This is a genomic window from Novosphingobium olei (assembly GCF_012927405.1).
Lineage (GTDB): Bacteria > Pseudomonadota > Alphaproteobacteria > Sphingomonadales > Sphingomonadaceae > Novosphingobium > Novosphingobium olei.
This window is the reverse complement of record NZ_JABBGM010000002.1, coordinates 115,212-339,883: the sequence shown is the minus strand read 5'-3', so window position 1 is coordinate 339,883 and position 224,672 is coordinate 115,212. Positions and strand designations below refer to the sequence as shown.

The 224,672-nt window shown below is 66.3% G+C and carries 228 protein-coding genes, 4 tRNA genes, 1 other RNA gene, 2 pseudogenes and 1 riboswitch (1 of these 236 only partly in view); of the genes and pseudogenes, 124 read left to right on the top strand and 111 right to left on the bottom strand.

From position 1 onward, the window contains the following. Window positions 1-449 precede the first annotated feature (449 nt). Both HHL27_RS05690 and HHL27_RS05685 read right to left on the bottom strand, forming a co-directional pair. Complete coding sequence (locus HHL27_RS05690; protein ID WP_169492415.1) at window positions 450-1,142, bottom strand: response regulator; 693 nt, start codon at window positions 1,140-1,142, stop codon at window positions 450-452. Further along, window positions 1,139-2,662 (bottom strand): DUF4118 domain-containing protein, encoded by a 1,524-nt coding sequence (locus HHL27_RS05685; RefSeq protein ID WP_169492414.1) that lies wholly within the window; start codon window positions 2,660-2,662, stop codon window positions 1,139-1,141. Before HHL27_RS05685 ends, HHL27_RS05690 begins: the two co-directional genes overlap by 4 nt. Window positions 2,663-2,839: 177 nt before the next feature. Here HHL27_RS05685 and HHL27_RS05680 point away from each other — a divergent pair, with 177 nt between their 5' ends. The 6 genes from HHL27_RS05680 (at window position 2,840) to HHL27_RS05655 (ending at window position 10,020) form a co-directional block, all read left to right on the top strand. After that, window positions 2,840-4,477, top strand: a complete 1,638-nt coding sequence (locus HHL27_RS05680; protein ID WP_169492413.1) for a GH35 family beta-galactosidase — start codon at window positions 2,840-2,842, stop codon at window positions 4,475-4,477. Window positions 4,478-4,675: 198 nt separating this feature from the next. Further along, the gene (locus HHL27_RS05675) at window positions 4,676-6,652 is read left to right on the top strand and encodes a potassium transporter Kup (protein ID WP_169492799.1); all 1,977 of its coding nucleotides are present in this window, start codon (window positions 4,676-4,678) and stop codon (window positions 6,650-6,652) included. A 121-nt stretch (window positions 6,653-6,773) separates the two neighbouring features. After that, window positions 6,774-7,040 carry a hypothetical protein gene (locus HHL27_RS05670; RefSeq protein WP_169492412.1) on the top strand — a complete coding sequence of 89 codons (267 nt, stop codon included), beginning with the start codon at window positions 6,774-6,776 and terminating at the stop codon, window positions 7,038-7,040. An 84-nt stretch (window positions 7,041-7,124) separates the two neighbouring features. Continuing rightward, window positions 7,125-8,222: a CoA transferase gene (locus HHL27_RS05665; RefSeq protein ID WP_206069405.1), complete on the top strand. Its 1,098-nt coding sequence runs from the start codon at window positions 7,125-7,127 to the stop codon at window positions 8,220-8,222. Next, the gene (locus HHL27_RS05660) at window positions 8,219-8,965 is read left to right on the top strand and encodes a DsbA family protein (RefSeq protein ID WP_169492411.1); all 747 of its coding nucleotides are present in this window, start codon (window positions 8,219-8,221) and stop codon (window positions 8,963-8,965) included. Before HHL27_RS05665 ends, HHL27_RS05660 begins: the two co-directional genes overlap by 4 nt. Window positions 8,966-9,156: 191 nt before the next feature. After that, entirely contained in the window at window positions 9,157-10,020 is an 864-nt protein-coding gene (locus HHL27_RS05655) for a hypothetical protein (protein ID WP_169492410.1), read from the top strand. A 124-nt stretch (window positions 10,021-10,144) separates the two neighbouring features. Here the strand turns inward: HHL27_RS05655 and HHL27_RS05650 are convergent, their stop codons facing one another. The 4 genes from HHL27_RS05650 to uvrA all read right to left on the bottom strand — a co-directional run bounded on the left by HHL27_RS05650 (window position 10,145) and on the right by uvrA (window position 16,105). After that, window positions 10,145-10,660 (bottom strand): hypothetical protein, encoded by a 516-nt coding sequence (locus HHL27_RS05650; RefSeq protein WP_169492409.1) that lies wholly within the window; start codon window positions 10,658-10,660, stop codon window positions 10,145-10,147. Then, entirely contained in the window at window positions 10,657-11,259 is a 603-nt protein-coding gene (locus HHL27_RS05645) for a hypothetical protein (protein WP_169492408.1), read from the bottom strand. The genes HHL27_RS05650 and HHL27_RS05645 overlap by 4 nt, the downstream gene beginning before the upstream one ends. Window positions 11,260-12,528: 1,269 nt before the next feature. Then, window positions 12,529-12,870, bottom strand: coding sequence for a hypothetical protein (locus HHL27_RS05640; protein WP_169492407.1), 342 nt, complete (start codon window positions 12,868-12,870; stop codon window positions 12,529-12,531). A 268-nt stretch (window positions 12,871-13,138) separates the two neighbouring features. Next, on the bottom strand, window positions 13,139-16,105 hold the full coding sequence (gene uvrA / locus HHL27_RS05635; RefSeq protein WP_169492406.1) for an excinuclease ABC subunit UvrA: 2,967 nt from the start codon (window positions 16,103-16,105) through the stop codon (window positions 13,139-13,141). Window positions 16,106-16,415: 310 nt separating this feature from the next. Here uvrA and HHL27_RS05630 point away from each other — a divergent pair, with 310 nt between their 5' ends. Beyond that, window positions 16,416-16,604, top strand: coding sequence for a hypothetical protein (locus HHL27_RS05630; RefSeq protein ID WP_169492405.1), 189 nt, complete (start codon window positions 16,416-16,418; stop codon window positions 16,602-16,604). Window positions 16,605-16,890: 286 nt separating this feature from the next. Next, the gene (locus HHL27_RS05625; RefSeq protein ID WP_169492404.1) at window positions 16,891-17,229 is read left to right on the top strand and encodes a UrcA family protein; all 339 of its coding nucleotides are present in this window, start codon (window positions 16,891-16,893) and stop codon (window positions 17,227-17,229) included. Window positions 17,230-17,325: 96 nt separating this feature from the next. Here HHL27_RS05625 and HHL27_RS05620 read toward each other — a convergent pair whose 3' ends face one another. The 4 genes from HHL27_RS05620 to HHL27_RS05605 form a co-directional block, all read right to left on the bottom strand. Beyond that, window positions 17,326-18,054 carry an ABC transporter ATP-binding protein gene (locus HHL27_RS05620; protein ID WP_169492403.1) on the bottom strand — a complete coding sequence of 243 codons (729 nt, stop codon included), beginning with the start codon at window positions 18,052-18,054 and terminating at the stop codon, window positions 17,326-17,328. Further along, window positions 18,051-19,013 carry a FecCD family ABC transporter permease gene (locus tag HHL27_RS05615; RefSeq protein ID WP_169492402.1) on the bottom strand — a complete coding sequence of 321 codons (963 nt, stop codon included), beginning with the start codon at window positions 19,011-19,013 and terminating at the stop codon, window positions 18,051-18,053. The genes HHL27_RS05620 and HHL27_RS05615 overlap by 4 nt, the downstream gene beginning before the upstream one ends. Further along, complete coding sequence (locus HHL27_RS05610; RefSeq protein WP_338114829.1) at window positions 19,010-19,822, bottom strand: ABC transporter substrate-binding protein; 813 nt, start codon at window positions 19,820-19,822, stop codon at window positions 19,010-19,012. Before HHL27_RS05610 ends, HHL27_RS05615 begins: the two co-directional genes overlap by 4 nt. 121 nt (window positions 19,823-19,943) lie before the next feature. After that, window positions 19,944-21,866: a TonB-dependent receptor plug domain-containing protein gene (locus HHL27_RS05605; RefSeq protein WP_169492401.1), complete on the bottom strand. Its 1,923-nt coding sequence runs from the start codon at window positions 21,864-21,866 to the stop codon at window positions 19,944-19,946. 124 nt (window positions 21,867-21,990) lie between these two features. Further along, a riboswitch (cobalamin riboswitch) is annotated at window positions 21,991-22,168 on the bottom strand. A 166-nt stretch (window positions 22,169-22,334) separates the two neighbouring features. Here HHL27_RS05605 and HHL27_RS05600 point away from each other — a divergent pair. The 9 genes from HHL27_RS05600 to HHL27_RS05560 all read left to right on the top strand — a co-directional run bounded on the left by HHL27_RS05600 (window position 22,335) and on the right by HHL27_RS05560 (window position 34,989). Beyond that, window positions 22,335-23,438, top strand: coding sequence for a PAS domain-containing protein (locus HHL27_RS05600; protein ID WP_169492400.1), 1,104 nt, complete (start codon window positions 22,335-22,337; stop codon window positions 23,436-23,438). Between the two features lie 248 nt (window positions 23,439-23,686). After that, on the top strand, window positions 23,687-24,958 hold the full coding sequence (locus HHL27_RS05595) for a cell wall hydrolase (protein WP_240959406.1): 1,272 nt from the start codon (window positions 23,687-23,689) through the stop codon (window positions 24,956-24,958). 146 nt (window positions 24,959-25,104) lie between these two features. Next, on the top strand, window positions 25,105-25,455 hold the full coding sequence (locus tag HHL27_RS05590; RefSeq protein WP_240959404.1) for a hypothetical protein: 351 nt from the start codon (window positions 25,105-25,107) through the stop codon (window positions 25,453-25,455). Window positions 25,456-25,703: 248 nt separating this feature from the next. Then, on the top strand, window positions 25,704-26,666 hold the full coding sequence (gene mdh, locus HHL27_RS05585) for a malate dehydrogenase (RefSeq protein WP_169492398.1): 963 nt from the start codon (window positions 25,704-25,706) through the stop codon (window positions 26,664-26,666). A 302-nt stretch (window positions 26,667-26,968) separates the two neighbouring features. Beyond that, on the top strand, window positions 26,969-29,812 hold the full coding sequence (locus tag HHL27_RS05580; RefSeq protein WP_169492397.1) for a 2-oxoglutarate dehydrogenase E1 component: 2,844 nt from the start codon (window positions 26,969-26,971) through the stop codon (window positions 29,810-29,812). 56 nt (window positions 29,813-29,868) lie between these two features. Continuing rightward, entirely contained in the window at window positions 29,869-31,116 is a 1,248-nt protein-coding gene (gene odhB, locus HHL27_RS05575) for a 2-oxoglutarate dehydrogenase complex dihydrolipoyllysine-residue succinyltransferase (RefSeq protein ID WP_169492396.1), read from the top strand. A gap of 45 nt (window positions 31,117-31,161) precedes the next feature. Continuing rightward, entirely contained in the window at window positions 31,162-32,562 is a 1,401-nt protein-coding gene (lpdA, locus tag HHL27_RS05570; protein ID WP_169492395.1) for a dihydrolipoyl dehydrogenase, read from the top strand. Between the two features lie 204 nt (window positions 32,563-32,766). Further along, on the top strand, window positions 32,767-34,257 hold the full coding sequence (locus HHL27_RS05565) for a DUF4403 family protein (RefSeq protein WP_169492394.1): 1,491 nt from the start codon (window positions 32,767-32,769) through the stop codon (window positions 34,255-34,257). 57 nt (window positions 34,258-34,314) lie between these two features. Further along, entirely contained in the window at window positions 34,315-34,989 is a 675-nt protein-coding gene (locus HHL27_RS05560; protein WP_169492393.1) for a trimeric intracellular cation channel family protein, read from the top strand. A 25-nt stretch (window positions 34,990-35,014) separates the two neighbouring features. Here the strand turns inward: HHL27_RS05560 and HHL27_RS05555 are convergent, their stop codons facing one another. The 7 genes from HHL27_RS05555 to HHL27_RS05525 form a co-directional block, all read right to left on the bottom strand. Then, window positions 35,015-36,010 (bottom strand): NADPH:quinone oxidoreductase family protein, encoded by a 996-nt coding sequence (locus HHL27_RS05555; RefSeq protein ID WP_169492392.1) that lies wholly within the window; start codon window positions 36,008-36,010, stop codon window positions 35,015-35,017. A 108-nt stretch (window positions 36,011-36,118) separates the two neighbouring features. Continuing rightward, a complete protein-coding gene (gene leuD / locus HHL27_RS05550) occupies window positions 36,119-36,721 on the bottom strand; it encodes a 3-isopropylmalate dehydratase small subunit (protein ID WP_169492391.1) in 603 nt (200 codons plus the stop codon). Between the two features lie 55 nt (window positions 36,722-36,776). After that, window positions 36,777-36,941: a hypothetical protein gene (locus tag HHL27_RS05545; protein WP_169492126.1), complete on the bottom strand. Its 165-nt coding sequence runs from the start codon at window positions 36,939-36,941 to the stop codon at window positions 36,777-36,779. 64 nt (window positions 36,942-37,005) lie between these two features. Next, entirely contained in the window at window positions 37,006-37,506 is a 501-nt protein-coding gene (locus HHL27_RS05540) for a DNA-deoxyinosine glycosylase (RefSeq protein WP_338114828.1), read from the bottom strand. Continuing rightward, the gene (locus HHL27_RS05535) at window positions 37,503-38,567 is read right to left on the bottom strand and encodes a zinc ribbon domain-containing protein (RefSeq protein WP_240959402.1); all 1,065 of its coding nucleotides are present in this window, start codon (window positions 38,565-38,567) and stop codon (window positions 37,503-37,505) included. The genes HHL27_RS05540 and HHL27_RS05535 overlap by 4 nt, the downstream gene beginning before the upstream one ends. Window positions 38,568-38,627: 60 nt before the next feature. Next, window positions 38,628-40,058 (bottom strand): 3-isopropylmalate dehydratase large subunit, encoded by a 1,431-nt coding sequence (gene leuC, locus HHL27_RS05530; protein ID WP_169492389.1) that lies wholly within the window; start codon window positions 40,056-40,058, stop codon window positions 38,628-38,630. A gap of 92 nt (window positions 40,059-40,150) precedes the next feature. Next, window positions 40,151-40,516 (bottom strand): hypothetical protein, encoded by a 366-nt coding sequence (locus tag HHL27_RS05525; protein ID WP_169492388.1) that lies wholly within the window; start codon window positions 40,514-40,516, stop codon window positions 40,151-40,153. Between the two features lie 154 nt (window positions 40,517-40,670). On the opposite strand from HHL27_RS05525, the gene HHL27_RS05520 reads away from it, so the two are divergent. Together HHL27_RS05520 and HHL27_RS05515 are read left to right on the top strand one after the other, a co-directional pair. Then, the gene (locus tag HHL27_RS05520; RefSeq protein WP_169492387.1) at window positions 40,671-41,186 is read left to right on the top strand and encodes a sterol desaturase family protein; all 516 of its coding nucleotides are present in this window, start codon (window positions 40,671-40,673) and stop codon (window positions 41,184-41,186) included. A gap of 11 nt (window positions 41,187-41,197) precedes the next feature. Further along, window positions 41,198-41,953 (top strand): COG4705 family protein, encoded by a 756-nt coding sequence (locus tag HHL27_RS05515; protein ID WP_169492386.1) that lies wholly within the window; start codon window positions 41,198-41,200, stop codon window positions 41,951-41,953. Here HHL27_RS05515 and HHL27_RS05510 read toward each other — a convergent pair. Beyond that, window positions 41,940-42,482 (bottom strand): hypothetical protein, encoded by a 543-nt coding sequence (locus tag HHL27_RS05510; RefSeq protein ID WP_206069404.1) that lies wholly within the window; start codon window positions 42,480-42,482, stop codon window positions 41,940-41,942. The genes HHL27_RS05515 and HHL27_RS05510 overlap by 14 nt on opposite strands. Before the next feature lie 48 nt (window positions 42,483-42,530). Next, a complete protein-coding gene (locus tag HHL27_RS05505; protein WP_169492384.1) occupies window positions 42,531-43,094 on the bottom strand; it encodes a TetR/AcrR family transcriptional regulator in 564 nt (187 codons plus the stop codon). Window positions 43,095-43,178: 84 nt separating this feature from the next. Between HHL27_RS05505 and HHL27_RS05500 the strand changes: the two genes are divergently transcribed. Beyond that, window positions 43,179-43,610: a hypothetical protein gene (locus HHL27_RS05500; RefSeq protein ID WP_169492383.1), complete on the top strand. Its 432-nt coding sequence runs from the start codon at window positions 43,179-43,181 to the stop codon at window positions 43,608-43,610. 4 nt (window positions 43,611-43,614) lie between these two features. On the opposite strand, the gene HHL27_RS05495 is transcribed toward HHL27_RS05500, so the two are convergent. From HHL27_RS05495 to HHL27_RS05440, 12 genes are read right to left on the bottom strand one after another with little or no spacing between them, the layout of a single operon-like run. Beyond that, window positions 43,615-43,965: a YbaN family protein gene (locus HHL27_RS05495; RefSeq protein WP_169492382.1), complete on the bottom strand. Its 351-nt coding sequence runs from the start codon at window positions 43,963-43,965 to the stop codon at window positions 43,615-43,617. A 13-nt stretch (window positions 43,966-43,978) separates the two neighbouring features. After that, window positions 43,979-44,398, bottom strand: a complete 420-nt coding sequence (locus HHL27_RS05490) for a SufE family protein (RefSeq protein WP_169492381.1) — start codon at window positions 44,396-44,398, stop codon at window positions 43,979-43,981. Window positions 44,399-44,435: 37 nt separating this feature from the next. Further along, window positions 44,436-44,609: a hypothetical protein gene (locus HHL27_RS05485; protein WP_169492380.1), complete on the bottom strand. Its 174-nt coding sequence runs from the start codon at window positions 44,607-44,609 to the stop codon at window positions 44,436-44,438. Continuing rightward, a complete protein-coding gene (locus tag HHL27_RS05480; RefSeq protein WP_169492379.1) occupies window positions 44,606-44,836 on the bottom strand; it encodes a hypothetical protein in 231 nt (76 codons plus the stop codon). Before HHL27_RS05480 ends, HHL27_RS05485 begins: the two co-directional genes overlap by 4 nt. A gap of 30 nt (window positions 44,837-44,866) precedes the next feature. Next, window positions 44,867-45,109, bottom strand: a complete 243-nt coding sequence (locus tag HHL27_RS05475; protein WP_169492378.1) for a hypothetical protein — start codon at window positions 45,107-45,109, stop codon at window positions 44,867-44,869. A 10-nt stretch (window positions 45,110-45,119) separates the two neighbouring features. Further along, window positions 45,120-45,446: a hypothetical protein gene (locus HHL27_RS05470; RefSeq protein WP_338114827.1), complete on the bottom strand. Its 327-nt coding sequence runs from the start codon at window positions 45,444-45,446 to the stop codon at window positions 45,120-45,122. After that, on the bottom strand, window positions 45,443-45,757 hold the full coding sequence (locus tag HHL27_RS05465) for a hypothetical protein (RefSeq protein WP_169492377.1): 315 nt from the start codon (window positions 45,755-45,757) through the stop codon (window positions 45,443-45,445). Before HHL27_RS05465 ends, HHL27_RS05470 begins: the two co-directional genes overlap by 4 nt. Before the next feature lie 40 nt (window positions 45,758-45,797). Beyond that, a complete protein-coding gene (locus tag HHL27_RS05460) occupies window positions 45,798-46,082 on the bottom strand; it encodes a hypothetical protein (RefSeq protein ID WP_169492376.1) in 285 nt (94 codons plus the stop codon). A gap of 35 nt (window positions 46,083-46,117) precedes the next feature. Next, on the bottom strand, window positions 46,118-46,495 hold the full coding sequence (pspC, locus tag HHL27_RS05455) for an envelope stress response membrane protein PspC (protein ID WP_169492375.1): 378 nt from the start codon (window positions 46,493-46,495) through the stop codon (window positions 46,118-46,120). After that, window positions 46,496-46,801, bottom strand: a complete 306-nt coding sequence (pspB, locus tag HHL27_RS05450; protein WP_169492374.1) for an envelope stress response membrane protein PspB — start codon at window positions 46,799-46,801, stop codon at window positions 46,496-46,498. Next, on the bottom strand, window positions 46,801-47,664 hold the full coding sequence (pspA, locus tag HHL27_RS05445) for a phage shock protein PspA (RefSeq protein ID WP_169492373.1): 864 nt from the start codon (window positions 47,662-47,664) through the stop codon (window positions 46,801-46,803). The genes pspB and pspA overlap by 1 nt, the downstream gene beginning before the upstream one ends. Further along, complete coding sequence (locus HHL27_RS05440) at window positions 47,661-47,819, bottom strand: hypothetical protein (RefSeq protein WP_169492372.1); 159 nt, start codon at window positions 47,817-47,819, stop codon at window positions 47,661-47,663. The genes pspA and HHL27_RS05440 overlap by 4 nt, the downstream gene beginning before the upstream one ends. A 192-nt stretch (window positions 47,820-48,011) precedes the next feature. On the opposite strand from HHL27_RS05440, the gene pspF reads away from it, so the two are divergent. From pspF to recF, 3 genes are all read left to right on the top strand, one after another. Next, on the top strand, window positions 48,012-49,070 hold the full coding sequence (gene pspF, locus HHL27_RS05435; protein WP_169492371.1) for a phage shock protein operon transcriptional activator: 1,059 nt from the start codon (window positions 48,012-48,014) through the stop codon (window positions 49,068-49,070). Further along, the gene (locus HHL27_RS05430; protein WP_169492370.1) at window positions 49,070-49,297 is read left to right on the top strand and encodes a hypothetical protein; all 228 of its coding nucleotides are present in this window, start codon (window positions 49,070-49,072) and stop codon (window positions 49,295-49,297) included. Before pspF ends, HHL27_RS05430 begins: the two co-directional genes overlap by 1 nt. Window positions 49,298-49,636: 339 nt before the next feature. Further along, a complete protein-coding gene (recF, locus tag HHL27_RS05425) occupies window positions 49,637-50,710 on the top strand; it encodes a DNA replication/repair protein RecF (protein WP_169492369.1) in 1,074 nt (357 codons plus the stop codon). Between the two features lie 358 nt (window positions 50,711-51,068). Here the strand turns inward: recF and HHL27_RS05420 are convergent, their stop codons facing one another. Next, on the bottom strand, window positions 51,069-51,800 hold the full coding sequence (locus HHL27_RS05420) for an arylesterase (RefSeq protein ID WP_169492368.1): 732 nt from the start codon (window positions 51,798-51,800) through the stop codon (window positions 51,069-51,071). A 42-nt stretch (window positions 51,801-51,842) separates the two neighbouring features. Between HHL27_RS05420 and HHL27_RS05415 the strand changes: the two genes are divergently transcribed. Together HHL27_RS05415 and HHL27_RS05410 are read left to right on the top strand one after the other, a co-directional pair. Then, on the top strand, window positions 51,843-52,571 hold the full coding sequence (locus HHL27_RS05415) for an ABC transporter ATP-binding protein (protein ID WP_169492367.1): 729 nt from the start codon (window positions 51,843-51,845) through the stop codon (window positions 52,569-52,571). After that, entirely contained in the window at window positions 52,571-55,123 is a 2,553-nt protein-coding gene (locus HHL27_RS05410; RefSeq protein ID WP_169492366.1) for an ABC transporter permease, read from the top strand. The genes HHL27_RS05415 and HHL27_RS05410 overlap by 1 nt, the downstream gene beginning before the upstream one ends. 8 nt (window positions 55,124-55,131) lie before the next feature. Here the strand turns inward: HHL27_RS05410 and HHL27_RS05405 are convergent, their stop codons facing one another. The 7 genes from HHL27_RS05405 to HHL27_RS05375 form a co-directional block, all read right to left on the bottom strand. Next, a complete protein-coding gene (locus HHL27_RS05405; RefSeq protein ID WP_169492365.1) occupies window positions 55,132-55,581 on the bottom strand; it encodes an SRPBCC family protein in 450 nt (149 codons plus the stop codon). A 28-nt stretch (window positions 55,582-55,609) separates the two neighbouring features. After that, the gene (locus HHL27_RS05400) at window positions 55,610-56,284 is read right to left on the bottom strand and encodes a glutathione S-transferase N-terminal domain-containing protein (RefSeq protein WP_169492364.1); all 675 of its coding nucleotides are present in this window, start codon (window positions 56,282-56,284) and stop codon (window positions 55,610-55,612) included. A 5-nt stretch (window positions 56,285-56,289) separates the two neighbouring features. Further along, window positions 56,290-56,772 (bottom strand): VOC family protein, encoded by a 483-nt coding sequence (locus HHL27_RS05395; protein WP_169492363.1) that lies wholly within the window; start codon window positions 56,770-56,772, stop codon window positions 56,290-56,292. Continuing rightward, window positions 56,769-57,395, bottom strand: a complete 627-nt coding sequence (locus HHL27_RS05390) for a glutathione S-transferase N-terminal domain-containing protein (protein ID WP_169492362.1) — start codon at window positions 57,393-57,395, stop codon at window positions 56,769-56,771. The genes HHL27_RS05395 and HHL27_RS05390 overlap by 4 nt, the downstream gene beginning before the upstream one ends. Before the next feature lies 1 nt (window position 57,396). Then, the gene (locus HHL27_RS05385) at window positions 57,397-58,188 is read right to left on the bottom strand and encodes a VOC family protein (RefSeq protein ID WP_169492361.1); all 792 of its coding nucleotides are present in this window, start codon (window positions 58,186-58,188) and stop codon (window positions 57,397-57,399) included. Further along, window positions 58,185-58,562, bottom strand: coding sequence for a DUF1428 domain-containing protein (locus HHL27_RS05380; RefSeq protein WP_169492360.1), 378 nt, complete (start codon window positions 58,560-58,562; stop codon window positions 58,185-58,187). Before HHL27_RS05380 ends, HHL27_RS05385 begins: the two co-directional genes overlap by 4 nt. 181 nt (window positions 58,563-58,743) lie before the next feature. Beyond that, window positions 58,744-59,400 (bottom strand): glutathione S-transferase family protein, encoded by a 657-nt coding sequence (locus HHL27_RS05375; protein ID WP_169492359.1) that lies wholly within the window; start codon window positions 59,398-59,400, stop codon window positions 58,744-58,746. A 77-nt stretch (window positions 59,401-59,477) separates the two neighbouring features. Between HHL27_RS05375 and HHL27_RS05370 the strand changes: the two genes are divergently transcribed. Further along, entirely contained in the window at window positions 59,478-60,458 is a 981-nt protein-coding gene (locus tag HHL27_RS05370; RefSeq protein WP_169492358.1) for an AAA family ATPase, read from the top strand. Between the two features lie 33 nt (window positions 60,459-60,491). Here the strand turns inward: HHL27_RS05370 and HHL27_RS05365 are convergent, their stop codons facing one another. From HHL27_RS05365 to fmt, 4 genes are all read right to left on the bottom strand, one after another. Beyond that, on the bottom strand, window positions 60,492-62,906 hold the full coding sequence (locus HHL27_RS05365; RefSeq protein ID WP_169492357.1) for a putative bifunctional diguanylate cyclase/phosphodiesterase: 2,415 nt from the start codon (window positions 62,904-62,906) through the stop codon (window positions 60,492-60,494). A gap of 126 nt (window positions 62,907-63,032) precedes the next feature. After that, the gene (locus tag HHL27_RS05360; RefSeq protein WP_169492356.1) at window positions 63,033-64,145 is read right to left on the bottom strand and encodes a zinc-binding dehydrogenase; all 1,113 of its coding nucleotides are present in this window, start codon (window positions 64,143-64,145) and stop codon (window positions 63,033-63,035) included. Next, window positions 64,145-64,900, bottom strand: coding sequence for a tRNA pseudouridine(38-40) synthase TruA (gene truA, locus HHL27_RS05355; RefSeq protein ID WP_169492355.1), 756 nt, complete (start codon window positions 64,898-64,900; stop codon window positions 64,145-64,147). The genes HHL27_RS05360 and truA overlap by 1 nt, the downstream gene beginning before the upstream one ends. Window positions 64,901-64,990: 90 nt before the next feature. After that, window positions 64,991-65,896: a methionyl-tRNA formyltransferase gene (gene fmt, locus HHL27_RS05350; RefSeq protein WP_169492354.1), complete on the bottom strand. Its 906-nt coding sequence runs from the start codon at window positions 65,894-65,896 to the stop codon at window positions 64,991-64,993. 52 nt (window positions 65,897-65,948) lie between these two features. Here fmt and recR point away from each other — a divergent pair, with 52 nt between their 5' ends. Both recR and def read left to right on the top strand, forming a co-directional pair. Next, entirely contained in the window at window positions 65,949-66,545 is a 597-nt protein-coding gene (gene recR, locus HHL27_RS05345; RefSeq protein ID WP_169492353.1) for a recombination mediator RecR, read from the top strand. A 76-nt stretch (window positions 66,546-66,621) separates the two neighbouring features. Next, window positions 66,622-67,191 (top strand): peptide deformylase, encoded by a 570-nt coding sequence (def, locus tag HHL27_RS05340; RefSeq protein WP_169492352.1) that lies wholly within the window; start codon window positions 66,622-66,624, stop codon window positions 67,189-67,191. 46 nt (window positions 67,192-67,237) lie between these two features. Here def and HHL27_RS05335 read toward each other — a convergent pair whose 3' ends face one another. After that, entirely contained in the window at window positions 67,238-67,642 is a 405-nt protein-coding gene (locus tag HHL27_RS05335) for a four-helix bundle copper-binding protein (RefSeq protein ID WP_169492351.1), read from the bottom strand. Between the two features lie 155 nt (window positions 67,643-67,797). On the opposite strand from HHL27_RS05335, the gene rmuC reads away from it, so the two are divergent. Next, window positions 67,798-69,315, top strand: a complete 1,518-nt coding sequence (gene rmuC, locus HHL27_RS05330; RefSeq protein WP_169492350.1) for a DNA recombination protein RmuC — start codon at window positions 67,798-67,800, stop codon at window positions 69,313-69,315. A 17-nt stretch (window positions 69,316-69,332) separates the two neighbouring features. Beyond that, window positions 69,333-70,157 (top strand): hypothetical protein, encoded by an 825-nt coding sequence (locus tag HHL27_RS05325; RefSeq protein ID WP_169492349.1) that lies wholly within the window; start codon window positions 69,333-69,335, stop codon window positions 70,155-70,157. A 500-nt stretch (window positions 70,158-70,657) separates the two neighbouring features. Here HHL27_RS05325 and HHL27_RS05320 read toward each other — a convergent pair whose 3' ends face one another. The 8 genes from HHL27_RS05320 to HHL27_RS05285 form a co-directional block, all read right to left on the bottom strand. Beyond that, on the bottom strand, window positions 70,658-71,065 hold the full coding sequence (locus tag HHL27_RS05320) for an META domain-containing protein (protein ID WP_169492348.1): 408 nt from the start codon (window positions 71,063-71,065) through the stop codon (window positions 70,658-70,660). Between the two features lie 36 nt (window positions 71,066-71,101). After that, the gene (locus HHL27_RS05315) at window positions 71,102-71,905 is read right to left on the bottom strand and encodes a TrmH family RNA methyltransferase (RefSeq protein WP_169492347.1); all 804 of its coding nucleotides are present in this window, start codon (window positions 71,903-71,905) and stop codon (window positions 71,102-71,104) included. Window positions 71,906-71,945: 40 nt separating this feature from the next. After that, window positions 71,946-72,242: an HPr family phosphocarrier protein gene (locus HHL27_RS05310; RefSeq protein WP_169492346.1), complete on the bottom strand. Its 297-nt coding sequence runs from the start codon at window positions 72,240-72,242 to the stop codon at window positions 71,946-71,948. A gap of 3 nt (window positions 72,243-72,245) precedes the next feature. Then, window positions 72,246-72,650, bottom strand: coding sequence for a PTS sugar transporter subunit IIA (locus HHL27_RS05305; RefSeq protein ID WP_169492345.1), 405 nt, complete (start codon window positions 72,648-72,650; stop codon window positions 72,246-72,248). 160 nt (window positions 72,651-72,810) lie between these two features. Beyond that, the gene (gene rapZ / locus HHL27_RS05300; protein WP_169492344.1) at window positions 72,811-73,734 is read right to left on the bottom strand and encodes an RNase adapter RapZ; all 924 of its coding nucleotides are present in this window, start codon (window positions 73,732-73,734) and stop codon (window positions 72,811-72,813) included. An 87-nt stretch (window positions 73,735-73,821) separates the two neighbouring features. Beyond that, window positions 73,822-74,262 carry an HPr kinase/phosphorylase gene (locus HHL27_RS05295; RefSeq protein ID WP_420874029.1) on the bottom strand — a complete coding sequence of 147 codons (441 nt, stop codon included), beginning with the start codon at window positions 74,260-74,262 and terminating at the stop codon, window positions 73,822-73,824. Continuing rightward, window positions 74,259-75,833: a sensor histidine kinase gene (locus HHL27_RS05290; protein ID WP_169492343.1), complete on the bottom strand. Its 1,575-nt coding sequence runs from the start codon at window positions 75,831-75,833 to the stop codon at window positions 74,259-74,261. The genes HHL27_RS05295 and HHL27_RS05290 overlap by 4 nt, the downstream gene beginning before the upstream one ends. Next, a complete protein-coding gene (locus HHL27_RS05285) occupies window positions 75,820-76,611 on the bottom strand; it encodes a response regulator transcription factor (RefSeq protein ID WP_169492342.1) in 792 nt (263 codons plus the stop codon). The genes HHL27_RS05290 and HHL27_RS05285 overlap by 14 nt, the downstream gene beginning before the upstream one ends. 307 nt (window positions 76,612-76,918) lie before the next feature. Between HHL27_RS05285 and HHL27_RS05280 the strand changes: the two genes are divergently transcribed. From HHL27_RS05280 to HHL27_RS05270, 3 genes are all read left to right on the top strand, one after another. Further along, window positions 76,919-78,523 (top strand): phosphoenolpyruvate carboxykinase, encoded by a 1,605-nt coding sequence (locus HHL27_RS05280; RefSeq protein WP_169492341.1) that lies wholly within the window; start codon window positions 76,919-76,921, stop codon window positions 78,521-78,523. Window positions 78,524-78,930: 407 nt separating this feature from the next. Further along, window positions 78,931-79,443, top strand: coding sequence for a hypothetical protein (locus HHL27_RS05275; protein ID WP_338114825.1), 513 nt, complete (start codon window positions 78,931-78,933; stop codon window positions 79,441-79,443). Continuing rightward, a complete protein-coding gene (locus tag HHL27_RS05270; RefSeq protein ID WP_169492340.1) occupies window positions 79,440-80,363 on the top strand; it encodes a dioxygenase family protein in 924 nt (307 codons plus the stop codon). Before HHL27_RS05275 ends, HHL27_RS05270 begins: the two co-directional genes overlap by 4 nt. A 28-nt stretch (window positions 80,364-80,391) precedes the next feature. Here the strand turns inward: HHL27_RS05270 and HHL27_RS05265 are convergent, their stop codons facing one another. Together HHL27_RS05265 and HHL27_RS05260 are read right to left on the bottom strand one after the other, a co-directional pair. Further along, entirely contained in the window at window positions 80,392-81,081 is a 690-nt protein-coding gene (locus tag HHL27_RS05265) for a nitroreductase (protein ID WP_169492339.1), read from the bottom strand. A gap of 58 nt (window positions 81,082-81,139) precedes the next feature. Next, entirely contained in the window at window positions 81,140-81,730 is a 591-nt protein-coding gene (locus HHL27_RS05260) for a J domain-containing protein (RefSeq protein ID WP_338114824.1), read from the bottom strand. 39 nt (window positions 81,731-81,769) lie between these two features. Here HHL27_RS05260 and HHL27_RS05255 point away from each other — a divergent pair, with 39 nt between their 5' ends. From HHL27_RS05255 to HHL27_RS05225, 7 genes are read left to right on the top strand one after another with little or no spacing between them, the layout of a single operon-like run. Beyond that, window positions 81,770-82,054, top strand: coding sequence for a BolA family protein (locus tag HHL27_RS05255; RefSeq protein ID WP_169492337.1), 285 nt, complete (start codon window positions 81,770-81,772; stop codon window positions 82,052-82,054). Between the two features lie 10 nt (window positions 82,055-82,064). Continuing rightward, complete coding sequence (locus HHL27_RS05250) at window positions 82,065-82,826, top strand: slipin family protein (protein WP_169492336.1); 762 nt, start codon at window positions 82,065-82,067, stop codon at window positions 82,824-82,826. Continuing rightward, the gene (locus tag HHL27_RS05245; RefSeq protein ID WP_338114823.1) at window positions 82,819-83,286 is read left to right on the top strand and encodes an NUDIX hydrolase; all 468 of its coding nucleotides are present in this window, start codon (window positions 82,819-82,821) and stop codon (window positions 83,284-83,286) included. The genes HHL27_RS05250 and HHL27_RS05245 overlap by 8 nt, the downstream gene beginning before the upstream one ends. Next, window positions 83,283-84,173: a pirin family protein gene (locus HHL27_RS05240; protein WP_169492335.1), complete on the top strand. Its 891-nt coding sequence runs from the start codon at window positions 83,283-83,285 to the stop codon at window positions 84,171-84,173. Before HHL27_RS05245 ends, HHL27_RS05240 begins: the two co-directional genes overlap by 4 nt. Window positions 84,174-84,200: 27 nt before the next feature. Next, complete coding sequence (locus HHL27_RS05235) at window positions 84,201-85,028, top strand: SDR family NAD(P)-dependent oxidoreductase (protein ID WP_169492334.1); 828 nt, start codon at window positions 84,201-84,203, stop codon at window positions 85,026-85,028. Continuing rightward, window positions 85,025-85,936, top strand: a complete 912-nt coding sequence (locus HHL27_RS05230) for an alpha/beta fold hydrolase (protein ID WP_169492333.1) — start codon at window positions 85,025-85,027, stop codon at window positions 85,934-85,936. The genes HHL27_RS05235 and HHL27_RS05230 overlap by 4 nt, the downstream gene beginning before the upstream one ends. Further along, the gene (locus tag HHL27_RS05225) at window positions 85,933-87,198 is read left to right on the top strand and encodes a low temperature requirement protein A (RefSeq protein ID WP_169492332.1); all 1,266 of its coding nucleotides are present in this window, start codon (window positions 85,933-85,935) and stop codon (window positions 87,196-87,198) included. The genes HHL27_RS05230 and HHL27_RS05225 overlap by 4 nt, the downstream gene beginning before the upstream one ends. Here HHL27_RS05225 and HHL27_RS05220 read toward each other — a convergent pair. Beyond that, window positions 87,195-88,253, bottom strand: a complete 1,059-nt coding sequence (locus HHL27_RS05220; protein ID WP_169492331.1) for a DUF2332 domain-containing protein — start codon at window positions 88,251-88,253, stop codon at window positions 87,195-87,197. The two genes, HHL27_RS05225 and HHL27_RS05220, sit on opposite strands and share 4 nt — an antisense overlap. Before the next feature lie 43 nt (window positions 88,254-88,296). Here HHL27_RS05220 and hisG point away from each other — a divergent pair, with 43 nt between their 5' ends. From hisG to nusB, 3 genes are read left to right on the top strand one after another with little or no spacing between them, the layout of a single operon-like run. Next, entirely contained in the window at window positions 88,297-88,971 is a 675-nt protein-coding gene (gene hisG, locus HHL27_RS05215) for an ATP phosphoribosyltransferase (protein ID WP_169492330.1), read from the top strand. Beyond that, a complete protein-coding gene (hisD, locus tag HHL27_RS05210) occupies window positions 88,971-90,260 on the top strand; it encodes a histidinol dehydrogenase (RefSeq protein ID WP_169492329.1) in 1,290 nt (429 codons plus the stop codon). Before hisG ends, hisD begins: the two co-directional genes overlap by 1 nt. Then, on the top strand, window positions 90,257-90,709 hold the full coding sequence (nusB, locus tag HHL27_RS05205; RefSeq protein ID WP_169492328.1) for a transcription antitermination factor NusB: 453 nt from the start codon (window positions 90,257-90,259) through the stop codon (window positions 90,707-90,709). Before hisD ends, nusB begins: the two co-directional genes overlap by 4 nt. A gap of 189 nt (window positions 90,710-90,898) precedes the next feature. On the opposite strand, the gene HHL27_RS05200 is transcribed toward nusB, so the two are convergent. The 4 genes and pseudogenes from HHL27_RS05200 to astD form a co-directional block, all read right to left on the bottom strand. Continuing rightward, on the bottom strand, window positions 90,899-91,273 hold the full coding sequence (locus HHL27_RS05200; protein WP_169492327.1) for a VOC family protein: 375 nt from the start codon (window positions 91,271-91,273) through the stop codon (window positions 90,899-90,901). A gap of 89 nt (window positions 91,274-91,362) precedes the next feature. Beyond that, on the bottom strand, window positions 91,363-92,841 hold the full coding sequence (gene glpK, locus HHL27_RS05195) for a glycerol kinase GlpK (protein ID WP_169492326.1): 1,479 nt from the start codon (window positions 92,839-92,841) through the stop codon (window positions 91,363-91,365). Between the two features lie 58 nt (window positions 92,842-92,899). Then, on the bottom strand, window positions 92,900-94,189 hold the full coding sequence (locus tag HHL27_RS05190; RefSeq protein ID WP_169492325.1) for an N-succinylarginine dihydrolase: 1,290 nt from the start codon (window positions 94,187-94,189) through the stop codon (window positions 92,900-92,902). Window positions 94,190-94,193: 4 nt separating this feature from the next. Further along, window positions 94,194-95,615 (bottom strand): annotated as a pseudogene (gene astD / locus HHL27_RS05185) (succinylglutamate-semialdehyde dehydrogenase); the annotation flags it as partial. An 87-nt stretch (window positions 95,616-95,702) separates the two neighbouring features. On the opposite strand from astD, the gene HHL27_RS05180 reads away from it, so the two are divergent. From HHL27_RS05180 to HHL27_RS05120, 13 genes are all read left to right on the top strand, one after another. Continuing rightward, the gene (locus HHL27_RS05180; protein ID WP_169492323.1) at window positions 95,703-96,614 is read left to right on the top strand and encodes a LysR substrate-binding domain-containing protein; all 912 of its coding nucleotides are present in this window, start codon (window positions 95,703-95,705) and stop codon (window positions 96,612-96,614) included. Window positions 96,615-96,669: 55 nt separating this feature from the next. Further along, window positions 96,670-97,080, top strand: a complete 411-nt coding sequence (locus tag HHL27_RS05175; RefSeq protein WP_206069403.1) for a hypothetical protein — start codon at window positions 96,670-96,672, stop codon at window positions 97,078-97,080. A gap of 85 nt (window positions 97,081-97,165) precedes the next feature. Continuing rightward, window positions 97,166-99,166 (top strand): TonB-dependent receptor family protein, encoded by a 2,001-nt coding sequence (locus tag HHL27_RS05170; protein WP_169492321.1) that lies wholly within the window; start codon window positions 97,166-97,168, stop codon window positions 99,164-99,166. Between the two features lie 16 nt (window positions 99,167-99,182). Further along, window positions 99,183-100,598: a PepSY-associated TM helix domain-containing protein gene (locus tag HHL27_RS05165; protein ID WP_169492320.1), complete on the top strand. Its 1,416-nt coding sequence runs from the start codon at window positions 99,183-99,185 to the stop codon at window positions 100,596-100,598. Window positions 100,599-100,650: 52 nt separating this feature from the next. After that, window positions 100,651-100,724: transfer RNA gene (locus tag HHL27_RS05160), tRNA-Gly, on the top strand. A 212-nt stretch (window positions 100,725-100,936) separates the two neighbouring features. Beyond that, window positions 100,937-102,169 carry an integrase arm-type DNA-binding domain-containing protein gene (locus HHL27_RS05155; RefSeq protein ID WP_169492319.1) on the top strand — a complete coding sequence of 411 codons (1,233 nt, stop codon included), beginning with the start codon at window positions 100,937-100,939 and terminating at the stop codon, window positions 102,167-102,169. Between the two features lie 65 nt (window positions 102,170-102,234). Continuing rightward, window positions 102,235-105,468 (top strand): type ISP restriction/modification enzyme, encoded by a 3,234-nt coding sequence (locus tag HHL27_RS22760; protein ID WP_169492318.1) that lies wholly within the window; start codon window positions 102,235-102,237, stop codon window positions 105,466-105,468. Window positions 105,469-105,479: 11 nt separating this feature from the next. Next, complete coding sequence (locus tag HHL27_RS05145; protein WP_169492317.1) at window positions 105,480-106,190, top strand: hypothetical protein; 711 nt, start codon at window positions 105,480-105,482, stop codon at window positions 106,188-106,190. Window positions 106,191-106,290: 100 nt separating this feature from the next. Beyond that, window positions 106,291-106,479, top strand: a complete 189-nt coding sequence (locus tag HHL27_RS05140) for a helix-turn-helix domain-containing protein (RefSeq protein ID WP_169492316.1) — start codon at window positions 106,291-106,293, stop codon at window positions 106,477-106,479. 5 nt (window positions 106,480-106,484) lie between these two features. Then, window positions 106,485-106,961: a DNA-binding protein gene (locus tag HHL27_RS05135; RefSeq protein ID WP_169492315.1), complete on the top strand. Its 477-nt coding sequence runs from the start codon at window positions 106,485-106,487 to the stop codon at window positions 106,959-106,961. Window positions 106,962-106,967: 6 nt separating this feature from the next. Next, window positions 106,968-108,092, top strand: a complete 1,125-nt coding sequence (locus HHL27_RS05130) for a tyrosine-type recombinase/integrase (RefSeq protein WP_169492314.1) — start codon at window positions 106,968-106,970, stop codon at window positions 108,090-108,092. Between the two features lie 194 nt (window positions 108,093-108,286). After that, a complete protein-coding gene (locus HHL27_RS05125; RefSeq protein WP_169492313.1) occupies window positions 108,287-108,784 on the top strand; it encodes a hypothetical protein in 498 nt (165 codons plus the stop codon). Next, the gene (locus HHL27_RS05120) at window positions 108,756-109,511 is read left to right on the top strand and encodes a reverse transcriptase domain-containing protein (RefSeq protein ID WP_169492312.1); all 756 of its coding nucleotides are present in this window, start codon (window positions 108,756-108,758) and stop codon (window positions 109,509-109,511) included. Before HHL27_RS05125 ends, HHL27_RS05120 begins: the two co-directional genes overlap by 29 nt. 251 nt (window positions 109,512-109,762) lie before the next feature. On the opposite strand, the gene HHL27_RS05115 is transcribed toward HHL27_RS05120, so the two are convergent. Continuing rightward, window positions 109,763-111,457 (bottom strand): FAD/NAD(P)-binding protein, encoded by a 1,695-nt coding sequence (locus HHL27_RS05115; RefSeq protein WP_169492311.1) that lies wholly within the window; start codon window positions 111,455-111,457, stop codon window positions 109,763-109,765. Window positions 111,458-111,611: 154 nt separating this feature from the next. Between HHL27_RS05115 and HHL27_RS05110 the strand changes: the two genes are divergently transcribed. Beyond that, on the top strand, window positions 111,612-112,091 hold the full coding sequence (locus HHL27_RS05110) for a hypothetical protein (protein WP_169492310.1): 480 nt from the start codon (window positions 111,612-111,614) through the stop codon (window positions 112,089-112,091). A 71-nt stretch (window positions 112,092-112,162) separates the two neighbouring features. Here HHL27_RS05110 and HHL27_RS05105 read toward each other — a convergent pair whose 3' ends face one another. The 4 genes from HHL27_RS05105 to HHL27_RS05090 all read right to left on the bottom strand — a co-directional run bounded on the left by HHL27_RS05105 (window position 112,163) and on the right by HHL27_RS05090 (window position 117,360). Next, a complete protein-coding gene (locus HHL27_RS05105; protein WP_240959394.1) occupies window positions 112,163-112,822 on the bottom strand; it encodes a hypothetical protein in 660 nt (219 codons plus the stop codon). Between the two features lie 25 nt (window positions 112,823-112,847). Beyond that, window positions 112,848-113,849, bottom strand: a complete 1,002-nt coding sequence (locus tag HHL27_RS05100; RefSeq protein WP_169492309.1) for a sterol desaturase family protein — start codon at window positions 113,847-113,849, stop codon at window positions 112,848-112,850. Window positions 113,850-113,963: 114 nt separating this feature from the next. Beyond that, window positions 113,964-114,890 carry an MBL fold metallo-hydrolase gene (locus tag HHL27_RS05095; RefSeq protein ID WP_169492308.1) on the bottom strand — a complete coding sequence of 309 codons (927 nt, stop codon included), beginning with the start codon at window positions 114,888-114,890 and terminating at the stop codon, window positions 113,964-113,966. A gap of 94 nt (window positions 114,891-114,984) precedes the next feature. Continuing rightward, window positions 114,985-117,360: a TonB-dependent receptor gene (locus tag HHL27_RS05090; protein WP_169492790.1), complete on the bottom strand. Its 2,376-nt coding sequence runs from the start codon at window positions 117,358-117,360 to the stop codon at window positions 114,985-114,987. A 714-nt stretch (window positions 117,361-118,074) separates the two neighbouring features. Here HHL27_RS05090 and HHL27_RS05085 point away from each other — a divergent pair. From HHL27_RS05085 to HHL27_RS05045, 9 genes are read left to right on the top strand one after another with little or no spacing between them, the layout of a single operon-like run. Continuing rightward, window positions 118,075-119,169 carry a putative urea ABC transporter substrate-binding protein gene (locus HHL27_RS05085; protein ID WP_169492307.1) on the top strand — a complete coding sequence of 365 codons (1,095 nt, stop codon included), beginning with the start codon at window positions 118,075-118,077 and terminating at the stop codon, window positions 119,167-119,169. Between the two features lie 49 nt (window positions 119,170-119,218). Continuing rightward, complete coding sequence (locus HHL27_RS05080; protein WP_169492306.1) at window positions 119,219-120,034, top strand: ABC transporter permease; 816 nt, start codon at window positions 119,219-119,221, stop codon at window positions 120,032-120,034. Then, window positions 120,031-120,882 (top strand): ATP-binding cassette domain-containing protein, encoded by an 852-nt coding sequence (locus tag HHL27_RS05075; RefSeq protein ID WP_169492305.1) that lies wholly within the window; start codon window positions 120,031-120,033, stop codon window positions 120,880-120,882. The genes HHL27_RS05080 and HHL27_RS05075 overlap by 4 nt, the downstream gene beginning before the upstream one ends. Further along, a complete protein-coding gene (locus HHL27_RS05070) occupies window positions 120,879-121,355 on the top strand; it encodes a CopG family ribbon-helix-helix protein (protein ID WP_169492304.1) in 477 nt (158 codons plus the stop codon). Before HHL27_RS05075 ends, HHL27_RS05070 begins: the two co-directional genes overlap by 4 nt. Continuing rightward, window positions 121,352-122,176: an urea amidolyase associated protein UAAP1 gene (locus tag HHL27_RS05065; RefSeq protein ID WP_169492303.1), complete on the top strand. Its 825-nt coding sequence runs from the start codon at window positions 121,352-121,354 to the stop codon at window positions 122,174-122,176. The genes HHL27_RS05070 and HHL27_RS05065 overlap by 4 nt, the downstream gene beginning before the upstream one ends. Window positions 122,177-122,194: 18 nt before the next feature. Continuing rightward, a complete protein-coding gene (locus HHL27_RS05060; RefSeq protein ID WP_169492302.1) occupies window positions 122,195-122,830 on the top strand; it encodes an urea amidolyase associated protein UAAP2 in 636 nt (211 codons plus the stop codon). Next, a complete protein-coding gene (gene uca, locus HHL27_RS05055) occupies window positions 122,827-126,459 on the top strand; it encodes an urea carboxylase (RefSeq protein WP_169492301.1) in 3,633 nt (1,210 codons plus the stop codon). Before HHL27_RS05060 ends, uca begins: the two co-directional genes overlap by 4 nt. After that, a complete protein-coding gene (gene atzF / locus HHL27_RS05050) occupies window positions 126,456-128,225 on the top strand; it encodes an allophanate hydrolase (protein ID WP_169492300.1) in 1,770 nt (589 codons plus the stop codon). Before uca ends, atzF begins: the two co-directional genes overlap by 4 nt. Before the next feature lie 5 nt (window positions 128,226-128,230). Then, a complete protein-coding gene (locus HHL27_RS05045) occupies window positions 128,231-129,151 on the top strand; it encodes a Vgb family protein (protein ID WP_169492299.1) in 921 nt (306 codons plus the stop codon). Window positions 129,152-129,192: 41 nt separating this feature from the next. On the opposite strand, the gene HHL27_RS05040 is transcribed toward HHL27_RS05045, so the two are convergent. From HHL27_RS05040 to HHL27_RS05020, 5 genes are all read right to left on the bottom strand, one after another. Then, a complete protein-coding gene (locus tag HHL27_RS05040) occupies window positions 129,193-129,531 on the bottom strand; it encodes a UrcA family protein (protein WP_169492298.1) in 339 nt (112 codons plus the stop codon). Window positions 129,532-129,660: 129 nt separating this feature from the next. Then, window positions 129,661-130,023 (bottom strand): hypothetical protein, encoded by a 363-nt coding sequence (locus tag HHL27_RS05035; RefSeq protein WP_240959390.1) that lies wholly within the window; start codon window positions 130,021-130,023, stop codon window positions 129,661-129,663. Window positions 130,024-130,034: 11 nt separating this feature from the next. Further along, window positions 130,035-131,612: a tetratricopeptide repeat-containing sulfotransferase family protein gene (locus HHL27_RS05030; protein WP_169492297.1), complete on the bottom strand. Its 1,578-nt coding sequence runs from the start codon at window positions 131,610-131,612 to the stop codon at window positions 130,035-130,037. Then, window positions 131,609-132,526 carry a sterol desaturase family protein gene (locus HHL27_RS05025; RefSeq protein ID WP_169492296.1) on the bottom strand — a complete coding sequence of 306 codons (918 nt, stop codon included), beginning with the start codon at window positions 132,524-132,526 and terminating at the stop codon, window positions 131,609-131,611. The genes HHL27_RS05030 and HHL27_RS05025 overlap by 4 nt, the downstream gene beginning before the upstream one ends. A gap of 87 nt (window positions 132,527-132,613) precedes the next feature. Next, window positions 132,614-133,552 (bottom strand): LysR family transcriptional regulator, encoded by a 939-nt coding sequence (locus tag HHL27_RS05020; RefSeq protein WP_169492295.1) that lies wholly within the window; start codon window positions 133,550-133,552, stop codon window positions 132,614-132,616. Between the two features lie 105 nt (window positions 133,553-133,657). Between HHL27_RS05020 and HHL27_RS05015 the strand changes: the two genes are divergently transcribed. Beyond that, the gene (locus tag HHL27_RS05015; RefSeq protein WP_169492294.1) at window positions 133,658-134,662 is read left to right on the top strand and encodes an isopenicillin N synthase family dioxygenase; all 1,005 of its coding nucleotides are present in this window, start codon (window positions 133,658-133,660) and stop codon (window positions 134,660-134,662) included. Continuing rightward, the gene (locus HHL27_RS05010) at window positions 134,659-135,543 is read left to right on the top strand and encodes a hypothetical protein (RefSeq protein WP_169492293.1); all 885 of its coding nucleotides are present in this window, start codon (window positions 134,659-134,661) and stop codon (window positions 135,541-135,543) included. The genes HHL27_RS05015 and HHL27_RS05010 overlap by 4 nt, the downstream gene beginning before the upstream one ends. A 4-nt stretch (window positions 135,544-135,547) precedes the next feature. Here the strand turns inward: HHL27_RS05010 and HHL27_RS05005 are convergent, their stop codons facing one another. From HHL27_RS05005 to HHL27_RS04960, 10 genes are all read right to left on the bottom strand, one after another. Further along, window positions 135,548-136,147 carry a hypothetical protein gene (locus HHL27_RS05005; RefSeq protein ID WP_169492292.1) on the bottom strand — a complete coding sequence of 200 codons (600 nt, stop codon included), beginning with the start codon at window positions 136,145-136,147 and terminating at the stop codon, window positions 135,548-135,550. A gap of 125 nt (window positions 136,148-136,272) precedes the next feature. Beyond that, entirely contained in the window at window positions 136,273-136,794 is a 522-nt protein-coding gene (locus HHL27_RS05000) for a demethoxyubiquinone hydroxylase family protein (protein WP_169492291.1), read from the bottom strand. Beyond that, on the bottom strand, window positions 136,791-137,279 hold the full coding sequence (locus HHL27_RS04995; RefSeq protein ID WP_169492290.1) for a disulfide bond formation protein B: 489 nt from the start codon (window positions 137,277-137,279) through the stop codon (window positions 136,791-136,793). Before HHL27_RS04995 ends, HHL27_RS05000 begins: the two co-directional genes overlap by 4 nt. A gap of 13 nt (window positions 137,280-137,292) precedes the next feature. Then, window positions 137,293-138,669: a S41 family peptidase gene (locus tag HHL27_RS04990; protein ID WP_169492289.1), complete on the bottom strand. Its 1,377-nt coding sequence runs from the start codon at window positions 138,667-138,669 to the stop codon at window positions 137,293-137,295. Between the two features lie 87 nt (window positions 138,670-138,756). Beyond that, window positions 138,757-139,965: a murein hydrolase activator EnvC family protein gene (locus tag HHL27_RS04985; RefSeq protein WP_169492288.1), complete on the bottom strand. Its 1,209-nt coding sequence runs from the start codon at window positions 139,963-139,965 to the stop codon at window positions 138,757-138,759. An 18-nt stretch (window positions 139,966-139,983) separates the two neighbouring features. After that, complete coding sequence (locus tag HHL27_RS04980) at window positions 139,984-140,409, bottom strand: 23S rRNA (pseudouridine(1915)-N(3))-methyltransferase RlmH (RefSeq protein WP_169492287.1); 426 nt, start codon at window positions 140,407-140,409, stop codon at window positions 139,984-139,986. 80 nt (window positions 140,410-140,489) lie between these two features. Then, window positions 140,490-140,876: a ribosome silencing factor gene (rsfS, locus tag HHL27_RS04975; protein ID WP_169492286.1), complete on the bottom strand. Its 387-nt coding sequence runs from the start codon at window positions 140,874-140,876 to the stop codon at window positions 140,490-140,492. A gap of 124 nt (window positions 140,877-141,000) precedes the next feature. Next, window positions 141,001-141,672 carry a nicotinate-nucleotide adenylyltransferase gene (locus tag HHL27_RS22355; protein ID WP_240959387.1) on the bottom strand — a complete coding sequence of 224 codons (672 nt, stop codon included), beginning with the start codon at window positions 141,670-141,672 and terminating at the stop codon, window positions 141,001-141,003. Further along, window positions 141,669-142,712, bottom strand: coding sequence for an aldo/keto reductase (locus HHL27_RS22350; RefSeq protein ID WP_169492285.1), 1,044 nt, complete (start codon window positions 142,710-142,712; stop codon window positions 141,669-141,671). The genes HHL27_RS22355 and HHL27_RS22350 overlap by 4 nt, the downstream gene beginning before the upstream one ends. Window positions 142,713-142,796: 84 nt before the next feature. Further along, window positions 142,797-144,074 (bottom strand): glutamate-5-semialdehyde dehydrogenase, encoded by a 1,278-nt coding sequence (locus HHL27_RS04960; RefSeq protein ID WP_169492284.1) that lies wholly within the window; start codon window positions 144,072-144,074, stop codon window positions 142,797-142,799. Between the two features lie 254 nt (window positions 144,075-144,328). Between HHL27_RS04960 and HHL27_RS04955 the strand changes: the two genes are divergently transcribed. From HHL27_RS04955 to HHL27_RS04945, 3 genes are all read left to right on the top strand, one after another. Further along, window positions 144,329-145,465, top strand: a complete 1,137-nt coding sequence (locus tag HHL27_RS04955) for a M23 family metallopeptidase (RefSeq protein ID WP_240959384.1) — start codon at window positions 144,329-144,331, stop codon at window positions 145,463-145,465. Further along, window positions 145,458-145,841, top strand: a complete 384-nt coding sequence (locus tag HHL27_RS04950) for a bactofilin family protein (RefSeq protein WP_338114822.1) — start codon at window positions 145,458-145,460, stop codon at window positions 145,839-145,841. Before HHL27_RS04955 ends, HHL27_RS04950 begins: the two co-directional genes overlap by 8 nt. A 165-nt stretch (window positions 145,842-146,006) precedes the next feature. Beyond that, window positions 146,007-146,080, top strand: a tRNA-Gly gene (locus HHL27_RS04945). 23 nt (window positions 146,081-146,103) lie between these two features. On the opposite strand, the gene HHL27_RS04940 is transcribed toward HHL27_RS04945, so the two are convergent. Beyond that, on the bottom strand, window positions 146,104-147,102 hold the full coding sequence (locus HHL27_RS04940) for a substrate-binding domain-containing protein (protein WP_169492282.1): 999 nt from the start codon (window positions 147,100-147,102) through the stop codon (window positions 146,104-146,106). Window positions 147,103-147,366: 264 nt separating this feature from the next. On the opposite strand from HHL27_RS04940, the gene HHL27_RS04935 reads away from it, so the two are divergent. The 6 genes and pseudogenes from HHL27_RS04935 to HHL27_RS04915 all read left to right on the top strand — a co-directional run bounded on the left by HHL27_RS04935 (window position 147,367) and on the right by HHL27_RS04915 (window position 154,576). Next, on the top strand, window positions 147,367-148,599 hold the full coding sequence (locus tag HHL27_RS04935) for an MFS transporter (RefSeq protein WP_169492281.1): 1,233 nt from the start codon (window positions 147,367-147,369) through the stop codon (window positions 148,597-148,599). Next, the gene (locus tag HHL27_RS04930; protein ID WP_169492280.1) at window positions 148,592-149,305 is read left to right on the top strand and encodes an SDR family NAD(P)-dependent oxidoreductase; all 714 of its coding nucleotides are present in this window, start codon (window positions 148,592-148,594) and stop codon (window positions 149,303-149,305) included. The genes HHL27_RS04935 and HHL27_RS04930 overlap by 8 nt, the downstream gene beginning before the upstream one ends. Window positions 149,306-149,366: 61 nt before the next feature. After that, window positions 149,367-149,834: pseudogene (locus HHL27_RS22340) on the top strand (TonB-dependent receptor plug domain-containing protein); the annotation flags it as partial. Window positions 149,835-150,276: 442 nt separating this feature from the next. Beyond that, window positions 150,277-151,419 (top strand): TonB-dependent receptor, encoded by a 1,143-nt coding sequence (locus HHL27_RS22335; protein ID WP_240959499.1) that lies wholly within the window; start codon window positions 150,277-150,279, stop codon window positions 151,417-151,419. A 49-nt stretch (window positions 151,420-151,468) separates the two neighbouring features. After that, window positions 151,469-152,821 carry a hypothetical protein gene (locus HHL27_RS04920; protein WP_169492278.1) on the top strand — a complete coding sequence of 451 codons (1,353 nt, stop codon included), beginning with the start codon at window positions 151,469-151,471 and terminating at the stop codon, window positions 152,819-152,821. Window positions 152,822-152,887: 66 nt separating this feature from the next. Then, complete coding sequence (locus HHL27_RS04915) at window positions 152,888-154,576, top strand: hypothetical protein (protein ID WP_169492277.1); 1,689 nt, start codon at window positions 152,888-152,890, stop codon at window positions 154,574-154,576. 362 nt (window positions 154,577-154,938) lie between these two features. On the opposite strand, the gene HHL27_RS04910 is transcribed toward HHL27_RS04915, so the two are convergent. The 3 genes from HHL27_RS04910 to HHL27_RS04900 form a co-directional block, all read right to left on the bottom strand. Next, window positions 154,939-155,014 (bottom strand) — tRNA-Thr (locus HHL27_RS04910). Window positions 155,015-155,102: 88 nt separating this feature from the next. Next, a complete protein-coding gene (locus tag HHL27_RS04905) occupies window positions 155,103-155,537 on the bottom strand; it encodes a VOC family protein (protein WP_169492276.1) in 435 nt (144 codons plus the stop codon). Window positions 155,538-155,678: 141 nt separating this feature from the next. Continuing rightward, complete coding sequence (locus HHL27_RS04900; protein WP_169492275.1) at window positions 155,679-156,449, bottom strand: TorF family putative porin; 771 nt, start codon at window positions 156,447-156,449, stop codon at window positions 155,679-155,681. A gap of 257 nt (window positions 156,450-156,706) precedes the next feature. Here HHL27_RS04900 and HHL27_RS04895 point away from each other — a divergent pair, with 257 nt between their 5' ends. Both HHL27_RS04895 and HHL27_RS04890 read left to right on the top strand, forming a co-directional pair. Then, window positions 156,707-157,492, top strand: a complete 786-nt coding sequence (locus tag HHL27_RS04895; RefSeq protein ID WP_169492274.1) for a metallophosphoesterase family protein — start codon at window positions 156,707-156,709, stop codon at window positions 157,490-157,492. A gap of 452 nt (window positions 157,493-157,944) precedes the next feature. Further along, the gene (locus tag HHL27_RS04890; protein ID WP_169492273.1) at window positions 157,945-160,467 is read left to right on the top strand and encodes a TonB-dependent receptor; all 2,523 of its coding nucleotides are present in this window, start codon (window positions 157,945-157,947) and stop codon (window positions 160,465-160,467) included. A 286-nt stretch (window positions 160,468-160,753) separates the two neighbouring features. Here the strand turns inward: HHL27_RS04890 and mtgA are convergent, their stop codons facing one another. Next, window positions 160,754-161,470, bottom strand: a complete 717-nt coding sequence (mtgA, locus tag HHL27_RS04885; RefSeq protein WP_169492272.1) for a monofunctional biosynthetic peptidoglycan transglycosylase — start codon at window positions 161,468-161,470, stop codon at window positions 160,754-160,756. Between the two features lie 41 nt (window positions 161,471-161,511). Continuing rightward, window positions 161,512-161,913 carry a winged helix-turn-helix transcriptional regulator gene (locus HHL27_RS04880; RefSeq protein WP_169492271.1) on the bottom strand — a complete coding sequence of 134 codons (402 nt, stop codon included), beginning with the start codon at window positions 161,911-161,913 and terminating at the stop codon, window positions 161,512-161,514. 118 nt (window positions 161,914-162,031) lie between these two features. Here HHL27_RS04880 and HHL27_RS04875 point away from each other — a divergent pair, with 118 nt between their 5' ends. Beyond that, the gene (locus HHL27_RS04875; RefSeq protein WP_169492270.1) at window positions 162,032-162,778 is read left to right on the top strand and encodes an SDR family oxidoreductase; all 747 of its coding nucleotides are present in this window, start codon (window positions 162,032-162,034) and stop codon (window positions 162,776-162,778) included. 58 nt (window positions 162,779-162,836) lie between these two features. Further along, on the top strand, window positions 162,837-163,037 hold the full coding sequence (locus tag HHL27_RS04870) for a hypothetical protein (RefSeq protein WP_169492269.1): 201 nt from the start codon (window positions 162,837-162,839) through the stop codon (window positions 163,035-163,037). A 61-nt stretch (window positions 163,038-163,098) separates the two neighbouring features. Here HHL27_RS04870 and rpoH read toward each other — a convergent pair whose 3' ends face one another. The 4 genes from rpoH to HHL27_RS04850 all read right to left on the bottom strand — a co-directional run bounded on the left by rpoH (window position 163,099) and on the right by HHL27_RS04850 (window position 168,062). After that, window positions 163,099-164,001 carry an RNA polymerase sigma factor RpoH gene (gene rpoH, locus HHL27_RS04865; RefSeq protein ID WP_169492268.1) on the bottom strand — a complete coding sequence of 301 codons (903 nt, stop codon included), beginning with the start codon at window positions 163,999-164,001 and terminating at the stop codon, window positions 163,099-163,101. Between the two features lie 102 nt (window positions 164,002-164,103). Further along, entirely contained in the window at window positions 164,104-165,081 is a 978-nt protein-coding gene (locus tag HHL27_RS04860) for an RluA family pseudouridine synthase (protein ID WP_169492267.1), read from the bottom strand. A gap of 69 nt (window positions 165,082-165,150) precedes the next feature. Further along, window positions 165,151-166,317: a carbohydrate porin gene (locus HHL27_RS04855; RefSeq protein ID WP_169492266.1), complete on the bottom strand. Its 1,167-nt coding sequence runs from the start codon at window positions 166,315-166,317 to the stop codon at window positions 165,151-165,153. Next, on the bottom strand, window positions 166,314-168,062 hold the full coding sequence (locus HHL27_RS04850; protein WP_169492265.1) for a methyl-accepting chemotaxis protein: 1,749 nt from the start codon (window positions 168,060-168,062) through the stop codon (window positions 166,314-166,316). The genes HHL27_RS04855 and HHL27_RS04850 overlap by 4 nt, the downstream gene beginning before the upstream one ends. Before the next feature lie 183 nt (window positions 168,063-168,245). On the opposite strand from HHL27_RS04850, the gene HHL27_RS04845 reads away from it, so the two are divergent. The 6 genes from HHL27_RS04845 (at window position 168,246) to HHL27_RS04820 (ending at window position 172,400) form a co-directional block, all read left to right on the top strand. Further along, window positions 168,246-168,638: a M67 family metallopeptidase gene (locus HHL27_RS04845; RefSeq protein WP_338114821.1), complete on the top strand. Its 393-nt coding sequence runs from the start codon at window positions 168,246-168,248 to the stop codon at window positions 168,636-168,638. Window positions 168,639-168,797: 159 nt separating this feature from the next. Further along, window positions 168,798-169,442 (top strand): histidine phosphotransferase family protein, encoded by a 645-nt coding sequence (locus HHL27_RS04840; RefSeq protein WP_169492263.1) that lies wholly within the window; start codon window positions 168,798-168,800, stop codon window positions 169,440-169,442. A 22-nt stretch (window positions 169,443-169,464) separates the two neighbouring features. After that, a complete protein-coding gene (locus tag HHL27_RS04835) occupies window positions 169,465-170,169 on the top strand; it encodes an N-acetylmuramoyl-L-alanine amidase (protein WP_169492262.1) in 705 nt (234 codons plus the stop codon). A gap of 9 nt (window positions 170,170-170,178) precedes the next feature. Next, window positions 170,179-170,597, top strand: an RNA gene (gene rnpB / locus HHL27_RS04830) — RNase P RNA component class A. A gap of 45 nt (window positions 170,598-170,642) precedes the next feature. Beyond that, window positions 170,643-171,617 carry a cation diffusion facilitator family transporter gene (locus HHL27_RS04825; protein WP_169492261.1) on the top strand — a complete coding sequence of 325 codons (975 nt, stop codon included), beginning with the start codon at window positions 170,643-170,645 and terminating at the stop codon, window positions 171,615-171,617. A gap of 186 nt (window positions 171,618-171,803) precedes the next feature. After that, complete coding sequence (locus HHL27_RS04820; protein ID WP_169492260.1) at window positions 171,804-172,400, top strand: fasciclin domain-containing protein; 597 nt, start codon at window positions 171,804-171,806, stop codon at window positions 172,398-172,400. Between the two features lie 96 nt (window positions 172,401-172,496). Here the strand turns inward: HHL27_RS04820 and clpX are convergent, their stop codons facing one another. Together clpX and clpP are read right to left on the bottom strand one after the other, a co-directional pair. Continuing rightward, a complete protein-coding gene (clpX, locus tag HHL27_RS04815; RefSeq protein ID WP_169492259.1) occupies window positions 172,497-173,753 on the bottom strand; it encodes an ATP-dependent Clp protease ATP-binding subunit ClpX in 1,257 nt (418 codons plus the stop codon). A gap of 148 nt (window positions 173,754-173,901) precedes the next feature. Next, window positions 173,902-174,597, bottom strand: a complete 696-nt coding sequence (gene clpP, locus HHL27_RS04810) for an ATP-dependent Clp endopeptidase proteolytic subunit ClpP (RefSeq protein WP_169492258.1) — start codon at window positions 174,595-174,597, stop codon at window positions 173,902-173,904. 194 nt (window positions 174,598-174,791) lie between these two features. Here clpP and HHL27_RS04805 point away from each other — a divergent pair, with 194 nt between their 5' ends. Then, window positions 174,792-176,285, top strand: coding sequence for an amidase (locus tag HHL27_RS04805; protein ID WP_169492257.1), 1,494 nt, complete (start codon window positions 174,792-174,794; stop codon window positions 176,283-176,285). Between the two features lie 10 nt (window positions 176,286-176,295). Here HHL27_RS04805 and HHL27_RS04800 read toward each other — a convergent pair whose 3' ends face one another. The 3 genes from HHL27_RS04800 to HHL27_RS04790 form a co-directional block, all read right to left on the bottom strand. Then, window positions 176,296-176,508, bottom strand: coding sequence for a hypothetical protein (locus HHL27_RS04800; RefSeq protein WP_169492256.1), 213 nt, complete (start codon window positions 176,506-176,508; stop codon window positions 176,296-176,298). Window positions 176,509-176,625: 117 nt separating this feature from the next. Next, window positions 176,626-178,188 carry a trigger factor gene (tig, locus tag HHL27_RS04795; RefSeq protein ID WP_169492255.1) on the bottom strand — a complete coding sequence of 521 codons (1,563 nt, stop codon included), beginning with the start codon at window positions 178,186-178,188 and terminating at the stop codon, window positions 176,626-176,628. A gap of 66 nt (window positions 178,189-178,254) precedes the next feature. Continuing rightward, a tRNA-Leu gene (locus HHL27_RS04790) sits at window positions 178,255-178,339 on the bottom strand. Window positions 178,340-178,492: 153 nt separating this feature from the next. Here HHL27_RS04790 and HHL27_RS04785 point away from each other — a divergent pair. Next, window positions 178,493-178,669 (top strand): hypothetical protein, encoded by a 177-nt coding sequence (locus HHL27_RS04785; RefSeq protein ID WP_169492254.1) that lies wholly within the window; start codon window positions 178,493-178,495, stop codon window positions 178,667-178,669. Between the two features lie 5 nt (window positions 178,670-178,674). On the opposite strand, the gene sppA is transcribed toward HHL27_RS04785, so the two are convergent. Further along, the gene (gene sppA / locus HHL27_RS04780) at window positions 178,675-180,561 is read right to left on the bottom strand and encodes a signal peptide peptidase SppA (protein ID WP_169492253.1); all 1,887 of its coding nucleotides are present in this window, start codon (window positions 180,559-180,561) and stop codon (window positions 178,675-178,677) included. A gap of 84 nt (window positions 180,562-180,645) precedes the next feature. On the opposite strand from sppA, the gene HHL27_RS04775 reads away from it, so the two are divergent. Further along, entirely contained in the window at window positions 180,646-181,689 is a 1,044-nt protein-coding gene (locus HHL27_RS04775; RefSeq protein ID WP_169492252.1) for an aspartate carbamoyltransferase catalytic subunit, read from the top strand. Further along, window positions 181,686-182,918 carry a dihydroorotase gene (locus tag HHL27_RS04770; protein ID WP_169492251.1) on the top strand — a complete coding sequence of 411 codons (1,233 nt, stop codon included), beginning with the start codon at window positions 181,686-181,688 and terminating at the stop codon, window positions 182,916-182,918. Before HHL27_RS04775 ends, HHL27_RS04770 begins: the two co-directional genes overlap by 4 nt. Before the next feature lie 81 nt (window positions 182,919-182,999). Here HHL27_RS04770 and HHL27_RS04765 read toward each other — a convergent pair whose 3' ends face one another. From HHL27_RS04765 to HHL27_RS04755, 3 genes are read right to left on the bottom strand one after another with little or no spacing between them, the layout of a single operon-like run. Beyond that, window positions 183,000-184,325 carry an SPOR domain-containing protein gene (locus HHL27_RS04765; protein WP_169492250.1) on the bottom strand — a complete coding sequence of 442 codons (1,326 nt, stop codon included), beginning with the start codon at window positions 184,323-184,325 and terminating at the stop codon, window positions 183,000-183,002. Window positions 184,326-184,344: 19 nt separating this feature from the next. Then, a complete protein-coding gene (locus HHL27_RS04760) occupies window positions 184,345-184,914 on the bottom strand; it encodes a hypothetical protein (protein WP_169492249.1) in 570 nt (189 codons plus the stop codon). 14 nt (window positions 184,915-184,928) lie between these two features. Then, window positions 184,929-185,663 carry a ParA family protein gene (locus tag HHL27_RS04755; protein ID WP_169492248.1) on the bottom strand — a complete coding sequence of 245 codons (735 nt, stop codon included), beginning with the start codon at window positions 185,661-185,663 and terminating at the stop codon, window positions 184,929-184,931. A gap of 197 nt (window positions 185,664-185,860) precedes the next feature. On the opposite strand from HHL27_RS04755, the gene HHL27_RS04750 reads away from it, so the two are divergent. Continuing rightward, the gene (locus HHL27_RS04750; RefSeq protein ID WP_169492247.1) at window positions 185,861-187,009 is read left to right on the top strand and encodes an SPOR domain-containing protein; all 1,149 of its coding nucleotides are present in this window, start codon (window positions 185,861-185,863) and stop codon (window positions 187,007-187,009) included. Between the two features lie 4 nt (window positions 187,010-187,013). Beyond that, window positions 187,014-188,300 (top strand): DUF418 domain-containing protein, encoded by a 1,287-nt coding sequence (locus HHL27_RS04745; RefSeq protein ID WP_169492246.1) that lies wholly within the window; start codon window positions 187,014-187,016, stop codon window positions 188,298-188,300. On the opposite strand, the gene HHL27_RS04740 is transcribed toward HHL27_RS04745, so the two are convergent. Beyond that, a complete protein-coding gene (locus tag HHL27_RS04740) occupies window positions 188,260-188,928 on the bottom strand; it encodes a retropepsin-like aspartic protease family protein (RefSeq protein WP_169492245.1) in 669 nt (222 codons plus the stop codon). The two genes, HHL27_RS04745 and HHL27_RS04740, sit on opposite strands and share 41 nt — an antisense overlap. A gap of 105 nt (window positions 188,929-189,033) precedes the next feature. On the opposite strand from HHL27_RS04740, the gene HHL27_RS04735 reads away from it, so the two are divergent. After that, entirely contained in the window at window positions 189,034-189,750 is a 717-nt protein-coding gene (locus HHL27_RS04735; RefSeq protein ID WP_169492244.1) for a L,D-transpeptidase family protein, read from the top strand. A 3-nt stretch (window positions 189,751-189,753) separates the two neighbouring features. Here the strand turns inward: HHL27_RS04735 and HHL27_RS04730 are convergent, their stop codons facing one another. The 10 genes from HHL27_RS04730 to HHL27_RS04685 form a co-directional block, all read right to left on the bottom strand. Continuing rightward, window positions 189,754-190,536 carry an SDR family oxidoreductase gene (locus HHL27_RS04730; protein ID WP_169492243.1) on the bottom strand — a complete coding sequence of 261 codons (783 nt, stop codon included), beginning with the start codon at window positions 190,534-190,536 and terminating at the stop codon, window positions 189,754-189,756. After that, window positions 190,533-191,519 carry a nitronate monooxygenase gene (locus HHL27_RS04725; protein WP_338114849.1) on the bottom strand — a complete coding sequence of 329 codons (987 nt, stop codon included), beginning with the start codon at window positions 191,517-191,519 and terminating at the stop codon, window positions 190,533-190,535. Before HHL27_RS04725 ends, HHL27_RS04730 begins: the two co-directional genes overlap by 4 nt. A gap of 78 nt (window positions 191,520-191,597) precedes the next feature. Further along, entirely contained in the window at window positions 191,598-192,329 is a 732-nt protein-coding gene (locus HHL27_RS04720) for a sigma-70 family RNA polymerase sigma factor (RefSeq protein WP_169492241.1), read from the bottom strand. Beyond that, window positions 192,326-194,434 (bottom strand): flagellar biosynthesis protein FlhA, encoded by a 2,109-nt coding sequence (locus HHL27_RS04715; RefSeq protein ID WP_169492240.1) that lies wholly within the window; start codon window positions 194,432-194,434, stop codon window positions 192,326-192,328. The genes HHL27_RS04720 and HHL27_RS04715 overlap by 4 nt, the downstream gene beginning before the upstream one ends. A 3-nt stretch (window positions 194,435-194,437) precedes the next feature. Next, window positions 194,438-195,352 carry a lysozyme family protein gene (locus HHL27_RS04710; protein ID WP_338114820.1) on the bottom strand — a complete coding sequence of 305 codons (915 nt, stop codon included), beginning with the start codon at window positions 195,350-195,352 and terminating at the stop codon, window positions 194,438-194,440. A gap of 94 nt (window positions 195,353-195,446) precedes the next feature. After that, window positions 195,447-195,824 (bottom strand): flagellar protein FlgN, encoded by a 378-nt coding sequence (locus HHL27_RS04705; protein ID WP_169492239.1) that lies wholly within the window; start codon window positions 195,822-195,824, stop codon window positions 195,447-195,449. Next, the gene (gene flgM / locus HHL27_RS04700) at window positions 195,824-196,108 is read right to left on the bottom strand and encodes a flagellar biosynthesis anti-sigma factor FlgM (RefSeq protein WP_169492238.1); all 285 of its coding nucleotides are present in this window, start codon (window positions 196,106-196,108) and stop codon (window positions 195,824-195,826) included. Before flgM ends, HHL27_RS04705 begins: the two co-directional genes overlap by 1 nt. 97 nt (window positions 196,109-196,205) lie before the next feature. After that, the gene (locus tag HHL27_RS04695; protein WP_169492785.1) at window positions 196,206-196,709 is read right to left on the bottom strand and encodes a flagella basal body P-ring formation protein FlgA; all 504 of its coding nucleotides are present in this window, start codon (window positions 196,707-196,709) and stop codon (window positions 196,206-196,208) included. A gap of 68 nt (window positions 196,710-196,777) precedes the next feature. Next, window positions 196,778-197,203: a hypothetical protein gene (locus HHL27_RS04690; RefSeq protein ID WP_169492237.1), complete on the bottom strand. Its 426-nt coding sequence runs from the start codon at window positions 197,201-197,203 to the stop codon at window positions 196,778-196,780. A 3-nt stretch (window positions 197,204-197,206) separates the two neighbouring features. Further along, window positions 197,207-197,971 carry a MotA/TolQ/ExbB proton channel family protein gene (locus tag HHL27_RS04685; RefSeq protein WP_169492236.1) on the bottom strand — a complete coding sequence of 255 codons (765 nt, stop codon included), beginning with the start codon at window positions 197,969-197,971 and terminating at the stop codon, window positions 197,207-197,209. Between the two features lie 237 nt (window positions 197,972-198,208). Between HHL27_RS04685 and flgB the strand changes: the two genes are divergently transcribed. From flgB to HHL27_RS04620, 13 genes are read left to right on the top strand one after another with little or no spacing between them, the layout of a single operon-like run. Next, window positions 198,209-198,556, top strand: a complete 348-nt coding sequence (flgB, locus tag HHL27_RS04680) for a flagellar basal body rod protein FlgB (RefSeq protein WP_169492235.1) — start codon at window positions 198,209-198,211, stop codon at window positions 198,554-198,556. A gap of 29 nt (window positions 198,557-198,585) precedes the next feature. Beyond that, a complete protein-coding gene (flgC, locus tag HHL27_RS04675) occupies window positions 198,586-198,978 on the top strand; it encodes a flagellar basal body rod protein FlgC (RefSeq protein WP_169492784.1) in 393 nt (130 codons plus the stop codon). Next, window positions 198,978-199,253, top strand: a complete 276-nt coding sequence (locus tag HHL27_RS04670; RefSeq protein ID WP_169492234.1) for a flagellar hook assembly protein FlgD — start codon at window positions 198,978-198,980, stop codon at window positions 199,251-199,253. The genes flgC and HHL27_RS04670 overlap by 1 nt, the downstream gene beginning before the upstream one ends. A gap of 34 nt (window positions 199,254-199,287) precedes the next feature. Further along, entirely contained in the window at window positions 199,288-200,100 is an 813-nt protein-coding gene (locus tag HHL27_RS04665) for a flagellar hook-basal body complex protein (RefSeq protein WP_169492233.1), read from the top strand. Window positions 200,101-200,119: 19 nt separating this feature from the next. Further along, the gene (locus HHL27_RS04660; RefSeq protein ID WP_169492232.1) at window positions 200,120-200,860 is read left to right on the top strand and encodes a flagellar basal body rod protein FlgF; all 741 of its coding nucleotides are present in this window, start codon (window positions 200,120-200,122) and stop codon (window positions 200,858-200,860) included. A 14-nt stretch (window positions 200,861-200,874) separates the two neighbouring features. Then, window positions 200,875-201,663: a flagellar basal-body rod protein FlgG gene (gene flgG / locus HHL27_RS04655; protein WP_169492231.1), complete on the top strand. Its 789-nt coding sequence runs from the start codon at window positions 200,875-200,877 to the stop codon at window positions 201,661-201,663. Between the two features lie 2 nt (window positions 201,664-201,665). Next, window positions 201,666-202,403 (top strand): flagellar basal body L-ring protein FlgH, encoded by a 738-nt coding sequence (locus HHL27_RS04650; RefSeq protein ID WP_169492783.1) that lies wholly within the window; start codon window positions 201,666-201,668, stop codon window positions 202,401-202,403. Window positions 202,404-202,422: 19 nt separating this feature from the next. Beyond that, on the top strand, window positions 202,423-203,529 hold the full coding sequence (locus tag HHL27_RS04645; protein WP_169492230.1) for a flagellar basal body P-ring protein FlgI: 1,107 nt from the start codon (window positions 202,423-202,425) through the stop codon (window positions 203,527-203,529). Then, on the top strand, window positions 203,526-203,918 hold the full coding sequence (locus HHL27_RS04640) for a rod-binding protein (protein ID WP_169492229.1): 393 nt from the start codon (window positions 203,526-203,528) through the stop codon (window positions 203,916-203,918). Before HHL27_RS04645 ends, HHL27_RS04640 begins: the two co-directional genes overlap by 4 nt. Before the next feature lie 4 nt (window positions 203,919-203,922). Further along, window positions 203,923-205,260, top strand: coding sequence for a flagellar hook-associated protein FlgK (flgK, locus tag HHL27_RS04635; RefSeq protein WP_169492228.1), 1,338 nt, complete (start codon window positions 203,923-203,925; stop codon window positions 205,258-205,260). 8 nt (window positions 205,261-205,268) lie between these two features. Further along, window positions 205,269-206,189, top strand: coding sequence for a flagellin N-terminal helical domain-containing protein (locus tag HHL27_RS04630; protein ID WP_169492227.1), 921 nt, complete (start codon window positions 205,269-205,271; stop codon window positions 206,187-206,189). Between the two features lie 24 nt (window positions 206,190-206,213). Next, a complete protein-coding gene (motA, locus tag HHL27_RS04625) occupies window positions 206,214-207,077 on the top strand; it encodes a flagellar motor stator protein MotA (protein WP_169492226.1) in 864 nt (287 codons plus the stop codon). Between the two features lie 15 nt (window positions 207,078-207,092). Beyond that, window positions 207,093-207,932, top strand: coding sequence for a flagellar motor protein MotB (locus HHL27_RS04620; RefSeq protein WP_169492225.1), 840 nt, complete (start codon window positions 207,093-207,095; stop codon window positions 207,930-207,932). 146 nt (window positions 207,933-208,078) lie between these two features. Here HHL27_RS04620 and HHL27_RS04615 read toward each other — a convergent pair whose 3' ends face one another. Continuing rightward, a complete protein-coding gene (locus HHL27_RS04615; RefSeq protein ID WP_169492224.1) occupies window positions 208,079-208,861 on the bottom strand; it encodes a hypothetical protein in 783 nt (260 codons plus the stop codon). Window positions 208,862-209,042: 181 nt separating this feature from the next. Continuing rightward, window positions 209,043-209,843, bottom strand: coding sequence for a flagellin N-terminal helical domain-containing protein (locus HHL27_RS04610; RefSeq protein ID WP_169492223.1), 801 nt, complete (start codon window positions 209,841-209,843; stop codon window positions 209,043-209,045). Between the two features lie 230 nt (window positions 209,844-210,073). On the opposite strand from HHL27_RS04610, the gene HHL27_RS04605 reads away from it, so the two are divergent. The 17 genes from HHL27_RS04605 to fliD form a co-directional block, all read left to right on the top strand. Beyond that, entirely contained in the window at window positions 210,074-211,351 is a 1,278-nt protein-coding gene (locus HHL27_RS04605) for a sigma-54 interaction domain-containing protein (protein ID WP_169492222.1), read from the top strand. Further along, window positions 211,348-211,713, top strand: coding sequence for a flagellar hook-basal body complex protein FliE (gene fliE, locus HHL27_RS04600; protein ID WP_169492221.1), 366 nt, complete (start codon window positions 211,348-211,350; stop codon window positions 211,711-211,713). Before HHL27_RS04605 ends, fliE begins: the two co-directional genes overlap by 4 nt. Before the next feature lie 3 nt (window positions 211,714-211,716). After that, window positions 211,717-213,447, top strand: coding sequence for a flagellar basal-body MS-ring/collar protein FliF (gene fliF / locus HHL27_RS04595; protein WP_169492220.1), 1,731 nt, complete (start codon window positions 211,717-211,719; stop codon window positions 213,445-213,447). Beyond that, window positions 213,444-214,472: a flagellar motor switch protein FliG gene (gene fliG, locus HHL27_RS04590; RefSeq protein WP_206069401.1), complete on the top strand. Its 1,029-nt coding sequence runs from the start codon at window positions 213,444-213,446 to the stop codon at window positions 214,470-214,472. Before fliF ends, fliG begins: the two co-directional genes overlap by 4 nt. Further along, window positions 214,465-215,109, top strand: coding sequence for a FliH/SctL family protein (locus HHL27_RS04585; RefSeq protein WP_240959380.1), 645 nt, complete (start codon window positions 214,465-214,467; stop codon window positions 215,107-215,109). Before fliG ends, HHL27_RS04585 begins: the two co-directional genes overlap by 8 nt. An 8-nt stretch (window positions 215,110-215,117) precedes the next feature. Then, window positions 215,118-216,446 (top strand): FliI/YscN family ATPase, encoded by a 1,329-nt coding sequence (locus HHL27_RS04580; RefSeq protein WP_169492780.1) that lies wholly within the window; start codon window positions 215,118-215,120, stop codon window positions 216,444-216,446. Continuing rightward, on the top strand, window positions 216,436-216,864 hold the full coding sequence (locus HHL27_RS04575; protein WP_169492219.1) for a hypothetical protein: 429 nt from the start codon (window positions 216,436-216,438) through the stop codon (window positions 216,862-216,864). The genes HHL27_RS04580 and HHL27_RS04575 overlap by 11 nt, the downstream gene beginning before the upstream one ends. Window positions 216,865-216,943: 79 nt before the next feature. Further along, window positions 216,944-218,605: a hypothetical protein gene (locus tag HHL27_RS04570; protein WP_169492218.1), complete on the top strand. Its 1,662-nt coding sequence runs from the start codon at window positions 216,944-216,946 to the stop codon at window positions 218,603-218,605. 31 nt (window positions 218,606-218,636) lie between these two features. Then, window positions 218,637-219,236 carry a flagellar basal body-associated FliL family protein gene (locus tag HHL27_RS04565; RefSeq protein WP_169492217.1) on the top strand — a complete coding sequence of 200 codons (600 nt, stop codon included), beginning with the start codon at window positions 218,637-218,639 and terminating at the stop codon, window positions 219,234-219,236. A gap of 37 nt (window positions 219,237-219,273) precedes the next feature. Beyond that, a complete protein-coding gene (locus HHL27_RS04560; protein WP_169492216.1) occupies window positions 219,274-220,173 on the top strand; it encodes a FliM/FliN family flagellar motor switch protein in 900 nt (299 codons plus the stop codon). A 12-nt stretch (window positions 220,174-220,185) separates the two neighbouring features. Next, window positions 220,186-220,461 carry a flagellar motor switch protein FliN gene (fliN, locus tag HHL27_RS04555; RefSeq protein ID WP_169492215.1) on the top strand — a complete coding sequence of 92 codons (276 nt, stop codon included), beginning with the start codon at window positions 220,186-220,188 and terminating at the stop codon, window positions 220,459-220,461. Next, the gene (locus HHL27_RS04550; protein WP_169492214.1) at window positions 220,461-220,739 is read left to right on the top strand and encodes a flagellar biosynthetic protein FliO; all 279 of its coding nucleotides are present in this window, start codon (window positions 220,461-220,463) and stop codon (window positions 220,737-220,739) included. Before fliN ends, HHL27_RS04550 begins: the two co-directional genes overlap by 1 nt. Window positions 220,740-220,743: 4 nt before the next feature. Then, window positions 220,744-221,544: a flagellar type III secretion system pore protein FliP gene (fliP, locus tag HHL27_RS04545; RefSeq protein WP_169492213.1), complete on the top strand. Its 801-nt coding sequence runs from the start codon at window positions 220,744-220,746 to the stop codon at window positions 221,542-221,544. Continuing rightward, the gene (locus HHL27_RS04540; protein WP_169492212.1) at window positions 221,544-221,816 is read left to right on the top strand and encodes a flagellar biosynthetic protein FliQ; all 273 of its coding nucleotides are present in this window, start codon (window positions 221,544-221,546) and stop codon (window positions 221,814-221,816) included. Before fliP ends, HHL27_RS04540 begins: the two co-directional genes overlap by 1 nt. 6 nt (window positions 221,817-221,822) lie before the next feature. Further along, window positions 221,823-222,605 (top strand): flagellar biosynthetic protein FliR, encoded by a 783-nt coding sequence (fliR, locus tag HHL27_RS04535; RefSeq protein WP_169492211.1) that lies wholly within the window; start codon window positions 221,823-221,825, stop codon window positions 222,603-222,605. A gap of 4 nt (window positions 222,606-222,609) precedes the next feature. After that, complete coding sequence (locus HHL27_RS04530; protein WP_169492210.1) at window positions 222,610-223,767, top strand: EscU/YscU/HrcU family type III secretion system export apparatus switch protein; 1,158 nt, start codon at window positions 222,610-222,612, stop codon at window positions 223,765-223,767. A 30-nt stretch (window positions 223,768-223,797) separates the two neighbouring features. Next, window positions 223,798-224,672: the 5' portion of a flagellar filament capping protein FliD gene (fliD, locus tag HHL27_RS04525; protein ID WP_169492209.1), read on the top strand. It continues 592 nt past the right edge of the window; the window shows 875 of its 1,467 coding nt (coding positions 1-875); its start codon is at window positions 223,798-223,800; the stop codon falls past the right edge of the window.

Sequence of the window (224,672 nt, the reverse complement as noted above, 5' to 3'; positions counted from 1 at the left end):
CTGTGCCGCAGTGCCGGTCGACGAAGGGCATATTGGTTAATGAGCTTCGGCCACTTGCCGAGCCCACTGGCCTGTCCCGCCCCCGCGACTGCCTAGAATCTTTCTAAACGTTAACTCTCTATGACCGGCGATTACCTATTGGTCAGTTAGGGAGGCGACAACTTACCTGTAGTCTCAATTCACCATAACTAAGGTTACTTTATCTTGTCTGCTTTTTCCCAAGTTGATGAAAAAGGTCTGAAAATGTCCGTGCAGAAAAAAGTCCGAAGCGATGCGGAAATGCGCACGGATGGATCTATTCCCGGGCTGGGACACAAAGTTAGAGCGTTATTAACGTAAATCAGCGGTTTACCGCACGATTCGCGACAATCCCGCATCGCGGAAACAATTGCGCCACAAGACTTCGCGAATGCCGTAGTCTATCGGGCACGCGCGGAGCGCCGCCGCGCTCAGTCGATGGCGAGGCGGTAGCCAACACCCGGTTCGTTGCGCACCGCAGAGGGCGCATCGCCCGCCCCGCCTTCCAGCTTGCGACGGATGCCGCGCGCGGCCACGCGCAAGTATTCGACGTCGCTTTCGTGTCCCGGCCCCCAGATCTCGCGCAGCAGTTGCGCGTGGGTCAGCACCTTGCCGCCGTGCGTCGCCAGCATGGCGAGCAGCGCGTACTCCTTGGGCGCCAGGTGCACCTCGGCGCCATCGCGCGTCACGCGCCGCGCCACCAGGTCGATCGCGCACGTCCCGCCAAAGCGCACCACGTTCGCGCTCGCTTCAGGCGCAACGCGGTGGCGCAGCGCGGTGCGCACGCGCGCCAGCACTTCGGCCGCATCGAACGGCTTGGTGACATAATCGTCGGCGCCAAGGTCCAGCGCGGCGACCTTTTCGGCCACCGCATCGCGCGCCGAGACGACCACCACCGCCGCGCCCGCGCGCTTCAGCAGCGGCACCAGCTCCAGCCCGTCGCGATCGGGCAGGCCCAGGTCGAGCAGCACCAGCGCGTGCCCGCCCGCATGGTGCGCGGCAAGCGCAGCGCGCGCATCGCCCGCCTCCTCCACGACGTAGCCCGCGCCCGCCAGCGCGCCTGCCAGCAGCGCGCGGATCTCGGGCTCGTCGTCCACCACCAGGATGCTGCGCCCCGCGCTCATTCCGCCGCCTCCACGCGCCGCAGCAGCGCGGGCGGAAAGCGCAACACGAAGCGCGCGCCCGGCCCGTCGGCGCGATTTGCGGCGAGCGCCTGCACCCCCATCGCTTCGGCAAAGCCGCGCACGATGGCAAGGCCGAGCCCGGTGCCGCCGACGCGGTCGGATCCTTCGAGCCGCTCGAACTGGCCGAACACGCGCGTCTCGCTGCCCGGCGGCAGGCCCGGTCCGCGATCGAGCACCGCGAGTTCCACCGCCCCGTCCCCGCCCGCCAGCGCCTCCACCGTCACGCCGCCCTCGCTGCCATGCCGCAGCGCGTTGTCGATCAGGTTGATCAGGCAATGGTGCAGCAGCCGCGCATCGGCCAGCACCAGAGGCAGGTCGTCCGGCACCGCCACCGCCACGCGCGCAGCCCCCGCGCCGCCGCGCAAGTCGTCCAGCGCCGCCGCCACCGCTTCGCCCAGGTCCACCGCCTCGCGCGTGCCTTCCACCGTGCCGCTTTCGATCCGCACCATGTCGAGCAGGTTGGAGATGAACCGGTCGAGCCGCTCCGCCGCGCCGCGCGCCACGGCCAGCGAAGCCCCCGCCTGTCCCGCCTCGAGCGCGCGCAGCGAGCCCAGCAGCGTGGTCAGCGGCGTGCGCAAGTCGTGCCCCAGCGACGACAGCAGCGCCCCGCGCAAAGCATCGCGTTCCTGCACTCGGCCGAGTGCGACCATCTCGTCCTCCAGCGCGATCCGCGCATGGGCGAGGCTCGCCTGGTCGATCAGGCTGGCGAGCAGCGGCAGCCGCTCGGCGCGCAAGGGCGCGGTCGCATCTGGCCGGGCAAGGCCCACCGTCGCCACCGCCCGCGTGCCTTCCACCACGGGATGAAACAGCCATTCCGACGCGGTCGGCGTCGCCGCGCCGGGCCCTGCGGCCAGCGCATTGTCGAGGCTCCACTGCGCCGACACCAGCTCGAGCAGGTCCAGCTGTTCGACCTGCGGCGCCGAGGCGGCAAGCTGCGCCGCACCGTCCGGCCCCGCCTCGCACACCACCACCCGCACGTCGAAGCGCCGCGCCAGTTCGCCGGCCAGCACGCTCCACAGCTCGTCGCGCCGCGTGACTCCCATCAGCACGCGCGCGAAGCCCGCGAGCGCCGCCTCGCGCCCCGCCTCGTCCTGCGCCGCGCGCGCCTGCTGGCGCACCCGCGCCGCCATCTGGCTCGCCACCACCGCCACGCCCAGCAGCACCAGCACGGTGATCGCATGGCTGGGATCGCGGATCGCGAACGTCAGCACCGGCGGAATGAAGAAGAAGTTGTAGGCGAGCGAGGACACCAGCCCCGTGGCGATCCCGGTCACCAGCCCGTGCCGCGTCGCCGCGAACATCACCGGCACCAGATAGAGCAGCCCGATATCGGCCAGATTGCCCCGCGCCGAAAGCAGCGCGCCGAGCAACGTCATCAGCGCGACCAGCCCCAACGCCGCGAGATAGCCCTCGGCACTGCCCAGCGGCGCAGGATCGGAAGAGACGGACTGGCGCGCCATGCCCCACCGCCATAGCCGCTGCCGCGCACGATGGGGAGAGGCGGTGAATGAGCGGGGCGCGGCTTCGGCAGTTGCAAATACTGAACGGTCATTCTAATTCTGAACGAAATATCCATTTGGGGAAGTGCTTTGAGAGATTACCTGTGCCGCTTGGGTATATGTGCGGCTGCGATTTCCATGGCGATCCCCGCGATCCATGCTGAACCGCTCCCGGTGATCAAGGACCGGCAGCTGTTGGTGGATGGCAAGCCCTATCTCGCGCTCGGCGGTGAGCTGCACAATTCCAGCGCGTCGAGTCCCGATTATATGCGCCCAATCTGGGACAAGCTGCAGGCGATGCATGTCCGCACGGTGATCGGCACGGCTAGCTGGGAGGACTGCGAGCCAAGGGAAGGCCAGTTCGATTTCCGAACCGTCGATGCGCAAATCGCGGAAGCCCGCAAGCGCGACATGCGTCTGGTCCTTATCTGGTTCGGCGGATTCAAGAACGCGGCGTCGACTTACGCGCCGAGTTGGGTACGTAGCGATAGCCACCGCTTCCCCCGCGCACTCGCTCAAGGCACGATGGCGGAAGCCTTCACATACAAGGGCGCCATGCCCAAGCCCGTGATGTCTGTCTTCTCGCCCGAATTGCTGAAGGCTGATCGCAAGGCATTCGCTGCACTAATGCACCATCTTGCCACCGTCGATAACGATCACCGCGTTATCATGGTTCAAGTGAATAACGAGACCGGCCTGCTGCGCGACAGCCGCGACCGATCCGCCTTGGCCGAGATCGCGTGGAACGCTCCTGTGCCAGTGCAGCTTCTCAAATACCTCGCCTTGCATCGCGGGGCTTTGAAGCCGGAACTGCAGGCGGTGTGGAACCGTCAGGGGCAGCGCTTGTCGGGTACATGGGCCGAAGTGTTCGGTACAGACTGGCAGGCCGAGGAAGTATTCATGGCCTGGCATTTCGCGAGCTACATGGAAGCGCTTGCGGCGGCTGGCAAACGGGAACTACCGCTTCCAATGTATGTCAACGGCTGGCTCGGTCCGCAGGAGGGGCAGCCCATCGCGGGGCAGTACCCCAGCGGTGGCCCGGCAAGGCGGGTCCTTGATGTCTGGCGAGCGGCGGCTCCGTCGCTCGACATGCTCTCGCCCGATATCTATGCGCCCAACACCAAGGAGGTGCTGGCGGACTACGATCATGCGGGCAATCCGCTGTTTGTGCCCGAAGCGCAGTTCCGAACCGGCGATGTCTTCTGGGCGCTCGGCCAGCACCGCACCATCGGCTATTCGGTCTTCGGCATCGAGGATGGGCGGATCGATGGGCAGCTAGCGCAAGCCTATGCGATGCTTTCCGGCATGTACGAAGTGATCGCCAAAGCGCAGGCTGAAGGGCGTATCGCCGGAGTTCTGCTGGATGGCGACAAGCCTGCGACCATCGCGCTTGGCGGCTATAACATCGTGGTTCAGGATACGATGGCTCTATTAAAGCAAATGCTGCTCGATGTCGGCTTGCAGGCGCCTCCCGCTCCACCCCCGATGGCCAGCGAAACGGAGGGCCCCGGCACACGCCCGGCGCCCGGAGATAGCCGGGCGTTCGGTCTGATCATCAGCGAGAGAAGCGACACCTTTCTGATCGTCGGAAAGGGCTTCACTGCTGATTTTACGAAGGGCACGAAACTGGCAGAAGTCGACCGCGTTGAAGAGGGTCACTTCGACGCACAAGGTTGGCAGCCGGGCCGCATCCTCAATGGCGACGAGCGTTTGACCGTGATCCCGACGGATCGGATCGGGGCAATCCGCATCAAGCTCATGGCGAGGGCAAACTAGCGGCCGCCTCAATTGGGACCAGAACTGAGCAAGGACTTTCCGGCGAAAATCATCCGTAACTGCAACAACTTGCCGGTCTTTTGATGTGATTGGGACGACCGCAATGTCCCACAACCCGCCGTCTCCCCGCCCCACCCCCCGCATAAACATCCCGTAAAGATGCGTGAAACCCGCGCGCGGGCGGCGCATTCGGGCAGCATGGACCAGACTCTCACGCTCGGCGCCGCCAGTTCCGCGCCCGGCACCACGCCCGCCGCCGCCGCATCGCCTGCAAGCGCGCCCGCGCACGATGGGCACCATGGCGAAGGCCTTGCCACGCTTGCGCTCGGCGCGATCGGCGTGGTGTTCGGCGATATCGGCACCAGCCCGCTCTATGCGCTGAAGGAAAGCTTCATCGGCGCACATCCGCTCGCGGTCGATCCCGCGCACGTGTTCGGGGTGCTATCGCTGATCTTCTGGACGATGACGCTGATCGTCACGATCAAGTACGTGTTCGTGATCCTGCGCGCCGACAACAAGGGCGAAGGCGGCAGCCTGGCGCTGATGGCGCTGATCGGGCGGCAGTTGAACGCTGCGGGCGGACGCCGCTGGGCGGGCACGATCATGATGATGGGCCTTGTCGCCACGGCGCTGTTCTATGGCGATGCCATCATCACCCCGGCCGTTTCGGTGCTGTCGGCGGTCGAAGGGCTGCAGGTGGCCGCACCCGGCGCCGCCCACTTCGTGCTGCCGATCGCCATCGCGATCATCGTCGGCCTGTTCGCGATCCAGTCGCGCGGCACCGCTGCCGTGGGCCGCATGTTCGGGCCGGTGATGGTGATCTACTTCATCGTCATCGGCGTGATGGGCGCCATCCAGATCGCGCAGGCGCCGCAAGTGCTGGCCGCGCTGAACCCGTGGTATGCGCTCAATTTCTTCCTGCTCGATCCCGGCCTCGCCTTCCTCGCGCTCGGCTCGGTGGTGCTGGCGGTAACGGGCGCGGAAGCGCTCTATGCCGACATGGGCCACTTCGGCCGCCGCGCGATCTCGCTCGCCTGGCTGTACTGCGCGTTTCCCTGCCTGCTGATCAATTACCTCGGCCAGTCGGCGCTGCTGCTGCGCCAGCCGGCCGCGGTCGAAAACCCGTTCTTCCTGATGGCGCCCGAAGCGCTGCGCCTGCCGCTGGTGGTGCTGGCAACGCTCGCCACGATCATTGCCAGCCAGGCGGTGATCTCGGGCGCCTATTCGGTCACGCAGCAGGCGATCCAGCTGGGTTTCCTGCCGCGCCTTGCCATTCGCCACACCAGCGAAAAGGCCGCCGGGCAGATCTACGTGCCGCTGGTCAACTGGCTGCTGCTGGCGCTGGTCATCCTGCTGGTGCTGGGCTTCCGCTCCTCGGGCGCGCTGGCGGCAGCCTATGGCATCGCCGTTACCGGCACGATGTTCATCACCGCCTGCATGACCGGGGTGCTGACGATGCAGGTGTGGAAGTGGCCCAAGCTCGCCGCCGGCAGCCTCACGGCGGTGTTCCTCGTCGTCGATGGCGCCTATTTCGCCTCGAACGCCACCAAGGTGCCCGACGGCGGCTGGTTCCCGCTGCTCGTCGCCGGCATCTGCTTCTTCGTGCTGACCACCTGGGCGCGCGGGCGGCAGATCATGCGCGAACGGCTTGCCGAGGATTCCATGCCGTTCGACCTGTTCCTCGACAGCGTGCCCGGCCGGGTCAAGCGCGTGGCGGGGGCCTCGGTGTTCCTCGCTTCGACCGTCGAAGGCATCCCGCCGGCGCTGCTCCACAACCTCAAGCACAACCACGTGCTGCACGAACGCGTGATCGTGTTGACGGTGATGACCGAGGCGGTGCCGCACGTCGCCGCGCACGCCCGGCGCGAAGTGGAGGAGCTGGGCCACGGCTTCTACCGCATGGTGGTGCACCTGGGCTTCATGGACGAAGCGAACCTGCCCGCCGAACTCGCCGCTGAAACGCGTGCCGGGGGGCCGCTGCGGCCGATGGAAACCAGCTGGTTCCTGTCGCGCCAAACGTTAATTCCGTCGGCCCGACCGGGGCGTCGTTCGGGCATGGCGGTGTGGCGCGAAGCGTTCTTTGCGTGGATGGTCCGCAACGCTTCTTCGGCGATGCAGTTCTTCCACCTGCCGACCAACCGGGTGATCGAGCTCGGCAGCCAGCTGGAGATATGAAAAACGGGCGAGGCCGCAGAACCCTTCGCGCAACCCTCCTTACGGCAATTGCGGATTGGAGATTCGACTTGGCTTCAATAATTTGGCATAAAGATCGGGCCGAAAGGCGACGAAGGACAATATGGACAGTCGGGGTCGAAAGCTCAGCGTTGGTGCAAACCGGATCGGTCGGCTTGTCGAAAGCTCCGATTGGGCGCGTGCGCGCCTGACCCGCTGCCTGCAGATGGCCTTCCCGATCCAGCCGGTGCCACAGGCCTTCGACGATCTCGCCTTCGCGATCGACAATGTGGAAATAACTCGCCTCTTGCGCGAGCTCGAGGATATCGAGAACGAACGCCTGGACCGGCTCGGCCGCATCCTTTCGCGCCACCACTGCAACGACAACTGACCCGCCCTCTCGCCGCTTGACCTGGCGGCCCGCTTGCCCGATCCGCGTTTAATCAGACGGTTGAAGCGGAACGGGAGAATTTGCGTGAAACTGGCCGGCATCCGGGTGCTCGATCTGTCGAGCTTCATTCCCGGCCCCTACCTCACCCTCGCCATGGCCGATCACGGGGCCGAGGTGATCAAGGTCGAAGCGCCGGGCGGTGACCACACCCGCCACATCGGCCTGTCCGACGGGCCCGACACCGTCTACTTCCGCGCCTTCAACCGGGGCAAGAAAAGCGTCGTCCTGAACCTGAAGGACGAAGGCGACCGCGCCGCGTTCCTGGCGCTGGTCGACACCGCCGACGTCGTCGTCGAATCGAGCCGGCCCGGAGTCGCCGCGCGGCTGGGGATCGACTATGCGACCCTTTCGGCGCGCAATCCGCGCATCGTGTACTGCGCGATCAGCGCGTTCGGGCAGGACGGGCCGCTGGCCAAGCGCCCGGCGCACGATCTGGCGCTTGAAGCGATGACCGGCGTGCTGGGCGCCACGCTGGGGGCGGACGGGAAGCCCGCCATGCCGGGCATTCCGGTGTCGGACTACCTGTCGGCGCTGCAGGGGCTGTCGGGCGTGCTGATGGCGCTGCTGGCGCGGGAGCGGACGGGGCGGGGCGATTTCATCGACATCGCGATGCAGGAAACGCTGCTATCGGCCACCTCGAACGTGATGGGCCCGACGCTTGCCGAAGGGCGCCAGCCCAACGTGGCGCATGAACGGACGACGGGAGGGGGCGCGTTCTATCGCTGGTACGCATGCGGCGACGGGCGGATGCTGGCGATCGCGGGGCAGGAGAAGAAGTTCATCGAGGCGCTGCTCGGGCACCTCGGCCGCATCGACCTCGCCCCGCTGTGCAACGAACCGGGGCCGCACCAGCAGCCGGTGGTGGACCTGCTTTCCGCCACGTTCGCCGCGATGACGCTGGACGAGGCGGGCGCGCTGCTCGACCGGCTGGACGTGTGCTGGGGCCCGGTCAAGACGTATCCGGAAGCGCTGGACGACGAACAGGTGAAGGCGCGCGGCTTCATCCTGACCGACCAGCTGGGCCGCCGCCACATCGGCACGCCGATCCGCTTCACCCATGAGCCCGCCCGCCCTTCGCTCCATGCGCCCGCGCTGGGCGAGCACCAGGACCTGATCGCATGACCATCCGCACCGTTATCGCCGCCGCCGCCGCCTTCGCGCTCGCCGCCACCGCCACCCCGGCCGCGGCGCAAGGGGGCTGGCGCAGCGGCGCGCTGGTGGCGCCGGCGGGCACGGGCGACCGCGTCTATGGCCCGGCCAAGGCGGACATCACGCTGATCGTGTGGCTCGATCCCGAATGTCCGTACTGCAAGCAGTTCGGGCAGACGGGCGAGAAGCTGGTCGATGCCAACAACGCCAACACCACCGGGGCCAACACCACCGGGGCCAACAGCACGGGCAAGCTGAACCTGATCGTGCGGCTGATGCCCCTGCCCTTCCACGGCGAGCCGGCCATCGCCGCATCGGCGGCATCGCTGTGCGTGGCGGAACAAGCCGGCGCGGCGGGGTTCTACCGCTTTCTCGACCGGTACTTGGCGCTGACCGCCACCAACGGGCGGGGCATTCCGGCGAGCGCGGGCCGGGGCAGCGATGCCATCGGCAGCCTGGCGCAGGAGGCGGGCGCCAGCGACATGCCGGCGCTGCGCACCTGCCGCCGCGCGCCCGAGACGCTGCGCCGGGTGATGGGCGAAAGCGCCGCGGCCGAGGCGGCGGGCGTGGGCGGCACGCCGTCCATCGCCATCCGCAACAACCGCACCGGCGACAGCCTGATGGCCGACGGCGCGATCCCGCAGGACGCGATCCAGTCGGCGATCGACTGGCTGGCCGCGCGATCGGCGGCCAAGTCCACCTCGGGCGGGAGCTGAGCAAGGCCCTCCCCGCCCTTCCCTTTGGCCCCCACCGGACGGCGGGGTTGACGGGGTTTACACGGTCCTAAGGACTTGAATTCCATCGGCGGCAGGAGGGGGTCTTCGCCGTCCGTCCTGCCCTGTGCCACCGCATCGCGCCCCCCGGCGAGCAGCGCATCGACGCGGGCGAGGTTGGCGGCGCGGCGGGCGTGCCATTCGGCCTCTGCCAGCGCGACGGCGTCCTCGCAGTAGAGCATCTGCGCCACTTCCCACACCTCTTCGGGATCGGCCTCCCCGGCGCCTTCCTCCCCGTCCCCGTCCTCTTCCTCGTCGCCCTCCTCGTCCTCATAGATCTCGAATTCGGGTTCGAGCATGGCGCGTTCGATCAGCGCATCGTCGACATCACAAAGGTCTTCGGGAAATTCCAGCGTGGCGACGCGGCGGGCGTTTTCGATGACCTTGTCGAGCGGCAGGCACAGCGCGCCGGGGTCTGGCTGCCCGGCCAGCACTTCGCCCACGTAGACATCGAAATCGCGGGCGATGGCGCGGCTGTCCTTGCGGGCGCGCGCGGCGTGGGCATCGAGCCGCGCGACATGGGCGAGCAGCAGGCGGTTGTCGTAGCGGGTGCGCGTGCCGACCACCTCCCCGCGAAACCACACCGGTTCGGTCACGCCGTGGATGGCGCGATCGGCGAGGACCTGGCCCGCATGATCGGCGGCGCAGAGCAGCGCGGCCTCCCACCCGGCGGCAAAGCCTGCATCGCGCCGCCGCGCGACATAGGCGCTCTGCGCCGACGTCCCCGCCGCGCGCGCCGCGAGCCGCACGTTGCCATGTTCGGCCAGCGCCAGCAGGAACGCCCCACGCTTTTCGGGCGTGAAGGCCTGCGGATAGACAGGGGTGGCGGCGCCCTCCTGCGGCAGAGCCTCGGCGGCCGGGGCGGGCCTTTGCGCAGCAGGCGCGTCGTCTGGCCCAGCGTTGTTCAGAAGGGCATCGCCGGGGAGGCCGATATCGCGCTCGAGCGGGATCCAGCCGCGCCCGAAGGCACTGGTCCCCGCCTGCGCGCCTTCCCTTGAGGAGAGTTGCGAACGATCCGATCCATCACCGCTGCGCGCCATGCCGCCCGGACTCCTGTTGGAACAAAACAGGAATGTTTAGGCTGAGATGGGGGGTGTAGGAAAGGGGTTGCTCATTTTCAGCTTAGCCGACTTTATCGAGACGACCAACCAATAGACCTAGCAAATTAGAAAAGTTAACTACCGACCAGCATTCTCGCACAGACCAGATTAAAAGAACATAAAGAAAGAAAGATGAGAAAAATACAGATATCTCTTTCGAAATTATTATAAAGTTCAGACCACCAACTGCCATTATTGCGATATATATGACAGTTGTCATTATCACAAGTAACGAAAGCTGGAATCCGTAGACATAATCTTCAAGATCACCTTCCTCTCTTATTACTTTCGCACGAAATTTTTGATCATTAATAATCGTTGCCGCTCTAGATGTCCAAGCAATCGACATGCTAACAAAAATCGAAGCAGCAGGAAAAAGTGCTTTAGATGCAAATTGAAATCCGTCGACTTTCAAAAATCTTATGAGTAATAAAGAAATCAAAACATCAAGTATGTTTTTCCATCCGAAAAGAAGGCGCCAGCCGGAATCACGCCCCTTTTTCGGAAACAATAACCAGTTCTTGAAGGTCGTTATCATGACTGCTGTCGCCGCAAATTACGGTAGGCATCTACGATAGCCTCCCTTGACTTCTCAAAAAAATTTCCAATCGAATCCAAACTAACTTCAACAGAGAATGGAGTCCCCCTTAGTACGATCCTTTTTGATCGAGAGTTCTCCTCCATTTTTACGACAGCAGTTGCTTCCTCTCCAATCGATGCAACAGACCTAGTGAGGTCTTCCAATACTTCTGCATCTAAATTTCTTCCTTCAGCCTCGACAGTGGTCTTTTCCGCACCAACTATCTCCGCATACTCTTGAGCAGGTTTTTGGATTAATCTTTGCACATCGTGTGCATTTTCGAAATGCGAAGTGAACCTAAATCTTTTTATTTCATAAGCATTTCTCAAATATTGGATAAAATCCTCTGGGTCGAAAATAACATCAACAGATACTGCATACCCATAATTATCGGGAACTCCTGACTGATTCAGGAGTGTCTCTAGCTTCTTGCCAACCTCAAAGGCATCGAGGGAGACCCCACTTTTACGCCAAATGCCACAAGCTTGCGTCGCTCCATCATAGACACCCCACGTAAAAGGAGCTCTTTCAGCATCTGATTCAAAAAAACGCCGCAAACTGTCATCGTATTGTGGAGTATTTACTGACTAAACTCGTCCAATCTGAAATCCAATAGAAAATTGACCCAGATCTTCAGCCCCTGCGATATGCCATTCTGTACCCCGCCTGACTGATGCCGTAGGCATAGATTGTATAGCTTCAAATATTACTTCTGTTGGACGCCTCTCTCTGGCAAATAGACGCCCTTGCAAAAGACGCTCACACTGTATTCTAAATACGTGAAAGGTGGCAGGCTTCATCTATGGCCCCAGTGGAAAGATTTTATGGAGTTTTTCCCAAAGGCATGCAGCTTGTCTAGCATAAACAGCACGCTAACGGCTTGCCCGCCGTAATGGATCTGTTTCGCCATCGGTATCGTGAGCTGTGGGTTACGCGCTATCAAGTGAGGCTATTGGCCCTCGCAATTGCTTGTCTCTACTTGAAAGTTCGGAGTCTTTGGCTTGGCGGGCGGTGATGGGCTGCGGGCGATCCCAGCCTTCGCTGGGATGACGGGAGAGCTTAGAGTGCGCGTAAGTTGATGTGACCGGGGCGCTGGGGCTCGTGCCGCCGCGCTTTGGGTGATGCAGCGCTTCTTCCTCCGTCAGCGCTGGCGTGATGCCGCACCCTCTGTGCGGGAGGATCTGGGGCATCGCCTGCGGCCAGAGGGTGGATGCGAGCGCGATGAAATCGGCCGAGCGCGCGGATACATCGCGGCAGGGTAGCTTGCTGTAACAAGAACAAGCTGGACCCCGGATCAAGTCCGGGGTGACGTTCGGAAGGAAGGGCACGGGTGTCCCTATTCCCGGGAGCGCGAGGGCGATGGCCCTCGACCTGCCTCCTTCGCTTTTTCCGCTTGCATCGCCTGCGGTCAGAGGGTGGATGCGAGCGGGATGCAACCGGCCAAGCGCGAGGATACGTCGCGACAGGGCAGCCTGCTGTAACAAGAACAAGCTGGACCGCGGATCAAGTCCGGGGTGACGTTCGGAAGGGAGGGCATGGGTGTCCTCATTCCCGGGAGCGCGAGGGCGATGGCCCTCGCCTTGCCCCCTTCGCTTTCTCCGCTTGCATTGCCTGCGGTCAGAGGGTGGATGCGAGCGCTATGCTATCGGCCAAGCGCGCGGATACGTCGCGACAGGGCAGCTTGCTGTAACAAGAACAAGCTGGACCCCGGATCAAGTCCGGGGTGACGTTCGGACGGGAGGGCACGGGTGTCCCTATTCCCGGGAGCGCGAGGGCGATGGCCCTCGCCTTGCCCCCTTCGCCTTTTCCGCTTGCACCGCCTTCCGTCAGAGCGTGCCGGAGACGCCGATCACGGCGCAGGCGAGCGTCAGCAGGCCGAGGCGGGGCCAGGAGGCGGGCTCGCCTTGCACGAACACCGCGATCAGGATCACGACGAGCGGCACGGTGGCGGCGAGGATCGGCATGAGCAGGCTGAGCGGGCCGCCTTCGCGGATCAGCGTCGCCAGCGCCCAGAGCGAGACGGCGTAGGTGAGCGCGCAAGCCGCGCTCCAGCCGGGGTGGGTGAAGCCGGCGGTCTTGCCCAGCATGAGCGAGCCGCCGACCTGTCCGAGGGCGCAGACGACGAACAGCGTGACGACGCGCGCGGTGAGCGCGGCTGGTGCTTCCATGGTGATCCTCTTTCCGTCCGTTATGGTTTGGGCGGAAGCGTAGTGGATCGCGCGCGGTTGGGGACTGGTGGTTTGGGCAGGGGGTGGGGAGCGTGGAATACCCCTCCACCACCCGCTGCGCGGGCGGTCCCCTCCCCCGTTGGGGGAGGTTTGCCGCCTTTCTCACGTTGCGCGGGACTGGCGCGTTGCCGGGCCGGGCTTGGGGGGTGTTGATGCCCCCTCCGTCATCGCTGCGCGAGGCCACCTTCCCCAGGGGGGGAGGATCGGGTCAGCGGGTGAGGAGGGGTTTGAGGTAGTGGCCGGTGAAGCTGCGGGGGTTCTTGGCGACCTGTTCGGGGGTGCCTTCGGCCACGAGTTCGCCGCCGCGCACGCCGCCTTCGGGGCCCATGTCGAGGATCCAGTCGGCGGTCTTGATCACATCGAGGTTGTGTTCGATGACCACGACCGAGTTGCCCTGGTCGACGAGGCGGTGGAGGACTTCCAGCAGCTTGCGCACGTCTTCGAAGTGGAGGCCGGTGGTGGGCTCGTCGAGGATGTAGAGCGTCTGCCCGGTGGAGCGGCGGGACAGCTCCTTGGCGAGCTTGACGCGCTGCGCCTCGCCGCCCGAAAGCGTGGTGGCCTGCTGGCCGACCTTGACGTAGCCGAGGCCCACTTCGTTGAGCATGTGCATCCGGTCGCGGATCGGGGGCACGGCCTGGAAGAAGCTTTCGGCGTCCTCGATCGTCATGTCGAGCACGTCGGCGATGGACAGGCCCTTGAACTTCACCTCGAGCGTTTCGCGGTTGTAACGATTGCCGTTGCATTCCTCGCAGGTGACGTAGACGTCGGGCAGGAAGTGCATCTCGATCTTGATCAGGCCGTCGCCCTGGCACTTTTCGCAGCGGCCGCCCTTGACGTTGAAGCTGAAGCGGCCGGCCTTGTAGCCGCGCGCCTCGCTTTCCGGGAGCCCGGCAAACCAGTCGCGGATCAGGGTGAAGGCGCCGGTGTAGGTCGCCGGGTTGGAGCGCGGGGTGCGGCCGATGGGGGACTGGTCGATCTCGATCACCTTGTCGCAGTGTTCGAGGCCGGTGATGCGGTCGTGCGGGCCGGCAATGACGCGCGCGCCGTTGAGCTGCCTCGCGGCGCCGGCGTGGAGCGTGTCGATGGTGAAGCTCGACTTGCCCGAGCCTGACACGCCGGTGACGCAGGTGAAAGTGCCCAGGGGAATCGAGGCGGTGACGTTCTTGAGGTTGTTGGCGCGCGCGCCTTCGACCGTCAGTTTGAGGCCGTTGCCCTTGCGGCGCTGCTTGGGCACCTCGATCCGGCGGGTGCCGGTGAGGTACTGGCCGGTGAGGCTGTTTTCGTTGGCGAGGATCTCGTCAAGCGTGCCCTGCGCCACGATCTCGCCCCCGTGGACGCCCGCGCCGGGGCCGAGGTCGACCACGTAGTCGGCGGTGCGGATCGCGTCCTCGTCGTGTTCCACCACGATCACCGTGTTGCCGAGATCGCGCAGGCGCTTCAGCGTTTCCAACAGGCGGTCGTTGTCGCGCTGGTGGAGGCCGATGGAGGGTTCGTCGAGCACGTAGAGCACGCCCGAGAGCCCTGAGCCGATCTGGCTGGCGAGGCGGATGCGCTGGGATTCGCCGCCCGAGAGCGTGCCCGAGGTGCGATCGAGGTTGAGGTAATCGAGCCCGACGTTGTTGAGGAAGCCGAGGCGTTCGTTGATTTCCTTGAGGATGGCGCGGGCGATCTGGCTCTGCTGGCTGGTGAGCTGGGCATCGAGGCCGAGGAACCAGTCGACCGCGGCGGCGACCGACAGGCGGGTGACGCTGGAGATGTCGTTTCCGGCGACCTTGACCGACAGCGCCTCGGGCTTGAGCCGCTTGCCTTCGCAGGTCTCGCAGGGCTGCGCGGTCTGGAACTTGGACAGCTCCTCGCGCATCCAGGCGCTTTCGGTCTGCAGCATGCGGCGGTTGAGGTTGCCGATGACGCCTTCGAACGCCTTGGACACGGTGTAGGACTTCTTGCCGTCGACGAAGGTCAGCGGCACGGGCTTGCCCGCGGTGCCGTAGAGGATGACGACCTTCACTTCGGCGGGCAGCTGGTCCCACGGCGTCGACAGGCTGAAGCCGAAGTGTTCGGCAAGGCTGGAGAGCACCTGCATGTAGTAGGGCGACGGCGGGTTGCTCTTGGCCCAGGGCACGATGGCGCCCTGCTTGAGCGACAGGTGTTCGTTGGGGACGACCAGCTGGGGATCGAACAGCAGCTTTTCACCCAGGCCGTCGCAGGCCGGGCACGCGCCCTGCGGAGCGTTGAACGAGAACAGCCGCGGTTCGAGCGCGTCGATGGTGAAGCCGCTGACGGGGCAGGCGAACTTTTCGGAGAAGACGATGCGGTTGGGCGGAAGGCCCGTCTTTTTCATCGCGCCCTTCTTCTGCCCCTTCGCCGCCGCGCCTTCGGACAAGGAGGACAGCCCTTCCACAGGCTCAGGGCGGGCGGCGCCTGCGGCGGCAAGGCCGATGGCTTCGAGCGTGGTGTCGGCGAGATCGACGTAGGCGAGGCCTTCGGCGAGCTTCAGCGCCTGTTCGAAGCTGTCGGCAAGGCGGGTCTGGATGCCGTCCTTGACCGCGATGCGGTCCACCACGACTTCGATGTCGTGCTTGAGCTTCTTGTCGAGCGCGGGGGCGTCCTCGATAGCCATGAGTTCGCCGTTGATGCGCACGCGGGTGTAGCCCGCCTTCTGCCATTCGGCGAGTTCGCGGCGGTATTCGCCCTTGCGGCCGCGCACCACCGGCGCGAGCAGGTAGGCACGGGTGCCTTCGGGCAGGGCCATGACGCGATCGACCATCTGGCTGACGGTCTGCGCCGAAATCGGCAGGCCCGTGGCGGGCGAATAGGGAATGCCGACCCGCGCCCACAGCAGGCGCATGTAGTCGTAGATCTCGGTCACCGTGGCGACGGTGGAGCGCGGGTTGCGGCTGGTGGTCTTCTGTTCGATCGAGATGGCGGGGCTGAGGCCGTCGATGTGTTCGACATCGGGCTTCTGCATCATTTCGAGGAACTGGCGCGCGTAGGCCGACAGGCTTTCGACGTAGCGGCGCTGCCCTTCGGCATAGATCGTATCGAACGCGAGGCTCGACTTGCCCGAGCCCGACAGGCCGGTGATGACGATCAGGCTGTCACGGGGGAGATCGACGTCGATCCCCTTGAGGTTGTGTTCGCGCGCGCCGCGCACCGAAAGGGTCGTGAGGGACATGATGCCGATGTTCCAGATTTGTTCGATTCAGGCAACGGTCTTGTGCCTGTCTTGGAAGAGCGGCGGATGTGGGGAGCGAGAGCGCCAGCGGCAAGGTGGCGATCGGGGCAGGCGGCGTTCGCATGCCTGCCCCATGCCTGCCCCATGCCTGCCCCATCCCCGCACCGCGACGCTTTGCACCGCGAACGGCAAACCTTTCCCGCCGCTGCCGCAATTCCTCAATAAAACAACGCCGTGTCGTAACCATACAATTCGGCGACAGTGCGAGGTGCTATGGCGCGCAGCGATCGAACCATTGGACGCCGCACCCGTGACCGAACTGCCCGAACCAGACCTGCGCAAAGGAGCGGCACACCGCGCGCCGCTGGCGGCGAATCTGTTCCACGGGCCCGCCACCGAGGCGGCGGCGACGCGGCCGGCGATCCCGCTGATCGAGCGCGATCATTTCACCGAGCATTTCGCCATCGACTTTGCCGCGGCGCTTAACCGCCACAGCTGATCCCCGATTTTCCGGTTCAAAGCCCATCCCCTGCCGCCCGGCGCGGCGGGGAGTATTGTCGTGCGTGATGACAGCGCGTGACAGCAAACGTCATCCTGCAACACAATCGTCTTGATTGAAACGATAAATGATAATTTCTGAAACTAAACAACTGTACAGTAATATTAGTTGTTCCGGTTTAATACTTGTAGTCAAAACGAATCGTTTACATCAGGTTAAAGCAGGTCCAATTGGCGCCCGGGTTCGCGACAACTATACGACACCCCAGTTCCCAGGAGATTATCGCATGGTTCGCACCGCACGTTTCGCGGCGATGGCGCTTGCCTTCGCCCCTTTCGCTTTCGTTGCATCTGCCCAGGCCAAGGCTGACGCCGCCGCCTCTGACGCGCAGACGCTCGAGGTTCGCTACGACGACCTCAACCTCACCACCAACCGCGGGATCGCACTGCTCGACGCGCGCATCGCGCGGGCTGCCAACGAAGTCTGCGGCAGCGCCGACATCCGCGACATCACCGCCAGCCGCATCGTGCGCGCCTGCAAGCGCAACGCGATCAGCGGCACCGCCGATGCGCGCAGCCTTGCCATCGCGGCGAGCGACACGCGGCTCGCGATGCGTTCGCGCTGAGCGACAGCACGCGGGAAATGCGCAAGGGCTCGCCCGGCGGAGAGGCCGGGCGGGCCCTTCGCTTTTTCACCGGGCCACCGGTACCGGGTGATCAGTTCAGGGAAGCGCGAGCGCCTGCACGCCGGGTTCGCCGAGCCAGCGCGCGGCAACGCCCCAGACGCGGGCGATCAGATCGGGCGTGAGGACATCGGCCGGGGCACCTTGCGCAGCGAGCCGGCCTTCATGAAGCACGACGACGCGATCGGCGTGGTTCATCGCCAGCGCCAGATCGTGCAGCACGAGCACGACGCCGCGCCCTTCCCCCGCCAGCGCGCGGAAGCGGGCGAGCAGGGCCTGCTGGTGCGCGAGATCGAGCGCGGCGAGCGGTTCGTCGGCAAGGACCCAGTCGGGCTGCCCCGCCAGCACGCGGGCGAGCAGGGCGCGGGCGCGCTCTCCGCCCGATAGCCGCGCCACGGGGCGATCGGCGAGGGTTTCGAGATCGAGCTGGTGGAGCGCGGCGGCGATGGCGGCGGCATCGGCTTGCACGCCCGCATCGTGCGGCAGGCGGCCGAGCCCGACCAGCGTGCGCACCGAGACGTTCCACGCGACGTCGCCCGATTGGGGAAGGTAACCGATGCGCTGCGCCCGCAGACGTGGGGGGAGCGTGCGCAACGCATCGGGCCCTAAGCTGACTGCACCGGGGATCAGCCCGGCCAACGCGGCCAGCAGGGTGGACTTGCCGGCGCCATTGGGGCCGACGATGGCGGTAACGGTGCCGGGATCGAGCGTGAGCGACACGTCCGAAAGGCGACCGGGAATGGAAAGGCTGCGGGCGGCGAGCGTCATGCGACGTCCCTGCGCAGGCGCAGCAGCAGGTGCAGGAAGAACGGTGCTCCGCCAAGGCTGAGCGCGATGCCGAGCCGCAGCTCTCCGCCGGGCAGCGGCACCACGCGGCACAGGCAATCGGCCAAGAGGAGCAGCAGCGCGCCGGCCAGCGCGCTCGGCAGCAGCAGTGCGGACGGGCGGTGATCGGTAAACGGGCGGACGAGGTGCGGCACGATCAGGCCGACGAAGCCGATGATCCCGGCGACCGCGACGCCTGCGCCCACCAGCGCGCCCACGCCCGCCACCATCAGCCATTGCAGCCGCACCGGATCCACCCCGAGCGAACGCGCGGCCTCTTCCCCCAGCGTCAGCGCATCGAGGCCGCGCCCGGTGCGCGACAGGATGGCAAGGCCCGCCAGCGTGAACGGGGCGGCGATGGCAACGTCGCTCCAGCCGCGATCGGCGAGCGCGCCCATCAGCCAGGTGACGATTTCGGACAGCGCAAAAGGATTGGGCGAAAGGCTGATGGCGAGGCTGGTGAGCGCGCCGGCAAGGCTTGCGATCATCATGCCCGCCAGCGTGAACAGGGCGAGGCCCGCGGTGCGCCCGGCGATCAGCGCGAGAAGCGCCATGGCGAGCGCGCCTCCGACAAGCGCGAAGGCGGGGAGCGCATAGGGCTGGACGGCATAGCCGGTGTAGAACGAGAGCACCGCGCCCAGCGCCGCCATCGGCGCGACGCCGAACAGGCCGGGATCAGCGAGCGGATTGCGCAGGTAGCCCTGCATCGCCGCGCCGCTTGCGCCGAGACCGCCTCCGACCAGCAGCGCCAGCACCGCGCGCGGGGCGCGCAGCTCCATCAGGATCGGCACGGCATTGCGCACCGGAGGGCCGAACGGATCGATCCACACCTGGCCTGCGAGCAGCGACAGCGGCAGCGCGATCAGCAGCAGGGCCGAGAGGACGAGGACCGGGCGGGTCATCGTGCGGTGCCTTTCGCCATTACCCCTCCACCGCCTGCGGCGGTCCCCCTCCCCCGTCGGGGGAGGATCTGGTGGCGTACCTCGGCAAGGCGCTGGGCGGCGCGGATCACGGTGGGGCCGCCGCAATAGAGCAGGTTGGGCGCGAAGGCGGCGCGGGTTGTGCCGGTAAGCGCGCGCAAGGCGGGATGGGCGAGCGCGCGGTCTTGGTCGGCGGCGGCGCGATCGCCGGCATCGGCCACCAGGATCACGCGCGGCGGATCGGCCAGCATGCGTTCGAGCGGCAGGCGATCGGCCTGGCCCAGCCCGCGCAGTGCGCTGAAATTGGTGTAGCCGGTGCGGACCAGCAGATCGGACACCAGCGTCCCCTGCCCCGGCACGATGCCGCCCGGCTCCCACACCACGGCGGGGATCGGCGGCGCGCCCGGCGGCGGCGCGGCGGCGGCGAGCACGGCGTCCATCCGCGCGACGAGCGCTTCACCGCGATCGGGATGGCCGACGAGGCCGGCAAGACGGCGGACTTGCGCGCGCGCGTCCTCGACCGTGGCGGCAAGGTCGACCGTCTCCAGCTTCAGGCCGAGACGGGCGTAGGCGCTGGCGGTGGCGGGCGCGATGAAACGGCCGTCGATGACGAGATCGGGGCGCAGCGCGAGCACTTCCTCGACCGTGCCATGGGTGCTGGGCAGCCGCTGCGCCAGCGCGAGGTCCATGCTGGTGGAACGCGGATCGCGGCTCCACGCCGACAGCGCGAGGATCTGGTTGCGGTCGGCGACTTCGGCAAGGATGGCATCGGCGCAAGGGTTGAGGCTCACGACCGTGGGGTGGACGCGCGGCGCGGGCGGCGCATCCGCCCGGCTCGCCGGGATGCACCCGGCAAGCAGCAGCGGCGCGCAACCCGCTAGAGCGCGCGCCGCCGTTTCGAGGCAAGCCGCCTTAATAGCGCACCCGCACGCCCGCGAACGCGGCGCGGCCCCAGGTGTTGTAATCGGCCACGGTGGGGACATAGGCATCGAACAGGTTTTCCACCCGGCCATAGAGTTCGAGGCTGGGCAGGATCGCGTAGGAGGCGCGCAGGTCGGTGATCATGCCGCCTTCAAGCTTCGTCGCATTGGCGCGATCGTTGAAGCTTTCCGAACGGAAGCGCAAGTCGGCGCCCAGCGACAGGCCTGTGAGCGGGGTCTTCCAGTCGATCGAGCCGGTGACCGTGGCGAACGGCCGGCGCGGCAGGTCCTTGTCGTAAGTGAACGTGCCCTTGCTGCGATCGCGGGCGCGCAGGAAGGTGGCGTTCATGCCCACGGCAAGGTTGGCCGAGGGCTTGGCCGACCATTCAAGCTCGACGCCTTCGGCACGGGCGCGGCTTGCGTTGTAATAGATGCCGCCAAAGCCGAACCCCGCGATGTTCGCCGCGTCGCACGCGGGCGTGGACACGCCATAGCACGAGAAGAATTCGATCAGGTTGCGCGTGTCACGCCGGAAAACACTGATCGCGGCGAAGACACGATCGCGGCTGCCCCATTCGAGGCCGGCGTCGTAGCTGCGGCTGCGTTCGGGGCGCAGCGGATCGATGCCGAGCGACTGGTAGGCAACGTTGCCGTAAGTGGGATCGTAGAGTTCGAACAGCGTCGGCGCGCGGAAGCCTTCGCCATAGCTGGCGCGCAGGCGCAGGTTCGCCGCCAGACGGACGCTGGCGTTGGCGCCGAAGGTCCAGGCATCGCCGTACTGGTTGTGATCGTCGTAGCGCAGGCCGGCGGCGAGTTCCGCCCGGTCGCCGTACCAGCCGAGCAGGGCGTGGACCGAGTTGAGGCGGCTGCGCGGGCTGGCGGACCCTTCGCGCGGCAGGGTCTGGCGTTCGCTGTCCGCGCCGAAATCGAGCGCGAAGTGTTCGGGCAGGCGCAGGCGGCCGGTCAGCTCGGCGCGCTGGCTGCGGCCGGCATAGCCGTATTCGAGGATATCGCCCGCCCCGCCATCGTAGGTATCGCGGCGGGTGTCGGAAAAGGCATAGCCAGCATCGAGATCGAGCAAGGTCGAACGGTAGCGCAGGCCGCCGCGCGCGGTGAACTGGCGGGTGATCTGGTATTCCAGCGTATCGCCGAAGGTGTAGAGCGGCGGGGCATAGCCGTCCATGTCGCTGTGGCTGCGGGCATAGCGCGCGGTGGCGACGACGCTGAGCCCGGGGACCACTTCGAAGCGGCCGGTGCCGCCCACGCGCCACTGTTCGTAGCCCTCGGCCTCGGTCCCGCTGCGCGCGGCGGAGACGCCGTCGGTGCGGTCATACCCGCCGTTGAGCGTCAGCGCGCCGCGCGCGTTCGAGATGCCGGCGACGGCGTTGCCCGAAAAGCTGGCGTGGGTACCGCCTTCGGCATTGGCTTCGACGCCGTTCAGTTCGCGCGAGGTGACGGCAAGCACGCCGCCGATCGCTTCGGAGCCCCAGATCACCGAGTTCGACCCGCGCAGCAGCTCGACCGAGCCGAGGCCGCCCGTTTGCAGAGTGGCGAAATCGTTGGCGCCCTTGGGCGAGGACACGTCGTTCAGGCGCACGCCATCGACGAGGACGAGGACGTGTTCGGAATTGGCGCCGCGCACGAACAGGCTGGTCTGGCTGCCGGGGCCGCCGGTGCGGGCGAAGGCGACGCCGGGCAGGTGTTCGACCACGCGGACCAGATCGGGGCCCTGAAGCCGCTGCAGGTCTTCGGCCGTAAGAACGCCAATGGCCTGGCCGGTCTGGTCGATGGCGGTTTCGCTGCCGGTGGCCAAGACAGTGATGGGAACGGTGATGGGTGCCGCTTCCTCTTCGGCGCGGGCAACCTGCGCAGTGAGCGCGAGCGCGCACGAGAGGGCGATGAACGACGAACGCATGATATTTCCCCCGGCCCATGAACGACACGATTGCCGTCCATGGCGGGGACCGGTGCGGGGCCAAATGGCGCGCCGGTTCCTCGCATGCGCCCGGTACACCCCGCCCGGCCGCGGAACGACCGCACACCGGCAGGTTTCCTGGCTCGTCCGGGTCATCGCGATATCCGCCCGCCTTCCCGGCAAGAGCCAGTGGCACAGGGACGGATCGCTCGCCGGACACAGTTGCGGGGGCAGCTTCGGTCCACCTTGTGCAGACAAGGCGTCGCGAATTCCCTCTTAGCCCCGTCTCCGGGGCACCGATGGCGTCGGTGGCGCCGGTAGCGGGCTTTGCCCCTGCGGGCAAGAGGAAGGGAAAACGCCGATGGAGGGCGGCTCGCACCGTCTGCGGCCGTCGAGCGCGGCGCTGTTTGTTGAGCGTACAACGGCGCGATGATACGAACGTTTGCCTTGCTGTGGGGAGCGAGTCGCATGGAAGGTGGAGGCGCCAGCGGGGGCGAGCCCGTCTTTTCGCAATTCGCGAGCAGTTCCGTGCACCCTGGTGGAGGCGCTGGCAGCGAGCGACAGGACCAGCCGCCGCTCGAGGCCGACCTGAGGCGGGACGCGCTCGATGCAACGCCCGATTGCGTGAAGTTCCTGTCCCCCGACGGCCGCGTGATGCACATGAACCGCGCCGGGTGCGACGCGCTGGGCGTTTCCCCCGCGAACGGGTTCGGCATGCCCTGGCTTGGCCTGCTGCCCGAGGACGTGCGCCCGCTTGGCGAAGAAGCGCTGCGCCGGGCCGCGCAGGGAGAGAACGCGCGCTTCCTGGGCCGCAGCGAAACCGGCGTCGGCGCGGTCCACTGGGACAATCTGCTGACCCCGCTGTCCGACAGCGAAGGGCGGGTGATCTCGATCATGTGCGTATCGCGCGATACGACCGCGCAGAACCGGCTGGAACGCGGGCTGGAGGAAGCGGCCACCCGCGACAAGCTGCTGGCGCGCGAGATGCAGCACCGCATCAAGAACGTGTTTTCGGTGTTTGCGGGCCTTATCCAGCTGGCCGAACGACAGGCCGATCTGAGCGGCGACCCGAAGTCTGCCACGACGATCCTGCGCGAGAAGCTGGCGGCGCTTGGACGGGCGAGCGATGCCGCGTTCGCCGAGGAGCCGATCGACCCGAGCGCGCTGGGCAGCGTCGATCTGGAAACCCTGGTGAGGTCGGTGCTGCTTCCTTATGGCGAGCGCTGCCAGATCGACGGACCGCGCACGGTGATCGCGCAGCAGCTGATTTCGGTCTTTGCGCTGGTGCTGCACGAGCTTGCGACCAATTCGGTCAAGTACGGCGGGTTGAAGCTGCGCGAAGGCAACGTGGTGGTTTCTTGGGAGCGCGGTGAAGATGCGCTGCAGTTCGTGTGGACCGAGCGCGGCGGCCCGGAAATCCTCTCTTCCCCCGCAGGCCTGGGATTCGGCAGCCAGATGACCGACCGGCTGGTCCGGTCGATCGGTGGCAGGATCGAACGCAACTGGCACCCCGAAGGGCTGGTGGTCGAACTGACCGTGCCCGATCTGTTGGCCCCCGCCAAAGAGAGCTGATGCCCCTGTCGGCGTGAGGGCGACGTCGGCGGTCGATGCGCTGAGAGCCGACACTGGGCACGACGCGCTGCCTTGGACGCATTGCCTTAACCCGGCGGCAAGCAAGCGTGCCGTATCGGGACAGCGTGACCTGGCGATGCAGCCAGACGCGCACGCTTGCGTTATGGAGCGCGACGAGCCCGGAGATCCTTGGCGGTACCCTGACCATTCTGCCCTAGCTATTCTGCCCTAGCCATGACCAACGCCCCTTGCCCCTGACGATTGCCTATCGACCGGTGATCCTGCCGAGCCCGCTGGCGGCGGAGAGCGGGCGCGCGTCCGCGGCCGAGGGGCCGAAGGCTGAGCCACGGTCGATCGCACTGGCGATCGCGCTGCCGACCGAGCTGCGGCCGCGCGACTTTGCCGCGCGCATCCGGCAGAAGGACATGATTTCGGTGCGGCGCGCGCTGCGGCGGCCTTCGATGCTGCGCCAGCGGCTGGCCGGGATCGCGGCGATCGGGCTGGGCGCGGCGGTGCTGGGCAGCGTCGGCTGGGGCGATCCGCGCGGCGTGCAGCGCGCGGCGGCGCAAGGCGGCGCCCTGCAGCCTTTCGAGCAGCCGGGCGAGAGCTTTCCCGGCTCTGCCTTCTACTATGTCGCGCCCGAGGATTCGGGGCTGCTTTCGCCCGACAGCGCCGAGGCGGCCTGGTCCGCGCGGCGCGACGACGAGGACGCGCCGCGCATCGGTCCGGCAGGGCGCCCGGTGTTTGCGCAAGGGACCAGCGAGGACCGCTGGCGCGCGCAGCAGTGCCTGACCGCGGCGATCTATTACGAGGCGGCGAGCGAACCGGACGGCGGGCAGCGCGCGGTGGCGCAGGTGATCCTGAACCGCGTGGCGCACCCTGCCTTCCCCAAGACGGTGTGCGGCGTGGTCTACCAGGGTTCGGAACGGCCCGGCTGCCAGTTCAGCTTCGCCTGCGACGGATCGCTGGCCAGAAAGCCGGTGGCGCAGTTCTGGGACCGCGCGCGACGCGTGGCGGCCGATGCACTGGCCGGCTACGTCTATGCCCCGGTGGGCCTCGCCACGCATTACCACACCTGGGCGGTGCACCCTTCGTGGGCGGACAAGCTGACCTTCATCGGCGCGATCGGGGCACACCGCTTCTATCGCTGGGCGGGCGGCGCCGGGCAGGCGCGGGCATTCAGCGCGGTCTATACCGGCGGCGAGCCGGTGGCGGCCCCGCATCCGCGCACCTGGGCGCCGACCAGCGCAGACATCGCCGATCCGGTGGCGCTGGAGCGCGCGTTCGAGGAAGGGCGGCTGGCCGCGCTGCGCCAGCAGGCGGCAACTCCCGCGCCGGTGGCGGCCACGGCATCGTTCGGCCAGCAGCCACTGCCGCACGCAAGCGCCCCGGCCTATGCTCCCGAGGTGGAGCAGCGCGGCGGCGATGCGGTGTACAAGGGCAACGACCTGCCGCAGGGCGGCGCGGTCAATCCGGCCTATGAAAACGCGGGCAAGTGGATCGCCAAGCCGGGCGCGTGATCGCCGGCCGACACGCTTCGTCGTGCGTGAAGGGCGAGACGAGAGGTTATCGCTTCCTTTACCGTGAGGGCCAACCGAGTGTTCATGCGGCCGGGGCTAACAGCAGCGGCAAGGAAGACGCCGTTGCCTGCGCAAGCGGGTCGGCGATGAAGGTTGGAGACCGTTCGATGCTGCGCTTTGCCCCCCGCTACGGGATGATCTCGCCCTGCCTCGTCCGTCCCAGCCGCAACCCGCGCCGCCGCGCCATCGAACGCGCGGTCAACGACAACGCCCCGCAGCAGGACGGCGCGCTGTTCGATGCCGACGGGGTGCTGGCCGCCGCCCTGCGTCTGTTCGCCGCACACGGGATTTGCGCCGCCGAGCGGGCATGCGAAGCCGCCGAGATCGCCAAGGCGACGGGCGATGCCGAAGGCGTGGTGTGGTGGATCGAGGTGTGCCGCGCGCTGGACCGCCGCATGGCGCGCGAAGCATCGCGCAAGCTGGCCCGGGCGCGCTGAGCGCAAGCTTCGCCGCAGCTTCCCCCGGCCGGCTTCGACTTTGGTCGCAGGCCGCTTGTTGCTATTGCGAACTGTTATCGAAAAAACCCGGAAATCAGGGATTTTTGCGGGTTGCTTTCGCGTGCGAGCGGGCCTAGGGCGCCTGCCAGCCGTCCGAACCTTCCCGTCATGCGGGGCGCGGGAGGTCCCTAACAGGGCGGTGGCCTGACCTGTTGTCCCGCATGTTTCGGGAAAGGACCGAAAAGCTCATGGCACGCAAGAAGATTGCCCTGATCGGCGCCGGCAACATCGGCGGTACGCTGGCTCACCTCGCCGCCCAGAAGGAACTTGGCGACATCGTCCTGTTCGACGTCGTCGAAGGCGTGCCGCAGGGCAAGGCGCTCGACCTGTCGCAGTGCGGCCCGATCGAAGGCTTCGACGCCAAGATCACCGGATCGAACGATTACGCCGACATCGCGGGCGCGGACGTCATCATCGTCACCGCCGGCGTTGCCCGCAAGCCCGGCATGAGCCGCGACGACCTGCTCGGCATCAACCTGAAGGTGATGAAGGCGGTCGGCGAAGGCATCAAGGCCAACGCCCCCGACGCTTTCGTGATCTGCATCACCAACCCGCTCGACGCGATGGTCTGGGCGCTGCGCGAATTCTCAGGGCTTCCCCACAACAAGGTCGTCGGCATGGCCGGCGTGCTCGATTCGGCGCGCTTCAGCCACTTCATCGCCGATGAATTCAACGTTTCGGTCAAGGACGTGAACACGTTCGTGCTGGGCGGCCACGGCGACACCATGGTTCCGGTGACGCGCTATTCGACCGTCAACGGCATCCCCGTTCCCGACCTCGTCAAGATGGGCCTGTCGACGCAGGAGCGCATCGACGCGATCGTGCAGCGCACCCGTTCGGGCGGCGGCGAAATCGTCGCGCTGCTCAAGACCGGTTCGGCGTTCTATGCCCCGGCCACCTCGGGCATCGCGATGGCCGAAGCCTACCTCAACGACCAGAAGCGCATCCTGCCCTGCGCCGCCTATGTCGAAGGCCAGTACGGCGTTGACGGGCTTTATGTCGGCGTGCCGGTGCAGATCGGCGCCGGCGGCGTGGAAAAGGTGATCGAGATCGAGCTGGACGAAGCCGACAAGGCCGGCCTCAAGGTTTCGGTCGACGCGGTCAAGGAACTGCTCGTGGCGTGCAAGGGCATCGACCCCTCGCTCGCCTGATCCGGCGGGTGCGCCGGGGCGGCAGGGCACATCGCCCGCTCCCCGGCGCGCCGTCGTACAGGCGCGCAGTCGTATTTCCGGCCGGCCCGGCAGGTAATCCCCGCTCCGGCATACTACATAGAGGCCCGCTCGGCAGGCCTTTGCACCAAAGCCCTATGGCGCGTGTTCGCACCGGGGCGAATGGTTGACGAAAATAGGGCGGAACGCTTCGCCCGCAGGAAAGTACCTCGTGCGGCGCGCAGCCCTTGCGCACCGCGCAAGATCCGAAGCCCCACCCTCCCCGGGGGCACCAGGAGTGACAGATGGGTCAGGAAGTTCACGAGTTCGACGTCGATCCCTTCCAGGAAGGTCCGCAAGCCGGCCCTTCGTGGGCTTCGAAGCGCTGGCCGATCATGGATGCCGCCGCCGGCGACGACCTGACCCAGGCGCTCGACCCGATGGCGCTCAAGCTCGAAATCGCCAAGGCCGCCAAGAAGGGCGGCGCCGCGCCCGCGCTGGACGAAGCCGCGCTGGAAAAGGCCGCGAACGATTCGATCCGCGCGATGCTGCTGGTGCGCACCTATCGCGTGCGCGGCCACCTTGCCGCCGATCTCGACCCGCTGGGCCTTGCCCGCCAGGACCTTCCCGCCGACCTTTCGCTGGCGTTCCACGGCTTCCTGCCCGCCGACCTTGACCGCAAGGTGTTCATGGGCGGCGTGCTCGGGCTGGAATGGGCGACCATTCGCGAAGTCGAAGCGATCCTGCGCAAGAACTACTGCGGCAAGGTCGGTTTCGAATACATGCACATCGCCGACGTGGAGGAGCGCCGCTTCATCCAGGACCGCATCGAAGGCGGCGACAAGTCGATCGACTTCACCCCCAACGGCAAGAAGGCGATCCTGGCCGCCGTGGTGCGCGGCGAACAGTACGAGAAGTTCCTCGGCAAGAAGTACGTCGGCACCAAGCGGTTCGGCCTCGACGGCGGTGAATCGATGATCCCGGCGCTGGAAGCCGTGATCAAGTACGGCGGCCAGCTGGGCGTGCGCGAGATCATCTACGGCATGGCGCACCGCGGCCGCCTGAACGTGCTCGCCAACGTGCTGGCCAAGCCCTACCGCGTGATCTTCCACGAATTCTCGGGCGGCACCGCCAACCCCGAGGACGTCGGCGGTTCGGGTGACGTGAAGTACCACCTGGGCACCTCCACCGACCGCGAGTTCGACGGGATCAAGGTTCACATGAGCCTGCAGCCCAACCCCAGCCACCTCGAAACGGTGGACCCGGTGGTGCTGGGCAAGGCCCGCGCGCAGCAGGCTTTCCGCGACGACCTGGGCGAAGGCAAGCACAAGCAGGTGCTGCCCGTGCTGATCCACGGCGACGCGGCGTTTGCGGGCCAAGGCATCGTCTGGGAATGCTTCGGCTTTTCGGGCGTGAAGGGCTACAACACCGGCGGGTGCCTGCACTTCGTCATCAACAACCAGATCGGCTTCACCACCAGCCCGCAGTTCAGCCGCGGCTCGCCCTATCCCTCGGACGTGGCCAAGGGCGTGCAGGCGCCGATCATCCACGTGAACGGCGACGATCCCGAAGCGGTGACCTTCGCCTGCAAGCTGGCCATCGACTATCGCCAGAAGTTCGGCCGCGACATCGTGGTCGACATGTGGTGCTACCGCCGGTTCGGCCACAACGAGGGCGACGAGCCGGGCTTCACCCAGCCGCTGATGTACGCCAAGATCCGCCAGCATCCGGCGGTTTCGGCGCTCTATGCGGAGCGGCTGATCGCACAAGGGGTGATCGATGGCGCCACCAAGGGCGAGATCGAGGACCACTTCACCGCCACGCTCGAGACCGAGTTCGAGGCGGCCAAGAGCTACAAGGCGAACGAGGCCGACTGGTTCGGCGGCCGCTGGTCGGGGCTGAACAAGCCCGCCGACCCGGTGACCGCGCGCCGCAACGTTTCGACCGGCATCGACGCCAAGCTGTTCGACAGCCTGGGCCGCGTGCTGACCACCGTTCCCGAAGGCCTGACCATCCACAAGACGCTGGGCCGCGTGATCGACGCCAAGCGCGAGATGTTCACCAGCGGCGTGGGCTTCGACTGGGCGACGGGCGAGGCGCTGGCCTATGGCAGCCTGGTGACCGAAGGGTTCAACGTGCGCCTGTCTGGCCAGGATTCGGGCCGCGGCACGTTCAGCCAGCGCCATTCGGTGTGGGTCGACCAGACCGACGAGCACAAGTACGTGCCGCTCGCCACGCTGCCGCACGGCCGCTTCGAGGTGCATGACAGCCCGCTGTCGGAATACGGCGTGCTCGGCTTCGAATACGGCTACGCCAGCGCCGACCCCAAGACGCTGGTGCTGTGGGAAGCGCAGTTCGGCGACTTCGCCAACGGCGCGCAGATCATGATCGACCAGTACATCGCCTCTTCGGAATCGAAGTGGCTGCGTGCCAACGGGCTCGTCATGCTGCTGCCGCACGGGTACGAAGGCCAGGGTCCGGAGCACTCGTCGGCCCGCCTGGAACGCTACCTCCAGCTCTGCGCCGAAGACAACATGCAGGTGTGCAACATCACCACGCCGGCCAACTACTTCCACGTGCTGCGCCGGCAGATGCACCGCCCGTTCCGCAAGCCGCTGATCATCATGACGCCCAAGAGCCTGCTGCGCCACCCGCTGGCGAAGTCGGTGCGCGAGGACTTTATCGGCGAAGGCCACTTCATGCGCATCCTGTCCGACACCAATGGTGCGGCGGACAAGGAGACGCGCAAGGTGGTCCTGTGTTCGGGCAAGGTCGCCTACGACCTGATCGAGGCGCGCGATGCGGCGGAAGCCAAGGACGTGCAGATCATCCGCCTCGAACAGCTCTACCCCTTCCCCGGCGAACCGCTTGCGCTGCGTTTTTCGCGCATGCCCAACCTGGAAGAAGTGGTGTGGTGCCAGGAAGAGCCCAAGAACAACGGTTCGTGGTTCTTCGTCGAGCCGCTGATCGAGGAATCGCTCAAGGCCGCCAAGGCCAAGGTCGCGCGCGCCCGCTATGCCGGTCGTTCGGCTTCGGCCTCGCCCGCGACCGGCCTCGCCAAGCGGCACGCCGCCGAGCAGGCCGCGCTGGTGGCCGATGCGCTTTCGCTTTCGGTGCGTGGCGAAATCCGCCGCAAGCAGAAGGGCTGAGCCGCGCCGCGCTCGCTTGATCCATCAGAAGAATTCTCCCCAAGGAAACGCAAGTCATGTCCATCGAAGTCAAGGTTCCGACGCTGGGTGAAAGCGTCAGCGAAGCGACGGTCGGCCAGTGGCTCAAGAAGCCCGGCGAAGCGGTTGCGCTCGACGAGCCGATCGTCAGCCTCGAAACCGACAAGGTCGCGGTCGACGTGCCCGCCCCGGCTTCGGGCGTGATGGGCAACTATGTGGCGCAGGAAGGCGACACCGTGTCGGTCGGCGCGCTGCTGGCGATGATCGAGGATGGCGTGGCCGCTGCCGGCGGGGCCGCTCCTGCCCTGCGCACCGAAGCGCCGGTGGCCCCCGCTTCGGACACCATTGCGCCCAAGGCCGATGCCGCCGCGCCCAAGGGTGACGACGCTGCCGTGCTCAGCCCTGCCGTTCGCCGCGCGGTGCTGGAACACGGCATCGACCCGTCGACCGTCAAGGGCACCGGCAAGGACGGCCGCCTGACCAAGGAAGACGTGCTGGCAGCAGCCCAGGCCAAGCAGGCAGCGCCTGCAGCTCCCGCCGCGACCGCCGCCGCGCCGATACCGGCGGCTGCGCCCACCGCGCCCGGTCGCAACGAGGAACGCGTCAAGATGACGCGCCTGCGCCAGACGATCGCCAAGCGGCTGAAGAGCGCGCAGGAAACCGCCGCGCTGCTGACCACGTTCAACGACGTGGACATGACCGCGGTGATGGAAGCGCGCGCCAAGTACAAGGACGTGTTCGAAAAGAAGCACGGCGTGAAGCTTGGTCTTATGAGCTTCTTCGCCAAGGCTTCGGTCCTTGCGCTCAAGGACATCCCGGCGGTCAACGCCCAGATCCAGGGCGAAGAAATCGTCTACTTCGATTACGTCGACATCTCGGTCGCGGTGTCGGCCCCGAACGGGCTGGTCGTGCCGGTGGTGCGCGATGTCGACAAGCTGAGCTTCGCCGATATCGAGAAGGCCATCGCCAACTACGGCAAGGCCGCGCGTGACGGCACCCTGACCATGGCCGACATGGCCGGTGGCACCTTCACCATTTCGAACGGCGGCGTGTTCGGCGGCCTGATGTCGACCCCGATCATCAACCCGCCGCAGTCCGCCGTGCTCGGCCTGCACCGCATCGAGGACCGCCCGGTGGTCCGCAATGGCGAGATCGTGATCCGCCCGATGATGTACATCGCGCTGTCCTATGACCACCGCCTGATCGACGGGCGCGAGGCGGTGACGGCGCTGAAGACGATCAAGGAAGCGATCGAGGATCCGACCCGCCTGCTGATCGATCTTTGATATTGAATCCTCCCCTTCAAAGGGAGGATCTGAAGGAGCCAAGCAATGGCTGAATACGATTACGACGTCCTTGTCATCGGTGCCGGCCCCGGCGGCTATGTCGCGGCCATCCGCGCGGCGCAGCTGGGCCTGAAGACCGCGTGTGCGGAAGGGCGGGAGACGCTGGGCGGGACCTGCCTCAACGTCGGGTGCATTCCTTCGAAGGCGCTGCTGCACGGCTCGGAGAAGTTCGACGAGGCGAAGAACGGCACGTTTGCGAGCTATGGCATCAAGACCGGCGAAGTGACGCTCGATCTCGACGCGATGCAGGCGCAGAAGCTGGATTCGGTCAAGCAGCTGACCGGGGGCATCGAGTTCCTGTTCAAGAAGAACAAGGTCACCTGGCTCAAGGGCTATGCCAGCTTCGAAGACGCGCACAGCGTCACCGTGGCAGGGCAGAAGGTGACGGCGAAGAACATCGTCATCGCCACAGGTTCGAGCGTGACCCCGCTGCCGGGCGTGAGCGTGGACAACGATGCCGGCGTGATCGTCGACAGCACCGGCGCGCTCGCGCTGAAGAAGGTGCCCGAGCACCTGGTGGTGATCGGCGGCGGCGTGATCGGGCTGGAGCTGGGCTCGGTGTGGCGCCGCCTGGGCGCCAAGGTCACCGTGGTCGAATTCCTGGACCAGCTGCTGCCCGGCATGGACGGTGACGTGCGCAAGGAAGCCGCCAAGATATTCAAGAAGCAGGGCATGGAGCTGAAGCTCGGCACCAAGGTGACGGGCGTTGCCGTGGACGGCGCGAAGGCCACCCTCACCGTCGAGCCGGCCAAGGGCGGCGATGCGGCGACGATCGAAGCCGACTGCGTGCTGGTGGCGATCGGCCGCCGTCCGAACGTGGATGGCCTGGGCCTCGACAAGATCGGCCTCGAACTCAACGCGCGCGGCCAGATCGAAACCGACCACGACTTTGCCACCAAAGTCGACGGCGTGTGGGCGATCGGCGACTGCATTCCGGGTCCGATGCTGGCGCACAAGGCCGAGGACGAAGGCATTGCCGTCGCCGAGAACATCGCTGGCCTCACCGGCATCGTGAACCACGACGTGATCCCGGGCGTGGTCTACACCTTCCCCGAATTCGCCGGCGTCGGCCTGACCGAGGAAGCCGCGAAGGAAAAGGGCGAGATCAAGGTTTCGAAGTTCCCGATGCTTGCCAACAGCCGCGCCAAGACCAACCACGAGCCTGATGGCTTCGTAAAGGTGATCGCGGACGCCAAGACCGACCGCGTGCTGGGCGTCTGGGCGATCGCATCGGTTGCCGGCACGATGATCGCCGAAGCTGCGCTCGCCATGGAATATGGCGCGACGAGCGAAGACATCGCCTATACCTGCCACGCGCACCCGACCCATTCGGAAGCGCTGAAGGAAGCGGCGATGGGCGTGCAGGGCAAGCCGATCCACATCTGATCGCTCCACCTCCATCCACGGTGAGCGAGGGGCCGTCCGGGCGACCGGGCGGCCCTTTTTGCATGCGTTATCGGGAAACCGGATGGCGCTTTTTGCATGCGGCATCGGGAAACCGGATGGCGTCTTTTGCACGCGTCATCGGGAAACCGGATGGCGCTTTTTGCATTGTGCGCGCGGGCAGGTATCCTGTCCGAAGGGGGCCAAATGCAGCAGAGCAGGTTCATCACGCTTGCCATGACCGCGCTCGCACTCGCTTCGTGCGGGCGCCAGGCGAAGTTCACGCCACCGCCGCGCGCGACCGACGGGTTCGATCCGCCGGCGCAGAAATCGCACATCGCGGTGCCGGTCGAAGCGCGGCTCGCGCTGTTCCGCACTTCGCTGGAAAGCGCGGTGCCGCGGCTGCTGTGGACGATCGACGAGCGCGGCAAGACCTGCGTGACATCGAGCAAGGTCAAGCTGCTGGTGGTCAAGGTGAAGACGCCGAAGCTGAAATGCGACCTGCAAGGGCAGGTGACGCGCGGGGCGCTGTCGCTGTCGGGCCGGGGGTCGGACTTCATCGTGACGATGCCGATCCACGCCGTGGTCCATGCGCGCAATGTGGCCGGCATGCTGAAGGAAACGGCGAGCGCCGATGCGCAAGTGCGCGCGGTGGTGCGGCTGGACCTTGCCCGGGACTGGAACCCGCGCGCCAAGGTGCGGATCGAATATGGCTGGACCACCGAGCCCGGCATCGATTTCCTGGGCCAGCGCATCCGCTTTACCGACAAGGCGAACGAGAAGCTGGCGCCGGTGATCAAGGACGTCGAACGCACGGTGGAGCGCGAGGTCGCCAAGCTGAACCTGCGCGGTGAAGTGGCCAACGCCTGGGCGCAGGCGTTCACCTCGCTGCAGCTCAACCGCGAAAATCCACCGGTGTGGATGCGCATCACGCCCGACAAGCTGCACTATGGCGGATACCGCGTGGAAGGCGATGCGGCGCGCGGGGGCAAGCTGCGGCTGGACCTGGGCATGACGGCGACGACCGAGACGTTCGTCGGGCCGCGCCCCGCCGATCCCGCACCGAAGCCCCTGCCCGCGCCCTCCCCGCTTGACCGGCGGGCGGGCAAGCTGGTGTTCTTCATCCCGGTTATCGCGGACTATCGCGAGCTGGAGCCGGTGATCGCCAAGGCGCTGGTCAAGCGTTCGGTCCGCCCGTTCGACATTCCCGGCGTGGGGCCGGTCCGCGCGCAGTTCGGCAAGGTTACCGCCTATGGCACCGGGCATGGCAAGATCGCGGTGGGCGTGCAGTTTTCCGCAAGCGACGTGGCCAACCGCCTCGGCACGTCACGCGGCACCGTGTGGTTGACCGGCACGCCGACCAATGCCCCCAATTCGCGCAAGGTGCGCTTCGTCGACCTGTCGGTGGACGGCGCGACCGACGGCGTGGGCACCGAACTGCTGCTCAAGCTGGCCAGCCTGCCCGAAGTCAACGGGGTGATCGCCGACGCGCTCGCGCAGGATTTCGCCAAGGATTATGACAAGCTGATCGGCAAGATCGACCGCGCGATCGAACAGAAGCGCGAAGGGGCGCTGCTGATCCGCGCGCAGATCGACGAGGTGGAAACGGGCACGCTGATCGCGGCGGGCCAGGGGCTTTACCTGCCGGTGAAGGCGAGCGGGACGGCCGCGATCACGCTGGTCGAGCGGCCGCACTGAACCGCGCGGGCCCGACGGGCTGGCGGAGCGGGGCCTGCGAATGCTAGACGCCGGGTGATGCCCGCTCCGATCCTTCCCGGCCCGATCCTGCCCACGCCCTCGCTCACCGCCGTGCTCGGCCTGCTCGACCTGATCGGGGTCGGCGTGTTCGCGCTGTCGGGCGCGCTGCTGGCGGCGCGGTTGCGGCAGACGCTGGTGACGATGACCTTCTTCGCGCTGATCACCGGGGTCGGCGGCGGATCGGTGCGCGACCTGCTGATCGGCGCGCCGGTGTTCTGGGTGCGCGATCCGCTGGTCGCGCCGGTATGCCTGGGCGTGGCGCTGGTGGTGTGGGTGACGCCCAGCCGCTGGTGGGCGGCCTCGAACTACGACTGGCCGATGCTCGACTGGGCCGATGCGGTGGGCCTGGGCGCCTACGCCGTGCTGGGGACGGCCAAGGCGCTGGCTTATGGCGTGGCGCCGGTGCCGGCGATGCTGATGGGGGTGATCACCGGCTGCGTGGGCGGGGTGATCCGCGACGTGCTGGCCGGGCGCCCGTCGATTCTGATGCGGCCCGAACTCTATGTAACCGCCGCGGCGCTGTCCTCGCTGCTGTGCGCTGCGGGCAAGACGCTGGGCCTGCCCAACGCGCTGGTCTGGCCGGTGGCCGCGCTGGGCGGGTTTGCCCTGCGCGGCGCCGCGATCCACTGGAAGCTGGGCCTGCCGACCTATGGCGGGAAGGACGAAGCCTGAGCATCCGCCCTTCCCGTGTGCAGGATTACATCGTCACCACGACCTTGCCCACGGCCTGGCGGTTTTCGAGCATGGCGATCGCCTCGCCACCGCGTTCGAGCGGGAAGCGGGCCGAGACGCGCGGGGCGATCTTGCCCTGCTTGACCATCTCGAACAGCTGCGCGACTTCGTCCTTGAACTTCTGCGGTTCGCGCGCGGTCCATGCCCCCCAGAACACGCCGCGCACGTCGCAGGCCTTGAGCAGGGTGAGGTTGAGCGGCAGCTTGGCGATGCCGGCGGTGAAGCCGATCACGAGGAAGCGGCCTTCCCAGGCGATGGCGCGCACGGCCGGTTCGGAATAATCGCCGCCGATCACGTCGTAGACGATGTCCGCGCCGTTGGGGCCGCAAGCGGCCTTGAACGCGTCGGCCAGTTCCTTCGACTGCGCCTTGTCGAGCGGCGCGCGGGGGTAGATCACGACTTCGTCGGCCCCGGCTTCGCGGGCGATCTTGCCCTTTTCCTCGGTCGACACGGCGGCGACCACGCGGGCGCCGAAGGCCTTGGACAGTTCGATCGCGGCAAGGCCGATGCCGCCCGCCGCGCCGAGCACGAGCACGGTATCGCCCGCCTTGATCTGGCCGCGATCGACCAGGCCGTGGATGTTGGTGCCATAGGTCATCAGCAACGACGCGCCGGTTTCGAAATCGACGCCTTCGGGCAGCGCGAACAGGCGCGCAGGATCGGCAATGACCTTTTCGCGCAGGCCGCCGTTGCCGACCATCGCGATCACGCGGTCGCCGACCTTCCACTCGGTCACGCCTTCGCCCACGCTGTCGATCACGCCGGCGAGCTCACCACCGGGCGAGAACGGCCGCGGTGGCTTGAACTGGTACATGTCGCGGATCATCAGCGTGTCGGGGAAGTTGATCGAGCACGCCTTGACCGCGACCACGACCTGGCCGGGACCGGCGACCGGATCGGGCAGATCGTCCAGGACGAGCGTATCGGGTCCGCCCACGGCGTGGGTCTGCAAGGCCTTCATCTATCTGTTCTCCCGCATGTCGATGGCCGGCGCGTCGCAGCGCGCCGGGTTGCAGGGATCAGAAAAGCAAGTTTCCCGCGCGAAGGAAAGCGGTAATTAACCGGACAGTTAAGCCGCGACGGCCGTGCCGTGGGTCAAGAAGCCACGCTCTCCGGCAAGCTTCGCCTCGTAGCTGGAAATCGCGGCATCACGGGCGAGCGTGAGGCCGACTTCGTCCAACCCATTGAGCAGGCAGTGCTTGCGGAACGGATCGATCTCGAAGGTGAAGCGATCCTGGAAGGGCGTCGTCACCGTCTGGTTTTCAAGATCGATGTGGATGGTGTCGGTCTTGGCGACTTCGACCAGCCGGTCGACCGCTTCCTGCGGCAGGACCACGGTGAGGATGCCGTTCTTGAAGGCATTGCCCGAAAAGATGTCCGAGAACGAAGGCGCGATCACCGCCTTGATGCCCATGTCGCCCAGCGCCCAGGCGGCGTGTTCGCGGCTGGAACCGCAGCCGAAGTTGTCGCCCGCGACAAGGATCGGCGAACCCGCATACTCGGGGCTGTCGAACAGGTTGTCGGGATCCTGGCGGATCGCCTCGAACGCGCCCTTGCCCAGCCCTTCGCGGCTGATCGTCTTCAGCCAGCGCGCGGGAATGATCACGTCGGTATCGACATTCTTCAGGCCGAACGGATAGGCGCGGCCTTCGATCTGGTTCACGGGTTCCATGACGCTTCGCTATACGCGCGGCAAAGCGCCATGCAACACCGGAATTGGGCCTGCGTCAGTCGGTTTCGGGCGCATCCACGGGGGGCGCCTTGGGCGCGGCCTTTTCGGCGCGCTCCTTGCGGCGAGAGGTATAGAGGAGGGCTGCGGCGATCGCGGCCGAGCCGATGGCGGCGCCAGCCATGGCAGCCTTGCCGGTCCAGTTGTCGCTCTTCTTCGTCACGCGTCGTCGCTCCCTCTCTGGTCTGGCACGCCAGTGTCGACGCCCCAGCCGCCAATTTCAAGATTCAGCGCAGGAATTTCCGCAAGTCGTTCCACGCCTGCTGCTTTTCGTGGACCGAAACGCGGCAATAGGCCGGGCTGCTGGACGGAAGCTGAACGAGCGCGAGCGCGCTTTCAGGCCCGAACTGGCGGCGGCCGATGCGCCACGATGTGCCGCCGTTGAAGGCGATGGCGCGCAAATCGGGCAAAGTGGCGGCGAGTGCGGCCAGGGGCGCGGCCTCGACCGCGCGGATCGCGGTGTCGAGGCTGCCCTGCCGCGTGGCCCGGGCGACACTGTCCCACAGGCCCACGCCGGCCGCAAGCAGGGCAACGAGCCGCGCCTCGTAATCGAGGGCCACCAGATCGCACCCGATTGCGCCGCCGATCAATTGCCAGAACTGGTTGCGCGGATTGGCGTAATAGCGCCCGGCCCTGAGCGAGGCTTCGCCCGGCAGGCTGCCGCAGACGAGCACGCGGGTGTCGGGGGAAACGACAGGGGCGAAGGCGGATTTGAGGCTGTGGTTCACGCGGGCGCGGTTGCCTTGTCGTCCGATGGCGTGCCGCAGGTCATGCAATAGCGGAAGAAGGCCATCTTGCGCGTGTTGCAGGCGTGGCAGTGGTCGAACAGCGTCAGCCCGCAATGCACGCAGAAGTTGGCTTCGGCATCGCCCGTGCTCGCGATCGGGCGATCGCAGCCGGGGCAGACCTTGGCCACCATCTTGCGAAAGGCTTCGTCCTGATCGACCCGGGCGCGCCGCTCGGCCTCGTTCTGGGCCTCGGCCGCCTGCCGGCTGGCAAGCCAGGCGCGCATGTTGCGGATCAGGAAATGCCCGGCCGCCAGCGTCAGCACGATGCCCACGGCATAGCGGACATAGCCGCCATAGCTCGGCAGGTACGGCACCAACTCGACGAAGAACACGAACACGGCGGCCAGCACGAAGCCGCGCGCGATGGGCCAGTAGTCGCTCTGCCGCTTCTTCAGCACCAGCCAGACCGCCGCCCCCAGCATGGGCAGGGTGATGGCAAGGCGCAGGCCGAAAACGCGCAGCTCCTGGGCAAAGCGCGCCCGTTCCTGCGCGGGCAGCGCATCGCGCTCGGCCGCATATTGCGCCTGGCGCAGCGCGATCATGCGCTGTTCGAGCGGCGCCTTTTCGTTCTCCAGCGTGGCGATGCGGCCCTGGATCGTGCGCTCGGTATCCTTGAGCTGTTCGAGCGCGCGGGTGCGCGAGAGAACTTCAGGGTCCTGCTGCGGATCGGTGGTGGCGGTGCGCGCGGCGATCCACGCGCTGAAAGTCTCGCTTGCCGTCTGCGAGGCACGCTGCGCCTGCGCCAATTGCAGGCGCTGGATCTCAAGCCGGTCGTCGATCCGCGCGGCATCGACGGTTGCGGCATCGAGCTGGCGCCGAAGATCGCGCTGGACCGGGGACGGCCCCGAAGGCGCGGCAATCACGCTTTCATCGACCAGCGGCAGATCGCCGATGACGAGGTTGCCGAGGCCGATCAGGAACCCGGCAAAGACGAACGAGACGAGCCAGAGCACGCCGCCGTACAGCCGCTCCTGCGCGCGCACGCCCTTGATCAGTTCCATCCTCGTCCCCTTCCCGTCAGCGGGAGCGAGGCTAGACGGTGGTCCTTGCGCTGTAAACGATCAGACCAGTTCGCGCACGTCGGTCAGACGGCCGGTCACGGCGGCGGCGGCGGCCATTGCCGGGCTGACGAGGTGGGTTCGCGCGCCCGGCCCTTGCCGTCCGACGAAGTTGCGGTTGCTGGTCGACGCGCAGCGTTCGCCCGCAGGCACCTTGTCCGGGTTCATGCCGAGGCAGGCCGAGCAGCCCGGCTCGCGCCATTCGAAACCGGCTTCGGTGAACACGCGGTCGAGCCCTTCGGCTTCGGCCTGTTCCTTGACGAGTCCCGAACCCGGCACGACGATCGCCCAGCGGACGTTGTCGGCCTTGCGCCGGCCCTTCAGCACCGCGGCGGCGGCGCGCAGATCCTCGATGCGGCTGTTGGTGCAGCTGCCGATGAAGATGTTCTGGACCTCGACGTCCTGCAGCCGCTGGCCGGGAACGAGGCCCATGTAGTCCAGGGACTTGCGCGCGGCGTCCTGCTTCGATGCATCGGCGAAGCTTTCCGGCGCGGGGACCACGCCGGTGATCGGCAGCACGTCTTCCGGGCTGGTGCCCCAGGTGACCGAAGGCGCAATGTCCGCCGCGTCGATGGTGACCACCTTGTCGTACGTGGCGCCCGGATCGGTGGCGAGGCTGGTCCACCACGCGACGGCGGCGTCCCATTCGGCGCCCTTGGGCGCATAGGGGCGACCCTTGAGGTAATCGAACGTCTTCTGGTCGGGCGCGATCAGGCCGGCGCGCGCGCCATGTTCGATCGCCATGTTCGACACGGTCAGGCGGCCTTCGATCGACAGGTCGCGGATCACGTTGCCGGTATATTCGATGACGTAGCCGGTGCCGCCCGATGCGCCGAGCACGCCGGTGATGTGCAGCACCACGTCCTTGGCCGAAACGCCGGGGGCAAGCTGGCCTTCGACGCGCACTTCCATGGCCTTCGACCGCTTGAGCAGCAGGGTCTGCGTTGCGAGCACATGCTCGACCTCGCTGGTGCCGATGCCGAAGGCGAGCGCACCCAGGCCGCCGTGGCAGGCGGTGTGGCTGTCGCCGCAGACGATCGTGGCGCCGGGCAGCGAGAAGCCCTGTTCGGGGCCGACGACGTGGACGATGCCCTGTTCGCGGTCGGTCGCGCCGATATAGCGCATGCCGAAGGCAGGGGCGTTCTTCTCGAGCATCGCGAGCTGCTGCGCGCTTTCCGGATCGGCGATCGGCAGGCGGTTGCCCGCTGCATCGAGGCGCGCGGTGGTCGGCAGGTTATGATCGGGGACGGCGAGCGTCAGATCCGGGCGGCGCACCTTGCGCCCCGCGGCGCGCAGGCTTTCGAATGCCTGCGGGCTCGTCACCTCGTGCACGAGATGGCGGTCGATATAGATCAGGCTGGTGCCATCGTCGCGATCTTCGACGACGTGGGAATTCCAGATCTTCTGGTAGAGCGTGCGCGGAGTCTTGGCCATGGCACGCGGGTTAGGCGCGCCTTCCCCGCAATTCAAGCAGGAAAGGCGCGCCTTGTTGCCCGTTGGCGTAATTTAATTACGCAAAGTCGGGGTTAGCCGCGGCGGCCGTCGCGGTCCCAGCGTTCCATGCGCAGGTGGCCGCGCACTCCGGCGACGCGACGCTGGAGCGTGCGATATTCGCCACGGTCGAGACCGCCGCGCGACATGTAGGCGTACTGGCGCTGGATATCGCGGGCCTGGCGGCGCAGGCCGTCGGCTTCGCGGCGGGAAATGGCGCGGTTGCGTTCGGCGCGGTCGATCTGGAAGCGCAGGCCGTCGATATCGCGGCGGACGTCGTCGTTGCGGACGGGCGTGTAGCGAGCGGCATCGTCACGATGACGCCAGGCCTGCGCGCTGGCCGGAGCGGCTGCCGAGAGCAGCGCGGCGGGGACGAGGGCGGCAAGAACGATCTTCTTCATGACTGTCGGTCCTTTCACTTTCGGGCGGCGGAATTTCGAGCCGCTCACCCTCAGGAACATGTCGCAATGACAATGAACGCCCGCGAAATTGGTTGTCTCAACCGAGCGAGAAAGTGTCGCGGTTTGTCGCGCAAGGGAGTAGAGGCTCGTCCCCATGGATAGCGTGCTTGCCATCGGAATCGTCATCGCCACCGTGCTCGCCATGGAGCTGGTGGCGTGGAGCAGCCACAAGTACGTGATGCATGGCTTCGGCTGGAACTGGCACCGCGACCACCACGAGCGCCACGACGGCTTCTTCGAAAAGAACGACCTTTACGCGCTGGTCGGCGCGGCCATGTCAATTTCGATGTTCGCGCTCGGCAGTCCGCTGGTGCTGGGCGCAAACGCGTGGTGGCCGGGTACGTGGATCGGCCTTGGCATCCTGTTCTATGGCGTGATCTACACCGCGATCCACGACGGCCTGGTCCACCAGCGCTGGTTCCGTTACGTGCCCAAGCGCGGCTATGCCAAGCGGCTGGTGCAGGCGCACAAGCTGCACCATGCGACGCAGGGCAAGGAGGGCGGCGTCAGCTTCGGCTTCGTGTTCGCCCGCGATCCCGCCGTGCTGAAGCAGGAGCTGAAGGAACAGCGCGACCGGGACATCGCTGTGCTGCGCGAAGCGGTGGATTGAGTTTAGCGCCGATGCAGCAAGCGCGCGAAAGCAAGGTGGCTGCGGCCACGCTCTCGTTCTGGATCGTCAAGATCCTCGCCACCACGCTTGGCGAAACCGCCGGCGACACGCTGTCGATGACGTTCGACTTCGGCTATCTTGCCAGCACCGCGATCTTCGTCGCCGTGCTGCTGGTTCTGGCCACGGCGCAGGTCCGGGCCGAACGCTTTCACCCCGCGCTTTACTGGGCCACGATCATCGCATCGACCACGGCGGGGACGACGCTGGCCGACTTCGCCACGCGGTCGCTGGGCATCGGCTATGCCGGGGGTTCGGCGCTGCTGCTGGCGCTGGTGATCGCGTCGCTGGCGGCATGGCATTTCGCCACCGGCGCGGTGAAGGTCGACCACCTGATCGACCGGCGTTCCGAATGGTTCTACTGGCTGACGATCTCGATGTCGCAGACGCTGGGTACCGCGCTGGGCGACTGGACGGCGGACACCAACGGCCTTGGCTATCTCGGCGGGGCGACGCTGTTCGCGATCGCGTTGGCGGTGATCGCGGCGCTCTATTTCCTGACCCGGCTCAACCGCGTGGCGCTGTTCTGGGCGGCCTTCATCCTGACCCGGCCGCTGGGCGCAACGGTCGGCGATTTCCTCGACAAGCCGGTGGCAAAGGGTGGGCTCGAATTCAGCCGTCCGATCGCATCGGCGGTGCTGCTCGCCGTGATCGTGCTTCTCGTCGCGGTGCTGCCGCAGCGCGCGAAGGGTGCCGTCACGCCAGATTGATCTCGTTGAGAACGCGCTTGGCGGCGGTGCGGAAGCGCAGCGCGTCGGGCACGGTCACCGCCTCGCCCCGGGTGGCGGCGGCGCGCAGGGCAGCAAGCTCGACGACTTGCGCGCGCACCCGGCGATCGAGCGCATCGCCCCCGCCCCGCCGGGCAAGCCGGGACAGCCCGTCTTCCACCCGGCTCCAGGCATCGAGCACGGCCGCGCTGGGCGACAGTTCCAGCAATTGCAGGAAGCGTGCGTGATCGCCCGAAAGCGCGAGGTCCGGCTCATCTTCCAGAGCAGGCAGAGGCGGCGGGAATGGCGCTGCGCGTTCCAGCCGGTCGAGCCGGCGGGAAAAGCGGGCGGACTTGTCCCCCCAGCGCAGTTCGTCGAGCCGGTGGAGCAGCGCGATCCACTGCGCGCGGAACAGCAGCGCAATCAGCACCAGCGCCAGCGGCCAGGCGAGTGCGCCCGCCAGCGTGACCAGCCGGTCGAACCAGAGCATCGAGCCGGCAGCCTTCGCCACCGTAACCGTAACCATCGCCATTCGACTCCGTGGCATGCCTCCCGAAGCCGATGGTACGATAAGAACAAATCAGGAACAATGCCCGTCTAGCAATTCGCCCAGCAGCGCCAGCCCGTCGCGCGCGATGGTACCGCCGGCCATCGGGGCGAGCAGCGCGGCGCCATCGATTGCCACGATCATCAGCGCCGCCATGGCCGAACGCCGCGCATCGTCCGCGATCGCCAGCCGGGAATCCGCCCAGGCGCGGAAACCCGCGGCGATGGCATCGGCAATGGCCGCGAACGGCGCTTCCTCGCGCCCGGCCTTCGCCGCGATCTCGCTCCACAGTTCCATGTAGGGCCGCATCGCCGCGCTCGACGCCATCACGCCGACGCGGGCCAGCAGGTCTGCGGGCGGCAGCCGCTCACCTTCGGGCAGCGCGGCATCCAGCGCCTGCGCCATGTCGGCGGCGATCCGCGCGAGCACGACCGACACCACCTCGGCCTTGTCCGCGAAGTAGTAGAGCAGCATGCGGTCGCTGGTGCCCGCCGCGGCAGCGAGATCGCGCACCGAGGTGCGGCCGAGGCCATGCGCCAGCACATGCGCGGCCAGCTTGTCTTCGACTTCGCTGCGGCGGGTTTCGCGATCGATCATCTACGCACTCGTAGCAGGCTCTTGTAGCGGCTGCTACATCGGTGTAGAAATGTAGCGACCGCTACAAAGACTCGGGAGATTGCCATGAACGCCATTGCTTCCACCCACGCCCCTGCCGGATCCGCCGCGCTCAACGCCCAGCAATCGGGCGTGATGATCGTTGCGGGCATCGTGCTGTGGTACGCGGCGGCGGTGCTGCTGCGGGCGTTGAGCGATGCGCAGTTGCTGGGCGGAAGCACGGGTGCACTGGTGTTTGCCGCCACCGTGCCGGGCACCCTGCCCTTCGTACTGCTGCTGCGCCGGCTGGGCGGGCTTGGCGCCGACCAGGTGGTGCCGGGCTACACGCTGGCGACAACGGCAGCGCTGTTGTGCGATGGGGTGGCGATGACCTGGTATCCCGCGCTCTATGGCGCGGACGACACGGCGGCGCGACTGGCCGCTGGTGGCGTGATCTTCGGCGGGGCGGTGGGCCTCGCGCTCGCCTTCTTCGTGGCCGCGCAGATGCGGCGCAACTGATCGCCTATTCGGCGCGGGTCCAGATCCAGGTGCCCGAAAGCGCCATCACCAGCGCCGGGATCAGCACCCAGGGCCAGCCGGCCGTCGCCGCCGTCACCGCCACGCTCACCGCCATGGCGCAAAGCGCGGCGACCTTGGCACGGCGCGGGATTGCGCGGCGCTGGCGCCATTCGACGAGCGGCGGCCCCCACTTCGGGTGATCGAGCAGGCGCTGTTCCCACGCTGGATTGCCGCGCGCAAAGCAGAACAGCGCGAGCAGCAGGAACGGAACCGTGGGCAGCAGCGGCAGGAACGCGCCGACGGCGCCGATGCCGACGAACGCCAGCCCCGCGCCCGTCCACAAGTGCCGGCGCAAGCCCGGGCGCCCTTCAGTTCGCCGCGGCGGCAAGGCGCGCGGCGTGATCGCGCACCAGCGCGATCATGTTCGGCACCCCTTGCGTGCGGTTCGACGAAAGCTGGTTCTTGAGATCGAACGGCGCCAAGCGCTCCGCAATATCGGTCTTGGCCACTTCCGCGGCGGGCCGGTCCTGCACCGCGGCGAGCACCAGCGCGACGATGCCCTTGGTGATCGCGGCGTTGCTGTCGGCGAGGAAGTGCAGGCCCGCGCCGCCCTCCTGCGCCACCGGGTAGACCCAGACGCTGGCCGAGCAGCCGCGCACCAGCGTGGCGTCGGTCTTGAGCGCATCGGGCATCGGCTCAAGCTCGCGCCCCAGCTCGATCAGCAGGCGATAGCGTTCATCGCCATCGAGGAATTCGTACTCTTCGAGGATGTCTTCGAGACTGCGCATATCATGCGGCTCTAGCGAGCGGCTCGCCCGCCGTCCATCACCCCGAAAGGCCGCCGGGGCGCATGAGGACGTAATAGATCACGTAGAACCACGACAGCACCCCGTGGATCGCCGCCCAGATCACCGACTTGTGGAGGCTCCACGAGATCGTGACGGCAAGCGCGCTGCCAAGGCCGATGCCCGCCTTGGCGCCGTCGCTGGCGCGGCTCACAGGTCCACCCCGGCGGCGATCGCTTCAAGCTTGCGCAGGCGTTCGCGCAAGTCGGACATCTCGATCCGGCTGGAGACGACGGGATCGCCCCCGCCGCTGCGCTCTAGCTCGAGCCGCTTCCATTCGAGCCAGCGCTCCCAGGCGCGGGTCAGGGTCCGGGCCACGACGACCAGACCGGCAAGGGCGGCCAGCGTCACCACGATGGTGTCGATCGATGCAATGGTCATCGGCGGTCTCCGCTTTGGCTGGCGACAGGATTACCGGTCGCGCAGGGATTCGATCTCGTTGGCAAGGCGGCGTGTCTCGGCACCATCGGTGGCGATCCGTTCCAGCACCTCGAGCCGTTTGCGCAAGTCGGCGACTTCGCGCTCGAGCTGCGCGGTGTACACGGGATCGCTGCCCGAAATCGGCGCGCCCGACTGGTTGCGATAGCGTGCCTGGCGGGTTGTGGCCCAGGCGATGATCGCGACGATCGCAACAACGGAAGTCCAGAAGCCCACGGTAGTATCCTCAGTTCGCCCGCGCTTCGCGCAGGGCTTCGATCTGTCCGGCCAAGGCCGGGTTGTGTTCGCCGGCGTGATCGCCCACGCGATCGATCGCTTCGGCCAGTTGCGCCGCGCGGTCGGTGGCGATGCGTTCCAGCACGCGCACCCGCTGTTCCAGCCGTTCGGCACCGGCGGCATACTGCGCGGCCTTTTCGGCGGTGCGCGCGGCCAGGAGTTCGACCTCCTTTTCGCGCAGGTCCATCCGCCGCTTGTACGCTTCCAGCCCCATGCCCATCGCGCAGATCAGCAGCAGGACCACCGCGCACAGCGCGAAGACTTCCATCCCGGTCATTGCGCGCGTCCTTCGGAACGCAGCGCCTCGATCTGGTGGGTCAGGGCATAGCCGCTGTCGGTGACGATCCGCTCGACGTTGCCGAGGCGGTCCTTGACCGAGCCGAGTTCAGCTCGCAGCTGTGCGTTTTCCTGGCTCAGCAGCGCGATCCGCTCCAGCTCGGCGCTCGACGTCTTAGGATAGACCGGCTTGCCCCAGGAATTTTCCAGCGGGTAGCCGTGGCGGACGCGGAGCCAGGTGTTGACCACCCAGCCGACGGTGATCGCGATGGCGGGAACGCCGATCATCGCAGGCGAAAGATCGAACGGCATGTGACTACTCCCCTTTGTATCTTGCCGTGGTGGACGCTGCTCAGGCGTGGCCTTCGGGCTGCCCCGGCCGGTCCTCTAGCCGGCGCACGTCGCGCAGCGCCTCGATCTGCGTGGCCACATCGTAGCCGCGATCGGTGACGATGCGTTCGAGCACGCGGACCCGCTCTTCCAGCGCCTGGTTCTGCGCGGCGTACTGCGCGGCCTTTTCGGCGGTGTTCTGCGCGCGGATCTCTTCCACCTTGCGGTTGTGCTTGGTCCAGATCGCGAAACCGGCCAGCAGAAACGGCGCCAGCGGGATCAGCAGTGCAAGTGATTGATGGTCCATGATTTCCCCTTTGAGCGCGCGACGCGTGGCAGCGGTCAGCGCAGGCTTTCGATCTCGGCCGAAAGGCGCGGATTGGACGAAACGTAGAAGCTTTCGACATCGGCCAGGCGGCGATCGATGTCACGGAACTGGGCGCGGACTTCGCGGGCGGTGCGCCCCGGGCTCTGCCGCACGCCCTGCCAGAACTTCTCCTCCTGGCGGTCGCTGTAGAGATAGGCCGGCTTCTTTTCCGACAGGAAGCCGAGCACGAGGTAGACGATCGGCAGGAAGCCGATGCCGCAGACCGTGCCGATGATCAGGCCGAGGCGGACCCAGAGCACGTCGACGCCGGTGTAGTCGGCGATGCCCGCCGCGACGCCCATGAACTTGCCGTTGACCTTGTCACGATAGAAGCGAGTGCGTTGCGCGGACATTTACAGGGTCCCCCTCTTTTCGGCGAGCATGCGATCGAGCTCGCGCAGCTTCTGGTTGTCGGTATCGCGGTCGTGGACGATCCGCGCCGGACGGAATTCGGGATTGTCGGAAGCGACCAGGCGCTCGACCGTATCCATGCGCTCATCAAGCCGGCGGGCGAGCTGGTAGAGTTCCTCGAGCAGCGCCTCGTCCCCCGAAGTGAGCGTGGCGGCGGTCTTCCAGCGGGTGATGTAGTGCAGGATCACCCAGGGCATCCCGACGAAGATGCCGAGGATCGCGACGAGCGGAACGACGACGTCTTCCATCACTGGCCATCCTTGTTGCCAGAGTTGCCCAGCGCGCGCTTCATCGCGGCGAGTTCCTCGTCGATCTTGTCCTGCCCGGCGAGCGCGGCGATCTCGTCGGCGAGATTGGGCGCGGTGCCATCGGCCAGGCTCAGCGCATCGGCGCGGCCTTCGGCGTAATCGACGCGGCGTTCGAGCTGGTCGAAGCGGGCAAGCGCTTCATCGACGCGTTCGTTGGTCAGCAGCGAACGCAGGCGGACGCGGTTCTCGGCGCTTTCGAGGCGCGCGGCGATCGCGGTCTGGCGGCTGCGGGCTTCGCGCAGGCGGGTCTGCAGCTTTTCGATATCCTGTTCGTAAGCGCGCATCGAATCATCGAGCACGGCGATTTCGGACTGGAGCTGCGCGGCCATGTCGCCGGCCTTCTTCTTTTCCACGAGCGCGGCGCGGGCGAGGTCCTCGCGGTCCTTCGACAGCGCAAGCTGTGCCTTGTCGGCCCAGTCGGCCTGCAGGCGGTCGAGCTTGGCGACGTGGCGCTGCATTTCCTTCTGGTCGGCAATGGTGCGGGCGGCCGACGCGCGGACTTCCACGAGCGTTTCCTCCATCTCCATGATGATCATCCGGATCATCTTGGCGGGATCGTCCGCCTTGTCGAGCAAGTCGTTGAAATTGGCGGCAATGATATCGCGCGTCCGCGAAAAGATGCCCATCAGGTTTACTCCGGTCGTGAAGGAAGCGCGCGGTTGGCCGGCCGCGTCGCGGGTGAAAGTTTCACGGGTGGTCGACTGGCGCTGGCGCAGCGCGTCGATTTCCGCGTCGAAGCGCGAGGTGCGGCCCTCGGCGCCCGCCCGGCGGTCCGGGCCGATCGGGGTCAGGTCCACGGTCACGCCAGCTCCCCGGTGATCGCGGCGCTCGATGCCAGCACCTGCGGCGCGGCGTGGAGCTGCTGGCTCAGCGCGAAGCAGTTCATCGCCACCATCGCCATGATGCTGGCGAGGCTTGCGCGGCCGAGCTTGGTCGAGAAGAAGCGGGCGGTGTACATGGGTTTTCTCCGGTGGCCGCCGATCAGGTCCGGCGGTGTTGTTCACCTTTCAGCAAGGCGCGTGCCAAACTGCGCGAACCCCTGATTTCCGGCGATTTTGCCATCACGGAGCGTGAGCCCGATGGGAAATCTTGCGCAAGGTTGGGAAAATATGCCATCCCTTGGCGCGCGATTGAGAAGAGGGCATAAAACGTGGATCGCGAAGTCCAGTTCATCGGCCAGTCGGGTGCCTTTCTCGATGCGGTGGAACGTGCCAGCCGCGCCGCGCCGATGCGCCGTCCCGTCCTCGTCATCGGCGAACGCGGCACCGGCAAGGAACTGATCGCCGAACGGCTCCACCGCCTGTCGACGCGCTGGCAGGAGCCGCTCGTCACGATGAACTGCGCCGCGCTTCCCGAAACGCTGATCGAGGCCGAGCTGTTCGGGCACGAGGCGGGCGCCTTCACCGGCGCCACCCGCGCCCGCGCAGGCCGCTTCGAGGAAGCCGACAAGGGCACGCTGTTCCTCGATGAACTGGGCACGCTGTCGATGGGTGCGCAGGAGAGGCTGCTACGCGCGGTCGAATATGGCGAAGTCACGCGCATCGGCGCGAGCCGCCCGATCCGGGTCGACGTGCGCATCGTCGCCGCCACCAACGAGGACCTGCCGAAGATGGCGGCGCAGAACCGCTTCCGCGCCGACCTGCTCGATCGCCTCAGCTTCGAGGTGATCACCCTGCCCCCGCTGCGGGTGCGCGAGGGTGACATCGCCGTGCTGGCTGACTACTTCGCCCGTCGCATGGCGGCGGAACTGCACTGGGACGCCTGGCCCGGCTTTGCCCCGCACGTCGCCGACCAGCTCGAACACTACGCCTGGCCCGGCAACGTGCGCGAACTGCGCAACGTGGTCGAACGCGCGGTCTATCGCTGGGACGATCCCTCCGCCCCGATCGGCCATGTCCAGTTCGATCCGTTCGAAAGCCCGTGGAAGCCGGCGAATGCCCACGCGGCCCACGCCCCGGCTCCGGCCCCCGCCAACGATGCCCCGGCAGCGACCCCGCTGCGCGCCGCCACCCACGCCCTGCCCCACGCGCTCGACGACATCGCCGACCTGCGCAGCGCGGTCGAGGCGCACGAGCGTGCGATCCTGGAACATCACCTTGGCCGCAACCGCTATAACCAGCGCCAGACCGCCAAGGCGCTGGGCCTCACCTACGACCAGCTGCGCCACTGCCTGAAGAAGCACGGGCTTCTGGAGCGCGGGCAGGGCTGATGGACCGCGAGATCTGGTTCCGCAAATGGCTGTTCGGATACGTGCCGGTGCACTGGAAGGGCCTCGCGCTGATCCTTGGCGCGGTGGTCGCGGTGCTCGGCTGCTTCCTGGTGCTCGTCGCCTGCGCCCAGTACTTCCAGCGCCCGGCCATCGCCTTCACCATCCCGGTGCCGTTCATTTACATCGTCATTACCGCGCTGCGTATCGCGCAAAGGCATGCGGTGTAGCCACACCTGCTTACCCGTCACCCCAGGCTAGACCCGGGGTCCCGCTTCTATGGCAGGCGGCGGCAAGAAAGCGGGATCCCGGGTCGAGCCCGGGGTGACGTTAAGGTCGTGCGTGGTTGCCGCTCCGCCTCTCGTCATGCCAGCGAAGGCTGGCATCGCTGTGGTCATGGTGCTGTTATCTGGTGATCCAGCACCGGCAAAACCCGAGAACGGGCTGGAATGATTGGGCTGATCGGGCGGCCAGACGATAGCGATGCCAGCCTTCGCTGGCATGACGATGGGAAATCACTCCCCAGATGACCTTTGCGCGCTGGGCGCAGACGCACTAACGCCGCAGCCATGGCCCTCACTCGCCTGACCTTGCGCGATTTCCGCAACCATGCCGCCACCCGGCTGGAGGACACGCGCGGGTTCAACGTGCTGGTGGGGGAGAACGGCGCGGGCAAGACAAATGTGCTCGAAGCGATCAGCCTGCTCGCGCCGGGCAAGGGCCTGCGCCGCGCCGCTGCTGCAGAAATGGCCGGGCGCAGCGGCGATGGCAGCTTCGCCGTGACGGCCGAAATGGAGCATGGCGACGTCGCGCTCGCCACCGCGACCACGCCCGCCGCCCCCAACAGCCGCAGCGTGCGCATCAATGGCGCAGCCGGCCCGGCGACGCGGCTGGCAGACTGGCTTTCGGTCACCTGGCTGACCCCGGCGATGGACCGGCTCTTCGCCGAGAGCCCCGGCGACCGGCGCCGTTTTCTCGACCGGCTGGTGCTGGCGCTGCGCCCCGATCATGCGCGCACCGCCACGCGCTACGAAACCGCGCTGCGCGAACGCAACCGCCTGCTGGCAGACCCCGCCGATCCCGACCCTGCCTGGCTCGACGCGCTGGAGGCGCAGCTGGCTGAAAACGGCGCCGCGCTGGCCGACGCGCGCCGCGCGCTCGTCGCCGATCTGGCGCGCGAGATCGCGACGCAGCCCGAGGCACCTTTCGCCCGCCCCGCCCTCGCCTACGCCAGCGAAACGCCGGCCGATCCCGATGCCTTGCGCCGATCCTTGCGCGAAGGCCGCCGCCGCGACCGCGCCGCCGGGCGCACGCTGACGGGCCCGCACCGCGACGACCTTGCCGTCACGCTCGCCGCCAAGAACGCGCCCGCTGCCGATTGTTCTACGGGCGAGCAGAAGGCGATGCTGATCGCCATCGTGCTCGCCCACGCCGCGCTGACCAGCGCCGAACGCCCGCGCCTGCTGCTGCTGGACGAGATCGCCGCGCATCTAGACCCGGTACGCCGCGCGGCCTTGTACGAGCGCCTCGCCGCATCCGGCGCGCAGGTGTGGATGACCGGCACCGAACTCGCCCCCTTCGCCGAGATCGAGAGCCAGGCGGCGGTGTGGAAAGTCGCCGACGGGATCGTCGAGCGGGTGTGAAGGCCCAAAGGCCCGCCCTCTTCTTGAAAGCCGGCGCGGGTGCGCAAAGGAAAGCGGCCCTTCGACAGGCTCAGGGCAGACGGGTGTGGGGACCGTCCTCTGCTCAATCCCCAAATCCGCCTAAGCTAACCTTGTCGAAGCACTGCCCTTTTCTTGAAACCCGGCGCAGACCGGCAAAGTAACGCAGCTCATCGACAAGCTCAGAGCAAGCGGCTTGGTGGACCATCCTCCGCTCGATCCCCAAATCCGTCTGTGCTGAGCTTGTCGAAGCACTGCCCTTTTCTTGGAACCTGGCGCAAGCTCGCGAAGGAAAGTGGCCCTTCGACAAGTCAGGGCAGCCCTGTTCCGGAATGGCGCTCTATTTCGGCGCTTCGGCTGCCTTCAGGGCCTTCGCGACCTCATCCTTCGTTGCCGCAACGATGCGCTCGACGCCTTGGGTGTTGGGGTGGACGTGATCTTCGAGCAGCAACTTGTCCTGCCCGAGCACCGGGGCGAGGAAGAAGGGCACCAGCGGCGCATCGTACTTCTTCGCAAGGCTCGGCCAGATCGGGTTGAACGCCTTGACGTAATCCGCGCCAAGGTTGGGCGCGGCGAGCATGCCGGTGAGCATCACCGGGATCTTGCGCTTCTGGAATTCGCCAAGGATCGCGTCGAGATTGGCGCGCGTCTCGGCGGGTGGCAGGCCGCGCAGCATGTCGTTGCCGCCGAGCCCCACGAGCGCGAGCGTGGGCTTTACCGGCTGATTGTCGAGCGTGAAGGCAAGGCGCTGGCGCGCGGCGGCGGTCGTGTCTCCGGAAACGCCCGCATTGACCACCCGCGCCTTGACCCCGCCCGCATTGAGCGCGGCTTCGAGCTTGGCGGGATAGCTGTCGGTCGGCGGAAGCTGGTACCCGGCATAGAGGCTGTCGCCGAACGCCAGGATCACCGGCGCATCGGCCGGGACCGGCGCCGTCGTCGTCGCAGCCGTACCGGTCGCCACCACCTCCGGCGCGGGCGCCTTCTGCGAGCAGCCGGCAAGGCCTGCAAGCGGAAGGGCGAGCGGCAAGGCGAGCACCAGGACAGGCGCAAGGGCAATCGACGAACGGCGCATCGGGGTCTTTCGGGAAGGTTGCGACAGGCAACCAATCTAGGCATGGTCGCGCCCGTGACAAGCGATCCCAGAGCGCCCGCTCCCTTCCTCACCGGCCCCGTCATTCTCGCAAAGCAGCTCACGCTCGCGCTGGGGCAGGGCGAGGCGCGGGTCGAGATCCTGCGCGGCATCGATCTCGAGATCGGCGTGGGAGAGACGGTCGCGCTGCTCGGGCCCTCGGGGTCGGGCAAGTCCTCGCTGCTGGCGGTGCTGTCCGGGCTCGAACGGATGAGCGGGGGCACGCTACTTGTCGCCGGGCAGGACTTCGCGCAGCTGACCGAGGATGGCCTTGCCGAAGCGCGGCGCGGCCGGATCGGCATCGTGCTCCAGGCCTTTCACCTGCTGCCGACGATGACCGCGCTCGAAAACGTGGCGACCCCGCTCGAACTCGCAGGCGCGGAGGGCGCGATGGATACGGCGCGGGCCGCGCTGGAAGCGGTCGGGCTGGGCCACCGGCTGAACCATTACCCCACCCAGCTTTCGGGCGGCGAGCAGCAGCGCGTCGCCATCGCCCGCGCGCTTGCCCCTTCCCCGCGCATCCTGTTCGCCGACGAACCGACCGGCAACCTCGATGCCGCAACCGGCGCGGGCGTTGCCGATCTGCTGTTCAGCCGCGCCGAAGCCGCCGGGGCGACGCTGGTGATGGTCACGCATGACGAGGACCTCGCCCGCCGCTGCCAGCGCATCGTCCGCCTTGCCGACGGGCGCATCGCCTCGGACAGCGCGGCCTGATGCCCAGCAATCACGGGGCGATAAGCTGGTCCACCGCCTGGCGGCTGGCGCGCCGCGGGCTCGACTGGCGCTTCCGGGGCCTGCGCCTCCTGCTCGTCTGCCTCGTGCTCGGCACCGCCGCGCTGGCCGCGATCGGCACGCTGACCGGCGCGATCCGCACCGAGCTTGCCGCGCGCGGACAGGCGATGCTCAGCGGCGATATCGAATTCACGCTCGCCGCGCGCACCGCAACTGCTGAGGAACGCGCCGCGCTCGACCGGCTCGGCACGCTGTCGGTCGGTACCCGGCTGCAGGCGCTCGCCCGCCGCCCCGGCGATCTTTCCGCCACGGTTCCGGTCGAGCTGAAAGCGGTCGACGCGCGCTGGCCTCTCTATGGCCGCTTCACGCTCGATGGCGGCAGAGCGGCAGGACCGCCACCCGGCCTCACTGCATGGATCGCACCGGGCCTGTCCGACCGCCTCGGCGTGCGCACGGGGGACAGGGTGCAGATCGGGCAGGCCATGCTGACCGTCGGCGGCGTGATCGGCAGCGAGCCCGACCGCCTGGGCGAAGGCTTCGCGCTCGGCCCCACGGTGATCGTGTCCGAACAGGGGCTGGCGGCGAGCGGCCTGGTGCAGGTCGGCTCGATGGCGCGGACCAAGTACCGTGTGCGCCTGCCTGAAGGTGCGAACCCGCAGGCGCTGGCCGATGCGGTCAAGGCGAAGTTCCCGGTCTCCGGCTTCGAGATCCGCACGCGCGACAAGGCTTCCCCCGGGCTCGACCGCTTCGTTTCGCGGATGGGGCAGTTCCTCGTCCTCGTCGCGCTGGCGGCGCTGGCGATTGCCGGGATCGGCATCGGCAACGGCGTGTCCTCCTATCTCGAGGCACGGCGTTCGAGCATCGCCACGCTCAAGATCCTGGGCGCGACCAGCGGGGACGTGGCCCGCATTTTCCTGCTGCAGCTGGTGGTCGCCGCCGTGCTGGCGATCGCCACCGGGCTTGCGCTGGGCGTGGCGACCACGCCGCTGATCGGTCGCGCGCTGCAGGGCCTGCTGCCGATCGAGGCGGGCGTGGTGATCGATCCGCTCGCGCTTGCCCTTGCCGCCGCCTACGGCCTGCTGATCGCGCTGACCTTCGCCGCCCCGCCGCTGATCCGCGCGCGCGAATTCCCCGCGATGGCGCTGATGCGCGCGCGCGTCGCGCCGCTCGCCACGCGCTGGCGCGCGGCGGCGCTGCCGGTGGCGCTGGGCATCACCGGCATCGTCGCGCTCGCCGTGCTGACCTCGCCGCAGATGCTGCTGTCCGCGGGTTTCCTGGCGGGAGCCGCCGCGCTGTTCCTCGCGCTCGCCGCACTGGGCGCCGGGCTCACCCGCCTCGCTGCGCGCCTGCCGCGTCCGCGCGGGACGATCGCGCGCATGGCGCTCGCCAACCTGCATCGCCCCGGCGCGCAGACCTCGGCGCTGGTCGTCGCGCTGGGCTTCGGCCTTGCCGCGTTCGTCCTGCTGGCGAGCGTGCAGACCAGCCTCGATGCCAACATCGCCCGACGCGTGCCGACCAAGGCGCCCGACTACTTCGTGCTCGACGTGCCGCCAGCTTCGCTACCGCAGTTCGAACGCGTGGTGCACAAGGCCGCGCCGGGAGCCACGATCCGCACCGTGCCCGCGATGCGCGGCGCGGTTGTCGCCTATGGCCCGAAGGACCGCATGATCCGCGTGGCCGATCTCAAGCAGATCCCCGACGATGCCTGGGTCCTGCGCGGCGATCGCGGCATCACCTATGCGGCGGACCTGCCCGAAGGCAACCTGCTGACCCAGGGCCAGTGGTGGCCAAAGGACTATGCCGGGGAACCGCTGGTTTCGGTCGACGATGCCCTGCGCGACGTGCTCGGCCTGAAGCTGGGCGACCGCATCACGGTAACCCTGCTGGGCGTCGAGCGCACCGCGACGATCGCCTCGTTCCGCCGGATCGACTGGGATTCGATGGGCTTCAACTACGTGCTGTTGTTCAGCCCCAACGCGATATCCGATGCGCCGCACAACCTTGCCGCCACGGTCAGCCTGCCGGGCGCGGACAAGCGGCCGCAAGTGCGCCGGGCGATCCTTTCCGGCCTTGTCGCCGCGCTGCCTTCGTCCTCGGTGATCGAGATCGGGCCGGTGCTGGGCCAGGTGCGCGACATCCTTTCGCAGATGGGCACCGCGATCCTGGCCGCCGCGAGCGTTGCCGTGCTGGCCGGCATGGCGGTGCTGGCCGGCGCCATCGCCGCGGCGCGCGAACGTCGGCAGTACGACACCGTCATTCTGCGCGTACTGGGCGCGAGCCGCCGCCAGTTGCTGTCCCTGCTGCTGGCCGAATACGGCCTGCTCTGCGCCCTGCTCGCTGCCGTTGCGCTGGGGCTCGGCACGCTGACCGGCTGGCTGGTGATGACCCGGCTGTTCGAATTCGCCTGGCTCCCCGACTGGCCGCGCGTGCTGGGCGTGCTCGGTGCCGGGGTAGCGCTGGTGCTGGTGCTGGCGCTCGCCGGATCGCTGTCGCTGCTGCGCACGCGGCCCGCGCAGGCACTGCGGGAGCTCTAGCTCTAGCTCTAGCTCTCGCTCTCGTTCTCGCACAGCGCCTGCAGCTGATCGGCGCAGGCACCCCAGCCGTCGACGAAGCCCATCGCGGCGTGCTGCTCCATCGCTTCCTGCGTCCAGTGCCGCGCGCTCGCGACATAGCGCGCGCCATCGCCTTCGGGCACGACTTCCCAGATGCCGATCATGAACGGCCCCGCAGGCACGAAATCCGCCGTCACCGCGTCTGTTGTCACGAAGCGACGCCCTTCGTCCCAGGCGAGGTAGATGCCTTCGTTGGGCACCACTTCGCCGTCCGGGCCATACATCGTCAGCGAAGCGCGGCCGCCCGCGCGCCGTTCCTGCACCACGACTTCGGCGCGCCAGGGCTTGGGGCACCACCATTCGCCCTGCCGGTTGGTCATCACATCCCACACCTTGGCGGGCGAAGCGGCAATGAAGCGGCTGATCGACAGTTCGTGCATGGCAATTCCTCTCTTCAATCGCGGCGTCTCAATCCCGGTCCGGCGCGCCCAACGGGAAAAACGCGCGAAACGGGCGCGCGTCGTCAACGCAGCGCGCCACTGGCGGCAACGCGAGCAATTCGGCGCGCAAGGCCCGCAAGCGCGGCTGATCTTCACCGATCGGCTCGATCCAGTCAGCGTAGAACAGGCTCGGCGCCGCCGCGCAGGTGACAAGGCTCACATGCGGCGGCAGGCGGTTCTGCCCCAGCCAGCTTTCGAGCCAGCCATAGGCCTGCCGCAGCCGCGCCTTGGCCGCCGCGATCTCGGCGGCGTCGGGTTCGCTGCGCAGCCCAAGCTCGGGCGCATCGCGGCTGGCAAGATGCGCCGCGACCACGCGCTGCATGTTGCCCATGACATAGTTGTCGAACACCCGGTCGAGCATGCGCGCCACCACCGCCTCGGCCGGATCGGTCGGGATCAACGGCGCCGGGCCGGGATGGTGGACGGCCAGATGCTCGATGATCGACGTCGCCTCGACGATCACCTGCGCCCCGTCTTCCAGCACGGGAATGTGTCCGCCGGGGTGGACCTTGCCCGGAAACTGCGCGCTCAGGGGAAGCTCGCCCGACGTCTGCACGAACTCGAACGGCGTGTCGTTGGCGTAGAGCGCGATCAGCGCCTTCCAGCAGTATGAGGAGAACGGGTGGCCGTGCAGCCGCAGCACGCCGGTCACCCCTTTCGCGCCGCTTCGATCGCCGCGATGTCGATCTTGCCCATTGTCATCATCGCCTCGAACACGCGCTTGCGAACGGCGGGATCGGGATCGGCCATGCCGTCGGTCAGCGCGCGCGGGGTGATCTGCCACGAAAGGCCCCACTTGTCCTTGCACCAGCCGCAGGCGGATTCTTGCCCACCGTTGCCGACGATGGCGTTCCAGTAGCGGTCGGTCTCTTCCTGCGTGTCGGTCGCCACCTGGAACGAGAATGCCTCGCTGTGCTTGAACGCCGGACCGCCGTTCAGCCCCATGCACGGCAGGCCGAGCACGGTGAAATCGACCGTCAGCACACTGCCTTCGCGCCCGTCGGGATAGTCCGACGGCGCGCCGTGCACCGCGATGACCGCGCTGTCCGGAAAGGTCTGGGCGTAGAATGTCGCGGCGTCGAGCGCATCGCTCTCGTACCACAGGCACAGCGTTACCGGGGCGGCGCTCATGACTGCGCCTGCGCGATCAGGTCGGCGTCAACCGCCTTGGCCTCCTGGTAGGCAGGCCTCGCCCGCAACCGCTCGGCATAGGCAAGGAATTCAGGACGTTCGGGCAGGGACTTGAACATCAGTCCCCAGTCCACCTGGCTGCCGACATAGACGTCGGCCATGGTGAAGCGGTCGCCGCAGACATAGTCGTTCAGCGCGAAATGCCCGGCGAGCGTGTCGACCGCGCGCTCGTAGCTGCCGAAGCCGGCCATGGCCTGCTGCTGCGCCTTGGGCTCGAAGCCCAGGCTGCGCGCGGTGATGGCCTGCTCCACCGGCCCCGCCGCAAAGAAGGTCCAGCGCAAGTAGGCGGCGCGCTCGGCATCGCGCGGGGTCAGCGCCTCGAACGGCGAGACTTCGGCGAGGTAGAGACAGATCGCCGCTGCCTCGCTGACCACGTGGTCCCCGTCCTCGGCATGGTGGACGATGGTCGGCACCTTGCCCATCGGGTTGGCGGAAAGCAGCGCCTCGGGCTTTGCCTGCCAGTCGACCAGTACGGTTTCGTAGTCGACGCCCGCCTCGTGCAGCGCCCAGCGCGCGATCTGGCCGCGCGACATCGGGTTGGTGAAGAAGGTAAAGCTCGCCACGTCAGTCTCCCTGCGGTCCGACGACGCCGAAGGCCGCGCCCTGCGGATCGGTCGCGACGACGATCCAGTCGCCGCCCGGCACCTCGTGCGGCCCCATCATCACGAAGCCGCCAGCATCCTCGATCGCGTCCTTCGCTGCCGTGGCCGAGGGAACCCCGAAATAGACAAGCCACGACGGCGGTCGGCCCGGGTCCATGATCGGCATCACCGCGCCGAGACCCTGCCCGTCGAAATCGATGAAGCTGTACTCGCCCGCCGCCCCCATCGGCATGCTGTTGTTGAACTCGAAGCCGAAGTGCTTCGCGTAGAAGACCTTGGCCGCGGCGGGGTCGCTCGTCGCCAGCTCGTTCCAGCGCGCGTGCTGCGCCTTGGCGCGATCCCACACGTGGCTCTGTGCGTCGGGACTGGCTTCGGGTGGCCGGGGCTGCATCAGGTAGAACGGCGCGCCTTGCGGGTCGGTCACCATCGCAAAGCTGCCCTCGGCAATGTCGGTGCGCGGCATCAGCACGGTGGCGCCGTCGCTCTCGATCGCCGCCAGCGTCGCATCGAAGTCGCTCGTTCCAAGATAGGGCACCCAGGCCGGGCGGGCACCGCCGGCCTGCATTTCCGCCGTCAGCGCCAGCAGTCCGCCGGTGGGCGCGCCGTCATCGCGCAGGATCATGCGATAATCCATCGGCGATCCCGGTTCGGGCTCGGACACCGTCCAGCCAACCACCTTGCCATAGAACGCTGCTGCGCCAGCCGCATCGGTCGTCATCAGTTCGTACCAGACGAACGGTACCTGCCTGCTCATGCCCCTTCTCCCCCGGATGCGCGCATCGACAGGATCTCCTCGAACCCTCCGATGATCATGCGCTTTGAATTGAACACGCTCATGTCGATCGCCTCGGCCATGCGCGGGTCCTCGAACACCGCCTTGTGTCCGGCATCGCGCGTGGCCCGGTCAGGCCAGACGATCATCGAAAAGACCACGCCTTCACCCTCTTCGGCCGCCACCGCGCGGCGAAAGTCGGTCACCTCTCCAGCCGGCAGGTCAGCGCTCCAGCTTTCCAGAACGTGCAAGGCCCCATGCTTGATGAACACGTGGGCGGCCGTTCGGGCCATGCGGGCATAATCTGCCCGGCGCGCTTCGAGCACGGGGATCACGTAACCATCGATCCACGTCATGATGCGCACTCCTCCGCTTCGCCGGCAGCCCAGCGGCGCCACATCGCGCCACAGCCGATTCGGGACCGCCCGTTCATCCTACCGGACAGATCGACTGGAACGGGCAAGCTTGCGTCTAAGCGAGAGGCTGGCGGGGCCGCCTGCGCGCCCCGCTCTGCACCCCACTCCGAGCTTGCCGTGCTCAGGCGTCCGCCAGCGCCATGATCCGTTGGGCGACGGCATCCTCCATTTCCGCGACCTTGGCCCAGGCGGGGCGCGCCGCAACGCGTCCGAACCACGCCGCCGTCTTCGGCCGCGCCTCGGCATCCACGCCGTGCCGGATATAGGCAAGCGTGCGGAACAGCGACGCGACCGAGATGTCGGCGATGGTGAAGGTGTCGCCCAGCAACCAACCCGTCTCCGGCACCACGCTTTCGAACCAGTTGGTCCAGCGCGGCAGCTCCGCCTCGCCCTGCAACGCCAGCGCCTCGTCGCCGCCGACCTTCAGCAGCTTGGGGCCGACCAGCCGGTTGAACAGGATCTTGAGACCCGCAGCGCCCAGCACGGTATCGGCGAACTCGTCGTAGAACATCGCCCGGCCGCGGCCTCGCGGGTCTTCGGGGATCAGCCGTGGCTCGGGATATTTGGCATCGAGATAGGTTGCGATTGCAGACGAATCGGCCAGCGTGAACCCGTCGTCATCGATCGCGGGGATCTTCCCCAAGGGGCTGGCGGCAAGGAAGTCGGGGTCGGGCACGCCCGGCCCGCCGCGCGCCAGTTCCCAGGAAATGCCCTTTTCCGTAGCGACAACCGCAACCTTGCGGACGAATGGCGAAATCATCGCGCCGTAAAGCTTCATGAAAATCTCCCTCTCGGACCCAAACCTCTCCCAAAGATTATTGCAGGCCTTGCCCGCCCCGTATAGGCGAACAGGCGATGAGCGAGATTCCGACCAACCACGCGACGACGCTGATCGCCGCGCCCGACACCGAAATCGATGTCCGCGAAACCTTCGGCATCGACATCGACATGAAGGTCCCGGCGTTTTCCGCCGCAGACGAGCGCGTGCCCGATCGCGACGAAAGCTACGTATTCGATCCGGACACCACGCTCGCGATCCTCGCCGGCTTTGCCTACAACCGCCGCGTGATGGTCCAGGGCTATCACGGCACGGGCAAGTCGACTCACATCGAACAGGTTGCCGCGCGCCTCAACTGGCCGTGCATCCGCATCAACCTCGATGCGCACATCAGCCGCATCGACCTGATCGGGCGCGATGCCATCGTGCTGCGCGATGGGCTGCAGGTCACCGAATTCCGCGAAGGCTTGCTGCCCTGGGCGCTGCAGACGCCCACCGCGCTGGTGTTCGACGAATACGACGCGGGCCGCCCGGACGTGATGTTCGTGATCCAGCGCGTGCTCGAAACCGAAGGCAAGCTTACGCTGCTCGACCAGAACCGCGTGATCCGGCCGAACAAGTTCTTCCGCCTGTTCGCCACCGCCAACACGGTGGGCCTCGGCGATACCAGCGGGCTCTACCACGGCACGCAGGCGATCAACCAGGGGCAGATGGACCGCTGGAACCTCGTCGTCGCGCTCAACTACCTGCCGGCGGAGACGGAAATCTCGGTCGTCACCGGCAAGGTCCCGAACATGGACCCGGCGCTGATCGCGAACATGGTCCGCGTGGCAGACCTCACCCGCAAGGGCTTCATCGGGGGCGACGTGTCCACCGTGATGAGCCCGCGCACCGTGATCAGCTGGGCGCAGAACACGCAGATCTTCAACGACGCGGGCTTTGCCTTCCGCCTGTCGTTCCTCAACAAGTGCGACGAGACCGAGCGCGTCCTGGTGGCCGAATACTACCAGCGCGTGTTCGGCAAGGACCTGCCCGAAAGCGTCGTCGCCAAGGCTTGATCCTGATTGTCCCGGTCGCCCCAGGCGGCCGGGCTAATTCCCGCAATCGACCTTCAGCGCCGAAGTCCCTTCGGTCACCAGCCGCACCGCAGGCGAAGCCCGCAGTCCCTGGGGTTCGCCCACGATCGTCGCGACGGCCGGCAACGGCACGCTCGTCTTGCGCGATATCTTTTCGATCGGCAGGTCGCTTGCCGGCAGCGCCCTGCTGAACAGATAGCCCTGCACCTGCTCGCAGCCGCGTTCGCGCAGGCGGGCAAGCTGTTCGGTATCCTCCACCCCTTCGGCGATAGTCTGCATGTTGAGCTTGGCGGCCAGCTCCAGCACCGCCTCGACGATGGCGCCGCTCTCGTCGTTGCGGGCAAGATCGGTGACGAAGCAGCGGTCGATCTTGATCTTGTCGAACGGGAATGCGCGCAAGTAGTTGAGCGAGGAATAGCCCGTGCCGAAATCGTCGAGTGCGATGCGCACGCCCAGCGCGCGCAGGCGATGCAGCAGCCGCAGCTGCGCCTCGCTGTCCTCCATCAGCATCGTCTCGGTGATCTCCAGCTCCAGCCGCCGCGGATCGAAGCCGGTGGTCGAAAGCGCCGAGACCACCTGCCGCAACAGTTCCCCGCCCCGCAGCTGCGCCGCCGATACGTTGACCGCCACGGTCAGGTCCTTCGGCCAGGTCGCGGCTTCGGCCAGCGCCTCGCGCAGCACCCATTCGCCGATCTGCACGATCAGCCCGCTTTGCTCGGCGATCGGGATGAACACATCGGGCGGCACGTTGCCGCGCTCGGGATGATGCCAGCGCAGCAGCGCCTCGAACCCGGCGATGGCATCGGTGTCGAGCCGGTGCAGCGGCTGGTAGTGCAGCGCAAACTGCCCGCCGGCAAAGGCGACGCGCATGTCCGCCTCCAGGTCGCGCCGCTCCAGCAGCTCGCGCTGCATGCCTTCGTGATAAAGCGAGGCCGTGCCCCGCCCATGCGCCTTGGCGTCATAGAGCGCGAGGTCCGCCGCGCGCAGCAGCTGTGCGCCTTCGCTGCCGTGGTCCGGGCCGATCGCCACGCCCACGCTGGCTCCGGCCTGCACCTTGCGCCCCTCGATCGCGATCGGCTCGACCAGTCCGCGCACGAAGGCGTCGGCCGTGTCGAGCGCCTGCTCGGGGCCAGAGACACGCGGCAGGATCACCGCGAATTCATCACCGCCCAGCCGCGCCACGACCGCGCCCGATCCGGCGATCTCGACCAGCCGCCGCCCGGTCTCGACCAGCACGCGGTCACCCGCATCGTGGCCCATGCTGTCGTTGATCGCCTTGAAGTGGTCGAGGTCGATGAACAGCAGCGCAACTTTCCGCCCGCGCGGCTTGTCCTCCATCAACTGCTCCAGCCGGGCATGGAATTCGGCGCGGTTGGCCAGCCCGGTCAGCGGGTCGTGCTGGGCAAGATAGCGCACGCGGTTCTCCGCCTCGCGCCGGTCGGTCACGTCGCGGATGAAACCGCGAAAGCCGCGATGTTCGCCATTGCTGGCATAGATCGGACAGCCCGATATCGACCAGTGGCGAACATCGTCGCCATGGGCAAAGGTGATCGGCAGGTCGCGGAAAGGCTTCATCTGCCGCGCGGCGCGGCGCAGCGCATCGCGCTCGGCGCCGCGTTCGAACAGGTCGACCAGCTTGCGCCCTTCGAGCTCGCGCGGGCACATGCCGGTCGTGCGGCTAAGCCGGTCCGACGGCTGGACGATGTGCCCCTTGGAATCGGTTTCGACCAGCCAGTCGCTGCCATGTTCGTCGTACTGGTTGAGCAGCAGCTGGATCGTTTCGTGCGCGGTCTGCAGCTTGCGCGTGCGCAGCCGCCGCGTGGCGTACATGTAGTTCAGGTTGAACATCTGCACGTGGATCCACGCCGCCTGCAGTGCGCCGACCATCAGCACCAGCCAGCCCGAAACTTCCGGTCGCAGCGCCATGGCGACGGAAAAGCCCGCACAGCCGATCCAGCCGGCGATGACCCCTGGCACCGGCAGGGTGAACTGGCCGTAGAAATCAAGCGTGCCGATGATGCCGATCAGCATGGCCAGCGGCACCATCCGATCCGGCGAAACCTCCAGAAGCATGGCGACGTTGATCATCGTCATCGCCACGGCCCGGACATAGAGATAGCGCGACCATGCGCCTAACAGGACGCGGGGCGATGCGCCCGTTGCGGCCCGATGGCGAGTGATCCTGATAAGACCGATCAGCAGCGCCGCGCAGGCGATCTGGCCGAAGATCAGCACCGGATCGCGCGGCGAGGCGACGAGCAACATCAGCCCGGCGCGCACCACTTCGAAGGCATCCACCGGCACGCTGTCGATCTGGTGGAGGCGCGAGCGCTCGAACCATTCGCGATCCGCCGGCTCCACCTCATGCCGGATGAGGTGGACCATCGCCAGCGGATGGCGCAGCAGGGCATCGCGTAACTTGCCAATCAAGCAGGGATCTCCCAACCCCAGCGGAACTCCGATGGTACGAGACCACCCGGACTACACGCTGACGGTTAGGAGCCTGCTGCCTTCACCTGCGGCGAATCCCTTATACGATTCGACCCCCGGCCGGGCTCAGTTGGGCAAAATCAGGTACTTCTCGCCGGTGCGGCGGGCGTTGTAGTCGAGCACCGCCTCGCGCGTCAGCACCTCGTCCAGGCTCACCTTCGCCTTGTACTTGCTGGCGAACGTGGTGGTCAGCCCGTCGCGCACGCGCTGGCGCAGACGCTCGACATTGTGCTCGCCGATCTTCTGCAGGAAGGGCATCAGCAGGAAGCCGTTGATCCCGAAGCTGAACCCGAAGTTGAGCTGCAGCACCGTGGGCGAAAGATCGAGCAGGCCATAGATGTAGGCCTGCTTCGGGCTGTTCGAACCATAGCGGCTGTATTCGGAATTCGCGTTGGCGACCTTTTCCATCGCCGAAAGGATCTGCGTCACCAGCTTGCCACCACCCGTGGCATCGAAGGCCATCGTCGCCCCCGTGGCCGAAAGCGCCGAGGCAAGGTCGTCGTGGAAGGTCGGCGCGCTGCTGTCGACGACGTGTTCTGCGCCGATCTCCTTCAGGATCGCCACTTGCGCCGGGCTGCGCACGATGTTGACCAGCGGCACGTTGTCTTCCTGGCAGATGCGCACCAGCATCTGGCCAAGGTTGGATGCGGCGGCGGTGTGGACCAGGCCCGTGTGGCCTTCACGCTTCATGCATTCGACAAAGCTCAGCGCGGTCAACGGATTGACGAAAGCCGATGCCCCGTCCTCGGCGCTGGTCCCGTCGTTCAGCACCATGCAGCCGCGCGCATCGGCGATGCGGTACTGCGCATACATGCCGCCGGGGATGCAGGTCACCACCTTGCCCAGCAGGGCCTGCGCTTCGGGCGCATCGCCCGCCGCGATCACCGTGCCTGCGCCTTCGTTGCCCACCGGCATCGCCATGCCCCAGCGCGCCTTCATCGCGCGGGTGCCGCCTTCGGGCATCTTCGCCACGATCTTGCGCGGGGTATAGGTCGCGTTCTCGACATCGGCAGGGCCGAACAGCAGGCCAAGGTCCGACGGATTGATCGGCGCGGCTTCCACCCGGATCAGCACTTCATGACCGGTCGGTTCGGGCAAGGTCTGTTCGACAATCTCGACCGTCAGCGTGCCGTTTTCCTCAAGCGTCGACAGCAGTTGCAGACCACGTGTCTCTGGCATCACGATTCTCCCGGATAGCTCGCTTTAACGAAGTAGAGCCCCTCGGGTGGAGCATTCAGTCCCAGTTTGCAACGGTCCCGCGCGGCGAGCGCTTCGGCCACGCGGTCGACCGGCCATTCGCCGCGACCGACCAGCGCGAGGCACCCGACCATCGATCGCACCTGATGGTGCAGGAAGCTGCGCGCCGCCGCCTCGATGATCACGTGATCGCCCTCGCGCCGCACGTCGAGCCGGTCGAGCGTCTTGACCGCGCTTGCCGCCTGGCACTGCACCGAACGGAACGTGGTGAAATCATGCTTGCCCACCAGCGCCTGGGCCGCCCGATGCATCGCTTCCGCATCGAGATCGCGCGCGATCCGCCAGGCGCGCCCGGCCTCCAGCGTCAGCGGCGCGCGACGGTTGGCTATGCGATATTCGTACGCCCGATTGATGCACGAAAAGCGCGCGTGCCAGTCTTCGCTCACCTCGACGCAATCGAGCACGGCCACCGCCTGTCCCGCCATACGCAGCCGCGCATTGAGCGCCTCGGACAGCCGGAACGGGGGCAGCGTCTTGTCGCTGTCGAAATGGGCCCGCATCCCCAGCGCATGGACCCCGGTGTCGGTCCGTCCGGCCGCGTGCAGCGTCACCGCGTGGCCGACCACCGTCTCGGCCGCTTCCTCGATCGCCTGCTGCACCGACGGCCCGTGCGCCTGGCGCTGGAACCCCATGTAAGGCGTGCCATCCCATTCGAGCGTGAGGGCGTAACGCGTCACAGAACCACACTTTCAACATCGTCACCCCGGGCTTGACCCGGGGCTGGGCTTTTCTTCTGCGACGGCGCGACAGGCTGAGACGTCATGGAATCAGCCAAGGACCGTCCCCGCCGCAATCGCCCGCCCGCGCAGCAGCGCCGCCGTGTCCATCGCCGGCCGGCCCGCGCGCTGGACGATCGTCGGGCGCAGCGCCCCGCCACCGCAGGCGATGGTCAGCGCCGCGTCGATTACCGTGCCCGGCGCGCCTTCACCTTCAACCACCTCGGCCGCCAGCACGCGATAGCGCTCGCCCTCCAGCTCGAAGAACGCCCCGGGCGCCGGCACAAAGGCGCGCACCTGCCGTTCGACCTCAATCGCAGTTTTCGTGAAGTCGAGCCGGCTCTCGGCCTTGTCGATCTTGTGGGCATAGGTCACGCCCTCCTCGGGCTGCACCACCGGCGGATGCGCGGCGATGTCGGCCAGCACCTCGACCATCAGCGCCGCGCCTTTCTCGGCCAGCTCCGTCGTCAGTTCGCCCGCCGTCTTGCCCGCCACCAACGTCTCCACCGTCGCCAGCATCGGCCCGGTATCCAGCCCGCGCTCCATCTGCATGATCGTCACGCCGGTGGTGGCGTCGCCCGCCAGGATCGCGCGCTGCACCGGCGCCGCCCCGCGCCAGCGCGGCAGCAGCGAGCCATGGACGTTCAGGCAGCCAAGGCGCGGCGCATCGAGCACCGCCTGCGGCAGGATTAGGCCATAGGCCGCAACCACCGCCACGTCCGCGTCCAGCGCCGCGAACGCCGCCTGTTCCTCGGCCCCCTTCAGCGAAACGGGCACGCGCACCTCGATCCCGTGGGCCTCGGCCGCAAGCTGCACCGGCGATGGCTGCAGCTTCTTGCCCCGCCCCGCCGGGCGCGGCGGCTGGCTATAGGCCGCGACCACCTCGTGCCCGGCCGCAACCAGCGCCTCGAGCGTCGGCACCGCAAAGTCGGGGGTTCCCATGAAGATGATGCGCATGGCGCTCCAATAAAGCCTTTCGTTTGCTGCGCCCGGCCCTATCTGTGCGGGCATGGCATCGCAAGAGATCGAGGCGCTGGCCGGCGCCCTGGCCCGCCTTCCCGGCCTTGGCCCCCGCAGCGCGCGCCGCGCCGTCCTGTGGCTGATCAAGCGCCGCGAAACCGCGCTCGACCAGCTGGTCGGCGCGCTGCAGGTCGTGCGCGATGCACTCGTCGAATGCGACGTGTGCGGCAATGTCGATACCAGCAACCCCTGCGGCATCTGTTCCGATCCGCGCCGCGATCCGCGCTCGATCTGCGTAGTGGAGGAAGTTGCCGACCTCTGGGCACTCGACCGCGCGCGCCTGTTCACCGGCCGCTATCACGTGCTGGGCGGCCGCCTGTCCGCGCTCGAAGGCGTGCGGCCCGAAGACCTCGCCATCGCCAGCCTGCTCACCCGCGTCGCGGCAGGCGGCATCGACGAAGTCGTGCTCGCGATGAACGCCACATTGGAAGGCCAGACCACCGCGCACTACATCGCCGAGCGGCTCGAAGCCTACCCCGTCCGCCTCACCCAACTCGCCCACGGCCTGCCCGTCGGCGGAGAGCTCGACTATCTCGACGAAGGCACCCTCGCCCAGGCCCTGCGGGCGCGGCGTCCGATCGGCTGACGCTCCGCCCGCTTTCGATCACACTGATCGAAAGCCCCGCCTTGCGACTCCGCGCCGCTCGCCTTATCTGCGCCCCATGGCCATTCTTCCGATCATCGAAGTCCCCGATCCCCGCCTCAAGCAGGTGTCGGTCCCCGTCGACAATTTCGACGACCAGCTGCGCACGCTCGTCGCCGACATGTTCGATACGATGTACGATGCGCCGGGCATCGGCCTCGCCGCGATCCAGGTCGGCATTCCGCTCCGCGTGCTGGTGATCGATCTTCAGCCCGAAGATCCCGACGCCGAACCCGAAGTGTGCCACAGCCACGGCGGCCACCACCACACCCACCAGCCGACCAAGCGCGAGCCGCGGGTGTTCATCAATCCCGAGATCCTCGATCCGTCGGAAGAGCACAGCCTGTACCAGGAAGGCTGCCTTTCGGTGCCCGAGATCTACGCCGAAGTCGAACGCCCCGCGCGCATCCGCGCCCGCTGGCAGGACCTTGACGGCAAGGTGCACGAGGAACAGCTCGAAGGGCTGATGGCCACCTGCCTGCAGCACGAGATGGACCACCTCGAAGGCATCCTGTTCATCGACCATCTCAGCCGGCTCAAGCGCAACATGGCGCTCAAGAAGCTCGAAAAGCTGCGCAAGGTCGCCTGAACCGCGCCCGCCGCGCGGCGAGGGGACGACCCTGCATCGCCGCGCGTCAGGCCATTTCCGCCTGGATCGATTCCATCGCCGCCCGGCAGTCGTCGGCGCATTCGCGGCACATCTGTGCGCAGCGGCGGCAATGATCGTGGTCGTGCTTGGCACACTCCGCTTCGCAGACTTCGCATGAACGGATGCAGGTAAGCAGCTGCGAAACCAGCACTTCGCGGTTCGATCCGGTGCGCCGCGTCGCCACGCGCGCGGTCGCCGCGCAGATGTCCGCGCAATCGAGGCAGGTGCGCACGCACTGGTCCATGTCCATCGCTTCGGCAAGGCACGCATCGGCGCACGAGGTGCAGATCGCCGAACAGTACATGGCATGGCGCACCGCCTTGCCCAGCGCTTCGTTGTAGGTGCTCGCGGACACCTGCGGGTGTTCGCGGATCATCGCTTCGATCGACATAGTTTCGGCCCTTGTTGCTGATCGCCTATGGCCAAAGAGCGCGCGAACGGGCCGCGCTGTTCCATGTCGAATGACACAATGCCCGAACCGCTTGCCAGACGGTGCAGGGACGGTCTAGGTTCCCGCTTCGTTCCCCTTTCAGTCGGAGCCCGTCGTTGGACTCGCCTCTCGCCCTTGCCCTGCTCGTCCTCGTCGCCACGCTCGCCGGCCTTGCCGTCGGCTGGTTCCTCGGCGGCCGTCCCGTCGCCGAATGGAAGGCGCGCCATGCCGCGCGCGATGGCGAGGCCCGCGCGCACGAGGACCGGGTCAAGGCGATGGCCGTCGATCTTGCCACGCAGAGCGAACGCCTGCGCCTGCTCGATCAGGTGAGCGGCGAACTTGCCGCGATCCGCGCCGAACGCGATTCGCTCTCCACCCGCCTCGCCTCGGCCGATCAGCGCGCCGCCGACGCTGAAACGGTGCGCGCCGAGCTCGCCGAAACGCGCGCCAGCCGTGAAGCGCTGCGCGCCGAACTCGCCGCGCTCAAGGCCGATGCCGAAAACTTCGCCGAACAGAAGCGCCTGCTGGTCGAAGCGCAGGAAGCGCTGCGCAAGGAATTCGAGAACGCCGGCAACAAGGTGCTGGAAAAGGCGCAGGAAGCCTTCCTCAACCGCGCCCACGCCCGGTTCGAGGAAAGCGAGAAGACCAGCGCCGAACGGCTCAAAGCCCTGCTCGCGCCCGTAGACCAGCGGCTCAAGAGCTACGAGGAGCAGGTCACCGGCCTCGAAAAGCAGCGTGTCGACGCCTTCGGGCAGCTGACCGGCCTGATCCAGTCGATGCGCGATGGGCAGGAAGCCGTGCGCATGGCCGCCGCGCAGCTCGGCAACAGCTTGCGCAATGGCCCCAAGACGCGCGGCCGCTGGGGCGAACTGCAGCTGCGCAACGTGCTCGAACAGTGCGGCCTGTCCGAACACACCGATTTCGTCACCGAACATTCGGTCGATACCGAGGAAGGCCGCCTGCGCCCCGACGCCATCGTCCGCATTCCCGGCAACAAGCTGCTGGTGATCGACGCCAAGGTGTCGCTCAACGCCTATCAGGACGCGTTCGAGGCCGAAAGCGACGAGGCGCGCAAGGCCGCGCTCGGCGCGCACGTCCAGTCGATGCGCAACCACATCCAGACGCTGGGCGCCAAGTCGTACCAGAGCCAGTTCGAGGAAGCGCCCGACTACGTGCTGATGTTCGTGCCCGGCGAACACTTCATCGCCGCCGCGCTCGAACGCGATCCCACGCTGTGGGACTTCGCCTTCGAACGCCGCGTCCTGCTCGCCAGCCCCACCAACCTCGTCGCCATCGCCCGCACCGTGGCGCAGGTCTGGCGCCAGGACGGCCTGGCGCGCGAAGCGCGCGAGATCGGGCGCATGGGCGGCGAACTCTACGATCGCCTTGCCGTCGCGGCCGAACATTTGAAGCGCGTGGGCTCGGGGCTGGAAAGCGCGGTCGGCAACTACAACAAGTTTGTCGGCAGCTTCGAACGCAACGTGCTGTCGGCTGGCAAACGCCTGCGAGACAAGCACATCGAGATCGGCAAGCGCGAGATCGAGGACGTGCCGCTGGTGGAGACAAGCCCGCGTTACGGTGATAGCGTGGCGGAACCGGCGGCCTTGCCTGCGATTGAGGACGTGAACACCTGAAGGGACGGCAACAAGCGTTGATTGGGCATGGCGGTCTTGGCAGGGTCCTGGCTGGCGCATCGCTCGCCGCCGCCGTGCTGACGCTCGCCGGCTGCAACGCGCCCGAGCCGTCGCCCACCACAGAAGCTTCCGAACCCGCGCCGCTGCCCCCTGCCAGCGAGGCCCCACTGGCATCCCCATCCTCGCCGGCTGCCGCCGCCAGCGCAGAGCCGTCCAGCGCCGCCGAGCCCGAGGATGATGCCAGCGATGCCGCCGCCGAGCGCAAGGTCGCCAGCCTGCGCCCGCTCGACGAATGCGCGCGCCTGCCCGGCTGGGCCGCGTTCCACGGCAAGCTTACCGATGCCGTTTCCCGCCGTGATGCCAAGGCGCTGGTCGCGCTCGCCGCACCCGACGTCACGCTCGATTACGGCGGCGGCCACGGCCGCGACGAACTCGCCAAGCGGCTCGCCACACCGCAGGCCGGCACGGCCCTGTGGACCGATCTCGCCACGATCCTGCGCATGGGCTGCGACACGCGCGATGGACTTGCGGTGATGCCGTGGTTCTTCTGGAACGTGCCCGAAACGATCGATCCGGGCGAAACCATGCTGGCAACCGGCAGCGCCATCCCGCTGCTCGCCAAGCCGAAAGCCGATGCCGCGCGCGTGGCGTCGCTCGATTGGGAAGTCGTCACCCTGCAACCCGGTTTCGACCCGGCACGGCGCTTTACCGGCGTCGAAACCGAAGACGGCCTCAAGGGCCAGGTCGAAACGAAGAACCTGCGCAGCGTGCTCGCCCGCCGCATGATTGTCGAACGCAACGACGGCACCTGGCAAGTCTCCGCCTTCGTCGCGGGGGATTGAAACCGACGTACCGAACCCTGTCCGCGTCGGTGGCGCATTGTCGGCAGGAAAGAACGGCCCTTCGACAAGCTCAGGACAGACGGCGTGGGGGCAAAAATCGGCGTCGCGGGCAGACGGCCTCTGGGCGTATACCGGAATCGCCAAACCTCGCCCCCGCCAAGCCCATCTCAAACCCGCCCGCGCAGAACGCGCCCAAGCACCAACAACCCGCCCGTGCTGAGCCTGTCGAAGCACTGCCCTTTTCTTCAAGGTAGCGAGACACTCCCTCAAGCCAACCGCACCTCAAGCCCGCCCGTGCAGAACGCGCCCAAGCACCCACAAACCCGCCCGTGCTGAGCCTGTCGAAGCACTGCCCTTTTCTTCAAGGTAGCGAGACACTCCCTCAAGCCAACCGCACCTCAAGCCCGCCCGCGCAGAACGCGCCCAAGCACCCACAAGCCCGCCCGTGCTGAGCTTGTCGAAGCACTGTCCTTTCTCTTCGAGCCAGCGAAACGCCCCAATCAGGGCAGGCGCCGCGCCTCGATCGCGTGGCCGGCGGACTTCAGCCGCAATTCGCTGCCGTTGCGTTCGAACGCGGGCGCGCCGGCCAGCAGCGCGCTGACCGCCTGTTCCTGCTGCCACACGGGCCCGTCGCAGAACATCTGCGTGGCGATCAGCGGGCCGGCGATCACGCGGCCCGCTTCGAGGCGATAGGCCCCGCCCATGCCGTTGCAGCCGACGTTGGCCGAAATGCGCTCGGCATCGAAGGCGATGCGTGCCTTGTCAGGCGCGGCACTCGCCGCGCCGTCGACGCGGACGATCTGCCATTGCGTGCCGGCCAGCGCCGTCGTGCCACCGCCGGGCGTGGCGCATCCGGCAAGCGCGAGTGTGGCGGCAACAGCGCCCGAAATGACAGCAAAACGTCGCATGATCAGCCACATAGCACCAAGCGCCTGACCGCGCCCTTAACGCTCGACTGCGGCAAGCACCTCATAGGCCAGCACGGCGGCGGCAACAGCCGCGTTCAGGCTGTCGGCGCGGCCCTTCATCGGCATCGTCACGCGCAGGTCGCAGGCCATTTCGTACGCCTCGGGCAAGCCTTGCGATTCGTTGCCGACCATGACGAAGCACGGCGCGGCATAAGGCGCGCCGCGATAAGGCTGCGCCTCGCGCAGCGATGCCGCAACCAGTTGCCCTTCAGCCTGCCGCAGCCAGCCTTCGAATTCCTCCCAGCGCGCCTGCGCCAGCGCCACGGTGAAGATCCCGCCCATGCTCGCACGCACCGCTTCCACCGAGAAGGGATCGACGCAATCGTCCAGCAGGATCAGCCCGCCCGCCCCCACGGCGTCTGCCGTACGCAGCATCGTGCCGAGGTTGCCCGGATCGCGCATCGCCTGCGCCACCAGCCAGATCGGCGCGGCCGTGCGGTCGATGCGGGCAAGGCGCGTGTCCCATTCCGCGAAGACCCCGGCCACGGCCTGCGGGTTGTCCTTACCGGTCACCTTGGCGAGCAGGTCGATGGGCAACTCGATCACCTCGCCGCCCGCCGCCTCCACCGCGCGCTCCAGTTCCGCCAGCAGCGGATGCTCGTCGCGCCCCTGCGCCATCAGCAGCATTTCCGGCAACCGTCCGCCCTCGCGCGCGTCGGTCAGCAGCCGCAGCCCTTCGACCAGGAACTTGCCCGCCAGCCGGCGATGCTTCTTCTCGCGCAGCGAACGCACGAACTTGACGGTGGGATTGGAAAACCCGGTGATGACCTTGCGCGGCATGGACCCGCCTTGCGTCAGCGCGCCGCGCTAGGCAAGCGGCTCAATCTTCGCCGAAGCCGTCCTTGATCAGACCCGCGAGCTTCATCAGCACGGCGTCGGCATCGCCTTCGGCACCGGTAACGGTGATGTCCACGCTGTCCCCCTTGGCCGCGCCCAGCATCATCAGGCCCAGGATCGACGCGCCGTTGGCTTCGGTCCCGTCCTTGGCCACGGTCACGTCAAAGCCTTCGGGCAGCTTGGCCACGGCGTTGACGAACTTGGCGCTGGCGCGCGCATGCAGTCCGCGCTGGTTGACGATCGTGACCGTCTCACGAGCGGCGTATGCAGAATCCCCCATCGTTCACGCATCCTGTCCCAGGAATTCGGACGCGATCGTTATGTAGTTTCGCCCCGCATCGCGCGCAGCGGCCGTCGCGTCCTTGACGCCCATGCAGGTCCGCGCCTTGGCGAGACGGATCAGCATGGGCAGATTGATGCCGGCGATCACTTCCACCCGGCCCGCTTCCAGCAGCGAGATGGCAAGGTTGGAAGGCGTGCCGCCGAACAGGTCGGTGAGGATGATGACACCCTTGCCCGAATCGACGCGGCGGATCGCGTCGGCGATCTCCTTGCGTCGCTTCTCCATGTCGTCATTGGGTCCGATGCAGACCCCGACGACGTCGGACTGGCGGCCGACGACGTGCTCCATCGCGTGGATGAATTCGTCGGCAAGAGCGCCATGGGTAACGAGGATAAGACCGATCATGGAAGGGAAAGGCTCCGAAGTGCAGCCCGGCATCCTGCTCTATCCTGTCTTAACACAGGCTTGGCATAGGACTCCGGCATGCTTGAACACTGGCAATCCGCAGGCATGTCTTCCAGAGCCGCTCTCTTCCCGAAGGTCGTTTTCATTGGCAGCCCGTGGGTCACACTTGCGGCCTCTCGACAAGGTCCGCGGTACGCGACGCCAGGTTGCGGTGCAGCAATGTGGGTGAAAAACCTGCCTCGCGCAAGGCCGAAGCGACGCGCTCTGCCATGTAGACCGAACGGTGTTTCCCTCCGGTACACCCGAACGCCACGTGGACATAGGCCTTGCCTTGCGCCTCGAAGCGCGGAAGCAGCAGTTCCAGCAGCCCGCGAATCCGCTCGAACGCCTCGGCAAAGGCCGGGTCCTGGCGGATGTATTCGCCCACCGGCGCATCCTTGCCGGTCAGCGGGCGCAGGTCCTCCACCCAGTGCGGATTGGCCAGGAAGCGCATGTCGAACACCAGGTCGGCCAGCGGCGGGGTCCCGCGCGAAAAGCCGAAGCTCGATATCGTCAGCGTCGAACGGCCCGGCGCCTCGCTGCCGAACGCGGCGCGGATCGCCTGCTGCAGGTCGTTGGTGGTGAAGTCGGTGGTGGAAATCACCACGTCGGCCCAGCGCCGCAGCGGATCGAGCAGTTCGCGCTCCGCAGCGATTCCGGCCAGCGCCGGCTTGTCCGCGCTCATGGGATGGCGGCGGCGCGTTTCGTTGAAGCGGCGCTCCAGCTCGGCCCCGCCGCAATCGAGGAACAGGGTGCTGATCGAAAGGTCCGCGCGCGCGGCCAGCGCATCGACGCGCTCGATGATCTTGGCCGGATCGAACCCGCGGGTACGCGTGTCGAAGCCGATCGCCAGCGGCGCCCCCGCCTCCAGCCGCGCCGAGCCGGGTTCGGTTTCCAGCAGGCGGTCGAGCAGGCGGATCGGGAAGTTGTCGATCGCTTCCCAGCCCATGTCCTCGAACGTGCGCAGCGCGGTGGTCTTGCCCGCGCCCAGCACGCCGGTCACCAGCAGGATGCGCTGGGGGCTCTGATCCGAGTCGGGGTTCATACGTGCCGCGTTCTTGCGCTTTCGCAGCCGCGAAGGGAAGTCCGCTCGCGGTGCTAGGCGGTCCGTAACCTTTCGCGAACTTCCGAATCAGCGTTCGGGCAGGCCATACTGCGCCAGCGCCAGTTCGGCGCGCAACGCCAGCACCGGCGTATCGGGATAGAGCCGGATCAGCGGCAGCGGCAGCCCCGCCCGCACCGCCGTTTCCGCCCCCGAAACGAAGCGCGGCGCCCGCGCATCGAGCGCCAGCACGAGCGCGACCGGCGCTGCCACCACCGACGGCATTTCGACGATGCCCAGGTTGCGCACTTCCAGCTTGCCCGCGATGTTGGGGTGCGGGCTTGCCAGCAGCGTATCGCCATCCACGTCGAGCAGCACGCCGTCGTCGCCGACCAGCACCCCGCCCCGGTCGATCAGCGCCAGCGCCAGGCTCGATTTGCCCGCGCCCGATGCGCCCTCGATCAGCAGCGCCCGCCGCCCGATCATCACGCAGCTTGCCTGGTGCGGCGTGCCGCCAAGGCCCAGGGTCACGCTTCCTCCTCGCCGGCGGCCGGCAGTTCGAGCACGAGGCAGGCGCCCTGCGCGCCATCGGCGCGGTCGGCGATGCCCAGCGTGCCATCATGCGCCTCGGCGATCGTCCGGGCAATGGCCAGGCCAAGGCCGCTGTGCGCGCCGAAGGCTTCCCCGGCCGGGCGAACCGAATGGAATCGCTCGAAAACCTTATCGCGCTCGCTCAGCGGCACGCCGGGGCCGTGGTCGGACACGGTCAGCCGCACGCGCTCGCCATCGGCGGTCACGTCCACCTCGACCGCCGCGCCGGGGGGCGAAAACGAGGCGGCGTTGTCGAGCAGGTTGTCGAGCACGCGTTCGAGCCGCAGCGCATCGCCGTGGACGATCGCCATGATCGTGTCGCTGTGGAAGCGGATCGGGCAATCGCCGTGCTGGTCGGGACGCGCGCCGCGCGCCGCCACCACTTGCGCGGCAAGCTCGGCCAGGTCCAGCTCGACGAACGTGGCGCGCGAAAGTTCGGCATCGATCCGGCTGGCATCGGCGATCTCGGTGATCAGCCGGTCGATGCGCTGCACGTCGTGCGTGGCGATGGCGAGCAGCTGGCGGCGCAAGTCCGCATCCTCCACCTTGCCCATCGATTCGACCGCGCTTGAAAGCGACGCGAGCGGGTTCTTCAATTCGTGCGCCACGTCGGCGGCGAAGCTTTCCACCGCGTCGATCTTCTGGCGCAGCGCGTTGGTCATGTCCGATATGGCGCGGGCGAGCAGGCCGATCTCGTCGCCCCGGTCGGGCAGGCGCGGCACCACCACCTCGCGATCGCGCCCCAGCCGCACCCGCACCGCAGCGCGCACCAGCTGGCGCAGCGGCTGGACGATCGTGCGCGCCAGGAACAGCGACAGCTGGATCGAGGCGAGCAGCGCCAGCCCGATGATGATCACCAGAGTCTGGCGCGCGTCGCGCACCGCCTGCGTGATGTCGAGCGCATTGCGCATCGACAGCAGCATGTCGCCGTTCGTCCCCACCGGCGTTGCCGCGGTGATCACGGGCGTGCGGTCGGGGGCATAGCGCAAGTACACTTCGGTCTCGCGCGTCTCGCGGGCAAGCGCGATCTCGGGCCAGTTGCCCGCGCCCGGCTGCGGCGGCTCGCGATAACGCTCGATGCTCGGCGCGCCGACGATGAAGTCCACCCCCCGGTCGAGCGCGCGCGCCGCCTTCTGGTACCACGGCTCGCGCGCCGGATCGATGAAGGCGAACGATGGCGGCCCCAGCTGGAAGCTGTCGTCCAGCAGCCGCCCGCGCGCATCGTAATACGTCAGCCGCAGCGTGCGCTCGGTGCCGATCCGCACCAGCAGGTCGCGCCGCCGCGCGGGGGCCGCCTCCTCCAGCGCATCGGCGGCGATCTCGGCCTCGGCCCGCGCCAGCTTGAAGCGTTCGGCCAGCAGCTGCTTGCGATAGCTGTCGAGGTAGAAGAAGCTGCCCGCCAGCAGCGCCAGCGCGATGACGTTGACGGCTAGGATGCGGCTGGTCAGCGATACGCCGCGCCAGCGCACCCGCCGCAACCGCGCGGGCAGCGTCCGATCAGCCTTCGGCAAAGCTGTATCCGGCGCCGTACAGCGTCTCGATTCCAGAGAACGCCGGGTCCACCGCACGGAACTTGCGGCGCAGGCGCTTGATGTGGCTGTCGATGGTGCGATCGTCGACGAACACGTCGTCGTGATAGGCTGCGTCCATCAGCTGGTTGCGCGTCTTGACCACGCCGGGGCGCAGCGCCAGCGCCTCCAGGATCAGGAACTCGGTTACCGTCAGCGAAACCTGCTGCCCGCGCCACTCCACCTGGTGGCGCGCCGGGTCCATCGTCAGCGCACCGCGCCGGATCGGCTCGGGCAACGGCTCGGCCGGCTCGCCCGTGCCTTCGGTCGGGCTCGCCCGCACGATGTCGCTGCGCCGCAGGATCGCCCGGATGCGCGCGATCAGCAGTCGCTGGCTGAACGGCTTGGCGATGTAATCGTCCGCACCCATCGACAGGCCCAGCGCCTCGTCCGCCTCGTCGTCCTTGCTGGTCAGGAAGATCAGCGGCAGCGCGCTCTTCTCGCGCAAGCGGCTCAGCAGTTCGAACCCGTCCATGCGCGGCATCTTGATGTCGCACACCACCAGGTCGGGCGGATTGTCGAGCAGTGCCTTCAGCGCGCCCGCACCATCGTTGTACACGCGCGTGGCAAAGCCTTCGGTCTGCAGCGCGATCGACAGCGTGGTCAGGATGTTGCGGTCATCGTCGACCAGCGCCACGACGCGGGCGCCGGATGCGGGCCGGGCCGCGCTGCCCGGTGCGGCAATCGACGTTTCCGGGTGCTCGACGGGACTGTCGGCCATGGCTCGTTTCGGATCCGGTTGCCTGTGGTGGCGGTTGGGCGGGCGGCGAGGCTTAACCGGCGCAGCACGGGCTGGCAATCGGAGCGGCCGGGTCGCCGGGCTTCTTTACATTCGCGTAACGCAGTTCCAGTTGAATTCCTTGCAATCGACCGCGCAAAAAACTGTGTTGCCGCACGCCATTTGACGCAGCAAAGGCCAAGCACTATGCGCGATGGAAACTCACGTGCATTCGTATTCAGATTCTGCGCCGCCGCGCAGCGCCGGGACCCGTCCCGCCCTGCCAGGCCCGCACAACGGGAGGCTTGAAGTGTCCGATACCAGCCTGAACGTCTCGCTCTCGCAGCAGGGATATCCTGAACCGGCGCAGCTGTTCGCCAACCTTCCCACCGGGCCGCTGGTCGAACACGCCATCCGCAACGGCGAAGGCCTCCTCGCCAAGGACGGCCCGCTGGTCGTCGCCACCGGCAAGCACACCGGTCGCAGCGCCAAGGACAAGTTCATCGTCCGCGATGCCGAAACCGAAAGCACCGTGTGGTGGGGCAAGACCAACGTGGCGATGACGCCCGAACACTTCGCCAACCTCAAGGCCGATTTCATCAAGGCGCTGGGCGAAAAGGACAAGCTCTACGTGGCCGACCTGTTCGGCGGCTCGCAGAGCGAATACCGCGTCAACGTGCGCGTGATCAACGAATTCGCCTGGCACAACCTGTTCATCCGCACGCTGCTGGTTCGCCCCACGGCTGAGGAGCTGACCTCGTTCGTGCCCGAATACACGATCATCGATCTGCCCAGCTTCCGCGCCGATCCCGAACGCCACGGTTCGCGCAGCGAAACGGTGATCGCGGTCAACTTCACCGAAAAGCTGATCCTGATCGGCGGCACCAGCTACGCCGGCGAAATGAAGAAGTCGGTGTTCGGCATCCTCAACTACCTGCTGCCGGTGAAGGGCGTCATGCCCATGCACTGCTCGGCCAACATCGGCCCCAACGGCGATACCGCCGTGTTCTTCGGCCTGTCGGGCACCGGCAAGACCACGCTGTCGGCCGATGCCAGCCGCACGCTGATCGGCGACGATGAACATGGCTGGTCGGACACCGCCGTGTTCAACTTCGAAGGCGGTTGCTACGCCAAGATGATCCGCCTCTCGGCCGAAGCCGAACCGGAAATCTTCGCCACCACCAAGCGTTTCGGCACCGTGCTCGAAAACGTCGTGATCGATCCCGTCACGCGCGAAATCGACCTCGACGACAACAGCCTCGCCGAAAACAGCCGCGGTTCGTACCCGATCGATTTCATTCCGAACTGCTCGGAAAAGAACCTCGGCCCGGTGCCGCAGAACATCATCTTCCTCACCGCCGATGCCTATGGCGTGCTGCCGCCGATCGCGCGGCTCACCCCCGAACAGGCGATGTACCACTTCCTCTCGGGCTACACCGCCCGCGTCGCCGGCACCGAAATCGGCGTGACCGAGCCGGAAGCCACCTTCTCGACCTGCTTCGGCGCGCCGTTCATGCCGCGCCACCCGTCGGTCTATGGCAACCTGCTCAAGGAACGCATCAACAAGGGCGGCGTGAAGTGCTGGCTGGTCAACACCGGCTGGTCGGGCGGCAAGGCCACCATGGAAGGCATCAAGCGCATGCCGATCAAGGCCACCCGCGCCCTGCTCAACGCCGCGCTCGACGGCAGCCTGAACGAAGCCGAATTCCGCGAAGATCCGAACTTCGGCTTCGAAGTGCCGGTCGCGGTGCCGGGCGTCGATGCGAAGCTGCTCGACCCGCGCGGTGCCTGGGCCGATGGCGCCGAATACGACAAGACCGCGCAGGATCTAGTGCGCAAGTTCATCGACAACTTCGAACAGTTTGCCGAACACGTCGATGAATCGGTTCGCCAGGCAGCGCCCGTCGCCGCCTGATCCAACCGTTCTTTCCGAACAGCAAGGCCCCGTCGCTCGCGGCGGGGCCTTTTGCTTTTTTAAGAAGGGGCTGGCCGCCCTGTCCGGTCGGTGCCAGAGGGTCGTTGAACCCCCTTTCGGCATCACACGGACTCTCGCTGCCTGCAGGGTATTGCATATACAATTTGCGTTACCATGACCGGCTGCTGCGCTGTCCTACATCCGGCAGGTGGGCTATCCAATGCCCGATGCCAGCCCGAATTTCCCTCTTTTCCGCCGTTCCTGGCCAGTATCCGCCGCCTCATCGGCCCTATGCCCGAAGGTCGGGAAGCGGTGGCGAGTAATTGCTCAGGACCGTGTCAACCCCGTCAACCCTGCCGATTTAGCGCCTGCCTTTTCGCCCCCCATCCCCCAGGATTTTCCCTTCGATGACCGACCACCCGATTCGCCCCTTCACCTCCGACGCAGCCGTGCGCCACGTCGCCGGCGGGCTCCTCGCGGCCACCCTGCCCAAGCAGGAATGGACCCACGAAGCGCACCTCGCGGCCTGCCTGTGCCTGCTGCGCGAACATCCCGATGTCGTGCTGGAACGCGATCTCCCCGGTGTCATCCGCACCTACAACGAAGCCGTGGGCGGCCAGAACACCGACAGCGCCGGCTATCACGAAACGCTCACCCAGCTCTACATCCGCGGCGTGCGCGCCTTCGCCGCAACGATGCCCGCCGGGCACCCCGCTGGTCGTTGCGGTCAACGCCCTCCTCGCCAGCGAGATCGGCCCGCGCGACTGGCCGCTTTGCTTCTATTCCAGGGACCGCCTGTTCAGCGTCGAAGCCCGCCGCGGCTGGGTGGAACCGGATCTCGCCACGGTGGAGTGATTTTCGCGAAGGATCGCACCTTCCCCCGCGTTTGCCCTCGCAGCGCAACGGGAGGACCGACATGAACACGACGAACGAACAACACGACGATCATCACGGCCACGGCCTGGCGGAAGATCTCGCGCGGATGGAAAAGATGCGCGTCGACCGCCGCCGCGCAATCGGCCTGTTCGCGGCGACCGGCGGTTCGGCGATCGTGCTCGGCTGCGGCGACGGTGGCAGTTCGGGCTCAACGGTAACCGTGTCGACATCAAGCGCCACCGCAACTTCGACCGCGACCGCGACCGCCACGGCAACGGCAACCGCGACTGCAACGGCCACCGCCGGTGCCTGCACCGTCCCCGCCACGGAAACCAATGGCCCCTACCCCGCCGATGGCACCAACACGTCATCGGGCCTGACATCGAACGCGCTCACCGCCAGCGGTGTCGTGCGCAGCGACATCCGTTCGAGCTTCGTCGGCACGTCGACCACCGTCGCAACCGGCACGCTGCTGACGCTGACGATCACCGTGGTCGATGCCAACAACGGCTGCGCTCCGCTCGCCGGTTATGCCGTCTACATCTGGCACTGCGACAAGGACGGAAAATATTCGCTCTACAGCCTGCCAAACGAAAGCTACCTGCGCGGCGTGCAGGTGACCGACAGCAACGGGCAGGTCACGTTCACCACGATCTTCCCCGGCTGCTACAGCGGCCGCTACCCGCACATCCACTTCGAGGTGTTCTCGAGCCTCGCCAATGCCACCAGCGGGCGCAGCGCGGTGCTGATCTCACAGCTGGCCATGCCGGCAACGGCCTGCGCGGCGGTCTATGCCCAGTCGAGCTATTCAAACAGCGTCAGCGCCTACAACGCCAGTTCGATCTCGTCGGACAACGTCTTCGGCGACAACACCACCGCGCAGATGGCAGTGATGACGCCTGCCATGACCGGGTCGGTCAGCGCAGGCTACGCCGCCACGACGACGATCGGCATCGCCACCTGAGGGGCCGCGGGCGCCTGCGCGCGGTTCGTCAGTCGGGAAAGCCGACGAAGCGCGCGCACTCGGCCACGCTCTTGCGGTTGGAGACGACGGCGTTGGCGGGAAAGTCATCGTCCGGCCAGCCCATCGCCACGCAGATCATGATCACCTGGTCTTCCGGAATGCCGGCATGTTCGCGCACCACGGGCGACTGCATGATCCCCTGGCTGTTGATCACGCAGCCCAGCCCCTTGGACCAAGCGGCGTTGACCAGCGCGTTGGTCACCGCGCCGCAGTCGAACGGCGCGATGTCGCTGCCTTCGAGCACCTTGTCGTAGGTCACCACGACCGAGACCGGCGCATCGAACTGGCGGAAGCCGCGCAGGACCCAGTCCATCCGGCCTTCCTTGTCGTCGCGAGCGATGCCCATCACGCCGAACAGCTGCTTGGCAACATCGATCTGCCGTTCGCGGTGCTGCGGGCCGATGGCGCCGCCGGCGCGGAATTCGCGGCTGTCGGGCACGCCGGCCAGATTGCGTTCGGTGTTCCCGGCGCGGATCCTGTCGAGCGGTTCGCCGGCCACGACGGTGAAGTTCCACGGCTGGGTGTTGTGCGACGATGGCGCCCGCAGGGCGAGCTGAAGCACTTCCTCGATCACCGCGCGGGGCACCGGCTCCGCTTTGAAGCCGCGGATGCTGCGCCGGCCGGTCACGATGTCGGCATAGGTCGCGGTTTCGTTCATCGCATCTGATCTCCTCTTGCGCGCTGTTTAACCGAACAGTTAAGTGGCGCAAGGCGGTTCAGGCGAAGGCAGTGGTCGAACGCAGATGATTGTAGGCTTCGACCACTTCCTGCAGCCGCCCTTCGTAGCTGCGGTCACCGCCGTTGCGATCGGGGTGATAGCGGCGCACCAGTTCCGAATAGCGGCTGCGCAGCGCCTTGCGATCGGCATCAAGATCGAGCCCCAGCACTTCGTACGAGCGCCGGTCGACCGGCGAGATGCCGCGCCGCGCCGCTTCCTGGCGGTGCATCGCATCGGCCCGGCGGGCCCGCGCGCGCTGCTGGATCGCTTCGAGCGGATCGGCAAAGTCGTTCCAGCGCGGCGCCTGGTCGATCCCGGCATCGGGACGGAAGGCGCGGGTCTGGCTTTCCCAGCCAGCGATGGGAGACTGCGCGGCGAGGATTTCGTCGGGCGTCATGCCGGCGAAGAAATCGTAGCCCGAATTGAACTGGCGCACGTGTTCGAGGCAGAACCAGCGGTAATCGCCGGGCCCGTCGAAGCCCGAGGGCCGTCCGCCGGGCGCGCGGAATTCCCCCGGCTCGTCGCAGCCGGGCGCGTTGCAGATACGCCCGGTGTGGTGGACGCGGCCATGGAACTTGTCTTGCTTCACCCGATTGCACATGGTGCCTCTTCATCTGGAAGGGAAGTCATGACCGGTCCGATCGCGCTGGAAATCGAACGAAAGCTGGAGCAGGCCTTTGCCCCCACCCGGCTGGACGTGATCAACGAAAGCGACCGCCACGCCGGCCATTCGGGGCACGACGGATCGGGCGAATCGCACTTCATCGTGGAGATCGAGAGCGCCGCCTTTGCGGGCATTTCGCGCCTTCAGCGCCAGCGTATGGTCAACGCCGCGCTGGGCGACATTCCCGGCCAGCGCGTCCACGCATTGGCCATCAGGGCCCGCGCGCCCGGTGAAGCGGCCAAGGGTTGAGGAGGGGACGATGCTTGCGACCTTGTCCAGCCTGAGCTTCGTACTTGCCGGGATTGCGATAGTTCTCGCCTTCAAGTCGTTCGGAATCAATCAGGAGTACGAACGTGGCGTCGTGTTTCGACTGGGACGGCTTGTCGAAACGAAGGGGCCCGGCTGGTTCTGGCTTATACCCCTGATCGACCGGGTGCAGAAGGTGGACTTGCGCGTGGTGACGTTTTCGCTCGCAACGCAGGAAACCGTGACGCGCGACGGGGTGGCCGTACGAGTCAACGCCGTGCTGTGGTTTCGTGCCATCGACCCAAAGCTGGTGGTCACGGCGGTCGTCGATTGGCAGTCCGCAGTGATTCAGGCCGCCGAAACTGGCATGCGCGACGCAATCGGCCAGAGCGACCTGGACCAGATGCTAAAAGAGAGGACCGTCATCAACTCCAGACTGCTTGAGCTTCTCGGTAAGACATGTTCGCAGTGGGGCGTTGGCGTTGACGCCGTAGAGATCAAGGATCTCGACATCCCCGAGCAGATGCAGCGCGCAATCGCCCGCGAGGCCGAGGCGATCCGCGAGAAGCGGGCGCGCATCATCAAGGCCGAAGGCGAGCGCGAAGCTTCTCAGACGCTGGCGGACGCGGCGCGGATAATTGGCGAAGTTCCGGGCGCACTTGAATTGCGGCGGCTGCAGACGTTGAGCGAGATCGGGGTCGAGCACAATTCGACGATCGTCGCGATGTTCCCGACCGAATTGCTTGAGGCTGCTCGCAGGCTCGGCAGTGGTTGACGCTTCGACCTCCCACGCGTCCCAGCGGCGCATCCGGCGTGCCGCGCGCATCCTGTTGAGCGATGCACAGGGGTGCGTGCTGCTGTTCCGCTACAGCCCGCCAGGTCGCCGCGCGTTCTGGTGTGCGCCCGGTGGCGAGTGCGATCCGGGTGAGGACTTTCCTGCCGCCGCCCGGCGCGAGCTGCGCGAGGAAACGGGCCTCGACATCGACTGCGGGAGCGAGATCGCCGCGCGGGCCGACGACTTCGTGACGCTGGAAGGGGAACCCGTCCGATCGGACGAGCGCTTCTTTCGTGTGGAGATCGAAGCGCATGACGTGGTCGACCATGGCCGCACCGAGCTGGAAGTGGCGATGGGCATGACCCACCGCTGGTTCACCCGCGACGAGATCGCAGGGTGGGCCGAGCCGATCTTCCCTGAAAATCTCCTCGCCCTGCTAGATCTGAAGGTGCCGGCATGAACGACGTCCTGATCCAGACCCTGCGCCCGGTGACCCACAATCTGGGCGCGTTCGAAGTGCGCCGCGCCATCCCGACGCGCGAGCGCACGATGGTGGGCCCGTTCATCTTCGTCGACCAGTTCGGCCCTTCGCACCTGCCGCCCGGCAGCGCGATGGACGTGCGGCCCCATCCGCACATCAACCTGGCCACGGTAACCTGGCTGTTCGAAGGCGCGATCGACCACCGCGACAGCATCGGCAGCTATGCGACGATCCGCCCCGGCCAGGTCAACCTGATGACCGCCGGGCGCGGCATCGTCCATTCCGAGCGCAGCCCGGCGAACGAGCGACTGACGACCCAGACGCTCTACGGCATGCAGACATGGCTTGCCCTGCCCGACGGGCGCGAGGAGATCGACCCTGCGTTCGAATCCCGCGCCGATCTGCCGCTCATTGAGGATTCGTGCGTGCAGGCCCGCGTCATCATGGGTTCGCTGTGGGGCAAGACCGCGCCCACCACGCAATATGCCGAGACGATCTATGCCGAAATCGTGCTGGCGCCGGGTGGCGCGCTGCCGATCGACAGCGAGGCCGATGAACGCGCGGTGATGCTGGTGGGTGGCGAGGCCGAGATCGAGGGCATCCCGCTAGAACCCTATGCGCTGGTCGTGCTGGCACCGGGCAAGGCGCTCAAGCTGACTTCGGCAAGCGGGGGGCGGGTGATGCTGCTGGGCGGCGAGGCTTTCGCAACGCCGCGCCATGTGTGGTGGAATTTCGTCAGTTCGAGCCGCGAGCGCATCAACCAGGCCAAGCAGGACTGGGAACAGGGCCGCTTTCCGCAAGTGCCCGGCGACAGCGACGAATTCATCCCGCTGCCGCGCATCGCCACCACGGTAAGCTACCCATAAGACACAGGACAGGACGGGAGAGAAATCATGACATTTGCGGGCGAAATCGCCTGGGTGACCGGCGCATCGTCGGGCCTGGGCGTGGCGATGGCAAAGGAACTGGCCAAGGATGGCGCCAGGCTGGTCCTGTCTGGCCGCAACCGCGAGGCGCTGGATGCCGTCGCGAAGGACTGCGGCGCGGAAGCGCTGGTCCTGCCGTTCGAGGCGACGGACTATGCCGCGGCCGAAGCGGCGGCGGCGCAGGCGTGGGACTGGGCCACGGCGCGTTCGGGCGGGATCGACCTGCTGATCAACAACGCGGGCATTTCGCAGCGTTCGGTGGCGCTGGAAACCGCGTTTCCGGTCTACGAGCGGATCATCGCGGTCGACCTGCTTGCCCCCATCGCGCTGACGCAGGCGATGCTGCCCAAGATGGCGGCGCGCGGCAAGGGGCGGCTGGGCTTCGTTTCGAGCATTGCCGGCAAGGTGGGATCGCCGATGCGCACCGCGTATAGCGCGGCCAAGTTCGGGCTGATCGGCTATGCCGACGCGCTGCGCGTGGAAGTGACCGGGCTTGGCCTGTCGGTGCACACGATCTGCCCCGGATCGGTCCGCACCAACGTTTCGCGCAACGCGCTGACGGCCGACGGTTCGGCGCGCGGGGTGAGCGACCGGAACATCGAGAACGGGCTGGAGCCCGACGCCATCGCGCGCGAGATCATCGACGCGATTGCCGCCGGCGAGCGCGAGATCATCGCCGCGATCGGCTTCGAGAAGGAAATCGGCGAACTGCGCCGCACGCCCGAGCCGCTGATGGACCGCATGGCGCAACTGTTCGAGGCGGGTTACGCCGCGAAGATGAAGGAAGGGGCATGACCGGGATGCAGCAGAAGATGGTCATGTTGAAGAACGGCATCGAGCTTGCCGTGGTGGACGAAGGGCCGCGCGATGCGCCGGTGCTGATCTTCCTCCACGGCTTTCCGGAATCGCATCGCACCTGGCGCCACCAGATCCGCCATTTTTCGGACCGCTATCGCTGCATCGCGCCCGACCAGCGCGGCTATGGCCGGTCGGCCAAGCCCGATGGCGTCGAAAACTACACCGCCAACAACATGATCGGCGATGTGTTTCGCCTGGCCGATGCGCTGGGCGTGGCGGACTTTACCGTGGTTGGGCACGACTGGGGCGGCGCGATTGCCTGGGGCGTGGCGCTGACCGGGCAGAAGACCCGCGTGACCCGCGCGATCGTGGCCAATGCGCCGCATCCCGGTGTCTTTCCCAAGCTCGTCTGGACCGACAAGGCGCAGCGGCAGGCGAGCCAGTACTTCCGCGATTTCCGCGATTCCCTGAACGACGCGGCGCTCGACAAGGGCGGGCTGAAGCCGCTGCTCGGCCAGCAGACCACCCAATTGTTCAGCGACAAGATGGAGCCCGAGGAGCGCGCCGCGCTCGAGGCCGACTGGGCGGACCCAGTGACGGCCAAGGCCATGGTCAACTGGTATCGCGCCAGCCCCGTGTTCGTGCCGCCGATGGACGCGCCCTATGAATTGCCGGCGGACTACAAGCCGCTGAACGTGCCGGTGCTCGACATCCCCACGCTGGTGGTGTGGGCGATGGACGATCCCGCGCTTTCGCCCGCGAATGTCGATGGCCTGGCCGAAACCATCCCCGACCTCACCGTCGAGCGGGTGCACGATTGCGGGCACTTCGTGACGTGGGAGGCAGCCGACCGCTTCATCGCGGCAATGGAGGACTTCCTCGCCCGCACCGAAGCCAGGGCATGAACGAACCGGCGCGCGACCGCTCGTCGCTCCTGCGCGGGCACGGCGGCGGCCATGCGCCGGTCAGCTACCTCGAACTGTTCTTCGACCTCGTCTACGTCTTCGCCATCACGCAGGTTTCGCATGTGCTGTTGAAGCACCTGTCGTGGACCGGGCTTGCCGAAAGCGCGCTGCTGTTCCTCGCGGTGTGGTGGGCGTGGATGTATACGACATGGGCGGCCAATTGGGCGGAACCCGAACGCGTGCCCGTGCGGGTGATGCTGTTGTTCGGCATGCTGGCGAGCCTGGTCATGGCCGTCGCCATGCCGCGCGCCTTTGCCCATGGCAATCAGGATCGCGGCCTGCTGTTCGTCAGCGCCTACCTGTCGCTGCAGGTGGGGCGCACGCTATTCATGGCCTGGGCGCTGTGGCGCGAGGACCGGGGCGCGGCGATGACGATGGTCAGGATGGCCTGCTACTTCGGGCTTTCGGCAGCGTGCTGGATCGCAGGGGCACTGGCGCACGAACCGCTCGGACGGATCGTGCTGTGGCTGGCGGCGCTGCTGGTTGAGTATTCAGGGCCGATCATGGGCTATCGCACGCCGTTGCTGGGTCGCTCGCAGCCGTCCGACTGGGTCATCTCGGGCAGCCACATGGCCGAACGCTGCGCGCTGTTCATCATCATCGCGCTGGGCGAAGGGATCATCGTCACCGGCGCGAGCTTTGCCGATCTGAAGCCCGATGGCGCGCACATTGCCGCCTTCCTCGTCGCCTTTGCCGGCTCCGTGCTGATGTGGTGGATCTACTTCGACGTCGGCGCCGAACGCGGGGCCAGGCACATCGAGCATCACCAGGAACCGGGCCGCGTGGCGCGCAACGCCTATACCTACCTGCACATGCCGATCGTGGGCGGGGTGGTGGTGACCGCCGTGGCCGATGCGCTGATCCTGGAAGCGCCAGCAGGGCCCGCGACGCCGGGCCTGATCCTGACGCAGTGCGGCGGACTGCTGCTGTTCCTGCTGGGCGTGGGGCTGTTCAAGCGCTTTGCCAGCCCGCTGGGCAACCTGCCGCTGAGCCACCTCGTCGGCGCGGGGCTGCTGCTGGCGCTTGGGGGGTGGAGTGCGTGGACGGCGGTGCCGGCAATCGGCTTCGTCGGCTGCACCGTGGGCGTGCTGGCGCTCGTCGCGCTGTGGGAATGGGGCTCGTTCCACGGCGGGTGGGAGGAGCGCCTATCGCGCATAGCACCGAGCCTGGCGGCAAGGCTCAAGCCGAAGCGGCTGCTCTAGGCGCCGAACCATTCCACCCACGCGCCGTGGGCGTGCGCGGTGCCGAGCAGGACCTCCTCCCCGCCGCCGGGCCAGCTGCGCACGCGCAGTTCGTGGCGGAACGTCTCGCGGTTGGTTTCGAGCTTGACCCAGGCGAGGCGGCGGCGGGCGTCGGCTGTTGCACCAGCCGCGGCCATCGCCGCTTCGATCCGCGCGCGGGTTTCGGGTGGAAGGTATTGCCACACGATCGAATGGTAGAGCACGCGCGTGGTATCGTCGGCCTGTGGCGTGGCGAGGCGCTGGTCGACGAAATCGGCGGCGTCCATCTGCACCAGCTTGGGCGGCCGGGCCTGCGCCAGCGCGATGGCGGCGTCGATCCGGGCGATGCGTTCGGTCACCTCGGCCCAGACATAGGCTTTCAGCCGCAGCGCCTGTTCGGGATCGGCCAAGCTGACCGGCGCGCGATCGCAGCCTTCGATGGCGACGATCTCGACCGGGGCCTGCGGCGGGGGCGGCCCTTTCCATTCGGGCCGGATATGCATCGGCGAATCGGCGGGGCCGGCGGTGGTGCCGCCAAGGTCGAAGTGAAAGCGCTCCATCATCGTGTTGACGCCCGCGCTCGCGCCCAGTTCGTTCATTTCGAAACGAGGGCCAAGGCGCTGCGAAAGCCACAGCAGCGCTGCCATGATCGAGGCCGAACGCCCCGCTTCGTTGGTCTGCGGCGGTCCGTCGAGCCAGGGCAGGAGCGCGGCATCGTGATCGCGAGTGACGGCGGCGACCAGCGCGTCGACCTCCGCCTGATCGGTCACCTCCCCCCGATAGACGGCCCCAAGCCGCGCATCCGCGCCGGTGAGGCTGAGGAAATGGTGCCCGCCCGCCAGCCGCAGCGGCAGCGCATCCTCCAGCGGGCGGCCCGGCCAGTGCGCCAGCGCGCGGCCCACGGCGCTTGCCCCATCGAGCAGGGCGAGCTGCGCGCGCACCACGCGGCCGGTGCACGGCGCGCCGTTGTTGGCGGCGTGGTCGGCCTGCCAGCGGATCGCGTTGGCGACGTTCTCGATCTCCATGATCGGTTCCATGAGGTTGCCCTTTCCGGCCCTTTGCCATAGGGCGCGCATCGTCATGACCGCCGCCGCCCAGCTCGTATTCGCCCTGCCCAAGGGCCGCATCCTCGACGAGGCGCTGCCCCTGCTCGAACAGGCAGGCGTGGTGCCCGATGCCGACTTCTTCAACAAGGCCTCTCGCGCGCTTTCGTTCGCCACCAACCGGCCGGACGTGAAGATCATCCGCGTGCGCGCCTTCGACGTGGCCACGTTCGTGGCCCATGGCGCGGCGCAGATCGGCATCGTCGGGTCCGACGTGATCGACGAGTTCGACTATGCCGACCTCTACGCGCCGGTCGATCTCGACATCGGGCATTGCCGCCTGTCGGTGGCAGAGCCGGTCAGCGCGGTCGAAAGCGGGGCAAACGGCCGCGAAAGCCACGCCCGCGTCGCCACCAAGTATCCCAACCTCACCCGCCGCCACTTCGAGAAGCTGGGCGTTGCGGCAGAGGTGGTGAAGCTGAACGGCGCGATGGAACTGGCGCCTTCGCTGGGGCTTGCCAGCCGCATCGTCGACCTTGTCTCCACCGGCAAGACGCTGAAGGACAACGGCCTTGTCGAAACGAGCCGCATCCTGCCGGTTTCGGCGCGCCTGATCGTCAACCGCGCCGCCTTGAAGACCGACAGCGCGCGCATCGGCGCGCTGGTCGATGCCTTCCGCGAGATGGTCGCCAAGCGCAAGGCGGCCGCGTGATGCTCAAGCTCAGGACCAGCGACGCCGGGTTCGACAAGGCCTTCGCCCGCCTCGTCAAGGATCGCCGCGAAAGCGACGAGAACGTGGCGCGCGATGTGCAGACGATCATCGACGACGTCCGCCTGCGCGGCGACGAGGCGCTGGCCGAATATACCGAGCGGTTCGACCAGCACCTGCCCGCCGAAGACGACTGGCGCATTCCGGCCGAGGCCTGCCGCGAAGCCTTCGACGGCTTGAAGCCCGACCTGCGCGCCGCGCTCGAATTGGCCGCGCAGCGCATCCGCGCCTATCACGAAGCGCAGCTGCCCGAAGACCGCGACTATACCGATGCCGCCGGCATCCGCCTCGGCGCGCGCTGGACCGCCGTGGATGGCGCAGGGCTCTACGTACCGGGCGGGCGTGCCGCCTATCCCTCCTCGCTGCTGATGAACGCCATTCCGGCCAAGGTGGCGGGCGTCGAACGGCTGGTGGTGGTGACGCCCACGCCCAAGGGGCTGGTCAACCCGCTGGTGCTGGCCGCCGCGCATCTTGCCGGGGTGGACGAAGTGTGGCGCGTCGGCGGGGCGCAGGCGGTGGCCGCGCTCGCCTATGGCACCAAGCGCATCAAGCCGGTCGACGTGATTACCGGCCCCGGCAATGCCTGGGTGGCCGAAGCCAAGCGCCAGCTGTTCGGCGTGGTTGGCATCGACATGGTGGCGGGCCCGTCCGAAATCCTCGTCATCGCCGATGGCAAGAATGATCCGCAGTGGATCGCCGCCGACCTGCTGAGCCAGGCCGAGCACGATCCTTCGGCGCAGGCGATCCTGATCACCGACGACGAAGGCTTCGCCGATCAGGTGGCCGACATGGTCGGTGTCGAAATCGCGCTGCTACCCACGGCCAAGGTCGCCAAGGCGAGCTGGGACGCGCACGGCACGATCATCGTCGTGAACAGCCTGGACGAAGCGCCTGCGCTCGCCAACGCGCTGGCGGCAGAACACGTCGAGATCGCCACCGACAGCCCTGAGCGCCTGTTCGACAAGATCCGCCATGCGGGCTCCGTCTTCCTTGGGCGGATGACGCCCGAAGCCATCGGCGATTACGTCGCCGGCCCCAACCATGTCCTGCCCACCGGCCGCCGCGCGCGGTTCTCTTCGGGCCTTTCGGTTCTGGATTTCATGAAACGCACCAGCTTCATCGCCGTCAGCGATGCTTCCATCTCCGCCGTCGGCCCCGCCGCGGTCGAACTCGCCGAGGCCGAGGGCCTTGCCGCCCACGCCCGCTCGATCGCGCTGAGGCTCGGCCAGTGAGCAGCGGAAAGGACCAGACGCGCGCCCGTAGCGCCGCCCGCCTCGCCGCCGTTCAGGCGCTCTACCAGCTCGAGATGGAAAGCCCTGAGCTACACCTGCTGCTCGACGAATTCCACATGCACCGCCTCGGCGCCGAGATCGAGGATGTCGAATATGCCGCAGCCGACGTCGCCTTCTTCGACGACGTGGTGAAGGGCGTTGCCGCCCGCCGTGACGAGATCGACGCCCTGCTCGGCGCCAAGCTCGCCTCCGGCTGGTCGGTCGCGCGGCTCGACCGCACGATGCTGCAGATCCTGCGCGCAGGGGCCTGGGAGCTGATGGCGCGCAAGGACGTGACCGTGGGCACCGTGATCAACGAATACCTCGACGTGGCGCACGCCTTCTTCGACGCGCGCGAGGCGAAGTTCGCCAATGGCGTGCTGGACGCGGTGGCCAAGTCGGTCCGCTGATCGCCCCACCTTTGGGGACAGAAAAAAGGGCGCGCCGGAAGTCCGGTCGCGCCCCTTTCTTTGCGTTTCTGGCCCTGACCCTCCCCGTTTGCCTCGAGCGAAGTCGAGAGGCGCTGCGCACCCGTGTCTCGACTACGCTCGACACGAACGGCTGGGGGCCGGGTCAGTCCACGCTGCTCCGTGAGCCGCTTACGAACCGATCACGTGCAGCGCGCAGAGCTTGTTGCCATCCGGATCGCGCAGGTAGGCGAGGTAGAACGGGCTGCCGGCGCGCGGTCCCGGCGGATCTTCGCAAGCGACGCCACCATTGGCGACGCCCGCAGCGTGCCAGGCATCGGCCTGTTCCGGGGTCATCGCGAAGCCGATCGTACCGCCGTTGGCGCCGGTGGCCGGCTGGCCGTTGATCGGCGGCGTCACGAGGAACATCGAACCGTTGTGCTGATAGATCAGGCGGCCCTTTTCGTCCGTGATCGCGGGCTTGCCGCCGAACGCAGCGAAAGTTGCGTCATAGAACTTCTTCGAGGCGGCAATGTCATTGCTGCCGACCATCACGTGACTGAACATCGAGGATTCCTCTCCCTGTTGAGCAAGGTGGAAAGGGGTGTGCCGCCCGCCCGGCAAGCGGTCAAGCCTCGGTTGCGCAATGCAACGTATCAGCCCTGTGAAAGCGTGCGGCGCACCGCGTCACGCCACAAGGCGGCCAGCCCGGCGCGTCGTTCGGACGGCATGGCCGGCGTGAAGCGTGCGGCGCTTTCCCACGTGCGCGAAAGATCGTCGAGCCCCGACCACACGCCCGTGGCGAGGCCGGCATGGAACGCCGCGCCCAGCGCCGTGGTTTCGAGATTGGTCGGCTTTTCGACCGCGACGCCCAGCATGTCCGCAAGGAACTGGCACAGCCAGTCGTTGGCCGCCATGCCGCCGTCGATGCGCAGCGCAGCCGCCAGCGCGCCGCTGTCGCGCACCATTGCTTCGACCAGGTCCATCGTCTGGAATGCGACCGATTCCAGCGCCGCGCGTGCCAGATGTGCGGCCGTTGCGCCGAGCGTCAGGCCGAAGATCGCGCCCTTGGCGTCCGGGTCCCAGTATGGCGCGCCCAGCCCGGCAAAGGCCGGGACCATGACCACGCCGTGGCTGTCATCGACTTGCGTCGCCAGGCCATGCGTCTCGCTCGCGTGGGCGATCACGCCCAAGCCGTCGCGCAGCCATTTGACCGCGGCGCCTGCCACGAAGATCGACCCTTCGAGCGCGTAGGTCATCTGTCCGTCGAGGCGATAGGCGGGCGTCGTCAGCAACCGATTGGCCGAGCGCGGCGCTTCGCCGCCGGTGTTCATCAGCATGAAGCAGCCGGTGCCATAGGTGCTCTTGGCCATGCCGGAGGCGAAGCAGGCCTGCCCGAACAGCGCCGCCTGCTGATCCCCCGCCATCCCGGCGATGGGCAGGCTGGCGCCGAACAGCGCGGGGTCGGTCGTGCCGAACAGGCCGGAATTGTCCCGCACCTGCGGCAGGATCGCGCTTGGCACGCGCAGCAGGCGGCACAGGTCTTCATCCCAGCACTGGCGGCGGATGTCGTAGAGCAGCGTGCGCCCGGCATTGGTCACGTCGGTGGCGTGCACCTTGCCGCCGGTGAGCCGCCACAGCAGGAAGCTGTCGATCGTGCCGAAGGCCAGCTCGCCACGTTCGGCCCGTTCGCGCGCGCCGGGCACGTGGTCGAGCATCCACGCCGCCTTGGTCGCGCTGAAGTAGGGATCGAGCAGCAGCCCGGTGCGCTCGGTGACCATCGCCTCGGCCCCGTCGGCCTTCAGCGCGGCGCAGGTTTCGGCGGTGCGGCGATCCTGCCAGACGATGGCGCGGTGGATCGGCGCACCGCTCGCACGGTCCCATATCACCACCGTTTCGCGCTGGTTGGCGATGCCGATGGCGGCGACTTGCGATGGCGGCACGCCGTCCAGCACCTCGCGCGCGACGGCAAGGCAATCGCGCCAGATGTCCTCGGCATCGTGCTCTACCCACCCGGCTTGCGGATAGTGCTGGGCGAATTCGCGCTGCGCCACGCGGACCGAGCGGGCGTCCTCGTCGAACAGGATCGCGCGGGTGGAGGTCGTCCCCTGATCGATCGCCAGAACGTGCCGCAAGTGTCCTCTCCGCCTTGTTATCGGCGCAGATGACACCGGCGGCGCGCAACGCGCAAGGTCACAGTTCTCCGGAAGCGAAGCCCAGCGTATCGAGCAGCGCGGCGCGCGCGGTGCGGCATTGCCGCCAGAGCGCCGGATCGCCGAGGTCTTCGGGCGCGATCCGTTCGGGCCAGTGCGCCTCGATCACCTGGGCCATGCGGTCGGCCTTGGCGGAATCGAGCAGGAAGCGCGGATCGATCGCGGCAAAAGCCTCGTCGCTCACCGCCACGCGCAGCCGCAGGCAGGCAGGGCCACCGCCGTTGCGCATCGATTCGCGCACTTCGACGACTTCCAGCCGCCGGATCGGACCATTGCCGGCGACGATTTCCTGCAGCCAGTCCCACACTTCCGGCACTTCGCGCACTTCGCCGGGCAGGACCAGCGCCATGCCGCCTTCGGGTAGGGAGATCAGCTGCGAGTTGAACAGGTACGAGCGGATCGCGGCGTCGAGGCTGATCCGCGCGGCGGGCGCTTCGACGATCTGCACCGAGGGCAGCCGTTCGCGGATCGCGGCATAAGTGCCATCGCGGTCTTCGAAAGCCAGTTCGTGAGTGAACAGCACGGTTTCGTTGGCAACTGCGACGACGTCGTTGTGGAACGCGCCGGCGGCGATCGCGGCGTCGCTCTGGCAGACGAGCAGCGTGCCCGCTTCCGACAGCCCGTGGCGCCGCGCCACTGCTGCGCTTGCCGCCTTGTGCTGGCGCGCGGGGAATTCGGCGCGGCCCTGCTCGCCATAGACCAGCACTTCGAGGCCGGGTTCGCCGTGAGCGGTGGCAAGGCGCATGAAGTTCGCCGCGCCTTCGTCGCCGAGGCCCCCGGGCAGAGCAGCATGCACCGCGAAGTGGCGCGTGTCGGCGAAGGCGAGCTTCAGTTGCCGCAGCGTCTGCGGCGCCTCGATCGAGCGGTGCAGCATGGTCGACAGGTTGGCGACCGAGATGTGGCAGCGTCCGTCCGCGCAATCGGGCGCGGGGCTGACCGTGCCGGCGTTGGCGGTCCACATCGCGCTGGCCGACATGGCGTTGCGCAACAGCGCAGGCTCGGCCTTCCAGGCCGCTTCGCAGACCTCGTCGTCGCTTCCGGCAAAGCCGAGGGTGCGCAGCCAGTCGGCATCGGGCCGTGCGTGGGGCAGCAGGAAGCCTTGGCTGAGCCCCATGTCCATCACCCGGCGCATCTTGGCGAGGCCCTGCAGCGCGGCGGCGCGGGGGGAGGAAACTCCGCCCGCGTTGCGCGCCGAGGCCAGGTTGCCGAGTGAGAGGCCGGCGTAGTTGTGGCTTGGGCCGATCAGCCCGTCGAAGTTGACCTCGCGCATCGGATCAGCCCTTCAGCCCGACGAGGTCTGCGGTGAGATCGGCGAGCGCCGGACTTTCGAACGAAGCGACCGGGTAGGCGCAATAGTCCGCCGCGTAATAGGCGCTCGGGCGGTGGTTGCCCGATGCGCCGAGGCCGCCGAACGGCATCGCCCCGCTTGCGCCCGTGGTCGGGCGGTTCCAGTTGACCACGCCGGCGCGGCTGCGGGCGAGGAAGTCCTCCCACTTCGCGCCATCTTCCGAAATCAGCCCGCCCGACAGGCCGAACCCGGTCGCATTGGCGAGCGCGATCGCCTCGTCCCAATCGGCGGCGCGGCGGACCTGCAGCACGGGAGCGAAGATCTCGGCGTCGGGCACATCGAGGCCGGTTACGTCGATCATCGCCGGGGTGACGAAGGCGGCGGAGCGGCCGGGAACGGCGCCGAGCGGGCGGATCACCTTGGCCCCGCCGGCCACCAGCGCATCGTAGGCGCGGTGCGCAGTGTCGGCGGCGCGGGCCGAGATCAGCGAGCCGAGCGTCGGCTGCGGGTCTTCGTCCCACGCGCCGATGGTCATGCGGTCGGAAAGCGCGGCCACCGCCTGAACCATGGCGTCGCCCGCAGCGCCTGTCGGCACGATCAGGCGGCGCGCGCAGGAACAGCGCTGGCCGGTGGTGGCGAAGGCCGAGGCCGCGACGATCGAGGCGACGGTCTCGGGCGCGCCGTCCCAGGCGATCAGCGGGTTGTTGCCGCCAAGCTCCAGCGCGAGGATCACGTGCGGCCGGTCGACCAGCGCGCGGCGCAAGGCAGCGCCGGTTGTGGCGCTGCCGGTGAACAGCAGCCCGTCGATATCGGCATCGACCAGCGCCGCGCCGGTTTCGCGCGCACCCTGCACCACCTGCAGCACGTCTGCCGGCAGGCCTGCATCATGCCACAGCGCGACCATCGCCTCGCCCACCAGCGGGGTTTCCTCGCTCGGCTTGAACACCACGGTGTTGCCGGCGAGCAGGGCGGGAACGATGTGGCCATTGGGCAGGTGGCCGGGGAAGTTGTAGGGCCCGAGCACGGCCATCACCCCGTGCGGCTTGTGGCGCAGCATGGCGCTGCCGAAGGGTGCGGGATCGGTGCGGTTGCCGGCGCGCTCGGCCTGGGCGCGGATCGAGAGTTCCACCTTGCCGACCATCGAGCCGACTTCCTGGCGCGTTTCCCACAGCGGCTTGCCGGTCTCCTGCGCGATGGTGCGGGCGAGCGGCTCTGCCTGATCCTTCAGCCGCGCGGCATAGGCGCGGGCGAGCGCGACGCGCTCTTCCAGCAACGTGCGCGACCAGCCCGGCACCGCGGCGCGCGCGCGGGCGACGGCAGCGGCGACTGCACCGGCATCGGCCGCTTCGCCTTCCCAGAGCAGGGCGCCGGTGGCGGGACAGGTGGAAGTGAGCTTGGTCATGTGAAACGCCTCGAAATCGGAATTGGCACCATGTTACACACGTCGCTCATGCTGGATAAGCGGATTATCCGGCGCTATAAATGACCGATGGTCATGAAGGACGACGATCCCCGCCTGCTGCCGCCTCTATCGATGCTGCGCTGTTTCGAGGCCGCTGCGCGCGAAGGCACGTTCAGCCGCGCGGCCGATCAGCTTGGATTGACGCAAAGCGGAGTCAGCCGCCAGATCGCACATCTGGAGGATTGGCTCGGCACGCCTCTGTTCGAGCGGCACGGCCGCCGCGTGGCGCTCAACCGCACGGGGCAGGCCTACCTTGGCGAGGTGTCCGCCGCGCTTGGCCTGATCCGTGCCGGAACGCGGCGACTGATCGCGCCGGACGACAAGGGCGTCACGCTCGCCACCCTGCCCGGCTTCGGCATGCGCTGGCTCGCACCACGGCTGCCCGCGCTTTCGGCGATCCATCCAGACCTGATGGTCAGCATGATCGCGCGGACCGACCTGTTCGACTTCGCGGCCGAGGACTTCGATGCCGCGATCCACGTCGGCCCGCCCGACTGGCCCGCAGGCGCCAGTGGCGAGCCGCTGGTCCACGAACGCCTGTTTGCCGAAGTCATGGTGCCGGTCATCGCCCCGACGCTGGCCGAACGGCTTGCCATCGCCACCCCGCGCGACTTGCTGGAAGCACCGCTGCTGGCGCTTTCGGCCCAGCCCGATGCCTGGGCCCGCTGGTTCGCCGCCGACGGGCTTGAGCTTGCCGCAGGCCCGCCGCGCCAGCGCTTCTCGCAATTCCTGATGCTGGCACAGGCAGCCGTCGCAGGGGCAGGCGCCGCGCTGCTGCCGCGCTTCCTGGTGGAAAGCGAGCTTGCCGCAGGCTTGCTGACCGTGCCGTTCGACCGACCGCTGGAGGGCACGCGGAGCTACTTCCTTGTCTACCCGCGGCGAAAGGCGCGCGACGGCGACTTTGCCCGCTTCCGCGCTTGGCTGGTCGATGAGGCGCGTAAGTAGAAGATTCATGCTTGCGCTGATGACAAGCGCAGCAGCGAGGCGTAACGGCGCGGCCATGCGGGGGCTTCGGGCAATCCTTTTGCGCAATCGCACGCTGGCCATGGCGCTGGTCGCGCTTGCGCTTGCCATGCGCGCGCTGATCCCCGCGGGCTTCATGCCCGGCAAGACGGCGACGTCGAGCTTCACCGTGCTGGTCTGCGCCGATGCGACCGGCCTGCACAGTCCCATGACGATCACGGTCGCCAAGCACGGCGCGCCCGCGCAGGCCCCCGAGCAGGCCAAGGCGAACGAGCACTGCGCCTTTGCCGGCCTTGGCATGGCGGCTCTTTCGGGCGCCGATCCCGCGCTGCTGGCTGCCGCGATCGCTTTTCTTGTCGCGCTTGGGTTCGGACCGGTCGCGCTTCCAGCGCTGCGCCGTGCCCCCCGGATCCTACCCCCGCCCTGCGGCCCCCCTGCCCTCTCCTGAGCCGCACTTGCGGCTGAACTGACGTGACGGCGCGCGCGGATGGCGCGGCGCCAGACAATCCGCATTTCAGGACTGGCTGTTTTCCATGAAGATTTCCCGTACCACGCTCGCGCTGGCGAGCCTGCTGCCGCTTGCGGCCGCCCCAGTTGCCGCCCCCCTTGCCCACGCCCAGCAAGCGCCCGACGACGGCGATGCAGCCCCTGCGATCATCGTGGTGGGCCAGGGCCAGGCGACCATCGCCGAAGAGCAGATCGCCAAGACCCCCGGCGGTGTCGACGTGGTTCCTTACGAGGACTACGCCGATCGCACCGTGGTTTCGCTGCGCGACACGCTGGCCTTTTCGCCCGGCGTCTACACCCAGCCGCGTTTCGGGCAGGAAGTGCGCATCTCGATCCGGGGGTCGGGCCTTTCGCGCAGCTTTCACATGCGCGGGCTGACGCTGCTGCAGGACGGCGTGCCGATCAACCTGTCCGACGACAACGGCGATTTCCAGGAACTGGAGCCGATCTTCCTCGACCATCTCGAAGTCTATCGCGGCGGCAATGCGCTGCGCTTTGGATCAGGCACGCTGGGCGGCGCGATCAACGGCGTGACGCCGAGCGGGGACAGTGCGCGCGGGGTCTTCGCCCGCATCGACGGGGGATCGTACAATATGATCCGTGGCCTGCTTTCGGGTGGGTTCGGCGATGATCGCGCCAATGCCTGGGCCGGCATTTCGGTCGACAGTCACGATGGCGACCGCACGCATGCCAAGCGCCATTCGGTGCGCTTCAACGGCAATGTCGGGCTGAAGCTGGCGGACGCCATCACGACGCGCTTCTATGCCAGCGTCAACGACATCCACCAGCAGCTTCCCGGCGCGCTCAATGGGAGTGACGCACTGAACGATCCTGCCAAGGGCAATACGGCGGGCGACCAGCAGCGTGACATCACCAGCCTTCGCCTGCAGAACCGGACGACCATTGACCTTGGCGCGGGCACCCTGACGTTCGGGGGGTTCTACAACAACAAGCAGCTGTTCCACCCCATCTACGTGGTGATCGACCAGAAGAGCGAGGACAAGGGCACCTTCGCGCGGGCCGAATGGACCGGCGGCATCGTCTCCGCCACGCTGGGCGGCGAGATCCGCTGGGGCACGACCGACGCAAAGCAGTTCGTCAACGTGAACGGGCATCGCGGGGCGCAAATCTTCCAGGCGACGCAGCGGGCGCGCACGGCCAACATTTATGGCGAGCTGCGCATCACGCCCGTGGCTGGGCTTTCGCTGATCGGCGGCGGCATCTGGGCCGACGGCTGGCGCGAACAGGACCGCACGATGCCCAGCACGGTCAACGCGCGCGCCTCTTTCCAGGCGTTCAGCCCGAAGATCGGCGTGCTGTGGCAGCCGGCCGAGGGGATCGACGTCTACGCCAACACCAACCGCTCGGTCGAATTCCCGACGTTCGTCGAACTGGCGCAGACGGTAAACTTCGTGCCCGTGCAGCCCCAGAAGGCGTGGACCGTCGAAGTGGGCACGCGCGGCAAGCGTGGGCCGCTCTCGTGGGACGTCACTTACTATCGCGCCACGCTGAAGGGCGAAATGCTGCAGTACACGGTGACCACCGACATTCCTGCAAGCACGTTCAACGCAAACCGCACGCTGCACGAAGGGGTCGAGGCCGGGCTTTCATGGCAACCGGTCGACTGGCTGCGCCTGCGGCAGGTGTGGCAGTGGTCCAACTTCCGCTTCCGGGGCGATGCGCAATTCGGTGACAACCGCCTGCCGGTGGTGCCGCGCCATGTCCTGCGCAGCGAAGTGCGCTTCGGCGGCGATGCGCTGCACATTGCGCCCAATCTCGAATGGGTGCCGCAAGGGGCCTATGCCGACTATGCCAACACCGCCCGCACGCCGGGCTATGCGCTGATCGGCCTGAGCGCCGGGGCAACCTTGCGCAACGGGCTCGACGTGTTTGCCGACGTGCGCAACATCACCGGCAAGAAGGCGATCGGCGACGTGGCCGCCGTCATCAGCGCGAACGCCGCGTCGGTGATCTATTACCCGGTCGAGCGGCGGGCGATCTACGCCGGCCTGCGCGCGCGGTTCTGAACGGGAGGCTCCGGTCATGACCGCACCCGCGCAGCAACGCGCCGCCCTTTATCGCACGATCTGGCGCTGGCATTTCTATGCCGGCCTGTTCGTGATCCCGCTGATCGTGGTGCTGGCCTGCACGGGCGCGGTATACTTGTTCAAGCCGCAGATCGATGCGTGGGAGGAGCGTGCCTTCACCGGCATGCCCGACCGCGGCAGCGTCTCACCCGAAATCCAGATCGACGCCGCGCTTTCGGCCTTTCGGGGTTCGACCGTGCACTATTACCGCCTGCCCGCACGCGAAGGCGATGCCGCACTGGTCCACCTGGCACTGCCGCACAACATCGGCATGCGCGATGTGTTCGTCTCGCCGCAGGGGCTCGTCATGGGATCGCTCGGCAGCGAGACGCGCATCGCGCAGATCGCGCATGACGTTCACGGCCAGCTGCTGCTCGGCCGACGCGGAAGTTGGCTGGCCGAGCTCGCCGCCAGCTGGGCGATCGTGCTGATCGTCAGCGGCCTGTACCTGTGGTGGCCGCGTGGGCGGGGCCTTGCCGGCGTGGTCTGGCCGCGCTTGTCCGGCGGTGGGCGGACTGCCCTGCGCGATCTGCACGCGGTGACCGGGTTCTGGGTATCGGGCTTGGCGCTAGTCCTGCTGCTGACCGGGCTGCCGTGGGCCGATGTCTGGGGCTCCGCCTTCCGCGCTGTGCGGGTGGAACTGGGCTGGGTAAAGGGGCAGCAGGCTTGGACCGTGGGTGGCAAGGCGCCGCCTCCCGTGGCGGGCGACGACCATGCCGGGCACGATCACGCCGCGATGCTCGCCGCCGCAAACGCAGGGGCGAGCGCGGGATCGATGGCGATGCCAATGCTTCACGCCCATCACGGCGGGCCGCAGGGTCCGACGCTAAGCGAAGTGGTTGCCGAAGCCAAGGCGCAGCACCTACCCTTCCCCGTCGTCGTGGTACCGCCGGGCGCGCCACAAGCCTTCGGCGCACCGCCGCGCGAAGACTGGACGGTACGGTCGGACACGCAGGACCGGCCCCGTGCAGTGACGCTGCGGATCGATGCGCGCACGGGCAAGGTGACAGCGCGCGAAACCTTCGCCGACAAGCATCCGATCGACCGCGCGGTGGGATACGGCGTCGCCTGGCACGAGGGCGCGCTGTTCGGCCTTGCCAACCAGTTGATCGGCCTTGCCACCGCGATGATGCTGGTGACGCTGGCTGTCAGCGGCTTCGTGATGTGGCGCAAGAGAAGGAACGACGGCGAGCTGGGCGCTCCGCCGCTGCCAGCCGTGCCGGTAAGGATCGGCGGCGTGGTGGCGATCCTGGCGGCGCTGGCGTTGTTGCTGCCGATGCTGGCGATCTCGATGGCCGGCATGGCGATCGTCGAACGGCTGGTGCTGCGGCGGATCCCGCCGCTGGCGCGATGGCTGGGGATCAGGGCCTGATTGCGCTGTTGCCAAGCCGCAGAGCTTGTGGCAATCGCGCGCCCTGCCCGGCGCGGGTGTAGCTCAATGGTAGAGCAGCAGCTTCCCAAGCTGAATACGAGGGTTCGATTCCCTTCACCCGCTCCATTTTCCTGTCCGCCGATGCTCGTAGGCGTCTAGACAAACCCCCAAAATCCAAGGTATTTAGCGGTTATCTGGCCGCAAGCGTTCACCTGCGTTCGCATTCAGCCACCAGCCGCTGGGGGTATGATTGGGGGGTATATGCAAAACGGCCAAGTCGATACCCCCACGCATGGGGGTGTATTGGGGGTATAGCCCCCGGAAAGGCTGGCAATCCCGTGGCTTTGACCGATGTAGCCATCCGCAATGCAAAACCCGGCACAAAGGCGATCAAGCTGGCGGACGGGGGCGGCATGTTCCTGCTGATCACGCCAGCCGGGGGGAAGCTCTGGCGGCTTAAGTATCGCGTCGATGGGCGCGAGAAGCTCCTGGCCATCGGGCCATATCCTGAAATTGGCTTGGGCGAGGCGCGCAGGCGTCGGGAAGAGGCGCGGGAACTGATCGCCCTTGGCAAAGACCCGTCACGCGAAAAGCAGCGCGACAAGGTGCGCGCCCGCATACAGGCAGCGGATACATTCAAGGCGATCTGTGACGAGTATTGCGAGAAGCGGCGGCGCGACGGGACCAAGGGCTGGGCACCGGCCACTGCCATTCGCAGCGAATATCTGCTCTCACTTGTCTGCGGCTCCATCGGCAAACTGTCCATTGGCGAGATCGAACCGGCGGACGTGCTGACAGCCATTCGCCGAATCGAAGGCAAGGGAAAGCTGGAAAGCGCCCGGCGCAGCCTGCAACTGGCTGGCGCGGTGTTCCGCTATGCCGTGGCCACGGCGCGGCTGGCGTCGGACCCAACCCGCGACCTGCGCGGCGCGCTGACCGCCCCCACGGTCACACATTACGGCGCGATCACCGACGCCAAGAAGGCGGGCGAACTGCTGCGCGCCATTGATGACTATGATGGCAGCGGGATTACGAAACTGGCCTTGCAGATTTCGCCCCACGTATTCGTCCGCCCCGGCGAACTGCGCCACGCCGAATGGAGCGAATTCGATCTGGACGGCGCACTCTGGATAATACCGGCGGGCAAGATGAAGTCCCGCAAGACACACCACGTCCCCCTGTCACGGCAGGCGGTGGAATTGTTCCGCGAAGTGCAGGCAGTGACCGGGCCGAGTGGCTACGTATTCCCTTCCGTCCGCACTCGCACCCGCCCCATGAGCGAAAACACCGTCAATGCCGGTCTGCGGCGGCTGGGCTACAGCACCGACGAAATGACGGCCCACGGCTTCCGCGCCATGGCTTCCACGCTGCTAAACGAAAGCGGCAAATGGAACCCGGACGCAATCGAACGGGCACTTGCCCATGGCGATACCGACAAGGTGCGCGCGGCCTATCATCGCGGCGCGCATTGGAAAGAGCGCGTTGAAATGGCGCAATGGTGGTCGGACTATCTCGACCAGCTACGGAAAGGGGCGGACATTGTGCCGTTCCCGGAACGTGAGGCGGTCTGACTGACTTGGCGGCGTGAGCGACTGGCGTTAAGCCCCTCAATTGAATGCATGAGGGGCAATAGCGCGTGGATATTCAGGGTTACGTAAGTGAAATTCGCGCGCTCCATGCCAGCGGGCAGTCAACCGAACATAGTTTCCGCCCCGCCTTGGCCAAATTGTTTGGCTCTATCGACCCCGCGCTGACCGTCATCAATGAACCCAAGCACCTTACCGACGTTGGCGCGCCGGACTTCGTGTTCAATCGCGGTGATGTTGCCATCGGCTGGTGCGAGGCTAAGGACATCGGCAAGGACGTGCGGAAATTCGCCGCCACCGACTACAGCAAGGCCCAGAAAGAGCGCTACAAGAAGGGCCTGCCCAACCTGATCTACACCAACGGGCTGGACTTTGAATTCATTCGCGATGGCGAGGTGGTGGATTTCATCACCATTGCCGACCTGATCCCGACGCTGCCTGCGCGGACCGAAAATTTCCCGGTTCTGGAAAACCGGCTGCGCGACTTCGCGCACATCACCCCGCTGAGCGTCACGTCATCGGCAAAGCTGGCCGCAATGATGGCGGGCAAGGCGGCAATCATCAAAGACATCATGGGCCGCGCGCTGGTGGCCGACATGAAGGCCAAGGACGCCAGCGGCACTGCAACCGACCTGATCGGCCAGTATGAGGCATTCAGGGCCAGCCTGATCCACGACATCACCGTGGAGGAATTTGCCGATATCTACGCCGAAACCATCGCGTATGGCCTGTTCGCAGCGCGGCTGCATGATGAAACACCAGACACGTTCACCCGTGCCGAGGCGCTGGACCTGTTGCCCAAGACCAATCCGTTCCTGCGCGAACTGTTTATCTACATCGCCGGTCCCAACCTGGACGAACGCTTGCGCCGCGTGATCGATGAATTGTGCCATGTGTTCTGCGCCACCGACATGGACCGGGTGCTGCGCAATTTCGGCAAGATCACCGCGCGGCAAGACCCGTTCCTGCATTTCTATGAAGATTTTCTGGCCGAATATAACCCTGCCAAGCGCAAGGCGCGCGGCGTGTGGTATACGCCCGAACCCGTGGTGAATTTCATCGTGCGCGCCGTGGACGAAGTGCTGAAAACGGAATTCGGACTGGCCGATGGCTTGGCCGATACTTCGCGGATCACCATCGATTGGGACACCGGCCAGAACGACCCCAAAACCGGCAAACCCGCGCATATCAAGAAGGAAGTCCACCGCGTCCAGATTTTGGACCCCGCCACCGGCACCGGCACCTTTCTGGCCGAAGTGGTGAAGCTGGTTTCCGAACGGATCAAGGGCGTCGCACCCGGCCAACTATCCGCCTATATCGAGCGCGATCTTATCCCGCGCCTACACGGGTTCGAGCTGCTGATGGCCAGCTATGCCATGTGCCACATGAAGCTGGACATGATCCTGACCCGGCTGGGTTACAAGCCATCGGCCCAGCCGCCGCGCCTTGGGGTATTCCTGACCAACAGCCTTGAGGAAGGCGAACGGGTGGAACAAACCCTGTTCGGTTTGTCCCGCGCCATTGCCAATGAGGCCAAGGCCGCCAGCGACATCAAGCGCCAGACTCCCATCATGTGCGTGATCGGCAACCCGCCCTATTCGGGCGAGAGCGCCAACAAAGGCGACTGGATCATGGGGCTGATGGAAGCCTACAAGAAGGAACCCGGCGGGGTCCAGAAGTTGCAGGAACGCAATCCCAAGTGGATCAACAAGGACGAGCATAAATTCATCCGGTTAGCAGAACATATGATCGCCAAGAACGGTGAAGGAGTTTTAGGCTTCATCACTAGTCACGGCTATTTTTCTGATCCCACGTTACGTGGGATGCGCTGGCATTTGATGCAGACTTTCGACAGCATCCACGTGCTTGATTTGCATGGTAACACTAACAAGAAGGAAGTCTGCCCGGACGGTTCACCTGACAAGAACGTATTCGACATCATGCAGGGCGTCGGCATCATCATTGCGGTGAAACATCGTCGCGAGGGCAAAACAGCCAAACCATTGGCTAAGCTCTTTCATGGTGAACTGTGGGGCAATCGCGAAAGCAAATATGCCGCTCTATGGGATGGCGGCCCAAAAACTCTTTGCCCAACGGCTCTACCTCAAATAGCCCCACAATATCCCTTCGTCGCCCGCGATTATGATGTGGAGGCGGAATATTCCCAAGGGTTTTCAGTTGGGGAGCTGATGTTCGTCAATTCTAACGGCATCGTCACTGCACGCGATGACTTGACCATCGACATGAACCGCGATGCGCTCTGGAACCGCGTGAAGGACTTCACCCAGAGTGAGGCTGAAACTCTGCGCGAACGCTACGATCTTGGAAAGGACGTGCGCGATTGGACCGTTGCAGGGGCCAAAGCCGATGTCATAGCCCACTATTCGCAGGATCGCCTGCTGCCGATTTTATACCGTCCGTTTAGCCCAAGTTGGACTTTCTACACCGGCAAATCACGCGGATTTCACTGCTATCCACGAAACGAGGTCATGAGAAATTATGTCGGCCACTCCAACCTCGGCTTGCTGACGTCAAAGGGCGTAAAAGATCGACGCTTCCGCCACGTGTTCGTGACCACGGCAGTCAGTGAGGCGATTTTTCTCTCTGGCACAACCGCATCAAATGCCATGAACTTGCCCCTCTACCTCTACCCCGAACCTGACACCCTCGACCAAACCATCCGCGTCAATTTCGTCGCCAAGCTCTACGCCCAAATCCGCAAGGCGGCTGGCCTCACCGGCCCCACCCCCGCGCCCGATGTAAGCACGATAGCATCTGGCGATTTCCGCCGCGCGGCGGGTGATGCCCGCCCCGATGAAGTCAAGGTGTTCGATTACATCTACGGCGTGCTGCACTGCCCCTCCTATCGGGCCACCTATGCCGAATTCCTGAAAATCGACTTCCCCCGCATCCCCTTCCCGGCCAGCCCGGAGAGCTTCCGCACGATCAGCGAACAGGGCGAAGCCCTGCGCCGCCTGCACCTGATGGAGGATGCCGCCATCGGCGCAACGCCCTATCCCTTCCACGGTGACGGCGACAGCGTGGTGGACAAGCCGCGCCATGTAAACGGCCAAGTCTGGATCAATGCAGACCAGTATTTTGACGGCGTGCCCGCGATTGCATGGGAATTCCACATCGGCGGCTATCAACCAGCGCAAAAGTGGCTGAAAGACCGCAAGGGCCGCGCCCTGACCTATGACGACATCCGCCACTATCAGCGCATCATCAAAATCCTGGCCGAAACCGACCGAGTCATGCGCACCATCGAAGTGCCGCTGGATTGAGCGCCGGCGGGATGAGCACGCCTGATGCCCGCTGGGTTCCTGCTTTTGCCGCATTCGAAGCGCTGCGAAAGCAATATGAAGCGGCAAACTATTACGCCGATGACGAAGTCTGCTGGAAGGCAGCGAGTGACGCGCTGCTGAGGCGTCTGCAATCAGGGCAGTTGCCGTCGCGAGCCAGTTTACTGACGGAGGACTGGGACAACAGCTTTGAGATCGAGCCAGAGCCGCCGCTGCGTCGCGATGCGGATGGGATGTTCCCGGTGCCTCTGACCTTCTGGGCAGGGTTCGCTGCCGCCTTTCCTATTCGAAAAGAGTGGGATTGGTTGGCAGGCGATTTTGAGTTCAAAGTTGATGGGAAAAGAACTGGTTGGGGGGAAAACGGCTCAGGCTCTGCCCTTGGATTGGAAGTCGACGCCAATCAGTTGCCGCATTTTTCCTGGCCGCGGCCCAGCGACGAAAGGGCAGGTGAATCGGTCCCATCCCCCGTGCAGCGCGGCGGTGGCCGCCCAGCCGCAAATTGGTGGCCGGATTTTGCAGAGGAACTGGCCATATATATCCATGAAACCGGCATTCCAGAGGGGCAAGGACATGATGGGCAGTCCACCATCATCGATGCCGTCTTTGCGCGGATGAGTGAACGCAAAAAAACAGAACCCGGTAGGGGCACCGTGCAGCCAGTCGTGAATGCCATCTTGCGACGGTTGCGCTCAGCCGGAAACTAATTGGCCTAGCATTTCCGGCTCAAGCAGGCCCTTTCCGGCTGATTGCCCGCCTGCATCCGGCGCAGGTTAGCCCCGTTCGCAACTGAACGGAGGCTTTCCGATGAATACTGCCAATACCCCCCTTGAACCGCTCGCCTATTCCATCCGCGAAGCCTGCCGCATTTCCTCGCTGGGCCGCACCCGCTTGTATCAGTTGATCGGCGAAGGGCGATTGGACGCGCGCAAAATCGGCAAGCGCACCCTGATCCCGGCTGCCAGCCTACGCGCGCTGATCGAAGGGCAGGCCTGATCGCCGTGCCCGCGCGTCGGCCCACCCCGCAGCGTGTAAAGATCCACCGCATCTACAGTGCGGCGGAACTGGCGACCTGTTGCGGCGTCCACAAGAATACCGTCCGGCACTGGCAGGCCAATGGGCTGGAGCCTGTCAGCAAGGGCCGCCCCACCCTGTTTGACGGAGCCACGGTTCGCGCCTTCCTCGCCAAGCGCAACGCCATCCGCAAGCGGCCCTGTCCGCCGGGCACGCTCTATTGCTTCAAGTGCCGCCAGCCGCGAGCGCCCGCCATGGGGATGGTTGAAGCCACCCGCCAGAATGCCACCACGGGCAACCTGAGCGCCATTTGCGAGGTGTGCGGCACCATGATGCACCGCCGCACCCGCTTGGCCGCAATCGCCGCGATCATGCCCGATCTGGACGTCCAAATCAGGGAGGCAGGCCCACGCATATGTGAGTGCACCGAACCTTCCCTGAATTGTGACAATCGAAAGGACTGACTGACCATGGCAAAACACAATGCCGCAAACGCGCGGATCAAGCGCGAATACTTCACCTATCTGAAGGAAGCGCAGCGTCGGGACGAAGGATCGATCGATGCCGTGGCGAAGGCGCTGGCGCGCTTTGAAGAGGCGAACGGGCACAAGGACTTCAAGACCTTTCACCGGGCGCAGGCGGTGGCCTTCAAGCACAAACTGGACCAGCAACCGGCGGTCCGCACCGGCAAGCCTTTGAGCCGGGCGACGGTCAATTCCACCCTGTCCGCCCTGCGCGCGTTCTTTGTCTGGCTGGCGGGGCAGCCCGGTTACAAGTCCCGCCTTTCCTATGCCGATGCCGACTATTTCAACCTGGCCGAAAAGGACGTGCGAATTGCCAAGGCGGCCCGGCACAAGGCGTTCCCCACGCTGGAACAGGTCCACCACGTTATCGCCGCCATGCCAACCGGCACCGCGATGGAACTGCGCAACCGCGCGCTGGTGGCCTTCGCCTTGCTCACAGGCGCGCGTGACGGCGCGCTGGCGACGTTCCGGCTTAAGCACGTCGATCTGGTGCAAGGCCGCGTCGATCAGGACGCGCGCGACGTGAAGACAAAGGCCAGCAAGACCTTTGCGACGTGGTTCTTCCCGGTCGGCGGCGATGCACTGACGATTGTGCGGGACTGGTGCGAGTATCTGCGCACTGCCCTGCTATGGGGCGATGATGACCCGCTGTTTCCGCCCACGCAAATCGGGCTTGGTGCGAATGGCGGATTCGCGCCTGTTGGCCTGCGCCGGGGGGAATGCTGGCAAGGAGCCGGGCCGATCCGCGACATATTCCGCCACGCGTTCACGGCGGCTGGCCTGCCCTATTTCAACCCGCATTCGTTGCGGGATACGCTGGTCCAGCTTGGCGAACAGGTCTGCACCACGCCGGAGCAGTTCAAGGCGTGGTCGCAAAATCTGGGGCATGAGCGCGTTATGACGACGCTGACCAGTTACGGCACCGTCGCCCCGCACCGGCAGGCCGAATTGATCCGGGGTATGGCGATGGCCAAGGGCGCAGCGGGCAAGCTGGCGGATGCGGTCGATCCGGCGTTGGTCGCTCAAGTGCTGGCTGCAATGCAGGCTTTGCCGGGGGGCGTTCCGACTTGAAAATGGGTCTGGCGGTATTGCTAGTGCAGCCCCGCCGAACCTTCGGAAATCCGGGCAACTGGTGTCCGCTGATTTGAATCAGACTGGCACGAATGCCCGCAAGTCAAATTTGATTGGGAAGCTGCCATCGCCGGAGAGGCGCAGGTTTCCGGGCCATTCGCGTGCGATTTGTCGCGTAGGGTGTGTGTAGACAATTGCATACCGATCTGGACCGGCTTGCCCGTCTGAAACTGGATTGGGGCAAATGTGGTTGCGATGGAGACGTTCGCCGTGTGGACGCCGCAGTCCTGCCGCTTGCTGACGGTTCGGCGTTTCACATTGCCGTGACAAAAACGCGGACCCGCGAAGATGGCTTGCAATGGCAAACGGCTCGAACCATATTGCTATTCCCTCGGCATGAGGTTCTTCACGGCGGCGACTTGGCAATCCCAATGACACTGCTTCGGGGCAACACGGTGACTGGCTGTCCAGTGGCCATGATGCCTGCTTTGGTTGGTGACTGGCGCGCAAGCGCAAGGCAGCCGGGGGTAGAGTGGAGAACCCACGGTATGAAGAACAAGTTTCGTTTGTTCCGTTACTGTGGCCTCAGCCTAAGCATTCTGGCCGGTGCGCTGCAAAGCGTCTACTGGGCCGTGAAGCTTCTGGCTGAGGTCACCAACTATCGTGCGAAATCTCTACGGTCACCATTTTGAACTCAAGCCCGGCACGCGCGTCTATGTTCCGACACACCACGGACGCAGCCGAGGTTATGAGATCAAGTCTGCGATTGAGGCGCGCTGGAAAGCGCCAAGCTACTACTATCACCTACAAGAAGGTGGGCACGTTGCCGCAGCACGCTTGCATAGTGGTGCGCCATGGGTGGCGTCAGTAGACCTCCAGCGCTTTTTCGACCAGATCACGCGGCAACGGGTACATCGCTCGCTTAAGCGCCTGCGATTTTCACATGCCGATGCTTGGGACATGGCCTGTGACAGCACGGTTGACAAGAAACCGCCGCGACGACACTTCAGCATTCCCTTCGGCTTTGTCCAGTCTCCGCTTTTATCATCACTCGTGCTGAGCCACTCTGCACTAGGCCAAGCTATCAGGAAGCTGCGCCAGCAAGGCAGCACGGTTACCGTTTACATGGATGACATTACGCTTTCGGGCGATAGCGAACATGCCGTCCAAGCGGCACTTGGAACACTTCAGCAAGCCGCCGATGCATCGCGGTTTTCGTTCAATCCCACAAAGGTACAGCCACCAGGCGCAAGCGTGACAAACTTCAATATCGCGTTCGGCTCGGGCTCGATGCTCGTGACTGATAAACGCATGAAGGCGTTCAAGGAAGCGTTCACTAGCGGGAGCGCTAACGAGCAGATGGGCATTTATGGTTATGTGTGGAGCGTAGATACCGATCAGGCTGATGATCTGCTCTAATCGAGGAGACTGGAAAGCGTTGCCATCTCAATCACGTGTGGGGGCATTTGCATTGTTCGATCGACACAGATTGCTGCCAGCCAGTCTGCATGGGGGTATATTTGGGGGTATTCTACAGACTATTCGCAAAAATAACGTTTGAAAACCTATGCTTTTCACGCACTTTTCGGTTCCCTTCACCGCTCCATTTTCCTGTCCATCGACGTTCGCATCTGTCTGGATGGTGGGTCGATGCTGGCACCCTTGCCCCCTCAACCGGCTAAAGGCAGGACCTCCCCAGTCGGGAGAATGACAGACGGTTTATCGAGCAGGTCGATCAGCTGTTCGGCCGTCGAATAGTCCGCGTTTTCACAAGGGGAGGTGGCGCTGATGGCTTCGCCGACCGCCTGCGCCATCGCGGCACATTCGACGAGGCCCTGAACGAACGGCCGGTTGCGCAAGAGAAATGGCAGCGCACAGAGATGCACGTTCCGCAAAGCGGGGTCTTGCTCGCTTGCGGTAAGGTCCGGGGCCGGGTTGATCCCGTCGCGCCAATCCTGGCTTTCCTCGAGCGCGCTGGCACAGAGCTGAAGCCGCAAGGTGGGAAAGGGAAAGAGGGTCAGCGCCGCTGCCTGCGGCCCGCGCGCGTCGATCAGCTCATCCAAACGCGCTGACCAGGCCGGCGACTGCACACGCCAGGCGCTGCGCTCAGGGCGGATATCGTAGTCACTCCCGAGAGCGACCACATCGACCACGCCGGCGTCGTGAAGCGCAAGCATGCGCTCGATCGAAAGATGGGGCACGGCCGCATAGTTGTCTGTGAACACACGCTTCAAGCCGCGGTGCAGGCGCGAAAGGTCGTGCGGTGTCAGCAGTGTGATGACTGTGGCGAAGATTTCGTGAGCCTTGAGGATGACGATCCGCCACGCCGGCGTGTCCTTGTTCTCGCTCCACGACCTTACGTCTTCCAGATTCTTCCGGGCATGGGCCCAGGCATCGCTGGACTGACGCTTGGCGAAATAGCGCTCGGCAAAATCGTCAGCCGTGGCTTCTTCAAGCCCGATCCTTGCAGACCATTGCGGCGCATCGCGCATAAGGACCGCAGCAAACTGCGCAAACAGCCGGTCGAGATCGCCGTCCTCACCGGTGAGACAAGCGGTCGCAGTTTCCGGTGTGAAGCCTTCCAGTTCGGGTAGCGGGTGCGGGAACCAGAAGTCGGCTTCTGGCAATAGCCCGTTACGGCTCATCAGCACCGCGTCCCACGGTTGGTCGGGGATGTAGCGCAGCAGACCGGCTTCCTGCTCGAAGCGGCCTCTTGCCATCGCAATCGCGACAACCGCGTCGATTCCGGAAAGCGACGATCCCAGGACGCCGAAGCGTTTCGACGCCCCATTGTTGGCCGCTATCGATGCCGATTTTCCAGTGCTGCGCTCGGCATCGTTGCCTTCGGTGCCGATTGCGCCGTATCCCGAAGCCACGATGACCCGATCGAACTGATCTACCGCCGTCACACCGTCTGACCCGCGCCATTCCACGCGGCAGGCGCCGGGCATGGCAATCACATCAATCACTTCGGCACCGGTGTGGACCACAACCGAGGTAGCGTCGCTGGCGACCAGACGAGCGAACTGATCCGCAAGCCACGCCCCCAGCACCGCACGCGGAAAGAAAGAACGATCGTCGCCGGCGCGATCGGCGATCCCCCACTGTTGAAGCAATAGCCGTGGCTGGCGCACGGCCCATTGGTTCAATGTTTCGAGGAGGGGCGGTATCTCGAACCCGGCGATGTTGGACAGCGCGTGGATGTCATTGAGATCCGGGGAATAGGCCAGCCCCGGGCCCGGACAGGCGCTGGATTCGAACACCGTCACTTCTGCCGCCGCCCGGCTGGCGATCAGGGCATTGAGGCAGTACGTGCCGGTCGCGCCGGCGCCAATGATGGCAATGCGTTCAGTGGGTTTAGCCAAGTCTGGCACAAGAAGATTGTCCGATCGTCCGATTTGCCGCGCGGATAAAGCCGCCGGGTCGTGATCGGTGGAACACACGGCAAAGTGGCGGGTTCCATGCCCACCTCGCCCATCCTTGGTCTGACCGAAGCCTCGCCCCCCTGAAAGGAATGCCGTGAAACTCTATCTCGTGGAAATCGGGGGGATGCGCAACGGCAATCTGTTTGAAAGTCACGAGGTGCACCCGATGGTGGCATTCGATGATGCGGAACTGATCCGCGTCTGCGCGGCACGGTTCAGCACGGCTATGAAGGCCGCGCATCTGGATGGCTGGATCGAATTCGAACTCGAAGATCCCGATGCGCAGAACACCGATCCAACGGCCGCATTCTATGTGGCCGAGCTTGGCCGCAATTCATCGGATTCGATGCGTGAACAGCATGATTACCGCTTTCTTGAAGCGAAAAGCTGGAAGGACGCCGTGCAGACAGTACGACAGGGTGCACCGGGCTGGCACGTCGATGCCTGTGTCAATGTCGACGAGTTGGCGCGGGAGCGTGGATACGCCTTGAAGCGCGGTGCGTCGGGTGAGGCACCAAGGCCCCGCGCGCAGTCGCGATACGTTCGCTTCATGGAAGCGCGTGTTTCAGCCTGAATTCCGCCCGCTACGGGTTCTTTATCTGTCAGCCCTACCGTCATTCTCTGGACCGCTAGAATTCGTTTGCGTCAGCCTTGTTCGAGCAGGCGGCGGAAACGGCGGCGGACGAGCATCGGTTCGAGCACGCGCCCGACGATGTAGAGCACGGCGAAGATCCCGGCGAAGACATAGCCAGGCGTCGGCGACAGCTTGCGCTCCTTCTTGGCGTCCTTCTTCTTTTCGTCGTCCTTGGGCTTTTCGGGCGCCGGTGCGCCGAGCGCCTTGTCGAGCGGGTTCTGGTAGAGCACCGGCTCCTTCTTCTCATCCTTCTTGTCCGCCTTGGCATCGGCCGATGCGGCCAGGTGATCGCCGATGAGGACGGCCGTCTGCGCAAAGGCAAGGAACAGCAGCGGAGCGAAGAAGCAGGCGAGCAGGGATTTGCTGACCAGCCGCCAGGTGAGCACCGCCCCTTCCCCGCCTTCGACCACGGCGAGGCTACCGCTGTCGAAGGTGGCAAGCGGGTCCTGCGCCCCGGGATCCTTCTTGTCGTAGGCCAGGCCGCGCTGATCGCGGGTGACCGTGGTGCCATATTCCTGGAACAGGGGATCAAGCCGGGCGAGCGCCGCTTCGGGCGCAAGCGCCGGATCGAGCGGCAGGCTGCCGCGCACGGTCCAGATCCGTTCGACAAGGCGGCGAAGGTTCAAGGGGCGCGGTCCGGCAGCTTCGGTCCAGAGGGCGGCAGCGGTCATGCCATCACTTTCAGTTCGTGCGCGATCATTCGGCCGGCACCGCGTGAGGATCGGCGGACACCGCAGCGGCGCGCCCCATCCGTTCCTTCAGCGTCTTCCAGCCTTCGGTGAAGGGATAGGTCATCTGTTCGCGGATAGACATGCGACGGCCGCCTTCCATGCCGAGCAGTTCGGCTTCGCCATCCAGGCAGGTGCCGAAGATGCGGTCGATGAAGATGAACGAATTCGCATAGTTGCTGCGGGTGGCTTCGAAGTCGCGCGAATGGTGCAGGCTGTGGTGCTCCGTCGTGTTGAACAGAAAGCGCCACCAGGCGGGCGTGTTGAAGCGCACGTTGATGTGCTGGTAGGTGCCGATGGCCATGCCGATGGCGCCAGCAAGCAGCGCGGCGCGCGGAAGGAAATCGAACATCCCACCGATGCCGAGCCCGATCAGGAAGAGTTCCAGCGGGTTCCCGACCGCGCCCTTGTTGATGTTCAGCTGGGTGATGTAGTGGTGGACCGAGTGGGGCAGCCACAGCGGGTACCAGTTGTGCATCCCGCGGTGCATCCAGTACTGGCCGAAATCGAAGATGAAAACGATGATGAAGGCCTGGAGCAGCAGCGGCCAGTGGGTGAACCACGCAAGCTTGTCCCAGTTGAAGCTGTTTCGCGCCGCTTCGATCAGCGCATCGCTGCTGATGAAGAAATCGACCAGGCCGAGCGCGGTGTAGCCGAGCCCGACGTAGAACAGGTCGGTGGCCAGTTCCTTCCAGGTCAGGTTCCAGCTTTCGTGGCGCGGGGCGATCTGTTCCAAGACAAGCAGGAAGACCCGGAAGCCGATGCCGATGCCGATGGCGACCGAAGCCTTGGCGATCGAATTGGGCGCATAATACCAGAACGCGATCAGGCCGAACAGAACGGCAGGCTGGAACCACGAGAAGAACAGCCGCTTGAAGAAGCCCCCTTCGACTTTCGGCACGTTTTCCCAACCGATGGTGACCGGTGACTGGGTGCCCACGACACGCTTGCCAACGCGAATTCCGTCCATCTCACGAGTCCCTGATATTTGCGGATTTCGTCCGTGATTTGAGGGTCCTGCAAGCACCCCCATCTCGCCAGAGGGCAAAGTCTGATGGAAGGCATAGAGGTGATCTATGAGCTTTCATTCTGCTCTGGGCGGTACGGTGACGATGATGAAATGATCGTGGACATGGCGGATATCGGCCGCGTCAAGCGGGGCCTTGAGACCTGCGCGCAGCTGCCGGATCTGCGATGCAGGCAGTTCGAGCCGGTGTTCGTCCGGATGAGTCGGCGCTTCGTGGCCGTAGTCCTTCCCCGGCGTCTTCGTCATTTCGATATGCGCGCCGAGCGCGGCGCGGATCGGGTGGGTTGCGGCAAAGCTGGCCAGTCGATCGACGCTCGCGCGATCATCGGCGAGGAAGTTGACAGGCACGTAGAGCCGGCCGGGGTAGAGCGTATCGCCCGAGAGCAGCACTTTCAGGCGCGGATCATAGACCATGATCGCCGCCGCCTGATGGCCGGGCGTGGGAATGATCGACAGCCTGCGGCCGCCCAGATCGAAGGGCACGATGTCGTTCGGCCAGCTGCGCACGCCGAAGAAGGCAGCGACGTCGGCCGGCTTGAGGCCGACGACGGTGGTGTCGGGTCGTGCGCGGAAAGCGGCATCGCCGGCGGTGTGATCGTCATGGCTGTGGCTGTGCGCAACGACGAGGTGCGGCGCCCTGCCGCCGTGGCGGGCCGCCCAGTCCGCAATCAGCCGATCGACGGTGGGGCGAATATGCCCGTCGGGAGCCCCGGTATCGACGAGCAACGCCCTTTCCCGGCCGAACAGCAGATAGAGGAACGGCGCTTCGAAATTGGTGCGGACCGACTGGCGCAGGACGAAGGTATCGCCGTCGAGCGCCTGAACCTGCACCGCCGGCTCATCGCCGCTGGCGCCATCGATCCAGCGTTCGTGGAACAGCGATGGCGTGGCGGGGGCGGCTTGCGCAGGATTTGCCAGCAGGCAGGCGAGCGCAGCGAGGGGGCCCGCATGCCGCAGGGCACGCGCGCAAACGGCGGTTATCATGACGGGGGAGCCTTTTGGCAGGGTGCGACGCGAAAGAGCGCGGTGGTGGAGGTGACACCGCCGTTGCCGGCGGCGCCACCTCAGGGGAAAAAGGTCAGTACTTGAGGCGGAATTCGAGGCCGACCGTGCGCGGATCGATCACCGACTTGCGATAGTAGCGCAGCAGGACACCGTCGTTGAGGCCAACGCGCGAGAGGTCGTTCGAGACCGCCGACACGGCGTACTTGTCGAAGATGTTGTTGGCGAAGAGCGTCACGCTGTAGCGATCGGCTTCGTACCCGAACGAGGCGCGATGGAGCACGTAGCCCGGCAGCTTTTCGCCATAGGCGCGATCCCAGCCGAGACGGGTGACAACCGAGCCGCGGTAGGTCGCCGTCCAGTCGGCGATGACTTTCCCCTCGCCAACCGGGATCGTGTAGGTGGCGCCCAGGCTGCCGCTGTTCTTGGCAGACCCCGGCAGCTGATCGCCCTTGAGCGCATCGAGCTGGATCGGCGAGCTCGGATACGTTCCCGCCGGATCGTTGACCGCGATGATTGCGGGCACATCCTGCGTCAGGCGAGCATTGGTGTACGAATAGGTGCCCTGGATCGAGAGCCGATCGGTGGGACGCAGCTGGAATGAAGCTTCGACACCTTCGGACTTCGCCTTGCCGCCGTTGACGGTGATCCCGACGATGCCGTTGACGGTGGCCGAGGCGACCTGGATGCCGTCCCACTTGATCGAATAGACGTTGACGTTGAAGGTCAGCTTGCGATCGAACAGCTGGGTGCGGATGCCGATTTCGGCGTTCTTGGTCGAGTCAGGCCCGTACTGCTGTTCGTTGGGCAGGGCGCAGACGTTCTGGACGTTCGGGTTGAGCGGCAGGATGCACGGCGCGACCGCGTTCGGGCCACCGATGCGATAGCCCTTGCTGTAAGTCGCATAGAGCATGATGTCGGGCGTGAAGTTGTAGGAGGTGTTGAACTTCCAGACCGAGCCCTGCTTCTTCGTCGTGCCACCGGCAGCCGTCAGATCATAGGGGCTGACAGGATCACCCAGGATCGGCACCACCGCGCGGCCAGCGATCTTCGAAGTATATTCGAACCAGCGGCCACCGGCGGTTACCTGCCACTGCGGGGTGATCTTGAACGTGCCTTCGCCGAACACCGCCTTTTCGGTGACGCGCGAGCGGTTGAACGATGCGTATTCGACTTCGTTCGGATTGGTCGCGAGATCGATCCAGGGGTGGCCGGGCAGGTGCTCGACGTAATCGCGGTGATTTCGCTGGTTGTTGTAGAACCCTCCGATTACCCAGCTGAACGGGCCACCGTGGGTCGAAACGAAGCGGACTTCCTGGTTGAACTGCTTGCGGCGATCGTCACTTTCATTCCAGCTCGAGAAGGCGGGGAAGCTTTCGTAGCCGTAGTCGAGATCGAGCAGCAGGTCGGTGTTGTCGCCCCGGCGACGGTTGCGCACGTTGGTATAAGCGGTCGTAGCGACAAGCTGGGCGATGTTGCCGAGGTTGGCGGTGATTTCCATCGCCATGAGGTGGGCCTGGCGATCCACCGGTTCGACATAGCGCGCGGCACTTTCGTACTTGCTGGTTCCGAGCACGCCGTTGCTATTTGACTGGCCGCCTTCGGTCTTGGTCTTCTGGTAGGCGTAGGTGAAATCGACCTGCAGGTCTTCGTTCAGCTTGAAAAGCAGCTGGTTGCGCGTGGTGAAGGTGCGCTCGAAGTTGAGATCGTCCTTGCGATAAAGGTTCGCGGCGTAGCTTGCGGGCGAGACCGAAGTGGGACCATCAGGCTGGGGCAGCGAGACGCCCGGCTTCTGCAGCAGCAGCGGGTAATCGATGAAGCCGGGATCGTAGTAATAGCCGGTCGCGCTGCGGAACGCGATGTGGTCCTTGACGATCGGGATGTTGATCATCCCGTCGAGCTGGTAGCCGGTATTGCCCGAATGCGACTTGGCATAGACGCGGCCGTGGGTCTCGGCCTCGATCTTGTCGGTGTTGGGCCGGTTGGGAATGTTGCGGATCGCGCCGGCCAGCGTGCCCAGGCCATAGAGCGTGCCCTGCGGCCCGAGCAGCGTTTCTACGCGGGCGATGTCGAGCAGCTTGAAGTCATAGTAAAGCGGCACTTCGCCGAGATACATGCCAAGGGCGCTGTCATAGCTGTTTCCGGTGGCCGAACTGTCGGATGCATTGAGGCCGCGCAGCACGATTGTGCCGGTGCTGCCGGCGCCGGTGTCCGCGATCGTCATCCCCGGCGTGAAATCGGCGATGTCGCGCACGTCGTTGATGCGCTGGCGTTCGAGCTGTTCGGCGCCGACCGCGGTGATGTTGATCGGAACGTCCTGCAGCGACGTCGCGCGCCGGGTGGCGGTGACGACGATCTCGTTGCTGGCGCCGTCGGCGGCGCCCGATGCGCCGGTCTGGGCCTGCGGGGCTTCCTGTGCGAACGCGGCCGTGGTGCCGAGGCCCATGAGCATGGTCGCTCCGAGCAGCGTGTTGCGAAACAATGTCTTAGTCACTCCGACCCCCTAGCTTCAATGCCTGTGGTGTGGTGACATCACTCTCCCGTCGACGCTCTGGCTGCGTGGCCGGCGCCTTTCATTTCCGCGACCCGCTGACAGGAGCCCGGTTGTCCTTGTGCATTCGAGGGGGGCGGAGGAGGAGGAAGCGGCTTGCTGGCCGTTACGCCGCGTCCGCCCGCCGCGCCGCAAGGGCGCAGAGTCCAGATTGGCAGCATGGCAGGCCGGCTTGCGGATCGCTGGTCCCCTTCGCTGACGCCGGTTGCCCGACGCCGTTTCCACCCTTTCGTTCCATCGCTCGTATTGGCGATGCTCAATACGGTATGGATATTACCTAATGCGTCAAGCGTAATAATTCCGCAGTTGCTCAGTATGATCAAAAAGGGTGCCGCAGCGCAAAAAGTGACAGTTTTACGTCGGCATGTACGCCGTTTGACGTACGTCCGAACCGAGCGCAAACCTGGCACGACGGCGGTGCAGCAAATCGTCCGGAACGAATCAGGCGAATCGCCGGATCGGCGGAAATCGTGGGACGGCAGCAGGGTTGCACTGCTGTGGCCCACACCCGAGTGGGCATAAGGCCGTTATTACCCTTTTTTAAAGTCGTAATATTTTTCGATGGACAAGCGGGCGATCCGTGGTGATGCTGCACTGCGAAAGGGGATCGACTCGATGACCATCACGGCGACCAGCCTCCGAGCCAAGTTCGCAACCGCTGGAGTAATCGCAGCCGCGCTAGCGCTGGCCTCGTGTTCGCCCTCGGCGGCGCCGTCCGCCGCACCCAAGACCGAGTTCAACATCGGCTGGTCGATCTATGCCGGGTGGATGCCCTGGCCCTATGCCCAGCAGGCCGGCATCGTGAAGAAGTGGGCCGACAAGTACGGCATCAAGATCAACCTGGTGCAGGTCAACGACTACGTGGAGTCGGTCAACCAGTACACCGCCGGCAAGTTCGACGGCGTGACCGTGACCAACATGGATGCGCTGACCATCCCAGCCGCAGGCGGCAAGGACACCAGCGCGATCATCGTCGGCGACTATTCGAACGGCAACGACGGCATCCTGCTGAAGGGTGCCAACTCGCTCGCTGCGATCAAGGGGCGCCAAGTTTACCTGGTCGAACTGTCGGTCTCGCACTACCTGCTGACGCGGGGGCTGGAGACAGCTGGCCTGAAATCGACCGATGTGAAGACGGTCAATACCTCTGATGCGGACATCGTCGGCGCGTTCAACGCGCCCGACGTCAACGCGGCGGTGGCGTGGAACCCGCAACTTTCGGTGATGAAGGGTCAAGCGGGCGTTTCCGAGGTGTTCAGCTCGGCGCAGATCCCGGGCGAGATCCTCGACCTGATGGTGGTCGATACCGCCACGCTCAAGGCCAACCCCAACCTCGGCAAGGCGCTGGCGGGCATCTGGTATGAAACGATGGCGCTGATGCAGCGCCAGGACGCGCAAGGAAAGGCCGCTCGCGCCGCGATGGCCAAACTTTCGGGCACTACGCCCGAAGTGTTCGACCAGCAGCTGAAGACCACCTTCCTCTACGCCGATCCCAAGGCAGCGGCGGCGGCGGCCGATGCGCCGGCGCTGGTTTCGACGATGACCAAGGTGCGCGACTTCAGCTTTTCGAAAGGGCTGTTCAAGGGCGCCAGTTCCGCCGATGCGGTGGGCATGGCCTTCCCCGGCGCCAAGACGCTGGGCGATCCGGCACACGTCACGCTGCGCTTCGACGACAGCTTCATGAAGCTCGCCGCCGACGGCAAGCTCTGATCCGCCCAGTTCTGGCCCTGCCCTTCGGGAACGCAACAAGGACAAGACGATGCGCTGGGTAAATCGCCAGATACGGAGGAGCGACGCGGTCCTGCTGGGCGCGGTGCCGATCCTGCTGCTGATGCTGGTCTATCTGTTCCTGGCCGTGAGCCGGCACGCCGCGAACCCGTTCGACAAGATCCTGCCGCTGCCGCAGGGGATGGTGGCGGGCATGGTCCCGCTGCTGTTCCAGCCCGATCAGCTTTCGGGACAGTACGTGTTCTGGGCCGATACGCTGGCCAGCCTCGAACGGCTGGGCCTCGGGCTCGGCATCGCGACGTTGACCTCGCTGGTGATCGGGCTGGTGCTGGGCGTGCTGCCGCCGGTGCGTGCGACGATCGGGCCGCTGGTAACCGGCATCGCGGTGATCCCGCCGATCGCGCTGCTGCCGATCCTGTTTATCGCGCTCGGCCTTGGCGAGACGGCCAAGGTGGCGCTGATCGTCATTGGCATCACGCCGGTGATGGTGCGCGACATTGCCGCCTATGTCGGCAGCCTGCCGCGCGAACAGATCATCAAGGCGCAGACGCTGGGCGCCGGATCGTGGCAGATCATGCTGCGGGTGGCGCTGCCGCAGGCCCTGCCCCGGCTGATTTACGCGCTGCGTCTGGCGCTCGGGCCCGCCTGGGTGTTCCTGATCTCGGCTGAGGCGATCGCGTCGGACATCGGGCTTGGCTACCGCATCTTCCTGGTCCGCCGCTATCTGTCGATGGACGTGATCATTCCCTACGTCGCGTGGATCGCGCTGCTGGCGATCGTGATGGACGTGGCGCTCGCCCAACTGAGCAGGCGCGCCTTCCCCTGGGCCCACGGAGCAAGCCATTGAGCGCGCCGCAAACCCCCGCTCCTGCCGCCCCCGCTGCTTCGGCAGGGCCGATCCTTTCGCTGCGCGACGTGTGGGTCGAATACGGCGACAAGATCGTGCTCGAAAAGGTCGAACTCGATTTCGAGGCAGGATCCTTCGTGTCGATCGTCGGCCCTTCGGGCGCGGGCAAAAGCAGCCTGCTGCGGGTGATCCTGGGGCAGGAAGTGCCGACGCGCGGGCGCATCCTGCTCGATGGCGAACTGCTCAACCCCGAATGCGGGCCCGATCGCGGCGTGGTGTTCCAGCGCTATTCGGTGTTCCCGCACCTTTCGGCGCTGGGCAACGTGGTGTTCGGGCTGGAATGCGAGAAAGCGCCGCTGATGGCGCGGCTGTTCGGCACGGCGCGCAAGGCGGCCGAAGCGCAGGCGGCCGAGATGCTGGCCGCGGTCGGCCTTGGCGATGCCATGCACCTTTATCCCGCGCAGATGTCGGGCGGGATGCAGCAGCGGCTGGCGATCGCGCAGGCGCTGCTCAAGCGGCCGCGCATCCTGCTGCTGGACGAACCGTTCGGCGCGCTGGATCCCGGCATCCGCGCCGACATGCACGCGCTGATCACCCAGCTGTGGCGCGATTATTCGCTGACCATCATCATGGTCACGCACGATATTCGCGAAGCCTTCAGCCTGGGCACCCGCGTGCTGGCGCTCGACAAGCGCCGCCACGATCCGCACGCGCCACACCGCTTCGGCGCCACGGCGGTCTACGACCTTGCACTGCGCAAGTCTCCGGCAAGCGCAGCCAGCACAGCGGGCGACACGGCGCCGGCCGAACCGACGCAGAAAATTGCACAAGAGAGGGCTTCGGCATGAACAGCGAACCCACCAGCCTTGCCCGGCTGTCGATGAGCCTGCCGGGCGAACTGTTCCGCCAGTTGGACGTGATGGTCGAAGAGCGCGGCCTGCCTTCGCGCTCGCAGCTGATCGCCGAGCTGATCCGCCACGCGCTGGCCGAGCATGAGGCGCATACCCGGCCCGACGAGATGCTCGCCGGCACGATCACCATCGTCTACCGCGGCGATCGCGGCCGGGTGCGCCACCAGCTGGCGCAGACCCAGGGCGAATACCTGAAGGAAGTGATCTCCTCGCAGCACGTCTTCCTGGAAGACGACCAGTCGCTCGAGGTCCTGCTGGTGCAAGGGCCCGCCGTCCGCCTGAAAGAGCTGTGCGACGCGCTGCGCCGGGTGCGCGGTGTCCACCAACTCCAGCTCGTTACCACCACCGCTCTCCTGCCCCCGCTTTACGAGCCGGACGTGGCCGAGAGCAGCAATGGAGCCGTTGCATGACTGCCGTTCTCGACAATCCTCTCGCAGCGCGCGACCATGCCCGTGCCATGGCCGGCACCGTGGTAGAGGCGATGCCCAAGCTTCCGCCGGTCGCCTCGGACCTGCCGGCGGACGTCGATCCTGCCGACATCGTCTGGGAAGAGACGATCGCAGCGGGCGGCTATTCCACGCGCCGCCTGACGCGGGGCACGCGGTTGCGGCTGATCGACCTGAAGGGCGATGCCTGCGCGGGATTGCAGGTGTTCAACGCCGAGATGCCGAGCGAGCGGCTGAACGTGGCCGATACGGTCAAGGTGCAATGGAACGCCTACCTGGGTCCAAGCAAGCTGTTGCTGTCGGACATGGGCCGCGTGCTGCTGAGCATCCTGGACGACGATGCGGGCACGCACGATGCGTTCTGCGGCACATCGAATGCCGCCACCAACGAAGCGAAATACGGCGAAGGCCGCAACAGCGGCGCCTATCCCAACGGGCGAGACCGCTTTCTGCTGGGTGCAGCCAAGCACGGGCTGCAGCGCCGCGACGTGCACCCCTGCATCAACCTATTCAAGGGCGCCAAGATCGAGGCTGATGGCGCGATCACGCCGCAGATCGGCCCCTTCGTGCCCGGCCGGCAGGTGGTGCTGCGCGCCGAGATGGACGTCATCGTGGTGATCGCCAACGTGCCACACGTGCTCGATCCCCGGACCGAATGGACCGTGACCCCGCTGCGCGCGACCGCCTGGCGCGGCGCAGTGACGGGTGAGGAAGACCCGATCCGCAATGCAACGCCCGAAGGCCAGCGCGCCTTCTTGAATGTCGAAGATTACTTCCGCCGCTGAGAGGGAAGGACCAGAACCATGAGCACCGATCCCCATCTCGCCGGGCTTTCCGGCCCGGTCGTGCACGACTGCGTCGTGCCGGCGCGCGCGCCCTGGCTGCACCATGTCGCCGCAGGGCAGACGCTGCGCATCGTCGACCTGGAAGGCAACCAGGCGGTCGACTTCCTGCTCTATGCCACCGCCGACGATGCCGAACGCTACAGCGCGCAAGACACCGTGGCGGCGCAGGGCAACCTGTTCCTGCGCCAGGGGACTGTGCTGCGGTCGAACGAAGGCCGGCCGATGATGACCATCACCGCCACCGCGGTCGATTACCACGACACCATCGGCGGTGCGTGTTCGTGTGAATCCAATACGCTGCGCTATGGTCATCACACCAAGTCGGAGCATGCCTGCGTCGAGAACTTCCTCGAGGCGAACCTGATCGAAGGGCGCGGCAAGCGCGACATCGTTTCGAACATCAACTTCTTCATGAACGTGCCGGTGGAAGCCGACGGGTCGCTGGGGATCGTCGACGGCATTTCCGCGCCGGGCCTGACGGTCGACCTGCGCGCAGAGATGGACGTGACGGTGGTCGTGTCGAACTGCCCGCAGATCAACAATCCCTGCAACGGCTTCAACCCCACCCCCGTCCGGATGATCGTCACCGCATGAGCGCAGCAACCGCCCCAAAGCCGGCTTTTGACACGGTCCTGATCGCCAACCGCGGCGCGATCGCCACGCGCATCATCCGCACGCTGCGCAAGATGGGGCTGCGATCGGTCGCTGTCTATTCCGAAGCGGACAAGGATTCGCTGCACGTGGTGCAGGCTGACGAGGCGGTATGTATCGGCGGCGCACGCGCATCGGAAAGCTACCTCAACGTCGAGGCGATCCTGGCGGCGGCCAAGGCGACCGGTGCAGGCGCGATCCATCCGGGCTACGGCTTCCTGGCCGAGAACGTGGACTTCGCCGAAGCATGCGCGGCGGCCGGGATCGTGTTCATCGGCCCGACCGGCGACAACATCCGCACCTTCGGCCTCAAGCACACCGCCCGCGACCTAGCCGAGCAGCACGGGCTGCCGCTGGCGCCGGGCACGGGCCTGCTGACCGACGAGGAGGAAGCGGCGAAGGCGGCAGCCGAGATCGGCTATCCGATCATGCTGAAAGCCACGGCTGGCGGCGGCGGCATCGGCATGCGCGTGTGCGAGGACGAAGCCGCGGTGCGCGAAGGGTTTGCCGCCGTGGCGCGGCAGGGCTTGGGCAACTTCGGCGACGCAGGTGTGTTCCTCGAACGCTATATCCGCCGCGCGCGGCACATCGAGGTGCAGATCTTCGGCGACGGCCACGGCCGCATTGTCGCGCTGGGCGAGCGGGATTGCTCTTTGCAGCGGCGCAACCAGAAGGTGGTGGAGGAAGCCCCCGCCCCGCTGCTGCCGGCGGCGGTGCGCGCCGACCTGATCTCCGCCGCGATCCGGCTGGGCCAGGCGGCGAACTACCTGTCGGCAGGCACGGTCGAGTTTCTCTATGATGCCGAGCGTGAGGAGTTCTTCTTCCTCGAAATGAACACCCGCCTGCAGGTGGAACACGGCGTGACCGAGGAGGTCATGGGCGTCGACCTCGTCGAATGGATGATCCGGGGCGGCGCGGGCGATTTCGGTTTCCTCGACACCGATCCGCCCCGCGCGCATGGGCATTCGGTGCAGGTGCGGCTCTATGCCGAGGACCCCGCGCTCGATTATCGCCCGACCTCCGGCACGCTGACCGCGGTCGATTTCCCCGACGATATCCGCGCCGAAACCTGGTGCATGGCGGGAAGCAACGTCAGCGCGTGGTACGACCCGATGCTCGCCAAGCTGATCGTCCATGGCGAAACGCGCGAGGCGGCGGTCGCGGCGATGCAGGCGGCGCTCGATGCATCGCGGATCGACGGGATCGAGACCAACCTGCGCTGGCTGCGCGAGGTTGTGCGCTCGCACGCCTTCACCAGCGGCGAGGTATCGACCCGCGCGCTGCAGGACGTGGCCTATGCCCCGCGCAGCGTCACCATCGCCAGCGGCGGCACGGCAACGACGGTGCAGGACTGGCCGGGGCGGCAGCACTTGTGGTCGGTGGGCGTGCCGCCGTCAGGTCCCATGGACGACCAGTCCTTCCGGCTCGGCAACCGGCTGCTCGGCAATGCCGAAGGGACGGCGGGGCTGGAGGTAACGATCACCGGCCCGACGATGACCTTCAACACCGACACGCGCATATGCCTGATGGGCGCGGATTTCTCTGCCACGCTCGATGGCAGGCGGATCGGTCGGGGCGAGGCGATCGCGGTGCGAGCCGGGCAGACGCTGGCGCTGGGCCGCGCGGCCGGCGGAGGCCTTCGCGGCTATATCCTGTTCGAAGGCGGGCTCGACATCGCGCCCTATCTCGACAGCCGCAGCACGTTCGAGCTTGGCCAGTTCGGCGGCCATGCCGCGCGGCGGCTGCTGGCGGGTGACACGCTTCACCTGGGCGCCGAGCCACGCCAAGCGCCCCTGCCCTCCGCCACGCTGCCCGACATGGGCAACGAATGGACGCTGCGCGTGCTCTATGGCCCGCACGGCGCGCCCGACTTCTTTACCGACGGCGACATCGACACGCTGGTTTCGGCCGAGTGGCAGGTCCACTACAACTCCAACCGCACCGGCGTGCGCCTGATCGGTCCGAAGCCGCAGTGGGCGCGCAAGGACGGAGGCGAGGCGGGGCTGCATCCGTCGAACATCCACGACAATCCCTATGCCATCGGCGCGGTGGACTTCACCGGCGACATGCCGATCATTCTTGGCCCTGACGGGCCCTCGCTCGGCGGCTTCGTGTGCCCGTTCGTCGTGATCGCGGCGGACCGGTGGAAGATTGGGCAGCTCTCCCCCGGCGACAAGCTGCGCTTCTGTCCGGTGAACGCGGTGGATGCAGCGCTGGCCGACAGCCTGCAGCGGCGCCTGCTGACAAGCGGCGAGCGGCCTGACTGCGGCCCGGCGCGCCCGATCGAGACGCTGTCGCCGATCCTTTCGGAAATCCCCGAAGGACCGAACAACCCGCGCACGGTCTACCGCCAGCAGGGCGATCGCAACATCCTGGTCGAATACGGGCCGATCGTGCTCGATATCGAGCTGCGCATCCGCGTGCAGGCGCTGATGACCGAGCTGGAGCGCATGGCGCTGCCCGGCGTGATCGATATCGTGCCCGGCATCCGTTCGCTGCAGTTCCACTTCGACGGCGCGACGATGACGCAGGCGCAGGCGCTATCCACGCTGATCGCGGCGGAAGAGCGGCTCGGTGATCTGGAGGATTTCGCGATCCCTTCGCGCATCGTTCACCTGCCGCTGAGCTGGCGCGACCCGGCGACGATCGAGACGATCGAGAAGTACATGGGCGCGGTGCGCGACGATGCGCCGTGGTGCCCCGACAACATCGAGTTCATCCGCCGCATCAACGGCTTGCCCGATGTGGCGGCCGTCGAGAACCTGATCTTCGAAGCGAACTACCTCGTGCTGGGCCTCGGCGACGTTTACCTCGGCGCTCCAGTGGCGACGCCGGTCGATCCGCGCCACCGGCTGGTGACGACCAAGTACAATCCGGCGCGGACATGGACCCCGCCCAACGTGGTCGGCATCGGCGGCGCCTACATGTGCATCTACGGCATGGAAGGTCCCGGTGGCTACCAGCTGTTCGGTCGCACGATACAGGTGTGGAACACTCACCGCCAAACCGACGCGTTCATCGAGGGCAAGCCCTGGCTGCTGCGCTTCTTCGATCAGATCCGGTTCTATCCGGTGAGCGCGGAGGAGCTTGAAGCCTGGCGGCGGGACTTCCCCACCGGGCGGCGTTCGATCCGGATCGAGCCGTCCGAATTCCGCCTTGCCGACTATCGCGCCTACCTGAAGGACAATGCCGAGGCGATTGCCGCCTTCGAGGCACGCCGGCAGGCGGCGTTCGACGAAGAGCGCGCCGAGTGGCAGCGGCGCGGCGAATTCGATCGCGCCGAAGCGGCTGAGGCCGAGCCCGCCCCGGCCAGCGCGATCCAGGTGCCCGAAGGCGCCGACCTGATCGAAGCGCCGTTCGGCGGCAGTGTGTGGAAGATGCTGGTCGACGTGGGCGACACGGTGGAAGCCGGCGAAACGATCGCGATCATCGAGGCGATGAAGATGGAATGTCGCGTCGAAAGCCCCGGATCGGGCGTGGTCGCGGCGCTCTATGCGCAGGAAAAACAGGCGGTGCAGCCGGGAACGCCGATGCTGGCGCTCAAGGCCCTGGCCACGGTGGAGGAAGCATGACCACGCTGGACCGTCGCAGCGTTGCCGCCATAGCGCAGGCCGTGCGCAATGGAGGATCCTCCGCGCTCGCGCAGGCGGAGGAGACCCTTGCGCGGCTAGCCGCCTACGAAGCGGTGCAACCGCAGATCTGGATCTCTCGGGCGACCGACGAGGCCCTGCGCGAAGCGGCCCGCGCTATCGATGCGCGCGTGGCGGCGGGCGAGGACTTGCCACTCGCCGGGGTACCCTTCGCGGTGAAGGACAACATCGACGTAGCCGGGTTCGAAACGACGGCGGCATGCCCCGCCTTTGCCTATCGCCCAGAAGCGTCTGCAACCACGGTCGAGCGGCTGCTGGCAGCGGGCGCGCTGTGTGTCGGCAAGACCAACCTCGACCAGTTCGCGACCGGGCTGAACGGCACGCGCAGCCCCTATGGCGCGCCGCGCAATGCCTACAACCTAGCCTACGTCAGCGGCGGATCAAGCTCGGGATCGGCGAGCGCGGTGGCGGCGGGCCTCGTCGCCTTCGCTCTCGGCACCGATACGGCGGGTTCGGGCCGCGTGCCGGCCGCGTTCCAGCATCTGATCGGGTTCAAGCCGAGCAAGGGCCGCTGGAGCAATGCCGGGCTGGTGCCGGCCTGCCGCACGCTCGACTGCATCAGCGTGTTCACCAGCGACACCGCCGATGCCGCGCTGATCGACGGCGTGGTGGCCGGGTTCGATGCGGCCGATGCCTGGTCCAAGCCGCTCGCCGACATGCCGCGCAAGGCCAAGCGGATCGGCGTGCCGCGCCGCGACCAGCGCGCCTTCATGGGCGATGTCGATTCCGAATACTTCTACGACCGAACGATCGAAGCGTTCGGCGCCTTCGCCGAGATCATCGAGATCGACTATGCTCCGCTGCTGGAAGCGGCGCAGCTGCTCTATGGCGGGCCGTGGGTGGCCGAGCGCACCGCTTCACTCGAAACGCTGCTGCGCAGCGATCCCGATGCGCTTGACCCGACGGTGCGCGAAGTGGTGGCGCCGGGGCTGGAAATCGGCGCGGTCGAGTTATTCAACGGCATCTATCGGCTGGCCGAGCTGAAGCGCCATGCCGACCTGTTGTGGGAAGACATCGACCTGATGGTCTTCCCGACCACGGGCACGACCTACCGCGTGGCCGAACTGAAGGCAGCGCCGATCGCGCTCAACAGCGCGCTCGGTTACTACACGAATTTCGTCAACCTGCTCGACATGGCGGCCATCGCCGTGCCGGCGGGGACGCGCGGCAACGCAACCGGGTTCGGCGTGACGCTGATCGGCCCGGCCGACACCGACCGCGCACTGATCGAGGCGGCCGACGCCTACCTCGCGCAAGCACAGCTTCCACCCACACCCCCGCTCGATCTGGAGGGCCGCATGCAGACCGTCAAACTCGCCGTCGTCGGCGCGCATCTCAAGGACATGCCGCTGCACTGGCAGCTGACTTCGCGTGAGGCGAAGTTCGTCGAGGCGACGCAGACCGCGCCGACCTATCGGCTCTATGCCATGGCCGACAGCGTGCCGCCCAAGCCCGCGCTGGTGCACAGCGCCGATGGTGCGGCCATTGCGGTCGAAGTCTACGAACTGGGCGTGGCCGAGTTCGGCAGCTTCGTGGTCGAAGTGCCGCCGCCGCTCGCCATCGGCACGATGACGCTGGCGGATGGGACGAGCGTGAAAGGCTTCGTCGCCGAACCCCGCGCGCTGACCGGTGCCGAGGACATCACCCACCTCGGCGGCTGGCGCGCCTACATCGCGCAGAAGGCGTGACGGCGATGCGCGGGCTCAAGGCCGCCCTGCTCGCCGCCGCCGTGCTGGCGCCGCTTGCCGCCCATGCCGAAGACGCGCCACCAGCGCCACACGTGCAAGTGGTGCCGGGCTTTGCCGACTTCCTTGCGATCGACGGCAAGACCGTATGGGCGACGAACAAGGGCCGGGTCGAGCAGTGGTCGGTCAAGGGCAAGCTCGCCGAGGCACCGATGGGCCGGCCTTGTGGGGGCATGAGCGTCGCTTTCGGTGCGCTGTGGGTCGCCGATTGCCCCGAGAACGCCGTCAAGCGGATCGACCTGAAGACGGGCAAGCTGCTCGCGACGATATCGAGCGGTATCGCCAACCAGCGAGAGGGCGAACTCAACACCGTGACCGGCGCGGGATCGGTATGGATCGGATCGGACGCCGCGGGCAAGATCGCGCGGATCAATCCTGCCACCAACAATGTCGTCGCGACGATCCCGGTCGCCCCTGGATCATGGTATCTGTCGTTCGGGTTGGGCGCGCTATGGGCGGTGAGCGCGAAGGAGCAGTTACTTCAACGCATCGATCCCGCGACCAACGCGGTGACCGGCACAGCCGCACTGGGCAAGGCGCCGGGCTTCCTCGTTGCCGGCGAAGGCGCCGTCTGGGTTCAGGAACAGGGCGATGGCACCGTGGCGCGGGTCGATCCCGGGACGATGGCGGTGACCGCGCGGATCAAGGTTGGCGACAACCTGAAATGGGGCGACATCGATACCGGCGACGGCAAGGTGTGGCTGCGCACCACCGACGATCAGGAATATGTCGTGATCGATGCGGCAACCAACGCGATCCTGTCGCGGGTCGGCAAGCCGGTCGGCAGCGGGGCGCTGCGCTGGACGCCGCAGGGCGTGTGGACTTCGGCCCACGACGTCCACACGCTGACGTGGTGGCCGACGAAGTAGGGTGAGAAGGCCCTGCACCAACGCAGGGCCTCCAACAAGGATCAGCGCAGCGAGGCGACCCGCGTGCCGGTCTTTTCGGCAGCGGCCATGCGCGCTTCGATCTGGTTGCGCACATCGGCGGTCACAGCCGCGCGGCAGGCCTGAGCCTTGGCTTCGAGCGCGAGGTGGACGCCTTCGAGACGCTCGCCGCAAACCGCACGGGCGGCCGCGTCGAGGCGGATGGCCAGGCGCTGCTGGCCATCGGCAGTGGCGAGATCGAGGCCCTTGAGGTCGAGGATCGCCGCGTCCTTGGCGAACGGATTTGCGGTGGTGGTCTGCGTTGCGGCCGAAGCCTGCGTTGCACATGCGAACATGGCGATCGCCACGAAAGCCTTCTTCATCTTCATCTCCTGCGCGGAAAACACGCGCCGCTCTTCTGGCGGCTGCTATCCGTTGTATAGCGCCCGGCGATGAAACTTACAATATTGAAGGCTTATTTGTTGTTTTATTACTCCACTTCTGTCGGGTTATTACTTCGCCCGGACAACGAGCATGGCCAAGTCCTTGGGTGTGCCCAGCATTCCCACGGGAAGCCGGGCTTCGAACGCCTCGTCGGCCACAGCAACGGACAGCGTGCGGGCATAAGGCTCGGACCAGGCGCGCACCGTGGCAACCGGCAGGCGGGCGCGCCAGTGGCGTCCGCCCTCGACCGAGATGGCGTGATCGTTGACTGAGACCGGGCTCTTCGGATCGGCGCGGTTACCCTTCACCAGCAGGCAGTCTGCCGCGCCGCAGCGCACGAGCTTGGTTGCAGGTGCGTCGGCCAGCGCCGGGGTTGCCATGGCGACCAGCGCCAGCGCGGCGAGGAGCGGAAGGGGGCGTCGGATGGTCAAGGTGATCTCCTTCATTCGACAGCCACGCCGGCGGCCACGAGGAACTGGCGGACGGGTTCGAGAACTTCGGCATGGCGCTTCCAGCGAGCGACCGATTCCGCGTAGATCGGGCGACGGACCTGCGCCGCGCTCGGCGTCGAGACAGGCGCGCGGTTGGTGTGAAACGACAGGCACGCGTCGGACCAGTCGAGCCCGCAATGCGCAAGCAGTCGGCGGCTTTCGCCTTCCTGATCGGCAACCAGGCTTTCGTAGGACAGTTCGAGCACGCGGCCCGGCAGCGCCTTACGCCAGGACGCCATCAGGCGGTCGAAGCGCGCGTAGTAGGCAGCGGTATCGAGCAGGTCGTAGCTGTAGTCGTAGTAGCGCGAGCTGATCGCGAAGAGATTGCGGAAGTTGCTGAGCACCGTGTCCATCGGGTTGCGGCGCAGGCAGACGATCTTCGCCTTCGGCAGCGCGCGGGCGATCAGCCCCACGTACTGGAAGTTGCCCGGAAACTTGTCGATGAAGCGGCCTGCATCGCTGCGCAGGTGGGGCCGCGCGCGATCGAGATAGGCGCGCCCTATCGCGCCGAGGTCCGCTCTGGCGGCGGCCAGCACGGTTTCGGGATCGAGCACCATGCGGCTGCGCGTGGCTGCGGCCTGCTTGACGGCAAGCGGCATCGCCTGAAGCTCACCCGCGCTTTCGACGTCCGGGTGCGAGGAGAGGATGCGGTCGACGAGCGTGGTGCCGGTGCGCGGCATGCCGACGATGAAGATCGGCGCGTCGCTGGCGGGATCGGTGACGGGAGCCTGCGCCAGATTGCCCCAAGCGCTCTCGATCGCATCGAACACGGCGGCGTCGCGGGCAAAATCGTAGGGCAGGCTGCGGCGGTGTTCGCCATTGGCGGCGATCAGCGTATCGAGCGCCTGATCTGCCTCGCCAATGTCCTCAAGCTCCTTGGCCAGCGCGTAGCCCAGCAGCAGGCGATCGCGGCCATCGCGCGCGGCGGCGCGGGTCTGGCCGAGGCGGGCGACGTGATTGGCCTCGCGCGTTTGCTTGCGCAGGCTGGCAAGCAGATGGTGAGCCCGCGCGGCGGCGGGATCGAGCGTCAGCAGCGCTTCGAGCGCGGCTTCTGCTTCGCTCACGCGACCCAGGAAGTTGAGCGTGACCGCCTGGTTGTAGCGAAACTCGGTGTTGTCTGGCTCCAGCGCGACGGCGGCGTCGAAGTGGGCGAGCGCGGCGGCATGATCGCCCAGGCGGGCATAGACGCACCCCATGGTGTCGCGCGACAGAGCATCGGCCGGCAGCGCCTGTTCGGCGGCGCGCAACGTGGCGGCGGCATCGCCTTCACGGCGGACGAGGGTGTAGAGCTTGGCGAGATGGGCGCGGTATTCGCCCTGCGGATCGAGCGCGACGGCGCGTTCGATCGCGGCGATGCCGGCGCTGATCCCCCCGGTGCTCGATTCCGCTATGCCGAGGAGGAAGTGGGCTTCGGGGTTGTCGGGCTCGGCAGCGAGCAGCGCCTCCGCCTGATCGAACGTCGTGTCAAAATCGCCCCGCGCCAGCGCGCGCCTTGCCGCTTCAGCGTTCGCGGGGCGGGTCACAATCATGCCGCCGCTGCTCCTCCCGCTTCATTGGCGACCTGAGCGGAAGCGGCGCGCCCAGCCTTGTACCGCGCGATCAGCGGCTGGAAGGGGAAAATGGTCTGTTCCCAGATCGACAGGCGGCGGCGTTCGTCCTGACCGACCAGCACGCTTTCGCCTTCCTTGAAAGTGCCGAAGATCCGGTCGAACAGGATCATCGAGTTGCCGTAATTGCAGCGCGTGCTTTCGTAGTCGGTCGAATGGTGCAGGCTGTGATGGCGGATCGTGGTGAAGAAGAACGAATACCAGATCGGCGGGTTCGACTTCACGTTGGCATGCGCGAAGGTCGAAATCACGGCGGTGGTGTTGAAGCAGGCGAACAGTGCGGTCTGGTCGAAATCGAAGAAGGTCAGCACGCTGAGCGTGATCAGGAACAGCTCGATCGGATTGCCCACAGCCCCCTTGGCGGCGTTGAGCTGGGTAATGTGATGATGCGGCGCGTGCGTCAGCCAGAACGGCGTTACGTTGTGCATCAGACGATGCATCCAGTACTGGCCGAATTCGATGATCGATACGGCCATGACCACCTGCACCAGCCAGGGCAAATGGCCGACCCAGGTCGTGTGAATGCCGAGCGAGGTCTTGACCGCCTGCAGCGGGGCTTCGGCGAAAGTCTGCGTCATCCACGCGATGACCGTGGAACTGAGCACGACGTAATAGAGGTCGGTGAAGAACTCGCGCTTGTTCATGCGCCAGCCTTCGTGGCGTTCGAACACGAATTCGAGGCCGAGGACGATGATCGTGACCAGCGAGGAGCAGACCACCAATGTCCAGGGATTTGCGAGCAATGCCTTGGGGCCGTATGCCCAGAACAGCAGGAAAGCCGCCACCATTGCCGGTGGAATCAGGTTGACCAAAGTGGCTCTGGCACTGGCAAGCATTCTGCGACTCCCGATTTGGTTCGCAGGTTGCGTTGCGACGCGTCATGAAGACAGGCGTATTTATCCGATGAAAGGCATAGATCCGATCTATGATCTGTGCAGCGATCGTACCCGTCGGAAGACTTCGTCCCAGAAAAGCTGGGTTGCGGTGTCGCGCGCCGGATCGGTTCGAGCGAGCAGATAGATGTCGTAGGCCGGTTCAAAATCGGCATGGAGCATCGGCCACAGCGCGCCCTTGGCGACCTCCGCCTCCGCTGCGGCAACGGGCAGGAAGCCGATGCCGACGCCGAGTTTGATCAAGCGGCGCGCCTCGTTGATGTCCTCGGCCTGACCGCTCACCCGCGTGCCGAGGCGGTATCGGCGGCGCAAGTGGGTGATCAGTTCGATCTCGTCTTCGCCCGTCAGGACGAAGCCTTCGTCCTTCAGTTCGTGCAGGCGACTGACGCGATAGCCGAAATAGGGGCTGGAGCGCGAGCAGTAGAGCTGCTGCCTTTCGACCAGCAGCGGTTCGTACATCAGGCTGCCGCGCACGGTGCTGTCATAGCCGACCCCGATCTCCACCTCGCCCTGTTCGAGCGCGTCGAGCACCTCGCGCCAGGGGGAGACGCGGATCTCGATGTGGATCGCGGGGTTGCGGCGGTGGAAACTGGCGATCGCCTCGTCGAATTCGGGCGAGACGAGGCCCGAGACGATCTGGATGCGGACGAACCCTTCGACGCGCTTGGTCGCCTGCGCAATCTGGTGCGGCATCATCCGCGCGGCTTCGAGCATGTCCTCGCACAGGACCATCATGGCCTTGCCCGCCTCGGTCATTTCGACTCCGCTGGCGGTGCGGGTCAGCAGCGTTGCCCCGACGTGCTCTTCAAGGCGCTTGAGCGCTGCACTGATGCTCGGCTGTTGGCGGTTCAGCTGGCGCGCGGCAGCGCCGATGCCGCCGGCGCGCACGATGTCGACGAAAGTGCGCATCAGGTTCCAGTCGACCCGGCTGGCGAACTTGCGGTCGATCAGGGGGACGCGGTCACTCATGCCCCACAAATACCGCGACTTGACCGAAGGGCATAGATGAGATCGATGAAAAACATAAGAATGTCGCCAATGGCGTTATGACCCGGGCGGCCTATGGCGGTGGGCATGACCGAAACCGCCGTTCTCCCCGTGCTGGACATCACTCCGCTGGCGCACGGCAGCTTTGCCGAGCGAAAGGCCGTGGCCGAGCAGCTCGACCGTGCCTGTGCCGATGCGGGCTTCCTCTACATCACCGGAGCGCAGTTCGATCCGGCGGTGTTCGCCCGGGCTCTTGCGCGCGCCAAGGCCTACTTCGCGCAGGATGAGGCGGCCAAGATGGCAAGCTACATCGGCGGTTCGCTCAACCATTCTGGCTACGTTCCGGTGGGCGAGGAACAGTTCGCCAACGCCACGCCCGACCTGAAGGAGGCGTTCGACATCAATTGCGACTACCTTCCCACAGACGGGCGCCGGCCGCTGCTGGGACCGAACCTGTGGCCGGCGATGCCGGGCTTTCGCGAGGACGTGCTTGCCTACTACGAACACGTGACCGGGATCGGGCGGCAGATCTTCGGCGCGTTCGCCCTGGCGCTGGGGCTGGACGAGGATTTCTTCGACGCCCACACCCAGCACCCGCCCAGCCAGTTGCGGCTGATCCATTATCCCCATGATCCCGCCGCGCACGATCGCCCGGGGATCGGCTCGCACACCGACTACGAGTGCTTTACCCTGCTCCACGCGACGACGGCCGGGTTGCAGATCGTCGATCGCGACGGCGAATGGCTGGACGTGCCATTGCTGCCCAACTCGCTGATCATGAACATCGGGGACATGATGGAGATCATGTCGAACGGACGGTATGTCGCGACGCGGCACCGGGTGAAGAAGGTGGCGCAGGAGCGGTACTCCTTCGCGCTGTTCCATGCCTGCGACTATGATCATGTGGTGGCGCCCGTGGTGCGCGGGGAAGTTCCACGATATGCCCCACTCAAGTCCGGCGAGCATCTCTTCAACCAGACCGCGCAGACGTTCCGCTATCTCAAGGAGCGGGTGGCGCGGGGCGAACTTGTGCTCAACGATGCCGTGCCGCTCGACAGCTTCGGCCGCAACGTCGAAGCCGCGCGAGCATGAATTTAACGCAATTGCTGGATGCGCTCGGCCCCGTTGGCCGGCTTGAAGGCGTGCCCTTCCCGCCCCGCCTGCTGGGTGCATTCCGCCGCAAGAGCATCACCTTCTGCACCGGCGAGACCGACGAGGCGACGCTGGTGTTCTGGTTCCAGTCGGCAAGTTTTACCATCGACCTGCGGCTGTCACACGGGAATCGCACGCCGCTCGCCATGCGGCAGGGCTGGACCGGCGACACGCTGTGGGATGCGGCGCAGGCGCGCATGTCGTGGTCCGTTGCGCGCAGCTACGAGCCGCACGAGATCTGGCCCGAGCCTGCCGAGCTGCGCTTCATCGGCAATGCCGTGCTCGAATTCGCGCCGTCTGGCGCCTATGTCGAGGACTGGCGCCAGCTGGCGACGACAGGCCCGCTTCTTGGCCTGCGGCTGGTCGAGCTGGTCGACGCGGCAAGCGGCGCTGCCCACGCGATGGATGGAGGCCTGATCGTGGCGGGCGAACACATGGCGCTGGCCCGCTCGCGCCGGCCCGAGGTGGATGCGCGTATCGCGGCGGCAGGATCGGTCGGCGCGGCATTGGAACGCGGCGCAGCCAATGCGGATCAGATCGAGAGCTACGAGGTTTCGGTGGCGCTGGGTGGCGAAATTGTGAGTTACAGCACGACCAGCCGACGCGTTGGCCAACCACTGATGGAAGGCGGTTTCGCGATCGAAGCGGATGGCACGGTGACGCTGACCGATGGGGTCACCGGCGACCGACTGCGCTTCGTCGTTGACCTGCACCTACCCGGGTTCACGTTTGCCGCAACGTCCGACGCGAGCGCGGCGGCGCTCGCGTGGATCGAACGCGAGCGGCCGCACGTGATGCCGAACGGGCGCGTGGTGCGTTGACCGGTCAGTCCTGCGGCGGGGTGGCGAGCGATCCCGGCGCGGGCGTTGCCGACGGGGCGGCAGGCGCTGGCGATGCCTCGGCCGCGCGTTCGCGGGCAATGCGGGCGTCGTATTCCTTTTCGAGCTGTTCGACGCGGGCCTGTTCGGCGGCGGCATCGGCATCGATCGACTTGAGCCGCTTCTCGCGCTCAGCCTCGATCAGCTTGCCCATCTGCACGTCGGTCGACTGCTTCTTTTCGGCATAGGCCTGGTTGAACAGCTTGGCCATGCAGCCCGATGCGCCGGCGGAACCGACCGGCGAGCACGAATAGGCGCCCGCCGCGCCCACGGTCTCATACGCCTTGACCCGATCGGTCCAGCTCTGGTTGACGGCAGCGTTGGGATTGTCGCGCAGCGGCGGCGGAATGCGGAAGCGTTCGGATTCATCCTTGCGCGCACAGACGGTGATCGCGCCATCGGCCGATTCAGGGCACGGATCGTCGCCATAGACGATCAGCTGATTGACCTTCTCACCCGGAGCGGCCTGCGCCAGCGCGGGCAACGGGGCAAAGGCGGAGAGGCCCAGGACGGAGGCAGCAGCGGCTGCGACAAGAAACGGCTTCATCGATGTGGCACTCCGTTCAGAACTTGCGCCGTCCATTGGCACACCCAGATGTTCGGCACCCTTGGCCTTGAACGCACAATGAAGCCAGATCCTTGGCTCCGGTCAATCAAGACGCGAAATGCGATTCATATCCGCTTGGACAGGGCAATCGCCGCGCGGCAGCCCAGGCGGACCGCACCAAACAGCAGCGGGTATGCGGGCGCACGCTCGGCCCCGGCAGCGAACGCGGCATCGCGATGCTCGCGCTCGTCGTCGCGGAATTCGCGGATCATCGCGGCCAGCTCGGGATCGTCCTCGCCCAATTCCTCAAGCTGCTCGGTATAGTGCTGGTCGATCTCGGTCTCGATCGCGGCGGTGCAGGCCATGGCCGCTTCGGGTCCCAGCAATGCTGTCGCCGCACCAAGCGCAAAACCGGCAACGGACCACAAGGGCTGCAATGCCGTGGGGCGCACGCCGCGCTGCGCGATCATCGCGTCGAAGCGCTTGCGGTGTTCCTCTTCCTGCCGCGCCATGCCAGCGATTTCCTGCGAGCCTGGTGCGCGATCGCCCATGACCGCCATCTGCCCGGCATAGATCCGGGTCGCGCCATATTCGCCGGCCTGGTCGACCCGGAGCATGCTGGCAGTCTTGCGCGAAACAGCGGTCATGCGATCCTCGTCTTTCCCCGGCCCAGCAGCACGAACACAGCCACGGCCCCAACCGTGGAGATCAGGAAATTGAAGCCGGCAAGGCTCACCCCGAACAGCGTCCACTGCGCCACGTCGCAGCGGATCACCGGTGCGTCCATGATCGCGGCGAGCGGGTCGCCGCCTGCGGACGCGGTGCGCGTGCAGGCGGTAAGCCCTTCCCACCAGTGATATTCGACACCGGCATGAAACGCGCCGATCAGTCCGCTGATCCCGATCGCGATTGCAGCCAGCCGGACGAACACGTCGCCCAGGGGGCTCTTGCGCAAGGCAAGCGCCAGCCCGGCCAGCACGATGGCCGCGATGTGCGGGTAGCGCTGCCACCAGCACATCTCGCATGGGTAGAGACCGAAGACGTACTGCGAGACGAGCGCCCCGCCCATCAGTGCGGCGGGCACCAGCAGGGCGAGCGTATAGGCGGCGCTACGAGATTGCTGCGGGGTCATCGTTTCCGTGCTTTCAGCGCTTGCGGGCAGCGAGGGCCTGCGGGGTGGTGCGACCAAGCGTCTGTTCGGCATACCACAGCTGGAAGTCCTCGATGTTCTTGGCCTTCAGTTCCTCGGGCGTCATCTTGAAGCGGGGGTCCTCGATCTTGTCCTTTTCGAGATCCCTGTCGTCCTTGATCTCGTTGACGAGATGGCCGCGCAGGTCGCTTTCGCGATAGGAGCGCAGCGCGCGCTTGCGCAGATCCGGATCGGAAATCTGCGGCACGGCGATATCGGGATCGATGCCGCCTTCCTGCACCGAGCGGCCCGAAGGGGTGTAGTAGCGCGCCGTCGTCAGTTTCAGCGCGGTGGTGGACGTCAGCTGGATCAGCGTCTGAACGCTGCCCTTGCCGAAGCTGCGCTGCCCCATGATCAGCGCGCGGTGCTGGTCCTGCAGCGCGCCTGCCACGATTTCGGACGCGGAAGCGGAACCTTCGTCGATCAACACGATCACCGGCACGCCCTTGGCGATGTCACCAGGCTGGGCATTGTAGACCTCGTTGTCGCGAGCGTAGCGGCCGCGCTGCGAGACGATCGTTCCCTTTTCCAGGAACTGGTCGGAGAGCGACACAGCCTCGTCCAGAAGGCCGCCGGGGTTGCCGCGCAAGTCGAGCACCAGCCCGCCCGGACGACCGCCGGTCTTGAGCTTGATCTGGTTCCACGCCGCGGCGACTTCGGAACCGACATTGGCGCTGAACTGCGACACGGAGATCACACCGATGTTGCCGTCGACCTTCCAGTCGACCGGCTTCAGGTCGATGATCTGGCGCGTGACGGTCACGTCGAACGGCTCGTCGCGACCGGGGCGGAAGATCGTCAGCTTGATCGAGGTGTTCGGCGGACCGCGCATCTGGTCCACCGCCTCGTCGAGCGTGCCGCCATAGATCAGCTTGCCGTCAAGGTGAGTGATGTAGTCGCCCGCCTTGACCCCGGCCTTGTCGGCGGGGCTGCCCTTGGTCGGCGCGATCACCTTCACCGCGCCATCGTCCATCGTCACCGACAGGCCAAGTCCGCCATAGGAACCGTCGGTCTGGGTGCGCAGGTTCTCGAAATCGCGCGCATCCAGGTAGGAGCTGTGCGGATCGAGGGTCGCCAGCATCCCGTCAATCGCGCCCTTTATCAGCTTGTCGTCGTCCACCGGCTCGACGTAGTTCGCCTTGATCCGTTCGTAAACCGCCAGCAGCTTGCCGAATTGCGGGCCGCTCTTGGCGTCGACCGCGGCAAGACCGGCCGTGGCGGCAGGCAGCAGCGCGACGGCACTGACCAGCGCGGTCATGCGCAGCAGCGTGGAAAGGCGCCGCGGCGAAGCGGGGGGCGTGGCCATCGCGGCCTTGGGCATGGGAAGCTTCATTGCGCCTGCTTCTATAGCGCGACCGCGCTGAACGCCAGATGGCGAAAGGTCAGGATCGTGTGATTGCGGCTCGCCGCTGACGTAAAGTCAGCCCTGTGTCACGGTCAGTGGATTGACCGGTTGGCCATCCTTGCGCAACTCGACCGTCACGGTCTGCCGACCGGCGCCCGCACTGCCGAGCGGCGAGCCCTGCAGCACCCGGTCTCCCACGGCGACGGTCAGGTTACCCAGATCGGTGACAAGGCTCGACCAGCCGCCGTCGTGCTCAATGATCACGATTCGACCAAAGCCGCGATAGGGCCCGGCAAAGGCGATGCGTCCAGCCGCCGGCGCCACTACCTGCGCGCCGGGCGACGGCGCGAAAGTCAGGCCGCGCGCGGCGCCTGCCTGCGTCGCTTCGCCGAAGCCGGTGACGATGCGTCCGCCGAGCGGTGCAATCCACGAAAAGCGCGCTTCGGCACTCGGCGCTGTCGCGATGGGATCGGCCACGAGCACGTCGCCCGGGCGCGCCGGCCTCTGCACTGGTCCCGGCAAGGCGGCCAGCTGCGCGCGCAACGCGCCATCGGCTTCCAGCCGGCCGACCAGTGCGGACAGGTCCCGTGTTTCTTCGGCAAGAGCGAGCGCGCGATCGGCCTCGCGGCTGGCGCTGCCCTGCGAGGCGCGGGCTGCAACGCGCTGGCGACTTTCCAGCGCGACAAGTTCACTCCTTCTCCGCGCCAGCGCCGCCTCGCCGGCCTTCAGCCGGGCAGCGGCCGCTTGTGCACTCTGCTTGAGGGCGCGACCGCGCAAGATCTCGCCGCGCAACGCAGCGGTGCGACGATGGACTTCCGGCGCAACCGATTCCAGCACGGCGCGCAAGTAGACGGTGTCGCGCAGCGACTGGGTGCGCATCAGGCTGAACGCCAGAGGCCGACGCGCGATCATCTCGAGCGCAGCGGTAAGTTGCACGACCGGCTCCTGCCGCGCGGCCATGCGCAAGCGCAGCGCGTCGCGCTGGCGATCGATCGCAACGGCTTGCGCCTGTGCGAGGCGGATCTCGGCTTCGGACTGCTGGATCCGCGCGGCAGTGGCCGCGATTTCGGCGGCGGTGCGTTCTGCCTCGGCGCGTGACTGGCGGGCCTGCCGGTCGAGCCGTTCTGCCCGTGCCTCGGCCATCGCCAGCGCCTGCGATGCTTCGCGCAAGGCATTGCCCGCCTCTGCGCTTGAACCGTAGGGCGCGGCCTGGCCGAACGCAGCCCACGCGACCAGAGGCGCAAGGCAGGCGGAAAGGAGAAGAAGTGCGGCGCGCGACGTCATGGAAGCTAACGCCCGTGCTTATCCCTCGCGATGATAGGGATGACCAGCGATAATGCTGGTCGCGCGAAACAACTGCTCGGCGAGCATCGCGCGCGCCAGCATGTGCGGCCAGGTGCACGATCCGAACGCGATCAGCAGATCGGCATCCTTGCGCAGGGCTTCCTCATGCCCGTCGGCGGCGCCGATCAGGAAGCGCGCCTCGCGCACGCCATCATCGCGCCAGCGTTCGAGGATTTTGGCAAATTCCACGCTGGTCAGCTGCCGGCCGCGCTCGTCGAGCGCAACGGTGCGCACCGGGTTCAGCGTTGGCGGTGGGACGCTGCCACCCTTGTCGGGCAGCTCGGTCACCTTGAAGTCCTTGCCCATACGCTTGGCATACCGGTCTACCAGCTCGCCCTCGGGCGAGCGGCCAATGCGGCCACGCGCGATGATGTGAAGGAGCATGGCGTATCAAGGACACGTCGTGGCGCCAGTCGTTCCCTCTCCCCCTGCACGGGGGTAGGGAACAGCGGCGCCCGCTTGGCTCAGGCCGCGCCCTGGTCTCCGAACGCCCACATCCGTTCGAGGTTGTAGAACGAGCGCACTTCGGGGCGGAACAGGTGAACCACCACGTCGCCAGCGTCGATCAGCACCCAGTCGGCAGCCGGCAGGCCTTCGATGCGCACCGAACCATAGCCACCGTGCTTGATCCGCTCGGCAAGCTTCTGCGCCATCGACGCGACCTGGCGCGTCGAACGGCCCGAGGCGATCACCATGAAATCGGCGACCGAGCTCTTCCCTTCGAGCGGGATCGAGACGATTTCCTGCGCCTGGTCGTCATCAAGCGACTGCAGCACCAGATCGTGCAGGCTGGCCGGAGCGGCCTTGGGAGCAATACCGGCAGCGGCCGGCACGGGTTCGAGGGTAGTCATGTGGCGAAGATGGTCTCCGTGGCGGGCAGTTCAATGACACGCGGTTGAATGACACAACGCGCAAAAACCGGAATGGCACCGGTCTTGCCGCGCTGCAGGGTGGGTTGGAGGAGCGTTGCGGGGGTCAAGCGCGCAAGTCCCGGAAGGATCTGGCGTCGATCGCCCGATGCGTCACCGCATCGCGGAGCGAGGGCAACGACGATATCCGGCGATGCCAGTCCGGATCGGCGGCGCGGATTTCCGTTGCCGAGCGCGGATCGGGATCGAAACGCAGGATGGTCAGCGCTGGTGCGCTCCCGCTTGCGCCATCAAGTCTCTGTCCGCTTCGCCGGCGCCAGCGGCGCAGCCAGGCCATGGCGGGGCTCGCCAAGGCGGCGCCATCATACCCCGGACGCGCGACAATCGCAATCGGCATCTCCCGCGCTATGCCGCGCCAGTCGCGCCAGCGGTGAAACTGCGCCAGATTGTCTGCCCCCATGATCCACACGAAGCGTCGTTTGGGGTACCGCCGCCTGAGCGCGCGCAGGGTATCGATGGTGAAGCGGGTGCCCAGTTCCCGCTCGATCGCGCTAACCTTGATCGGCGCGCGCCGCGCCTGCGCCGCGGCCGAGGCCACGCGCGCCGGCATCGGTGCCATCCCCGCCTTGTCCTTCAGCGGATTGCCCGGCGATACCAGCCACCATACCTCGTCGAGGTCCAGCGCGTCGGCGACGAACAGGCTGATCCGCCTGTGGCCGCCGTGCGCCGGATTGAAGCTGCCGCCCAGCAGGCCAGTCAGAATCGCAGGCCTGCTCAACCGGGCACGCGCCTTGGCGAGACCGCGCGGTCGCGATAGCTGCCCTGCATCTCGAACATCCAACCGGGGTATTCGCGTGGCAAAGCCGAAAGCTTGTCGAGCTGGGCCAGTTCGTCGGCCGTCAGCTCGACCTCGCAGGCGCCGATGTTGTCGGCAAGCTGCTCGCCGCGCTTTGCACCGACGATCACCGTGGAGACGACTGGCTGGTAGAGCAGCCAGGCGAGCGCAACTTGCGCCACGGTCACACCCTTGGCGGTGGCGATCTGCTGCATCGCATCGACCACGTCGAAGGCACGCTCGCGCTCCACCGGCGGGAAGTCGAAGCTGGCGCGGCGCCCTTCGCCTTCCCCGGCGCGTGTATACTTGCCGGAGAGAAGACCCCCGGCAAGCGGGCTCCATACCATCAGCCCGACCCCTTCGCCACGGAGCATCGGCACGATCTCGCGCTCGAGATCGCGCCCAGCCACGGTGTAGTAGGCCTGCAGCGAGGCAAAGCGTTCAAGGCCAAGTCGTTCGGATATGCCCAGCGCCTTCATGATCTGCCACGCCGCCCAGTTGGACACGCCGATATAGCGAGCGCGGCCGGTGCGCACGATGTCGTCGAGCGCGCGCAGCGTTTCCTCGATCGGCGTCTGCGAATCCCAGCCGTGGATCTGGTACAGGTCCACGTGGTCCATGCCGAGCCGCGACAGGCTCGCATCGATCTGGTCGAGCAGGTGCACGCGCGACATGCCGGCGTCGTTCGGCCCTGCCCCCATCGGCCCCATGGCCTTGGTGGCGATGACGACGTCGCTGCGCTTGATGCCAAGGTCGCGCAGCGCCTGCCCGGTGATCTCCTCGGACTTGCCTTCTGAATAGATATTGGCGGTGTCGATGAAGTTGATGCCGGCATCGAGCGCTTGGCGCACCAGCGCGGTCGACGCGCCCTGATCCAGCCCGGCGATGGCGCCGAAACGGCCGTTGGTCGTGCCGAAGGTCATCGTCCCCAGGCACAGTTCTGAGACGATCAGGCCAGTGGAACCCAGTCGGTTGCTACGCATAGCTTGTCCTTTCGCACCCGTCCGGAGCGGGATGTAAGCCGCTCCGTGGCCGGGTCAACCGGCCGCCGGGATGCCATGGTGCGGTCAGGGCCGGATTTGCCCCGAACCGCGCACCAGCCACTTGTAGGTGGTCAGGCCCTCGAGCGCGACCGGACCACGGGCATGGAGCCGGCCGGTGGCGATGCCGATTTCGGCGCCAAGGCCGAACTCGCCGCCATCGGCGAACTGGCTCGAAGCGTTGTGCATCACGATCGCGCTGTCGACCTCGGTCAGGAAACGGTCGGCCACGGCCTGGTCGGCGGCAACGATCGCATCGGTATGTGCCGACGAATGGCGCGCGATGTGCGCCAGCGCATCGTCCAGACCGTCAACCACCGCGACCGAAAGGATCGCGTCGAGATATTCGGTGTCCCAGTCCTCGTTGCTGGCGGGCGCGATGCGCGGGTCGATCGCCTGCGCGCGGGCATCGCCGCGCAGAACGCAACCTTCGGCCAGCAACGGCTCCACCAGTCCATGCGGATCGGGATAGGTCGCATCGATCAGCAGCGTTTCCATCGCGCCGCAGATGCCGGTGCGACGCAGCTTGGCGTTGCGCACGATCGCGCTCGCCATCGCAGGCTCCGCATCGTGGTGGACATAGGTGTGGTTGATGCCGTCGAGGTGGGCGAGAACGGGCACGCGCGCCTCTGCCTGAACGCGGGCAACCAGGCTCTTGCCCCCGCGCGGCACGATCATGTCGATCAGCCCGGCGGCCGTCAGCATGGCGCCGACCGCCGCCCGGTCCTGCGTGGGCATGAGCTGCACCGCTTCGGCGGGCACGCCCCCTTCGACCAGGCCCTCGACCAGCGCTGCATGGATCGCGCGATTGGAATGCACCGCCTCCGACCCCCCGCGCAGCAGCACGGCATTGCCCGAACGCACGCAGAGCGCGGCGGCATCGGCGGTCACGTTGGGGCGGCTTTCGTAGATGATGCCGATCAGGCCGATGGGAATGCGCACGCGCTGCAGCACCATGCCGTTGGGGCGAGCCTGTTCATCAATCACCGCACCCACGGGATCGGCCAGGACAGCCACGTCGTCGATGGCTGCGGCAATGCCTTCAAGCCGCTTTTCATCGAGCCGCAACCGGTCGATCATCGCGCTGGTCAGGCCGTTCGCCTCGGCCGCGGCGACATCGCGGGCATTGGCGGCCAGCACCGTCGCCGAGGCCCGACGCAGCGCTGCTGCGGCGAGCTTGAGCGCACGCTCCTTCTCTGGCGGAGTCAGCCGCGCCAGCACACGACCCGCAACGCGACCGGCGCGGGCGAGCGAAGCAACGAGATCCTCGATCGAGGAAGCGACGAACTGAGGCTGCGTAGACATGCGCCGCCCCTACCACCGCCAGCGGGCCTTGTCAGCCTTGGCCGTCCGCGACTCGGACCAAACGGCGCGCAACAATGCCGATTCGCCCCAACGGTTCCCGTTCAACGCAAAAATAACGGTGGGAAAATTCGACTCGTCGTCACAGCGGCACGACTCAGCCTCGTTCGATTCGACCCTGCGGAAACCACAGCCTAGACGCCACCCGCGCTGCGATCGGACGCAGCCGCACAGAACAACACCGGGGGTCGCCCATCTTGCCAGCCATCACCACCCACAAGGTGCTCGCGCGCCTGCGCCGGTGGTTTCCCGACCGCGAGTTCTTCATGCGTGCCGATGGCACGGTGAGATTCGTGCGCGTGTCCGGCAAGCTGCAGATGACGGCTGCTGCCGTCGTCGGTGCGGTGCTGCTAACCTGGATCGGCGTGCTCGGCTGGGTGCTCGTGGCACAAATGGTCGCCGGCGCCGAGCGCAACCGGCTGGAACAGCGCGAGGCTGCCGTGGCCGCTGCCGAAGCGCAGGTCGCGAAGTACCGCAACGGTATTGGTGGCGTAGCGCAGGAACTCGAGCGGCGGCAGGACTATCTCGAAAAAATGATCGAGGGCCACGCCGGCGATCTGCCCGCAAACGCCGCAAGCACCAATCCCGCCGACGCCACGACCCAAAAGGCCGACAGGGCGAAAATCTCCCTCGCCAATCCCGCCGCGGGCCCGGACGCCGGTCGCTTTGCCCGGATCGAAGCGCGGCAGCTGGCGCTGATCGACAAGTTGACCCGTCTGGCCGAGGCGCGCAGCGCCCGCGCCGAAACCGCGATCCGCCGCGTCGGGCTCAACCCCGCGATGATCGCCGCTGCCGATCGCAAGGCCATGGGTGGCCCGCTGATCCGCGCAGGCGCCGCGCCGGCCGATCCGCGCTTCGTCGCCTTCGGTCGCGCGCTCGAACGCATGAGCGCGATGCAGAGCGGGCTTGCCCGTATCCCCAACACCCTGCCCGCCAGCCTCGAATACATCTCGAGCGGCTTCGGCTACCGAGCTGACCCGTTCGATGGCGAAGCCGCATTCCACGCAGGGCTCGATTTCCGTGGGCCGATCGGCGCCCCGATCTACGCCGCGGCGGCCGGGACGATCAGCTTCACCGGCGTGCGCCAGGGCTATGGCAACTGCGTGGAGATCAGCCACGGCAACGGCCTGATGACGCGCTATGCGCACATGTCGCGCATCGGGGCGCACCTTGGCGACAAGGTTTCGGCCGGCGCGGTCATCGGCCAGATCGGCAGCACTGGCCGGTCGACCGGTCCGCATCTGCACTTCGAAGTCCGCATCAACGACCGTCCGGTCAACCCGCGTCCTTTCCTTGAGGCCAATCGCGATGTTTTCCAGAAAGACCGTGGCTAATACATCTGCGGGCAGGATCGACCGCAGCGTCGGCGGGACCTTCTCGATCCTGGGCGCCGACCTTGTCGTGCGCGGCGATGTCACCGCCACCTCGGACCTGCACATCGATGGCGACGTCGACGGCGACATTCATTGCGCCAGCGTGGTGCAAGGCGAACAGAGCACGATCCGCGGCTCGATCATCGCCAAGACGGCGCGGCTTTCCGGCAAGGTCGTCGGCAACGTCGAGGCGACAGAGCTCGTCGTGCTGCGCAGCGCGCGGATCGAAGGCGATCTTCACTACGAAGCGCTGACCATCGAACACGGCGCCCAGGTCGACGGCCGCCTTTCGCGCCGCGCGGCCGAAAGCTCGATCGTCCCCGCGCTCGCCGGCTAAAACCGCACTCCCCGCCGTTTCCGCTCAAGCCATCGGTAATGTGGCCTGGCACGTCGCTTGGACCGCCGCTCGACAGGTCGCTTCGTCGCCTTCGCCAGCCTTAGGGGATTGACGGCGACACATCGTTGGTGGCAAGCGCGCCGCATCGGCTAGATGCCGGCCCGAGCGGGTATAGCTTAGTGGTAAAGCACCAGCCTTCCAAGCTGGCTATGCGGGTTCGATTCCCGCTACCCGCTCCAGTTTCACGCCCCCTGCCGCCCATCTACGCAAAACTTGCTGAGAGCCGCAGGATGATCTTCCCAGCTAGACGCCGTGTGCCCATCGGCAGCGCTTGCCCGCGGATTTGCGCGGCCAGCATGTCGACTGCGGTCGCCACCATTTCTTCAAGCGGCTGCCGGAAAGTTGCCAGCTGAAACGCGCGCCAGCTGGAAATCGGATCGTCATCGAAGCCAAAGATCGCCACGTCGCGCCCCGGCTCCAACCCCAGGTTGCGCGCCGCTGCCAGCGCGAAGAAGGCCATGAAGTCGGTGACGCAGAACAGGGCGGTCACCCTGTTGGGGCCGCTCAGCAGCAGGCTTGCCGCAGCATAGGCGCCATCTTCGGAAAAATGCCCGCATTCGGTCCGCACCGTCGCCTCGCCATGCGCTTCCACGATCCGGGTGAACGCAGCGGCCCGCTCGGCAGCGGCAAGGCTTTCCTCCAGCCCGCTGACCACACCCAGTTGCCGATGCCCCCCATCCAGCAGAAACCGTGCGATTTCCTCGGCCCCGGCCACATTGTCGGTGCAGACCCCAGGCACGCGGTCTTCGGGGTCCACATTGTTGAGCATCACCACGGGCACCCCGGCTTCGAGACATTCGTGCCCGACGCGCGCGGCATGGCTGCTCGAGGCGAGGATCACCCCGTCCAACCGGTATCCCAGCAACTCGTCCAGCACAGGGTCGAGGTCTGCCTCACCGTGCGTGACGAACAGCACCATGCGATAGCCCGCATCGCGGAGCGCTTGGTGGAGCAGGTCCACCATCAACGGGTAGAACTGGTTATCGAGCCCGGTGATCGCCAGCCCGATCAGGTGCGATCGATTGGTCGTGAGCGACCGCGCGGTGTTGTTGGGCCGGTACTTGAGGATGCGGGCGGCCTCGACGATCCGTTCGCGCGCCTCTTCGGAAACAAAGCCGCCAGCATAGACCCGCGACACCGCCGATTTCGATACGCCGGCAAGACGTGCCACGTCCGTTCCGGTCGGGCGCCTGTTGTTCACGGGGCTTGGATCCTCCTGTCAGTGCCCTCTTGCCTCACCGTCCGCACAAAATCCACCATCCTGCTTTTTGGATAGGGAGCCATTCGCAGATTGCATTTGTCAATTGATGGCAAAGCTGGCGGTATGCGCTCAACAAGAACACGGTAGGGGATTGCACGAGGGCGCGCCGCGTTTTTACGGCCCGCATGTGGGAACGCTCCCACAAATGTGGGAGCGGTCGCAGAAAACTTCGGCAAAGCCTCGTCCGCTCGACAAGGACGTTGCATGACCAAGCATCATCAACCCACAGGGATGACAGGCATCGCGCTGTTGTTGCCGATTACGCTTTCAACAATGGCGATCATACTGCTGGCGCCCGTGCTGCCGAAGATTCTGGCGGAATACGCCTCGGTGCCCGGCTTCGATTACTGGGTTCCGATGATCCTGACGATCCCGGCGTTGTGCGTTGCGCTGCTGTCCACCGCGGCCGGTGCGCTAGGAGACTACTTCGGCCGCCGTCGCCTGCTGATCGCCTCGTTCGTACTCTATGCCATCGTCGGCGTGGCGCCCGTGTTCCTGAAGGACCTGACCGCAATCCTCATCAGCCGCGTCGGCGTCGGTGTGGCCGAAGCGCTGATCATGGTTCTTTCGACCACCATGATCGGCGACTATTTCCACGGCGCCGCGCGTGACAAATGGCTAGCGGCACAGACCGCGTTTGCCTCGATGTCGGCGCTGGTGTTCTTCAACGTCGGTGGGCAGCTGGGCGCGTTCGGCTGGCGCACGCCGTTCTGGGTCTACACCTCGGCGCTGATCATGCTGGCGCTTGTCCTGCGCTTCACGTGGGAACCGCAGGGCGATGTCGGCAACAACGGCGGCGATGAGGCCGAAGCTGCGCCCCACAATTCGAGCTGGGTAGGCTTTCCCTGGGGCCGCATGGCCGTGATCCTTGCGGTCACCATCTATGGTGCGGTTTTCTTCTATACCGTGCAGATCCAGGCGGCGAGCGGGCTTGGCGTCCTTGGCGTAGCCGATCCGGCACGCGTCGGCTTCCTTACCTCGATCGCCAGCATCGGCGTGCCGCTCGGCACCTTCATCTACTCGCGGATCGGTCGCTGGCCGGTGCAGCGCCTGCTGACCATCGAATTCAGCCTGCTTGCCGCCGGCTTCCTTGCCATGGGCCGCGCCAGCACGCCCACCGGCTTCCTCGCGGGCTGCTTCCTCAACCAGCTCGGCGCGGGCCTGCTGCTGCCGACCCTTCTGGTCTGGGCGATGAGCCTGCTCTCGTTCCAGGTTCGCGGTCGTGGCGCCGGCATGTGGCAGAGCGCCTTTGCCCTGGGCCAGTTCCTCAGCCCGGTGATCGTAACATTTGCGGCCAACGCCACCGGCGGGCTGCAGAACGCCTTCAGCGTGCTTTCGGCCGCAGCCGTCGTCGGCCTGATCGTCGTGGTCATTGCGGCCGGCCGCATCACCCGCTCGGGCGACGCCGTGGCGGTGGCTGGGGGTCTCCATGGTTGATCGCCTGAAGGGCAAGGTGGCGGTCGTCACCGGTGCCGCCAACGGCATCGGTCAAGGCATCGCCCAGATGTTCCGCGAAGAAGGCGCCACGGTGGAAACCGTGGACATCAAAGGCGCAGATCATTCGGCCGACCTGACAGACGAAGCGCAGGTGCAGACCTTGTTCGCGGCCATCGGCGCCCGGCACGGCCGCATCGACATCCTGGTCAACGCCGCCGCCTTTGCCGTGTTCGACTGGATCGAGACGCTGACCTTTGATGACTGGAAGCGCACGCTGGCCGGCGAACTCGACATCGTGTTCCTGCCTACTCGGGCAGCTTGGCCCTTCCTCAAGGCCAGCGGTGCCGCGGCAATCATCAACTTCGCCAGTGCCAACGCACGCCATGCGCTTGAAGGCTCGCCGGCGCTGGCCCACTGCGCCGGCAAGGGCGGCGTGCTGGCGATGACGCGCCAGCTGGCCATGGAAGGCGCGCCACACAACATCCGCGCCAACACCATCGCGCCGGGCTTCATCCGGACCGCGGCCACCGATCGGCACCTGTCGTCCGATCCTGCCTTCAGGGCGAAGGTTCTGGCCAAGAACATGGTCAAGCGACTGGGCGAACCGCGCGACATCGCGTTCGCAGCGACATGGCTTGCCAGCGACGAGGCTGGCTACGTCACCGGCGCGGATATCCCGGTCGATGCCGGGGCAACTGCGTGGTGAGAGGCCGCAAGCAGTCATGGAATTTCACAATAATTAATCGGTTTATCTTGGGAGGAATGGGATGAAAAAAACAGGATGGAACTGCTCGATGGGCGCGATCGCGCTCGTCATGATGGCGCCGGCACTGGCGCATGCGGCTGAAGACGCGCCTGGCGGTGCCGAACCGCCGGTTGCGGGCATCACGGACATCATCGTGACCGCACAGAAGACCACTTCGACGATCCAGAAGACCCCGATCTCCATCGCGGTCGTCACCGGTCAGCAGATCAGCGCGCTTGCCCAGACTGGGGCGGACGGAGCGCTGCAGAACGTGGCCGGCGTCGAAGTGCAGGGCGCGGCGCGCGGGTTCGTCATCTCGATCCGTGGCCTCGGCACCGACACGCCTCCCGGCGTCGGCGAAAGCTCGGTTTCCACGAACTTCGATGGAGTCTACTCGATCCGCGCCGAAGCCAACACGATCGGCTTCTACGACCTCGACCGCGTCGAAGTGCTGCGCGGGCCGCAGTCGACGCTGTACGGCCGCAACGCCACCGGCGGCGTGGTCAACATGATCAGCGCAAACCCCAAGCTGGGCGAAACCAGCGGCAGCGCCAACATCGGCGTCGGCAATTACAGCCTGTTCCGTGGCGAAGCGGCGCTCAACGTGCCGATCGGCGAAACCCTGGCGCTGCGTGTCTCGGGTACCGGCATCTCGCGCGATGGCTACCTCAGCAACGGCCACAACGACCAGAAGGGCGCCGGTGTTCGCGCCAAGCTGCTGTGGAAGCCCACCGAGGATCTTTCGGTTCTCGCCGGGTACGAGAGCGCGTGGATCAAGGGCAAGGGCCAGGGTGCCGTTGAATCCGCCAACTTCACCACGGGCGATTACTACACCACGGCAGACCCCGGCATCGGCGGTCAGAACTACCACGGCTACAAGGTGTGGTCGCAGATCGACTGGAAGGTCGGGCCTGGCACGCTGACGATCATCCCTGCCTTACCAGCACGGTTCGGGAACCAACCGCGGGTACTTCGGCGGTCGCGGCGCGTACGGCTACGATCCCAAGAACATCGAGCAGGACAGCGGCGAAGTTCGCTATGCCGCCGATCCCGCATCACCGGTCAAGTGGATCGTCGGCCTGTATCACTACGAATACAGCCAGTACACGTTCTCGGAAGCCAACGCGGAATATGGCAGCCAGGCTGGCTTCTCGCGCAACCGGGGCATCTCGAACGCGGTGTTCGGACAAGTCACGGTTCCGGTGACCGACAGCCTTCGCCTGATCGGCGGCGTGCGCCAGAGCTGGGACAAGCGCCGCGCGCGGGGCACCGACGTGTTCGGCAACATCGTCGGCGGCAAGATCAAGGGCGATTTCTTCGACTATCGCGCCGGTCTGGAAGCCGATCTGAGCCCGACGTCGCTGGCGTATTTCACTGCCTCCAGCGCGTTCCGTCCGGGCGGTGTCAATGCGTTCGACGGCAGCCCGTTCAAGCCTGAGCGCCTGCACTCGTACGAAGCCGGCATCAAGAACCGCTTCCTCGACAACCGCCTGCAGATCAACGCTTCGGGCTTCTACTACGATTACAAGGACTACCAGGTCGTCGACTTCTTCATCGGCGCAGCTGGTCCGAACCTTGTGTTCTACAATGTCGATGCCACCAACTACGGCCTCGAACTGGATGCACAGGCTGCCCTCACCGTCGACGATACCGTCAACGTGAGCGTTTCGTACCTCCATTCGAAGATCGACGGCGATCTGATCCTGCACCCGGCAGATCCGTTCACTGCGGTGAACTTCAAGGGCGAGCGCCTGCCGCACGCCCCGGCGTGGACCGTCAAGGGCGGTTACCAGCACGTGTTCGATCTGGACACGAGCGGCAGCGTCACCGCGCGCGTCGATGGTCGCTATGTCAGCAAGCAGTTCGTTGCGCCGAACAACACGTCGGCAGCGCTGCAGAAGGGCTACGCCACTGCCGATGCATCCATCTCGTGGGAGTCGGCCGACAAGCTGTACGGCTTCACTGTGTTCGCCCGCAACATTGCCGACAAGGCCGTGAAGACCGGGTATTTCGTTGGCTACAACACCGTCGGTGCGCCGCGCACTTACGGCGCGACGGCCCGTGTTTCCTTCTGATCCGAAAGGCGGGGGTCGTGACCGGCCCCCGCCCCCAATTGGGAATGTCATGACAACCAGATCGCTATCCTGTGCGGGCCTCCTGCTCGCAACCGCGCTCGCCATGCCTGTTGCCAACGCCCAGGGCGTACCGCCCAGCCCACCCCCAGCGATGCCCACGATGGCGGACACCAAATACGATGCCGCGCTGGTTGTTCGCGATGGTAGCGCCACCGCATCCGATGGCCTGGTGCTGAACTCGCCCAAGGACCAGTACAACGGCGTCATGGTCAGCGGTGGGCGCAGCGCGTTCACGCTCAAGAATGCGCAAATCGCGCTGACCGGGATGGGCAAGAACGACTTCCTGGGCATCGGTGCAGGTGCGCTGGTGCGCGATGACGCCACACTCGTCGTCGACCATGTCCGCATCGAAACCAGCGGCGCGACCTCTTCCGCGCTGGTTGCTGCCGAAAACGCCACGTTGCGCGTCTATGATTCCACGCTGATCGCCAATGGCGGCGCGCTGCCGGTCGGCTATATTCGCCACATCGGCCCCGGCATGATGGAGCCGCCCGCACCGCTCGGCCTCGACGGCAATGCGCGCACCGTGCTCGCCATGAGCAATTCGCGCAGCTTCTTCTACCGCACCACGATCGAAGCCGACGGTTGGGGCGCGCTGTCCACCGATGCCACCGGCGGCAACCTCTATCTCGAGGCGAACGACTGCGTCCTGCGCGTGAAGCACAAGGGCTATGGCACCTATGCCGATTTCGGCGCGCACGTGGTGCTCAACCGCACCGTCGTGGAAAGCGGCGGCGAACTGGGCATCATCGCCGGCAAGGCGCGGATCGACCTCAACGGCGTGACCGGCAAGGTCGGACGCAACGGGGTGATGATCCATTCCGTCATGGCCTTTGACCCGACCGAGATGGCCGAGCTGAACCTCAAGGACACGACGCTCGTCTCCGCAGGTCCTGCCATCCTGGTGAAGAGCGCCAACGCCGCCATCACCATCGAAGGCGGCGCCATCACCAGCACGTCGGGCCAGCTGCTCAGCGTGATCAAGAACGAAGATCCCAACGCGACGAAGACTGGCGGCAAGCCCGTGCCCGGCGTGGCGCTCACGCTGCGCAAGGCGATCCTCAAGGGCGATGTCGCCAACACCGATACCGACCGGGCACTGGCGCTGAAGCTGGAAAGCGCGCAGCTTGCCGGCGCGCTGCACAATGTCGTCCTCACCGCCGATGCCGGCAGCCGCTGGACGGCGACCGCTGCGTCCGAAGTCGTGCTGACTGCGGCCTCCGTTCCTGCGATCGACGCGCCCAAGGGCGTCACCGTCCGCGCCGTGACGGCGGACGGTTCGCTCAAACCCCAACACATCCAGCTGAAATCGGGTGGCGAGCTGATCGTTTCCGCTCGCTGAAGTTCCTGCTGCCCCTCCCCCCAATACGACCTCCAGCGACCTCGTCGCCAACGAAGGGATCGAGAGATGAACAAGGCCGCCCTGCTGGGCACTGCAATCGCGCTGCTGGCGCCGATGGCGCACGCCGCCCCGGTCGCCACCACGACCGCCTATGACGACCTGACCCTCACCGCTGCCGACATGCCTTCGGCACCGGCCGGAAAGCTGCTTACCCTGACCGTGAACGGCGTCGAAATGCCGCTCGTTCCTGGCCATTATGCCGGCAAGGTGGTGCTGAGCGTGACCGACGACATTCCGGTCAAGTATCACGATCTGCCCGAACACCACTTCCGGGCCGCCGCCTATGTCACCGATGGCGCGCTCGATCCGTCGCGTTCGGTCACGGCTGCGCTTGCCGGCGGGTATTCGAGCCAGCCGGGCGTGCTGTCCAACGCAGTCATCACCTCGCACGGGGAACGGTTCAACGGCATCATCGTGGGCGGCAAGGGCGCCTATCGCATCGATCATCCGGTGATCGACCTCGTCGGCAACGGCGGCAACGATTTCGCGGGCTTCGGTGCCGGCATTGCCGCCCGCGATCAGGCACAGGTGACGATCGACCGCCCAGTGATCCGCACGCGCGGCGCGATCCGCACGGCAATCTTCGTCGGCGGCCATTCCAACGTGACGGTCAACGATGCCGAAATCGAAGTGCTCAACGGTACGCTGCCGGCCGACTACAAGTTCACCGTCGACGTGGGCAAGATGATGGAAGTGCCATGGATGCTCGGCCTGTCGGGCAACGTGCGCGCGACCAACCTGGTCGATCAGGGCACGGTTACCTACAACCGCTCGCTCATTCGGGCGCAAGGTTGGGGCGCAATGTCCACCGACGACAACACGCACGTGCGCATGTTCGTGAACGACAGCGTGATCGAAACCGTGGACAGCGGATACGGCTGCTACTCGATCGGCGACAGCGTCGACACCTTCAGCCGCTCGATCGTCCGCGCGGCAGACGTGGCCTGCATCATGGCGGCCCAGGGCAGCGTCACCTTCACCGACGGCACGCGCGTCCATTCCAATCGCTACGGCATCGTGATGCACTCGGGCGAAGGCGGCGGCACGCTGACCATCGACAAGGGCAGCGTGATGGATTCCGCGCAGACCGCCATTCTCGTGAAGGGCCTCGGCACGAACGTCGTGGTCGACGGAGCGCAAGTCTCGGCTGGCAACGGCGTTATCCTGCAGTCCATGGAAAACGACGATCCGTTCATGGTGGCGATGCTGAAGGGTGAAATTCCCGAAGGCATGACCGCGCTTCCCCCGGGCATGAGCGGCCCGCCCCCGGGCGCGCCCAAGGGTCCGCCGATCAGCCCGGACGTGACCGCCACGTTCCGCAACACCACGGTCGCGGGCGATTTCTACAACGCGCGTCCCAAGGGTAGTGCCATGGCGCTGCGCTTTGAAAACGCCAGCGTCACGGGCCGCATTTCCACCTCTACCGTCGCTCCGGCGTCGGGTGCGGCCCCGCGCCGTGCGACGTACCAGGAAGTCGGTCACGTGGTGAACACCGCCGGGGCGATCCCGGGCGGCAAGGGCCTGTCGGTGACGTTGGGCGCTGGTTCGGCCTGGACGGTAACCGGGCCATCGTACCTCACCGCCCTCGACATCGCGCCCGGCGCCAAGCTCAACGGCACACTGCGCGTCAATGGCCGGGCAAAGACCGTGAAGCCGGGTCGTTACACAGGGCAGATCGTCCTCTCGGCCAAGTAAGCCGCCGACGGAAGGACAGCCTCCCCGCTTGGGGCGGCATCTCCAGCAAGGTCCATGCATCACCTCCCCAGTGACATGGCACACACTTAGGGCAGTCGCAGCAGCGGCTGCCCTTTTCTTTTGTATCAAGCCCAATGCGGGAAGGATCAGGAGCCGGCCTCCGCCAGCGAGCGGCGCTGAAGTGGCGGCGACGGATCACCAAGCGGGAAACTCATCGCCCCGCCCCAGCAGCCGCCGCATGGCGCTCCAGCAGCGGCGCAGAAACGAGCGGCGCAACGGTCCGCGATGACACAAATGGCGCCGCACCCGCGCGGGTCTGCGCAGGCGTTGCAGCCTTGGTGGTTAGTCATGTTGGGAGGAAATGGTGCCGCTTACGTGACTCGAACACGTGACCCCATCATTACGAATGATGTGCTCTACCGACTGAGCTAAAGCGGCGCGCCTTGTGGGCAGGCGCGCGCTTTAGCCAGCGGTATCGGCGGTGGCAAGGGGTTTCGGCAGTCCCCTGCACGGTTTTGCGCGCCGCTTACCAGGTGCCGGTGTTCTCCATGCTCGCCCACGGTTCGCGCGGTTCGAGCCGCCCCTTCTGCAGCAGTTCCACCGAGATGCCGTCAGGCGATTTCACGAACGCCATGTGGCCGTCGCGCGGGGGGCGATGGACCGTCAGGCCCGCGTCGAGGAAGCGCTGGCAAGTCTCGTAGATGTCGTCGACCTGGTAGGCGAGATGGCCGAAGTTGCGCCCGCCCGTATAGACTTCGCCCTGCCCGTCCTCGGGCGGCCAGTTATAGGTCAACTCGACTTCCGCGACGCCTTCTTCGCCCGGCGCTGCCAGGAAGATCAGCGTGAAGCGCCCGGCCTGGTTGTCGAAGCGGCGCACTTCCTCAAGCCCGATCAGGCGGAAGAAGGCGATCGTCGCATCCGGATCGGTGACCCGGATCATGGTGTGCAGGTACTTGGTCACGTGGGGGCTCGCCTCGTCTCGGGAAAGGATGGCCGAGAGATAGGCAGCCGCTGCCAAAAGGAAAGGCCTGCAGGGCGGTTGCCCCACAGGCCTTTCGCGTGACGGGTCCGCCGCGACACCCCCGTGCCGCGGCGGTCCGGATCAGAACGTCGCGGTCAGCGAGACCACCGCGACGTCCTTGGCCGCGCGGTAGGTTTCGAACGGCGAGGTGATCGGCTTGGCGGCCGCGTCCTTGCGGCTGACGTTGGTGCCGACCCACGACACGTCGAGCGTCAGGTTCTTGTAAGTGGCGCCAACGCCGACCGAGTAGTCGAGATAGTCCTTGGTCCAGTCGAACGCGCCGCCGGTGTGGCCAAGGTGCGAGTGGACGGTCAGCGGAGTGTTGGGGATCGCGCCCGACAGTTCACCGTAGACATAGGTGTTAGTGTGCGTCGGGTAGACGCGCAGGTTCTTCTGCGCGGGGGCGAAGTTGATGCCGGCCTTGGCGTTGACCGGGCCCAGCGCCTTCGACAGCGAGCCGTAGATCTCGTAATAGTTGCCGGCGGTGGCACCCGGATAGAGGTAGCCATAGACGCCGACGTCGATGTTCACGCCGCTGCTGCCCAGCCCGTGGGCGAAGCCGCCGTAGACGTCGATTTCGGTGCCGCCGATGTTGACCGCGCCGTTACCCGCGCTGGCGCTCGAACCCCAGGTCGAAACGTAGAAGCCCGACGAATGCGAAACGGTGATCGCGCCCTGCACGGCCGGCTTGTTATCCGACTGGGCGATGCCGCGGAAGCGATACTGGCTGACGATCGCGGCCGAACCGGTGATCTTGATATCGCTGGGCGGAGCGGTGTCGTCCGCGAGCGCCGGCGTGGCGGCGGCGAGGAAAAGGGTCGAGGCCAGAAGGGCCTTGATGGACGTGCGCATGGACATTCCTTTGCTTGGTCTTGACGCGTCGTCCCACCTGCGCCGGACCTGTCGCCCTCTGTCCTGTCCCGTGACCGGGATGCGGGGCGGCTTGATCCTGCGCCAACAGCGGTGCCTTGGTATGTTGCAGCGCACAAGCCTAATGTAACAGAATATTGCCGGTTGACGTCGGAATGTGGCATTTCCGCATCAGGTAATCGCATCGGCTTGTGCACTGCGGCACAATGAGCGTATTCGGGCGTTGCTAGCCCTCTGCCATGCTCAAGAAGCTTCGCTCCATCTTCAGCGGTCCCCAGGACCCACCCGCTCAGCCGACCGCGATTCCGGCTGGCGAGAGGGTCTATGCGGTGGGCGACATCCACGGGCGGCACGATCTGTTTCAGGCGATCATCGAGCGGATCGAGGCCGATGACGCGGCGCGCGGCCCGGCCGACACCACGGTGATCCTGCTGGGCGATCTGGTCGATCGCGGGCCAGACAGCGCCGGCGTGATGCGCACCGCGCGCCACTGGGCCAGCACACGCAAGGTGCGGGTACTGGCCGGAAATCACGAGGAAATGTTCCTCGGCTCGTTCCGTCGCGACGATACGCTGCGGCATTTCCTGCGCCATGGCGGGCGCGAGACGATGCTCAGCTACATGGACTACGACGCCTACGCGCGCACCACTATCGAGGAGCTGCGCGCGCTCATGCCCGAAGTCGTACCGGCGGAGGACGTCGCCTTCATGCGGGCGATGGAAGACCGCATCCGTATCGGCGACTACCTGTTCGTCCATGCGGGCATACGGCCCGGCGTGGCGATAGAGCAGCAGCAGGTTGCCGACCTGCGCTGGATTCGCGGCGAGTTCCTCCAGGACCGCAGCTTGCGCGATTTCGCCGTGGTTCACGGACACACGATCACCGACTCGCCCGAAGTTACTCCCTTGCGCATCGGCATCGACACGGGCGCCTATGCCACCGGACGGCTGACCGCGATCGGGCTCGAGGGCACCCAGCGCTGGTTGCTCACGGTCGAATCACCCACGGCTGCCCAGGCGAACTGACCACGGCGCAAGGGTGCGGCATTGCACTGCCGGCAACCGAGGCGCCGCTTTCTCGCGCGCGCACCCGCTTGATGCGGCGATTCATGACACGCGGTTCCCTGCTCGCACGCGTCAAAAGCAGATTTCCCTGCTGCGTTGCAGCAAAGTCACAGACGCAGCATTAAGGCCGCGCATCGTTGGAATGGCGCAATTTTTGTGCGCCAGCGCCGCGTGCGGGCGCGGGAAATTTTCCATATCTAACGATAGTGTTTCACTGACTACCAAAGCGTCATAGTCGTGTCACATGCAACCGGTTTGGCAGGCGGGCGGGTGCCGCTAGAAGCGCATCCGTCCTGGCAAGGCCCGCCGCCAACGGTGCGGGTCCGGCCGGGGCCCGCCGTGCGACGGTTCGCATGTGGGTTCGCAAACTGACCGCCCGGCACTCTCCCCCGGGCAACAAACGGGGCTATTCGATGCAACGCAATTTCCTCATCGCCGCCAGCGGGCTGGCGATCGTCGTCGCGGGCCAGTCGGCCTATGCACAGTCCACCGGCTCGGCCGATGTCGAGGATTCGATCATCGTCACCGGTGCGCGTGGTGAACGCGCGGTCGATGGCATCAAGACGCCTGACACGCCCAAGGCCAAGGCCGTTCTGACGCAGGAGCTGATCGCTCGCCAGAACCCGGGCAAGGCGATCTTCGATACGATCAACATCGTGCCCGGCGTCAACTTCACCAGCACCGACCCCTATGGCGCCGGCGGCGGCAACCTGCGCATCCGCGGCTTCGACGGCGCGCGCGTTTCGGCCACGTTCGACGGCATTCAGGTGAACGATTCGGGCAACTACGCGCTCTACACCAACCAGCAGCTCGATTCGGAACTGATCGAACAGGTCAACATCAACTTCGGCGCCACCGACGTTGACAGCCCCACGGCCAGCGCCGCCGGCGGCACGGTGAACTATCGCACCCGCCTGCCCAAGCAGGACCTGGGCGCGACGTTCAACTATTCGCACGGCACCTATGACTACAACCGCGTGTTCGGCGCGATCGACACCGGCGAGATCGGCCCCTGGGGCACGCGCGCCTTCGTCGCTGCCAGCAACACCCGCTACGACCAGTTCCGTGGCCCCGGCGAAATCAAGAAGACGCAGTACAACGCGCGCATCTACCAGCCGCTCGGCAACAATGGCGACTTCCTCTCGATCGCCGGCCACTACAACCAGAACCGCAACAACTTCTACCGCCGCGTCGGCGTGAACGACATGCGTACGCTGCTCGGCACCGGCACGATCCCGGCTGCAGCGTCGATCTCGGCTGCGAACCCGCTCGATCTGTCGAAGCTCAGCGACACGCAGTTCGATACGCTGTTCGGCTACAACAACGATGCTTCCTGCACACTCGGCCTCAAGGGCACGGTCACGCCCAGCAACGGTTCGACGAGCACCTGCAGCAACTACTACGGCACGTCGATCAATCCGTCGGATACCGGCAACATCCGCTTCAATTCGCGCTTCACGCTGGCCAGCAACCTGATCTTCACGGTCGACGGCAGCTACCAGTACACCCTGGCCAACGGTGGCGGCACCTCGGTCTTTGCCGAAAGCAACGCCAATGCGGGCAAGAACGGCGCCTACAACCGCCAGGGTTCGCGCCTGGGTGCAGGCATTGCCACCGGCGTCGACCTGAACGGTGACGGCGATCTCAACGATTACGTGCGCCTCTACTTCCCATCGAACACGCGCACGCATCGCCTGGGCGCCACCGCCTCGCTGCGCTGGGAAATCGACCCGTCGCAGACGGTGCGCCTCGCTTACACGTACGACCGCGCGCGTCATCGCCAGACCGGCGAAGCGGGCTACCTCGCGTCGAATGGCAACCCGCTCGACGATTTCGGTGGCATCAAGAGCGATGTGGCTGCAGTCGATGCGGCCGGCAACGTGATCCAGAAGCGTGATCGCCTGTCCTACGCGATCCTGCACCAGGTTGCGGGCGAATACGTCGGCAAGTTCTTCGACAACGCGCTGACCCTGCAGGCCGGCGTGCGCGCGCCGTTCTTCAAGCGCAACCTGACCAACAACTGCTGGACCATCCCCGGCAGCTCGAACGATGCCTATTGCACCAGCGAGAGCGCAGCGGTCGTCTCGGCGAAGTTCCCGACTTATGCCGCGCCGTACAAGGGCCGCACGGTCAACTACAACACCGTGCTGCCCAACGCCGGCTTCGTGTACAAGTTCACGCCCGAAGTCAGCGTGTTCGGCAACTTCAGCCAGGGCTTCTCGGCCCCGCGCACCGACAACCTCTATGCGTTTGACGGCGTGAAGATCCAGCCGACCATCGACGTTAAGCCGGAACGCACCAACTCCTTCGACCTCGGCATGCGCTATGCCACGGGCAAGGTTCAGGCGCAGCTTTCGGGCTGGTACATCGGCTACAAGAACCGCATCATCTCCTCGCAGGTGCTGCTGGATGACGGCTCGACGCTCAACACCGATCGCAACGTCGGCAAGGTTAAGAGCTATGGCGTCGATGCCAGCGTCGCCTTCAAGCCGGTTGACGTGCTGTCGCTCTATGCGTTCGGCTCGTGGATCAGCGCGAAGCTGCAGGACAACGTGCTTGATCCGAAGACCGGCGCGGTGATCTCGCCGACCAAGGACAAGTTCGTCGCCGAAACGCCCAAGTGGCAGGTGGGCGGCCGCGTGCAGTTCGATCTCGAACGCGTGTCGCTCGGCGTCCAGGGCAAGTATGTCGGCAAGCGTTATCTGACCGACGTCAACGACGTGATCGCGCCCAGCTACACCACGGTCGATCTCGATGCCCGGTTCACCATCGGCAAGATCGGCAATGGCGCGGCCTGGCTGCAGCTGAACGTGATCAACCTGTTCGACCAGTCGTACTTCGCCAACCTGTCGACGCAGCCCGCTGCCTCGAACAACCCGCAGGTCGAATTCGGCGCGCCGCGCACCATCGTCGGCTCGTTCAACCTGAACTTCTGATCGAAGCGCAACCCCTCCCGCCGCCTCAATCCCTCCCGAGGCGGCGGACCGGCGCGGATGGCACCATGCCGTCCGCGCCGTATTTTTGTCCGGGCTGTGCGCCGCGGCACTGCGCGCCATGCGCAGTAGTCCTACCAATGGGCCATGGTCCGTTTCCCTAGGGACGGCGCCGTATCGATCGAGGTTCCGGCAGGACAGGCGTACACCTGACGGAACGAGGGCCGCCCATCAGCCCTGGGCGGCCCTCACACCCGATCTTCAGCGACTGATCTTCAGCGCCTCATCTTCAGCGATATACGCAGGAATCGTAATCGCCGCGCACCACGTTCACGCGCGCGGCAATGGCGTTGCCATGCCTGCGGGTGAAGCCACTGGCGCCAATCACTTCGCGCTTCTTGGGCGCCGGAAAGGCCGCCGCGATCCGCGCGGCTTCGACCCGGCTCAGGCTCTGCGCCCCCTTGTTGTAATAGCGCATGGCCCCCGCCTCGACGCCATAGGTGCCGATCCCCGTTTCCGCGACGTTGAGGTAGACCTCCATGATCCGCCGCTTGCCCCAGATCTGCTCGATCAGGACGGTAAACCAGGCTTCCAGTCCTTTGCGGAAATAGCCGCCGCCCTGCCACAGGAACACGTTCTTGGCGGTCTGCTGGCTGATGGTTGACCCGCCGCGAATGCGCCCGCCTTTCAGGTTCCGCTCGAAGGCCTGCTGCATCGCATCGGTGTCAAAGCCCGAATGGCTGCAGAACTTGGAATCCTCGCCGGCAATGGCAGCGTCGACCATGTTGCGATCGATCCGCGACAGCGGGGTCCAGTCCTTGGTCACGCCGTTGGCATCCATCGCCATGGTCAGCGTGTAGGGCACCGGCACGAACTTGTAGAGCAGCGTCAGGCCGACCGACACGGCCAGGAATATGACGATCGCCCGCCCGATCCACCAGCCGAGGCGATAGGCAAATCCGTGGGACTTCTTGGGGCGGGAAGGCTTGAGCGCGTCGGTCAGCATTGCCGCCTTGTCTAACCGCGAGCCGCGCTTGCAATCAACGCCTATGCGCCCGCTTTGTCGGCGGAGATCCCGTCGAACCGCGCCCGGGCCGCGTCGATAGCCGCATGATGTGCCTCGGCCCACTGCCATACGCCGCAAAAGGCCTCGCTCAGCGTGCTGCCCAGTTCGGTCAGAGCATAGTCCACCCGCGGCGGAACGCAGGCGTGGATGGTGCGGCTGACCAGGCCGTCGCGCTCCATCCGCCGCAAGGTCTGGGTCAGCATCTTCTGGCTGATCCGCGGCACCGCGCGCCAGATTTCCGAAAAGCGCAGCGTGCCGTGTTCCTCCAGCGCCTCAATCACGATCATCGTCCACTTGTCCGCAACGCGGCCGATCACGTCTTCGACGAGCGCCTCGACCTCGGGGCTCACGGGGGGATAGTGCCTGGAATTGCCGGCCGTCATCTCACGCTTACCAGATGGTGTGTATCTCCCCTGCAGGTGCCTTCTTCCGATGGGTGCGTAAAGCCCTATCTCGCGGCAGAAGCGGTCTGCCTCGGGCCGCCGAGCACAGGAGATTCCCATGAAGACCAGCGGCAACACCATTCTCCTCAGCGGCGGTGGCTCCGGCATCGGCCGCGCGCTCGCCCAGCGTTGGCACGATGCGGGCAACACGGTGATCGTCACCGGACGCACGCTTGCCAGCCTTAAAGAAACCGTGGCGGACCGCGCCAACCTCCATGCCTTCGCGCTCGATGTGACCGACGCCGCAGCCCTGCCCGGAAAGGTCGCCGACCTCGTTGCGCGATTTCCCTTGATCAACGTTCTCGTCAACAATGCGGGCATCATGCGCTTCGAGGATCTGACCGCGCCCCGCGATCTGGCCGATGCCGAAGCGACGATCGCGACCAACCTGCTCGCCCCGATCCGTCTGATCGATGCTTTCATCGAACACCTTGGCAAGCAAGCCGACGCAGCGATTGTCAACGTGACCTCGGGCCTCGCCTTCGTGCCGATGGCGCGCACACCCACCTACAGCGCCACCAAGGCCGCGCTCCATTCGTGGACCCAGTCGCTGCGCCACCAACTTGCCGGCAAAGTCGAAGTGATTGAGCTCGCCCCGCCCGCGGTGCAGACGGAACTCACCCCCGGCCAGTCGACACGGGAAGGCTATATGCCGCTCGACGCCTATGCCGACGAAGTCATGGCAATCTTCGCACAGGACCCAACGCCGTCCGAAGTGCTGGTCCGCAACGTTCGCTTTCTCAGCGATGCTGAACGCGAAGGGCGCTATGCTGCGGCCTTTGCCGCGGTCAATCCGCCCGCGTGACGCTGGCGCCCTCCCCGACGCCGGGATTGCCCGCGCGGCGCGGGAGGCGTAGAGCGCAATGACCATGCCCAGCACCCCTTCCCCCCGCACCTGGCTGATCTTCGCCGCCGCGTCGCTTGGCCTGCTGTTCCTGCTGTTGCTGCCCGCCGCCGACGATGGCTTCAACCGCACGGTGGTGATCTCCCAGATCGTGCTGTGGATCGGCGTGACGCTGATCTGCGGCCTGGGCTTGCGCTTCTACTTCAGGGCCGGACGCTGAACGCAAAGGCGGCCGGAGTTTCCCCCGGCCGCCCCGCTTTTCGTCGCTTTGGCGAAGGGCCTCAGCCCGCCACCAGCAGCCTGCGCTCGCCGGCGATCTTCTGGATCGCCTTCTGCAGCTTCTCGAACGCGCGCACCTCGATCTGGCGAACGCGCTCGCGGCTGACGTTGTAGACCTGGCTCAGTTCCTCGAGCGTCTTTGGCTCATCGATCAGGCGACGGTCGGTCAGGATGTGGCGCTCGCGATCGTTGAGGCTTTCCATCGCCTCGACCAGCAGTTCGTGCCGCACCTGCGCCTCTTCGGCATCGGCCACGGTCTCGTCCTGCAGCGGACGATCGTCGGTCAGCCAGTCCTGCCACGAACCTTCGCCGTCCTCGCGCATCGAGACGTTCAGCGAAGCATCGCCGCCCATCATCATGCGCCGGTTCATGTTGATCACTTCCTGCTCGGGCACGCCGAGGTCAGTCGCGATCTTGCGCACGTCGTCCGGATGCAGGTCGGTGTCCTCGAAGGCCTCGAGGTTCTTCTTCATCCGGCGAAGGTTGAAGAACAGCTTCTTCTGCGCGGCGGTGGTGCCCATCTTCACCAGCGACCAGCTGCGCAGGATGAATTCCTGCATCGAAGCCTTGATCCACCACATGGCGTAGGTGGCGAGGCGGAAGCCCCGGTCGGGCTCGAACTTCTTCACACCCTGCATCAGGCCGATGTTGCCTTCGCTGATCAGCTCGCTGACCGGCAGGCCATAGCCGCGATAGCCCATGGCGATTTTGGCCACGAGCCGCAGGTGGCTCGTCACCAGCTGCGCGGCGGCCTGTGGATCCTGGTGTTCCTGGTAACGCTTGGCGAGCATGTATTCCTGCTCTGCGGTCAGCACCGGAAACTTGCGGATCTCGGATAGATAGCGGTTGAGGCTGGCTTCCCCGTTAAGCGCGGGGACGCTGGCCGCTTTGGTCTGTTCGCTCACCTGAACACTTCCTTTCGTCGCGTCGGTACCCCGATACCTAACCCCTACTGGGCGTCGGGCGGTGGGGCCACACATGGAATCTACTCGGGCAGAAACCCTACACTACAGCTTCGCCATAAGCCGCGCACCCTGTTCTTGAGCGCATAGTTCGACGATGAGTTCCCGCATGTCGACGGGCGTCGAGCTGGCGAAATGAAGCGGCTCCGCGCTGATCGGGTGGAGAAACCCGAGCTCGGCCGCGTGCAGCGCCTGGCGGCTGAAGCCGAGTCGCTGGAGAATGGGTCTGATGCGTGCCGGAGGTCGTCCATAGACAGGATCTCCCAATAGGGCATGACCGATTGATGCAAGGTGAACGCGCACCTGGTGGGTCCGCCCGGTCTCCAGCCGGCATTCGACCAGCGCCGCCCCGTCGAGCGGCTCCAGCGTGCGATAATGCGTCACCGCGTGCTTGCCGCGCCCCTCTTCTACCAGCGCCATCTTCTTGCGATCGTGGTTCGATCGGCCGATCGCGCCGCGCACGGTGCCGGCCGGCGGCATCGGCACGCCCGCGGTCACCGCCTTGTAGACGCGCCTGATCGAATGGTCGGCGAACTGCTTTGCCAGCCCTTCGTGCGCCGCGTCGCTCTTGGCCACAACCAGCAGGCCCGAGGTATCCTTGTCGATCCGGTGGACGATGCCCGGGCGCGCCACCCCGCCGATCCCCGAAAGCTGGCCCGCGCAATGGTGGAGCAGCGCATTGACCAGCGTGCCATCGGGATTGCCCGCCGCCGGATGCACCACCAGCCCGGCCGGCTTGTCGACCACGATCAGGTGCGCATCCTCGAACACCACGTTAAGCGGAATGTCCTGCGCCACCGCCTCGGCCGGGGCCGCTTCGGGCACGCGCACGGCAAACGGGGTTCCTTCTGCCGCCTTGAGCGAGGCCTGCTTCACCGCCTTGCCGGCAAGCTCGACCCGGCCCTCGTCGATCAGCGCCTTGATCCTCTCGCGCGAAAGGCCGGTGGAATCCGCCAGCGCCCGGTCGAGCCGCTGGCCGCCGGGGGCAATCACACCTTCGATGATCGCGTCATGTCCCCCCATGCACGGCCATATGGGTATCGTTTCAATTCCAACAAGAGCCGCTGCGGCGCCCTTGCCCGGCACTTCAAATCAGAAGCTCGCCGTCGTCCGCAGGCTCAGGATCACGCCCGCAGGCGCCCGTTCGTCGCCGCCCGGATGGCGCACCCACTGCACGTCGGGCTGCAGCGCAAGCCACGGCAGGATCTTGTCCGCATACGTCACCTCGATCCCCTGCTCGTTGGCCGGGATCATGCCATTTGCGCGGCCCGCCGCGCGGAAAGAGCGACTGGTCCAGGATTGGTGAAAGCCCACGGAAAACAGGCTGTCGGGCCGCCCCGCCAGCGCCGGTGCGAGCAGCACGCCGGTCTGCAGCGCGCCGCGAAATGGCGCCGCGTCCTTGTTGCTCAGCCCCGCCCTCACGAAGGCGGTCAGCTTGCGGTCGTCGCGCGCCAGCAAGTCGTGTTCGAACATCGCATAGGCGCCGAACGAAGGCTTGCGCACAGGCTCGCCATCGGGCCCGATGAGGTAGGCGTTGAGCGAACCGCGCGAATAGCCCCAGCCTCCCAGCGTCAGCCGCGTGCTGCCCTTGGCTTCGCCCACTTCGCCCACGAACAGCAGGCCGTCGCCAAACTGCAGATCAATGCCCCCCGGATCGCCCAGCGTCTGGGCCTTGGCGCCCAGCACGGCAAACCGGATAAACGCATCGTCGTCCCCCACGGGCACATAAAGCCGCGCGGCCAGCGCCGAGCAGGGGAAGATCGACGGACCGTTGCGACCGGTCGCGGCAAACTCCGAACCGATGCCGAACGGCGGCGCCATGAGCACGGCAGAGGAATCCGTCGCATAGAATTCGCTGTTCAGGTCATAGAGCCCCACGCGCAGGCTTGCCCCGCGGCCCAGGTCCTGTTCCACCCACGCCTCGAAAAGCCGCGTCCCCGCCTTGGGCACCTCGATGTTGTTCACGCCTTCCAGCTTGCCCGCCGCATCGTTGGGTCGCAGGCCATGGTTGTCGAGCACGTAGACGAAGGCGCGCGCGCCCGACCATCCCGCAAGTGCTTCAAGGTCGAGCGCGGCGGTAAGGTCCACGTTCGAGAGCACCCGTGCGCGATGATCGGCTCCGCCCTTGGCCACTCCGACGACATCGACGGTGACCTCCGCGCCCAGTTCCACCGGCTTGTCCGCCGCGCGCAACGGCGTTGCCAGCGCCAAGCACGCCAGCATGGCACTGGCCGCAATCGGGGCGCGGCGCAGCTTCACGCCGCGAGCCCGAAGCTCGGCGCGCGGTTCTGGGTCCGGGCGATCACGAAACGGTCGAGCTGCTGGACGACTTCCCCGATCGAGGCGACGACATCGCGGCTGGCCTTGCTCACCTGGTCGGCCACGGCGGCATTGCTCTGCGTGATCTTCTCGATCTGCTTCGACGTCGCGTCGATCGAGGCGAGCGAGGCGTTCTGCTCGCTGGCACCGGCCTCGACCACTTCCATCATCCGGTTGATCTCGCTCATCTGCTCGGTAATCGCGCGCAGGCTGGCGCCCGCATCGCGCACCAAGCGCACGCCTTCGCCGATTTCCTGCGACGAATTCTCGATCAATTGCTTGATCTCGCGCGCGGCATCGGCGCTACGCAGGGCAAGCGCGCGGACCTCGCTGGCGACCACGGCAAAACCCTTGCCCTGTTCGCCTGCGCGCGCCGCCTCGACCCCGGCGTTGAGCGCAAGCAGGTTGGTCTGGAAGGCGATGCCATCGATCACGCTGACGATGCTGCCTATCTGCTGCGATGCCAGCTCGATCCTGTCCATGGCCGCTTCGGCATCCTGGATCACTTCCCCGCCCCGGCTCATCTCCGTGCCCACGCTGTCCACGGCATGGCGTGCGGTAGAAACTGCGTCGGTCGATCCCGCCACCCGCTGGGCCAGGCTGGCGATGGCCGCGGCGGTCTCCTCCAGGCTCGCCGCCTGGTTGGCGTTGCGGTTGGACAGGTCCCCGGCCGCACCGCCGATGTCGCGCGCAACCGCATGAAGGTGTTCGGTCGAACTCTGCATGCCTGCCAGCACGGCGCCCAGCTCGCCAAGCGCGCCATTGAAATCGCTGCGCAGCTTCTCGAAGCGGCCGGCAAGCGGCTGTTCGATGCGATAGGCGATGTTGCCCGATGCAAGCTCGCTAAGGCCGGTGCCGATCGAGGCGATGATCGTGTCCGCCTGGCGTGCGGTTTCCGCCTTCGCTTCGGCAAGACCGTCGCGCAGGTCGCAGACCGATCGCGCAAGGTCGCCGATCTCGTCGCTGCGGCCATCGCCGCTCACCATCACGTCAAGCTTCCCGTCCGCCAGTTCGCGTACCCGCGCAGCCAGACTCAGGATCGGATCGATCAGGAATCGACGGCCGGTGCGGGCAACGCCTGCAAGCGCGAGCAGAATGATGAGCAGGCTGGCGATGGTCATCCATCGTGCCTGCCCGGCAATGGCATCAGCGTCGCCCGAAGTCTCCGCAACGTGGGCCTGCACCGCATCCGATACCTTGGCCATTTCCCCTTCCAGCTCCTCGAAAAGCTGCTGGAAATGGCGCAGTTTCGCATCGTCTGGCACGCGCCCTGCGGCCGCCTCGTCGGCAATCTGGCGGGCGATATCGACATAGGCGCGAAATGCCGCGTCTGCGCTGGCGCGGGCCTTGGCCACGCCGGGCGCGTCGGCCGCCTTGGCGGTTGTCGCCATGTGCTGGGCAAAGTCGTCGATGCGGGTGCGCAGTTCGCTCGCTGCGGCGGCGCCATCGATCGCGCCTGTCTGGCGCGATGCGACGATGCTGACGACTTCGCCACGGATCGCATCGTGGCCCATGTCGGCCTCCATGTGATTGCGCAGCAGATCGGTCGCGCCGGCAATGGCGTGCATGGCTTCCTGCTGTCGGCTCATCCCGATCAGGCTGATCGTGGTCGACACGACCGCAGCGACCGCCAGAATGATGCATCCGATCCAGACTTTGGCGATGATGGTCTTGTTGCGCAGCACGGTTCTTCTCCGCACGCTCCCCGAAAATTTCGGGGCGGGTCCGAAGGTGTCATGCCGCACAATGGGTAATATCGGGAATCCGGGCCTTATGTAGGACCACTCAGCTGAGCCCGCGATGCGCCATTACCGTGCAGTCGAGGGTTGTGCGAGAATGGCTTTGCGATCAAACTCGTTGCCGTGCCGGTGACGTTGACAGCTTCGGCCCACGCCGCGATCCTCGATGCGGCGGCAAGGGCCCACCCCGACGAATGCTGTGGCCTGCTGCTCGGATCAGGCGAACGAATTGTCGAGGCCGCTGCCACCGCCAACGTCGCGGCAGACCCTGCACACCATTTCGAAATCGATCCGGCGGCCTTGATCGCGGCCCATCGCAAAGCGCGAACGGACCAGCAGGCCCAATTGCTCGGCTATTATCATTCGCATCCCAACGGCCTTGCCCGTCCATCGTCCCGCGATGCCGCCGATGCCGCGCGGGACGGGCGGATCTGGGCTATTGCAGCAGGTGGGAGCGTGACGCTCTGGCGCGATGCCGCCTCGGGGTTCGCCCCTCTTTCCTACGAGGTCGCAGATGGGTAAGGCGAGCCGCATGACGGTCCTCCGCCCATTTCTGCATCATTCGGCTATCACCCGGATTTTGCATGAAATTGCCCTGCGCGATTTTTCTCTCAGGACCGTGTCAACCCCGTCAACCCCCTCCTTTCCAGCCCCCTTCCCGACAGGATGCGAAACCCGCTCATGACCACTGCCTCGCTCGATCTCGCCAGCCTGCTCTGCTCGCGGCTGTGCCATGACCTGTTGAGCCCGGTGGGTGCGCTCACCAACGGTCTCGAACTGCTGGCCGAGGAAAAGGACCCGGCGATGCGCGAGAAGTGCTTCGAACTGCTCGAACAAAGCGCGCGCATTTCTGCCGACAAGCTGCGCTTCTTCCGCCTCGCCTTCGGCGCCGCCGGCGGCTTTGGCGACATGGTCCCGCTGTCCGAAGCGCAAAGCCTGGTCAATGCACTCGTCGGCAACAACGGGCGCATCGCGGTCAACTGGGTGCTCGGCAGCGACAGCCTGCCCAAAAGCGCGATCAAGATCCTGCTCAACCTTGCGCTGATCGGCATCGATGCGCTGGTGCGCGGCGGGCAGCTCGATATCGGTGCCGAAGCCGGGGCCGAAGCGACCGAGATCGTGGTCCGCGCCAGCGGCACCCGGGTCGCCTTCGATCCGACCATCGGCGAAGCGCTGGAAGGACGGCAGGGCGAAGGCGGTCTGTCCAGCAAGACCGCGCCGGCCGCGATGGTCCAGCTCATCGCCGCACAGCTTGGCGGCGGCGTGCAGGTCCACGCCACGGCAGAAGCGCTGGTGCTCGGCGCGGTGCTCCCGGCGGCGGCCTGACTGGCCCGCTGAGCCGCTGGCCATGAACCGCTGGCTGATCCACCGGGACGTCGCCTCGCCCAACTGGAACGAGCGCAAGCTGCCCGTGACGATGGTGGTGCTCCACTACACCGGCATGCAGAGCGCGGCGGAAGCGCTGGAGCGGATGTGCGACCCCGCTGCCGAAGTCAGCGCGCACTACATGATTGACGAGGACGGCACCGTCACCCGCCTCGTCCCCGAAGAAAAGCGCGCCTGGCATGCGGGGCGCTCCTACTGGCGCGGGGTGACCGACGTGAACTCGGCCAGCGTCGGGATCGAGCTCGTCAACCCGGGACACGAATGGGGCTACCGCCCCTTCCCCGATGCGCAGATGGAAGCGCTCGCCCCGCTGCTGGCCGATATCGTCAAGCGCCACAACGTCCCTCGTGCCAACGTTGTCGGCCATTCGGACATCGCCCCTGCCCGCAAGACCGATCCGGGCGAACTGTTCGATTGGGACATGCTCGCCCGCCTGCGCCTCGCCCTGCCCAAGCCCAAGCTCAAGATGCGCCTGCTGTTCGACAACGACGGCGCCTTCTTCCTCGCGCTCGAACGCTTCGGTTACGACATTAGCGATCCCGCCGCCGCCGTCCGCGCGTTCGAGCGGCGCTGGCGCCCTCATCGCATTACCGGCGAAATCGACGGGCAACTGGGCGCGCTGTTGTTCGAACTGCTGTTGGAACGCGATATGGGGCATGCTAGGTGACCCCTCGCGCCGGGGGGCCGGGCAGCCGCGTCGTCAGTTCGTCTGATGCCGAGGAAAGTCCGGGCTCCACGAAACAAGGGTGGCGGGTAACACCCGCCGGGCCGGAAGCGTCAGCCGACGGTCAAGGGAAAGTGCCACAGAGAGCAGACCGCCCCTTCTCGAAGGGGTAAGGGTGAAAGGGTGCGGCAAGAGCGCACCGCGCGACCGGCAACGGAAGCGGCACGGCAAACCCCACCCGGAGCAAGATCGAATAGGGACCGCGCGCCTCGTTTGCGCGAGGCAGGCCAGTTTCGGGCCAGCGGTCCGGGTTGATTGCTTGAGCAGTCCGGCAACGGCCTGCCTAGAGGAATGGCTGCCAGCGGCGATACGGTGCGCTCAATCGCATACCGTCGGCGCTACAGAACCCGGCTTACAGGCCCCCTGGCGCACCAAGGGCATTTTCCAAGCCGCATCAAACCGCTAGGGGTCCACCCATGTCCGGTTCGCACGCGCATCATCATCATCACGGCCATGATCATGGCCACGGCCACTCGCACGGGCACTCGCACGGGCACGGGCACTCCCATGCGCCGGCCGATTTCGGCCGGGCCTTTGCCATCGGCGTCGTGCTCAACACCGGGTTCGTGGTGGTTGAAGCGGTGTACGGCATCCTGTCGGGATCGATGGCGCTGGTCGCCGATGCGGGACACAACCTGTCCGACGTGCTCGGCCTGCTGATCGCGTGGGGTGCCAGCGTGCTCGCCAAGCGGCCGCCTTCGGCACGTTTCACCTGGGGCTTCAAGTCGAGCTCGATCCTCGCCGCGCTGGGCAATGCGTCGCTGCTGCTCGTCGCGCTCGGCGCGATCACGGTGGAGACGCTGCGCCGCCTGTTCGATCCGCAACCGATCCAGGCAGGGCCGGTGATGGTCGTGGCGGCGATCGGCATCGCCATCAACATGGCCACGGCGCTGATGTTCATGCGCGGCCGGCACCACGACATCAACGTGCGCGGCGCCTATCTGCACATGGTGGCCGACGCCGCAGTCAGCGCCGGGGTCGTGCTTGCGGGCCTTGCCATCATGCTGACCGGGGCGACGTGGATCGATCCGGTCACCAGCCTCGTCATCGTGGCAGTGATCGCGCGCGGCACCTGGGGGCTGCTGAAGGATTCGGTCAAGATGGGCTTGCTTGGCGTCCCCGCCGGCATCGACGAGAGCAAGGTGCGCACGTTCCTGGCCGCGCAAGCGGGCGTGACCGCCGTGCACGACCTGCACATCTGGCCGATGAGCACGACCGAAACCGCGCTGACGGCGCATCTCGTCATGCCGGCCGGGCACCCTGGCGATGCGTTCCTGCATGAACTGGCCGAAGAACTGGAGCACTACTTCGGCATCGGCCATACCACGGTGCAGATCGAAGTGGCCGAGGAAAGCCACGCCTGCCGCCTTCACCGCGAAGAAGTGGTCTGACGTTCGCCCGCGCGAATTTCCCTTCGGGACAGGTCGTTAGCTGACGGATCGTCCCTACTTGCCAGTGCGGGAAGGGGCGATGCGGATCGTGGATCTGCGGTCGCGTGCCGGCTATCCCCTCGCCGCCTGCGTGCTCCGTACCCCTGATCTGCCGCGTCTCTTCCCGCCACACGAGGAGAGACCACGATGATCCGCTTCCCCCTTCGCACCGCCGGTCTGGCGCTTGCCACTACTCTTGCCGCCGGCAGCCTTGCGTCGGCACCCGCGCTTGCCAGCACGCATTCCGGTCACGCCGCCCATGCATCGGTAATGGTCGGCGGCGCCGCCATGCTGCCCAGCCGCACGATCGTGGAGAACGCGGTCAATTCTGCCGATCACACCACGCTGGTTGCGGCGGTGAAGGCAGCCGGTCTGGTCGACACGCTGAACGGCCCTGGTCCGTTCACTGTCTTCGCCCCCACCAATGCCGCCTTCGCCAAGTTGCCGGCGGGAACGGTCGACACGCTGCTGAAGCCCGAGAACAAGGCCACCCTGACCAAAATCCTCACCTATCACGTCGTCCCGGGTCGCGTTTCGGCCGAACAGCTTATTGCCAAGATCAAGGCCGACGGCGGCAGCACCAAGCTGACCACGGTTTCCGGTGGTGTGCTGACGGCGGCAGTGGTTGGCGGCAAGGTTGTGCTGACCGATGAAAAGGGCGGCACCGCCACCGTCACGCAGGCCGATGTGTTCCAGAAGAACGGCGTGATCCACGTGACCGACGCGGTTTCGCTCCCTAACTGATCCGAGCGCGACGATCGCATCAAGCAGAAGGGCTGGCTTCCTTGCGGAAGCCAGCCCTTCATGCATTCTGGACGGGTGCTGTAGCCGCGCTGCCGATCAGGCAGCGGCCTCCTTGCCCTTGAGCACGCGCACCGGCTCCTTGCGGCCTTCGACGACATCCTTGTCGACGACGACTTCGGCGATGTCGCTTTCGGTCGGCACGTCGAACATCGTGTCGAGCAGCAGGCCTTCGACGATCGAGCGAAGCCCGCGCGCGCCGGTCTTGCGTTCGATGGCCTTCTTGGCGATCGCCTCGAGCGCATCCTCGGTGAAGGTCAGTGCGACGTCTTCGAGCTCGAACAGCTTGGCATACTGCTTGACCAGCGCGTTCTTGGGTTCGCGCAGGATCTTCACCAGCGCCTCGATATCGAGGTCGTTGAGCGTGGCGATTACCGGCAGACGGCCGACGAATTCAGGGATCAGGCCGAACTTGAGCAGGTCTTCCGGCTCAGCCTTTTGCAGCAGTTCGCCCACCTTGCGCTTGTCCGGATCGGCAACGTGCGCGCCGAAGCCGATCGAACGCTTCTGCAGACGGTCAGCGATGATCTTTTCGAGCCCCGCGAACGCGCCGCCGCAGATGAACAGGATGTTGGTGGTGTCCACCTGCAGGAATTCCTGTTGCGGATGCTTGCGGCCACCCTGCGGCGGGACGGAGGCGGTGGTGCCTTCCATCAGCTTGAGCAATGCCTGCTGCACGCCTTCGCCCGACACGTCGCGCGTGATCGACGGGTTTTCGGCCTTGCGGCTGATCTTGTCGATCTCGTCGATGTAGACGATGCCGTGCTGCGCCTTTTCGACATTGTAGTCGCTGGCCTGCAGCAGCTTGAGGATGATGTTTTCGACGTCTTCACCGACGTAGCCTGCTTCGGTCAGCGTGGTGGCATCGGCCATGGTGAACGGCACGTCGAAGGTCTTCGCCAGCGTCTGGGCGAGCAGCGTCTTGCCCGAACCGGTCGGGCCGACGAGCAGGATGTTGCTCTTCGACAGTTCGACGTCGCCGCCCTTGCCGCTGTGCTTCAGGCGCTTGTAGTGATTGTGGACCGCCACCGAGAGCACGCGCTTGGCGCGGTCCTGGCCGATCACGTAATCATTCAGCGTCTCGAAGATGTCACGCGGGGTGGGGACGCCGCCGTCCTTCTTGCCGGCGATGCCTGCCTTGGTTTCCTCGCGGATGATGTCGTTGCACAGTTCGACGCATTCATCGCAGATGAACACGGTCGGCCCGGCAATCAGCTTGCGCACCTCATGCTGCGATTTTCCGCAGAAGCTGCAGTAGAGGGTGCTCTTGGTATCCGATCCGGAAAGCTTGGTCATTCTTCAATCCCAGGCGCCTCTCCACGAGAGGCGGGCCCGATCATCCTACTACCCCAAGGGCATTAATCAACCGGACACGAAAACAGGTAAACCGGCTTATCCCACGGTACCTTGCTTTCGGCTTAAGGTACCGTGGAAAAAGCATTCATCAGGGCGTCGGCGCGCCGCCCGAACCTTCTTCGACGCCGGTCTGATCCGTTGCGGGACGCGACTCGAAGACCTTGTCCACCAGACCGAACGCACGGGCTTCCTCTGCCTCGAGGAAAGTGTCGCGGTCCATCGCCTTCTCGATTTCATCGAGCGTGCGACCGGTGAACTTGACGTAGAGGTCGTTCATCCGCTTGCGGATGCGCAGGATCTCTCGCGCCTGGATCTCGATGTCCGAGGCCATGCCGCGCGCACCGCCCGAAGGCTGGTGGATCATGATGCGCGCATTCGGCAGCGCGATGCGCATGCCCGGCTCACCCGCTGCAAGCAGGAACGAACCCATCGAGGCGGCCTGGCCGATGCACACGGTGGAAACGCGCGGGCGGATGTACTGCATGGTGTCGTAGATCGCGAGACCCGCGGTCACCACGCCACCCGGCGAGTTGATGTACATCGAGATGTCCTTCGACGGGTTCTCCGATTCGAGGAACAGCAACTGGGCGATGATCACCGAGGCCATGTGGTCCTCGACCTCGCCGGTCACGAAGATGATGCGTTCGCGCAGCAGGCGCGAATAGATGTCGAAGCTGCGCTCGCCGCGGCTCGACTGTTCGACCACGACCGGGATGAGAGCGCCGGTGATGGGGTCGGTGGTGAACTTTCCTTGAGCGCCAGTGGCGCCGAACAGGTCGAGCATGATGTTCCTCATGTGATTTGCGAGGGCCTATGTCGCGTGCCCCGGCGCGATGTTCAAGGGCGTTAACCCAACATCGGCGCAAACCCTGATGCCGACACTAACGGGCAGCACCCTTTTTAGCGCCGCTGCTTGCCCTCACCGCGCTGCCGACGCAGCTTCGCGGCGAAGAGCAAACCCGAGGGGACGCCTGCGCGATGACAGCCCGCCTGAAATCCACCCTGCTTGCCCTGCCGCTTGGCGCTGCGCTTGCCGGCGCAGGCGCCCTCCCCGCGCTGGCTGAACCCGGCGTGGCCGACTATCGCGCCCGCATTGCCGCGATCGACGATGCCGGGCCGATGCTGGGCGCGGTGATCGCGCTGAACCCTGACGCAGAGGCGCAGGAGGCCGCCGCGCGCAAGCGCAAGGGGCCGCTCGCCGGGCGCGCCGTGCTGATCAAGGACAATATCGAAACGCGAGACCCGATGCCGACCACGGCGGGAAGCCTTGCGCTGAAGGACAACGTGACCGGCCGCGATGCGCCGCTGGTGGCACGGCTGCGGGCAAGCGGCGTGGTGATCCTGGGCAAGACCAATTTGTCGGAATGGGCCAACATCCGTTCGGACCATTCCGTTTCCGGCTGGAGCGCGGTGGGCGGGCAGACGCACAATCCCCACGCCATCGACCGCAGCCCTTGCGGTTCGTCCTCGGGCAGCGGGGCAGCGGTGGCAGCGGGCCTTGCCTGGGCGGCAATCGGCACCGAAACCGATGGATCTGTCACCTGCCCAGCGAGTGTTGCCGGAATTGTCGGCTTCAAGCCGACGGTCGGGCTGGTGAGCCGCACCCATGTCGTGCCGATCAGCCACAGCCAGGACACTCCGGGTCCGATGGCCAACAGCGTGCACGATGCGGCGCTGCTGCTGACCGCGATGGCGGGAACCGATCCCGCCGATGCCGCGACGGCCCCCGCCGATGCGCACCGAGGCGACTTTGCCGCAGGGCTCGATACCGCGACGCTCAAGGGCAAGCGGATCGGCGTGCTGCGGCAGCAGGTAGGGTCGAACGCCAAGGTGCTCGCGCTGTTCGACCAGGCGCTGGCGGACCTGAAGCGCGGCGGCGCCGAGATCGTGGAGATCGCCTACAAGCCCGACGAGACGATGTTCCGCGACGAATTCACCGTCTTGCTTTATGAACTGCGCGCCGACCTTGGCGCGTACCTTGCCGGCCTGCCGGGCACGCCGCCGGTGCGCAGCCTTGCCGACGTGATTGCCTTCAACCGCGCGCATGCCGACACCGAACTGCGCTGGTTCGGGCAGGAAACGTTCGAGCTCGCCGACAAGACGACCGATCGCGCCGCCTATGAGCAGGCGCGCGCCAACTCGCTGCGGCTGGCAGGGCCCGAGGGCATCGACCGCCTGCTGCGCGAAAACAAGGTCGACCTGCTGGTGGCGCCGACGGAAGGGCCCGCCTGGCCGATCGACATGGTGACCGAATCGCACGGGCTGTCCGGCATCGGCGCGGGTTCGCTGGCGGCGATCGCAGGCTATCCGCACCTCAGCGTGCCGATGGGGGCGGTTGAAGGCCTGCCAGTGGGGCTCAGCCTGATCGGCGCAGCGTGGGACGACAAGCGCGTGCTCGAAGCCGGCGCCGCCTACGAGCGCGCACGCACTGCGCCGCTGGCCACACCTTCGCTCAAGCGCAGGGGAGAATGATGCCACGCCGCTAGGGCAGCGGATCGATGTAGCCGGTGTAGCGCGAGGCGACGTAGCGGCCGTGGTGCACCATTTCCTGCCACGTGGCGAGCATGGCGTAAGTATCGTTGTCGAGCCCGTAGCCGCGCCCCGTCCGCCAGGCGACGAAGGAAACCGCAGCGACGAAGCTGGCGCCTAGCAGGACACGATCGAGCCGGTTGGCGCGCGCGGCTGGCTGCTTCACTCCGCTCCCCCTACCCCCGCGACACGGGCCATCGGGCAAAGCAAAAGGCCCGGCACGCATCGCGCGTACCGGGCCTTGCTATCAATCACGCCCCCTGTTTGCCAGAGGAGCCGCGCCTCAGGCCTCTTCGGCCTTCTTCTTGGGAGCAGCCTTCTTCTTGGGAGCAGGCTTTTCCTCGGCAGCGGCTTCGGCCGGCGCGTCCTCGGCTGTAGCCTTCTTCTTGGCCGGCGCCTTCTTGGCGGGCTTGGCTTCCTCGGCAGCGGCTTCGGCCGGAGCCTCGTCAGCGGCAGCGGCCTTCTTCTTGGCCGGAGCCTTCTTCTTCGATTCAGCCTTCGCCGGTGCAGCGCCGTTCTCGTCCGCTTCGATCGCGGCCTGAAGTTCGTCGCGCGTCACTTCGCGTTCGGAAACTTCGGCCTTGTCGAACAGGAAGTCGACGACCTTTTCTTCATAGAGCGGGGCGCGCAGCTGGGCAGCGACCATGGGCTCCGAACGGACGTATTCGGCAAAGCGCTGGCGGTCCTGCTCGCGGTACTGCTGCGCCGCCTGGCGGATCAGCATTTCCATTTCCTGCTGGGTGACCTGCACGCCGTTGGCCTGGCCGATTTCCGACAGGAGCAGGCCAAGGCGCACGCGGCGCTCGGCGATCTTGCGGTAATCGTCCTTCTCGGCCTCGATTTCCTTCAGCGCTTCCTCAGGATTTTCCTCGTTCGAGGCTTCCTGTTCCAGCTGCTGCCATATCTGGGCGAATTCGGCTTCGACCATCGACGGCGGCACGGCGAAGTCGTGACCCGCGGCGAGCTGATCGAGCAGCGCGCGCTTCATCGCGGTGCGGGTGAGGCCGGCCGTTTCCTGCTCGAGCTGACCCTTGAGCAGGCCACGCAGCTGCTCGAGGCTTTCGAGGCCGAGCATCTTGGCGAAATCGTCGTTGGCTTCGAATTCGCCCGGGTGCTTCACCGCCTTGACCTTGATGTCGAAGGTGGCTTCCTTGCCCTTCAGGTTTTCGGCCGGATAATCTTCGGGGAAGGTCACGGTGATGACCTTTTCATCGCCAGCCTTGGCGCCGACGAGCTGTTCCTCGAAGCCGGGGATGAAGCGGCCCGCGCCGATTTCGAGCGGCTGGTCTTCGGCAGTGCCGCCGTCGAAGGCGACGCCGTCGAGCTTGCCGAGGAAATCGATGATCAGCTGGTCGCCATCCTTGGCGGCGGTGCCTTCAGGCGCGTCGGTGAACGACTTCTGGCCCGAGGCGATGCGCTCGATCTGTTCGTCGACCTGCGATTCCTCGACCGGAACCACCAGCTTTTCGAGCTTGATGCCGTCGAGCGATGGCACGGTGATTTCGGGAAGTACTTCGAGGCTGACGGTCAGTTCGGCGTCCTTGCCTTCTTCGTAGCCATCGGCCAGCGCGACATCCGGGTTCATCGCCGGGCGCAGCTTGTGGTCGGCTACGAGCTTGTCCATCGCATCGCGGATCGAGGTCTGCAGCGCTTCCTGGTGCAGCGCGGGGCCATGCATCTTGCGCACGAGGTTGGCGGGCACCTTGCCGGGGCGGAAGCCGGGCATGCGGACCTGGGGGGCGATCTTGGATATCTCACCCTCGACGCGCGACGCGATGTCGGCCGCGGCGATGGTCACGGTGTAGGCGCGCTTCAGGCCCTCGTTGCTGGTTTCGACGATCTGCATCTGTGATCCAACTTTCTCGTAAGACGTCACGTCATTTTGTTGGTGGCGGAGCCGGCCGGGCGGCTCTGGTGCGGGCGAAGGGACTCGAACCCCCACATCTTGCGATGGCAGGACCTAAACCTGCTGCGTCTACCAGTTCCGCCACGCCCGCATCCGGCGAAAAGCGAGCGGTGCCCCTATCGCAGGCACACGCAAAGGGCAAGCACCCATGGATAGCATGCCTTTGGCGTGTCGTGCCGGGGCGGAACCATGCTATCCTCGCCCCCGTTGCAGGTCTTCACACGAGCCGAGGATCACCGAGAAGATGGCCAGCCAACCCGACGCGCCGAAGCCTGACCGCATCGAGCCGCAATCGCCGCCCGAAACCCCTGCCTCGCCAACCCCGCAGGAAGATCCGGCCGGACAACCCGACGAGATCAGCCCGCCGCAGCCCGATATCATCGAGCCGGGCACGCCGGTCGAAGCGCCCCCGCCCGACTGACCCTTTCAGCCAAGCAGCCTGAGCAGCAGGGTTTTCCAGATCCCTGCCTGCTCTTGGTTGGCCTGCGCCGGCGCGGAAAAGCCGGCGCATTCGACACAATAGACCTGTGCACCGACACCGCTTGTCAGGCGATCGAGATCGGCGAGCAGGCGGCTGGCAAGCTGGCCCTGCCGACGCGAAACCAGCCCGGCAATGTCCCGCGCGCCTGCTTGACCATCGCCCTGATCGGCGCTCGATCCCATGATCTGTTCGATCACGCTATCGAAGGTATCGCTGCTCGCCCCCAGCCAAACCGCATGCCATTGCTTTGCGCCGGCCTTCGAGGCTGCGTAGGCGAGCGCGTCTTCCACGCCGCCGAACTGATCGACAAGACCGATCTGGCGCGCGGTGCCCCCGTCCCACACGCGCCCTTGCGCGATGGCATCCACCTGGTCGCTGGTCTTGCCGCGCGACTTGCCGACCAGGCCGAGGAAGCGGGTGTAGATCCCGTCGATCTCGCTCTGGGTAACCGCTTCGATCTGCGGGTTGAGCCCGCCAAGGACGTCGGGCTGGCCGGACAGCGGTGTGGTGCGGACGCCATCGGTGGTGACGCCGAGCTTGTCCAGTGCGCCTTCGAACGTCGGTATCACCGCGAACACGCCGATCGAGCCGGTGATCGTCGCCGGTTCGGCGAAAATGCGGTCAGCCGGAGTCGAAACCCAGTAGCCACCGCTGGCGGCAAGACTTCCCATCGACACCACGACCGGAATCTTGCGGGCCTTCATCCGCTCGATGGCAGCGCGAATGCGCTCGGCCGCAGGCACTGAGCCGCCGGGCGAATCGACCCTGACCACCAGCGCCGAATAGTTGCCGGAGGACGCCGCCTGGTCGATCAGGTCGGCAATGCGGTCACCCCCCGCAGCGCCCGGGCCCGCGTTGCCATCGACTATGTCGCCCGCGATCGTGACGACGGCAATCGCATCGCCCGAGGACGGCGCAGGTCGATCGGCGAGGTACGTCGAAAGCCCGGTAGAACGGAATGCGCCGTCCGGGCCTGCCGGATCGGCGCCGACGATTTCGGCCACGTGGCGGCCGAAAGCCACCTTGTCGCCGATGTGGTCGATCAGGCCGGAGCGTACCGCCGCCTGCGCCGCATCGCCGTTCGAGGCTTCGAGCCACTTCACCGGATCGCTGGTGATCGCCGCGATGTCAGCCTTGGGGCGGGCGCGCTTGACGTTCGCCTGCCAGTCTTCCCACAGCGACCCGAGCAGGGCCTGCAGGTTCTGCTTGGCTTCGGGCGAGGCATCGGCGCGGATATAGGGCTCGACCGCGCTCTTGTAGGTGCCGACCTTGAAGACGTGTGCCTTCACCTGCAGCTTGTCGAGCAGCGTCTTGTAGTAGAGCTGCGTGCCGCCGGGCCCGGTAAGGACCAGTCCACCGACCGGATCGACCCACGCCTCGCTTGCATGAGCGGCGAGCAGGGCCGCATCGTCGGTATAGAGCATGGCGCGCACCAGCACCGGCTTCCTGGCCGCGCGGACCTTGTCCATCGCTGCACCGATGCGCTCCATCGCCACCTGGCTGCCGCCGGGGAAATCTTCGAGATCGAGCACGACGGCCTTGATCCGGCTGTCATCCGCCGCCGATTCGATGGCCTGCGCCAGATCGCGGGTCTGCACTTCGTGCTGGGGCGCCTGGCGCGAAAGCAGCAGCGCGGTCGGGTCGAGCCGCGCCTTTTCTTCCACCACCGGTCCATCGAGCGTTACGTAGAGCGCGCCGTCGCGGACCATCCCCGCTGTCGGGCGCATCGTCAGCACCGCATAGAGCGCCCAGAAGAACAGGAGCAGGAACACGAGGACGAGGCCGTCCTTGATGGCGACAAGGATCTTCCAGACCGAGCGGGCAAAGTTCATGGGGGATATCTACGGGCCTGCGCGGCAACTTGCCACCCCGAACCCTTGAGTGCAGACACTATGCAGACTAACGGGTGGTCTTCGATGCAACCATCGAACCCCAACCCCGTCGATCGGGACCCGCAAGGACGCTATCCGCAGGGCGGCCTCGCCTTCCAGCACCGCGATCTGACCGGCATCGCCCAGCTTGCCCGGCACGAGATCCTCTATCTGCTCGACGAAGCCGAGCAGTGGGTCGAACTCAACCGTCAGTCGCACAAGCGCGCCGAAGTCCTTTCGGGCCTGACCATCATCAACGCCTTCTTCGAAAACTCGACGCGCACGTTGCTGAGCTTCGAAATCGCCGGCAAGCGGCTGGGCGCGGACGTCGTCAACATGCATGCCGCCACCAGCAGCGTGAAGAAGGGCGAGACACTGATCGACACCGCGATGACGCTGAACGCCATGCGCGCCGACGCCATCGTGATCCGCCACGGCAGCTCGGGCGCGGTGCGGCTGATTGCCGAGAAGGTGGATTGTCCGGTGCTGAACGCCGGCGACGGCCAGCACGAACACCCGACGCAGGCGCTGCTCGATGCGCTGACCATGCGCCATGCGCTGAAGCTTGCCCCCGGCAGCGACCTAAACGGGCTGAAGGTCACGATCTGCGGCGATATCCTGCACAGCCGCGTGGCGCGCTCGAATATTCTGAGCCTTACCGCGCTTGGTGCCGATATCAGCGTTTGCGCCCCGCCGGCGCTGATGCCCGCCGATATCGAGGCCATGGGCGTGCGCGTGTTCCACGATTTCGACGCTGCGCTGAAAGGTGCACAGATCGTGATGATGCTGCGCCTGCAGCAGGAGCGGATGCAGGGCCAGTTCATCCCCTCGCCGCGCGAATATCGCTACCTCTACGGCCTGACGCTCGATCGGCTGGCGAAGGCGGATCCGGCCGCGCTGGTCATGCATCCCGGCCCTATGAACCGCGGCATCGAGATCGACAGCCAGGTTGCCGACCATCCCACCCGCAGCCTGATCACCGACCAGGTGGAGCGTGGCGTCGCCATCCGCATGGCCTGTCTCGACGTGCTGACCCGCCGGACGCGCCGCGTTCCTGGCTGGGATGCCCTTTCCGGAGACGCCGCATGACCCCGCGCCCGCTCACCATCATCGGCGGCCGCCTCGTCTTGCCCGAAGGCGAACCGGTCCTTGGCGCCATTCGCTGCGTCGACGGGCGGATCGCCGCCATCGGGCCCGACGTTCAGGCGCACGACGGCGACGACGTCGTGGATGCAAGGGGTGCGCTGGTGGCGCCCGGCCTCGTCGACCTCGGCGTCTTCGCGGTCGACAAGCCCGCGTTCCACTTCGGCGGCATTACCCGCGCCGCGCTGATGCCCGACCAGAGCCCGCCGCTCGACCACCCGGCGCGCGTGCGCTTTGCGGCGCAGTGGGGCAAGCCGGACATGTGGGTGCATCCGCTGGCTGCTGCGACGGTGGGCCTCGAAGGTGCGCACCTCGCCGAACTCGCGCTGATGCGCGATGCCGGCGCGCGCGCGGTCGCCACCGGGCGGCAGTGGATTGGCGATTCGGGCGTGATGCTGCGCCTCCTGTCCTATTGCGCGATGCTGGGTCTTGTCGTGGTGACCCATGCCGAGGATGCCGGGGTGACCGGCAGCGCCGTGGCGACTGCGGGCGAGATGGCGACGCGCTTGGGCCTGCCGTCGGCTCCGGCCGAGGCGGAGGCGCTGGCCGTCGCGCGCGACATCGCGCTGGCTGAAATGACCGGCGCGCGGCTGCATTTCCGGCAGGTGACGACGGCGCGGGCGCTCGATCTGGTGCGCGCGGCCAAGGCCCGGGGCATCCGCGTTACAGCAGGCGTGACGCCGGCCCACTTCATGCTCTCGGACCTGGAGCTGGCCAATTTCCGCACGTTCTGCCGCCTGTCCCCGCCGCTGCGCAGCGACGCCGACCGCAAGGCCGTGATCGCGGCGATTGCCGACGGGACTATCGACGTGATCGGTTCGGGCCACGATCCGCGCGGGGCGGAGGACAAGCGCCTGCCGTTCAGCGATGCCGAGCCAGGCATGGCGGGCGCCGAGACGCTGCTGCCGCTGACGCTGACGCTGGTGCGCGATGGCCATATCGACATGGCGCGCGCCTTCGCCCTGCTGGCGCGCAGTCCGGCCACGCTGCTCGGCGTCGATGCCGGAGTGCTGTGCGCTGGCGCGCAGGCCGACATCGCGTTGGTCGATCCGGTCCGTCCATGGATCGTCGATTCGGACAAGATGGCGGCGGCTGCGGGCAACACCCCGTTCGATCGCCGCCCGGTGGAAGGACGCGTGGTCGCCCTGTTCAAGGGCGGAAGCCGGGTCGACTGACCATGCGCCGACAAAAACGGGGCCGGACGATCTCGCCCGGCCCCAGTTGGTTCATTTCAGGGGGTAATCCAGACCGTCGGCTCAGCGCCGGCGGGCAAATCTCGTTTCCGACATCGGTGCGGGACCGCTGCGCGCTGCGCTGGCCATCACCAGGCACGATCCGCCCTTGGCCTTCACGCTGCCGCAGAGCGCGCTGGCACGGGCATAGCCCTGGAAGCCGGCAGCCTGGACGCGCCAGAATTGACGCCCGTTGACGGTCACCTGCGCGATCACCGGCTTGTGTGCGCCGAGCGCGGGGTTCTTCGCGACGAAGTGGCGCCAGGCGCGCTGCGCTCCTTCCGAGGTTGAGAACGCGCCCAACTGTACAAGGTGAGTCCCGCCCGACAGCGGCGCGCGCGCGATCACCGACGGCTTGTGCGCTACGTTGGCACCCACCACACGGTAGGCCGAGCGCGGCTGCGGGGCATCGATGGCGGCAAGGAGCATCGACGGCGTGCGGCTGGCATCCGCGATCGTCGGCGCGGGGGCAGTGACGGGGGTTGCCTTCGCCGACTCGCCCGAAGGCAGGGCTGGCAGTTCCTGCGCCGCGGCCTGCGCGAGCTGGGGCGCGACCTCAGGGGCGGTCGCGGCAGGAGTGTTCGGGGTGGCGTCGGCCTGACGCGCGCCCGTCGCATCCGGGAAATTGGCCAGCGCCAGCGCCTGCGGCTGGCCGGCATCGGCGCGGACCGGCGCACCGAGCAGCGTGGCGACCCGGGTGCGCGTTTCGCGCGGGCCCGCCGTGAGCAGCCACTGCTGCATGCGCGCATCGAGCTGATCGGCCGAAAGGTCCTGCGCCGCCATCACGCGGGCTTCGCGCCATTGTCCGGCCAGCGCATAGGCGAAGGCAAGGTTCTGGCGCATCTTCGGCGAATTATCGCCCCCTCTGATGGCTCCCACCAGGACGCTGACGCCCTGCACGGTGCGGCCGCTCATCGCCATGGCGAGACCGTAGTCCGAAGCCGGGATCGCCGCGCGATAGGCTTCCAGCGTGTCGGCGGCGGTATCGAAGCGGCCCAGCGCGATGTCTGCCAGCGCCAGGCTGAGCGCGGCCTTGCCGCTGTCTTCGCCAAGCTGCATCGATTCATCGAACGCCTGGCGAGCCGATTCGAACCGGCCGGCGCGCAGATAGGCATTGCCGAGCAGGGTGCGATAGGCAGGGTTCCGCGGGTCGGCCAGCACGGCCTGTTCCGCTAGCGATACGCCCTTGTCCGCCTTTCCGGCAACGGCCGCCGCTTCCGCGCCGGCAGCGAGCCGCGACGGATGCGGACCGGAGGTGCACCCGGCAAGCAAGCCGGCAGCAACGATCGTCGAAAGTGACAGGGCCACCCGAACGGTCACAAGGCGTTTCGTATCGGCGCGGAGGGTCATGACGTCTGTTCCCCGAGGTTCACTGGTCGCGCGCACGACGAGCAAGGTCGTCCATGCCCGGAATGGCGTTAAGAAAATGGTCGAGCGCCTCTGCGACGACCGCTTGTGCGCTGCGGCTTTCGATCGCGGCGGCGATGCGCAGGCGCAGGTGGCGTTCGGCATCTAGGCGCAGGGTAAACGCCGCCTTGCGGCCTTCCTTCAGTGCTTCACCCTTGCGGCGCGACGGGCGTGGCATGGCCTGCGCCTCGGCCGCGGCGACGCGCGCGTCCATCGCGGCCTTGCGGGTGATGACGTCGACCAGCGAATCGATCTGGCGCAGCACTTCGGGTTGCGGTGCTTCGTCGGCCACCGGCGTGTGCGGGGTGATGGCAACGACGCCGCCGGGGATCTCCGCCGGTGCGCTGTCTTCGCCCATGTCGTTCCAGCCCAGATCGTCTTCGGGCGAAAAAGCGTCGTTGTGGACGGGCGGCAGGCGGGGGCTTTCATCGAAGCCGAAGGAATGGAGTTGCGGGCGCATCGCCGGGCGAGCGGTGCCCTTGCGCGCGAGGAGCCCCGCAGTGAGCGAGGCGACGGGGCGAGGTTCGGCCATGTCGGTTTCCTCCGTCACGAGCCGATCACGCGGCGACCGAAGCCACCGGCAGGGCGCGGGGCACCGGCAAGCGACAGCGGCGCGGCGGACGCGGCAGGCTGCGGCACGGCGAACACGGTGCGGCGGAAGTTCTTTTCGAGCCGCTCGGACACATAAGTCCACAGCTGGGTGACTTCGTACGCGGACTTGCCGCGCGGATCGGTTTCCATGACCGTGCGCCCGTCGATCATCGACGAGGCAAAGTCGGTGCGATGGTGCAGCGTCACCGGCGCCACGGTGCCGTGCTGCGAAAGCGCGACGGCGGCCTCGGCGGTGATCCGCGCATTCGGCGTTGCCGCGTTTACTACGAAGATCAGCGGCTTGCCCGCCCGCTCGCACAGATCGACGGTGGCGCCGACGGCGCGCAGATCATGCGGGCTGGGGCGCGTGGGAACGACGACGAGTTCGGCAACCGAAATGACCGACTGGATCGCCATGGTGATCGCCGGCGGCGTGTCGATCACGGCCAGCTTGAAGCCCTGCTGGCGCAGGATGGCCAGATCGGCAGCCAGTCGCGAAACGGTGGTCTGGGCAAAAGCGGGATACTCCGCCTCGCGCTCGTTCCACCAGTCCGACAGCGACCCTTGCGGATCGATGTCGATCAGGACAACCGGGCCGGCGCCCGCGCGTTGGGCCTGAACGGCGAGATGACCGGACAAGGTCGTCTTGCCGGACCCACCCTTCTGCGATGCCAATGCCAGTACGCGCAACGTATCCCCCTGGAAGCCTTGGAACAGGTTCGCCGGTAGGAATCGCAAAACTGCCTAAAATATTGGTTAACGCCCTTGCGTGACCCGAACCGGGACAGGGCTTGCGTCGTCAAGCCTTTGCTAATGCCTTGTTGACTATGTCTGCTATTGTAACGCTTGTGCTTTATTGGCGGCTAGACAAGGGAAAGCCTCGATCCATGCGCCGACCGGTCATCATTCTCGCCCTGCCGGCCATGCTGCTGGCCGCGCCTGCATTTGCCGACGTCCGTGCCGGAGTCGAGGCCTGGACCAAGGGCGATTACGCGCGTGCCGTCAAGGAATGGCAGGGCCCGGCGGCCAAGGGCGATCCGGACGCGCAGTTCGACATGGCGCAGGCCTACAAGCTGGGGCGCGGAGTTGCGCCCGATCTCGCCAAGGCCGAGCAGTTCTACCGCGCCGCGGCCGAACAGGGCCATGCCCGCGCGGCGGACAACTATGGCCTTCTGGTGTTCCAGGCAGGTCGCCAGAAGGACGCGATGCCCTGGCTTGAACAATCGGCCGAACGGGGCGAGCCGAGAGCGCAATACCTGGTCGGCGTGGCGGCCTTCAACGGCGACTTCGCACCTCGCGACTGGGTCCGTGCCTATGCTTTGCTGACGCGCGCGGCGGCGAGCGGCCTGCCGCAGGCGCTGTCGGGCCTTGCGACGATGAACCAGACGATCCCGCTCGACCAGCGCCAGCGCGGCATCGCGCTAGCCGGCGAATTGCAGCAGCGCGAAGAGCGCGCCCGCGCCACCCAGCTTGGCGGCGCCGACCTGGGCACGGCGAGAGGCCTTGCCGTGCAGGAAGCGGCCGTCGCCCAAAGCCAGCGCCAGCCCCAGACCCAGCCGCAACTCCAGCCGCCATCGCCGCCCACCCCTGCGCCCGTGCCGCCACGGCCAGTGCGCGTGGTCGGACAGGCAGCAGGCGTGCCGGCTTACGAAAGCGATCCGACCCGTCCCGTGAGCGCAGGCGCCGACTATGCCGGCGCGGTCACGCTTCCGCCGCGGTCTTCGCGCGGCCCCAAGCCCGCAACGGCTCCTGCCAGCGCCACTTCCACGCCATCTGCCCCATCTTCGGCAAGGCCGATCCCGGCCGCGGGTCCGTGGCGCGTCCAGCTGGGCGCCTTCGCCACAAAGGCCAACGCCGATGCGTTGTGGGCCAAGGCGCGGCTGCGGCCGGAAATCGCCGGCCACGCCCGCATCGACCTTTCGGCGCAAGGCATCACGCGCCTGCAGGCCGGCGGCTATGCCAGCGAAGCCGACGCGACGCGCGCCTGTGGCGGGCTGAAGGCGGCGGGCATCGCCTGCCTCGTCACGAAACCCTGAGCGCTTGACCGCGCCATCAGCGTCTCTTCACGCTACGCCTCCTGCCGGGACTGACCGGATCGAAGCACTAGACTTCGTCCGGGGTGTCGCCATCCTCGGCATCCTGGCAATCAACGTGACGGGTTTCTGGGGCCCCACGCTGGCCACCTTCAGCCCGCGCATCGGCCCGTCGGATGCCGCCGGCACCGCGTGGTTCGCATTCGCCTTCGTGGTGTTCGAGGGCAAGATGCGCGTCCTGTTCACGTTGCTGTTCGGCGCCAGCCTCGCCCTGTTCTGTGACATGGTCGGGCGGCGGGGCTTGCAGCCCGAATGGATGCAGGCGAGGCGCCTCTTCTGGCTCGCCCTTGCCGGATACCTGCACTATCTGCTGCTGTGGTGGGGTGACATCCTGTTTCCCTATGCACTGTGCGGCTTCGGGGCGCTGGCGCTGCGCCGTCTTGCGCCGACCACGCTCGCAGCGCTGGGCCTTGCCATCTATTTCATGAGCCACGGCGTCGGCGCGATTGGCGAATTGCAGGGGATTGCGGCGGAGCAGCGCGTGCTTGCCGGTCAGGCGGGCGCGGCCGACATGGCGGATCAGGCCGGCATGATGGTCCGAATTGCCGCGTCTGTGACGGCTGATCTCAGGATCTTGCATGCAGGATTTTTCGAGGCGATCCGCCTGCGCCTGACAACTGCACCCTTCCTGCCATTCGAAACGCTGCTGGCAACGGTGACCGAAACCTTCCCGCTGATGCTGGTGGGCATGGCGCTGCAGATGAGCGGCTTCTTCGCGGGTGCGTGGCCGGTCAAGGCCATGCGCCGCCTCGCGATCCTGGGGACCGGTACTGGCGCAGCGATGACGCTGGCATTGCTCGGCTGGCTGTGGCGCCACGGCTTTCCGCCCCGCGCCATGTTCGCGGCGCTGGGCAACCTGTCGGCCCTGCCCCACCTGCTGATGGCGATGGGCTATGCCGCCTTGCTGATGCTGATCTGGCCGCGTGTCGAAACGGCGGCGTTCGCGCGGCGGATCATGCTTGCGGGCCGCTGCGCGTTCACCAACTACCTCGGCACGACGGTGCTGATGTCCGCGCTGTTCGCCGGATGGGGGCTTGACCTTTCGCGATCTTTGCCGAGGGGTGCCCTGCCCGCCTTCGTTCTACTGGGCTGGCTGGCGATGCTCGCCTGGCCGCGCCGGTGGCTTGCGCGTTACCGGCAGGGGCCGCTCGAAGCGGTGTGGCGCCGGCTCACCTGGCTAGGAGTTGGCCCGGTCAGTCCTGAACCGAAGCCGCCTGTGCATGACGCGGCGTAAGTACCAGCACGCCGTCCTCTACGCGCCAGCCCTTGAGCCGCGAGAGGAAGTTCATGCCAAGGACGTTGAGGCCGCCGGTCGATCCGGTGACGATCGCGTCCATGTCGCGCGCGACGATCGAGCCGAAGCGCACTTCGCCGATCCGCGCCATCTGCGCCTGCGTCGACCCGTTCGCGGTGCGGACGATAACCGGCAAGCGCAGCGGATCGGGGCGAATGTCCGCCGCTTGGGCGACTTCGGTGGAGATAGCCGTCAGGGTCGCGCCCGTGTCGACCATGAAGCGCTGCGGCGTGCCGTTGACCCGCGCCTCGATCCAGTAATGTCCGTCAGCCGACAGGGGCACGCGCGTTTCTCCGCCCGATACGGTCTGGGCGGGCATGGCAAGGTTCGCGCTCAGGGAATCGAACGCCGGATCCAGCCGGATGAAGCGCATCGCCGCCAGCGCGAACACGCCCAGCAGCAGCATGTTGCCGCTAAAGCGCAGGAAGCCGCCGAGCCGGGGCGATACCCGGCCCAGGCCCGCTGCCAGCATGCTCAAGGCAATGGCCGCAAAGACACCGAGCAGAAGGGGTGGCGCACTGTCGAGGTACCGCTCGAACGCGCGCCAGAACGAGGTCACCTGTTCCATCGACGCACACATGCCACGGCGATCATTGCGCTGGCCTGAAGGGACTCGTCGCCATCACATCCATTATGGTATTGCCGCCGCGAAAAGGAAGATAAGCCCGCCGTCATGCGCAAGTCCGGACCATTCGATTTTCTGAGCCGCAACCCGCTGGTCCTGCCTGTGGCCGGCGTGATCGCGGTGCTTGGCGGGCTGCTGTTCTGGCAGGCAGGCGGTGACCTGGTGGACATCGCCAGCGCGAAGCCGCGCCACCGGTTCGGATCGATCGAGGCCAGTGCCGCCGCACCGTCATCGGCCGCGCCTGCCATCGCTTCGTCAGCACCGCTCAAGCCCGTGCCCGATGGGCCGTTCGTGGTCAGGTCGATCCTCAAGATCGATGGCCCGATCAAGTACGGGCAGTTCTACTGGGACGAAAGCAAGGGACCGTCCGGGCCGACGGTCATTACCGTCGACCTCGCCGCGCGCACCCTGTCGGTATTCCGTGACGGGCACGAGATCGGCGCGACGGCCATCCTCAAGGGCTATGGCGACAAGCCCACCCCGCTCGGCGTCTTCCCGATCATGGAGAAGGACGCCGACCACGTTTCGAACATCTACGATGCGCCAATGCCGTATATGCTGCGCATGACGAACGATGGCGTGTCGATCCACGGCGCAAATGTGCGCAAGGGCTATGCCACCAACGGCTGCGTCGGCGTGCCGGAGGAATTCGCCAGGCGGCTGTTCGCGGTCACCAAGGTCGGTGACAGGATCATCGTTACCGATGGCAAGCGGATCGGGGTCGGCGATCCCATCATGGTCGCCGACCCCGGGTCCAAGTCCTGACGATCAGCGCGGCGCCATGCGGATCGCGCCGTCGAGGCGGATGGCCTGCCCATTGAAGTAGGAATTGCGCACCAGTTCCATCGCCAGGCTGGCGTATTCCTCGGGCTTGCCCAGACGCTTCGGGAACGGGACCGAAGCGTTGAGGCTTTCCTTCACGTTCTCTGGCAGGCGGCCGAGCAGTGGCGTGCCGAAAATGCCGGGCATGATCGAATTGACGCGGATGCCCAAGTCCATCAGGTCACGCGCCATCGGCAGGACAAGGCCGTTCACGCCCGCCTTGAGCGAGCCGTAGGCAACCTGCCCGATCTGGGCATCCTGCGCAGCGACCGATGCCGTGAGCGTGATCACCCCGCGCTCGCCATCTTCCAGCGGTTCAAGGCCGGCCATGCCCAGCGCCGAGAGCGATGCGACGCGGTAGCTGGCGATCAGGATACCCTCGGCCGCGAAGGCGTAGTCCTCGGTCGAAAGACGGACGAATTCGCCGGTCTCGCGGTTGCGGCTGATCGTCTTGCCCTTACGGCTGGCCATTGCGCAGTGAACGGTGATTCGCTCATGCCCGTTGGCGGCACGCGCCTTGGCAAAGCCGGCCACGACCGACTCCTCGCTCATGATGTCGACCTTGCAGAACAGGCCGCCGATCGCGTTGGCGACTTCCTCGCCCGCCTCTTCGTTTAGGTCGAAAATCGCGACCTTGACGCCGGCAGCGCCAAGCGCTTCGGCCGTCGCGCGGCCGAGGCCCGATGCGCCGCCGGTGACGACGGCGCTGGTGGTTGCGTCGATCTTCATGCCAGGAACCCGGCGAGGCGCTGCTTCAGAATGCCTTCGGCCTCGGCCATGATCCGGTCGATCAGGACCTGGCAGGTCGGAATGTCGTGGATCAGGCCCTGGATCATGCCAGCGGTCCAGATGCCATGATCAGGATCGCCGTTTTCGAGCCCTTCCTTGCCGCGCTTCCCGTTGACGAGATGGGCAATGGCTTCGAATGGCTGGCCCGACCGTTCGATGGCGACGGCTTCCACTGCGACCTTGTTCTTAGCGACGCGCGCGGTGTTGTGATAGCTGCGGAACATCAGCTCGGTGGCGCGCTCGTCGTTGTCGACCATCGCCTGCTTGATACCCTGATGGATAGGCGCTTCGACGGTGGCGCAGAAGCGCGTGCCCATGTTGATGCCCTCGGCGCCCAGCGCGAGCGCCGCGACGAGCCCGCGACCGTCGCCGAAGCCGCCGCTGGCGAGCATCGGAATTTTGACCTTGTCTGCAGCCGCAGGGATCAGGATCAGGCCCGGGATATCGTCTTCGCCCGGGTGGCCGGCGCATTCGAAGCCGTCGATCGAGATCGCGTCGACACCCATGCGTTCAGCCGACAGTGCGTGGCGGACCGCGGTGCACTTGTGGATCACCTTGATCCCGTGCTCCTTGAAGTGATCGACGTGCTCCTGTGGCTTGTAGCCAGCCGTCTCGACGATCTTGATTCCGGAATCGATGATCGCCTGGCGATATTCGGCATAGGGCGGCGGATTGATCGAGGGCAGGATGGTGAGGTTCACACCGAACGGCTTGTCGGTCAGCGTGCGGCAGCGATCGATCTCCGCGCGCAGCGCATCGGGGGTCGGCTGGGTAAGCGCGGTGATGATGCCAAGGCCGCCCGCATTCGACACGGCAGCGGCAAGATCGGCGGTGCCGACCCACATCATGCCGCCCTGCACGATCGGGTGCTCGATGCCGAGCATTTCGGTGATACGGGTCTTGATTGCCATGTCCCTCTCCAGGAAAGTTGTTTAATCGAACGATTAAACAGAAAAGAGGGACCTGTGCAAGCCGCTAAATCGGTCTGTACTTGCCGGGCATCACAACACCTCGAACCCGTCGCCCAGTGCAGAGCGCAGCTTGTCGAGCGCCTGAGCCTTGAGCTGGTGCACTCGCGGTACCGACACCTGCAGCACCTCGGCGATTTCGGCAAGGTTCAGTTCCTCGACGAAATAGAGCTGGATGATCATCATCAGGCGCTCCGGCAGCGTTGCGATCGCTTCGGCAATCTGCTCGCGCATTTCGGCATCGGCCAGCAGCGCGAAGCTGTCGGGCCGGTCGTCGGCGAAGGCGCTGTCGCTATCCGAATAGGCATCGTCGATGGCTTCGAAGCGCACCGGCTCGGCCGCAGCGCGCAGGTCGGCAAGATCGGCGCCTGAAACGCCCAGCTCTGCCGCAAGTTCAAGCTCGGTAGGCTCGCGCCCCAGTCTGGTCTGCAACGCAGCTGTCGCATCGCGCAACGTGCGCCGCCGGTCTGATGCCGACCGCGACAGCGGATTCGCCCGGCGGACAAGGTCGACCATGGCCCCACGGACACGAAGCTTGGCATAGGCTGCAAAGCCGTCCTCGGTCGGACCGGCGTGCTTCTGCGCGCATTCGGTCAGCGCGACGAGCCCGGCCTGGACCAAGTCGTCAAGCTCCATCCCGGCACGCCCCGATCCGTGCACATGCCAGGCAAGGCGGCGGACCATCGGAAGGAAGCGGCGGATGCGGTCGGCCGTGTCGTCGCGATAGGCGCGCGCGGCGGCGAAACTGCGGTGATCGTAGTTCATGCGGCAAGTCCCTGAGCGGTGGGAGCAGGCAAGGAGGGCGGCGCCGGCGCTTCGCCGATGACCGAGACGACCTCGATCGGCTGCGTCGGCGGCAATTCGGAGATCGAGATGACAAGGCAACCCGGCGCCCGCAGGCGCAGCAGCGCGGCCAGCGCGCGCCGTGCGCGTGGCTGGACGATAAGGGCCATGGGCGGCGCGGCCGGGCCACGTTCCGCAACGATGTCGGCCACGCGTTCGCCGATGGCACGCGCCAGATCGGGCTCGATCACCGGCTGGCCGGTCACGGGATCGTGCATGCCGTTGACGATCATCTGTTCGAGCCCGGCTTCGAGCGTCAGCACCGGCAGCCGCTGCGTGGGTGGGCAGATCCGCGCGACGATCATAGAGCCGAGCTCTGCGCGGACGATATCGATCATCCGTTCGTGCTCAGTGGATTGCTGCACGGCCTGCCCGATCGCCGACAGGATCGGCAGCGGGTGGGCGACGCTGATGCCGTCCTCGAGCAGCGCGTGGAACAGGCGGGTCAGCGCGCCGAGCGACAGCGGATTGGGATGGATCGTTTCGACCAGGCCAGCGCTGCGTTCACGCACGCCTTCGATGATCGAACGCACCTCGTCAGGGCCGAGCAGCATGTGCGGCCGCTCGCCCAGCAACTGGTTGAGGTGGGTCGCAACGACCGTGCTGGCATCGACCGTGAGGAAACCCTCGGCGATCGCCTGGTCGCGCTGCGCGGGTTCGATCCACAGCGCGGGACAACCGAAGCTCGGATCGCGCGTGGGCTCGCCCATCAGGTCGTGATCGCGCCGCGCCTCGCCCGCATCGATCGCCAGCACCCGGTCTGCCCGGATCGCGGCATTGCCGAGCAGGACCCCGCCCAGCAGAAGGCGATAGTCACCCGGCGGCAGTTCGAGCGAATCGCGCACCCGGAACTGCGGGACGACGAAGCCGAACGCCTGGCTCAACTGCTTGCGCACGCCAGTAATGCGCGCGACGAGCGGCGCGCCGCGGCGCTCGTCGACGAGATGGACGAGGCCATAGCCCAGCTCGATGGTGACGAGCGTGTGGTCGCTGACATCCTCGAGCGTGATCCGCGAAGGATCGGGCGGCGGCAGGACTTCAACCACGGGCGCCTGGCGCGAACGCTCCTCGCGCTTCTTCAGGCTCCACCACAGCCAACCGGCAAGGCCGGCCGCGGGCAGGAAGACCGTCTGCGGCATCGCCGGGATCGCGCCGATCGCGCCCAGGATCACGGCGACTGGCAGCCAGGTGCGCGGACTGGCGAACTGCCCGCCGATCTGGCCAGACAGGTCGCGCGTGTCGGTCACGCGCGTGACGATGACGGCGGCGGCAATGGAGAGCAGCAGCGACGGCACCTGCGCCACCAGCGCATCCCCCACGGCAAGCGTGATGTAGCGTTGCGCGGAATCGCCCGCGGTAAGACCGTGGCTGAGCATGCCGAGGCAGAAGCCGGCGATGATGTTGACGCCAAGGATCAGCAGGGCAGCGACCGCATCGCCCTTCACGAACTTGCTCGCACCGTCCATCGAGCCGTAGAAATCGGCCTCGGTCGAAACTTCGCGACGGCGGTTCTTGGCTTCGTCCGCGGTGCACAGGCCGGCGGCAAGATCGGCGTCGATCGCCATCTGTTTGCCAGGCAAGGCATCGAGCGTGAAGCGCGCGGACACTTCCGAAACGCGCCCGGCGCCGCGGGTGACGACGACCATGTTGATGATCATCAGGATCAGGAAGACGAACAGCCCGACCGCGAAATTGCCGCCGATCAGGAACGCGCCGAAGCTTTCGATGACGTGGCCGGCAGCTGCTCCGCCTTCGTGGCCGTGGACCAGCACGACGCGGGTGGAGGCGACGTTGAGCGAGAGGCGCAGCAACGTTGCGAACAACAGCACGCTCGGGAAGGACGAGAAGTCGAGCGGCTTTTCCGCGTTCATCGCTGCCATCAGGATCGCGACCGAAAGCGCGATGTTGAGCACGAAGAACACGTCGAGCAGAAACGAAGGGATCGGCACGATCATCAGCACGATGAGCGTGAGAATCCCGGCCGGAAGCGCCAAAGCGCCCGGACTTGAACCGAAGCGTTTCAGCATGCGTCAGAGCCCGAAGGCGCGCAGGCGGCCATAGGCGGCGCGCACATGCTGCGGAGCTGCGCCGCCCTCGGCGATACCGAACGTTTCGCGCAAGGTATCGGCCATCGTGGCAGAAGCGAGGGCCGTGCCCGTGGGCAGGGCGGCGGCGACGGCGTGATATTCGCGCGCCACGTCCCCGCCCCAGGTCGGCGCTTCGGCGCCCGTGCGGGTAAGTGGAACCGGCAGGTAGTCGAGCGTCGGCGTCGGGCGGTAGGCGGCATCGCCATAGGCAAGAGTGCCGGCCCCCGGCAAAGTGCTGCCGACACCGGGCATCGCCGCCTCCAGCCGTCCGCGCACCAGGTCCATTACTTCGCCCACGCTGCGCGCACCGCCTGCGCCAAAGAATATCGCGCGGTTGGCTCCGGCAGCCTTGGGCAGGATCGCGGCGGCGGATTGTGAGGGGTCGGAATCGAGCGCGGAAAGGAAGCGCACCGCGCCTTCCGAGCCGAGGAAGTGCGCCATGTAGAGTTCGGCGCTGTCCGGCTCGCGGCCAAGATTTGCGCCGAGGTAGGCGCGATTGTCGTTGGCCAGTTCGCCGGCCATGAGCGCGGCAACTTGCGGATCGGAGCGCAGCGCCATCAATTGCGAACGGACCTGCGGATCGCGGACGGCGCCGCTCTGGATCGCGTCGGATGCCCAGCCCATGCCATGGTCGGCGCCGTGACTGCCCAAGGTGCGAAGCCAGGTCGCATCGGTGAATTGGTATAGGCCACTGGCGCTGGAGGTTCGTGCCTGCGCCGAGGGATCGAGGCCGGATTCAAGCTTGGCCTGGGCAAGCAGATAACTGAAATCTACGCCCGTGGCTTCGGCGGCGCGCGCGATCGCGGCGTGGACTTCGCCGGACCTTCCCGCGCCCGGCAGTGACTGGACTGAACTCACGCACTTCCCTTTCCATCGCGCCCTGCGGGGCACACGAAAGGGGATCAGCAAGGGCCGTGCCAAACTGTGGCCCTTGCCGGAATGCGGCTTGCGCTCAGCGCGCGCTACCGATCCGCGCGGGCGCGGCATGGGCGCGATACAGCGCGGGCTGACCCGTCATGGCATCAAGCCGCTGCGCCACGTTCGCCGCAATAAGGTTGCGGACGCGGCGGTTTGCCTCGTTCAGGCGCCGCGCAGCATCAAGCAATCCGCGGCATTCCTCGTCGACCATCGCCATGGCTGCGGTGTCGAGACGCCCGCAGAGCGCGTTCTTGCCCACCGCGCAGCCCATGATCGCATCGACGTCCAGGCCTGCAAGCGCGTGCCTTTCGTCTTCGAGCACGGCAAGCATCTGCCGCAACGTGTCGCGAAGCTCCACGGGGTCCACAATGGGTTCGCGGGCAATCTCGTGCGCGGCAAGCGACATGGCCATTACTGCGGGCTCCTCAACAACATTCCGGCGGCAATCATCGCGTCGGCGATCCTGGTGGGGATGACCGGGTAGCGGCCTTCGTCGATGGCCTTGCGGATCGTGGCGACCCGCTCGGAATCGATCGGTGCGGCACCGCCCTTGACGGCATCGCTGGTTTCGATCTTCGGCGCGGCGCTTGCAGGCGTCGAAGTCTTGGTCGTCTCTACCTGACCGGTGTCGGCACAGATGGTTTTCACCTGAACCGCGCCAACCGGGCGCGACGGTCCGATTTCAATGGGTGGCATGGTCCCGCTCCTCGGCGTTGTTACATTGCAGAGAACGACGTTGCGGGGCCCGTTTTAAGCCGGAGCGGCGATTTTTTGCCGACCGGCGGCAAAAGCCTTATTCTACAGGCAGTTCGACAAGGCCGGGGCGCACGATCTTGGCCCGCATCGAGTCCGCCTTGGCACTCGTGCGAACACGTATCCAGGCACCCACCGGCCCTGCGTCGAGCGCTTCTCCCGGTTGCGACACGGAAAAGCCGTCCCCCGTGGCGGCAATGGTCACGGCATCGCCCTTGGCCACCGCGGGGCCTGCATCGGATTGTGCCTGGCCCGTCACGGCCACGAAGATCCGCCAACCTCGCGGATCGGGACACTGCACCACCACGCTGTCATGCGTGGCGCTCCGCCAGCTCAGGGCGAACGGAGCGGAACACGGCAGCAGCCGCAGCCGGCGATCGACCGGCAATTGCGCGCCGCCCGGCACACCAATCGGCAAACCGGTAAATTCGGACACGGCCCGGTCGATCGCCACGGGATCGACGAAACCCGCAGCCGTTGCCGGTGCGGCCAGCAGCAGGCCGGCGAGCGGGGCGACAAGGGTCAGGGTGCGGCGGCTGAACATGAATTGTCTCGGCAAGCTGTTGATCTTGCGATGAGTGTAGCAATTTTCGTGCCACAGGCTCGCAGCCATCATCGCGTCGCCGGATCGGCATCGTAGCCCAACGTGACGGTGGCCCCTGCCCCGTCGCGCCCGCTCGGCTCGACCACGACCCGGGCATGGGGCTCGAGCGGGCCAAGCTGGGCGACAAGCCGTTGAGCGTGGTCCAGTGCACGCCGCGCATCGCCGGTTTCGCGCACCAGCACCGTCGCCCGCAGCCGTGGATCGGCGCCTTCCTGCGTTATCCATTGCGCAAGGGCTGGCATCCCGGGCGCTTCACGCCACACGCCGACCGGCTCCCCTTGCGGCGATGCGGTCATCACCTTTGGGGCGGGCGGAGGAAGCGGCGGCTTTGCGGCAGGCGCCGCCGCAGGATCGGACAGCGCAGAGGCCGTCACCATGAACAGGATCAGCGACAGGTCCGCAAGGATGGTCTGCCAGGTAAGCGACGGGCGCAAGGGTCAGGCTGCCTCGTCCACGATGCCGGTTTCGCCGGGCAAGGGCGCATCGGCAGACGCCGCAGCGGGCCCCGCCACGGCTGGAGCCGTTGACGCCGCCGGCTCGCCACGCGTTCTGGCCGGAGCGCGCGTGGCGGCGACTTGCGTCGGCAGGGCGGGCGCAAGTTGCCAGGAAAGCCAGTCGATCACCTCCTGCCGTGCCGCTTCTTCTGCTTCGGCCTGGCGCTCAACGGCGCGGGCCAGCGGGGCGAACACGATGTTGGCGATCAGCACGCCATAAAGCGTGGTCAGCACGGCAAGCGAGATGGCACCGGACAGCGCCGCTCTGGCCACGCCTTCGGCGGGCAGCTGGCTCAATGAAACGAGCGTTCCGGCAAGGCCGAACACGGGGCCGAGATCGGCTGCCTGAAACAAAGTCCGCGCCGCAGCGGTTGCCGCGGTGCGCCTTCGCTGGCGGTGCTGCTCATGGCGCTCGATCAGGGCCTCGATCGATCGGGAACGGATCAGGGCGTCGGTCGCCTCATCGAAGGCGGCATCGCCAACATGGCGGAAGCGTGCACGCAGCACGCCGTCCTGACGGATCTGGGCGACCTGCCCTGCAAGGTCCGCCCGCACCTTGTCGGCATGGAACGTCGGGCGCGCCAGCCGGCCGAGGGCGACGAGCGTCGTGCGGCAATCACCGATCCCGCAGCGCAGGACCGTGGCGAGCAGGGTGCCGCCGCCGACAACCAGCGCGGCGGACGTATTGAAAAGATGGGCAAGCTCCATGGCGCGCTCGTTCCTCCTCCCCAACGAGAACGGCACGGCGGAAGACAAATTCAGGTCCCGCCCTGATTTTGCCGGAGGCGGCAACGCTTTGCCGGAAGCACACGATGCCAGGACCTCGCTGCGCAGACTGCAAAGCGCGGATCGGCGCCCATTGCCGCAAGTTTCGCCGCAATTGGCACGCCCTTTGCTGAATGATCGGCACGAATACTCTCACCCCGCACCAAGGGCCCTCATACGATGAGCGATACCTTATTCGGAATTCACGGCGCGGCGCTGGAACTGCGCTCGCAACGCATGGGCCAGCTCGCCTCGAACATCGCCAATGCCGGCACCCCGGGCTACAAGGCCAAGGACATCGACTTTGCCACGGCCCTTGCCGCCCGCACCAGCGGCGCCAGCGAGGACAAGGCGATCAGCACGGCAACGCGCTATCGCGTGCCGGTCATGCCCAGCCTCGATGGCAACACCGTCGAAATGGCCACCGAACAGACCGCCTTTGCCGAAAACGCGGTCGGCTATTCCGCCACGCTCAGCTTCATCAAGGGCCGGGTGGAAACGATCACCCGCGCGATCAAGGGCGATTGATCGTGGCCGGCCCCGTCAATCGCAACCCCATGACGCTGTTCGATGTCGCCGGTCGGGCGATGTCGGCGCAGCTGGTCCGGATGAACGCCGCCGCGTCGAACCTGGCCAATGCCGGGACGGTCGCCGCCAGCGAACAGGAAGCCTACCGCCCGTTGCGCGCGGTGTTTGCACAGCAGCTCGATGGCGCGACCGGTCTTTCGACGGTCAAGGTCGATGGCGTCTACCGCTCCGATGCCACGCCCATCCGCGAGCACAACCCCGATCACCCGCTGGCCGATGCCAACGGTGATGTCTGGTCCGCTCCGGTCGATGAAAACGCCGAGATGGTCGAGATGCTCGAAAGCAGCCGCCAGTACCAGAACGTGGTCGAGGCGATGCAGACCGCCAAGCAGCTGATGCTCGAAACGATGAGGATGAAGTGATGACCACATCTGTCACCAACACCGCCGCCACTGCGACTACCGCGACGGCAACCACGACCTCGAAGAAATCGGGCTGGGACTCGCTCGGGGCGGGGGACTTCCTGAAGCTGCTGACCGCGCAGCTGCAGAACCAGGATCCGACCCAGCCGACCGACAACATCCAGATGGTGACCCAGCTGGCCCAGTTCTCCTCGCTGTCGAACAGCACGTCGATGGCCGAAACGCTCAAGACGATCTCGGACCAGCTCGCGACGCTCAACAGCAAGTTCGCCTGAAGCCCCTCGCCGCCATCAGAACAAGGAACGATCGATGTCCTTCTACACCTCTCTTAACGGCCTCAAGAACGCGCAGACAGACCTGAACGTCATCAGCCACAACATCGCCAACGCAGAAACTGTGGGCTTCAAGCGCAGCCGTACCGAATTCGCCGACATCGTGGCCGGCAGCGCCTTCACCAATCCCAAGCAGATCCAGGGCATCGGCGCGACGCTTACTTCCATCACCCAGAACTTTGCCCAGGGTGCCGTCCAGCAGACGGGGTCGGCGCTCGACCTGATGGTCAACGGAGACGGCTTCTTCACGACCAAGTCGTCTATCACCGGCAACACCTACTACACCCGCAACGGCGCGTTCTCTCTCGATGGGAATGGCCTGGTTCAGGACGGCTCGGACAACGTGCTGCAGGTCTTCCCAACCGATGCCGCAGGCAACGTTACGGGCACCACGCCGACCGATTGCGTCGTCGCTTCGACAAACACGGCCGGCGCGGAGTTCGCGGGTCTGACCGTGCTCGAGAATGGCAACGTAACCGCCTCCTACGCCGATGGCAGCAATACCGTGGTCGGCAAGATCGCGGTCGCCTCGTTCATCGCGCCGACCGGGCTCAAGCAGGTCGGCTCGTCGAACTGGGTCTCGACCGGCATTTCCGGCACGGCGACGTACGGCCAGCCGGGCGCGGGGCAGTACGGGGACATCCTGTCGGGTGCACTGGAACGCTCGAACGTCGACATTGCCGAGGAACTGGTCGGCCTGATCACGGCGCAGCGCGATTTCCAGGCGAATGCCAAGGCGATCGATACCGCCAGCCAGATCTCGCAGACCGTGATCAACCTGCGCACCTGACGCCTGAGGACCCGCTTCGATGGATCGCCTGATCTACACCGCCTATTCCGGCATGAGCGGCTCCATGGTCCGTCAGCGGGTCATTGCCAGCAACATGGCCAATGCCCAGACCACCGGCTTCCGCGCCGAAATGCTCAATGCCTTGCCCGTCACGCTGAAGGGCCCCAGCCTCGAAGCGCGCGCCATGACCGAAGGCGAAGTGCGTGGCGCCAGCATGAAGCAGGGCACGATCGTCGAGACGGGCAACCCGCTCGACATCGCGCTCGAAGGCAAGGTGATGCTGAGCGTGCAGGCCGAAGACGGCAGCGAAGCTTACACCCGGCGGGGCGATCTCTCGATCGATCCGACCGGCCTGCTGGTCAACGGCGACGGACGCCCCGTCGTCGGTGACAGCGGGCCGGTGACGGTGCCGCTGGGATCGAAGGTGTCGATCGGCCCCGACGGATCGGTGCTCGTGGCCGACCCCGCAACGCCCGACACGCCGCCCCAGCAGGTTGCCCTCCTGAAGCTGGCGAGCTTCGAGGGCTCCCAGATCGAGAAGGGACTCGACGGGCTGTTCCGCGTGGTCGGCGGCGGCGTGCTGCCGGCTGACGAGGAAGCAAAAGTCCACACCGGCGCCCTCGAACAATCCAACGTCGATCCCACCGCCATTCTTGTCGAGATGGTCGAGGCACAGCGCCTCTTCGACATGCGCACCAAGCTGATCGCGACCGCCAAGGAAGTCGACGAGAACAGCGCCACCCTGATGCGCCTTACCTGACGGAGACCTGATCCATGCCTTCATCCGCCCTCCACGTCGCCCGTACCGGTCTGGAAGCCCAGGACACGCGCATGCGCGTGATCGCGAACAACCTCGCCAACGTCGGCACGACCGGATTCAAGCGCGACCGCGCAAACTTCGCGACGCTCGCCTACCAGGACGCCCGCGTTGCCGGGCAGCAGTCCTCCGGCGAAACCGCCTATGCCACCGGGCTCAACCTTGGCACTGGCGTCGGCATTCAGGGCACGTCGCGCATCGACAGCCAGGGTTCGCTGCAATCGACCAGCAATGCGCTCGATCTGGCGCTCGACGGCGACGGATACTTCCAGGTCGCTCTGCCCGGCGGGCAGCTGGCCTACACCCGCGCCGGCAACTTCTCGCGCTCGTCCGAAGGGCAACTGGTCACGTCGCAAGGTTATGTCGTGCAGCCGCCGATCACCGTGCCGGAAGGTGCGAGCGCGATCACGATCGCCCCAGACGGCACTGTCTCGGCCACGGTGGCGGGTTCGGGCACACCGACCCAGCTCGGCCAGATCACGATTGCCAGCTTCACCAATCCTTCGGGCCTGCAGAACAAGGGCGACAACTTCCTGCTCGAAACCGCGGCCAGCGGCGCGGCGCAGGTCGGCATCGCCGGACAGGATGGACGCGGCCAGATCCGCCAGGGCTACCTCGAGGCATCGAACGTCAACGTGGTCGAAGAACTGGTCGACATGATCGAATGCCAGCGCGCCTACGAGATCAACTCGAAGATGATCTCGGCCGTGGACGAGATGCTCAAGAACGCGAACCAGACGCTGTGACGATGTTCAGGGCGCCGTTCGACACCGCATTCGACGATGTATTTGTCCCCCGCCGGGCGCGCCGTCTTCCGCGCCCGGCAACCCTCTTTCTTGCGGCCGTGGCGCTCGCAGGCGGGCTGTGGCTCGCACCCCCGGCGCACGCCAAGGGAAAGCCGGCGCCAGGCTTCGAGCCTGCCCTGCCCCCCTCGCCCACGGCGCCGCAGGGCAACGGCGCGATCTTCAACGTGGCGGCCGGATATGCCGGCCTCGTCGAAGGGCGCCGCGCCCACGCCGTCGGAGATCCGCTGACGATCGTGCTGGTAGAGCAATTGACCACGTCGAAATCGGCAGGATCGAAGACCCAGCGCAGCGGCGATTTCAACATCGTGCCGCCGACCGCAGGCCCACTGTCCTTCCTCAACCCCAACGCCCTTAAAGCCTCGGGCGGATCGTCGTTCAACGGACAGGGCAACGCGACCCAGACCAGCTCGCTGGGAGGTTCGGTTTCGGTGACCATTGCCGAAGTCCGCGCCAACGGGACCGCGCTCGTGAAGGGGGAAAAGCGCTTGCTGCTGAGTCAGGGCAACGAATGGGTCCAGTTCTCCGGAATCGTCCGCCTGGGCGATATCGACGGAGACAACTCGATCCCCTCCAGCCGCGTCGCCGACGCCCGCATCGAATATGCCGGAAACGGCGCCGTTACCCGCGCCAGCCGCGAAGGCTGGCTGTCCAAGTTCTTCAACGCAATCAGCCCGTTCTGACGTCGGGGAAGCCAAGATCATGCGCCGCCTGTTCTATCTCGTCCTTGCCCTGATGACCTTGGCCACGCCGCTTGCTGCGCCGGTCGCCCATGCCGAACGGGTGCGCGATCTGGGCGCGTTTCAGGGCGTGCGCACCAACCAGCTGACGGGCTATGGCGTGGTCGTGGGCCTGCCCGGCACGGGCGACGACAATCTCGATTACCTGACCCAGGCGATGCGCGGCGTTTCCGGCCGCCTTGGTGTGCAGCTGCCGCCCGGCGTCTCGCCCGGCCTCAAGAACGCGGCCGCCGTGCTGATTACCGCGGATCTTCCGGCCTTTGCCAAGCCGGGGCAGCGCATCGACGTTACCGTCAGCACCATCGGCAAGGCGAAGTCCCTGCGCGGCGGTGCGCTGATCCTGGCACCGCTTTATGGCGCCGATGGCCAGATCTACGCGATGGCGCAGGGCAACCTGGCCGTCGGAGGCCTGGGCATTACCGCCAAGGACGGATCGCAGCTGACCGTCAACGTGCCCACCGTGGGCCGCATCGCCGATGGTGCAAGCGTCGAACGCGCGGTCGCGACCGGTTTCGATACGGGCGAGATCCTGCGCTGGAACCTGTTCCAGGCCGATTTCCTGACCGCCGCGCGCGTGCGCGATGCCATCAACACGCGCTATCCGGGCACTGCGGCTGTCGAAGACGGCGTTACGCTCGCACTCCGCCTGCCCGATGGCGCAGACCGCCGCGCCAGCACGATGGCCGCGATCGAGATGCTGCAAGTCTCGCCGGCCGAAGCGGCCGCCAAGGTAATCGTCAACAGCCGCACCGGCACCGTTGTGATCAACAGCGCCGTCCGCTTGAGCCCCGCTGCGATCAGCCACGGCAAGCTGGTAGTCAAGATCGACGAAAAGCCCCAAGTTTCGCAGCCTGGGCCGTTCTCGCGCGGGCAGACTGCCGTCACGCCCAACAGCCAGATCAGCGTCTCCGAACAGGAAGCGCATGTGGCGATGTTCAAGCCCGGTGCCTCGCTTTCGTCGCTGGTCGATGCGCTCAACAAGCTTGGCACCAGCCCGTCGGATCTCGTCGCCATTCTCGAGGCGCTCAAGGAAGCGGGCTCGCTCAAGGCGGAGATGGAAATCCTGTGAGCGTGCTCCTTCCCTCCACCGTCACCGACACGACGGCCACCGCGCAGGATGCGAAGACGGCCGAGCGGCTCAAGCTGCGCCAGGCCGCCGAAGGCTTCGAGGCGATGTTCGTTCGCCAGATCCTCTCGGCCGCCCGTCAGGGCAGCTTCGGTGGGGAAAACGACCTCTTCGGGGGGAATCCCGTAGGCGGGAATGACGATACCTTCACCCAGATGCGCGATGAAAGGTTTGCCGAGATTGCTGCCCACAGCGGTGCTTTCGGACTAGCCCGCCAGATCGAGGCCCAGCTCGCACGCGGGCTCGAGATGAGCAACGCAGCCGCCACCAGCGCGGCCGCAACATCGACCACCGGCTCCACCGCCGCCACACCGCCAGCCACGGAGGGCTGAAGCCATGTCTTCCGACCTGCTCTCGATCGGCCGCAGCGGCGCCAAGGCAGCGCGCATCGCGCTCGATGTCACCGCGCAGAACATCGCCAACGCATCGACCGACGGCTATGTGCGGCGCAGCGCTTCGCTGTCCGAAGTTGCCTCGACCGGCTATTTCGGCACGTCGCGCGATGTTTCGCTTTCGGGCGTGCGGGTCAGCCAGATCCAGCGCAATGCAGACGCCTTCCGCCAGTCCGAAGTGCGGCGCACCGGCGCCGATACCGCGCGGGCCGATGCCGAAGTCAGCGGCCTGCAGAACATCGAAGCGGCGATCGAACAATCGAACGCCTACAGCTCGGTGACCGATTTCATGAGCGCGCTGCAGCAGCTCAAGCAGAACCCCACCGACACATCGCTGCGCGCCTCGGTTCTCGAATCCGCGCGCAACATGACCGGCACCTTCCAGATCGCCTCCCAGGAACTCGATGCCGTGGGCAACGGCCTTCAGTTCACCGCGAACCAGGGGGTGACCGAGGTGAACCGCATGGCTGCCGAGCTCGCGCGCACCAACCTGCGCCTGACCCGCGCCGCCGATGCGAGCAGCGACCAGACGACCCTGCTCGACCAGCGCGACAACCTTCTCCAGCAGATCAGCCAGTACGGCGATGTCGCGACGACCTTCGCAACCGATGGCAGCGTCCAGGTCCGCCTCGGCGGGTCGGGCGGCGCCCTGCTCGTCGATGGCGGCACGGCAACGACGTTGACCGCAACTACGGCAAGCAACGGCACGATGAGCTTCGCGCTCGGCTCGGCCGCCGTTACCCTGTCGGGCGGTTCGCTCGCCGGCCAGCAGCAGGCGCTGTCCAAGCTCGCACAAATCCACGGCGATCTTGACACGCTCGCCGGCAAGATCGTGACCACCGTCAACACCGCCAACGCAGCCGGCAGCGACCTTGATGGCAATCCCGGGGCAGCGATCTTCTCGGGCACCACTGCTGCTAGCTTCACGCTGGTCGCCGCGAACGGGCGCAAGATCGCCACTGCTGCATCGGGTGCAGCGGCCGGCAGCCGGGACACCACCAATCTCGATTCACTCCAGAGTGCGCTCAACGCCGATGATCCCGCCGTGGCGATGGATGACATCATCTTCGACATCTCCGCCACGGTGAACGGCCGCAAGATCACGCGCGATGCGCTCAAGACCATTTCGGATTCCGCCAAGACCGCGCTTGCCGCGCAGTCGGGCGTCGATCTGGACACCGAAGCCGTGAACCTCGTGCGCTACCAGCAGGCATTCCAGGCTTCGGGCCGGGTGATGCAGGTCGCGACGACGTTGTTCGATACCCTGCTCAACATCCGGTAAGGCCCGCCATGACGATCTTCGCCACCAGCACCAGCGCCTTCTTCGACCGGGGCGCACTCGACCTCACCTCACTGCGTTCGCAAGCCGAACAGCTGCAGAGCCAGATCGGATCGGGCCAGAAGCTGACCGCATCGTCCGACGATCCGCTGGCCGCTTCGCGCCTTCGGATGCTCGCGCGCAACGATGCGATCGCCAAGATTGATACTGCGGCGGCCAACCGGGCGACCGCCGATCTCAACCTCGTCGATTCCGCGCTCAACGAATTCGCCAGCTTCGTGACGCGGGCCAAGGAACTGGCGACCCAGGCGGCAACCGGAACGCTGACCGACAGCCAGCGCAAGTCGATCGCCACCGAACTTGGCCAGATCCACGGCAACCTGGTGGCACTGGCAAATTCGCGCGACAGCGCGGGCAACGCGCTTTTCGGCGGCGATACAGCCGGCAATGCCTACCAGCTCGATAGCGCGGGCAACGCCAGCTATATTGGCAGCGGCAGCGCTGGCGAGCTTTCGCTGGGCGATGGGCAATCGGTGGCGCGCAGCTTCACTGGCCCCGAATTCCTTGAATTCCAGTCGGGCGGCACGTCCAAGGATCTGCTCGCCACGATCAAGGGCCTTGCCGATACGCTGACCACGGGCGGGACCGGCGCTGCCAGTGCTGCCAACGCCGCGTTGACAACGCTCGGCGATGGGCTTGACTCTATTACCACCACGCAGACCGTGCTCGGCGCACGGCTTTCGTGGATCGACCTCAACACCCAGCGCCAGCAGGTGATGGGAGAGGCCCGCTCCGAAGAGCAATCGACGCTCGGCACGACCGACCTGACCGAGGCGCTGACCCGCCTCAGCGAGCTGTCGACCGTGCTTCAGGCAAGCCAGGCGAGCTTCACCAAGCTTGCCAGCCTGTCGCTCTTCGACCTTCTCAAGTAATCGACCCAGAGGGCTTGCCCGGACATGTACGCAGGCATCGGCATCGTTGTTCTTCTGGCGATGGTCTTCGGCGGCTTCGCCATCACCGGCGGCGCGCTCGGCCCGGTGATGGAAGCGATTCCGCACGAAATGCTGATCATCGGCGGCGCCGCGCTCGGCGCCACCATCACTGGCAACTCGCTCCATGAACTCAAAGGCATCGGCGCCGGCTTCGGCAAGGTGTTCAAGGGTCCCAAGCACAACAAGCAGGATCACATAGACGCAATCGTCCTGTGCACGAAGTTGATGAAGATCCTCCGCTCCGACGGCCCCGTCGCCCTGGAAAGTCACGTTACCGATCCCAAGAATTCGCCGATTTTCGCCGAATACCCCCGCCTGCTTGGCAACCACGCGCTCACCGCGCTGATCTGCGATACGCTGACGTTGATCGTGGTGTCGTCGGGCACGCTCGAAGTGCACGCGGTCGAGGACGTGATGGACCACGCGATGAAGACGCACTTCCACGAAGAAAGCGAAGCGCAGCACGCGCTGCAGGGCCTCGCCGACGCGCTGCCCGCGCTGGGGATCGTGGCCGCGGTGCTCGGCGTGGTGAAGACCATGGGTTCGATCGACAAGCCGCCTTCGATCCTGGGCGCGATGATCGGTTCGGCGCTAGTCGGCACATTCATGGGCGTTCTGCTCGCCTATGGCATGGTCGCACCGCTGGCGGGCCGGCTCAAGCAGGTGCTCGATCAGGACGAGATGATCTTCCAGGCCGTCAAGCAAGTCATCATCGCGAGCCTTCATGGCTGGCCGCAGCCACTCGTCGTCGAAAGCGCGCGATCGGGTCTCGGCCATGCCTTCCGCCCCGGGCTTTCCGAACTGCTCGACGCGCTGCGCGGTCGCTAAGAAGGACGGCTCGCGATGGCAAAGGCACCCAAGGGCAAGGCTGAACCGCCCAAGCCGATCATCGTCAAGAAGATCACCGTGGTTGCCGGCGGCCACCACGGCGGCGCCTGGAAAGTCGCCTATGCCGACTTCGTGACCGCGATGATGGCCTTCTTCCTGCTGATGTGGCTGCTCGGTGCAACGACCGAAAAGCAGCGCAAGGGCATCGCCGATTACTTCACGCCCACTCTGGTCAAGATGAAGGAAGGCAGCGCCGGCTCCTATGGCCTGCTCGGCGGATCTTCGCTGACCGATGCCGACAGCTATCAGCATCGCGCCGGCCAGACCGGCACCAAGAGCCTGACCATCCCGCGCGATGCCAGCGGCGGCGCCAAGGACGGCGGGTCGAAGGTCAAGCGCACGGCCGCGCTCGAACAGAAGCTGCAGCAGAAGCTCGCCGCGAACGAGAAGTTGCGCAAACTTTCGCGCCAGGTGCGCATGACCATGACGCCGGAAGGCATCCGCCTTGACCTCGTGGACGATGCAAAGTTCTCGATGTTCCAGCTGGGCACCACCATCCTTACGCCCGACGCGCTGGAGTTGGTCACCGCGATCGGTCAGGTGCTGTCCACCGACGTGTCAGGGCTCACCGTGCGCGGCCATACCGACTCGTTGCAATGGAAGCCTGGAGACGCGGCGAACAACTGGTCGCTTTCCGCCGGCCGCGCTGAAGCGACACGTCAGGCGCTGATGCGCAGTGGTATCGCCGAATCCCGCTTCCACCGCATCGAGGGCGTTGCCGACAAGGAGCCCCTGGTTCAGGACAACCCGGCAGATCCGCGCAACCGCCGCATGTCGATCCTGCTGCTCAACTGATCCTGCAGCGACTGGGGCCATCGCCCGCGATCTCTCGCGCTCGCTTGCAATCGTACGGCGGTGGCTACAGCAAATTCAGCGCCCTGCGGAAACACCGTGAACTTTGCAGGCCGCAGTGCTGCGACTCCCCGCAGTCAGGTTTCCGATCAAGCCGCCGCGCCGGCCGCATTCGCCGGCCGGCCCGGTTGCTGAAGGCTGCTTGCAAAGTAGGTGCGCAAGCGCCGGCGAGCCGAAGCCGTAAGCGAGATCCACACACGCCTGGCATCGCGCGGGTCCGCCCTGCGGGCGATCAGACCCTGGTTTTCGAGGAGCTGGATCCAGCGCAGCCCCGTGGCGACGGGCACGTTCGCCCCGATGCATGCGCTCGTCGTGGAAACCTGACGGTTCTCGCAAGCGGCGATAAACAGGTCGAGAAGCATGTCCCAAGCCGGTTCGCCGAACAGATCCGCATCGAACATCTCCGCGCGTCGACGGCGATCGCGATAGAGTTTCTTGGCGATCCCGAGCGACAATTCTTCGGCGTTGAACGCGGTGCGTGCCTGATCGGCAGCATCGATGGCGCCATCGATCGATGCAGAGGCAAGACGGCTCCGGACATCACCGACCAGCGCTTCGAGTTCGGAGGCAAGGCCAGACAGACGCCCTTGCGCCGGACATTCAGACAGATCCGCAGACGCCGCACCAACGGCTCCGCATCCGACCTCCACCACGCTCTGCGCTCTTGCCATCCTTCTTAATCCCCGAAACTGTCGAAAGGGGCGGCGCCCGCGTCGCTTCGATGTTGATAAGAAAATTCCGAGATTTACGCGCATATACAATGGCATAATTTCGGGATGAGGCGAGCGGCAGGCGTGATGAACGGTTTTCCGCGCATTTCCGCCATGATTGCGGGCCAATCGATTGCCGAAACCGATCCGGCGACCGGGCAACTTATTTCCAGACGGCTCTAAACTGTTAATTATATGCAATAAAATTCGCGCCGACTCGGAATGCGAGCCATAACGGCATGGCCATGGCAATGCCGAACGGCCAACGGCCCGAAACCCGGCGATCGGGGGGATCGCCGGGTCCGGGCCGCCTGGTGGAGACAGGCGATTGCGCTGGACGATCTTAACGCAGCAGCGACAGCACGTTCTGCTGGCTCTGGTTGGCCTGCGCGATCATAGCCGTCGACGCCTGGCTCAGGATCTGGGCCTTGGCCATCGCGGTGGTTTCGGCCGAATAGTCGGTGTCCTGAATGCGCGAACGCGCGTCCGACAGGTTGGTGATGTTGTCGTTCAGGTTGTTGACGACCGATTCGAGGCGGTTCTGGCCCGCACCGAACGAAGCGCGCGCGGCGTTCACTTCACCGAGCGAGGTGTCGACGTCACCCATCGTGGTGGTGGCGGCCGAAGCGCCGGTCACATCGAACGTAACCGCGGCGATGCCCTTGCTGGTGATGTCAACGGTATCGCTGGTGTCGGCACCGACCTGGATCGTGAAGGTGCTGTCCGAAGTACCGAACACGGCATTGCCGTTGAACTTGGTGTTGGTCAGCACGTTGTTGATCTGGGTCGACAGTTCCTGGACTTCCGCGTCCATGTAGCCGCGGTCCGAATCCTGGTACGTGCCCGAAGCCGACTGAACCGCCAGTTCGCGCACGCGCTGCAGCATGTTGGTCACTTCGTTGAGCGCACCTTCCGCCGTCTGCGCGAGCGAGATGCCGTCGTTGGCGTTGCGCACGCCCTGGCTCATGCCCTTGATCTGCGCCGTCATAGTGGTGCTAATCGCGAGGCCGGCTGCGTCGTCCTTGGCGCCGTTGATGCGCTTGCCGGTCGACAGGCGCTCCATTGCCGTTGCCGCCATCTTGCCAGCCGAGTTTGAGGCGTTGGCAGCCTTGATGGCGCTGATGTTGGTGTTGATAACCGCCATTTTTTCTCTCCAGTGAGATCGTTCCCGAAAGACTGCCTGATCGTCATGGGATCGGGCCGTCGAGGCAAAGACCGGCAGAAAGTTGCCGGGTTTAAGGGTGCCGCCTGCCGGAATCTGCCGGACATCAGGGCTGACACTAGGGGAAACCCCGCAGCTTAAAGTTCCGGCCCGTTTGACGTTTTCGCGCGAAAAGACCCTCGGAAGACATGGTTAAGACGGGGGTTCAGAAGATGAGTCGCGGTAAAACACGATTGCACATTTCGGATGCGGCGAGCCGTCTGCACGCGCCGCTGACCCAACGTGCAACGGGCATCGCGGCAAGCTTTGGCGGCGCCAGCGTGGAAGTGCGGGACATTTCCGACAAGATCCCTGCCGACCCGCGACGACCCTCTGTGATGCTTGAGCGCGCGGACAGTTGCTCTATCGCCCGCCTCGCCGGCGGTCAGCGCCTGGTGCTCCGCTACACCGACGGCGCATCGCCCGGCGCGCTGGCCGCGCTGATGGCCTGTGCTTCGGCGCCGGGCGCGCCGATTGCGGCCGACCCCGAAAGCCTTTCGGTGCTGGCGCTTGCCGAACGCATCGCCGCCAGCGAGATTCCCGTCCTGATCAACGGTCCGACGGGAACCGGCAAGGAAGTCCTCAGCCGCTTCATCCACGAGCGCTCCCCCCGCGCCGACAAGCCGTTCATCGCGATCAATTGCGCCGCCATGCCCGAGACTATGCTCGAGGCCATGCTGTTCGGCCACCAGAAGGGCTCCTTCACCGGTGCCAATGCCGCTGGCGAAGGCTTCTTCCGCGCCGCCAACGGTGGAACGCTGCTGCTCGACGAGATCGCCGAGATGCCGCTGTCGCTCCAGGCTAAACTGCTGCGCGCACTGCAGGAAGGCGAAGTCGTTCCAATCGGTGCGACCACCCCGGTCAAGGTTGACGTTCGCGTGATCGCCTGCGCCAACCGCGATCTACCGCTCGAGGTGGAAGAGGGGCGCTTCCGCGCTGACCTGTTCTACCGCCTCAACGTCTTTCCGCTCGCCCTGCGTCCATTGAGCGAACGCAGCGAAGACATCGCCCCCCTCGCCTTTGCGATGATCCTGCGGCACGTGCCCGCCGGGCAGGCGATTCCTTGGCTATCGGACGCTGCAATCGCGATGCTCGCCTGCCACGCCTGGCCGGGCAACGTGCGCGAGCTGGAGAACGTGATCCGCCGCGCGCTAGTCCTTGCCGGCAACGCCCACGAGATCGGCCCCGAGCACATCGCGTTCGACCGCGCCGTGCGCCTCGCCGGAATCGAGGCGCAGCCCGAGACGGCATCGGCTGGCGGAAAGCTGTCCAACATCGTGCAGCTTTCCGAAGCGCGCGCGATCCTCGCCACGCTGGAAGCATGCGGTGGCAGCCGTGTCGCCGCGGCGCGCCAGCTCGGCATTTCGGAACGCACGTTGCGCTATCGCCTGGCCAGCTTTCGTGAGGCCGGCATCGCCTTCGGCGGGCTCGCTGCGGGAGGCAGGCGATGAGCGGCATCGGCGCCATTGGCGGCGCAACCGGCGTTCAGCAGATCATGGCCCTGCGCCAGCAGATCGTCGAACGCTCGCAGCTGCTGCAGCAGATCCGTAACCCGGGCGATGCGACCGCTGAAACCGGTGGTACCGCTCCAGCTGGCGGCTTCACCGGTGCGCTCAAGTCTGCGCTGGAACAGGTTTCTGCGACGCAGCAGAAAGCCGACGTTCTGAGCGAGGGCTATGAAAAGGGCGAAGTCACCGACGTCGCCAAGGTCATGCTCGCCCGGCAGGAATCCGGCGTCGCCTTCGAAGCCACGCTGCAAGTCCGCAACAAGCTGCTGTCCGCGTACCAGGACATCATGCGGATGGGGATCTGATAGATGGCGGATCTCGTTCCCGCGTCCTCCGGCACCCTGCCGGCAGGACCGGCACCATCGTTGCTTGCGCCGTTGACCGATCCGGCCGGCGGCCCGGTGCTCACCCGCATCGGCCAGTTCATGGGCCAGCCGCCGGTGCGGCGTGCGCTGCCATGGTTCGGCGGTGTCGCCGCTGCGGGGCTCACGGGTCTCCTGTGGCTGACCATGGCGCCTGCACCGCAACGCGTCCTGTATTCGGACCTTTCGGACAGCGAGCGCGCGCAAGTCGTCGCGGCGCTCGACAAGGCGTCGATCCCCTACACCATCGACAACGCCACTGGCGCCCTGTCGGTGGGCGAGGACGATCTCTACAAGGCCCGCATGGTCGCCGCCTCCGACGGTGCGATCGCGACGCCCGAAACGGGCGAGCAGATGATCGACAAGCTGCCGATGGGCGCCAGCCGCACGGTCGAAGGCGAACGGCTGCAAGCCGCGCGCGAACGTGAGCTGGAACTGACGGTCATGCAGATCGACGGGATAGAGGCCGTCCGCGTCCATCTTGCGGAACCGGAAAAGTCGGTCTTCGTGCGCGAGAGTTCGCCACCGTCGGCCTCGGTCATGGTCAAGCTCGCCCGCGGTCGACAGCTGTCCGACAGCCAGGTCGCCGCGATCGTGAACCTGGTCGCTGCCTCGGTGCCGGGCCTTTCGATCGATGCGGTGCGCGTGATCGACCAGCACGGCCGGCTGCTGTCGTCCGACAAGCCGGGCGACAACGATCGGCTAGAGATGCAGGGACGGATGGAAGAAAAGCTGCGCCAGCAGGTTTCCGCCCTCCTCACCCCGATGCTCGGCGAAGGTAACTTTTCGTCCGAGATCCAGGTCGAGCTCGACATGGACCAGACCACGTCGGCACGCGAAAGCTACGACAAGAACGGCGCGGTCCGCCAGGAATCGCAGTCCGCTTCCCAGTCTTCGGGGGCCGGTGCGGCCGCTGGCGTGCCCGGCGTCCTCTCCAACACCCCGCCTCCACCGACCACGCCCCAGCCGGGCGCGCCGGGCGCCACGCCGACTCCGGCGGCAACCCCCAGCGCTGCACCCACCAACGGCGAAAGTTCGTCGACCAAGACCTATGAACTTGGCCGCGAGGTGGCGGTGGTCAACGCTGGGCCCGGCAAGATCAAGCGGCTTTCGGTCGCGGTCGCGCTGTCTGGCGCGATCATGGCCAAGGCCAAGCCGGCGGAGATCGAACAGATCAAGCAGCTCGTCTCCGCCGCCGTCGGCGCGGACACGACCCGTGGCGATCAGGTGGCCGTGGCGGTGCGTAGCTTCCAGCCAGCTGTGGTGACCCCGCCCAAGTTCTGGGAAACGCCCTGGTTCGCAATGATCCTGCGCAACGTGGTGGCGCTTTTGGCGGTGCTGATGACGCTGCTGCTGGGTGTGCGGCCGCTGATCAAGGCGCTGAAGCGCGATCCCGCCGCGGCAGGCGGCAAGGCGCGCAAGAAGAAGGGCAAGGCTGGCGACGAAGATGAAGATGCCGAAGCGGGCGATGGTGACGAAGATGGCGAGGGTGTCGAAGGGGCAAGCGCGGCGACGCGGCCGGCCCAGCTCACCAACCCCGCCACCGGCCAGATCGACCCCGAACTGCTGAGCGCCCAGGTCGGCCTCGCCCAGCGGCTGGTCGCAGAAAAGCCGGACAGCGCGGTCGAAGCGCTGCGGCAGATGCTCAGGGAACCTGAAGAGGAAGGCGCGCGATGAGCGAAATGAGCGCAATCGAGGGCGACGCGACGATCAGCGATCCCGAGCGCGCGGCCGTCATGGTCATGCTGCTGGACGACGATCAGGCGGCCCACCTGCTGTCGCAGCTCGAACCTGGCGAACTGCGCCTTCTCGGCGAAAAGATGTGTGCACTGGGCGAGATCGGACCCCGCACGATCGCCCAGGCCATCGTTGGCTTTGTCGAAAAGACCGAGAAGCTGGGCCTGACCGCGCATGATCGCGTGGGCCAGGTGCGCACGCTGATGACCCGCGCCGTTGGAGAAGTGAAGGCCGACAGCCTGATGCAGCGCATCGCCCCCGAAGCGGCGAGCGCCACCAGCTCGCTGGAGCTGGCACGCTGGCTGACGCCGCAGGTGCTGGTGCCGCTGGTTCGCGATGAACATCCGCAGGCGATCGCAGTGCTGCTGGTCCAGCTCGATCCCGAGGTGGCCGCTGCGGTCCTCCACGCCCTGCCGGACGCGATCCAAACTCAGGTGGTTCACCGCATCGCCACGCTGGGCCCGGTCGCGCCCGAGGCGATTGTGATGCTGGAAGAGATGCTCGCTCGGCGCATCACCGAATGCCACGGCCGCGCCGCGCTCACCATGGGTGGCCCGCGCGAAGCCGCCGACATCATTAACGCGGCCGCCCGCGCGGTCGAAAAGCGGGTCATGCCCGAGATCGCCAAGCAGGACAAAGCCCTGGCCAAGGCGATCGAAAACGAGATGTTCAAGTTCGAGCACCTCTACGTGCTCGACGACAAGTCGATGGGCTCGCTGCTGCGCGAAGTCGATTCCGACACGCTCATCGCCGCGCTCAAGGGCATTCCGGAAGAACAGCGCGACTGCTTCTTCCGTGCCATGTCCAGCCGCGCCGCCGACGGCGTGCGCGACGAAATCGCCGGGCGCGGTCGCATGAAGATGGCCGAAGTGATCGAGGCGCAGAAGGCGATCATAACCGCCGCCCGCCGTTTGTCGGCCGAAGGCGTGATCGTGTTCGGCGCGGGCGACGACGATTATGTCTGAAATGCTGCATGATCGGTTCGCCCTATCCAAGCCACGCGCACACGCCCTTGCCGACCTGATCGGCCTCGGTTCGGGCCCCTTTGCACGCGACGCGCGCTTCGTGCCCGCGGGCGAGCGCACCGCGATCGAGGCTGCCTCGCTTTCGCGTGGAGCCGCCCAGCCCGAGGAAGATCCCGTTCAGCAGGCCTTCGCCGACGGCTACGCGCAAGGGGCAGAGGATGCGCGGCGTGCTGCGCAAGTCGAACAGGCCGAGGCCGATGCCGCGCGCCACCGCATCGAGACGGCGCTCGTGCGCATGGACGAAGCGCTTGTCCACCAGTTGCACGATCGCCTGCGCCAGACGGTTCTCGCCTTGTGCGACAGTCTGCTGGCGGGCGTCGCGACCGATGCGGAAGCGCTGGGACGCAGGGTTTCGGCCGCAGCCGCAATGCTGGCGAGATCCGACGATGCACGCGTGATCCGGCTTCATCCCGAGGACCTGGCCTTGGTTCATGCCCGTCTTCCCGAAGCCTGGCACTGCGAGCCCGATCCGGCGCTGGAACGCGGCGCGATCCGCGTCGAAGGCGCGCATGGCGGCGTCGAGGATGGCCCCGAGCAGTGGCGCCGGGCCATCGAGGACGCGCTCAGGCAATGCTGAACACGGCCATGTTGAGCCCCGCCATTCCCATGCTCGGCCGCTTCGCCGAAGCGCATCCAGACTTTTCCCCGCGCCGCTTCGGCCTGCTGTCCGCCTGTGACGGTGGCCTGCTGGAAGTAAGCGGGCTGTCTGTGCCGATCGGCACGCAATGCCGGATCGCGCACGGCGCGGGCTCGCTTGCCGCCGAAGTCATCGGCTTCCGCAACGGCAACACGCTGATGATGCTGCTGGGAGACACGGTGCTGCTGCGCCCTGGTTCGCGCGTCCGGCCCGAAGGACGGCCCGGCATGCTCCCGGTCGGGGAAGCCTTTCTGGGCCGCGCCGTCGATGGCGAAGGCAAGCCCATCGACGGGGGCCCAGCGATCGAAGCGAGCCGGGAATGGCCTTCGGGCGGCATACGCGCCGGCGCGCTCGACCGCTCGCCGGTACGCCTTGCCTTCGACACAGGCGTACGTGCGCTCAATGCGCTCACCACGTTCGGCGTTGGCCAGCGCATCGGCGTGATGGCAGGTTCAGGCGTCGGCAAGTCCGTGCTGCTCGACATGATCGCCCATGGCGCCGAGGCCGAGATCGTCATCGTCGGGCTGATCGGCGAACGCGCGCGCGAAGTTTCCGATTTCGTGGAACGCCACATGCACGGCAGCAAGCGCGAGCGCAGCGTCGTCGTCGCCGTGCCGGCCGACCATGCGCCAAACCTGCGCATTCGCGGCGCGATGCTGGCAACCAGCATGGCCGAATACTTTCGCGCCAAGGGCAAGCGCGTGCTGCTGATCATGGATTCGCTTACCCGCGTCGCCCACGCCGGCCGCGAGATCGCGTTGCTGCTGGGCGAGCCCGGCACGGCACGCGGCTACCCCCCTTCTGCGCTCGCCACGATCACCAAGCTGGTCGAACGCGCCGGCAATTCGGCGGCGAGCGGCGGTTCGATCACTGGGCTCTACACCGTGCTCGCCGATGGCGACAACCAGGACGATCCGGTCGTCGACACGGCCCGCTCGATCCTCGACGGTCACATCGTCCTCTCGCGCGATCTGGCCCAGCGCGGACAATATCCCGCCATCGATATTGCCGCCTCGTTGAGCCGCGTGATGAGCGATATCACCGCGCAAGACCATCAGCAGCTCGCCCGGCAGTTCCGCGCTCTGGTCGCAACCTACGAGGCGAACCGCGACCTCGTGCTGATGGGTGCCTATCGCAACGGCACGGACCCCCAGCTCGATCGCGCGATCACCATGCATGATGCGCTCAGCGGGTTCCTCTCCCAGAGCCAGCGCGAAGTCATCGCAATGGATGCCAGCATCGCGGCGCTAACCCGCCTGCTCGGCCATGAAGGCTGAGCGCGCCCGTCTCGCGCGGTTGCAAAGGCTGGAACGCATCCGTGACGTGGCGCGGCGGACCGCGCTGGCCGAGGCGGGCAAGGCCGAAGGCACCCTCGCCCAGCTCGAAGCCCTTGGCCACCGTACCCGCACGCTGGTGAGCGATTACGGCGCGCGTGGCGATGCGACCGATGCCGGATCGCTGCAGCAATTGCACAAGTTCATCCGCGGGCTTGAGCGGATCGCTTCGGGCAACGAACGCGATGTCGCGCGGGCTCGCACGATCGCCGATGCGCGGGCGGCCGAAGCCGCCGAGGCCGAACGTCGCCGCGCTGCCGTTCAGGATCGCGCCGAAGAGCAGGCCCGGCGCATCGCTCGGCTGCAGCAATCGAATGCGGCCCCGGCAGCGGCGCAACGTCGCAATCGCGACGAAAGCTGAGCGACTTCGGACCGATGCCCCAAACTGGCACGCATCTTGAAGAGTGTGTCCTGTCAGATCGTTGAGGAGGATCCGTTTCATGGTCGAGATTGCCGCCAATGCCGCAAACACGATTTCCCTCGGCGATACCCTTGCGGCGCTGACCGCCGGTACAACCACGAATTCCGCCACCGCAAGCCCGAATTCGCCCGGTTTTGCCGAGGCGCTCGTCAACGCTCAGGCGCTGAATCCCGAAGGATCGACCGGCGGCAAAGGCTTGCAGGACGTTGCCGCCCGGCAGAGCCTTGCCGCCGCCGTTGCCGCCACCGGCCAACTGCGACAGTCAGGTCTTGAGCTTTCAGGGGCCGCCCCTGCACGTATGCCCTCATCCACGATCCAAGCGAACGCGACGACCGACGATGCGACCACCGACGAAACCACTGATTTCGTCCAGGCCCAGCTGACAGCTCTCCCGATTGCAGGTGAAGCCGCGGCGCAACTGGCACGTGCAATCCTGTCGGCACCGACGACGACGCTTTCCGCCCCATCAGCGACCAATGCGGCCCCTTCAGGCGTCCAGACCCTCGCCACGACGCTTCCCCCCAAGGTCACCACGACCGTGGAAGAAGCGGCAACGCCAAGCGCGAAAGGGTTGGACACCACGGCGATCGCGCTGACAATGGAAACCCCGCTTGACGGACAAGCTACCAAGGCTGGGGCCTCTGCTACCTTCAGTGCCACGGCCACGGCTCCCGCCACCGTCACGCGAACCATCACCGAGGCAGAGCCGGAAGCAAAACCAGGCGTCACCGCGAAGACCTTCAAGTCTGCCGCAACACAGACCGCCACGACGACGGCGCCATCGACGACAAGCCGCACCGGATTGCCCGAGCCATCCCGCGAAGACGTCCCGATGCCGGCCGAGTCCCCGGCATCCGAGGTCATCGTGGCAGCCAAGGCGATCCAGGCGGAAGACAGTGCGGGCGCATCGCCCCGCAACACCGCTGGCTCGCAGCGCGAAGACCGGACCGCCACCTCCGACAAGGCCCTGCCAGCCCGGGTGGCCGACGCCATCCAGAGCGAAAACAAGCCTGCGGCAACAAGCAGCCGGCTCGACAAGGCTGGCGCCACGAGGTCCGAAACGCAGGCGGACGCTTCCGCGACCGCGCAAACCGCCGTGGCACCGGGCACAACCACGCCGATCCAGACCACCAGCAACAATGCCCAGGTCGCCTCTGCGCTGAACGACCAGACTGTGCAGAAGCCGGTGAGCTTCGGCACGCTCGTCGACGCGATCGCCCGTGCGCGGACCGACGCGGAAGGTTCGGCGGCACCGATAGCGGTCGCGCTCAACCATACCGACTTTGGCAAAGTCTCGCTGCGCTTCAAGGCCGAAGAGGACGGCCTTTCCGTCGCCATGTCCAGCAGCGACCCGGGCTTTGCGCCGGCGGTAGCATCGGCCAGCGTGACCGCCGCCTCCGCCGGCCAGCAAGCATCGGCCAGCCAGCAGGATGCGAACCGAAACGAAGCGACGGCGCGCCAGTCGCAACAATCGCAGCAGGCCCAGCTTGCCGACGCGGGCGCTGCCGGCACCGGGGCGAACGGCCAGAGCCAGGGCAATGCCGCGCAGGCCGGGCAAGGCGATCCGCGCCAGCCCGCAACGCGCGGAACGGCAACCGCCGGCACCGCCAGCCCTTCCACGCGCGATCGCGCCACGACCGCAACGCCGCAGAACAATTCGCGCCACGGCATCTTCGCCTGATCCGCGCCGTTAGACCTTTCGGGAATCCAGCATGAGCGAGAAGAAAGACAAGGAAGCCAAGGCCAAGAAGAAGGGCGGCGGCAAGATGATGATCATCGGCGTGGCAGTCGGGATGCTCGCGATCGGTGGCGGCGGTGCCTACGGCCTCGTCGCGGCTGGAATCATCGGCGGCGGCCATGAAAAGGAAGTCAAGGAAGACAATCGCCCTAAGCTGATCAAGAAGGGGGAAGAGGATCCGTTCGCGCCCAAAGCCAAGGAAGGCGAAGGCGAAGGCGGCGAGGGTAAGGAAACCGAAGGCGAGGGCGGTAGCGAATATCGTACCGTTTACTACAGCTTCGCCGACGAGTTCACCTCGAACCTCAAGGACAGCGACGCGCTCGTCCAACTGTCGGTCGCCTGTTCGACCCGGCGCGATTATCGCGTGATCCTGTGGCTGCAGAAGCATGAGCTGGCGATCCGCTCGGCGCTGCTCGACGTGCTCGCCGAAACGCCCGAAACCGACATCCAGTCGAGCCAGGGCAAGGATCGCCTGCAGAAGCGGATGACCGCTGCGATCAACAAGGTCCTGACCCAGACCGAAGGCTTTGGCGGCGTCGATGCCGTCTACTTCAAGTCCTTCATCGTCCAGTGAATTTCCACTTTCCGACGGACAGCACGAACATCTGACGATGCAGCCCGAACGCTCACTCATCGCCGAAAGGCCTCTTGCCCGCCATGCGGCGGAGCTGGTGCGGCCCGGCCCGGGCCCGGCCGAGCTCCTGCCCGCGCTGGCGCGCGCCAGCGAGCGCATGGCGCGGTCCATGCGGGGCGCGCTTGCGCTGCTGCTGGGTGGCGAACCGCCGATGGTCGAATGCGCGGCCCCGGAAGAGCTCGTGCTTCACGATCTGGCGGGCCGGGTTCCGGGGCTTGCCGCCTGGAGCATCTATCGCGTGGCGGGCACGGGCGGACGCCTGCTCTCGGCGATCGACGCCGAAGTTGCGCTGCGCCTTGTCGACCGCGCCTTTGGCGGCCCCGGCCATGCCCCCCACCCTCTTCCGCGCGAATTGCCGCTTTCTGCCGAACTGATGGTGCAACGCATTGAAGCCGTGCTCGCCAACCAGTTTGCCGCTGCCACCGGCCTGCGCACGGCCGAGGCCATTACCGCGATAGCGCGCGACAGCAACCTTGCGCAGCTGCAGCCCTACAGCGCCGAAGCCCGCCTCGCCGTGCTGACGTTGTCGGTCACCGAACCTGGCGGCACGCCGTGGGAAATGCGGCTCGCGATCCCGATGCCAATGCTCGCGGAATTCTTCGGCCAACCCGAAAACGCCCCCCGCAAGCCCGCACGCCGGATCAAGCCGGCTTCGCCCGAAGATACACCCTACGCCGATGTGCCTTTGCCGGTCACGGCGGTGCTCGTCGATGTGGCGCTGCCGCTCTCGGTGCTCTCGGCGCTCGAAGTCGGGCAGGTGCTTTCCGTACCGATCGCCCGTTCCATCCCGCTGCGCGTCGCCGACCGGACGGTCGCCCACGGCAGCATCGGCGCGGTCGATGACCGCGTCGCCGTCCAGCTCACCCAGCTTTCCTGAAAAGAGGCATAGATGACCTTCCAGACCCGCGGCTTCGATTTCCTCAAGGACGTCGATGTCCGCCTGACCGTCGAGCTCGGCCGGACCGAGATGAAGCTCAAGGACGTTCTCGCGCTTGCCGAGGAAAGCGTCGTCATGCTCGACCGGCTGACCGACGAACTGCTCGACGTGATGGTCAACGGCAAGCTCATCGCGCGTGGTGAGGTCGTGGCGCAAGGTGATCGCTTCGGCCTGCGCATCGTGGAACTGGTCGGCCAGCAGGTCGCGCCGCGCGGGGAAGCTGCCTGATGCTCTGGTACATTCTCAAGCTGGTCATCCTGCTGCCGCTGATCGGCGGCCTTGCCTGGGCTAGCCTCAAGTTCGCCAAGCGGATGGAAGGCAAGTTCGGCACCACCACCGGCGCCCGCTCGGTCAAGATCGTCGAGACGCAGATGTTGAGCCCCACGCTCCGCCTTGCCGTGATCGAATTCCGCGGGCGGGAGATCCTTGTCTCGGCGAGCAAGACCGGTCTTGTCCCGCTCGCCGAAGCGCCGGCCCGCACCGACCGCGCCGCGGACGAGGTTTGAAGCCATGCGTCTTCGTGATCTGCGCGCCGCTGTAATTCTGCCCCTATTGCTTTTGCCTGCCACCGCATTCGCCGCGCCCGCCGCCGCTCCGGCAGCGGCACCCGGTTCGACCGCCGCTGCCATCCCCGGCGCGCTTGATCGCGCGTTCGGCCAGCTTGCTGGCGCGCAGTCGGGCGGCACCCTTTCGATGTCGCTCCAGCTACTCCTGATCATGGGGCTGCTGACGATCCTGCCCAGCCTGATCCTGATGATGACCAGCTTCACCCGCATTCTGGTGGTACTCGGCATTCTGCGGCAGGCGCTGGGCCTGCAGCAGTCCCCCCCCAACCAGGTGCTGATCGGGCTTTCGCTGTTCCTGTCGCTGTTCGTGATGGCACCCACGCTCGACAAGGTGAACCAGACCGCGATCAGCCCCTATTCGGCCGGCACGATCAATGCCGAGCAGGCCATCGCCAACGCCGGCGCCGAATTCCACAAGTTCATGATCCGCCAGACGCGCGAGCACGATCTGTCGATGTTCGCCGACATGGCCCATGCGCCCAAGTTCGCGAGCAGCGCCGACGTGCCATTCTCGATCCTGCTGCCGGCTTTCGTCACCAGCGAACTGAAGACCGCCTTCCAGATCGGCTTCATGCTGTTCCTACCCTTCCTGGTGATCGACCTTGTCGTATCCTCGGTGCTGATGAGCCTTGGCATGATGATGATGAGCCCGACGATCGTGTCGATGCCGTTCAAGCTGCTGCTTTTCGTCCTTGTCGATGGATGGGCGCTGCTGATGGGCAGCCTTGCGTCGAGTTTCGGCTGATGGACGATACCGCCGCCCTTCTTGGCCTGGCCGACCGCATGTTGTGGGTTGCAGCGCTGGTCGCTGCCCCGGTCCTGCTCGCCAGCCTTGCCGTCGGTCTTGTCGTCGGCATCATCCAGGCCGCGACGTCGGTCAACGAACAGACGCTGACGTTCGTCCCCAAGCTTGCCATCACCGCGCTGGTGCTGGTTCTGCTCGGTGGAGCGATGCTCGGGCTCGTCGGGGATTTCCTCAAGGATGTCTTCGCCCAGATCGCCGTGACCGGACGCTGATCGGCGATGATCGCGCTCGACTTCGGCTTTGGCGCGCTGGAAGGGGAGTTCTGGCGGCTGGTCTTCGTGATGACCCGCATCGCCGCCGCCCTGTTTGCCGCACCGCTGTTCGGGGCGACCACCGTTCCACCACAGGTGCGCGTCATGGCAACGGGCGCGCTCGCGGTCCTCGTCTGTGGGTGGACGAATGTTGCAGCACCGCCCAACCTTCTCTCGCTTGCCGGAATGCTCGCCATTGCCAACGAGACCGTGCTCGGCCTGGCCATGGGCTTCGTGCTGCAGTTTTCCTTTGCCGCACCGCTGATCGCGGCAGAGCTTATCGGCGGCGGCATGGGCCTTTCGATCGCGACGACGGCCGATCCGGTCAGCGGCGCGCATTCGCCCGCGCTTGGCCAATACTTCTCGGTCGTGATGACGGTGCTGTTCCTGGGCCTTGGCGCCCATCTCGACTGGTTCTCGCTGCTGGTCGAAAGCTACCGCGCCTTCCCGCCGGGCACTGCCTGGTTCTCCGCCGGCCACATGGCGCAAGTCGCCGGTTTTGCGACGCAAATGTTCAGCATGGCGCTGGTCATTGCGCTTCCGGTCACGCTGCTGCTGCTGCTGGTCCAGGTCATGACCGGCGTGATCAGCCGCTCGGCACCCAGCCTGAACCTGTTCTCGCTCGGGCTTCCGGCAAGCGTGCTGGCGGGTCTGCTGGCCATGATCGCCTCGGCCCCGCTTGTCACCGATCGCCTCACCGATCTTGCCCACACCGCTGTCGCGCACAGCGCCTCGCTGATGGAGCGCTGAAGCCATGGCCGAAAGCGCCGGTGAAAAGACCTTTGCCCCGAGTGCCAAGCGCAAGAAGGACGCTGCAAAAAACGGCGACGTCCTTCGCTCGCGCGAATTGACGACGGCGGTCTCGATCCTGATCGGCGCGGTCTGGATGAGGCTTGCGGGCCCCTGGGTGCTCACCGCGCTCGGCGAAACCGCTCGCCGTGGACTGGTCTGGGATCGCGCCAGCCTCGACGATTTCACGCCCGGCACCCTGATCATCCAGGCGCTCGAAGCCGTGCTGCCGCCGGTGTTCGTGCTGGGCGGACTGATCCTGCTCTTTTCGCTCGCAGCCCAGCTGGGACCGGGCGGCGAAGGCCGCTGGGTCGCGGCCAACCTTGCGCCGAAGTATTCACGCATCGATCCGATGAGCGGGTTCAAGCGCATGCTCGGTCCACAAGGGTGGATCGAGATCGGCAAGGGGATCGCCAAGCTGGCGCTGCTCGGCACGATTGCCTGGAGCTGGCTGCACGGCCGGCTTGCCGCGCTGCTCGGGTTGGGCGGCGGCGAGGTCGTCAGCCAGCTGACCTATGCCTGGAATACCCTTCTCGCGCTGCTGTTCGCGCTCGGCGGTGGGCTCACCATCATCGCGCTGATCGATTTCCCGATCCAGTGGGTGCGCCGTTTCCTGCGTCTTCGCATGAGCCTTCAGGAGCTCAAGGACGAACACAAGGAAAGCGAAGGCAGTCCGGAACGCAAGGCGGCGATCCGGCAACGCCAGCGCGATATTGCCATGGGCGGCCTGCAGAAGGCGATGCGCGATGCGCAGTTCGTGGTGACCAATCCGACGCACTTCTCGGTGGCGCTGGCCTATGACCCGGATCGCGCTCCTGCACCGATCGTGCTGGCCAAGGGTCGCGGTGAAAAGGCGCTGGCGATGCGCGAGTTGGCCGCCGAACTGCGCGTCCCCACGCTCGAATATCCGGCGCTCGCCCGCTCGGTCTACTTCACCACGCGCGAGAACCAGACGATCCGTGAAGAGCTGTACGGCGCGGTCGCCTCGGTGCTTGCCTTCGTGCTCTCGCTCAAACGCGGCGAAACCCCCGCCCGCCCGCGCATCGACGTGCCGATCGAACTGCGCTTCGATGCCGAAGGGCGCCTCGAAAAACGCGATGCAAAACCCCCTGCCGGCGCTTAACAGCTTCGCCCGCCAACCGTTCTAGGACGTATGACCACCACCTCGACGACTTCGACCTCGACGACCTCGGCCACCTCGTCCAGCTCGGCCACGGCGAAGCTGGTCTCCGCGCTCGGCGGCGGCAGCGGCATCGATACCGCGAGCCTTGCCGAACAGCTTGCCAGCGCGCAGTTCGCATCGCGACTGGACCAGATCAGCTCGCGCAGCGACAAGCTCGCGACGCAGATCTCCGCCGCATCCACGCTCAAGAGCATGGTCTCGACGATCGCCTCCTCGTTCGGCGATCGCGTGCGCACGGGCGATCTGGCGGTCAACCCGCAGATCGCCAACAGTGCGGTCGCTACGGTTTCCAAGGGCTCGCTCACCGGCAGCGGCACATCCACGCTGGAGGTCACCTCGATCGCCAAGGGCCAGACCTTGGTCTCGCCCGCGATCAGCGGCGGCTCGACCGCCACCGTCGGCTCGGGCACGCTGACGCTCCGCTTCGGCACGATATCCGGCACGACCTTCACCGCCGACAGCAGCCGTGCTCAGGTTGATGTGACCGTGGCATCGGGTGCCACGCTCGCTGACGTGGCGAACGCCATCAATGCGAAGGGCGCGGGCGTAACCGCCTACGTCGCGACCGGCTCGAATGGCGCGCAGCTGGTGCTCAAGGGCAAGGACGGCGCCGCCAACGCCTTCCAGATCGAAGCCACCGAGGACGCGAGCGATCCAGGCCTGTCGGATCTGGCATGGACCCCGGCGGGTGACGCCACGCGGCTGAAGTCGAGCGCTACCGACGCAGCCTATGTCCTCGATGGCGTCTCGCGCACGTCGACCACCAACACCATCACCGACGCCGCTCCAGGCCTCACGCTGAAGCTCACCGGAACAAACGTCGGATCGCCGACGACGATCACCTT

Coding starts and splice junctions, on each gene's coding strand:
- def (WP_169492352.1), top strand. CDS start 66,622: ATGGCCATTCTTCCGATCATCGAAGTCCCCGATCCCCGCCTCAAGCAG.
- HHL27_RS04765 (WP_169492250.1), bottom strand. CDS start 184,325: ATGACCCTCCGCGCCGATACGAAACGCCTTGTGACCGTTCGGGTGGCC.
- HHL27_RS05685 (WP_169492414.1), bottom strand. CDS start 2,662: ATGGCGCGCCAGTCCGTCTCTTCCGATCCTGCGCCGCTGGGCAGTGCC.
- HHL27_RS05395 (WP_169492363.1), bottom strand. CDS start 56,772: ATGAGCGCCGCCCCGGTAACGCTGTGCCTGTGGTACGAGAGCGATGCG.
- HHL27_RS04960 (WP_169492284.1), bottom strand. CDS start 144,074: ATGTCTACGCAGCCTCAGTTCGTCGCTTCCTCGATCGAGGATCTCGTT.
- clpP (WP_169492258.1), bottom strand. CDS start 174,597: ATGCTCGACCTGTTCGGCGCCACTGGCGCTCAAGGAAAGTTCACCACC.
- HHL27_RS04840 (WP_169492263.1), top strand. CDS start 168,798: ATGACCACTGCCTCGCTCGATCTCGCCAGCCTGCTCTGCTCGCGGCTG.
- HHL27_RS04860 (WP_169492267.1), bottom strand. CDS start 165,081: ATGGGGGGACATGACGCGATCATCGAAGGTGTGATTGCCCCCGGCGGC.
- HHL27_RS04750 (WP_169492247.1), top strand. CDS start 185,861: ATGCGCCGACCGGTCATCATTCTCGCCCTGCCGGCCATGCTGCTGGCC.
- HHL27_RS05670 (WP_169492412.1), top strand. CDS start 6,774: ATGGACAGTCGGGGTCGAAAGCTCAGCGTTGGTGCAAACCGGATCGGT.
- HHL27_RS05065 (WP_169492303.1), top strand. CDS start 121,352: ATGACTGCCGTTCTCGACAATCCTCTCGCAGCGCGCGACCATGCCCGT.
- HHL27_RS04715 (WP_169492240.1), bottom strand. CDS start 194,434: ATGCTGAAACGCTTCGGTTCAAGTCCGGGCGCTTTGGCGCTTCCGGCC.
- HHL27_RS04760 (WP_169492249.1), bottom strand. CDS start 184,914: ATGGCCGAACCTCGCCCCGTCGCCTCGCTCACTGCGGGGCTCCTCGCG.
- rapZ (WP_169492344.1), bottom strand. CDS start 73,734: ATGAACCCCGACTCGGATCAGAGCCCCCAGCGCATCCTGCTGGTGACC.
- HHL27_RS04805 (WP_169492257.1), top strand. CDS start 174,792: ATGACAGCCCGCCTGAAATCCACCCTGCTTGCCCTGCCGCTTGGCGCT.
- HHL27_RS05500 (WP_169492383.1), top strand. CDS start 43,179: ATGAACGCCATTGCTTCCACCCACGCCCCTGCCGGATCCGCCGCGCTC.
- HHL27_RS05620 (WP_169492403.1), bottom strand. CDS start 18,054: ATGACGCTCGCCGCCCGCAGCCTTTCCATTCCCGGTCGCCTTTCGGAC.
- HHL27_RS04570 (WP_169492218.1), top strand. CDS start 216,944: ATGGTCGAGATTGCCGCCAATGCCGCAAACACGATTTCCCTCGGCGAT.
- HHL27_RS22350 (WP_169492285.1), bottom strand. CDS start 142,712: ATGCGTAGCAACCGACTGGGTTCCACTGGCCTGATCGTCTCAGAACTG.
- HHL27_RS05385 (WP_169492361.1), bottom strand. CDS start 58,188: ATGAGCAGGCAGGTACCGTTCGTCTGGTACGAACTGATGACGACCGAT.
- HHL27_RS05200 (WP_169492327.1), bottom strand. CDS start 91,273: ATGTTCAGTCACGTGATGGTCGGCAGCAATGACATTGCCGCCTCGAAG.
- fliE (WP_169492221.1), top strand. CDS start 211,348: ATGAGCGGCATCGGCGCCATTGGCGGCGCAACCGGCGTTCAGCAGATC.
- HHL27_RS04995 (WP_169492290.1), bottom strand. CDS start 137,279: ATGACCCCGCAGCAATCTCGTAGCGCCGCCTATACGCTCGCCCTGCTG.
- HHL27_RS04770 (WP_169492251.1), top strand. CDS start 181,686: ATGACCCCGCGCCCGCTCACCATCATCGGCGGCCGCCTCGTCTTGCCC.
- HHL27_RS05105 (WP_240959394.1), bottom strand. CDS start 112,822: ATGACCGCTGCCGCCCTCTGGACCGAAGCTGCCGGACCGCGCCCCTTG.
- HHL27_RS05650 (WP_169492409.1), bottom strand. CDS start 10,660: ATGATAACGACCTTCAAGAACTGGTTATTGTTTCCGAAAAAGGGGCGT.
- HHL27_RS04550 (WP_169492214.1), top strand. CDS start 220,461: ATGCTCTGGTACATTCTCAAGCTGGTCATCCTGCTGCCGCTGATCGGC.
- tig (WP_169492255.1), bottom strand. CDS start 178,188: ATGCAGATCGTCGAAACCAGCAACGAGGGCCTGAAGCGCGCCTACACC.
- HHL27_RS05225 (WP_169492332.1), top strand. CDS start 85,933: ATGAACGAACCGGCGCGCGACCGCTCGTCGCTCCTGCGCGGGCACGGC.
- HHL27_RS04990 (WP_169492289.1), bottom strand. CDS start 138,669: ATGAAGCTTCCCATGCCCAAGGCCGCGATGGCCACGCCCCCCGCTTCG.
- HHL27_RS05520 (WP_169492387.1), top strand. CDS start 40,671: ATGGATAGCGTGCTTGCCATCGGAATCGTCATCGCCACCGTGCTCGCC.
- HHL27_RS04720 (WP_169492241.1), bottom strand. CDS start 192,329: ATGAACTACGATCACCGCAGTTTCGCCGCCGCGCGCGCCTATCGCGAC.
- HHL27_RS04540 (WP_169492212.1), top strand. CDS start 221,544: ATGGACGATACCGCCGCCCTTCTTGGCCTGGCCGACCGCATGTTGTGG.
- HHL27_RS04915 (WP_169492277.1), top strand. CDS start 152,888: ATGAACAAGGCCGCCCTGCTGGGCACTGCAATCGCGCTGCTGGCGCCG.
- flgG (WP_169492231.1), top strand. CDS start 200,875: ATGCCTTCATCCGCCCTCCACGTCGCCCGTACCGGTCTGGAAGCCCAG.
- HHL27_RS04985 (WP_169492288.1), bottom strand. CDS start 139,965: ATGACGTCGCGCGCCGCACTTCTTCTCCTTTCCGCCTGCCTTGCGCCT.
- flgK (WP_169492228.1), top strand. CDS start 203,923: ATGTCTTCCGACCTGCTCTCGATCGGCCGCAGCGGCGCCAAGGCAGCG.
- HHL27_RS05010 (WP_169492293.1), top strand. CDS start 134,659: ATGAATTTAACGCAATTGCTGGATGCGCTCGGCCCCGTTGGCCGGCTT.
- fliG (WP_206069401.1), top strand. CDS start 213,444: ATGAGCGAAATGAGCGCAATCGAGGGCGACGCGACGATCAGCGATCCC.
- atzF (WP_169492300.1), top strand. CDS start 126,456: ATGACCACGCTGGACCGTCGCAGCGTTGCCGCCATAGCGCAGGCCGTG.
- HHL27_RS05175 (WP_206069403.1), top strand. CDS start 96,670: ATGCGGGGGCTTCGGGCAATCCTTTTGCGCAATCGCACGCTGGCCATG.
- HHL27_RS05220 (WP_169492331.1), bottom strand. CDS start 88,253: ATGGAACCGATCATGGAGATCGAGAACGTCGCCAACGCGATCCGCTGG.
- HHL27_RS05060 (WP_169492302.1), top strand. CDS start 122,195: ATGAGCACCGATCCCCATCTCGCCGGGCTTTCCGGCCCGGTCGTGCAC.
- HHL27_RS05480 (WP_169492379.1), bottom strand. CDS start 44,836: ATGACCATTGCATCGATCGACACCATCGTGGTGACGCTGGCCGCCCTT.
- HHL27_RS05235 (WP_169492334.1), top strand. CDS start 84,201: ATGACATTTGCGGGCGAAATCGCCTGGGTGACCGGCGCATCGTCGGGC.
- fliN (WP_169492215.1), top strand. CDS start 220,186: ATGACCTTCCAGACCCGCGGCTTCGATTTCCTCAAGGACGTCGATGTC.
- HHL27_RS05165 (WP_169492320.1), top strand. CDS start 99,183: ATGACCGCACCCGCGCAGCAACGCGCCGCCCTTTATCGCACGATCTGG.
- HHL27_RS05490 (WP_169492381.1), bottom strand. CDS start 44,398: ATGCGCAGTCTCGAAGACATCCTCGAAGAGTACGAATTCCTCGATGGC.
- HHL27_RS05335 (WP_169492351.1), bottom strand. CDS start 67,642: ATGTCGATCGAAGCGATGATCCGCGAACACCCGCAGGTGTCCGCGAGC.
- HHL27_RS04575 (WP_169492219.1), top strand. CDS start 216,436: ATGAAGGCTGAGCGCGCCCGTCTCGCGCGGTTGCAAAGGCTGGAACGC.
- lpdA (WP_169492395.1), top strand. CDS start 31,162: ATGGCTGAATACGATTACGACGTCCTTGTCATCGGTGCCGGCCCCGGC.
- HHL27_RS05675 (WP_169492799.1), top strand. CDS start 4,676: ATGGACCAGACTCTCACGCTCGGCGCCGCCAGTTCCGCGCCCGGCACC.
- HHL27_RS04705 (WP_169492239.1), bottom strand. CDS start 195,824: ATGGCCATGTCGCTTGCCGCGCACGAGATTGCCCGCGAACCCATTGTG.
- HHL27_RS05315 (WP_169492347.1), bottom strand. CDS start 71,905: ATGCCGCGCAAGGTCATCACCGGGTTTTCCAATCCCACCGTCAAGTTC.
- fliF (WP_169492220.1), top strand. CDS start 211,717: ATGGCGGATCTCGTTCCCGCGTCCTCCGGCACCCTGCCGGCAGGACCG.
- HHL27_RS05625 (WP_169492404.1), top strand. CDS start 16,891: ATGGTTCGCACCGCACGTTTCGCGGCGATGGCGCTTGCCTTCGCCCCT.
- leuD (WP_169492391.1), bottom strand. CDS start 36,721: ATGGAACCCGTGAACCAGATCGAAGGCCGCGCCTATCCGTTCGGCCTG.
- HHL27_RS05240 (WP_169492335.1), top strand. CDS start 83,283: ATGAACGACGTCCTGATCCAGACCCTGCGCCCGGTGACCCACAATCTG.
- HHL27_RS05525 (WP_169492388.1), bottom strand. CDS start 40,516: ATGAAGAAGATCGTTCTTGCCGCCCTCGTCCCCGCCGCGCTGCTCTCG.
- HHL27_RS05070 (WP_169492304.1), top strand. CDS start 120,879: ATGAACAGCGAACCCACCAGCCTTGCCCGGCTGTCGATGAGCCTGCCG.
- mdh (WP_169492398.1), top strand. CDS start 25,704: ATGGCACGCAAGAAGATTGCCCTGATCGGCGCCGGCAACATCGGCGGT.
- HHL27_RS04665 (WP_169492233.1), top strand. CDS start 199,288: ATGTCCTTCTACACCTCTCTTAACGGCCTCAAGAACGCGCAGACAGAC.
- HHL27_RS05045 (WP_169492299.1), top strand. CDS start 128,231: ATGCGCGGGCTCAAGGCCGCCCTGCTCGCCGCCGCCGTGCTGGCGCCG.
- HHL27_RS04785 (WP_169492254.1), top strand. CDS start 178,493: ATGGCCAGCCAACCCGACGCGCCGAAGCCTGACCGCATCGAGCCGCAA.
- fliP (WP_169492213.1), top strand. CDS start 220,744: ATGCGTCTTCGTGATCTGCGCGCCGCTGTAATTCTGCCCCTATTGCTT.
- HHL27_RS05320 (WP_169492348.1), bottom strand. CDS start 71,065: ATGCGACGTTTTGCTGTCATTTCGGGCGCTGTTGCCGCCACACTCGCG.
- HHL27_RS04530 (WP_169492210.1), top strand. CDS start 222,610: ATGGCCGAAAGCGCCGGTGAAAAGACCTTTGCCCCGAGTGCCAAGCGC.
- HHL27_RS04930 (WP_169492280.1), top strand. CDS start 148,592: ATGGTTGATCGCCTGAAGGGCAAGGTGGCGGTCGTCACCGGTGCCGCC.
- HHL27_RS05565 (WP_169492394.1), top strand. CDS start 32,767: ATGCAGCAGAGCAGGTTCATCACGCTTGCCATGACCGCGCTCGCACTC.
- HHL27_RS04935 (WP_169492281.1), top strand. CDS start 147,367: ATGACCAAGCATCATCAACCCACAGGGATGACAGGCATCGCGCTGTTG.
- HHL27_RS04660 (WP_169492232.1), top strand. CDS start 200,120: ATGGATCGCCTGATCTACACCGCCTATTCCGGCATGAGCGGCTCCATG.
- HHL27_RS04580 (WP_169492780.1), top strand. CDS start 215,118: ATGTTGAGCCCCGCCATTCCCATGCTCGGCCGCTTCGCCGAAGCGCAT.
- HHL27_RS04900 (WP_169492275.1), bottom strand. CDS start 156,449: ATGCGCACGTCCATCAAGGCCCTTCTGGCCTCGACCCTTTTCCTCGCC.
- HHL27_RS04670 (WP_169492234.1), top strand. CDS start 198,978: ATGACCACATCTGTCACCAACACCGCCGCCACTGCGACTACCGCGACG.
- HHL27_RS04735 (WP_169492244.1), top strand. CDS start 189,034: ATGCGCAAGTCCGGACCATTCGATTTTCTGAGCCGCAACCCGCTGGTC.
- HHL27_RS04650 (WP_169492783.1), top strand. CDS start 201,666: ATGTTCAGGGCGCCGTTCGACACCGCATTCGACGATGTATTTGTCCCC.
- HHL27_RS04875 (WP_169492270.1), top strand. CDS start 162,032: ATGAAGACCAGCGGCAACACCATTCTCCTCAGCGGCGGTGGCTCCGGC.
- HHL27_RS05020 (WP_169492295.1), bottom strand. CDS start 133,552: ATGAGTGACCGCGTCCCCCTGATCGACCGCAAGTTCGCCAGCCGGGTC.
- HHL27_RS05170 (WP_169492321.1), top strand. CDS start 97,166: ATGAAGATTTCCCGTACCACGCTCGCGCTGGCGAGCCTGCTGCCGCTT.
- HHL27_RS04695 (WP_169492785.1), bottom strand. CDS start 196,709: ATGTTCAGCCGCCGCACCCTGACCCTTGTCGCCCCGCTCGCCGGCCTG.
- HHL27_RS05375 (WP_169492359.1), bottom strand. CDS start 59,400: ATGAAGCTTTACGGCGCGATGATTTCGCCATTCGTCCGCAAGGTTGCG.
- HHL27_RS05015 (WP_169492294.1), top strand. CDS start 133,658: ATGACCGAAACCGCCGTTCTCCCCGTGCTGGACATCACTCCGCTGGCG.
- HHL27_RS04835 (WP_169492262.1), top strand. CDS start 169,465: ATGAACCGCTGGCTGATCCACCGGGACGTCGCCTCGCCCAACTGGAAC.
- HHL27_RS05030 (WP_169492297.1), bottom strand. CDS start 131,612: ATGATTGTGACCCGCCCCGCGAACGCTGAAGCGGCAAGGCGCGCGCTG.
- HHL27_RS04775 (WP_169492252.1), top strand. CDS start 180,646: ATGCAACCATCGAACCCCAACCCCGTCGATCGGGACCCGCAAGGACGC.
- clpX (WP_169492259.1), bottom strand. CDS start 173,753: ATGACCAAGCTTTCCGGATCGGATACCAAGAGCACCCTCTACTGCAGC.
- HHL27_RS05005 (WP_169492292.1), bottom strand. CDS start 136,147: ATGAAGCCGTTTCTTGTCGCAGCCGCTGCTGCCTCCGTCCTGGGCCTC.
- HHL27_RS05275 (WP_338114825.1), top strand. CDS start 78,931: ATGACCGACCACCCGATTCGCCCCTTCACCTCCGACGCAGCCGTGCGC.
- HHL27_RS04605 (WP_169492222.1), top strand. CDS start 210,074: ATGAGTCGCGGTAAAACACGATTGCACATTTCGGATGCGGCGAGCCGT.
- HHL27_RS05430 (WP_169492370.1), top strand. CDS start 49,070: ATGGACCGCGAGATCTGGTTCCGCAAATGGCTGTTCGGATACGTGCCG.
- leuC (WP_169492389.1), bottom strand. CDS start 40,058: ATGGCCAAGACTCCGCGCACGCTCTACCAGAAGATCTGGAATTCCCAC.
- HHL27_RS04740 (WP_169492245.1), bottom strand. CDS start 188,928: ATGGAACAGGTGACCTCGTTCTGGCGCGCGTTCGAGCGGTACCTCGAC.
- HHL27_RS05190 (WP_169492325.1), bottom strand. CDS start 94,189: ATGCGCGAGGTCAACTTCGACGGGCTGATCGGCCCAAGCCACAACTAC.
- recR (WP_169492353.1), top strand. CDS start 65,949: ATGGCATCGCAAGAGATCGAGGCGCTGGCCGGCGCCCTGGCCCGCCTT.
- HHL27_RS05440 (WP_169492372.1), bottom strand. CDS start 47,819: ATGTACACCGCCCGCTTCTTCTCGACCAAGCTCGGCCGCGCAAGCCTC.
- HHL27_RS04820 (WP_169492260.1), top strand. CDS start 171,804: ATGATCCGCTTCCCCCTTCGCACCGCCGGTCTGGCGCTTGCCACTACT.
- HHL27_RS05285 (WP_169492342.1), bottom strand. CDS start 76,611: ATGGCCGACAGTCCCGTCGAGCACCCGGAAACGTCGATTGCCGCACCG.
- HHL27_RS05025 (WP_169492296.1), bottom strand. CDS start 132,526: ATGCTTGCCAGTGCCAGAGCCACTTTGGTCAACCTGATTCCACCGGCA.
- HHL27_RS05460 (WP_169492376.1), bottom strand. CDS start 46,082: ATGGACCATCAATCACTTGCACTGCTGATCCCGCTGGCGCCGTTTCTG.
- HHL27_RS05660 (WP_169492411.1), top strand. CDS start 8,219: ATGACCATCCGCACCGTTATCGCCGCCGCCGCCGCCTTCGCGCTCGCC.
- HHL27_RS04645 (WP_169492230.1), top strand. CDS start 202,423: ATGCGCCGCCTGTTCTATCTCGTCCTTGCCCTGATGACCTTGGCCACG.
- HHL27_RS05470 (WP_338114827.1), bottom strand. CDS start 45,446: ATGACCGGGATGGAAGTCTTCGCGCTGTGCGCGGTGGTCCTGCTGCTG.
- uvrA (WP_169492406.1), bottom strand. CDS start 16,105: ATGTCCCTCACGACCCTTTCGGTGCGCGGCGCGCGCGAACACAACCTC.
- HHL27_RS04730 (WP_169492243.1), bottom strand. CDS start 190,536: ATGAAGATCGACGCAACCACCAGCGCCGTCGTCACCGGCGGCGCATCG.
- HHL27_RS05310 (WP_169492346.1), bottom strand. CDS start 72,242: ATGGGGGATTCTGCATACGCCGCTCGTGAGACGGTCACGATCGTCAAC.
- HHL27_RS05230 (WP_169492333.1), top strand. CDS start 85,025: ATGACCGGGATGCAGCAGAAGATGGTCATGTTGAAGAACGGCATCGAG.
- HHL27_RS05140 (WP_169492316.1), top strand. CDS start 106,291: ATGAATACTGCCAATACCCCCCTTGAACCGCTCGCCTATTCCATCCGC.
- rsfS (WP_169492286.1), bottom strand. CDS start 140,876: ATGACTACCCTCGAACCCGTGCCGGCCGCTGCCGGTATTGCTCCCAAG.
- HHL27_RS04980 (WP_169492287.1), bottom strand. CDS start 140,409: ATGCTCCTTCACATCATCGCGCGTGGCCGCATTGGCCGCTCGCCCGAG.
- HHL27_RS04890 (WP_169492273.1), top strand. CDS start 157,945: ATGCAACGCAATTTCCTCATCGCCGCCAGCGGGCTGGCGATCGTCGTC.
- HHL27_RS05690 (WP_169492415.1), bottom strand. CDS start 1,142: ATGAGCGCGGGGCGCAGCATCCTGGTGGTGGACGACGAGCCCGAGATC.
- HHL27_RS05130 (WP_169492314.1), top strand. CDS start 106,968: ATGGCAAAACACAATGCCGCAAACGCGCGGATCAAGCGCGAATACTTC.
- HHL27_RS05580 (WP_169492397.1), top strand. CDS start 26,969: ATGGGTCAGGAAGTTCACGAGTTCGACGTCGATCCCTTCCAGGAAGGT.
- HHL27_RS04825 (WP_169492261.1), top strand. CDS start 170,643: ATGTCCGGTTCGCACGCGCATCATCATCATCACGGCCATGATCATGGC.
- odhB (WP_169492396.1), top strand. CDS start 29,869: ATGTCCATCGAAGTCAAGGTTCCGACGCTGGGTGAAAGCGTCAGCGAA.
- HHL27_RS04565 (WP_169492217.1), top strand. CDS start 218,637: ATGAGCGAGAAGAAAGACAAGGAAGCCAAGGCCAAGAAGAAGGGCGGC.
- flgM (WP_169492238.1), bottom strand. CDS start 196,108: ATGCCACCCATTGAAATCGGACCGTCGCGCCCGGTTGGCGCGGTTCAG.
- HHL27_RS05615 (WP_169492402.1), bottom strand. CDS start 19,013: ATGACCCGCCCGGTCCTCGTCCTCTCGGCCCTGCTGCTGATCGCGCTG.
- HHL27_RS04685 (WP_169492236.1), bottom strand. CDS start 197,971: ATGGAGCTTGCCCATCTTTTCAATACGTCCGCCGCGCTGGTTGTCGGC.
- HHL27_RS04585 (WP_240959380.1), top strand. CDS start 214,465: ATGTCTGAAATGCTGCATGATCGGTTCGCCCTATCCAAGCCACGCGCA.
- mtgA (WP_169492272.1), bottom strand. CDS start 161,470: ATGCTGACCGACGCGCTCAAGCCTTCCCGCCCCAAGAAGTCCCACGGA.
- HHL27_RS05265 (WP_169492339.1), bottom strand. CDS start 81,081: ATGAACGAAACCGCGACCTATGCCGACATCGTGACCGGCCGGCGCAGC.
- HHL27_RS04895 (WP_169492274.1), top strand. CDS start 156,707: ATGCTCAAGAAGCTTCGCTCCATCTTCAGCGGTCCCCAGGACCCACCC.
- HHL27_RS05040 (WP_169492298.1), bottom strand. CDS start 129,531: ATGAAGAAGGCTTTCGTGGCGATCGCCATGTTCGCATGTGCAACGCAG.
- HHL27_RS04880 (WP_169492271.1), bottom strand. CDS start 161,913: ATGACGGCCGGCAATTCCAGGCACTATCCCCCCGTGAGCCCCGAGGTC.
- pspC (WP_169492375.1), bottom strand. CDS start 46,495: ATGTCCGCGCAACGCACTCGCTTCTATCGTGACAAGGTCAACGGCAAG.
- HHL27_RS05145 (WP_169492317.1), top strand. CDS start 105,480: ATGAGCACGCCTGATGCCCGCTGGGTTCCTGCTTTTGCCGCATTCGAA.
- HHL27_RS05270 (WP_169492340.1), top strand. CDS start 79,440: ATGAACACGACGAACGAACAACACGACGATCATCACGGCCACGGCCTG.
- HHL27_RS05250 (WP_169492336.1), top strand. CDS start 82,065: ATGCTTGCGACCTTGTCCAGCCTGAGCTTCGTACTTGCCGGGATTGCG.
- fmt (WP_169492354.1), bottom strand. CDS start 65,896: ATGCGCATCATCTTCATGGGAACCCCCGACTTTGCGGTGCCGACGCTC.
- HHL27_RS05420 (WP_169492368.1), bottom strand. CDS start 51,800: ATGCGCCGTTCGTCGATTGCCCTTGCGCCTGTCCTGGTGCTCGCCTTG.
- HHL27_RS05180 (WP_169492323.1), top strand. CDS start 95,703: ATGAAGGACGACGATCCCCGCCTGCTGCCGCCTCTATCGATGCTGCGC.
- HHL27_RS05535 (WP_240959402.1), bottom strand. CDS start 38,567: ATGGAACTGATCAAGGGCGTGCGCGCGCAGGAGCGGCTGTACGGCGGC.
- HHL27_RS04560 (WP_169492216.1), top strand. CDS start 219,274: ATGCAGCCCGAACGCTCACTCATCGCCGAAAGGCCTCTTGCCCGCCAT.
- hisD (WP_169492329.1), top strand. CDS start 88,971: ATGCTCAAGCTCAGGACCAGCGACGCCGGGTTCGACAAGGCCTTCGCC.
- HHL27_RS05555 (WP_169492392.1), bottom strand. CDS start 36,010: ATGAAGGCCTTGCAGACCCACGCCGTGGGCGGACCCGATACGCTCGTC.
- uca (WP_169492301.1), top strand. CDS start 122,827: ATGAGCGCAGCAACCGCCCCAAAGCCGGCTTTTGACACGGTCCTGATC.
- HHL27_RS05605 (WP_169492401.1), bottom strand. CDS start 21,866: ATGCGTTCGTCGTTCATCGCCCTCTCGTGCGCGCTCGCGCTCACTGCG.
- sppA (WP_169492253.1), bottom strand. CDS start 180,561: ATGAACTTTGCCCGCTCGGTCTGGAAGATCCTTGTCGCCATCAAGGAC.
- HHL27_RS05465 (WP_169492377.1), bottom strand. CDS start 45,757: ATGCCGTTCGATCTTTCGCCTGCGATGATCGGCGTTCCCGCCATCGCG.
- HHL27_RS05090 (WP_169492790.1), bottom strand. CDS start 117,360: ATGCTCATGGGCCTCGGCACCACGGCCGCGTTCGCACAGGAAGCCCCG.
- HHL27_RS05505 (WP_169492384.1), bottom strand. CDS start 43,094: ATGATCGATCGCGAAACCCGCCGCAGCGAAGTCGAAGACAAGCTGGCC.
- HHL27_RS05095 (WP_169492308.1), bottom strand. CDS start 114,890: ATGATAACCGCCGTTTGCGCGCGTGCCCTGCGGCATGCGGGCCCCCTC.
- HHL27_RS04620 (WP_169492225.1), top strand. CDS start 207,093: ATGGCAAAGGCACCCAAGGGCAAGGCTGAACCGCCCAAGCCGATCATC.
- HHL27_RS05100 (WP_169492309.1), bottom strand. CDS start 113,849: ATGGACGGAATTCGCGTTGGCAAGCGTGTCGTGGGCACCCAGTCACCG.
- fliR (WP_169492211.1), top strand. CDS start 221,823: ATGATCGCGCTCGACTTCGGCTTTGGCGCGCTGGAAGGGGAGTTCTGG.
- HHL27_RS05305 (WP_169492345.1), bottom strand. CDS start 72,650: ATGATCGGTCTTATCCTCGTTACCCATGGCGCTCTTGCCGACGAATTC.
- HHL27_RS04870 (WP_169492269.1), top strand. CDS start 162,837: ATGACCATGCCCAGCACCCCTTCCCCCCGCACCTGGCTGATCTTCGCC.
- hisG (WP_169492330.1), top strand. CDS start 88,297: ATGACCGCCGCCGCCCAGCTCGTATTCGCCCTGCCCAAGGGCCGCATC.
- recF (WP_169492369.1), top strand. CDS start 49,637: ATGGCCCTCACTCGCCTGACCTTGCGCGATTTCCGCAACCATGCCGCC.
- HHL27_RS05255 (WP_169492337.1), top strand. CDS start 81,770: ATGACCGGTCCGATCGCGCTGGAAATCGAACGAAAGCTGGAGCAGGCC.
- HHL27_RS05590 (WP_240959404.1), top strand. CDS start 25,105: ATGAAGGTTGGAGACCGTTCGATGCTGCGCTTTGCCCCCCGCTACGGG.
- HHL27_RS05640 (WP_169492407.1), bottom strand. CDS start 12,870: ATGGAAGCACCAGCCGCGCTCACCGCGCGCGTCGTCACGCTGTTCGTC.
- HHL27_RS05370 (WP_169492358.1), top strand. CDS start 59,478: ATGAGCGAGATTCCGACCAACCACGCGACGACGCTGATCGCCGCGCCC.
- HHL27_RS05510 (WP_206069404.1), bottom strand. CDS start 42,482: ATGGCGATGGTTACGGTTACGGTGGCGAAGGCTGCCGGCTCGATGCTC.
- flgC (WP_169492784.1), top strand. CDS start 198,586: ATGACGCTGTTCGATGTCGCCGGTCGGGCGATGTCGGCGCAGCTGGTC.
- HHL27_RS05680 (WP_169492413.1), top strand. CDS start 2,840: ATGGCGATCCCCGCGATCCATGCTGAACCGCTCCCGGTGATCAAGGAC.
- HHL27_RS04610 (WP_169492223.1), bottom strand. CDS start 209,843: ATGGCGGTTATCAACACCAACATCAGCGCCATCAAGGCTGCCAACGCC.
- motA (WP_169492226.1), top strand. CDS start 206,214: ATGTACGCAGGCATCGGCATCGTTGTTCTTCTGGCGATGGTCTTCGGC.
- HHL27_RS05600 (WP_169492400.1), top strand. CDS start 22,335: ATGGAAGGTGGAGGCGCCAGCGGGGGCGAGCCCGTCTTTTCGCAATTC.
- HHL27_RS05405 (WP_169492365.1), bottom strand. CDS start 55,581: ATGCACGAACTGTCGATCAGCCGCTTCATTGCCGCTTCGCCCGCCAAG.
- HHL27_RS04630 (WP_169492227.1), top strand. CDS start 205,269: ATGACGATCTTCGCCACCAGCACCAGCGCCTTCTTCGACCGGGGCGCA.
- HHL27_RS05560 (WP_169492393.1), top strand. CDS start 34,315: ATGCCCGCTCCGATCCTTCCCGGCCCGATCCTGCCCACGCCCTCGCTC.
- flgB (WP_169492235.1), top strand. CDS start 198,209: ATGAGCGATACCTTATTCGGAATTCACGGCGCGGCGCTGGAACTGCGC.
- HHL27_RS05415 (WP_169492367.1), top strand. CDS start 51,843: ATGGTCGCGCCCGTGACAAGCGATCCCAGAGCGCCCGCTCCCTTCCTC.
- HHL27_RS05380 (WP_169492360.1), bottom strand. CDS start 58,562: ATGACGTGGATCGATGGTTACGTGATCCCCGTGCTCGAAGCGCGCCGG.
- HHL27_RS05085 (WP_169492307.1), top strand. CDS start 118,075: ATGACCATCACGGCGACCAGCCTCCGAGCCAAGTTCGCAACCGCTGGA.
- HHL27_RS05410 (WP_169492366.1), top strand. CDS start 52,571: ATGCCCAGCAATCACGGGGCGATAAGCTGGTCCACCGCCTGGCGGCTG.
- HHL27_RS05000 (WP_169492291.1), bottom strand. CDS start 136,794: ATGACCGCTGTTTCGCGCAAGACTGCCAGCATGCTCCGGGTCGACCAG.
- HHL27_RS04920 (WP_169492278.1), top strand. CDS start 151,469: ATGACAACCAGATCGCTATCCTGTGCGGGCCTCCTGCTCGCAACCGCG.
- HHL27_RS05515 (WP_169492386.1), top strand. CDS start 41,198: ATGCAGCAAGCGCGCGAAAGCAAGGTGGCTGCGGCCACGCTCTCGTTC.
- HHL27_RS05360 (WP_169492356.1), bottom strand. CDS start 64,145: ATGCCAGAGACACGTGGTCTGCAACTGCTGTCGACGCTTGAGGAAAAC.
- pspB (WP_169492374.1), bottom strand. CDS start 46,801: ATGGAAGACGTCGTCGTTCCGCTCGTCGCGATCCTCGGCATCTTCGTC.
- HHL27_RS05080 (WP_169492306.1), top strand. CDS start 119,219: ATGCGCTGGGTAAATCGCCAGATACGGAGGAGCGACGCGGTCCTGCTG.